Origin of the sequence: Ancylobacter defluvii (assembly GCF_018390605.1) — a bacterium.
Lineage (GTDB): Bacteria > Pseudomonadota > Alphaproteobacteria > Rhizobiales > Xanthobacteraceae > Ancylobacter > Ancylobacter defluvii.
In genome coordinates this window covers 669,742-880,737 of sequence record NZ_JAHBGD010000005.1, presented here as the reverse complement: position 1 = coordinate 880,737, position 210,996 = coordinate 669,742, and the positions used below count along the sequence as shown (strand labels likewise).

Here is a 210,996-nt window from a genome sequence, read left to right as displayed (position 1 = left end):
CTATGAATCAGCGATTACCTCGGATGGGAATCCTGAATGTCGATCCGCTCTAGGCCGCCGTGCCGTAGACCTCGTCGGCGCGCTTCTCGAACGCCTCGGCGAAGCGGCGGAAGGCGGCGTCGAACATCGCGCCCATCAGCATGCCGAGCGTGCGCGAGCGGAACTCATAGTCGATGAAGAACTCGATATCGGAGCTGCGCGCGCCGGTGGCGCGGAAGGTCCAGCGGTTCTCCAGCCGGCTGAACGGCCCGTCGAGATATTCGACGACGATGGTGAGGCGCGGCCGGTCCAGCGTCACCCGGCTTGCAAAGCTCTCGCGGAACACCTTGTAGGCGACGGTCATGTCGGCGACGAGGATGTCGATGCCCTCCCCGCTCGCCACCTTGCGGCGCACATGCAGGCTCTCGCAGAGCGGCACGAATTCCGGGTAGCGCTCGACGTCGGCGACCAGATCGAACATGTCGGCGGCCGAGTGCCGGACCTGCCGCTTGCTGCGGAACGAGGGCATGGTTCAGGTGGGCGCCAGAGTTGACGCCAGGCTGGCGGGCGAAGCGGTGCCGAGCTTCGCCGAGCGCGCCGCGCGCAGCCGGGCGAAATCCTCGCCGGCATGGTGCGAGGAGCGGGTCAGCGGGCTCGACGACACCATCAGGAAGCCCTTGGCATAGGCGATGGTCTCGTAGGACTTGAATTCGTCCGGCGTCACGAAGGCCATGACCGGGTGGTGCTTGCGGGTCGGCTGGAGGTACTGGCCGATGGTCATGAAGTCGATCTCGGCCGAGCGGAAATCGTCCATCAGCTGCAGCACTTCATTCCGCACCTCGCCGAGGCCGACCATGATGCCGGACTTGGTGAAGATCGACGGATCGAGCTCCTTCACCCGCTGCAGCAGCCGCAGCGAGTGGAAGTAGCGGGCGCCGGGGCGGACCTTCAGATAGAGCGAGGGCACGCATTCCAGATTGTGGTTGAACACATCCGGCTTCGCCTCGACCACCACTTCCAGCGCGCCGTCCTTGCGCAGGAAATCCGGGGTGAGGATCTCGATGGTGGTGCCGGGGCTGGTGGCGCGGATGGCGCGAATGGTGCGGGCGAAATGCTCGGCGCCGCCATCGGCGAGGTCGTCGCGGTCGACCGAGGTGACGACGACATGCTCAAGCCCGAGGCGGGCCACGGCGTCGGCGACCTTCTGCGGCTCGTCCATGTCCAGCGGGCCGGGCATGCCGGTGCGGACGTTGCAGAAGGCACAGGCGCGCGTGCAGGTGTCGCCCATGATCATGAAGGTGGCGTGCTTCTTCTGCCAGCACTCGCCGATATTGGGGCAGCTCGCCTCTTCGCACACGGTGACGAGGCCGTTGGCCCGCACGATGTCGGCGGTTTCCTGCCAGCCGGGCGTACCCGGCGCGCGCACGCGGATCCAGTCCGGCTTCTTCAGAACCGGCGTCTCGGGCCGGTTCACCTTTTCCGGGTGGCGCGGCTTTTCGAGAGCGCGATTCAACGTGTTGAGGACGGTGACCATGCAGTGCCCGATGCCCGTTGGAGTTCGGCCGGTTCGCGTTTCGTCTTCACACTTAGTGGCTGCACGCCGCGCCGGGAACCCCCGTCCTTCGGACAGGTGCCCCGTGCGCCACGCACGCCTCGATGCGCCGGACGCGACGGGGCGTCAGCGCGAACGCAGCTTGCGCCAGATGAACAGCACGATGACGGCGCCGACGGTGGCCGCGATCAGGGTGCGGAAGAAGCCGTATACCGGGATCGCCGCCAGTTCGGCGATATACTTGCCGACAAAGGCGCCGATCAGGCCGAACAGCAGGTTGGCGAACAGGCCGTGATCGCTTTCGGTCACCCGCTCGGCGATCCATCCGGCCAGCAGGCCGATGATGATCATGGTGAACCAGCCGACTCCCGGCTGGTCCGCAACGGCGGCAAAGCTTTCCATGGACGTTCCCTACCTCTGCCGATCTGCCTGGCGGCGCGCCTCAGATGTGGATGGCGCGCCCATAAGCGGCGAGCACGCTTTCATGCATGGTCTCAGAAACCGTCGGATGCGGGAAGACGGCGTTGATCAGCTCTTCCTCGGTGGTCTCCAGATTCATCGCCAGCACGAAGCCCTGAATCATCTCGGTGACTTCCGCGCCGACGAGATGGGCGCCGAGCAACTGGCCGGTCTTGGCATCGAAGATGGTCTTCACCAGGCCGTCCGCCTCGCCCAGCGCCACTGCCTTGCCGTTGCCGATGAACGGGAAGCGGCCGACCTTGACCTCGTAGCCGGCCTCCTTGGCCTTCTTCTCGGTGAGGCCGACGGACGCCACCTGCGGCATGCAATAGGTGCAGCCGGGGATCATCAGCTTGTCCATCGGGTGGGCATGCTTGCCGGCGATGCCTTCGACGCAGATCACCCCCTCATGCTCGGCCTTGTGGGCCAGCATGGGCGGACCGGCGACATCGCCGATGGCGTAGATGCCGGGCACGTTGGTGCGGCACAGGCCGTCAATGACCACGCAGCCGCGATCGGTCTTCACGCCCAGCTTTTCGAGGCCGAGATTCTCGATGTTGCCGACCACGCCCACCGCCGAGATCAGGCGGTCGGCGGTGAGGGTCTGCACCTTGCCGTCGGCGGTCTCGACGGTCGCGGTGACGCTGTCGGCGCCCTTGACCACCTTGGACACCTTGGCGCCGGTGAGGATCTTGATGCCCTGCTTCTCGAAGCGCTTCTTCGCGTGCTCGGCGATCTCCTCATCCTCGACGGGGAGGATCTGCGGCAACAGCTCGACGATGGTCACGTCCGAGCCCATCGCCTTGTAGAAGGAGGCGAATTCGACGCCGATGGCGCCCGAGCCCATGATCAGCAGCGACTTCGGCACGCTCGCCGGCGCCAGCGCATCGAAATAGGTCCAGATCAGCTTGCTGTCCGGCTCGATGCCGGGCAGCGCGCGCGGGCGGGCGCCGGTGGCGACGATGATGTTCTTGGCGGTGTACTCGCCGGCGCCGAGCGCGCCCTTCGGCGCGCCATCGGTGGCGGCGACCGACACCTTGCCGGGCGCGGTGAGGGTGGCCTGACCCCAGATCACCTCGACCTTGTTCTTCTTCAAGAGGAAGCCGACGCCGTTGCTCATCTGGCTGGCGATGCCGCGCGAGCGCTTCACCACCCCGGCGATGTCGACGCCGAACTTCTCGGCGACGAGGCCGTAATCCTTCGCGTGCTCGATATAGTGGAAGATCTCCGCCGAGCGCAGCAGCGCCTTGGCCGGGATGCAGCCCCAGTTCGGGCAGATGCCGCCCATGTACTGGCGCTCGACCACACCGACCTTGAGCCCGAGCTGGGCGGCGCGGATGGCGGCGACATAGCCGCCGGGGCCGGAGCCGATGATGAGGACGTCGTAGGAGGTTGCGGCCATTTGAGTGGTTCCGTCATGCCCGGGCCAAGGCGACATTTCAGTCGCCGTCTTGCGTAAAGACGCCGAGGCTATCACCCCGGCTTTTGCCGGGCATACGGCCCGGTGCGCCGCTGAAGGACGTGGAGACAAGGCAGTGAAGGACCGGGACGATGCCCCGGTCCCAATGCAACAGGGGTCAGACCAGCATCGCCATCGGCTTCTCGATCAGCGCCTTGAAGGCGGTGAGAAGCTGCGCGCCCATGGCGCCGTCCATGACGCGGTGGTCGCAGGAGATGGTCACCGTCATCACGGTGGCGACGGCGAGCTCGCCCTTCTTCACCACCGCCCGCTGCTCGCTGGTGCCCACCGCGAGGATGGTGGCGTGCGGCGGGTTGATGATGGCGGTGAAATCCTTGATCCCGAACATGCCGAGATTGGAGATCGCCGAGGAGCCGCCCTGGTACTCGTTCGGCGCCAGCTTCTTGTTGCGGGCGCGGATGGCGAGGTCGCGGGTCTCGTTGGAGATCGCCGACAGCGACTTGGTCTCGGCCTTGCGGATGATCGGGGTCAGGAGCCCCTTGCCGCCGTCGATCGCCACCGCGACGCCGATGTCGGAGTGCTTCAGCTTGAGGTAGCGGTCGCCGCCCCACACCTGGTTGGCGTCCGGCACCTGCTGGAAGGCGAGCGCATAGGCCTTGATGACGAAGTCGTTGACCGAGAGCTTGTAGGCCGGCTTGCCGTCCTTCTCCGGCGCGGCCTTGTTCAGGGTCTCGCGGAGCTTGAGCAACTCGTCCATGTCGCAGTCGACGGTGAGGTAGAAGGTCGGCACCGTCTGCCGCGCCTCGGTCATGCGCTGGGCAATGACGCGGCGCATGCCGTCGAGCGGGACTTCCTCATAGGTACCGGGCTCGTAATAGGCCTTGACCTGCTCGAGTAGCGCGCCGGGGGCCGGCGCCGGCTTGGCGGCGGCGACCGGGGTAGCGGCGGCCGGCGCAGATGCAGGCTTGGCGGCGCCGGGCGTGGCGGTCGCGACATCGGCGGCGACGATGCGGCCGCGCGGGCCGGAGCCCTTCACCGCCGACAGGTCGACGCCCTTGTCCTTGGCGAGGCGGCGGGCCAGTGGCGAGGCGAAGACGCGCTCGCCGGCGGCGGTCGGCGCCGGAGCGGCGGCAACGGGAGCCGGAGCCGCGACCGGAGCGGGACCGGGTTCGGCCGGCTTCGGGGCTTCGGCGACGGGCGCCGGAGCGGCTGCGGCCGGCGTCGGGGCGGAGGCGCCACCGGCGGCAACCGCCTTGGCATCCTCGCCATCGGCGGCGAGCACGGCGATGAGCTGGTTCACCGGCACGTCCTGCGAGCCTTCCGGCACCAGGATCTTGGCCAGCGTGCCCTCGTCAATGGCCTCGACTTCCATCGTGGCCTTGTCGGTCTCGATCTCGGCGATCACGTCGCCGGGGGAAACCTTGTCGCCTTCCTTCTTGAGCCACTTGGCGAGGTTGCCCTTCTCCATGGTGGGAGAAAGGGCCGGCATGAGGATCTCGATCGGCATGGGCGCTCTCCGTCCTCAGCGATAGGTGACCGCGCGTGCCGCCTCGACCACTTCCTGGACGTTCGGCAGCGCGAGCTTTTCGAGATTGGCGGCGTAGGGCATGGGGACGTCCTTGCCATAGACGCGCAGCACCGGCGCATCGAGATAGTCGAAGGCGTTCTCCATGACGCGGGCGGAAATCTCGGCGCCGACGCCGGACTGGCCCCAGCCCTCCTCCACCGTGACCAGCCGACCGGTCTTGCGGACCGAGGCGAGGATGGTCTCGGTATCCATCGGCCGGATGGTGCGCAGATCGATCACCTCGGCGTCGATGCCGAGCTTGGCGAGTTCCTCGGCCGCCTTCAGCGCGTAGGACATGCCGATCGACCAGGCGACCAGCGTCACGTCCTTGCCGGGGCGGGCGATGCGGGCCTTGCCGAGCGGGACGATGAAGTCGTCGAGCTTCGGCACCGGCGAGGAGTGGCCGTAGAGGATCTCGTTCTCGAGGAAGATCACCGGATTGGGATCGCGGATCGCCGCCTTGAGCAGGCCCTTGGCATCGGCGGCGGTATAGGGCGCAACCACCTTGAGGCCGGGGATGTGCGAATACCAGGAGGTGTAGTCCTGGCTGTGCTGGGCGGCGACGCGGGCGGCGGCGCCGTTGGGGCCGCGGAACACGATCGAGCACTGGATCTGGCCGCCGGACATATAGAGCGTCTTGGCGGCGGAGTTGATGATCTGGTCAATCGCCTGCATGGCGAAATTGAAGGTCATGAACTCGACGATCGGCTTCAGCCCGGCCATGGCGGCACCGACGCCGACGCCGGCGAAGCCGTGCTCGGTGATCGGGGTATCGATGACCCGCTTGGCGCCGAATTCCTGCAGCAACCCTTGAGTGATCTTGTAGGCGCCCTGATACTCGGCGACTTCCTCGCCCATGACGAAGACGTCGCCGTCGCGGCGCATCTCCTCGGCCATGGCGTCGCGCAGCGCCTCGCGCATGGTCTGGTTGACCATCTCGGTGCCCTCCGGCACTTCCGGTTCGGGCGCAGGAGCGGAGACGATGGCGGGAGCCGCCGGGGCGGGTGCCGACGCGACGACCGGCACCGGCTCGGCCGGGGCGGCCGCCACCGGCGGCGCGGACTCGGCGGCCTTGGGAGCGGGAGCCGCCACGGCGCTGGCATCCTCGCCATCGGCGAGAATGACGGCGATCGGGGTGTTCACCGCGACATCCTGAGTACCTTCCGGCACCAAGATCTTGCCCAGCGTCCCCTCGTCGACCGCCTCGACTTCCATCGTGGCCTTATCGGTCTCGATCTCGGCGATGACATCGCCGGATTTGACCGTGTCGCCTTCTTTCTTGATCCACTTGGCCAGATTGCCCTTCTCCATGGTGGGAGACAGGGCGGGCATGAGAATTTCGGTCGGCATGGCGGCGTTCCCCAAAGAACGAGCGTCGAGATCGCGCGTCACTGATGCGTCTGTGCGGAGGGCACGAACGTCAGGTTGCTGTAGACGGCCAGCGAAGCGGTGGCCACGAGAAAGGCGACGAAGAGAGCGACCAGCATCCGCGAGAGGCGTTGCGAAAGATTGGCCGCCCGATCCGCCGGCGCCCCGGCGAGGTGGCGTATGGCGAACGGCCATACGACCATCTTGATCCAGTCGACAGCCGCGTTGCTGCCGCCGCCGGCGCGAATGCCGGAAAGAATGTGGAAGGCCGTGCCGACGGAAAACACCCACAGCACGACGATCGCCGATGCTCCGGCGACCCACAAACCCCAGAACAGCCAGGCGAGCATGCCCCCTGCCCCGCCGATCAGCGGAGGACGTCGGTGTAGAGCTCGGAGGGATCCGGCTCCGGATCGTGGCTGGCGAAATCGGCGGCGGCGTTCATCACCTCGCGGATATCGGCATCTACGGCCTTGAGGTCGTCCTCGCTGGCCCAGCCCTTCTCCAGCAGGCGCGCACGCACCTGCTCGATCGGATCGTGCTCGGTACGCATCTTCTGCACCTCCTCCTTCGACCGGTACTTGGCCGGATCGGACATGGAGTGGCCGCGATAGCGATAGGTGAGCATTTCGAGGATGTAGGGCCCCTTGCCGGAGCGGGCGAATTCCACCGCGCGCTCGCCGGCAGCCTTGACCGCCCGCACATCCATGCCGTCGACCTGCTCGCCGGGGATGTTGAAGGAGGCGCCGCGCTTGGAGAAGTCGGTCTGCGCCGAGGCGCGGCTCACCGAGGTGCCCATGGCGTAGCGGTTGTTCTCGATGATGTAGACCACCGGCAGCTTCCAGAGCTCCGCCATGTTGAAGCTCTCATAGACCTGCCCCTGATTGGAGGCACCGTCGCCGAAATAGGTCAGGCACACACCGCCATTGTCGCGGTAGTGATTGGCAAAGGCGAGGCCGGTGCCGAGCGACACCTGGGCGCCGACGATGCCGTGGCCGCCGAAGAAGCCCTTCTCGATGCTGAACATGTGCATCGAGCCGCCCTTGCCCTTGGAATAGCCGCCGCGGCGGCCGGTGAGCTCGGCCATGACCCCCTTGGGGTCCATGCCGGTGGCCAGCATGTGGCCGTGGTCGCGATAGCCGGTGATTACCTGATCGCCGGGCTTCAGCGCCGACTGCATGCCGACGACGACGGCTTCCTGGCCGATATAGAGATGGCAGAAACCGCCGATGAGGCCCATGCCGTACATCTGGCCGGCCTTTTCCTCGAAGCGCCGGATCTCCAGCATCTGTCGATAGGCGGCGAGTTCCTGATCCTTCGAGAAGTCCAGCGCATCGGCGGACTTGTCGGAACGCCTCGCGGAAGATTTCGGCGCAGCGGCCTTGGAGGCGGTGGTCCTGGGGGCGGGGGACTTCTTCGCAGCTACAGCCATAGGCGCATCCCTAGCTCGTTACCGGATTTTGTCAGTGTCTTAGCGCAACTTGCGTATCGACGCTACGCGCAAAACGCAATGCTGCGGCGCACAACATGTTGCCAGCGCAAGGGTTTCCTGCTCTGAACTGATATACGGTTAAATGTGACGTTTAACTCTATATAAGTTAAGTTGCTGCGATCTATCGGTTTCTCGCTGGCATTCCAGCCGCGAGCGAAGATCGGACGCCTTCGGCACCCCGTTCGCCAATTGAACCTAGTGATGAGGCTTATTGCGTCAATGTCGCCTGCGCGCGGGGGCGCAGCAGGACAAGGTCCTTGGGATGGACCAGATTGAGCAGCGAACGCGCCTGCTCGTCCAGCATGTCGGCATCGACGAGATCGGGCGACAGCAGGCGCACCTTGGCTTCGATGGCCTGGCGCTGGGTACGCAGGACATCGCGCTCCTGCGTCAGCGCCTGCATCTGCTCCTCGAAGTGCCTTCGCGCCACCAGGCCGTATTGGCCGTTATAGCCCTGGAAGGCGAAATAGCCGATGAGCGATGCCGCGCCGAGATGCAGCGTGACGGTTTGGAGAATCGAGCGCCAGCGGGTGCGTGCTATCATGGAAACAGAGCCTAGCCGCATCCGGTTGAGGCTCCGTTAACTCTGTCGCCGGGAAACGGCAAAAGCGGCTCAGGCGGGGATCTTCGGCGCCGCCGGCCGACCTGCTGCCGGCTCAGAGGGTGGCGAGCACGCCCCTCACTATCGCGTTCAGCTCCGCCGGCCGCTCCAGCGGCACATAGTGGCCGCAGCCCGGAAGCACGTGCAGCGTACCGCGACGCGGCAGTCTCGCCTGCGCCCGGCTCACCGTCGGGCCGGGAAACCTGTCATCGGCGCCGGTGACGACCGCGACCGGCCCCGGAAAGGCGGCAAGGATGTCATCGCGGCTCGGCCGGCTGTGGAAGGCCCGTACGCCTCGCGCCAGGTCGCCGGCGGACTGGCGGAGAACGATGGCTTCGGCGCGGTCGCGCGCAACTGTGGCCGAGGTCGGGAACAGCGGCGCCCAGAGTGCCTGCCACGCCGGCGCGACGCCCCCGTGCTCCAGCATGTCGAGGGCGGCATCCCTGAGCGCCGACTCGGGCCGATGGACGGCTTTGGTGCCGATCAACACCAGGGCGGCCACCCGCTCCGGTGCCGCAGCCGCCAGTTCGAGGGCGCAGGAGCCGCCAATCGAACAGCCTACCACGACCAGCCGGCGCCCCTTCACCGTGTTCAATATTGCGGAAGCCCAGTCCGCGACGTGATCGCCCAGGCCGTAGAGCGTCGGGGCGAAAGTGGCGCCGGGCAGCAGATCGCGTTGCCCGGCCCACATGGAGCCGTCCAGAGGAAGCGCGTGCAGCAGGACCAGCTCGACCGATCCGTCATCGGGCATGCCGAAGGGCCGCCTGCACCCGCTGTCCCCCGCTGCGGCTCAGCCGAGCGCCTTCAGCGCCGCGCGGCCGGCATAGATCGCCTGCGGGCCGAGCTCCTGCTCGATGCGCAGCAGCTGGTTGTACTTGGCGGTGCGGTCGGAGCGCGCCAGCGAGCCGGTCTTGATCTGCCCGCAATTGGTGGCGACGGCGAGATCGGCGATGGTCGAATCTTCGGTCTCGCCCGAGCGGTGCGACATCACCGCGGTGTAGCCGGCCTTGTGCGCCATCTCGACCGCGTTCAGCGTCTCGGTGAGCGAGCCGATCTGGTTGACCTTCACCAGGATCGAGTTGGCCACGCCCTGCTTGATGCCGGCGGACAGGCGGGTGACGTTGGTGACGAACAGGTCGTCGCCGACCAGCTGGCACTTGGAGCCGATGGTGTCGGTGAGCAGCTTCCAGCCCTCCCAGTCGTCCTCGGCCATGCCGTCTTCGATGGTGGCGATGGGATAGCGGGCGACGAGATCGGCGAGGTACTTCACCTGGGTCTCGATGTCGCGCACGACGCCTTCGCCCTCATAGTCGTACTTGCCGTTCTTGAAGAACTCGGTCGAGGCGCAGTCCAGGCCGATATAGACGTCCTCGCCCGGCTTGTAGCCGGCGGTCTCGATGGCCTTCACCACGAAGGCGAGCGCGGCGTCGGCCGACGGCAGGTTGGGGGCGAAGCCGCCCTCGTCGCCGACATTGGTGTTGTGGCCGGCATCCTTCAGCGCCTTCTTCAGCGTGTGGAAGATCTCGGCGCCGGTGCGCAGGCCTTCCGCAAAGGTCGGGGCGCCGACCGGCAGGATCATGAATTCCTGGAAGTCGATCGGGTTGTCGGCATGGGCGCCGCCATTGACGATGTTCATCATCGGAACGGGGAGCACGCGGGCGTTGACGCCGCCGACATAGCGGTAGAGCGGCAGGTCGCGGGCGGCGGCGGCCGCCTTGGCGAGCGCCAGCGACACGCCGAGAATGGCGTTGGCGCCGAGACGGGCCTTGTTAGGCGTGCCGTCGAGCTCGATGAGGATCTGGTCGATGGCTGCCTGGTCCTCGGCGTCCATGCCACCGATGGCGTCGAAGATTTCGCCGTTCACGGCGTCCACCGCCTGCGAAACGCCCTTGCCGAGATAGCGCGACTTGTCGCCGTCGCGCAGCTCCACCGCCTCATGGGCGCCGGTCGAGGCGCCGGAGGGCACCGCCGCACGGCCCTGGGAGCCGTCCTCCAGGATCACATCGACCTCGACGGTCGGGTTCCCGCGGCTGTCCAGAATCTCGCGGCCGATAATGTCGACAATGGCAGTCATTCGCTTCCCCAGTTCGTCATGGTGGGCGGTGTCGCAGGCGGTGCCTTCGGCGCTTCTACCGCCTCGCCATGACATGCGAAAGAGCCCGCGCTAAAGAACCGCGCGGGTGGGGACGAGGAGAGAGACTATGACCGACGAAACGCTGCAGCTCGGGCGCGCCACCGTGTGGCCGGCCTCCCCCGAGCAAGCGGTGCTGGACCGGGTCGCCAACCCGCAGGCCGACACGCTCTATGTCGCGCGATTCACCTGCCCGGAGTTCACCTCGCTCTGCCCGGTGACCGGGCAACCGGATTTCGCGCATCTGGTCATCGACTACGTGCCGGACGGCTGGCTGGTGGAGTCGAAGTCGCTGAAGCTCTATCTCGCCAGCTTCCGCAACCACGGCGCCTTTCATGAGGACTGCACGGTGGCGGTAGGCCGGCGGCTGCACGATCTGCTGAAGCCGCACTGGCTGCGCATCGGCGGCTACTGGTATCCCCGCGGCGGCATTCCGATCGACGTGTTCTGGCAGAGCGGCGCGCCGCCGAAGGACATCTGGCTGCCGGACCAGGGCGTGCCGCCCTATCGCGGGCGCGGCTGAGCCGCCCTGCCGCCTTGACAAGGGCGGCAGCGGCCCGGATGTTTCTCATCCTCAAGCCATCGGCGCGCACGCGCTTGTCCTTCCGAACCCGCGAGCGTGCCCTCGGATGCCGACGACTTTTGCGGTGGTGATCACCAATTACAATTATGGCCGCTTCGTCCTGGAGGCGGTCGACAGCGCACTGGCCCAGAGCCGCGCGCCGGACCGGGTGATCGTGATCGATGACGGGTCGAGCGACGATTCGGCGCTGCGGCTGACGCGGGCTTATGGCGACGATCCGCGCGTCGATCTGGTGTTCTCGTCCAATCGCGGGCAGCTGGCGGGTTTCGCCGCCGGTGTGGCGCGGGCCGATGCCGACGTCGTCTGCTTCCTCGACGCCGACGATCTGTGGAAGCCCGACTATCTCGCCCGGCTCGGCGCGCTCTACGACGCCCGTTCCGATGTCGATTTCGTCTTCTCGAACCTGCACCGATTTGGGCAGGCGAACGGCATCGAGGCTTTCGCGGCCGGCGAGGAGGATCTCGGCCATACCGCGGTGATGACCTATCTCACCGGGGACTGGTATGGCGCCTCGACCTCGGCGCTTTCGCTGCGGCTCTACTGGGCGCAGCGCTGCACCGACTTTCCCGAGCCGTTCCTCCGCATGTGGCGGCTCTGCGCCGATGGCTGCGTGGTTCTATCCGCCAGTATTTATGGCGCCCGCAAATACTATTTGCCGACTAACAGTGTGCGATATCGCGTGCATGGCCAAAATGGCTGGTACTCCAACCGGACCGATGTGTCGGATTATCGCGAATCCATCGCCAAGCGCTGCACGGTGAACTATTGCGCCGGATTGATCGGCCTCGGGGCCGATTGCGGGGTGATGCTGCCGCTGGAACTCGCCACCAAGCCGGCGCCGCCGGAACGCGAGGTTTCCCGCTACCGCGAGGTGATGGAACGGTTCGCGCGGGATCCGGCTTCCATCCATCCACTGGATCACGTTCCGATCCCACGCCGGGAGCCGGCACGGACTCTGGCGAAAGCCATGCGGACACTCGCACCGGCATCCACGCCGGCATCTGTAGCTGCGCCGATCACGCGGCCATCGGCGACCGGGTTTCTCCGCATGCCGCAGATTCCCAGCCTCGCCGCCCGCGTCCGGCGGAGTTCGCCGTGGCGGCTGCGCCTCTATCTGCGCGACATCATGCGTGTCGTGCTGCAGAAGCCAAATTTCTGAGCGGCCTCACTCCACGGTGACCGACTTGGCGAGGTTGCGCGGCTGGTCGACGTCGGTGCCCATTTGCACCGCGGTGTGATAGGCGATGAGCTGGATCGGGATGGCATAGACCAGCGGCGTCACCAGCGGGTTCATCTCCGGCAGTACCAGCGTCGCCTCGGTGTCGATGCCGGCCTCGGCGGCGCCGCGCGCATCGGTCAGCAGGATGATGCGGCCGCCGCGGGCAGCCACTTCCTGCATGTTCGACATGGTCTTGTCGAACACCTGATCATGCGGGGCGATCACCACCACCGGCATCTTCTCGTCGATCAGCGCGATCGGGCCGTGCTTGAGTTCGCCGGCGGCATAGCCCTCGGCGTGGATGTAGGAGATTTCCTTCAGCTTCAGCGCGCCTTCGAGCGCCAGCGGATACGAGGTCGAGCGGCCGAGATAGAGCACGTCCTGCGATTTGGCGAAGGAGCGGGCCAGCCCCTCGATCTGCGGACCGAGCCGCAGCGCCTCGTTCATCAGCCTGGGCACCTCGACCAGCGCCCGCACCAGCTCGCGCTCGCGCTCGGGCGTCAGCACGCCGCGCGCCCGGCCCGCCGCCACCGCGACGGCGGCCAGCGTCGCCAGCTGGCAGGTGAAGGCCTTGGTGGAGGCGACGCCGATTTCCGGGCCGGCGAGGGTCGGCATCACCGCATCGCTCTCGCGGGCGATGGTGGAGGTCGGCACGTTGACCACCGCCATCACCTTCTGCCCCTCCTGCTTGGCATAGCGCAGCGAGGCCAGCGTGTCAGCGGTCTCGCCGGACTGGGAGATGACGATGGCGAGGCCGTTCTTCGGCAGCGGCGCCTCGCGGTAGCGGAACTCCGAGGCGACGTCGATCTCCACCGGCAGGCGGGCGATCTGCTCGAACCAGTATTTGGCGATCAGCCCGGCATAATAGGCGGTGCCGCAGGCGGCGATGGAAATCCGCTCCAGGCCGGTGAAGTCGAACGGCAGGTCGGCCTCCAGCTGCACCGTCTCGGCGGCGAGGTCGAGGTAATGCGCCAGCGTGTGCGAGACCACCTCCGGCTGCTCGTGCATCTCCTTGGCCATGAAGTGGCGGTGATTGCCCTTCTCCACCAGGAAGGCGGTGGCGGTGGAGCGCTGGATCGGCCGCACCACCACATCGTTGGCGGCGTTGTGGATTTCCGCCCGGCCGCGATGCAGCACCGCCCAGTCGCCGTCGTCGAGATAGCAGATGGTGTCGGTGAAGGGCGCCAGCGCGATGGCGTCGGAGCCGAGATACATCTCGCCCTTGCCATAGCCGACGGCGAGCGGCGAGCCCTTGCGGGCGCCGATCAGGAGATCGTCCTCGCCCTCGAACATGAAGGCCAGCGCGAAGGCGCCCTTGAGCCGCGGCAGCGACGCGGCGACCGCCGCCTCCGGCCCGGCACCGCCGCGCAGCTCGCGGGTGACGAGATGGGCGACGACCTCGGTATCGGTCTCGCTCTCGAAATTGGCGCCGTCGCGCAGAAGTTCTTCGCGCAGCTCGCGGTAGTTCTCGATGATGCCGTTATGCACCACCGCCACCTGCATGGTCGCGTGCGGATGCGCATTGGCGACGCTGGGCTTGCCATGGGTGGCCCAGCGGGTGTGGCCGATGCCGACATGGCCGGCGAGCGGCGCCCGGGCGAGCTCGGTTTCCAGATTGCGCAGCTTGCCCTGGGCGCGGCGGCGGGTGAGGCGGCCCTGCTCCAGCGTCGCCACGCCGGCGGAATCATAGCCGCGATATTCGAGGCGCTTCAGCGAATCGACGAGCCGGTCGGCCACGGACGCAGTACCGACGATGCCAATGATGCCACACATGGCGCAGACCTTTCGCGCGAACCAGCACAGGAGATTACCGGTACGGGTTTAACCGGGTGTCACCGCACTGCAAAAATCAATTCGGATGTCGATTCTTATCTCACCCCTCGGCGGCGGCTTTCCGGATCGCCTGAAGCCGCTCGCGCAGACGTGCGGCAAGGCCCGGCTTGTTCACCTGCCGGGCGCGGCCGATGGCCAGCGCATCGGCCGGCACGTCGTCGGTGATGACCGAGCCGGTGCCGATATAGGCGCCGTCACCGATGGTCACGGGAGCCACCATCAGGCTGTTGGTGCCGATGAAGGCATTCGCGCCAATGGTGGTGCGGTGCTTGCTGAAGCCGTCATAGTTGCAGGTGATGGAGCCGGCGCCGATATTTGTGCCCTCCCCCACCGTCGAATCGCCGACATAGGACAGGTGATTGATCTTCACCCCCGGCGCGAGGTCGGCGTTCTTGATCTCGACGAAGTTGCCGATATGCACGCCCTCCTCCAGCCGGGCGCCGGGGCGGAGCCGGGCGAAGGGGCCGACCGAGACGCCGCCGGCCAGCGTCGCGCCCTCGATGTGGCTGAAGGCGCGGATGACGCCGCCGTCCGCCACCGTGACGCCGGGGCCGAACACTACGTTCGGCTCGATGACGACGTCGCGGCCGAGCCGGGTGTCGGCGCTGAAGAACACCGTTTCCGGCGCGACGAGCGTGGCGCCGCCCTCCATCGCCGCCCGCCGCAGCCGCAGCTGCTGCACCGCCTCGGCCTCGGCGAGCTGGGCGCGGGTGTTGACACCGGCGACCTCGCCGGCCTCCGCCACGCACACCGCCGCCGTGCGGCCGCGGGCGATGACCGCCTCCACCGCATCGGTGAGGTAGTACTCGCCCTTGGCATTGGCATTGCCGATGCCGGAGAGAACCTCCAGCGCCAGCGCCCCGTCGAGCGCCATCAGCCCGGCATTGCACAGGCCGATGGTCTTCTCGGCCTCGCTGGCGTCCTTCTCCTCGCGGATGGCCACGAGGTCCTCGCCCCAGGTGATCAGGCGGCCATAGCCGGTCGGATCGGCGGGGCGGAAGCCGAGCACCGCCAGCCCGGCGCCCTCGGCGAGTGGCGCGCGCAGCGCCTCCAGCGTCTGCGGCCGCACCAGCGGCGTGTCGCCATACATGACCAGGATGTCGTCATAGCCCCGCTCCAGCGCGGCGGCGGCGGCGAGCACCGCATGCGCGGTGCCGAGGCGCTCGCGCTGCACGAACACGCTCGCCGCCGGGACGAGGCGGTGGACCTCCGCCTCGACCTGTCCGTGGTCGGGGCCGATCACCACCGCGATCTCGGCGGCGCCGGCCGCCCTGGCGGTTTCCAGCACATGGCCGACCATGCTGCGCCCGGCGACCTTGTGCATGACCTTCGGCAGCGCCGACTTCATGCGCGTGCCTTCTCCGGCGGCGAGGACGATGACGAGCAGACGGCGCATGCGCTTATTCTCCGAATGGGCGGGCGCCCGTGTTTACCGCAGCGCCGCCATCGCCGGGAAGACCGCGAAATTCCGGCCGTTGAATGGCGGCGCACGCCGTGGCATCCAATGGGACGTTCGCAAGCCGCCGCGTCGAGGAGCCGATCATGAACCAGCGCAACTTCCTGCCGGGTGCCCGCGCCTGGAACGTCATCCTGGTGCTCGGCGGCTTCGCGCTCGGCTGGGCGATCTACATGCGCTACGCGCTGGTGGAACAGTCGGCGGTCGGGCTGGCCTGCCTCGGCGTCGAGACCGGCAGCTGCATCGCCCGGCGCACGGTGATCGAGCTGTTCGGCTATTCCGCCTTCGGCATCGCCGCGCTGGCGACGTCCATCATCCAGCTCATCCGCCCGTCGATCCCGATGTTCACCCTGGCGCTCATGGCCACCGCCGCCGGACTGGTGATGTACAACAACAACCTGTCCGGCGTGGCGGCGGGCCTGCTGCTCATCTCGTTTGCGCGGCCGTGGCGAGGCGCCAGAGACTGAGCGCCATCACCACCAGCAGCGCGCTGGTCCACAGGCCCTGCCAGTTGGCGACAGTCTCGTTGACGGCGATGTACAGGCCGCTGCCGAGGAAGATCGCCGCGGCGATCTTCTCGGCGGCCGCCGCCTCGGCGGTGACGCGGGGCGGGGCGACCAGCGCGTAGAAGGCGAAGGCCATGATGATCGGCGTCAGGCCGGCGAACTGGAAGTCCTTGTAGCGCGGGTCGAAGGCCAGCCCCAGCGCCACATGAGCGATCAGCACCACCGAGGCGGCGAGCAGCAGCGCCATCGCCCGCTCCACGGGCGCGGCGCTGCGGCGCGACGCACCGTCCAAAGCCTGGGTGAGCGCCACCGCCCTCGCCTGCCGGCCCACCGCGAAGGCGGCGACCAGCGGCACCAGGATCGCCAGGGCGAGGATCGAGCCGCCGCGGAGCCAGCCGCCGACGCCGAGGCTCTCGACCGGCACCGAGACCAGGGCGCGGCCGATCGTCAGCCCGGAAAACAGCGCAATGCCGGACACCGCCAGCCAGCGGCGGGTGTTCATGCTCTCGCCCCGGCCGCCAATGGCGCCGGCAACGAACACGCTCAACGCCAGGAAGATGCCGACGATCGCCTGCCGCAGCCAGTAGGGATGGTCCGACACCGCCTCGCCCCAGCCGAACTTGAAGTCGCGCGTATAGGCGTCGAGGAAGCCCCAATGGCCGCCGACCGTGCCCTCGGAGGCACGCTTCCACGGCTGGTCGAAGGCCTCGATGACGTTGAGCCGGTAGTTCTTCTCCTTGGCGAGCGCCAGCAACTCCTGAATCACCATCGCCTGGTTGGAGGGCGAGGGCAGCGCGCCCTCGCGCATGCGGCCCTCGCTCGGCCAGCCGGTCTCGCCGATCAGGATCTCCTTGTCGCCGAACACCTTGCCGACATGCTCGCGGATCTCGCCGATATGCGCGGCCGACTTGTCGGCGGCCACCGGCACATCTTCCCAGAACGGCAGGATGTGCACGGTGACGAAGTCGACATATTGCGCCAGCTCCTTGTTGCGCTCCCAGAACTCCCAGACATCGGCATAGGTGACCGGCACCGGCACCTTGGACTTCACCTCGCGGATCAGCGCCGCCATGCCGGTCGAGGATTGCTCGCCGCGCAGCAGCACCTCGTTGCCGACGATGACGGCATCGATGACGTCCGGGTTCTGCTGCGCCGCCTTTACCGCCGCATCGATCTCGACGCGGTTCTTCGCCTCGTCGCGGCCGATCCACATGCCTTGCAGCACCTTGAGCCCGTGCTTGCGGGCCATCGCCGGCACCACGTCGAGACCCATCTCGGTGGAATAGGTGCGCACGCAATGGGTGATCTTCGCCAGCCGGGCGAAGTCGTCGTCGATCTGCTCGGGGGGGATGACCAGGCCCTCGATGAAGGGCGACTGGCCGGGACGGAACGGCGCATAGGAGACGCACGGCATCTTCTCGCCTGCCGCCAGCGGGGTGGCCGGCATCGGCACCGGTTGGCCCAGCCAGGCCCAGACGGCAACGATCACCGCGCTGACGAGGGCGGCGAGCAGGACGGCGATGCGCATGCGGGAGGTCTCCAGCGGCAGGATGCGGTGCGGCACCGGCTGGGGTAGCGGTGCAAAATGGCGAGCGCAAGGGGGCTGACGCAGGGCGGCAAAACAGCGCGGACCAGGGACGCCCCCCAAGGAAAGGGCGCGTTGCCGGCTGGGCCGGGAGACGGCCCGCGAGCAGGAAGTTACGATGTTAAATGTCCGCTGAGGATGGTTACGCACAATGAGGCGGCAAAGGCGCCGCGATGCTGACAAATTCAGCAGCTTCACCTAGTGTCCTAAAGCCCGTTTGGTTTCCTCTCGCGTGTGACGAATTCCTCCATGTTGTGCTCCGTACGCCCCTTCGCCGCCGCTCTGCTCGGCGGCCTTCTCCTCACGGCCGCCGTCACCGCTCCGGCCTTCGCGCAGAACAGCGCGCCCGAGCAGAAGCCGGCCGAGCAGCAGTCCCCGGAAGAGCAGGCCAAGGAGGCCCAGCGCCGGTCGATCGAGGAATATAACGAGGCGGCCAAGCTGCCAGGCAATGCCGGCCTGCCGGAATGCGTGTGGAGCGGCCGGCGCATCGCCATGCTGCTGTGGCGCGACGATATCGACACGGCCCGCCGCCACATGGAGCTCTATGAGCGCTTCGGCTGCCCCACCGAGCACCTCAAGATCGCCTTCCGCTGCCTCGTGCGGCAGGGCAACATCGATCCCAAGGCGCAGGAGCGCCTCTCCGAGCGGGTGCATGCCTGCTGGGTGAACCCGGATTCGACGCCCGCCGCCCCGGCAGCGCCCGCCGCCGCGCCCGCCGCGCAATGATTTGAGCTCAATGATTTCATGGCGGGGCCCCAGCCGCGACACGCCTCCGCCACAGACGGGAACCATCTTCCCGGCGTCGCGTTCTAAGCAAGCCGCAGGCACGTATCGTATTTTTTGCGATGCAGCCATGTGGATGCTGCAAACGCGTTAAAGTTGAATTATATATTCGCCCGTTACCTCTCAAAAGCTGGTGGGTTGTCCATGCGTCCCGCTGTTCGTGTTGCTGCCGCTGCGATTGCGGTAGTCACGTCCGTGCATGCCTTCATGTGGCTCGCAATGCGTTCGGAGGTGACCGCTCCGGCGATCCCCGATCGTTTGGCCAGCATGTCCTTCGCGCCCTATGCGCGCGACATGAACCCGGACAAGGGGCAGTCGACCACGGAGGCGCAGGTTCGCGCCGACGTGGAGGCGGTTGCTCCCTATACCAAGGCGGTGCGCACCTATGCCTCGACCGGCGGGCTGGAGAACGTCGCCCGTATCGCTTCCGAAAAGGGGCTGAAGACGACCGTCGGCGCGTGGCTCGATGAAAACGAGGACCGCAACGCCCGCGAGATCGCCAACGCCATCGAGGCGGCGAAGAAGAATTCGAACGTCGTCGGCATCGTGGTCGGCAACGAGTCGATCCTGCGCGCCGAGCGCACCCCCGAACAGCTCATCGACACCATCCGCCGCGTGAAGCGCGAGGTGAACGTACCCGTCACCACTGGCGAGACCTGGGACGTCTGGCTCGAGCATCCCGAGCTGGTATCGGCCGTCGACTACATCGCCGCCCATATCCTGCCCTATTGGGAAGGCGTGCCGGCCGACCAGGTGGTCGACCGCACCATCAACATCTATAACCGCCTGCGCGCTGCCTATCCCGGCAAGCGCATCGTCATCGCCGAGTTCGGCTGGCCCAGCGCCGGCTACAACCGCGACGCCGCGGTGCCCGGCGAGCTGATCCAGGCGCGGGTGATCCGCGACTTCGCTGCCCGCGCGGATGCGCTCGGCATCGACTACAACCTCATCGAGGCCTTCGACGCGCCGTGGAAGAGCTTCGAAGGCTCGGTCGGCCAGTACTGGGGCATGCTCGACGCCGACCGGCATCTGAAGTTCCCGCTGGCCGGGCCGGTGACCCCGGTCACCTACAACGCCACCGCCGCCATCGCGCTGCTGTTCGGCATCGCCTTCTCGCTGCCGCTGTTCCGCTTCGCCCGGTTGACCTTCACCCAGGCCGCGGTAATGGCCGGCGCCGCCAACCTGGTGGGCGCCTGGATCGCCACCGTCACCGATCATTGGCTGACCCACTATGTCGTCGGCGGCAACAAGATCACCTTCGTGGTCTCGATCGTGCTGCTGGTGCCGCTGGTCATCGTCATGCTGTACCGGGTCGAGGAACTGGCGACCATCGCCTTCGGCCGTCGTCCGCGCCGGCTGATTGAGGCGAACAACGCCGCCATGCCGGCCCGCACCCCCAAGGTGTCGATCCACATACCGGCCTATAAAGAGCCGCCGGAGATGCTGAAGCAGACGCTCGACGGCGTCGCCCGGCTCGACTGGCCGAACTACGAATGCCTGGTCATCATCAACAATACGCCCGACCCGGCCTTCTGGGAGCCGATCGAGGCCTATTGTGAGCAACTCGGCGAGCGTTTCAAATTCATCAACCTGCCCAAGGTCGAGGGCTTCAAGGCCGGCGCGCTGCGCGTCGCCATGGAGCAGACCGCGCCGGATGCCGAGATCATCGGCGTGATTGACGCCGACTACGTGGTGGCGCCGAACTGGCTGCGCGACCTGGTGCCGACCTTCGAGGACCCGACGGTGGGCATCGTGCAGGCGCCGCAGGACCATCGCGACTCCAAGCGTAGCCTCATGCACGAGGCGATGAATACCGAATATGCCGGTTTTTTCGACATTGGCATGGTCCAGCGCAACGAGCACGACGCCATCGTCGTGCACGGCACCATGTGCTTGATCCGCCGCGCCGCCATGGTGGAAGCCGGCGAATGGTCGAGCGACACGATCTGCGAGGATACCGATCTCGGCCTCTCGATCGTCGAGCGCGGCTGGAAGAGCCACTACACCAACACCCGCTACGGCTGGGGCCTGCTGCCGGACGACTTCGCCTCGTTCAAGAAGCAGCGCCACCGCTGGGCCTATGGCGGCATGCAGATCATCAAGAAGCACTGGCGCCGCATGCTGCCCAATGGCGGCACCCGCCTCAACCCGGCGCAGCGCCGCGAATTCTCGATCGGCTGGGTGAGCTGGCTCGGCGCCGAGAGCATCGGCGCGCTGGTGGCGGTGCTGTCGCTGCTTTGGGCGCCGGTGGTGCTCGGCCTCGGCATCGCCGTGCCGCAGCGGATCCTGACCGTGCCGATCGTGTTCTGCTTCGGCATCTATGTGCTGCATTTCTGCGCCCTCTATCGCCTGCGGGTGGCAACCACGCCGCTGCGGATGATCGGCGCGGCCTTCGCCGCCATGGCGGTGCAGTTCACGGTGGCCAAGGCGGTCTATGACGGCTTCCGCTACAAGGACCTCGCCTTCGCCCGCACCGCCAAGGGCTCGTGGCTGGCTGGCGCCGCCCGCGCCTTCCCGGCGCTGCCGGAGGCGGTGATCGGCGGCGGGCTGCTGCTCAGCGCCATCGCCCTGCGCATGACCAACTGGCATGCGGTGGTCGAGGTGGATCTGTTCGCCCTGGCGCTGGCGATCCAGGCGCTGCCCTTCCTCGCCGCTGCCGTCATCGGCTGGCTAGAGGGTTCGAAGTATAACGAGTTCGCGACCTGGGCGACCCTGCGCTCCCGCGCCGTCGCGCTGCTGCCGGGTCGGACTGCCCAGCCGGTGCCGGTCGGCGTCACCGTCAACAGCGCCGCAGGCGAGCTGCCGCCTGCGGGAACGCAGCTGTAAAACGAAGCCGCCGGATGTCTGGTTCGGCCGCCTCACGACGACGCTGAAGCGCCGGTCCCTCGCGGGGCCGGCGTTTTGCTTTTGGAGGCGTCAAACCATGGCTGAGTATGCCGTCGCCTTCCGTTTCATGCGGCCTCGAAGGATGCGGTGGGCGGCAAACGCCAGTGCTCGGGCGGCAATGGCTTCTTGGTGCGACGGTCGTGCCTGTCCATGTCGGCAGACGACAGGATCAGGGCATCAGTTCCGCCAGAATGGCCCACTGTCCCTGATGCTCGACCAGCGCCTCTTTCGTGCGATTGCGGGTCACCACCTCTTCGACCAGGTTCGAATAGGCCATCCTGGTCGCGTCCAGCGAGCGCACCCAGATATAGGGAATGGTGCGATCGACCAGAGCTTCGAGCGGGCTACGCGTATAGTCGCCCTGCATGAAGGCGAGGCTGCACAGGATCAGATGCGTGGTGCCGCCGCGCAGTCCGATGCATCCGGGATCGTTGGTCTCGATCACGGTGAAGCCGAGGCCGGTATAGGGCTGCCGGGCAGTACCGATGTCGCGGGTAATGGTGAGCGGGGTTATGCGGTGGATGGGACCGTCGGGCAGCACCAGCGCCGCCTCCGGCAGGGACATGGCGATGGCAAGCGCCGCGAGCGAGGTCGGCGTCGCCGCTTTGCCGCCCTCCAGTCGCTGCACGGTGCGCACGCTCACCCCACTGACCGCCGCCAGCTGATCCTGCGACCAGCCACGCTTGAGGCGCTCTGATCTGAGCCGGCTGCGATTGATGCGTTGGGGCATGGCTGATCTCCGGGGAAAGCCAGCCCACCGTAGCGCCGAGGCGGCCTGCCGACCACGACAGCGGCCCGTCACGCGCGAGCGTTTCCCTCGGTCCCTGCCAATTGGACGCGGCCGTGGCGTGGACGGAGCTGACCAGCCCGGCCGGACGGTAGCGCGGCGGCGATCCCAGGCACCGCTCAAAGGAAAAAGGCCCGGAGCGCGCTCCGGGCCTTCCATGGAGGGGTATCGGGCACGGCTTCAAGCCCGGCCCGGTTCGTGTCGCCTGCCCGCTCCGCTCATTCGGCGGCGCGCAGCACGTCCGGTGCGGTCGCCTCGGCCACCAGAGCGTCGAGCGCCGCCTCGAGGGTCATTGCCGTCTGGTTCGGCGAGCCGAGGCGGCGGATGGAGACGGTGCGCTCGGCCGCCTCCTTGCGCCCGACCACCACCAGCGCCGGCACCTTGGCCAGCGAATGCTCACGGACCTTATAGTTGATCTTCTCGTTGCGCAGATCGAGCTCGACCCGCAGGCCGCGCTTCTTCGCCAGCGCCACGATCTCCTGCGCGTAGTCGTCGCCTTCCGAGGTGATGGTCGCCACCACCGCCTGCACCGGCGCCAGCCAGAGCGGGAAATGCCCGGCGAAATGCTCGATCAATATGCCGGTGAAGCGCTCCATCGAGCCGCAAATGGCGCGGTGGATCATCACCGGCGTCTTCTTGCCGCCGTCGGCATCGACGTAGAAGGCGCCGAAGCGCTCCGGCAGGTTGAAGTCGACCTGGGTGGTGCCGCACTGCCATTCGCGGCCGATGGCGTCGCGCAGGGTGTATTCGAATTTCGGGCCGTAGAAGGCGCCCTCGCCCGGCAGGATGCCGGTCTTGATCTTGCCGCCGGATTCCGCCTCGATCTGGGTGAGCACCCGGCCCATGACGTCCTCGGCGTGGTCCCACACCGCGTCCGAGCCGACGCGCTTCTCCGGCCGGGTGGAGAGCTTCACCACGATCTCCTCGAAGCCGAAATCGGCATAGGTCGAGAGGATGAGATCGTTGATCTTCAGGCACTCCGCCGCCATCTGCTCCTCGGTGCAGAAGATGTGGGCGTCGTCCTGGGTGAAGCCGCGCACCCGCATCAGCCCGTGCAGCGCGCCGGACGGCTCGTAGCGATGCACAGAACCGAATTCCGCAAGCCGCATAGGCAGATCGCGGTAGGACTTCAGGCCGTGCTTGAAGATCTGTACATGGCCGGGGCAGTTCATCGGCTTCAGCGCGTAGACGCGGTCATTGTCCTCGGTGTCGCCGGCCGGCTGCACCTTGAACATGTTCTCCTTGTACCAGCCCCAGTGGCCGGAGGTCTCCCACAGCGACTTGTCGAGCACCTGCGGGGCGTTGACCTCGTCATAATCGGCAGCGAGGCGCCGGCGCATATAGGCGACGAGGTTCTGGAACAGGCTCCAGCCCTTCGGGTGCCAGAACACCACGCCCGGCCCTTCCTCCTGGAAGTGAAACAGGTCCATCTCGCGACCGAGGCGGCGATGGTCGCGCTTCTCGGCCTCTTCCAGCTGGAGGATGTAGGCGTTCAGCTCCTCATCCGTACGCCAGGCGGTGGCGTAGATGCGGGTCAGCATCTGGTTGTTGCTGTCGCCGCGCCAATAGGCGCCGGCCACCTTCATCAGCTTGAAGGAGTTGCCGATCTTGCCGACGCTCGGCATGTGCGGGCCGCGGCAGAGATCGAACCACTCGCCCTGCTTGTAGATCTTCAGCGACTGGTCGTCCGGGATCGCGTCGATCAGTTCGACCTTGAACGCCTCGCCCTTCTCCTTGAAGACGCGCTTGGCCTCGTCGCGCTCCCACACCTCCTTGGTGAAGGGAGCGTCGCGGGCGATGATCTCGCGCATCTTCTTCTCGATGGCGGGGAAATCCTCCGGCGAGAACGGCTCGTTGCGGAAGAAGTCGTAATAGAAGCCGTTCTCGATCACCGGGCCGATGGTGACCTGTGTGCCCGGCCACAGCGCCTGCACTGCCTCGGCCAGCACATGGGCGGCGTCGTGGCGGATGAGTTCCAGCGCTTCGGGGCTCTCGCGGGTGACGAGCTCGAATTTCGTGTCGGCGGTGATGGGGTCGGAGAGGTCGCTCAGCACGCCGTCGAGCTTCATCGCCAGAGACTTCTTGGCAAGCGACTTGGCGATGGAGGCGGCAACCTCGGCGCCGGTGGTGCCGGAGGCATACTCACGGACGGCGCCATCGGGGAATGTAAGGTGGATCATGGTCTTTTCTCCCGCCCACTCCTGCGAACCACGCAGGTAGGCTGTTCTACGTGACGTAACCGGCGGACCGTCATCCGCCCGCGCGGGCTGGTGCGGGCCTAGTCTTTCACCCATGCGCCGGGCGCCCGCGCATAGCGCCACGGCATATACCACGCCGCTTTCGGCGGCAATTCGATTGGCACCGCCTCGAAGCCGGAACCGCCCCAGGGATGGCAGCGGCAGATACGCCCGGCCGCCATCCAGCCGCCGGCCCAGGCGCCATGGCGGACGATTGCCTGATCGGCGAACTCCGAGCAGGTCGGCAAATAGCGGCATTGCCGCCCCATGAAGGCGGAGAGCGAATAGCGGTAGACGAGGATCGGTATCCGCAACAGGTGGCGCGGCACGTGCCGCAGCGTCGCCAGGGCATCCATGCGCGGTTTCACCACGCCCTCCCCGCACCCCTAACCGGGAACCGGCGGGCGCGCCGCGCATTAACGCCAGGCCCGATGGGCGTTGAGCTGGGAGCTTGCTTCATAATGACCACCACGCTGCGCCTTCTGTTGCTTGCCGGCATGACGGCCCTCACACCCTTCGCGCTCCTGCCCGCCGCGGCGCAAAATCCCGCCCCTGCCAGCCCGCCGCAGGTAAACGCCCCACCTGGCAACGCCCCACCTGCCGCGGCACCCGCGCCGAAGCCCGCCCCCACCGCGCCCGCGGGGCCGGCCGGCGGCACCCAGCCGGCGCCCTCGGCAGCCACGTCGCCGGAGGTGGACCCGGACATGCAGCGTGTCGCCGCCTGCAAGGAGCGGGCTCTGGAGCGGCTGAAGGCGGTCTCGCCCTCCATCGACGACATCTACATGGACGTCGACGGCCTCACCATCGCCACCGCCAACAGCAAGATCGGCGATACGCCGGTGAGCGGGGTGATCATGGGCGAGGCCTACATCCAGCGCGACCGCAAGGACGAGCCGAACCGCTTCGTCTGCCTCACCGGGCCGAAGGGCGACGTGCTGTTCACCTTCTTCACCGTGCGGTGAGCGCCCTATTCCGCCGCCTCGGTCGCCTGCCGCGCTTCGATCTGGCCGATGGCATCGACCACCGCGTCGAAGGTCAGCAGGGTCGAGGCGTGGCGGGCCTTGTAGTCGCGCACCGGCTCCAGCACCGCGAGCTCGGACCAGCGCCCGCCGGGAGCCGGGCCATTCTCCTTCAGCATGCGGCGCATCGCCTCGCGCACCTCGCGCAGCTCCTCCGCCGTCGAGCCGACCACATGGTCGGCCATGATCGAGGAAGAGGCCTGCCCGAGGGCGCAGGCGCGCACCTCATGGGCGAAATCGGTGACGATCCCGTCCTTCATGGCGAGGTCGATGGTGACGGTGGAACCGCAAAGTTTCGAATGCGCCGTTGCAGTGGCATCCGGCGCCTCCAGCCGGCCGAGCCGTGGTATATCGGCGGCAAGCTCGAGGATGCGGCGATTATAAACGTCGTTGATCATGAGAGCGCCCATCCGCTAGGAGCGGCATTGCGTTGAATGGCTGGTTGCGACGCGGTACGTGTCCCTTATATAGGAATGCGGGATCGTGGCGAAAGAAGCCCCGGTCCCGTTCGAGCCTCTGCGCGTCAGGCAGAGCGGCCGGCTTCCGGCTACTCCGCACCCGCATGGCGACAAAACCGGTGACACCCCGGCGCCCGGTTATCAATGCGCCGTCGAACGGAGTTCGTCATGGATGCCGTGCTGAATGCCTTGATGCGTAGTGCAAAGAACGAAAGCGAAAGCCCTGTGGAGGCCACCCAGACTATGGCCACGCAGAAGCCGAGCCGCGAGGACGCCGAAGCCGCGGTGCGCACACTCATCGCCTGGGCCGGCGACAACCCGGACCGCGAGGGCCTGATCGACACGCCCAAGCGCGTGGTGCGGGCCTATGAGGAGCTCTACAAGGGCTACAGCGCCCCGCTGGAGAGCGTGCTCGACCGCACCTTCGGTGAGATAGGCAATTTCGACGACATGGTCGTGGTGCGCGACATCGTGTTCTATTCGCACTGCGAACACCACATGGTGCCGTTCATGGGCAAGGCGCATGTCGCCTATTTCCCGGTGGAGCGCGTGGTCGGCCTGTCCAAGATCGCTCGCGTGGTCGACTTGTATGCCCGCCGCCTGCAGACACAGGAGCACATGACCTCGCAAATCATCACCGCTCTCGACGAGACGCTGAAGCCGCGCGGGGTCGCCATCCTCATCGAGGCCGAGCACATGTGCATGGCGATGCGCGGCATTCAGAAGCCGGGCGCCTCCACCGTCACCATGCAGTTCACCGGCGTGTTCCGCGACGATCCGCAGGAGCAGGTGCGCTTCATGAACCTGATTCGCGGCGCCCGTCCGTGACCGACGCCGCCCGTTGGTTCGCCCCCGCCGGCGACAAGCACGCGGTGGAGGAAGGCGACCGTCTCAGCCCGAGATTCGATGCCGACGGCCTCGTTACCGCCGTAGCGGTCGATGCAGGTGACGGTGCGGTGCTGATGCTCGCCCACATGAACGCACAGGCGCTGGCGCTGACCATCGAGACCGGCCTGGCACACTATTACAGCCGCTCGCGCCGTAGGCTGTGGAAGAAGGGCGAGGAGAGCGGTCACCTGCAGAAGGTGGTGGAGCTCCGGATCGATTGTGACCAGGACGCGGTGCTGATGCGGGTCGAGATGGCCGGCAGCGGCGCGGCCTGCCACACCGGGCACCGCTCGTGCTTCTTCCGCTCGGTGCCGCTCGGCGCGCCGCCGACCCCGGAGCTGAAGCTCGCGGTGAATGACGTCGGCCGGTTGTTCGATCCGCAGCAGGTTTACGGTACGCCGGACAAGACCGACACGCCGCGCTTCTGAGCGGGCCCAGAGGCGATCACGCACGGCGCGCCCCTATCCGGCGCGATCTTGTCCGGGCCTGACCCGGAAGGGTCCGGGATGGGCAACGGCAGGAGGCGCACGGCGACCGCCCGCCGGATCTCCGGAGAACCTCCGAAGAGGGCGGGCAGCCAAAGAGTGGGTGCGCCTCGCGTCGATACGCCTCAGGTCGACAGGATGTATTCCCGCATCGCCGAGCTCTCGCGCTCGAACTCCGCAAGGCGGTGCTTCACTACGTCGCCGATGGAAACGAGGCCGATCAGCTTGCCGCCCTGCACCACCGGCATGTGGCGGAAGCGGCCGGCCGTCATCTGCTCCATCAGCTGCGGCACCGTCTCGTTGGTGTCGCAGGTGACCACCTTGGTGGTCATCACCGTGTCCAACTCGTCGTCGAGCCGTTCCGGTCCCTCCAGCCCGATCACCCGCACCACGTCGCGCTCCGACAGGATGCCGATAACCCGCCGCTCGCGGTCCGTCACCACCAGGGCGCCAATGCGCTTCTGGGCCATCAACTCGGCCGCCTCGCGCAGCGAAGCGCTCGGACCGATGGTCTCAACGCTGTAACCCTTCTCGTCCAAGATAGACCGTACGGTCATTGGCTTGCCTCCTTCCCGGCGGGCATCATCCGTCGCGGTGATGCCCGGTTTGTCGGGCGGATCGTTTCATCGTCCGCCGGCTCAGAACGGGCCATGCATTGGCACGTTCCCTTGCGACAGATGATCGTTCCGAATGGAGCGGACGGCAATAGGGTTGCTGCAACTCGCCGGAACCCGCCGCCGCAACGGCCGGGCGGCACCGGGCGGGCCGTTGCGTGATCAGCCGGCGTAGCGGCGATCGTCCGGCGCGCGGCGTACCGGATCGAACAGCGGAAAAGCCAGCAGACCGGCGAGGAAACCGCCAATATGCGCCTCCCAGGCAACGGTGCCGGAGGCGATGCCGCTCGGCGCGCCGAGGCCGAAGGCGATGTTGATGGCGAACCATACCACCACGAAGCTGATCACCCGCCGGTCGCGCAGGATGCGCGTCAGCGGCTGCGCCGGCACGTGCACCGCGTGCCGCGCGGTGTCCGGGCGCCAGGCGGCGTAGCCCTCGGTCGCGAACATGAAGCGCAGCGACGCCGCCATGCAGCCCGACACCGCGGCGGAGGCGCCGATCATCGGCACCGGTTCGCCGGCATGGGTCAGCAGATGCAGCCCGGCGCCGGCCGCCGCCGTGAACAGGAAGAAGACGACGAAACGCGCCGCGCCGAAGCGCCGCGCCACCGGCGAGCCGAAGGCCAGCAGCCAGAGCGTGTTGATGCCGACATGCATGAAATCGGCATGCAGGAAGGCATAGGTCACGAAGGTCCACACATCCGCCCCGCTGCCGCCGGGCAGAACGCCATCGGCGAATACGGTGGGATCGAAGCGCGCCGGGATGAAGGCGAACAGGGCGAGGATCTCGACGTCGATCCCCTCCCCCACCAGAGCGCGGACGGCCTGAATGGCGACGAGCACAACCGCCAGCACGACGATCACCGCCGGCACGTTGAAGATGGGCTGGTGCCGGGGATCGGCATGTCGGGTCGCGTCTAGCACGCCGATCACATAGGCGCCCTGCACCGACTCGGCAAGCACGGGCGGAGCGGGCGCGTGCCCGACAGACGTAAATAAAATCCAAGCCGCAATGGTTAACGAGCAATAGAAAACCCGTTAACATTCCATGTCGGCAGTCGTTACGAATTCCGCGCTTCGCTTAGACCAAGATCAAAACCTCTCTGTCATGATGTGATCGTGGACAGGGAAATGGAGTTCGCGAAGATGAAGAGCCTCACGGGGGCCTTGGTCGCGGTGGCGATGGCGGTGCTGGCAGTGCCGGCCGAGATGGCGCCGGCCCGGGCCAGCGAAGCGCGCGCGAGCGAGGCGGTGGCGATGCTCTCGCCCTTCGCCGCCAATATGGCGGTGAGCGGCTCGACCTCGACCCCGGTCGGCTATGCGCGCTTCTGTGAGGAAATGCCGGCCGAATGCGGCAATGGTAACGGCCGCGCCGGCCGGGTCGTCGTCAACGAGGCGGAATTCCACCAGCTCCAGAAGGTGAACGACGAGATCAATGCCCGCATCCAGCCGATGACCGACATCGATCACTATGGCGAAGTCGAGCGCTGGACCTTTGCGGAAGACGGTTATGGCGACTGCGAGGAATATGTACTGGTGAAGCGCCGCGAGTTGGTCCGTCTCGGCTGGCCGCCGGAGACGCTGCTCATCACCGTGGTGCGCGACAAGAAGAATGCCGGCCACGCGGTGCTTGCCGTGGTGAGCGACCGCGGCGACCTGGTGCTCGACAACCAGGAAGCGCCGATCCTGCTGTGGCATGAGACCGGCTATCGCTTCGTGAAGCGGCAGGCGCAAGGCAACCCGAACCGCTGGGTTTCGCTGGGCGACGTGCTGGCGCCGGCGACCGTCGGCCGCGCCAAGTAAGCCGATACGAGGAGGGGCTGGCGCCCACCTTCCGAAGGACGTGTCGGGCGGAAGCCATGCGCGGGGATGGTTGACCGAAGCTGAAGATCCGGCGCGGATTTACCTAAAACAAACGCTCCCGACAGATTGGCGGGAGCGTTTTTGTTTAATCGGCCTTTACGATAACTTGCCGGCGCCGGATAGCGGGCTCAGTCGATGCGCTTCAGACCTTCGGCGAAGCGGCGCCAGTTGCGCACATAATGCGCGGCGGTGCCGTGAATGCGCGCCTGCCATTCCGGTCCGAGCTCGCGGATCGCCTTGGCCGGCGCACCGACGATGAGCGAATTATCCGGAAACTCCTTGCCCTCGGTGACCAGCGCCCCCGCCCCGACGAGGCAGTTGCTACCGATGCGGGCGCCGTTGAGGATGGTGGCGCCCATGCCGACCAGGCTGTTTTCCCCGATGGTGCAGCCGTGCAGCATCGCCTTGTGGCCGATGGTGCAGTCGTCGCCAATGGTCATCGGGAAGCCGGGATCGGTGTGCAGGACGCACAATTCCTGGATATTCACCCGTGCGCCGAGGGAGATCCGCTCATTGTCGCCGCGGATGACCGAACCGAACCACACGCTCGCCTCGTCGGCGAGCGCCACATGGCCGATGACGGTGGCATCCGGGGCGACCCAGAAGCGCCCGAGGGCAGGAAGCTCCGGCTGGACGCCGTCAAGGGCATAGATCGGCATGGGTCAATCCTCCAGAAGCGATCAATCTTCGAGGTCGGTATCGAGGATCGCCATCTGGAAATTATAGGACAGGTCGCCGTCTTCCTTGTCCTCGAACATCACGCCGATGAACTCGTCGCCGATATAGACCTCGGCGGAATCCTTCTTCTTCGGGCGTGCCACGACCTTGATCTGCGTGTTGTTGAACAACCGGCGCATATAGGTCTGGACGCGCTCGAGATCCTTCTTTTCCAAAACCGTGCTCCCACGATGGTGTGTCGGGCCGCAGGCTTGCCACGGCACGGCGTGCCGCGCAACAGCGCCGGGGTTACTTCCCCCGGTTCAGATCGACTCGCCGAGGAACGGCGGCTCGAAAAGCTGGTCCATGCTGCGCGAGGGATCGCAGCACGAGCCGGTTTCGCCAACGATGCGTGCCGGCACGCCGGCCACCGTGGTCTTGGGCGGCACCGGCTTCAGCACCACCGAACCGGCCGCGACGCGGGCGCAATGGCCGATCTCGATATTGCCGAGCACCTTGGCGCCGGCACCAATGAGCACGCCGTAACGGATCTTCGGATGGCGGTCGCCATGCTCCTTGCCGGTGCCGCCGAGGGTGACGTTTTGCAGGATCGAGACATCGTCCTCGATCACTGCCGTCTCGCCGACCACGATGCCGGTGGCATGATCGAAGAAGATGCCGCGCCCGAACGGCGCCGCCGGATTGATGTCGACCTGGTTCACCGCCGAGGAGCGGCTCTGCAGATACAGCGCGAAGTCGCGGCGGCCATTGTGCCAGAGCCAATGCGCGAGGCGATGGGTCTCGATAGCGTGGAAGCCCTTGAAATAGAGCAGCGGCTGGATCGCCCGGTCGGTTGCCGGGTCACGGTCGCACACCGCCATCAGATCGGCGCGGATGGCGACGCCGAGCGAGGGGTCGGCGGCAAAGGCGTCGTCATAGGCCTGCCGGATCAGTTCGGCGGGAACATCGGCATGATCGAGACGCTGGGCGATGCGATGCGCCACCGCCTTTTCCAGCGACTGGTGATGCAGCACCGTCGAATAGACGAAGCTCGCCAGCGCCGGGTCGTTCATGGCCACGTCCTCCGCCTCCTGGCGGATGCGCGACCAGACCGGATCGACCTTCTCGATGAGGGAGCGCGTCGCGTCCGCGCGCGAATTGAAAGCCTGCACCATTGCCTTACATCCTGTCGATTGCCTCTCGCGAGAGGCGCGGCCACCGCCGGAAGGAGCCGGACGGAGCCGGACGGAGCCGAACCGGCGACGTTCTAGCATAGGTGGAGCGCCGGGCCTATGCGGTCCAGTCCCGCCGGCAGTCTGTCGCCGATCACCTCCGAACTATTGCCCGCCGGCGATCAGGGGCGGGCGTCGAGGAAGGCCAGCGCCGCCTGCTTGAACACCTTGTCGCCAACCGCCAGCATGTGCTCGCGGTCGGGTATATCCAGCACCTCGGCGCCGGGGATCAGCGCGGCGAGCGGGCGTGCCGCGCCGGAAACCGCATCGCGGGTGCCGATGGCGATGAGGGTGGGCGTCTGGATCCGGGCCACCTCCTCGCGGGTCAGGGTGCGGCGCGAGCCATAGATGCAGGCGGCGAGGGCCTGCCGGTCGCTCTTGGTCTGTTCGGCAAAGGCACGGAAGGTGCGACCCATGGGATCGGTGACGTCGTCGAGGCTGGGCGCGAGAAGCGCTTCGGCCACCGTCACCGGCAGGCCGGCGCCTTCGACGAGATGAATGCCGATGCCGCCGAGGATGAGCGAGCGCGCCCGCTCCGGCGCGGTGAGCGCGACGCAGGCACCGATGCGCCCGCCCATCGAATAGCCCATGACATCGAAGCGCGGCAGGCCGAGGTGGCTCATCAGCGCCAGCACGTCGCTGGCCATGATCCACGGATCGTAGGCGTCCTGCTCATAGAGCTTCACCGAGGCGCCATGGCCGCGATTGTCCATGGCGATGACGCGGCGTCCGGCGCGGGTGAGCGTCGACACCCAGCCGGGGCCGACCCAGTTGATCTCCTTGGTGGAGGCGAAACCGTGGATGAGGACGATCGGCTCGCCCTCGCCTCCACTCGGCCGCTCGTCGAGATAGGCGAAGTCGAGGCCATCGTGGGAGAAGGTCGGCATGGCGGCTATGGCTCCGGCAAAGCGGGACGGCAATGAGAGCCGGCAAGCTAATGACAGCGGCGAGGCATGCCAAGCCGATCCTTGGCATGCCGGATATGCGCGCCGTTGCATGGTCGCCGGGATGGGGAGCGCCGATCGCAGGAATGCCTGGCGGCGGCGGGTGTGGTGCTCAGGCCGGCAGCGCCTTCAGTCGACAGGCCTTGCCTGACGCCACAACGGCCGCAGCAGCGCCACCACGAAATTATTGAACGCCGCCACCAGGCCGAGAAGGTTGAGCGCCGCCGCGATCACCCAGAAGGCGAGCTTGGTGGAGAGTTCCCCAAGCACCAGCGCGCCGCGGCCGAGCGTCTTCAGCACCGCCAGCGTCTGGCCGCCCTTCGCGTCGGAAAGCCGGCGCAGCCGCGCGACATCGGTCACATCGTCGGCATGGCGCAGGCCGGCGAAGGTGGCGCGCATCCCCGCCTTCTCGCCGACGCGACCGAGATCGGCGACGGCGGCGACCGCACGCGCCTTGCGGCCGGAGCGCAGGAGGCCGATGAGCTGGTCGCCGAGTCGCAGGCTCAGCGCGCCGACCCGGCGGGCGCCCTTGGCGAGGCTGAGGCCGGCACGCAACGTCAATGGCGCGCCGAAGGCGGCGTAGGTGGCGGCGGTCGCCGCAACGCCGGCACCGGCAAGACCGACCATCAGCGGATCCACCGTGTCGCCGCGCAGATAATTGCCGGCCTGCCGGCCGAGATCGCGCACATCGCCCCAGACGGTGAGGTCGCCTGCCGTCGCGCCGGCGAGGCCGGCAAGATCCTCGGCCTCGCCGGTGACGAAACCCCGGCCGAAAGCACCGGCGCCGCGCATGGCTTCGGCGGTGGAGGAAGAAGCGGCCCGTACCCGTGCGCGCAGTTCCGGCGGCACCGGCAGGGCTCGGGCATCGGCAAGCTCGACGAAGCTGGCCGCGAGCTCCGTGTCACCGCCGGCCAGCGCCTCCTCGATTTCACGGTTCGCCCGCTCGGCGGTGAGTGCCTTGTCGAGGCGCAGGTCGGCGAGACGCGCGGCGTCGTCCTGTGCCATCAGCAGCGCGAGCCCCTCCCTTCCCAGCGGCAGCAGCCAGTGGGCCGAGCCGGCGAGGGCGACCAGGAGCGATGCCGCGGCAAACAACCGGGCGAGAGGCAGGCGGCGCATCATTGCGGAACCGGGTGGAGAACGCTGCATCATGCACGCGCATTGTGGCGAAGCCATGGGATGGATGATCTGACCGATACGCGGCCTCTTCCGCCAGCCGGCTCCAGCGGCTATCCTGTCGGCCTCTCAAAGACCAGCGCGGACAGGGCAGATACATGGCAGGCCACGTCGTTCCTCACTTCCACAATTCGGCGGGCGTGCCGGCCATTACCGTCGGCGCGAAGGAATTCATGTGCGTCGGCGCCAAGCCGCCCTATGACCATCCGCATGTCTTCCTCGACATGGGGTCGGACGACGAGATCATCTGCCCCTACTGCTCCACCCTCTACAAGTTCGACGCCAAGCTGCACGGCGACGAATCGATCCCGGCCGGCTGCCTCTATGAGGCCGCCGCGGCCTGAGGAGGCTCCTTGTCCCAGCGCGACATCCTCGTCGCCGGCGCCGGTGTCGGGGGGCTGAGCGCGGCGCTTGCGCTGGCACAGGCCGATTACAACGTCACCCTGATCGAACGCGCGCCGTCGCTGGAAGAAGCCGGCGCCGGCGTGCAGCTGGCCGCCAATGCCACCCGCTGCCTCGCCCGCCTCGGCGTGCTCGAACAGGTGGCTGCGCGCGCGGTGCAGCCGGCCTTCATGCGGGTGATCGATGCCCGGCGGGGCACCGTGCTCGCCGAGGCGCCGATGGGCGAGACAGCCGAGCGGCGCTTCGGCGCCCCGTTTCTCGTCATCCACCGCGCCGACCTGCAGGCGGCCCTCGCCGAGGCGGCCGCGGCCGAACCGCGCATCCGGTTGATTCTCCGCTCCACCATCGAAGGCTTTTCCGAGGAACACGGCCGGGTTCGCGTGGCGATAAGGCGCGGCGAGACGCCGGAGATCTTCGACGGCGCGGCGCTGATCGGTGCCGACGGGGTTCGTTCGGCGGTGCGCGGGCAGATGTTTCCCCATGCCCTGCCCAGCTTCCGTCACCGCGCCGCCTGGCGGGCGACGGCACCGGTGGCGCGGCTGCCAGCGCATCTCGCCGATGCAGCGACGCGGCTGTGGCTGGGGCCGCGCGCGCATCTCGTCACCTATCCGGTGCGCGGCGGCAAGGCGGTGAACCTCGTCGCCATCACGCCCGACGAGCGCACCGCGCATGGCTGGAGCCATGAGGGCGAGGAAGGCGAGCTGGCCGGACATTTCACCGGCTGGTGCGCCGATGTGCAGGAATTGCTGGCGGCGCCGGGGGCCTGGCTGCGCTGGGCGTTGTTCGATCTCGATCCGCTGCATGCCTGGGGCACCGGGCGGGTGACGCTGCTCGGCGATGCGGCCCATGCCATGGTGCCGTTTCTCGCCCAGGGAGCGGCGCAGGCGATCGAGGACGCGACGGTGCTGGCCGATTGCCTGCGGGACGGCGACGACATTGCCGCTGCGCTGCGCCGCTACGAGACGCTGCGCCGGGCGCGCACCGCGCAGGTGCAGGCGGCGGCAAGGGGGATGGACCGGGTGTACCATCTCTCCGGCCCGGCGGCTTTCGCGCGCAACCTCGTCATCCGGGCCAAGGGCGGCGCCGGCGTGCTGGAGCGCTATCGCTGGATTTACGAATGGCGGGGATGAGGCGATGAATGACGGCCGTCGGCAACGTCTGCACGAAATCGCCACCGCCGCGCGGAGTTTTCTGGAGGCGATCTGGCCGGAATGGCACGCCGCATGGGGCGAGACGCCGATGGTGATGTCGCGGGGAACCTGCGGGCGCTCCAGCCTTTTCCTTATCGGCATTCTTCAAGAGCACGGCTTGCCGGCTCACTGGGTCAGCGGCACTCCTCGGTTGGGGGACGATGAACCGGAAGTCGGTCCACACGGGTTCTTCGACGGCCGGCAATGGCAGGCCCATGCCTGGGTGCGGCAGCACGATATGATCATCGATGTCACCGCCGACCAGTTCGGGGCGGCGCCGGTGCTGGTGGTCGCGGCGACCGACCGACGCTATGCCGAGGGTTGCGGTGATACCGCGCTGCCGGAATTTGCCGCCGTGCGGCAGAAGGCGGTCGTCGCTCTCCTGCCGCGCTGGCACGCATCGCCCCAGCGGGCGATCTTGCCCGCCGCCCGCGCCCTCAGCTGCTGATCTGAAGGCCGGCGACGCCGCCGACCAGCGCCGCGGTAGCGAGGATCTTGCCGAGGCCGAGCGGCTCGCCGAACAGGGCGGCGCCGAGGATGACGGCGCCGAGCGTGCCCATCGCCGTCCAGGCCGGATAGGCGAGGCTGATCGGCATCGACTTCATCGCCATGGTGAGGAACACGACGCTGATGCCGCCGGCGACCAGCGTGAGCAGGCTGGGAACCAGCCGGCTGAAGCCCTCGGAGGCCTTCATCGCGAGGGCGAAGACGATTTCAAACCCTGCCGCCAGCACGAGAAACAGCCACGCGGTCATGGATCACTCCTGTCGAAAAAGATGAGACGCGTTCAGGCGTCTTTTGCATGGCATAGAGATAAGCTCCCGAAATCAGTTCGACAAACGCGAAGTTCTCAGCTTATGAATGAATGAAATTCATCCATGAGGATGCCATGCGCCGTCTTCCCCCCTTGGGATCGCTTCGGGCCTTCGAGGCCGCCGCCCGGCTGGAAAGCTTCAAGGATGCGGCAGCCGAACTCGGGGTGACTCCCACCGCCATCAGCCATCAGGTGCGGTTGCTGGAGGAGGAACTCGGCACGCCGCTGTTCATCCGCCGCACGCGCAAGGTGGTGCCGACCGCGAGCGGGCGGGCGCTGGCGGTACGGCTCGGCGGCGCCTTCGACGCGATGGCGGACGCGGTGGCGCAGGCGCGCCCGCGCCCGGGACGGCGACTGGCGACGCTGTCGGCCACCCTCGCCTTCTCCGCCCGGCTGCTGGTGCCACGCGCCGGGCGGTTCCGCACCCTCTATCCGGGCTGGGATCTGCGGCTGCACGCTTCCGACGAGCCGGTGGACCTGGCCGCGGGCGAGGCGGATGCCGCGATCCGCTACGGACGCGGCAGCTATCCCGGCCTGGTCTCGGTGCCGTTGATGACCGAGTGCTTCGCCCCGGTGTGCAGCCCGCGCATCGCGCCCAAGGGGCCGGAGGATCTCAGGCAGGCGACGCTGATCCATTTCGACTGGCTGCTCGCCAAGGTGCACAACAAGACACCAAGCTGGGGCGACTGGGCGGAAACGGTCGGCCTCACCGGCCTCGACACCACGGCGGGACTGACCTTCACCGACGAGAACAGCGCCATCGAGGCGGCGGTGGCGGGACAGGGTGTGGCGCTGCTCAGCCTGCCGCTGCTGGGGTCGGAACTGCGTTCCGGCGTGCTGGTGCAGCCCTTCGGCCCGGTGATCGAGGGGCTGGGCTTCGATTTCGTCTTTCCCGAGGGCGCCGACGCCCGGCCGGAAGTGGCGACGCTGCGCGACTGGGTGCTGGGGGAGCTTTGCCCGGCAGCCGGTCCGTCAGCCGGTCTGTCCGCCGGCGAGGCGTGACGCCGGCGGCTTGCCGCCGACCAGCAGCAGATCGCTCTCGTCCTTCAGGCTCACGCCGGTCAGGCGGCGGGCGAGGGCTTCCTTGAGCAACCAGGTGAGCTTGAAGGCGGCATGGTCGTGGGAGAGCCCCTCCCCGCGCACATTGGAGATGCAGTTGCGCTCGGCATCCGAGCGGCCGAGTTTCGGCGCGAAGGTGAGGTAGAGGCCGAGGCTGTCCGGCGACGACAGGCCCGGCCGCTCGCCGATCAGCACCACCACCGCCTTGGCCGCCAGGATCGCGCCGACCTCGTCGCCCAGCGCGACGCGGGACTGGCTCGCGATGACCACCGGGCCGGTGCTCCAGCCTTCCTGCGCCAGGCGCGGCTTGAGTGCGGCGAGGAACGGCGCCGCCTGGGCGTGGATGGCGGTCGACGACAGGCCGTCGGCCACCACCAGTGCCAGGTCCGGGGTGCTTCCGGCAAAGGGCGCGAGGGCGGCGCGGCCTTCCTCCGACAGCTTGCGACCGAGATCGGGGCGGCGGAGATAGGCCTCGCGCGAGGGCGCGGCGGAGGCGACGTGCACGGTTTCGAAGCCGAGGGCGGCGATGGCGGCAGCGGTCGCCTTCGCCTCGAAGGCGGTGTGGACGGCATCGCGCGCCTGCGCATGGGCGAGGGCGAAGCGCAGTACCTCGCGGGTCGGCAGTCCGGTGCCGGAGCGACCGAGCGCGATGCGCGCCGGAGTGGCGCGGGCGAGCTTCGCCCAGGCATCCTCGATGACATAGGCGTTGGGCGGCCGGCTATCGTCGTTCATTGCCCTGCCCTCCTCACGCCGCGAGGCCGGGGGCGTAGGCGAGCAGCGGGTTGGTGCCGCCCGGCGGCTTCAGACGCCCGTCCGGCCCGGTAATGCCGATCGATTGCAGCCAGGCCTCGAATTCCGGCGCCCGCTTCAGGCCGAGCACGTCGCGCAGATAGAGCTGGTCGTGGAAGGAGGTGGACTGGTAGTTCAGCATCACGTCGTCCGAGCCTGGAATGCCCATGATGTAGGTGACGCCCGCCGCGCCGAGCAGCGTCATCAGCGTGTCCATGTCGTCCTGGTCGGCTTCGGCGTGGTTGGTGTAGCAGACGTCGCAGCCGAGCGGCACGCCCATCAGCTTGCCGCAGAAATGGTCCTCGAGGCCGGCGCGGATGATCTGCTTGCCGTCATAAAGATATTCCGGGCCGATGAAGCCGACCACGGTATTGACCAGCAGCGGCTTGAACGGCCTGCACACCGCATAGGCGCGGGCTTCCAGCGTCTGCTGGTCGACGCCGTGATGGGCGTTGGCGGAGAGCGCCGAGCCCTGCCCGGTCTCGAAATACATCACATTGTCGCCGAGCGTGCCGCGCTTCAGCGACAGCGCCGCCTCGCGCCCCTCCTTCAAGGTGGCGAGGTCGATGCCGAAAGAGGTATTGGCGGCCTGCGTGCCCGCCACCGATTGGAACACCAGATCCACCGGCACGCCGCGATTGATCACCTCGGTCGAGGTGGTCACATGGGTCAGCACGCAGGCCTGCGTCGGGATATCGAAGCGGGCGATGATGTCGTCGGTCAGCTTCAGCAGTTCGCTCAGTACCGGCAGGCTGTCCGAGGCCGGGTTGATGCCGATCACCGCGTCGCCGCAGCCATAGAGCAGGCCGTCGAGGATGGAGGCGGTGATGCCGGCGGGGTCGTCGGTCGGGTGGTTGGGCTGCAGGCGTACCGCCATGGTGCCGGGCAGGCCGATGGTGTTGCGGAACTTCGTCACCACCCGGCACTTCTTCGCCACCGCGATGAGATCCTGGTTGCGCATCAGCTTCGACACCGCCGCCGCCATTTCCGGGGTGATCGCCGGGGCGAGCGCGGCGAGCATCTGGGAAGAGGCGGCATCGGACAGCAGGAAATCGCGGAAATCGCCGACCGTCAGGTGGGCGATCGGCCGGAAGCCGGCGGCGTCATGGGTATCGATGATAAGGCGGGTGACCTCGTCATCCTCGTAAGGCACCAGCGCCTCGGTGAGGAAGGTCGCCAGCGGCACCTCGGCGAGGCACATGCGGGCGGCGACGTTCTCCTCCGCCGAGGTGGCCGCGATGCCGGCCAGCATGTCGCCCGAACGCAGCGGCGTCGCCTTGGCCATCAGCTCCTTGAGATCGGCGAAGACGTAAGCGCGCGGCCCGATGAGGTGACGGTACGGCATGGTTTCTCCCCGACCGGCGGCCGCTGCCCAATCCGGCGCCATGACGCAAAAACATACTCCGTGAAGGTTGGCAGCGGAAGTCGCCACCGGCGACAAGCCCTGTCGCCCCCGGCTCTGGACGGCGGGCGGCACGGGGGCTAGGACGGCGCACAAAATACCAGATCAAACGGCGAGGAATCGATGGCGACCTTCATCCTCATTCACGGCGCCTGGCACTGGGGCGGTTGCTTCGTGCAGGTGGCGAACCGGCTGGCGACCATGGGCCACGCGGTGATCACCCCCGACATGGCCGGCCACGGCTTCGACCCGACGCCGATCGCACAGATTCCCGACCTGCCGACCTATGCCGCCAGCGCCCGCGCGGCGCTGGAAGAAATCGAGGGCAAGGCGATCCTCGTCGGTCACAGCGTCGGCGGCGCGACGGCGAGCTGGCTGGGCGAATTGATGCCCGAGCGCGTGCAGGCACTGGTCTATCTCAGCGGCTTCATGGCGCCGAACGGCAGGAGCGCCCGCGACTTCGTGATGACGCCGACCCATCTCAAACACCCCGCCATTCTCGAAACCCAGGGCATGCTGCGGGTGAACCGGGAAGGGCTGGGGCTCGATTTCTCCAAGCGCCACCTGATCATTCGCTCGCTTTATTCCGACTGCACACCCCACCAGATCGAAGTGGCACTGCCGAACCTGATCCCGGTCACGCCGCATGTGCCCTTCGCGGCGATCTCCGCCATCACCCCGGGCCGCTATGGCCAGCTGGAACGGCACTACATCGAGTGCCTGCAAGATCAGGCCCTGCCCCTGCCGGTTCAGCGCGAGATGCAGGCCGCGGTGCCGGGTGCCACGGTGCATTCGCTCGACGCCGGCCACTCCCCGTTCTTCAGCCGGCCCGACGAGGTGGCGGATATCCTCGACAGGATCGTTTGAGGCGCGCCATTTTCACCTCTCTCCTCTTAGGAGATGAGGTGGGGCGAGGGATCTTTCTCTTCTCCATGTTATCTCCCCTCACCGTCCCGCTTCACGGGTCACCTCTCCCCGACGGCGAGACGATAAGAGAAACAACGCCAGAGACGCTCATTCCGCCATGAAGCGGTAGCCGACGCCCGGCTCGGTGCGCAGGATCGTCGGCTGGGCCGGGTCGCGCTCGATCTTGGCCCTCAGCTGGCCGATGAACACTCTGAGATAATGCAAGTCCTCGCCATGGGCGGGCCCCCAGATCGAGGTGAGCAGGGTGCGGTGAGTGACCACCCGCCCGGCATGGCGCGCCAGCAGCACCAGCAGATCGTATTCCTTCGGGGTCAGCTTCACCGGCGCACCGTCGCGGGTGACGAGGCGGCGCAGCGTGTCGATGGCAAGACCGTCCACCTCGACGTGATCGGCCTCCGCCTCGGCGGCGAGACGGTGACGCAGCGCGGCACGGATGCGGGCGGTGAGCTCACCTATGCTGAAAGGCTTTTCCACATAGTCGTCGGCGCCAAGGTCGAGGGCGGCGATCTTCTCGCTCTCGCGGTCGCGGGCCGAGAGGATGATGATCGGCACCTGCGACCAGCCGCGCAGCTGGGCGACCACTTCCTTGCCATCCATGTCCGGCAGGCCGAGATCGAGGATGACGACATCAGGGGCCGAGGTCACTGCCGCCTTCAGCGCCGCGGCGCCAGTTGCCGCCTCGACGACGTCGTAGCCGGCCGCGGTGAGCGCAGGCCTGAGGAAACGCTGGATCTGCGGCTCGTCGTCGACGACGAGGATGCGGTCGCTCATGGGGTCGGTGTCCTCGCCTCGCCGGGCGGCACCGGGAATCGCAGCACCATGCGGGTGCCGCGCCGCCGCGTGGCCGGGCTCTCAGCCTTAATGGTGCCCCCCATGGCGTCGACGAACCCTCGCGCGATCGAAAGTCCCAATCCGGTGCCGGGCGGGCGCCCGTCCGGGGTGCCGGGACGAAAGAACTTTTCGAACACCTTGTCGAGATCTCCCGGAGCGATGCCCTTGCCGGAATCGGTGACGGAAATGACGATTTCGCCGCCTTCGGCACGCGCGAAGATCTTCACCGGCTCGCCGGCGGCATATTTTGCGGCATTGTCGAGAAGGTTGAACAGCACCTGGCCGAGCAGCACGCTATCACCCTGCATCAGCGGCAAATTCGCGGCGATCGACACGTCGATGGCGAGGTGCGGGTAGTAGCGAGCGCAGCGCTCCACCGCGGCGCGAATGACGTCGCCCACTTCGATCCAGTCGCGGCGGGTCTCCAGCGTGCCGGCCTCGATGCGGGTCATGTCGAGAAGGTTGGAAACGAAGCGCGACAAGCGCCCGCCCTCTTCCTCGATGGTGGCAAGCAGGTCGTCGCGACTCGCCTTGTCCATACGATCGCCGAGTTGGCGCAGACTGGTCACCGACCCGGTGATGGTGGCGAGCGGGGTACGCAGATCGTGAGAGATCGAGGATAGCAGCGCCGTGCGCAGGCTGTCGCCCTGGAGGCGCGCCGCCTGGGCGATGCTCTGCTGCGCCAGCCGGGCGCGATCGAGGGCGATGGCGGTCTGGTCCAAGATCGCCGCCAGCATCGGCTCGGCGGCGCCGTCGAAGGGCTCGCCGTCCCAGCGCAGGCCGAGAATGCCAACCACGCCGTGCGGGCTGGTCATCGGCCGGAACTGCCAGCGGCTGGAGGGCAGCGTGCCGGTGTCGCGGCCGGCAGGTTCCTTGTGTTCGAAGGCCCAGCGGGCGGCGCTCATGTCGCCGACCTCGAGATCGGCATCGGGTGGCCAGGCGGCGGCAAGCGCGACAGTGCCGTTCTGCGGCGTGAGCAGGACCGCCGGACGGTTGAAACTCTCATGCAGCTGTGACACCGCCGCCCACAGCACGTCATCGGCCTCAGCATTGCCGGAGAGTTTTCGCGAAAAATCGTAGAGCGACTGCAACGCGGCGGCTCTGGCTCTGGCTGCCCGCGCTTGCTCGCTCACCCGCGAGGCGAGCCCGCCGGCGAGCAACGCCGCCAGCAGGAATACGATGAAGGCGAACACCTCGTGCGGCGAAGCGATGGTGAAGGTGTAGAGCGGCGGGATGAAAAAGAAATTATAGGCGAGGCCCGACAGCACGGCGGCGAGGAAGGCGGCGCCATAGCCGGCGCGGATCGCCGACACCACCACCGCCATCAGGAATAGCAGCGAGACATTGGAGAGCGGCATTATCCGCTGAATGCCGGTGCCGATCAGCGCCGCGGCGGCGACGGTCACCACCGCATAGGCCGCAGCGCGCGCCAACTCCCCGGGGTGCCGCGCCCGTCGGTGGCGGGGAACCGCCGCGGCGGCATCGGCAAGATCGCCGGTGACCACATGCACGGCGATGCCCGGTACATGCGCGACGATCTCGTCGGCGAGCGAGTGCCGCCGGAAGAAAGGCCAGCGGCGGCGGGCCGGGGCGCCGATGACGATCTGCGTGACATGTTCGCGGCGCGCAAGGCGGATCAACTCGGCCACGAAGTCATTGGCAGTAATGCGCTGCGTCTGTGCCCCCAGCCGCTCGGCGAGGCGCAGCAATTCGTCGATGCGTGCGGGAGCGCCCTCGCCCGGCTCGCGATCGGCACGCTCCAGCGATACCACCGTCCATGCCGCGTTGAGGCCGGAGGCGAGCCGGCTAGCCTCGCGCACCACCTTCTCCGACAGCACATCGCCGCCGACGCAGACCAGCAGCCGCTCGGCCGAGGCCCAGGCGCCCTCGATGGCGTGACCCTTGAGATAGTCGACCATGTCGTCGTCGACACGGTCGGCAGTCCGGCGCAAAGCGAGCTCGCGCAGGGCGGTGAGATTGCCGAGCCGGAAGAAGCGCTCGGAGGCGCGCCGCGCGCTCTCCGGCAGATAGACCTTGCCCTCCTTGAGCCGGTCGATGAGCTCGGCGGGGGGCAGGTCGACGAGGATGATCTCGTCGGCCTTCTGCAGCACGGTGTCCGGCACCTGCTCGCGCACCCGGATGCCGGTGATGTTGGCCACCACGTCGGCGAGGCTTTCGAGGTGCTGGATGTTCAGCGCCGTCCAGACGTCGATGCCGGCGGCGAGCAGTTCCTCGATGTCCTGGAAGCGCTTGGGATGGCGGGAGCCTTCGGGGTTCGAGGAGGCGAGCTCGTCGAGGATCAGGATGCGCGGCTTGCGGGCCAGCGCGGCGTCGAGGTCGAAGGTCTCGATGACGCGGCCCTTATAAGGAACACGCCGGCGCGGCAGGATCTCGAGGCCGTCGAGCAGTTCGGCGGTCTCGGAACGGCCGTGGGTCTCGGCGAGGCCGACCACGATGTCGGCCTTCAGCTTGCGGGCGCGGGCAAGCATCGCATAGGTCTTGCCCACGCCCGGAGCGGCACCGAGAAAGATGGTGAGGCGGCCACGGCCATCCGCGCGCTTGCCGTCGAGGCGCGTCTCCTGGCGCATCGACGCCAGCAGCGCATCCGGATCCGGCCTGCCCTCGTCGCGGGGCTCGGTTGCCGCCATCTCGTTGAAATCCCGTCAGCTCTTCAGATTGTCGAGCGCGAGATTCAGCCTTAGCACATTGACCCGCGGCTCGCCGAGGAAGCCGAGTTCGCGGCCCTGAAGCACGCCATCGACGAGGGCGTCGACCCGCGCGGCATCGAGGCCGCGCGCCTTGGCGACGCGGGCGACCTGGGCGCGGGCGAAGTCCGGCGAGATGTCGGGATCGAGGCCGGAGCCGGAGGCGGTGACGGCGTCGGCTGGCACCTCCTCCTCGATGCCGGCGGCGCGCAGCTTCTCGACGTCGGCGACGACACGGTCGCGCAGCTTGGCCGCCGTCGGGCCGAGATTGGAACCCGAGGAGGCGCCGGCATTGTAGGGATCCGGCGAGGTTGCAGAGGGGCGCGACCAGAAATAGCGCTCCGACGCGAAGCTCTGCCCGATCAGCGTCGAGCCTACCAAGATACCGTCTCGGGTGACGAGACTGCCACCGGCCTGACGGGGAAATGCGGCCCCCGCGATGCCGGTGATGGCAAGCGGATAGGCCAGCCCGAGCAGTGCAGTGAGGAGTACGGTGAGGACGATCGCAGGACGAAAATGCTTCAACATGATCACACCAGATGCAGGGCGGTGACGGCGAGGTCGACCAGCTTGATGCCGATGAAGGGAAGGATCAGCCCACCGACGCCGTAGACGAGCAAGTTGCGCCGCAGCAGCGCGGCGGCACCGGACGGCCGGTAGGAGATGCCCTTCAGGGCGAGGGGGATCAGCGCGATGATGATCAGCGCGTTGAAGATCACTGCCGACAGGATCGCCGATTGCGGCGAGGTCAGCGCCATGATGTTGAGCGCGTTCAACCCCGGATAGGTGGCGACGAACAGCGCCGGGATGATGGCGAAATATTTCGCGACATCGTTGGCGATGGAGAAGGTGGTCAGCGAGCCGCGGGTCATCAGCAACTGCTTGCCGATCTCGACGATCTCGATGAGCTTGGTCGGCGAGGAATCCAGGTCGACCATGTTGGCGGCTTCCCGTGCCGCCTGGGTGCCGGTCTGCATGGCGACGCCGACATCGGCCTGGGCAAGCGCCGGGGCGTCGTTGGTGCCGTCGCCGCACATGGCGATCAGCCGGCCGCCCTCCTGCTCCTTGCGGATATAGGCGAGCTTGTCCTCCGGCGTCGCCTGGGCGAGGAAATCGTCGACGCCGGCCTCCGAGGCGATGGCGGCGGCGGTGACCGGGTTGTCGCCGGTCACCATCACCGTGCGGATGCCCATGGCGCGCATCTGCGCGAAGCGCTCCTTGATGCCGGGTTTCACCACGTCCTTCAGATGCACGACGCCGAGCAGCCGGTCGCCTTCCACCACCGCCAGCGGGGTGCCACCCGAGCGGGCGATGCGGTCCACCGCGGCGCGGAAGGCTTCCGGCGCCCGTGCCTCCTCGACGCCGGCGAAGCGCAGCGCCGAATCCACCGCGCCCTTGCGCAGCTTGCGGGTGCCGAGATCGACGCCCGACAGCCGGGTTTCGGCGGCGAAGGGGATCACCGCGTCGGGCTGCGCCGTCGGCGCCGGCACACGGTATTCACCCGTTGCCAAGGCGACGATGGAGCGGCCTTCCGGCGTCTCGTCGGAAAGGCTGGCGAGCAGCGCCGCTTCCGCCAGCGCCTTCTCGGTCACTCCCGGCACCGGCAGGAAGTCGGTCGCCATGCGGTTGCCGAAGGTGATGGTGCCGGTCTTGTCCAGCAAAAGCGTGTCGACGTCGCCGGCCGCCTCCACCGCGCGGCCGGAAGTGGCGATGACGTTGAAGCGCACCAGCCGGTCCATGCCGGCAATGCCGATGGCCGAGAGCAGGCCGCCAATGGTGGTGGGGATCAGCGTCACCAGCAGCGCCGCGAGCACGGTGACCGACAGCACGGTGCCGGAATAGCCGGCAAGGCCCCAGAGCGTCACCACCGCGATCAGGAAGATCAGCGTCAGGCCCGAGAGCAGGATCGACAGCGCGATCTCGTTCGGGGTCTTCTGCCGCTTGGCGCCCTCGATCAGCGCGATCATGCGGTCGACGAAGCCGCCGCCCGGCGCCACCGTGACGCGGATGAGCAGCCGGTCCGACAGCAGCTGGGTGCCGCCGGTGACCGCCGAGCGGTCGCCGCCGGCCTCGCGGATTACCGGGGCGGATTCGCCGGTGATGGCACTCTCGTTCACCGAAGCGACGCCCTGGATGACCTCGCCATCGGCGGGTATCAGCTCGCCGGCCTCGACGATGACCACATCGCCGATCCTGAGCGTAGTGGCGGGCACCGTCTCGATGCGGCTGCCTTCGTGCTTCAGCCGCGCCGAAAGCTCGGAGCGGGCCCGCTTCAGGCTATCGGCCTGCGCCTTGCCGCGGCCTTCGGCAACGGATTCGGCGAAGGTGGCGAACAGCACGGTGAACCATAGCCAGGCGGCGATCTGGCCGGAGAACCCGGCATCACCGCCGGTGGCAATGTCGCGGACGAACAGCAGGGTGACGAGCGCCGCCACCGCCTCGGTGACGAAGATCACCGGGTTGCGCATCAGCTGGCGCGGATCGAGCTTGCGGAAGGCCGCGACAACCGCCGGCCCGAGGATCGCCGGAGCGAACAGGCCGGGCGCCGCCGGCGCGTGAGGAGACGTCTTTTGCGACGACATGATGGGAACCTTCAGAAGGTCTGGCCGGCGAGCATGGCGAAATGCTCGACGATCGGCCCGAGGGCGAGTGCGGGGAAGAATTGCAGGCCGCCCAGGATCAGGATGATGCCGATCAACAGGCCGACGAACAGCGGCGTATGGGTGGGAAAGGTGCCCACAGACGTCGGCGCCTTCACCTTGGCGGCGATGGAGCCGGCAAGCGCCATGACCGGCACCACATAGGCGAAGCGGCCGAGCAGCATCGCGATGCCGAGAGTGGTGTTGTACCAGGGCGTGTTGCCGGTGAGGCCGCCAAAGGCCGAGCCGTTGTTCCCCGCCGCCGAGGTGAAGGCGTAGAGGATTTCCGACAGGCCGTGCGGGCCGGGCGTGCCGACGCTCGCCACCGCGAAGGGCAGCATGGCCGAGACCGCCGTAAAGCCGAGGATGGCGGCAGGCAGGATGAGCACCGCCAGCATGGCGTATTTCATCTCGCGGCCCTCGATCTTCTTGCCGAGGAATTCCGGCGTGCGCCCGACCATCAGGCCAGCGACGAACACCGAGAGCAGCGCGAAGACGATGAGGCCGTAGAGGCCGGAGCCGGTGCCGCCCGGCAACACTTCGCCGAGCTGGATGAGGAACATCGGCACCAGGCCGCCAAGCCCGGTGAACGAGCCGTGCATGCCGTTGACGCCGCCATCCGACAGGCCGGTGGTGACCGCCGCATAGAGCGCGGTCGCCGACTGGCCGAAGCGCACCTCCTTGCCCTCCATGTTGCCCATGGACGGATCGAGGCCGAGGCTGGTCAGGATCGGGTTGCCGTAGGTCTCCGCCCAATAGACGGCGCCGACGCCGGCGATCAGCAGCATGGCGATGGTGGCGAGAAATGCCCAGCCCTGCCGCCGGTCGCCGACCATCTGGCCGAAGGTGTAGACGAGCGCCGCCGAGATGGCGAGCATCGACCAGATGTTGATGAGGTTGGACAGAGCGGTCGGGTTCTCGAACGGATGCGAGGCATTGACGTTGAAGAAGCCGCCGCCATTGGTGCCGATCTGCTTGATCGCCTCCTGGCTGGCCACCGGGCCGAGCGCGATGGTCTGTTGCGCGCCTTCCAGCGTGGTGGCGGTCACCGAGGCATCGAGCGTCTGCGGCAGGCCCAGGGCGACATAGATCACCGCCACGATCACCGCGAAGGGCAGCAGCACGTAAAGATTGGCGCGGATGAGATCGACCCAGAAATTGCCGAGCGTCGTCGCCTTGGAACGGGCGAAGGCGCGGGTGACGGCGACGGCAAGCGCGATACCGGTCGCCGCCGAGACGAAATTATGCGTGGTGAGGCCGGCCATCTGGGTGAGATGGCTCATCGTGGTCTCGCCGGCATAGTTCTGCCAGTTGGTGTTGGTGAGGAAGCTGACCGCGGTGTTGAAGGCCAGATCCGGCGGCACCGCCGGGAAACCCTGCGGGTTCAGCGGCAGCACGTCCTGCAGCCGCAGGATCGCATAGAGCGACACGAAGCCGACGACCGAGAAGGCCAGCATTGCCAGCGTATAGGCAAGCCAGCCCTGCTCGCGACTCTCGTCGATGCCGGCGAGGCGGTAGAAGCCCTTCTCGACCGGGGCGAGGACGGGGGAAAGCATGGTGCGCTCGCCCGAGAAGACGCGGGCCATGTAAAGGCCGAGCGGCTTGACGGTGACGAGCACAGCGAGGAACAGGGCGGCGATCTGCGCCCATCCGACGAGGGTCATGTTGTTCTCTCCCGTCGTTTCAGAAGCGTTCGGGACGCAGCAGCGTCACCACGAGATAGAAACCGAGCGCGACGGCCACGGCGAGCCCGAGGATTGGTTCGATCATGATCGCCGCCTCACGTGAGCCGGGCGAGAAGGCGCGCATAGACGCCGAGGGCGGCGAGCGCGGCGATGCCGACAAGGAGAAAAATGACGTCTGCCATGGCAGAGCTCCCAAGGTTTGCAGGGTCGCGGGAGACTGCTCCTGAGACGGGTCAGGTTTCGATTGCGGATGCACGGGCGCGGCATAAGGAAAGCGTAAAGAAACGGCGATGCGTGCCCGGATCGCCATAAGCATCCTGAATGGCGCCTATCGGAACATCTCGTTTTCCGCTGCCGCCGCCCTCGCCTATGGTCCGCGCGAAACCAACGTCGCCGCGTGCCAAGGGACGCAGAAATGAGCCAGGGAACCTTTCCAAGCAGTCAGCTCGCCGTGCCCGGCGCCGCTGCGCCGGAGGCCGCCGCGCTGTCGGGCCGGCCCCTGCTGCTGCTGGTGCTGGTGTTCTGCCTGTTGTGGTCCTCGGCCTTCGCCTTCGCCAAGATGGCGCTGATGGACTGCCCGCCGCTGATCTTGCTGGTGCTGCGGCTGACGCTGGCCGGCGGCCTCATGCTGGCGCTGGCGGTGAAGGTGGATGGGCGGGCGAAGCTCGCCAGCATGCGGCGGCGCGATATCTGGGCGCTGATCCTGTGCGGCGTGCTCAACAACGCCGTCTATCTCGGCGTCAACTGGATCGGGCTGACCATGACCTCGTCGGCCTACAACGCCGTGCTGATCAGCTGCAACCCGCTGGTGGTGGCGCTGCTCGCCGGTCCGCTGCTGGGCGAGAAGCTGAACCTCACCAAATGGATCGGCCTCGGGCTCGGGCTTGTCGGCGTGGTCATCGTGCTGCGTTCGCGCCTCGCCGGCGGGCATGAGGATGCGTTCGGCACGCTGCTGATCGGCATCGGCATGCTCGGCCTCGCCGCCGGCACGCTGGCCTTCAAATATTTCAAGCCGCGCGGCGGGGTGTGGACCGGCAACGCGGTCCAGTGCCTCACCGGGGCTGTGGTGCTGCTGCCCTTCGCCGCGACGACCGAGAGCCTCGCCGACATGCATCTGACCACCAGCTTCCTGGTGGGGCTGGCCTTCCTGGTCTTCGCGGTGTCGATCGGCGGCTATGGGCTGTGGTTCTATCTGCTCACCCGATCGAGTGCCACCGCCGCCTCCAGCCTGCATTTCGCCATGCCGCCGCTGGGATTGTTCTTCGGCTGGCTGCTGCTCGGCGAACAGGTGCCGCCGCTCGACATTCTCGGAATTCTGCCAATCGCCATAGGCATTTGGCTGGTGACCCGGCCGGTGCGTCAGGCGGGGACGGCGACGCCCGCGATCTCGGCCAGCAGCTCGTAGGAGCGCTTTTTCGCCTGAAGGTCGTGAATGGCGGTGGCGATCATCAGCTCGTCCGCCTGCGTGGTCTCGACGAAGCGGGCGAGGCCTGCCGCCACCCTGGCCGGGCCGCCGACCAGCACGCGGGCGCGGTTGCGGGCGATGAAGCGGCGGTCGGCCTCGGTATAGGGGAAGGCGGCCGCCTCCTCCGGCGAGGGGATCGGCCGGTACTCGCCGTGCTGGCGGCGCAGATGCGAGAGATCGATGCTGCCGGCGAGATATTCCGCCTCCGCGTCGGTGTCGGCGCACACCACCGCCAGTGCCAGTATGGCATGCGGCTTCGCAAGCTCCAGCGAGGGGCGGAAGTCCTTGCGATAGCTCAACATTGCGTCGAGCACGTCATGGGTGGCGAAGTGGTGGGCGAAGGCGAAGCCGAGCCCGAGTTGCGCTGCCAGCCGGGCGCTGTAGCCTGAGGAGCCCAGCAGCCAGATCGGCGGCAACGGCACATCGACCGGCATGACCGAGATGCTGCGGAACGGGTGGTCGTCCGGCCAGCCGCCGGTCTCCCAGGCCATAAGCTCCTTCAACCGTTCGAGAAAATCGTCGGCGGGCTCGACGTCACGACGGCGGCGCAGCGCCAGCGCGGTGAGTTGGTCGGTGCCCGGCGCGCGGCCGAGGCCGAGATCGACCCGGCCGGGATACAGCCCCTCCAGCACCTTGAAGCGCTCGGCGACCATCAGCGGCGAATGGTTGGGCAGCATGACGCCGCCGGAGCCGGCACGGATTTTCTTCGTCGCCGCAAGGATTTGCCCGGCCATGATATCCGGCGCGCCGGAGGCGACCGAGGGCAGATTGTGGTGCTCGGCGACCCAGAAGCGGGTGTAGCCGAGGCCGTCGACATGGCGGGCCAGTTCGAGGGTGCCGGCCAGCGCCTGCGGCCCGGTGCCGCCGGAGACCACGAAGGACAGATCGAGCACCGAGAGCGGCACGTCGAGGACGGGGAACGGGCTCATGCTTGCGGCCGTTGGCTGATGGCGGTCATCAACGGCAGGTAGGCCGGATTTGGCGCGGCGCAAGGCCGATGGGGTGTACGATCGGTACGATCGGATGATCGGTAAGTGCGGCCAGTGGAGAAGGTGGCACCTCGTTGCGAAAAAGGTGCAACCCGTGTATCTGACGAGCAACCAGGCGCCATCCAGCGGGAACAACCATGGCCACCACCACCATCGGCTTGAAGATCGACGACGAGCTGCGCGCCCGCCTCAAGGCGGTGGCCGAGACCACCGGACGCACGCCGCATTCGCTGCTGAAACAGGCGGTGGTCGGCATCGTCGAGCGCATCGAGCAGGGGCTGCCGATCGATCCCGAGCCGGCGGACCCGGATGCGGTGGCGCATCACCTGGAGACCGAGAGCCCGTTCCTGCCCTTCGCCCGCGGCGTGCAGCCGCAAAGCGTGCTGCGCGCCCGCATCACCGGCGCCTATCGCATGCCGGAGACCGAGGCGGTTTCCATGCTGTTGCCGGCAGCCACCCTGCCCGCCGCCAAGGCCGACGCGGCATCGGCGCGGGCCCGCAGTCTCGTCGCGGCGCTGCGCGAAAAGGGGCAGAAGGGGCCGGTCGAGGGCCTCATCCACGAATATGCCCTCTCCAGCCAGGAGGGCGTCGCCTTGATGTGCCTCGCCGAGGCGTTGCTGCGCATTCCCGACCGCGCCACCCGCGACGCGCTGATCCGCGACAAGATCGGCCATGGCGACTGGCAGGCGCATGTCGGGCACTCGCCCTCGATGTTCGTCAATGCCGCCACCTGGGGGCTGGTGCTGACCGGCAAGCTGACCACCACCTCCAGCGAGACCGGGCTGACCGGCGCCCTCACAAGGCTGATCGGCCGCGGCGGCGAGCCGCTGATCCGCAAGGGCGTCGATGTCGCCATGCGGATGATGGGCGAGCAGTTCGTCACCGGCCAGACCATCTCCGAGGCGCTGGCCAATTCCCGCGCCATGGAGGCGAAGGGCTTTCGCTACTCCTTCGACATGCTCGGCGAGGCGGCGACCACCGCCGAAGACGCCACTCGCTACTTAGCCGACTATGAACAGGCGATCCACGCCATCGGCAAAGCCTCGGCCGGGCGCGGCATCCATGAGGGGCCGGGCATTTCGATCAAGCTCTCGGCGCTGCATCCGCGCTATGCCCGCGCCAAGCATGAGCGGGTGATGACGGAGCTGCTGCCGCGGGTGATCGTGCTCGCCCGCCTCGCCCGCCATTACGACATCGGGCTCAATATCGATGCCGAGGAGGCCGACCGGCTGGAGCTGTCGCTCGACCTGATGGAGGCGCTGTGCTTCGAGGAGAGCCTTGCCGGCTGGAACGGCATCGGCTTCGTGGTGCAGGCCTATCAGAAGCGCTGCCCTTATGTGCTGGATTACCTGATCGACCTCGCCCGCCGCTCCGGCCACCGGCTGATGATCCGGCTGGTGAAGGGGGCTTACTGGGACAGCGAGATCAAGCGCGCGCAGGTCGACGGGCTGGAGGGCTTCCCGGTCTATACCCGCAAGGTGCATACCGACGTGTCCTACATCGCCTGCGCCCGCAAGCTGCTCGGCGCGGCGGATGCGGTGTTCCCGCAATTCGCCACCCACAACGCCCAGACGCTGGCGAGCATCTACGAGATCGCCGGCCCGAACTATTATGGCGGGCAATACGAGTTCCAGTGCCTGCACGGCATGGGCGAGCCGCTCTATGAGGAAGTGGTCGGCAAGGACAGGCTGAATCGGCCGTGCCGCATCTATGCGCCGGTGGGCACCCATGAGACGCTGCTCGCCTATCTGGTGCGGCGGCTCTTGGAGAACGGCGCCAATTCCTCCTTCGTCAATCGCATCGCCGACGAGAACGTGCCGATCGACGAGCTGATCGCGGCGCCGGCCGAGGTCGCCGGCCGTATCGAGCCGGTGGGGGCGCCGCATCCGAAGATCGCCGCGCCTTCCGAGCTGTTCGGCGCGGCGCGGCGCAATTCGCAGGGGCTGGATCTCTCCAACGAGCAGCGGCTCGGCTCGCTGGCGGCGGCGCTGCTGGCCGGCTCGGCGCAGCCGCTCAGGGCGGTGCCGCTCATCGGAGATGGGCCTGCCGAGGGCATCGCCCGCGAGGTGCGCAACCCGGCGGACCGGCGCGATCTGGTCGGCAGCGTCGAGGACGCGACACCGGAGATCTGCGCCAAGGCGATGGAACTGGCGGTGGCGGCGGCGCCGATCTGGCAATCCACCACCCCGGCCGAGCGCGCCGCCTGCCTCAACCGCGCCGCCGACGCCTTCGAGGCCCGCATGCCGGAGCTGATCGGCATCGTGGTGCGCGAGGCCGGCAAGTCCTATCCCAATGCGGTGGGCGAGGTGCGCGAGGCGGTCGACTTCCTGCGCTATTACGCGGCACAGGTGCGCGACAGCTTCTCCAACGACACCCATCGGCCGCTGGGGCCGGTGGTGTGCATCAGCCCGTGGAACTTCCCGCTGGCGATCTTCGCCGGACAGATCGCCGCCGCGCTGGCCGCCGGCAACCCGGTGCTGGCCAAGCCGGCGGAGGAGACGCCGCTGATCGCCTTCGCGGCGGTGAACATGCTGCGCGAGGCCGGGGTGCCGGCCGGGGCGCTGCAATTGCTGCCGGGCGCCGGCGATGTCGGTGCGGCGCTGGTGGGCGATGCCCGCAACCGCGGGGTGATGTTCACCGGCTCGACCGAGGTGGCGCGGCTGATCCAGCGCCAGCTCGCCGCACGGCTGACCCCGGACGGCCAGCCGATCCCGCTGATCGCCGAGACCGGCGGCCAGAACGCGATGATCGTCGACTCGTCCGCACTCGCCGAGCAGGTGGTGGGCGACGTCATCGCCTCGGCCTTCGATTCGGCCGGCCAGCGCTGCTCGGCGCTGCGCATCCTCTGCCTGCAGGACGATATCGCCGAGCGGACGCTGACCATGCTGAAGGGGGCGCTGCACGAGCTCGCCATCGGCAACCCGGTGCAGCTTTCCATCGATGTCGGGCCGGTGATCACCACCGAGGCGCAGGCGAACATCGAGGCGCATATCGAGCGCATGCGGCAGGCCGGCCACGCGGTGGAGCAGCTGGAGCTGGCGGAGGAGTGCGGGCATGGCAGCTTCGTGCCGCCGACGCTGATCGAGATCGCCGACATCGCCGCGCTGAAGCGCGAGGTGTTCGGCCCGGTGCTGCATGTGCTGCGCTACAAGCGCGAGGAGATCGGCGCGCTGATCGAGGCGGTCAACGCCACCGGCTACGGCCTCACCTTCGGCCTGCACACCCGCATCGACGAGACCATCGCCGAGGTGACCCGCCGCATCGAGGCCGGCAATCTCTATGTGAACCGCAACATCATCGGCGCGGTGGTGGGCGTGCAGCCCTTCGGCGGGCACGGGCTTTCCGGCACCGGGCCGAAGGCGGGCGGGCCGCTCTATCTCGGCCGGCTGCTCGCCACCCGCCCGGCGCCCGGCCGGCCGATGGTGTCGGCGGCGGCGAGCGAGGCGGCGCGGCTGTGGACGGATTTCGTCGGCGACCCGCAGGCGCGCGCGCTGTGCGGCGCGGTGCTCGACGCGCCGGAACTGCCGGCCGTTACCGTGCTGCCGGGCCCGGTGGGCGAGCGCAACGCCTATGAGCTTGCCCCGCGCGGCACGGTGCTGTGCCTCGCCCAGACGGAGGCCGGGCTCGCGGTGCAGGTGTGCGCCGCGCTCGCCACCGGAAATCGCGTGCTGATCGCCTCGGCAAGCCCGCCGGCGCTGCCGGAGGCGCTGAAAGGTCGGATCGCGGCGACCGACGACATTGCCGGCGCTTCGTTCGACGCGGTGCTGTTCGAGGGCGACGGCGATGCGCTGCGCGAGCTGAACGAGGCCATCGCCGCCCGCGAGGGGCCGATCGTGCTGGTGCATGGGCTGAACCCCGACGACCTGGCGCGCGGGGCGAGCTATCCGCTCGACCTCTTGGTGCTGGAGCGCTCGGTCAGCACCAATACCGCGGCGGCCGGCGGCAATGCCAGCCTGATGAGCATCGGCTGACGATGGGGAAGGTCCTTATCCTCCCTCTCCCCATTGGGGAGAGGTGGCCCGCGAAGCGGGTCGGCGAGGGGCTGCAAGATGGGAAGCGCAGAGCCCCCTCACCCCACCCCTCTCCCCGACGGGGAGAGGGCGCCTGTCGCTCTTTCGGCAATCGGGGCCAGACGCTGAAATGCCGGCCTGATGAGCATCGGCTGAGGACGCACAGATAAATGGCGGGGGCGGGCTCTGGCCCCCTCCCCGGCTTGCGCCGGGCCGGATAGATTGCCCGCATCCTTTGTTGATGAGGGCCTCATGTCGGACCAGGACAAGCTCGCGAAATTGCGGGCGAAATATGCCGACGTCGCCGGCGGCGTCGTCTACGACCCTACCTTCAAGCGCGTCGCCGAATTGCAGTTCAAGGACGGCGAGAAGCGGGTGTGGCCGTGGGCCGGTGCCGCCACCCTGCTCGACACCCCCTACCGGCCGGACGTGCAGGAACTCGCCGATTTCGGCGGTCTCGACATGGCGCTGATCGGCGTGCCGATGGATCTCGGCGTCACCAACCGCGCCGGCGCCCGGCTGGGGCCGCGCGCGGTGCGGGCCATCGAGCGAATCGGCCCCTATGAGCATGTGCTCGGCATGGTGCCGGCCGCCGAGGTGAAGGCGGCCGATATCGGCGACGTGCCGTTCCGCTCCCGCTTCAGCCTCGATACGTGCCACGAGGACATCGAGGCCTTCTACAAGAAGATCGTCGCGGCGGGGGTGATCCCGCTCTCGGTGGGCGGCGACCATTCGATCACCGGCTCGATCCTGAAAGCTGTGGGCGAGACGCGCCCGGTCGGCATGCTGCACATCGACGCGCATTGCGACACGTCCGGCACCTATGAGGGCGCCAAGTTCCACCATGGCGGACCGTTCCGCAACGCGGTGCTCGACGGCGTGCTCGATCCCGCGCGCACCATCCAGATCGGCATTCGCGGCGGGGCGGAGTTCCTGTGGGAGTTCTCCTATGAGAGCGGCATGACCGTCATCCACGCCGAGGAGGTCACCGGTCTCGGCGTGCCGGCGATCATCGAGAAGGCCAAGCAGGTGCTGGGCGACGGGCCGGTCTATGTCTCCTTCGACGTCGACAGCCTCGACCCCGCCTTCGCGCCGGGCACCGGCACGCCGGAAATCGGCGGCCTCACCTCGCGCGAGGTGCTGGAAATCCTGCGCGGCCTCAACGGGCTCGACGTCGTCGGCGGCGACGTGGTCGAGGTGGCGCCGCAATATGACCCGACCTCCAACACCCCCCATGCCGCCGCGCAGGTGCTGTTCGAGATCTTCTGCATGTCGGTTACCGCGCTGAAGGCGCGAAAGGAACTCTGATGCGCCTCGCCATGCTGCAGACCGCCGGGGATCGGCACGGCAATCCCGCCGCCAATCTCGACCGTCTCGGCGCCGCGGCCTCGCAGGCCGCCGCGTCCGGCGCCGATCTGCTGCTGGCGCCGGAGATGTTCCTCTCCGGCTACAATATCGGCCGCGCCGCATTGCAGGCGCGGGCCGAGGCACCGGACGGCCCCGCCGCCCGGCATGCCGCCATCCTCGCCCGCCGGCACGGCATCGCGCTGTGCTACGGCTATCCCGAGCGCGGGCCGGACGGCGAAATCTACAATGCGGCGCGGCTGGTCGACCGCACCGGCGCCGTGCGGCTCACCTACCGCAAGACGCATCTCTACGGCTCGCTCGACCGCGACATGTTCGCGGCCGGCGACGGGCTCGGGGCGATCGCCGAGATCGCCGGGCTGAAGATGGGCCTGCTGATCTGCTACGATATCGAGTTCCCGGAGGCGGCGCGGGCGCTCGCTTTGGCGGGTGCCGACCTCATCCTGGTGCCGACCGCCAACATGAAGCCGTTCGTCGGCGTCTCGAACGTGGTGGTGCCGGCGCGGGCCTTCGAGAACCTGCTCTATGTCGCCTATGCCAACCGTGTCGGCCGCGAAGGCGAGCTCGACTATCTCGGCATGAGCTGCGTCGGCGAGCCGACCGGCCGCCATCTGGTGCTCGCCGGCGAGGAGGATGGGCTGATCTTCGCCGACCTCGACCCGGCGGCGCTGGCGGCGGCGCGGACCGCCAACGGCCATCTTGCCGACCGGCGGCCGGAACTCTACGGCCCGCTGGTCGCCGACTGACCCCCCGCCGCCTCCCGCACAACCACCGATCCGTTCATGGCCAAAACAAAAGGCGCGCCATCCGGGGACGGCGCGCCTTGATCTTAGAGCCTTGATCGTAGAGCCGTGGAGGGCTCAGTGCGCCAGCTGGCCGTCGGGGGACTGGGCCGGCTCCGCCGCCGCCTCGGTGGCGCTGTTGGCGATGAAGCGGCCGCGCAGCGGCTTCAGCACGAACAGAGCGAGGAACGCCGCGGTGGCATTGAGGCCGACCGCGATGGCGAACACCGCATACCAGCCATAGGTTGCCGCCACGATCGAGGCGATCGGCACCAGCAGGGCGGCCGTGCCCTTGGCGGTGTAGAGCATGCCGGCATTGGTGGCGGCGAACTTCGAGCCGAACGTGTCGCCGGCAGTCGCCGGGAACAGCGAGTAGATCTCGCCGAACACGCCGAAGAACACGGCGGTCGCCAGCACGAACACCAGCGGGTTCGAGCCGTGGAACACCAGCATCAGCAGCGCCGCGGCCGCGGTGCCGAAGGCGATGAACATGGTGTTCTCGCGGCCGATCTGATCGGAGATGAAGCCGAACAGCGGCCGTCCGAAGCCGTCGAAGATGCGGTCGAGCGAGATTGCCAGCGTCAGCGCCGCCGCCTGCAGGCCGAGGATGTTCACCGGCACATTGGCGACGCCGAAATCATGGGCGATCGGGCCGATCTGCGCCGCAGCCATCAGGCCGCCGGACGCCACCATGACGAACATGAGATAGAGCAGCCAGAACACCGGCTTGGAAATGGTCTGAGCCGGCTTGTAGTCGACCTTGCTCCGCGGCAGGTGGCTGGGCTTCTTCGGCGGCGCGATCTTCGACTTCGGCGAATAGAGGAAGACCGACATCACGACGACGATGGCGCCCTGGCCGAGACCGAACCAGAAGAACGCCGCCTCATAGCCGCGGGTGGCGATCATTGCGGCGATCGGTACCACGGTGAGCGCCGCGCCGGCACCGAACCCGGCCGCGGTGGCGCCGGCGGCCAGGCCGCGACGATAGGGGAACCACTTCAGCGCGTTGCCGACGCAGGTGCCGTACACCGCGCCGGAACCGATGCCGCCGAGAATCGAGCCGAGATAAAGCAGCGGCAGCGATGTGGCATAGGAATTCACCGTCCAGGCCAGCGCGATGGTCACGCCGCCGAACAGGATGACGACGCGCGGGCCGTAGCGATCGACGAACCACGCCTCGACAGGAACCAGCCAGGTCTCGGTGAGCACGAAAAGGGTGAAGGCGAGCTGGATCGCCGCCCGGCCCCACTGGTGCTTGGCGTCGATGGGATCGACGAACAGCGTCCAGCCATATTGAAGATTGGCGATCATCGCCATGCAGATGACGCCGCAGCCCAACTGAACCCAGGGCTCCCAGGGACGCGGTGCCTTAACCGTGGCTTGCATGATTATTTTTCCTCGACCTGAATGCTGAAATCCACGGCTCTTGTTCCGGCCGCTTGGGACGGGACGCTTCCGGCGCCGCCCATTCATGATGTTCCGCATGGTACCCGACGGCCCCCCTGAGACCGCCTGACACACCTTGACCAGAGGCAAAACATTACGATTGGTCAGGTGATATCTGATATTCATGCGTCGTTTCACAACCGTACACAAAATACCACGGAGGGAATACTGGCAAAATTAAACTTTTTGACAGTTCAAAAGCCAAGTGTTCATTCGGTGCATTGGTCTTATACGTTCGAATATTGTCGTGCATACCTTTGGTCACCGACAAACAAACGTCCGTATTATCGGACGTGAACGCTGCGGGGTGTCGGATGCTGGGCGTTCTTTCCCGCGATGTGACGCAGGGTTCCCTCACCGGATCGGACGGAAATTGTGGTGACGGGCGGGCACCGGCCGGATCGGTCGCTGCGGAAAGCAGCGCCATGCCGCAGAGATAGCGGCGACCGACGCTGCGGCAGCGTCGTCGGGCGGCGATGGAACCCGATGGTACCTGCCGGCGTTCGATCACCGCTCGCCATGGGGTGCGCACGGCCCGACTCGGGCCGTTCCGCCATCCGACAAGGGAATGAAATGAATCGACCCGTACTTTACGCCGTCATCGCCGTGCTGGCGGTGGTTGCCGGTGTCTTCGCCTATCAGGCCTATCAGCGCGACCAGAACACGCTGCAGATCGAGGTCGGGCCGAAAGGTGTGAAGGTCGATCCGCCGGGCTGAGGCCGGCGCGGAACCGGCAATGGCCGGGCGCGCTCAGATGACCGCGAGCGCGCCCTGATAGAGCATCCAGGTCAGGAGGCCCATGACGCCGGCGCTGATCGCGGTGGCGACGATGCCGGCGCAGATGAAGACGCCGTCGCGCTCGACAAGGCCGAGGCCGAGAATGCACACCGCAATGCCGGGCGGCAGATTGCCGAAGATCGGGATCGGCAGCAGCAGCAGCAGCCCCAGCAACACCACCAGCATACCCAGCACCAGGCGGGCGGAGGCGTTGGAGAAATAATGCAGGCGGGGGCGCGAATAGGCTTCGAAGCGGCGCACCCATGGCAGGGCGCCGTTGACGATCTTCTCCAGCAGCGCACGCGAGAAGGTGCGCCGGGCGATCCAGCCCGGCAGCCAGAGCTCGTCGCGGCCCATGGTCATCTGCACGCCGACGAGGCAGAGCAGCAGACCGCAGATCACTGGAATGCCTGGCGGCATCGGCAGGCAGTTCGGCAGGCCGAGCAACAGAATCGACAGACCGAAGGCGCGGTTGCGCAGCGCGTGCACCACCTCTCCCACCCCGATCCGATCGGCGGAATGGGCAGTCGCGAGAGCACTGAGCAGCTCCGACGTACGCGGAGAACGATGATCCACCAGCCCGACCAAATGCCTTAGACATCCCCAAGTGCCCGAGGGCACCATTTTTCAGGTGACCTCTTAACACGCGGAAAGCGGCAATGAGAGGGCATTCTGCGCATCATCCCGCCGGCAGGCCGGATGCCGCTGGGTCAGTTGAGGCGGAAAATCCCGTCCACCGCGCGCAGCTCCGCCGGCGTGATCAGCCGGGAATGGCTCACCGTCACCGAATGCAGCGGCCCCTCGAGCTCGCGCGCCCAGAAATCGAGAAAGCGCTGGAGCTCGGGGAAATGCGGGAACAGATCGTAGCGCTGCCAGAGATAGGTCTGCAGCAGCGAGCGATGGTCGGGCATGCGGTAGAGAATATGGGCAGTGGTCAGGCCATAGCCGCCCATCTGCTTGCCGAAATCCGCCGAGACCGGCGCAGCATCGGATGCCATGCGGAACCTCCTTTCGCGAACATGCACCGACGATGATGAGCGCCCCCTGGGGGTGCCGCAAGAGTAAAATTTGGATTTCGCGTTCAATATCAATGCATTGGCAGCATGTGCGACAGAGTGCTGACAGCGGCGCCCTCTTATCGTTGGCACTCTCTTCCCTGGACTGCCAGATTTTTGCCCTCTCCCCCTTGCGCGCGTAGCGGCAGGCTCCTAGATGGTCGCCGACGATGCACGGGTCGGGTTTCGCCTGACGGGCCCCGCACCGGCGTCGTTTCGGCAAATTCACCGCTCGTTCAAGACTTTCTGGAGAGAACCGATGAAGTTCCGTCCCCTGCATGACCGCGTGGTGGTCAAGCGTGTCGATGCGGAAGAGAAGACCGCAGGCGGGATCATCATCCCCGACAGCGCCAAGGAAAAGCCCTCGCAGGGCGAAATCGTCGCCGTCGGCCCCGGCGCCCGCGACGAAGCCGGCAAGCTGGTTCCGCTCGACGTGAAGGCCGGCGACCGCGTGCTGTTCGGAAAATGGTCCGGCACCGAGGTGAAGCTCGACGGCGTCGACTACCTCATCATGAAGGAATCCGACATTCTCGGCATCGTCGAGGGCGCCGGCTCGGCCAAGAAGGCCGCGTGATCCGCCGGGAGCCCGAGAGCCCGGCCCTCCCCTGAGCGCCGCGCGGCACACGCCGCCACCTCGGCTCCCGAACCGCGAACGACACACGACACTCGGAGTTTCACAACATGTCTGCCAAGGAAGTAAAGTTCTCCGGCGATGCGCGCGACAAGATGCTGCGCGGCGTCGACATCCTCGCCAATGCGGTGAAGGTGACGCTGGGTCCCAAGGGCCGCAACGTCGTCATCGAGAAGTCCTTCGGCGCCCCGCGCATCACCAAGGACGGCGTCACCGTCGCCAAGGAGATCGAGCTCGAGGACAAGTTCGAGAACATGGGCGCCCAGATGGTGCGCGAAGTGGCCTCGAAGTCCAACGACCTCGCCGGCGACGGCACCACCACCGCCACCGTGCTCGCCCAGGCGATCGTCCGTGAAGGCGCCAAGTCGGTGGCCGCCGGCATGAACCCGATGGACCTGAAGCGCGGCATCGACCTTGCGGTCGAGGCCATCGTGGCGGACCTGAAGAAGAACGCCAAGAAGGTCACCTCCAACGACGAGATCGCCCAGGTCGGCACCATCTCGGCCAATGGCGACGCCGAAGTCGGCAAGTTCCTCGCCGAGGCGATGCAGAAGGTCGGCAACGAGGGTGTCATCACCGTCGAGGAAGCCAAGACCGCCGACACCGAGCTCGACGTCGTCGAGGGCATGCAGTTCGACCGCGGCTACCTCTCCCCCTACTTCATCACCAACGCCGAGAAGATGCGCGTGGAATTCGAGGATCCCTACATCCTCATCCACGAGAAGAAGCTCTCGGGCCTCCAGGAGCTGCTGCCGGTTCTCGAAGCCGTGGTGCAGACCTCCAAGCCGCTGCTGATCATCGCCGAGGACATCGAGGGTGAAGCCCTTGCAACCCTCGTCGTCAACAAGCTGCGCGGCGGCCTGAAGGTCGCGGCCGTGAAGGCGCCGGGCTTCGGCGACCGCCGCAAGGCCATGCTGCAGGACATCGCCATCCTGACCGGCGGCACCGCGATCTCCGACGATCTCGGCATCAAGCTCGACACCGTGACCCTCGACATGCTCGGCCGCGCCAAGAAGGTGGTGATCGAGAAAGAGAACACCACGATCGTCGACGGCGCCGGCAAGAAGAAGGACATCGAGAGCCGCGTTGCGCAAATCAAGGCGCAGATCGAGGAGACCTCCTCGGACTACGACCGCGAGAAGCTGCAGGAGCGCCTCGCCAAGCTCGCGGGCGGCGTCGCGGTGATCCGCGTCGGCGGCGCCACCGAGATCGAGGTGAAGGAAAAGAAGGACCGCGTCGACGACGCGCTGCACGCGACCCGCGCGGCCGTTGAAGAAGGCATCCTGCCGGGCGGCGGCGTCGCCCTGCTGCGCGCCATCAAGGCGCTGGAAGGCGTCAAGACCGCCAATGCCGACCAGAAGACCGGCGTCGAGATCGTCCGCAAGGCGGTGCAGTATCCGGCGCGCCAGATCGCGTCCAACGCCGGCGAGGATGGCTCGCTGATCGTCGGCCGCATTCTGGAGAAGGACAGCTACTCCTTCGGCTTCAACGCCCAGACCGGCGAATATGTCGACATGTACAAGGCCGGCGTGATCGATCCCGCCAAGGTGCTGCGCTCGGCGATCCAGAACGCCGCGTCGGTGGCTTCGCTGCTGATCACCACCGAGGCGATGATCGCCGACCTGCCCAAGAAGGGCGGCGCGGCCCCGGCCATGCCGGGCGGCGGCATGGGCGGCATGGGCGGCATGGACTTCTGATCGTCGTCCAACCGCCTCTGCGGTTGAGCGCCGAAGCCGGGCAAGCCCGGCTTCGGATGGGGCATGGACTTCTGATCGACGTCCTGATCGTCGGAAATACGAAAGGGCGCGGCGAAAGCCGCGCCCTTTTGCTTGTTGTCGTTGAACCAACGGAAGAATTCACGCCGCCTCGCGCCCGATGCCGGCGGCGGCATCGAGATCGGCGTCGAACGCGTGCTCGTGCGCCCGGTCGAGATTGATCCCCCTGGTCTCGATGCGAAACCGCCAGGTGACGGCCGCGCCGAGCAGCGACGTGCCGGCAAGGCCGTAAAGCAGATAGGTGGTTCCGATCTCGGCCAGCAGGATGGGAAACAGGAAGGCGGTGAGCACCGCGCCGATCTTGCCGAACGCCGCCGCAAAGCCCGCGCCCTTGCCCCGCACATGCGTGGGGAACACCTCGCCGGCGAGCAGGTAGGTCTGGGCGTTGGGGCCGAGATTGGTCATGAAGTTGAACAGCATGAAGCCGGCGAAGATCAGCGCGGTCCGTACCGGATCGGCATAGTGCGTCGAGAACGCCGCCAGCAACAGCCCGGTGGCGCAGCCGACGAAGCCCAGCGCCTGCAACGGGATGCGGCCGACCCGGTCCGACAGCACCACCGCCCCGACGATACCGACGATCAGCAACGCATCGATCAATGCCGCGCCCTCGGCCGCCAGGATCTGGTTGGCGATGATGTCGGTGACGTCGTGCGCCTGGGAGGCGGCGTGGCCGAGCGCGGCGGCCAGAATGGTCGGCGTGAACAGGCCGATGCCATAGGTGCCGAGATCCTGGAGGAACCACGGCACCGAGGCGAGGATGGTCGCGCGCCGGTTCCTGGCGCCGAACAGCGCCGACCAGCCGGTCTCGGACACATGGCGGCGCGCGTGGCGGTTGCTGCGGGCGAGCTTGATCCGGTGCGGATAGGCCGGATCGCGCTTGAGCAGCTTCGCCGCTTCCCGCTCGGCCTCGTCGAAACGGCCATGCGCGAAGAGCCAGGGAGCGCTCTCGGTGATGTAGAAGCGCCCGATGGTGACCAGGGCGGCCGGCAGGATGGCCGAGGCGTACATCCAGCGCCAGGCGGAGATATCCGGCAGGTTGACCAGAACCATGTAGCCGACGCCGCTGCCCGCCAGCGCGCCCAGCGCCTGGAAGCCGAAGGCGCCGAGCACCAGCCGGCCGCGGGCGCTGCTGGGAATGCTCTCGGAAATGATGAGATGCGCCGTGGGATAGTCGCAACCCAGCGCCACGCCGACGCCGAACAGGAACACCACCAGCCATGGATAGCTGGGGCTGAGCGCCAGCAGCACCAGGAAGATCATGAAGATGATCATCTCGACCACGAACATGAACTTGCGGCCGAACGTGTCCGACAGTCCGCCCAGCGCCAGCGCCCCGACCAGGATGCCGGCCAGCGAGGCCGCCCCGACGACGCCGTGCTGGGTCGCGCTCATGTCGAACTCGACGGCGATCAGCGGCAGGGCGACGGCGGTCATGAACACGACCAGTCCCTCGAAGAACTTGCCGAAGGCGGCGAGCCACCAGATGCGCCACTGCATCGTCGTCATCGGCGCATGGCCGACCGGGGTGCCGTCGGCCCAGAGCGGCGTCTCGTCGATATAGTCCTGCACCCGCTTGGCGGAACCGGCCAGCTGTGTGCCGGAAGCCTCGCTCTCCATGCCGCCCCCCGAAACTACCCCGCCGACAATCCGTTAGGCCGGCCGCGTGAACCGGCTGTGACAGAGGACCGGCTGTGACAGAGGACCGGCGCCACCGGCAACCACACTGCCTCAATCCAGCGTCTGCCGGAACCGGCGCACGGCGATGAACATCGCCACCAGCATGATGGCGCCCAGCGCCATGATGTCCTGCGCCAGATCGACGCTGGCCGCCCCCTTCAGCATGATGCCGCGCACCATGCGCAGGTAATGCGTCAGCGGCATCGTCTCGGCGAGCCATTGCGCCCACAGCGGCATGCCGGCGAAGGGGAACATGAAGCCCGACAGCAGGATGTTGGGCAGGAAGTACATGAAGGTCATCTGCACCGCCTGCAGCTGGTTCTGCGCCAGCGTCGAGAAGGTGTAGCCGATCGACAGGTTGGCGAGGATGAACAGCACCGTCAGCAGCGTCAGCAGCCCGGGCGAGCCGATCATCGGCACATCGAACAGATACAGCCCGGCGCCGACGATCAGCAGCGCCTGCCCCGCCCCCACCAGCACATAAGGCGCGATCTTGCCGAGCATCACCTCCACCGGGCGGATCGGCATAGCGAGCAGCGTCTCCATGGTGCCGCGCTCGATCTCGCGCGTCACCGACAGCGCGGTGAAGATCAGCATGGTCATGGTGAGGATGGTGCCGAGCAGGCCGGGCACGATGTTGAGCTGCGTCACCGCCGCCGGGTTGTAGCGGGCATGGGTGATGATCTGGAACGCCGGCGGCGCGCTCTCCAGCCCGGAGCCTTCCGGCCCGCCCTCCACCGCGAAGCGCTCGCGCTTCACCGCGGTCTCGACCAGTGCCTGCAGCGCCGCCACCGCGCTGCCGGAGGCGACCGGATCGGTGGCGTCGGCGGCAACCAGCATGGAGGGGCTCTCGCCGCGCCGCACCGCCCGCTCGAAGCCGGCGGGGATCTCGACGATGAACGACACCTCGCCGGCGAGCATCTGGTGATCGGCCTCGGCGGCGCTGCGCGGATGGCTCACCACCGCGAAATATTTGGTGTTCTCGATCGCGGCGAGGATGGAGCGGGTGAGCGAGGTGTCCTCATAGGCGAGCACTGCGGTCGGCAGATGCCGCGGCGTGGTGTTGATGGCGTAACCGAACAGCACCAGCTGCAAGAGCGGGATCGAGATCATGGTGGCGAAGGACACCCGGTCGCGCAGCAGCTGCAGGAATTCCTTGCGCATCATCGCGCCGACCCGGCGCAGGAAGCCGCCCACCGCCCCGCTCATCGGAAATTGTCCTTCGACCGGTTCATCAGGTCGATGAACACATCCTCCAGCGTCGGCTCGTCGCGCCGCCAGACCAGGCCCGGCCGCGCGCGGAACGGGGCGATGGCCGCCTCCAGCGCCGCCGCGTCGTGGCCGCCGACATGCACGCTGGCGCCGAACGGCGCCACCATGTCGATGCCCGGCAGCGCCGCCAGCTCGCGTGCCAGCGGCGCCGGATCGCCGCCGGCGACGCTCCAGGTGAACAGGCCGGCGCCGGCGACCACCTCCTTCACCGTGCCCTGCGCCAGCAGCTCGCCATAGGCGATGTACGCGATCTCATGGCAGCGCTCGGCTTCGTCCATGTAGTGGGTGGAGACCAGCACGGTGAGGCCGTCGGCGGCGAGCTCGTGGATCTGCGCCCAGAATTCGCGCCGCGCCTTGGGATCGACGCCGGCTGTGGGCTCATCGAGCAGCAGCAGGTCCGGCGAGGGCAGGATGCAGGCGCCGAGCGCCAGGCGCTGCTTCCAGCCGCCCGACAGCGAGCCGGCGAGCTGCTTGTCGCGTCCGGCGAGGCCGAGCCGCTCCACCGCCGCCCGCGCCGCTCCCACCGGGTCCGGCACGCCATAGACGCGGGCGACGAATTCCAGGTTCTCCCGCACCGAGAGATCGGCATAGAGGCTGAAGCGCTGCGTCATGTAGCCGACATGGCGGCGAATGGCGCGGGCCTCGGTGAGGATGTTCATGCCGAGGCAGGTGCCACGGCCGGAATCCGGGGTCAGCAGGCCGCACAGCATGCGGATGGTGGTGGTCTTGCCGGAGCCGTTGGGGCCGAGGAAGCCGTAGATCTGGCCCTTCTTCACCCGCATGGTGAGGTCGCGCACCACCACCCGGTCGCCGAACGACTTCGACAGCCCCTCGACCTCGATGGCGTAGGGCGTATCGGGGAGCGTGTCGGCGGCCGCGCTCACGGGGCGAGCTCGACGGTGATCGGCTGGCCGGGGCGCAGCTTCAGGGGATCGTCGGGCTTGGCCTCCAGCAGGAACACCAGCTTGGAGCGCTCGTCGAGGCTGTAGATCACCGGCGGGGTGTATTCCGACTCGGTGGCGATGTAGCTCACCGTCGCCGGCACGCTGCCGGCGCAGCCGTCGCAATGGACGGTGACGCGCGAACCGAGGCGGAAGCGGGCGAGATCCGGTTCCGGCACGAAGAACCGCATCTTGATCAGGTCCGGCGGCAGCACGGAGAGCACCGGCCGCCCGACCGGCACCAGCTCGCCGGGGCGGAAATACACCGTCTCCACCGAGCCGGCGGCGGGGGCGGCGAGCGTGCGGCGGTCGAGCCGGGTCTGCGCGGTGACGAGATTGGCCTGCGCGGTGTCGACCGCCCTTTCGGCGGCGGCGACCTGCATCTCGCGCGAGCCCAGGCGGCCGACCTCGATCTGCTTGTTGACCTCGTCGATCGCTGCCCGGTTCTGGTCGTAGGTCGCCTGCGCGGTGTCGAGCGCCGCCTTGGAGCCGACCGCCTTGGAGTAAAGGTCCTTCTGGCGGTTCAATTCGAGGCGCGACAGCTCCAGCGCCGCCTCGGCGCGCCGCTGGCTGGCTTCCAGCACCGCGATCTCCTCCGGGCGCTGCGCCGCTGCCTTGAGATTGGCAAGCTGGGCGCGCGCCTGTTCGAGATCCGCCTTGGCGGCGTCGACATCGGCCTGCTGCAAGGAGGGGTCGATCTCGAACAGCTTCTGGCCCGCGCTCACCCGGTCGCCCTCGTCGACATGCAGCGCGGTGACGCGGCCGGCCTCGTCGGGACCGACGAACAGCATGTCGGCCTCGGCATAGCCCTGATAGCGGGCCGGGCCGGTTTCCGCGCAGCCGGCCAGCAGCAGCACCAGCGGCAACAAGGCGAGGCGTTTCATACTTCCCTCCAGCCGAGCCCGCGCAGCACCAGCTCCACATGGGCGGCGAACATGCCCTCAAGGTCGAGCGTCTCGTGACGTCCGAACAGCCCGTCCCAGACGGCGGCGATCAGTACCGGGGCGATGATGAGCTGCGGGTAGCGCAGCGCCGCGTCGGAAGAGATTTCGCCGCGTTCGAGCGCCCGCGCATTGATCGCCCGCAACAGGCTCAGCCCGCGCGCGACCACCTCGCGGTAATAGAAATCGGCGATGGCGGGGAAGCGCTCGCCTTCCGCCAGCATCAGCCGGATGATGTGCCGGCGCGGCGAGGCCACCGCCTCGGTGCGGATGTGCTGGAACAGCAGCTTGAGGAAATCGAGGGTCGAGCCTTCGAAGCCGGCGAAGTCGCGCTCCAGCTTGCCGAGGATCGGGTCGGCGGCATCGTGCACCAACCCCTCGAACAGCGCGGTCTTGTCCTTGAAATACAAATAGAGCGTGCCCTTGGCGATGCCGGCGCGGCGGGCGACGTCCTCCATCCGCGCGCCGGTGAAGCCGTGCTCGGCGAAGACTTCCAGCGCCGCATCGAGGATGGCGCGGCGGCGCGCCTTGGCGTCCGGCCGCTTCTTTGGCCGGTGGGCGGGCAGTTTGGCGGTGGGGTCGAGATCGTCCGGCATGGCGGTGCCACATTATGACTGACTGGTCAGTCATAACATGATGGTTCACCGGCTGGAAGCGGCGGGATCGAGCCGGGAATGCCCTGTCGTCATTCTGGACGGCCGAAGGCCGATCCGGGATCGCGTGCCGAAGGCAAGACCCAAGCGGCCGGGATGACGCCCTCCTTCTTTCCTCTCCCCCTTGGGGAGGGGTGGCCCATGCAGAGGGTCGGTGAGGGGACGCCATTGCCGGGCGTCGAAGACCCCTCACCCCAGCCCTCTCCCCGACGGGGAGAGGGAGCCTCCACGCGCGGGAAATGTTCTATCCGGGATCGCACCCGCATTGGCGGACGATCCCGGATCGAAGCTGCGCGGAGCCTGTCCTTGGGCTTGGGACCCAAGCGGCCGGGATGACGCCCTCCTTCTTTCCTCTCGCCATTGGGGAGAGGTGGCCCGTGCAGTGGGGTAAGGGGAACGCCATTGCCGGGCGTCCAAGACCCCTCACCCCACCCCTCTCCCCGATGGGGAGAGGGAGCCTGGCCGCTGTTTCGGGACATGTGGATCAGCCCCTGAGAGCCTGGCCACGCGCCCCAAAAAGCAAAGGGTGCCCTCAACGGGGGCGCTCTCGCCTATTCTGTTCAGAAGCTGCGCCGGAAGCGGTGCGTCAGTTGATCGCGCCGAGCGGGATGAACTGGGTCTCGCCGGAGGAGCCGTCAATGCCGTCATTGTCGGTGACGATGAAGCCGTTGCCGGCGGCGTCGATGGCGAAGCTCTCCACCTTGTCGAGCACATAGCCCTTGGGCGCGGCGAGCAGCGGCTTGAGGTCCTTCACCTCGGTCTTGGCGAGGACCGGCGGCTTGGCCTCGCTGCCGATGGCGGCCGGCACGACGTCCTTCAGCGACACGAAGTACAGCTTCTTCAGCTTGGCGTCCGGGCCGACAAGGTTGTCGCGCTCGATCACGATCAGGCCGTCCTTATGGGCGGTGAGCTCGGAAATGCCGACCCAGCCCTTCTCGGACTTCTCCAGCGGATAGTGGACGGCGCCGAAGCCCTTCGTCGCCGGCTTGTAGGCGATCAGCTTCACGAAGCCCCTGGGATCGTCCTTCCACTCGCGCTGCACGCCGAGCCATACCGTCTCGTCGGCACCGGTGCCGGTGACCGCCACGCCCTCGAAGCCGTAGCGGGTCGCCTGCGCGGCGAGCGCCTGCGGCAGGGCGATCTCCTCGGCGATGGAGCCGTCGGCATTGACCCGGATGAGCAGGTTCTGCGTCGGGTTTTCCTTCTTCTCGGGATTGCCCTCGGATGCGAGCCAGAAACCGCCTTCCGGGCGGATGGCGATGCCTTCGAGGTCGAGGCCCTTGGCCGGCTGGCCGTCCCTGGTCACCACGGTGGCGGCGGTAATCCTGGCCGGCTTGGCGGTGGCGTCGATGGTGAGGATGCGGCCCTGCGCATAGAAGCTGTCGGTCACCGCATAGAGCTTGCCGGCGTCCTTCGGGTCGGCAGCGAAGCCGGAGAGCGCGCCCCACCAGATCGGCAGCCCGTTCTTGTCGTCGGCCGAGACGATGGTCGGGTAGCTAGGGGCGCCGGGCGCGCGCTGGTAGACGGTGACCACCGAGCCGATGCCGCCATCCTCGCGGAGATCGGTCTCGCTGGCGGTGACGAACAGGTTGCGCGCGGGAATGGCGAGCAGGCCTTCCGGCCCGACGCCGCCGGGAAGAACCTGAAGCAGCTCAGGTGCTTCGGCACCGCCCTTGTCACGATACACGAAGACCAGAGAGGCGCGCTCGGAGCCGGCGAAGATCAGTTTCTCGCCGCCGAAGGTCGCGACTTCCGCGCCCTCCATCTCGATGCCCTTCTTGTTGCGCTTCTCGGGATAGTGGCCGAGACGCACCGCCATGTGCTCGGGCGCGGTGCCGGATTCGAACAGCAGCTTGCCGGTCTTGTCGAAGATGCTGAAGCCGCGCGTGCCGCCCTTCCAGTCGCCTTCATTGGCGATGACGAAACGGTTATCGTCGATCCACTGCACGGTGTCGGGCTCGCGGGGAACCGCCGTCATCTTGCCGGAGAGATCGATCACCCCGTCCTTCTTGGTGTCGATCTTGTCGAGATCGACGGTGCCGGCGGAGAAATGCGCGGTGACCTTGCCGGTGGGCAGGTCGACCACCACGATGTGGTTGTTTTCCTGCAGGGTGACGACCACCTCGTTGCGCGCGTTGATATCGACATATTCCGGCTCGGGATCTTCCGGCGCGACGGCGGCGAGGCCGGTCAGGTCGACGACCTTCTTGGAGGCGTCGACGACGCGGCCGTCCTTCACCTCGAAAGTGGTGAGGTTGCCGGCCGGCATCTGCGGAATGGCGCCGTCATTGATGTCCTCGTCGCGCTCGTTCTCGATCGCGATGGCGAGGAAGCGGCCATCCGGGCTCTTGGTGACCGAATCCGGCTGGCCGCCGAGGTCGACCTTGTCCTCGACCTTGCGGGAGGCGATGTCGACCACCGCGAGGTGACCCGACGGGTTGCTCTTCGATTCGGAGGTGTTGACGCCGACATAGGCCTTGCCGCCGATAACCACGGTGGTTGTCGGCTCGCCGTCGAGCGCCACGGTGCCGGCCGGCTTGGGCGCCGCCGGGTCGGTGATGTCGATGAAGCCGATGCGCTTGCCGGGGCTGTCGCTGTAGATCAGCGTGCTGCCATCCTCGGTCACGGTGATGATCTCGGCGGCGGTGGACTTCTTGGCGTCGGCGCCGGCCGGCAGATTGTCCACCACGTTGAAGGTGGCGATGCGGTTGAAGCTTTCGGGCGCGTTCTGCGCCGGGGCGACACCGGCGGACGCAAGCATGGCAAGGCAGACGCCGGCCATCAGAGTCGAGCGCATGGGAAGATCCTCATCCTGACGCGGGGTAGCCCGCCTGCGGTCTTCAAAGCGACCGTCGATGACACGCCGATGACGGCTGTGGCGGAAAAGCGGCGACAAGTGCGGAAACCTAAGACTTTCGTAGCAACCAAATTGTCGCGAATAGCGCAATTAGCGCTTGCGCTTGCCCTTTCGTCATCGTCTGCTGGTCACATCGGGCCAGAGCGCGCAAAGCGCCGCCCGGCGGGTGCGAGCCCGCGGAGGAAACGCCACAGGAGGAACGACCCATGACCGATACGTCAGGGAAGAGCGTCGATGCACGCGCTCACGTCGATACGCAGGCCGATGCCGTCCCGTCCCGCCGCCGCTTCATCGCCACCGCCGCCGTCGCCGGTGCCGCGGTGGTCGCCAGCCCGGCGGTGCATGCGCAGGCGCCGATCAGGCTGAAATTCCAGTCGACCTGGCCGAACAAGGACATCTTCCACGAGTTCGCCGGCGACTTCACGAAGCGGGTCAACGCCATGGCCGGTGGCCGGGTCGAGCTCGACCTGCTGCCCGCCGGCGCGGTGGTGCCCGCCTTCCAGATGCTCGACGCGGTATCGGCCGGCATTCTCGACGGCGGCCACGGCGTCGCCGCCTACTGGTACGGCAAGAACAAGGCGTTCTCGCTGTTCGGCACCGCCCCGGCCTTCGGCTGGGACGCCGACGAGCTGCTCGGCTGGATCCGTTATGGCGGCGGGCAGGAGCTCTATGACGACCTGGTGCACAACACGCTGAAGCTCAACGTCGTCGGCATGCTCACCGGGCCGATGCCGAGCCAGCCGCTGGGCTGGTTCAAGACCGAGATCTCCAGCATCGACCAGATGAAGGGCATGAAGTATCGCACGGTCGGCCTGGGCGCCGACCTGTTCAAGGAACTGGGCGCCGCGGTGACCATCGTGCCCGGCGGCGAGATCGTGCCGGCGATCGATCGCGGCCTGCTGGAAGGCGCCGAGTTCAACAACCCCTCCTCCGACCTGGTGCTCGGCTTCCCCGATGTCGCCAAGGTCTACATGATCCAGAGCTACCACCAGGCGCTGGAATGCTTCGAGGTGCTGTTCAACAAGACCAAGTTCGACGCCATGCCGAAGGACGTGCAGGAGATCATCAAGGCGGCGGCGGATGCCACCTCCGCCACCATGATGTGGAAGGCGCAGGACCGCTACTCGAAGGACCTCGAGGCCATCAAGGCCCGCGGCGTGAAGGTGATACCGACACCAAAGCCGGTGCTGGAGGCGCAGCTGAAGGCCTGGGACGTGGTGATCGCCAACCTTTCCGCCGATCCGGTGTTCAAGAAGGTGATCGACAGCCAGAAGGCCTGGGCGCAGCGCATCGTCGGCTTCCGGCTGCAATACGAGCCGGATTCGAAGATGGCCTACGACCACTTCTTCCCCTCCGCGTGAAGGAGCGGGGCGGCGCGGCGCTCTTTGGCCCGACACCCCATCGCCTGACACGCCGTCATGGCCGGGTTTTATTCGGTCATCGACGCGGCCCCACCCGGCGCACCGGGAACCACGGCGCGGATGCCCGCAACTCGGCTGAAGCCGAGTTGCGCTCGCGGAAAACCGAAGTCGGCAACAGCCGACTTCGGGCCAAGCCCGGACGTGATGGTGTGTTGGCGGGGGCCCGCATGTTCCTCCCTTCTCCCTCTCCCCGTCGGGGAGAGGTGACCTGCGAAACGGGTCGGTGAGGGGAACTGGGCGGAAACGGTTGCGTGGGGCCGTCCAACTGGATGGTCCGGATGAGCACGGCGCTTCTCCCAGGCCGAGGCGGCCCGCCGCTCTCACCCGGCCCTCTCCCCGCCGGGAAGAGGGCTTCCCTGCGCTGTGCCTCCGGCCGCCTCCTCGCGCTCTGGCCGAGCCCTCCCTTGCCGCCCTCCTCCCCGAGGCTCCTCCATGCAATCGATTCTTCTCGCCGTCGACCGGCTGAACGCCTTCATCGGCAAGGCTTTCGCCTGGTGCATCGTCCTGCTGACGCTGGCGATCAGCTATGAAGTCTTCCGCCGCTACGTGCTGCGCGATCCCACCACCTGGGCCTATGATGTCAGCCTGATGCTCTATGGCGCGCTGTTCATGATGGCGGGCGCCTACACGCTCTCGCGCAACGGCCATGTGCGCGGCGACTTCCTCTACCGCAACTGGCGGCCGCAGACGCAGGCGAAGAGCGACCTCGTTCTCTACTTCCTGTTCTACTTCCCCGGCATCCTCGCGATGATCTACGCCGGCTGGGGTTACTTCCACCTCTCCTACCTGCTCAATGAGCACTCCTCCTTCAGCCCGGACGGGCCGGTGATCTGGCCGTTCAAGGCGCTGATCCCGATCACCGGCGTGCTGATGCTGCTGCAGGGCGTGGTCGAGGTGGCGCGCTGCATCATCTGCATTCGCGACGGCGACTGGCCGCAACGGCTGCACGATGTCGAGGAGATGGAGAAGATCATCCTCGAGGAAGCCGCCAACCGCGCCGAGCGCGAAGGCACCACGCGGGGGGCGCTGTGATGTTTCTCTCGGAGCCCGCCCTCGGCATCCTGATGCTGGTGCTATTCCTGATCTTCCTGATGCTCGGCTTTCCCATCGCCTTCACGCTGATGGCGCTGGGGGTGGGCTTCGGCTACTTCACGCAGGGCGACAGCATCTTCAACCTGTTCGTGCAGCGCACCTATTCGGTGATGGCGAACGACGTGCTGATCTCGATCCCACTGTTCCTGTTCATGGGCTATGTGATCGAGCGCGCCAACATCCTCGACCGGCTGTTCCGCTCCATCCAGCTCGCCGCCGCCTGGCTGCCCGGCTCCCTGGCGGTGGCGACGCTGATCACCTGTGCGCTGTTTGCCACCGCCACCGGCATCGTCGGCGCCGTGGTGACGCTGATGGGGCTGCTCGCCTTCCCCGCCATGCTGCGCGCCGGCTACGATACCCGCATCGCTGCCGGCGTCATCTGCGCCGGCGGCTGTCTCGGCATCCTGATCCCGCCGAGCGTGATGCTGATCCTCTACGGCGCCACCGCCGGCGTCTCGGTGGTGAAGCTCTACGCCGCCGCCTTCATCCCCGGCCTCGGCCTGGCGCTGATGTACATGACCTATGTCGTCATCCGCGCCATGATCAATCCGGCGCTGGCGCCGAAGCTGCCTATGGCGGAGCGCAACGTTCCGACGCTGACCATCATCTGGGCGCTGCTGACCTCGTTCCTGCCGCTGGTAATGCTGATCACCGCCGTGCTCGGCTGCATCATCCTCGGCCTCGCGACGCCCTCCGAAGCCGCGGCGGTCGGCGCCGCCGGCGCGGTGCTGCTGGCGCTGGCCTACCGCACCTTCAGCGTGCAGAAGCTGAAGGATTCGGTGTTCCTCACCGCCCGCGCCTCGGCGATGGTGTGCTGGCTTTTCGTCGGCTCGGCAGTGTTCTCGGCGGTGTTCGCGCTGCTGGGCGGCCAGCGGGTGGTGGAAGAGTTCATCATGTCGCTGGACCTCGGGCCGATCGGCTTCCTGCTGCTGACCCAGGCGATCATCTTCGTGCTGGGCTGGCCGCTGGAATGGACGGAGATCATCGTGATCTTCCTGCCGATCTTCCTGCCGCTGCTCGACCATTTCGGCATCGACCCGATCTTCTTCGGGGTGCTGGTGGCGCTGAACCTGCAGACCTCGTTCCTGTCGCCGCCGGTCGCCATGGCGCCGTTCTACCTGAAGGGCGTGGCGCCGAAACACGTGTCGATCGACGAGATCTTCTCCGGCGTGATGCCGTTCATCGCCATCGTGGTGTTCGCCATGGCGCTGCTCTACATCTTCCCCGGCATCGCGCTCTGGCTGCCGAGCTATCTCTATGGGGGGTGAGGCACGGAACACTCCGGCACCTCAAACATCTGGCCGGCGATTGCCGAAAGAGCGGCGAAACACCCTCTCCCCCCTGGGGAGAGGGATGGGGTGAGGGCGCGCCACGGCTCGGCGATGTCGTCTCCCCTCGCCGCCCCGCTTCGCGGGCCACCTCTCCCCAATGGGGAGAGGAAATGAAAGGTCGGACGCTGAAGTGCCCGATGCAGTTGGGCCTCCAGGGACGCAGGACGGTCCCGCCTCCCCACCCGCTCACGCCGTCGCCGAGGCGCCTTTGGGGTCGCCCGGCGCGGTCTTCCAGCCGAGCGCCGGGAAACGTACCACCCGGCGGCCGCGGAAATCGTTCTCGCAGACGAGATGGCCGCGCTCTTCCATATAGGTGAGCAGCCAGCGCCCGCGCGAGGGCGAGCGGCTGCCATAGGCGCGGGCGAGCTCCTCGTCGGCCGGCGAGGGCATGCCCTCCATGCCGGCGCGGGCGATGAGCAGAAACACGCCCTGCATCTCCTCCGGCAGGCCGGCCGCCTGCTCGACCGCGCGGCGCCACTCGACGTCGCGCCCCTCGCCGCCGGCTCCCTCGACGCCGGCGCGGGCGATGGCGAGACGGCGGGTGAACTCGGCGAGATCGGGCATGCGCGAGCCGACGCGGCGCACCCGGCAATGCACGGTGAAATCCGGGTAGAGCGTCGCCGCCGAGCGGAACGGCGCGTCGGGATCGGCGACGAACTGGTGGACGATTTCCTCGATCAGCGCCTCGCGCTCCGCCTCGATGGCGGCGGCGGCCTCGGCATCCGGCTCGGCCGCGACCGGGGCGACGGCGTGCTCCAGCTGCTCCAGCACCTCGTCGGCGGAGGGGGCGGCCGGGCGCGACGCGGGCGCCGGCATCGGCAGGCCGTCATCCTCGAAGATGAGCCCCTGCATGGCGCCCGACTCCATGTCCGGCAGCGGCATCAGCGCCGGGCGGCCATTGCGGGTGCCGGTCTCGACGAAGCCGATCTTCACCGGCAGCGGCCGGCGGGACAGCGCCGGGCCGAGCGCCACGAAGGAGCCGGTGTTGAGGTCGCGGAAGCTCTCCGCCTGCCGCTTCTCCATGCCGAGCAGATCGGCGGCGCGCGCCATGTCGATATCGAGGAAGGTGCGGCCCATCAGGAAGTTGGAGGCTTCCGCCGCCACGTTCTTGGCCAGCTTGGCGAGGCGCTGGGTGGCGATGACGCCGGCCAGCCCGCGCTTGCGGCCGCGGCACATCAGATTGGTCATCGCCATCAGCGATGCCCGGCGCGCCTCCTCGGAGATTTCCGCCGCACCGGCGGGGGCGAAGAGCTGCGCCTCGTCCACCACCACCAGCATCGGGAACCAGTAGTCGCGCTCGATGTCGAACAGCCCGTTGAGGAAGGCGGCGGCCGAGCGCATCTGCGCGTCCGCATCCAGCCCTTCGAGATTGAATACCACCGAGGCGCGGTGCCGGCGGATGCGGGCGGCGATGCGCCCCAGCTCGCTCTGGGTGCGCTCGGCGTCGATGACGACATGGCCGAAGCGCTCGGCGAGGCCGACGAAGTCGCCTTCCGGATCGATGATCGCCTGCTGCACATGGCCGGCGCTCTGCTCCAAGAGGCGGCGCAGCAGATGCGATTTGCCGGACCCGGAATTGCCCTGCACCAGCAGGCGGGTCGACAGCAGCTCCTCCAGATCGAGCCGCACCGGCTGGCCGGCCGGATTGGCCCCGAGCTCGATGGCGATGGTCATGGTCTGCTTCGCGTCCCGATAATCGCCTGATGCTCCAGCTGTCCCCGCCACGCTCTAGCACTATCGCGCGCGCGGGGAGCGGCACCGGCGTAGAAGTCCACAGATTCGCAGCCTCCCGGCAAGGGGGACGATGAGGCGTCGACGGGCGTTAACAACGGACGTCGACAAGGCGGCGCGGCTCGGACACAGTAGCCGCATGTCCGATCCCACGCTGTTCACCATCGGTTACGAGCAGGCCAGCTCCTCGGCGGTGCTCGACGAGCTGGCGCAGGCCGGCGTCGAACTGCTCGTGGATGTGCGGGCGGTGGCGGCCTCGCGCCGGGCCGGCTTCTCCAAGACCCTGCTGGCGGCCGGGGTGGCGGAACGCGGCATCGGCTATCTGCATCTGCGCGGCCTCGGCACCCCGGCGGAAGGCCGACAGGCGGCGCGAAGCGGCCAGCATGCTACCATGCAGCGCATCTTCGCCGCGCATATGGCGACGCCGACCGCACAGGAGCAGCTCGACGAATTGATCGGCCTCGTCGAGGCCGGCAGGCGGGTCTGCCTGCTCTGCTTCGAGCGGCATCCCGAGCATTGCCACCGGCTCATCGTCGCCAATCTGGTCTGCGAACGCGTCGAGGTGCCGGTGACCCACCTCATGGCTGCGCCGCTGTAGCTTCATACCGCGACCAATTGCCCACAACGCAGGCGTGTATATCGATCTTATGCGCGCAGTGATTCGTTGGCAGGCGCTTCGGCCGATGCTCGTATTGGCTGAGGTACTGATTTTCACAACTTTTGGAATGGATCGGCATGGCGGGCATCGACCGTCTGGCGCTGCGGTTTTTGCTTGCCGTCGCGGGACCCGGCGCTGCCGGCGCCGAGGAACCGGCGCGGCAAAACCCGTTTGCCGACCGCTCCTATTTCTATTCCGGCGTCGATGTCGCCCGCGACACCTCCTATGGCTGGGCCGGCGCGGCCTGGTCGCCCTTCGGTGCCATGCATGAGGAGGGCTTCCGCCTGCGGGCCCAGGGTGGCGGCGGCCGCTATTCCTACCGCACCGATGCGGTGCCCGGCGGCTGGAACAATGCCTCCAAGGCGGAGGGCGAGGTGCTGGCCGGCTGGCAGTTCCTCGCCGGCGGCCATGCGCTGGCGGTCTATGGCGGGGTGAACCTGCGCCAGGACACCCTCGACCGCCCCGATCCGTCGAACCGCGACCAGGGCAGCCATGTCGGCGTAAAGGGCGTGGTGGAATGGTTTCACCGCCCGGCGCCGGACTGGGTGGCGAGCGCGGCGGCCGGCGCGTCCACGGCGGACGAGACGGCGTCGCTGCGGGCGGCTTTCGGCCGCAAGATCACCGATCAGGTGGAACTCGGCACCGAGGCGATGGGGTATGCCGACTGGTTCTCCAACACCGCCGGCGTCGGGCTCTACCTCGCCAATCCCCTGCCCGGCCGGCAATGGCGCGTCGCCGGCGGCTGGCGCTGGAGCAGCGACAGCCCGGACGGCGCCTATGGCTCGCTGTCCTTCTACACGCCGTTCTAGGCAAACCGTTCCGGCACCCGACCTCGCGCCTCTTCCTGACGCGAACCGGCACCATGCCTCGCGCGACAAGCTCCGGCCTCAGGCGTCCTCGGCCTGCATGCCGTCCAGCGCCGGGCGGGCATCGACATGGGCGGTCTCGGCGATGTGGTGCAGCTCCAGCGCCTGAAGCTCCTCCAGCGTGTCGACATCGACGAAGGCCGCGTCGTCGCTGACCTCGACATCGGCCACCGCCTCGGCATTCTCGGCGAGGAGATGCCGCGCGCCGACATCGCCGGTGAGCGCCGCCAGCGCCGGGAACACCCGCCGTGCCCAGACCACCGGATTGCCGCGCCGCCCCTCGCGCGACGGCGCCGCCGCGATGGCGCCGGGCGTCGAGTCGAGCGCGGCGATCAACCGGTCGATCAGGCCGGCATGCACCTTCGGCATGTCGCCGAGCATCACGGCGGCGGCCGGCGCTTCCGGCGGCACCGCGCCGAGGCCGACGCGGATCGAGCTCGACAGGCCCTCGGCATAATCGGGATTGTGGATGAGGTGCACCGGCAGCCCGACGAGCGCCGCGCGCAGCTTGGCGGCGTCATGGCCGGTGACGACGATCACTGGCCGCGCATGCGAGGCGAGCGCCGAGAGCACCACGCGGCGCACCATCGGCTCGCCGTCGAGCGGGGCGGTGAGCTTGTAGGTCTCCGGCATGCGGGTGCCGCGGCCGGCGGCGAGCACGATGGCGGCGGTCGGGCCGCCGGCGTGCGGGGCCGCGCCTTCGCGCGGCTGCGGGCGGGACGGGATTTCCATCAGAAGACCTCCTACACCCATCGAGACGATATCGGCCCGCGAAACCGGGAGGCCGGCGAGCAGCCGGTTCAGCACCCAGTCGAAGCCGTTTTCCTTCGGGCTGCGGGCGCATCCCGGCGCGCCGAGCACCGGCAGCGCACCCAGCCGGCCGGTGAGCAGCAGATTACCCGGATCGACCGGCATTCCCAAGTGCTCGATGACGCCTCCGGCGGCTTCCAGCCCGGCGGGAATGACATCTCGGCGATCGGCGATCGCCGAGGCTCCGAACACGATGGCCAGCTCGGCACCGGCCGCCTGCGCACGCTCCAGTCCGTGCCGCACGCCCTCCGTGGTGTGCGGTACCCGCTCCTCATGGCCGATGACGGCGCCGGCGGCGGCCAGCCTTGCCGCGGTCACCCGCAGCGTCTTGGCGATCACCTTCTCCGCCAGCCCCGGCAGCAGCGTCGAGATCACCGCGACGCGCGCGAGCCGGAACGGCACCACCTCGACCAGCGGCGGCCGCCCGGCCAGCACCGTCTCCACCGCCGCCATCACCGAGCCCGCCACCGCGAAGGGGATGATCTTGACGGTGGCGATCATTTCGCCGGCCTGCACCGGCCGGAATTCCGGCAGCGTCGCCAGCGTCACCGCCTCGTCGACGGCGTTGAGCGCATCGACGCCGGCGCGGTCCACCCGCACCAGCCCGGCGCAGCGGGCACGGATATTGGCGCGGCCGGTGAAGGCGGAATCGGGCTCCGCCTCGGCGCCGGTGACCGCCGCCGCCACCCGCGCCGCCGCCATATCCTCGGCGACGTCGTCGGCCTCGGCCTGCACCACCACGATATCGGCAAGGCCGTGACCGGCCAGGGTGCCGAGCGTACCGGCATCGAGCCGGGTGCCCTTGCGCAGTTCAAGGCCCGGCAGCCTCAGCGAATGGACGTTTACCGCCCCTTCGGCCTCGCCCAGCGGCACGCGGTCGAATTTCATGCCGCCTGCCCGCTCGCCGCCGGCTCGCTTGCCCGTTTGTCCGCCGCCGGCCGACGGCGCAGCTCGCCGACGATCTCGGCGACGATGGAGACCGCGATTTCCGCCGGACTTGCCGCGCCGATGTCGAGCCCGATCGGGGCGTGGATGCGGGCGAGCGTCTCGCGCGGCACGCCCTTTTCCGCCAGCCGGTCGAGCCGCGTCGCATGGGTGCGGCGCGAGCCGAGCGCACCGATATAGAAGCAGTCGCGCGCCAGCGCCTCGATCAGAGCCGGGTCGTCGATCTTGGGATCGTGGGTCAGCGCCGCCACCGCGGTGAAGGCATCGATGCCGAGCCGGGGCAGCACCACGTCCGGCCATTCGGCGTGCACCTCGACATGCGGGAAGCGCTCCGGCGTCGCGAAGGCGGTGCGCGGGTCGACGATGGTCACGTCGAGCCCGGCGAGGCGCGCCATCGGCGCCAGCGCCTGGGCGATATGCACCGCGCCGGTGATGACCAGGCGCGGCGCTGGCACCTCGACGGCGAGGAACAGCCGCTCATTGCCGAGCGTCAGCATGCCGCTCCTGCCGGTGCGGAGCGCCTCGGCGAGCTGCGGCGCCAGCGGGTCGGCCTCGACCGCCGCCGCCTTGACCAGGCGCTGCCGGCCGCTCCCCAGCTCGGTGACCACGACGGCGGCGCGGCGCGCGGCACGCTCGGCGTTCAGCTCCTCAAGCAGCGAGAGGTCCATCAGTTCAGCTTCTCGACATAGACGGCGATGCGCCCACCGCAGGAAAGACCGACCTGCCAGGCCGTGGCGTCGGCGACGCCGAATTCCAGCAGGCGCGGGGCGCCATCGGCGATCACCTCGGCCGCCTCCGCCACCACCGCGCCCTCGACGCAGCCGCCGGACACCGAGCCGAGGAAGCTGCCGGCCTCGTCGATGACCAGATGGCTGCCGACCGGGCGCGGCGCCGAGCCCCAGGTCTCCACCACCGTCGCCAACGCGACGCCGCGGCCCTCGCGGCGCCAGCGGGCCGCGGCTTCCAGTACGTCGTCCTCGCGCCCCGCGGGCGCGCCAGCTACCGTGCCGGCCATGACGGTCTCCCTTGGTTGTCGGGCTCTATATGTGAACGACCATAACGCAATGCAGCACAACCCGCCTTGCCGATAAAGGTGGAAACGGTCACAAGGTCCCGCATGAAGCCGAGCCCATCCGCCGCCACGCCCCTCACCCGCCTGCCGCGCACGCTGCGCAGCGCCGCCGCTCTCGCTGAGGCCGGCCTGCTGCCGCACGACGCGGCGCTGGAGGCGGTTGGCGCGCGCTATGCGGTGGCGGTCACCGCCTCGCTGGCGGCAAAGATGGCGCCGGGCGTGGCGGAAGATCCCATCGCCCGCCAGTTCCTGCCCGATGCGCGCGAACTCGACGAGCGGCCGCAGGAACTCGCCGACCCCATTGGCGATGACGCCCACAGCCCGGTGCCGGGCATCGTGCATCGCTATCCCGACCGGGTGCTGTTGAAGCTGGTCGGCGTCTGCGCCGTCTATTGCCGCTTCTGCTTCCGCCGCGAGATGGTCGGTCCCGGTGCCGAGACCAGCCTGTCGGAGGAGGCGCTCGACGGCGCGCTCGCCTATGTCGCCGGCCATCCCGAGATCTGGGAGGTGGTGGTCACCGGCGGCGATCCCTTCATGGCCTCGGCGCGACGGCTCAAGGAGCTGATGGCGCGGCTCGAAGCCATCCCGCATGTGAAGATCGTGCGCTTCCACACCCGCGTGCCGGTGGCGGCGCCGGAGCGCGTCACCGCCGCCCTGACCGAAGCGCTGCGGTCGCCGGGCCTCACCACCTATGTCGCCGTGCATGCCAACCACGCCCGCGAACTCGACGGCGAGGTGCGTGCGGCGCTGGCCCGCCTTGCCGATGCCGGCATCGCGCTGGTCGGCCAGACCGTGCTGCTGGCCGGGGTGAACGACGATGCCGAGACGCTCGCCGGCCTGTTCCGCGCTTTGGTGGAGGCGCGGGTGAAGCCGTATTACCTGCATCATCCCGACCTCGCGCCCGGCACCGCGCATTTCCGCCTGCCCGTAGAGCGCGGGCAGGAGCTGATGCGGGCGCTGCGCGGGCGGGTCTCCGGCCTCGCACTGCCGACTTATGTGCTCGACATACCCGGCGGCCACGGCAAGGTGCCGATCGGTCCCGGCTATATCGAGCCGGCGCCCGAGGGCTGGCAGGTGACCGACTATTGCGGCGAGGTTCATGCCTACGATCCCCTGGCCTACGATCCCCTCGCCGACGATCCGGCGGCGGAACCGTGAAGACACCGATCGAGAGTTGGGATGTGGTCGTCATCGGTGCCGGCGCCGCCGGGCTGATGTGCGCCATCGAGGCCGCCCGGCGCGGGCGGCGCACCCTCGTCATCGACCATGCTCGCGCGCCAGGTGAAAAGATCCGCATATCCGGCGGCGGGCGCTGCAATTTTACCAATGCCGGCACGACACCGAAGAACTTCCTCTCCGCCAATTCCGGCTTCTGCATTTCGGCGCTGAAGCGCTACACCCAGCAGGACTTCATCGCGCTGGTGCGCCGCCACGGCATCGGCTTCCACGAGAAGACGCTCGGGCAATTATTCTGCGACGGCTCGGCACGGCAGATCGTCGACATGCTGCTGCGGGAACTCAACGACGCCGGCGGCGAGCTGCGCCTCGCCACCTCGGCGGCGCTGCCCGATCGGGTGGAGGGCGGCTTTCGGCTCGCCACCTCCGCCGGCCCGCTCGTCTGCGCCAGCCTCGTGGTCGCCACCGGCGGCAAGTCGATCCCCAAAATGGGTGCCACCGGCTTCGGCTACGACATCGCCGGGCGCTTCGACCTCAAGGTGACGCCGACCCGTCCGGGGCTGGTGCCGCTGACGCTCGACCCGGCACTGCTGGAGCGCCTCGCGCCGCTGGCCGGCATCGGGCTGCCGGCGCGCGCCACCCACGGCAAGGCTCGCTTCGACGAGGCGATCCTGTTCACCCATCGCGGCCTGTCCGGCCCGGCAATCCTGCAGATCTCCTCCTATTGGCGCGAAGGCGACGAGATAGCCCTCGACCTTGCCCCCGGCACCGATGTTTTCGCCGCATTGAGAGCGGCGCGCGGGGAGAATGGCCGGCAGGCGCCGGGCAGCGCGCTGGCGGCACTGCTGCCGCGCCGGCTGGCGCAACTCGCCGGCGACACCCATGCCGCCGGCCGCAACCTCGCCGATCTGTCCGACAAGGCGCTGCGCCAACTGGCGCTTGCGGTTAATGAATGGCGCTTCAAGCCGGCCGGCTCTGAGGGCTACCGCACCGCCGAAGTGACGCTCGGCGGCGTCGATACCGCCGACCTCGACCAGAAGACCATGCAGGCGCGCGCAGTGCCGGGACTGTTCTTCATCGGCGAGGTGGTCGACGTCACCGGCTGGCTCGGTGGCTATAATTTCCAGTGGGCGTGGTCCTCCGGCTGGGCGGCCGGCCAGGCCGCCTGACGCCCCGCTTACTGGCGCCTCTTCGCTTGCCTCCCCTTCGTGCTTTTCGTCACCGGATGCCACATGCCGCCGGTTCGGGCGTGCGACTCGCCGCGCCGGCACCCCGGAGCCACGCCCGGCCATTCCGCCCCCTACTTATTGCTCAGTCATTCAAAAGTGGGGATTGTGTCGTCCATGCGACATTTTTCGGACGCTGAATACCACCGGATTCGCGTGAAATCCCCCACCGCAACAGCCTGAAATTGATTAGATTTTCGGCATTTATGGTATCAAGATACAGATGTATCATTTCTTTCGATGATTTGCATTTCGTCTTTCGATCGAATTGTATCGGATCGCGGCGCAGGCTAAGACTTTGCGAAGCCCATCTCCCGGGCACGATCACAATATGGGCAAACCATACGGGAGCTGGGGTGGCGACATCGGCTGAGGGGAGCCGGCATACATTATGGACGTTTTTGTTCAGCAGCTCATCAATGGGCTGACGCTGGGATCGATCTACGGATTGATCGCCATCGGCTACACCATGGTCTTCGGCATCATCGGCATGGTGAACTTCGCGCATGGCGACGTGTTCATGGTGTCGAGCTTCATCGCGCTCATCTGCTTCCTGCTGGTGACCACGGTCATGGGGATCACCTCGATCTTCCTGGCGCTGGCCATCGTGCTGGTGGTGGCGATGTTCTTCACCTCGCTGATGAACTGGGCGATCGAGCGGGTGGCCTATCGTCCCCTGCGAGGGTCTTTCCGCCTGGCGCCGATGATCTCGGCGATCGGCATGTCGATCTTCCTCGCCAATTTCGTCCAGGTGTCGCAGGGCCCGCGCAACAAGCCGGTGCCGCCGATGGTCACCGATGTGATCGTGATCATGGAGCGCGAGGGCTATCAGGTCACGCTGGCCTGGAAGCAGATCATCATCATGGTGCTGACCTCGGTGCTGCTCTTCGGCTTCTGGTACCTGGTGCAGAAGACCTCGCTCGGCCGCGCCCAGCGCGCCGTCGAACAGGACCGCAAGATGGCGGCGCTGCTCGGCATCAATGTCGATCACACCATCTCGCTCACCTTTGTCATCGGCGCCGCCCTCGCGGCCGTCGCCGGCACCATGTACCTGATGTATTATGGCGTCGCGAATTTCGCCGACGGCTTCGTGCCCGGCGTGAAAGCCTTTACCGCCGCCGTGCTCGGCGGCATCGGCTCGCTGCCCGGCGCGGTTCTCGGCGGCCTGTTGATCGGCCTGATCGAGGTGTTCTGGTCGGCGTATTTCTCGATCGAGTACAAGGACGTGGCAGCGTTCTCCATTCTGGCCATCACGCTGATCTTCCTGCCGCAGGGCCTGCTCGGCCGGCCGGAAGTCGAGAAGGTGTGAGGCGACGTCAATGGCCGTCGACACCGCACATCCAGCCGGCGCCGTCGCAGGCTCCGGCAGCCCCATCCTTCCCGGCGCCCTCAAGGACGCCTTCCTCACCGGGCTGATCGCGCTCGGCCTGCTCGGCCCGCTGGTCGGCTTCGAGACGGTGGTGATCGACGGGGCGCTCGGCCTCGCCTATCGGCCGCTCGTCGTCGCCATCATGGTCGGCATCATCGTCGCCGGACGACTAATCCTCAACCTCACCGTCTGGTCTCCCAACCGGCCGCCCAAGGCACAGGCCGGATCGAGCCCCGTAGCCCGCGGCATCCTCGCCATCTCTCCGGCCTTCAAGCCGGCGCTGCTGGCCTTCGCGGTGGGGTTCCCCTTCTTCGCCACCCTGATGACCGGCGGCCTCAGCGAGAGCCGCTACCTGATCGACCTCGGCATTCTCATCCTCACCTATGTGATGCTGGGCTGGGGTCTCAACATCGTGGTCGGCCTCGCCGGCCTGCTCGACCTCGGCTACGTCGCCTTCTACGCCGTCGGCGCCTACACCTATGCCCTGCTCGCCACCTCGGCGCCGGTGAACGACTTCTTCGCCGCCATTCTCGGCGAGACCTTCTGGGCCAACTGGGCGTTCTGGTTCTGCCTGCCGGCAGCCGGCGCCTTCGCCGGGCTGTGGGGCATGATCCTCGGCTTCCCGGTGCTGCGCCTGCGCGGCGACTACCTCGCCATCGTGACGCTGGCCTTCGGCGAGATCATTCGCCTCGTGCTGATCAACTGGGTGGATTTCACCGGCGGCGGCGCCGGCATCGCCTCGATCCCGCGCGCCACCTTCTTCGGAATTCCGTTCACCGCCGGCGAGGATGGCTTCGCGGCACTGTTCGGGCTTGAATTCAGCCCGATGCACCGCCTCATCTTCCTGTATTTCGTCATCCTGGCGCTGGCGCTGATCACCGCCTTCACCACGGTGCGGCTGCGGCGGCTTCCGGTTGGCCGGGCATGGGAAGCGCTGCGCGAGGACGAGATCGCCTGCCGCTCGCTCGGCCTGAACACCACCAATGTGAAGCTCTCGGCGTTCGCCACCGGCGCGATGTTCGGCGGCTTCGCCGGCTGCTTCTTCGCGGTGCGTGCCGGCTTCGTCTCGCCGGAGAGCTTCACCTTCGACATCTCGGCGATGATCCTCGCCATCGTGGTACTCGGCGGCATGGGCTCGCAGATCGGCGTCGCGGTTGCAGCGGCGGTGATGATGGGCGGCATGGAAATGCTGCGCAATCTCGGCTTCCTGAAACAGATCTTCGGCGACGGCTTCGATCCCAGCCTCTACCGCATGCTGCTGTTCGGCTTCGCCATGGTGGCGATCATGATCTGGAAGCCGCGCGGCCTTGTCTCTTCCCGCGATCCGACGATCTATCTCAAGGAGAAGAAGGCGGTTTCCGGCAGTCTGGTGAAGGAAGGGCACGGCTGATGTCCGACAACGCTCTCCCCATCCATGGCTGGGACAAGGACCCGATCCTCACGGTCGAGCACCTGTTCATGCGGTTCGGCGGCCTCGTGGCCGTCAACGACCTGTCCTTCCGGGTCGGTCGTGGCGACATCACCGCGCTGATCGGCCCCAACGGTGCCGGCAAGACCACGGTGTTCAACTGCATCACCGGCTTCTACAAGCCGAGCGAGGGCCGCCTGATCCTCGGTCACGGTCGCGCGCCCACCGCCGAAGAACTCGACGCCGTGACGCTGAACGGCGAACGCGGCCTCTCCAGCTCCGATGCCGGCGTGTATCTGCTGGAGCGGATGCCCGACTACAAGGTGTCCGGCGAGGCCAAGGTGGCGCGAACCTTCCAGAACATCCGGCTGTTCTCCGGCATGACCGTGCTGGAGAACCTGATGGTCGCCCAGCACAATGCGCTGATGACAGCCTCCGGCTATTCGCTGAAGGGGCTGCTCGGCCTGCCGAGCTGGACCACGGCGCAGAAGGACGCCACCGAGCGGGCGAAATACTGGCTCGACAAGGTCGGCCTCACCGAGCGCGCCGACGACCCGGCCGGCGACCTGCCCTATGGCGCCCAGCGGCGGCTGGAAATCGCCCGCGCCATGTGCTCCGGGCCGATCCTGCTCTGCCTCGACGAGCCGGCGGCCGGCCTCAACCCGCGCGAGAGCCTGGAACTGAACGAGCTCCTGCGCGCCATCCGCGCCGAGCACGGCACCTCCATCCTTCTCATCGAACACGACATGAGCGTGGTGATGGAAATTTCCGACCATGTGGTCGTTCTCGATTACGGCACCAAGATTTCCGATGGCACGCCCGAGGCGGTGAAGCACGACCCGCGCGTCGTCGCCGCCTATCTCGGCGTCGACGAGGACGCGGTCGAGGCGGTCGAGGCAGTGCTCGACGAAGCCACGGGAGCGCAATCGTGAGTGCCGCCGTGACCTCTTCCGAGCCCATGCTCGCCGTGCGCGGCGTCAAGACCTTCTACGGCAACATCATGGCGCTGAAGGGCGTCGACGTGGACGTCCATCGCGGCGAGATCGTCACGCTGATCGGCTCCAACGGCGCCGGCAAGTCGACGCTGATGATGACCATCTTCGGCCAGCCGCGGGCCCGCGAAGGGCAGATCCTCTACGAGGGCCGCGACATCACGAGGATGCCGACCCACGAGATCGCGCATCTGAAGATCGCCCAGTCGCCGGAAGGCCGCCGCATCTTCCCGCGCATGACGGTGTTCGAGAATTTGCAGATGGGCGCTTCCATCGACAATTTCGAGCATTTCGACAGCGATCTCGAGCGGGTGTTCACCTTGTTCCCCCGCCTCAAGGAGCGCATCAGCCAGCGCGGCGGCACATTGTCCGGCGGCGAGCAGCAGATGCTCGCCATCGGCCGGGCGCTGATGAGCCGCCCGCGGCTGCTGATGCTGGACGAGCCCTCGCTCGGCCTGGCGCCGCTGATCGTCAAGCAGATCTTCGACGCCATCCGCGAGCTCAACCGCACCGAGGGGCTCACCGTGTTCCTGGTCGAGCAGAACGCCTTCCACGCGCTGAAGCTCGCCCATCGCGGCTATGTGCTGGTGAACGGTTCCGTCACCATGTCCGGCGAGGGCCGCGAACTGCTGGAGCGGCCGGAAGTGCGCGCCGCCTATCTCGAAGGCGGGAGGCACTGAGATGAGCGAACCCACGCGTCCCAGCCTCATCGCCCAGGGCTCGCCCACCAGCCTCGCCGTGGTGCTGCCGGCGGTGGTGGCAGCCGCCATTCTTCTCGCCAGCATCTTCGCGCCGGTGCTGGTGGTCGAAGCCTCGCGGGCGGATTTCTACCTCGTCACCGTCTTCCTCGGCGGCGGCGCGGCCTGGTTGTCCGGCCGGGCGGTGGCCTCCACCTGGCGCGGCTACCGGCAGGCGGTGATCTATGCGCTGCTGCTCGGCTGCGCGGTGCGCTTCTTTCACTTCGCGCTGTTCGAGGGCACGCTGTTCAGCCTGCCGCATTTCATCACCGATACCGCCTTCGTGCTGGCGATCTCGACACTCGGTTTCCGTGCCGAGCGAGCAAAGCAGATGGCGACACGCTATGGTTGGCTCTACCATCAATCCGGCCCCTTCGGCTGGCAGCGGGGAGCCCCGGATACGCCACGGAAGGACGTAGCGTAGTCCGGCCGAAACCTTTCGCTTCTGCCGTCGACAAGCGCCTGAAAAAGAGCAACATTTGCCCCCGGACGACGAGTACCCAAGGGGCGACTGGCCTGGCCGACGGACCAGCGAACAACCAACCTTTCAGAAGCAGGAGAGACCTTCCATGAAGAAGTTTCTGTTTGCCGGCCTTGCGCTCAGCGCCACCCTGGCGATGGCGCTGCCGGCTTCGGCGCAGGTGAAAGTCGGCGTCGGCGGCCCGATCACGGGCGCCAACGCCACCTTCGGCGCACAGCTGAAGAACGGCGCCGAGCAATGGGCGGCCGATGTCAACGCTGCCGGCGGCCTCCAGGGCCAGAAGGTGGAGATCATCGTCGGTGACGACGCCTCCAAGCCCGAGCAGGGCATCTCGGTGGCGAACAAGTTCATCGCCGACGGCGTGAAGTTCGTGATCGGCCACTTCAACTCGGGCGTGTCGATTCCCGCTTCCGAGCAGTATGCCGAAGGCGGCGTGGTCGCCATCTCCCCGGCCTCGACCAATCCGAAGCTGACCGAGCGCGGCCTCACCAACGTGTTCCGCACCTGCGGCCGCGACGACCAGCAGGGCGCGGTGGCCGCCGAGTACATCGAGAAGAACCTGAAGGGCAAGAAGATCGCCATCGTCCACGACAAGACCCCGTACGGCAAGGGTCTGGCCGACGAGACGCAGAAGGCGATGAACAAGGCCGGCATCAAGGAAGTCGTCTACGAAGGCATCAACCCGGGCGAGAAGGACTATTCGGCTCTCGTCTCGAAGCTGAAGGGCGCCAACGTCGACATCCTCTATTACGGTGGCCTGCACACCGAAGCCGGCCTGCTGGTGCGTCAGATGCGCGACCAGGGCCTGAAGACCGTGCTGTTCTCGGGTGACGGCATCACCGACAAGGAGTTCTGGACCATCGCCGGTCCGGGCGCCGAAGGCACGCTGATGACCTTCGGTCCCGATCCGCGCAAGAACCCCGCCGCCGCCAAGGTCGTCGAGGAGTTCAAGAAGAAGGGCATCGATCCGGAAGGCTACGTGCTCTATTCCTACGCTGCCGGCCAGGTGATCCAGCAGGCGGCCGACGCCACCAAGTCGCTCGATCCGAAGAAGGTCGCCGAGTACATCCACTCCGGCAAGTCCTTCGACACCGTGCTGGGCAAGCTGACCTTCGACAAGAAGGGCGACCGTACCAACCTCGACTACGTCGTCTATGTCTGGAAGGACGGCGGCTACACCGAGCTGTGATCCGCCTCTGACCGGCGCGCCCTGCGGCGCTGCGTTCAAGGCCTGACGATGAGACCCGCCGGTTCGCGCCGGCGGGTTTTCTTTCGCCCCGACTGTGCACTCGGCTGAGCCGGCGGGATGCCCTCCCCGATCTCCGACGCCGTTGCCAGCCGGCGCCCTCCGGATAAACTTGGTCATCCGTGAGGATCGACGTGCCGATGGAAGCGAACCTGCGCCTTGAAAGGGCTCACCCGGAAGATGCGGAAGCGATGCTGCAGGTGCATCGCGCGGCCATTCGCGCCACTGCCGCCGCCTTCTACGAGCCGGATATCATCGAGGCCTGGGCGCCACTGCCGCTGCGGCCCGACCACGTCGACGCCCTCGCGCATCGCATCGAGACCGGGGAGGAGGAGGCGATCGTCGCCCGCGCGCCGGGCGGCAGCGTGATCGGCTTCGGCTCCTTCGTGCCGAGCGGGCGCGAACTGCGCGCCGTATATGTCGCTCCCGAACATGGGCGGCGCGGTATCGGCGGCGCGCTTTTACGGGCGCTCGAGCTCAGGGCACGCAAATACGGTGTGACCGAGTTCGTTCTCGACGCCTCGATCAATGCCGAGGCGTTCTACCATCGCCATGGCTATGTCACGATACGCAGTGGCGAGCATTTGCTGCGGGGCGGACGGCGGATGGCCTGCATCCGCATGCGCAAGTCACTTGCCGCGCGTTAGCGCCAGACCGCGCTCAGCCGAAGCTGGCGAGGCCCGGAAACGTCTCCAGCATCCAGTAGCTGACGCTCGCCATCCAGCCGGAGAGGAAGCCGATGCCGGTCAGCACCAGCAGCGCGCCCATGGTCTTTTCCACCACCGGCAGGTAGCGCCGTGCCCTGGTGAGCACGCCGAGCGCCGGCCGGGCCATCGCCGCCACCAGCAGGAACGGCACCCCGAGCCCGGCGGAATAGACCGCCAGCAGGCCGGCGCCGCGCAGCAGCGTCTGCTCGGAAGCCGCCACCGCCAGGATCGCCGCCAGTACTGGCCCGATGCACGGCGTCCAGCCGAAGGCGAAGGCAAGGCCCATCACATAGGCACCTGCCAGCGTGGCCGGGGCATCCACATGCACGCGCTTGGTGCGCGTCAGCCAGCCGAGGCGCAGCACGCCGAGGAAATTGAGCCCCATCAGAAGGATGGCGATGCCGGCGACGATGGCGAGTTCTTGCGAATAGAGCCGGAGATAGCCGCCGACCACCGAAGCGCCGGCGCCCAGCGCCACGAACACGGTGGAGAAGCCGGCGACGAACAGCGCCGCCGCCGTCAAGGTGCGCCGCGCCGCCGCATCGGTCGGTGCCTTGTGGGTGATCTCGTCGAGGCTGGTGCCGGCGAGATAGCACAGATAGGGCGGCACCAGCGGCAGCACGCAGGGAGAGGCGAAGCTGGCGATGCCGGCGAGGAAAGCGGCCGGAAGCGTAACGTCGGCCATTGACCTTGGCACCCGTGAGCGAATTGACTGGCGATCCAAATCGCGATCCGGATCGCCTCCCGTGCCGGCCGTGCGTCAGTCCGACCTGCGTCCAATGCACGGCCACGGCGGCGAATGCAATGCGGCGATTTCCACCATCGCCGGGATGTGATGGCCGTGCGAGTAGCGGGTAGTGAGTTAGGGAGAGGTAGGCCGATGCGAAATCTGATCACCGACGTCGCCGGGCTGAAGGTCGGCAACGCCACCGACCTCGCTCTCGCCTCCGGGGTCACCACGGTGGTGTTCGACCGGCCGACCACCGCCTCGGTGGATGTGCGCGGCGGCGGACCCGGCACGCGCGAGACCGACCTGCTCGCGCCCGATACTACCGTCGACGCCGTGCATGCGCTGACGCTGAGCGGCGGCTCCGCCTTCGGCATCGATGCCTGCGCCGGAGTGATGGCCGCCCTCGCCGAACAGGGAATCGGCTTTGCCATCGGCGATGCCCGCATCCCCATCGTGCCCGGCTGCGTGCTGTTCGACCTCATCAATGGCGGCGACAAGAACTGGGGCCGCTTCGCCCCCTATCGCGACCTCGGCTACCGGGCCGCCGGGAATGCGGGGCTGGATTTCCCGCTCGGCACCGTCGGCGCCGGCACCGGCGCCACCACGGCCATTCTCAAGGGCGGGCTGGGCTCGGCCTCGGTGAGGGCGGCCAGCGGCCATATGGTGGGCGCCATCGTCGCGGTGAACGCTGTCGGTTCGGTGAATGTCGGCGACGGCCCGCATTTCTGGGCCGCGCCTTTCGAGCGGGACGGCGAGTTCGGCGGCCTCGGCCTGCCGTCCCCCCTGCCCGCCCCGCGCCTCGCCCCGCCGATGAAGGGCATACCGGCGGTCGAGGAGCCGGCGGCGGCCACGCTCGCGAACACCACCATCGCCATCGTCGCCACCGATGCGGTGCTGACCAAGGCGCAATGCAAGCGCCTTGCGGTGATGGCGCAGGATGGGCTCGCCCGCGCCATCTGGCCGGTGCATACGCCACTCGACGGCGACACGGTTTTCGCCGCCGCCACCGGCTTCAAGCCGCTCGCCGAGCCGGTGCGCGACCTCGCCTGGATCGGCGTCGCCGCGGTGGAGGCGCTCGCCCGCGCCTGCGCCCGCGGCGTCTACGAGGCGAGCGCGCTGCCGCAGCCCGGCGCGATCCCCTCCTGGCGCGACAGCTGGGAGCGTTGAGGAGGTATCCTGAGCGGCGGCCGACGGGCGCTATTGCGGCCGGCGCAATAACGGCGACGGCCTGACACGCTTTTGTCGTGTTTGATTGCCGCGCTTGTCGCATCTGTCCAATCGGCATGGCAGGCATGCGCCGGACACTCCCCTCAGCGAAAAGGGGTGCGCATGACGCTGAACCGGCCACGCATCAAGGTCAGTGGACTGACCAAGATCTTCGCCGACAAGGCAGACGCGGCGCTTTCGCTGCTGAAGGCCGGTCAAAGCCGTGCCGAGATCCAGAAGGCGACCGGCGCGGTCGTCGGGCTGCAGGATGTCAGCTTCGACATCGCCGAGGGCGAGATCCTGGTGGTCATGGGCCTGTCGGGATCGGGCAAATCGACCTGCCTGCGCTGCATCAACCGGCTGATCGAGCCCACCGCCGGCTCGGTGTTCGTTGATGATGTCGACGTCACCAAACTGAGCGAGCGGGAGCTGATGGAGTTCCGCCGCACCCGCTTCGGCATGGTGTTCCAGCAATTCGCGCTGTTCCCTCACCGCACCATCGTCAAGAATGTCGAATACGGGCTGGAGATCCAGGGCGTCCCGGCGGCCGCGCGCCACGAGCGGGCAATGACGGCGCTGGAGACGGTCGGGCTGAAAGGCTGGGACCAGCACTACCCCTCGCAGCTCTCCGGCGGCATGCAGCAGCGCGCCGGCCTCGCCCGCGCGCTGGCGCTCGATCCCGACGTGCTGTTGATGGACGAGGCGTTCAGCGCCCTCGACCCGCTGATCCGCCGCGACATGCAGCAGGAACTCGTCGCGCTGCAGAAGCGGCTGAAAAAGACCATCGTCTTTGTAAGCCACGACCTCGACGAGGCGATCGCGCTGGGCGGACGCATCGTGCTGATGAAGGATGGCCGCGTCGTACAGCAGGGCACGGCCGCCGACTTCCTCGCCAATCCGGCCGACGATTATGTGCGCCGCTTCGTCGAGCATATCGACGTGCTTGGCGTCGTCACCGCCGGCGATGCGATGCGGGCGCCGGCGGCGGTGAAGCCGTGGCACGCGACGGCGGCGGAGGCGCTCGCCAGCCTCACGCAGAGCGGCGAGCCGGTGATGACCGTCGTGTGCCAGGATGGCCGCTTCCAGGGCACGGTCGACGCCGACACGCTGAAGGCGGCCGGCGACACCGAGCTGCGCCTGCTGCTCAGCGACACGCAGGCCTGTGTGCCGACTTCGGCGACGCTCAACGAGACGGTGGCCAAGCTCGCCACCGGGCGCGGCGAGATCGCCGTGATCGACGCAGATCGAAGTCTGCGCGGGGTGATCGCCAATGCCGACCTGGTGGCGACCCTGGCGCGCCGTCATTCGCAACCGGTGCATTGAGGGGGATGGCGATGGCTTTCGAAATCCCGCGCATCCCCCTCGCCGAATGGTGCGACATCGCGCTGGACTGGGCGACCGCGCATTTCTCCGGCGTCACCCGCGCGCTCAGCGCCGTCGTCGGCACCGGCATCGAGGCGACCACCGATTTCCTGGTCGATCTGCCGCCCTGGCTGGTGATCATCGCCTTCGGCCTCGCAGCCTGGCGGCTGACCACGATCCGCATCGCCCTGTTCACCGTGGTCGGCTTCGCCTTCCTGTGGAACCTCGAACTGTGGCGTGCCACCATGCAGTCGCTGGTGCTGGTGCTGGTGTCGACGCTGTTCGCGCTCGCCATCGGCATCCCGATCGGCATCGGCGCGGCGGTGAGCAAAAGGTTCTGGCGGGTCGTCGCACCGGCGCTCGACATGATGCAGACCATGCCGAGCTTCGTTTATCTCATCCCGGCCATCCCGTTCTTCGGGCTCGGCGCGGTGTCGGCCTGCTTCGCCACCATCGTCTTCGCCATGCCGCCGACCATCCGCCTCACCGCACTCGGCATCATGCAGACGCCGCCCGAACTGGTGGAGGCCGCAGATGCCTTCGGCTCCTCGCGCTGGCAGAAGCTGTTCAAGGTGCAACTGCCGCTCGCCATCCCCACCATCATGGCCGGTATCAACCAGACCATCATGCTGGCGCTCTCCATGGTGGTGATCGCGGCGATGATCGGCGCCGGCGGCCTCGGCGGCGAGGTGTGGAAGGCGATCCAGCGACTGGAGGCGGGCCAGGGCTTCCAGGCCGGCATCGCCATCGTGGTGCTGGCCGTCATCCTCGATCGCATCACCCAGCACATCGCCCGCCACATGCGACGCGACAAGGCGTGAATACGTGCCCCCAACGGAAGCGACACAACGGACTTCCGGCAAGCAACCTTCCCCCTTCCAGACTGGAGACAGCCTATGTCCATCCTCGGTAGACTAGCGAAGACGGCAGCCAAGACAGCCCTTCTCGCCGCCACCGCCCTGAGCTTCGCCTTCAGCGCCGCCCAGGCGGAGAAGAAGGACCTCACCATCGCCTATGTCGAATGGTCGGACGCGGTGGTCGCGACCAACATCGTCAAGGCGGCGCTGGAGGAGAAGGGCTACAAGGTCAAGATCGTGCCGCTGTCCGGCGCCGCCATGTGGCAGGCGGTGGCCACCGACGAGGCCGATGCCATGGTCGCCGCCTGGCTGCCGGCCACTCATGCGGCCTACTATGCCAAGCTGAAGGACAAGGTGGCCGATCTCGGCCCGAACGTCACCGGCGCCAAGATCGGCTGGGCGGTGCCGACCTATGTCGATATCGCCACCATCGAGGACATCAAGAAGGACCCGGCCAAGTTCGGCGGCAAGGTGATCGGCATCGATCCCGGCGCCGGGCTGATGAAGGCATCCGAGAAGGCGATCAAGGACTATGCCCTGCCGGTGAAGCTGGTCGAGGGCTCGGACGCCACCATGGTGGCGGCGCTGAAGGACGCCTACGCCAAGAAGGAGCCGATCGTCATCACCACCTGGACGCCGCACTGGATGTTCGCGACCTGGGACCTGAAGTATCTCACCGATCCCAAGGGCGTGTTCGGCGGCGAAGAGACGGTGAACACCGTGGTCTCGACCAAGCTGAAGACCGAGGCGCCCGAGGCCTACAAGATCCTCGACAATTTCACCCTCTCGCTCGCCGACGAGCAGGCGGTGATGGTGGAGAACAACAAGCCCGGCGCCGACCCGGCGGCCACCGCCAAGGCCTGGGTCGCCGCCAACAAGGCCAAGGTCGAAGCCTGGTCGAAGTAGTTCCCGTTTCAACGTGTCGGAAGGTCGGCCGCAGTGGCCGGCCTTCCCTCGCCTCCCCGACGACGCCTCACAGCGGCCGTTCCCACCTGCAAGGCCGGGCACTGTCCCGGCCTTTTCCTTGGCACCCACCCGGCCGCCGTCATTGCATTGGCCGGACGCCAGTGCTACGGCGCCGCCGTCGGCAAGACCGCCAAAGTGATCCGCCAGGAGATCGCGAGGAGACCGCCATGGCCGCCCACCCGCTCATCATTGCCCCCTCCATCCTGGCGAGCGACTTCGCCCGCTTCGGCGAGGAGGTGCGCGCCATCGACGCCGCCGGTGCCGACTGGGTGCATATCGACGTCATGGACGGGCATTTCGTGCCGAACATCTCCTTCGGCCCGGATGTGGTGAAGGCGATCCGCCCGCTGACGCCCAAGTTCTTCGACGTGCATCTGATGATCGCGCCGGCCGATCCCTATCTCGACGCCTTCGCCAAAGCCGGCGCCGACCTCATCACCGTGCATGCCGAGGCCGGCCCGCACCTCCACCGCTCGCTCCAGCATATCCGCGCGCTCGGCAAGAAGGCCGGCGTCGCCCTCAACCCGGCCACGCCGGCCAGCGCGGTCGAGCATGTGCTCGACCTTGTCGATCTGGTGCTGGTGATGACTGTCAATCCCGGCTTCGGCGGCCAGGCCTTCCTGGTGCCGATGATGGACAAGGTCCGCCAGATCAAGGCGATGATTGGCGACCGCGCCATCGAGATCGAGATCGATGGCGGAGTGACGGCGGAAACCGCTCCGCTCTGCGCCGCCGCCGGCGGCACGGTGCTGGTGGCCGGCTCGGCGGTATTCAAGGGCGGCGCCCAAGCCTATGCCGGCAACATCGCCGGCATCCGCGACGCAGCGGAACGGGTACTCGGCACCCTGGTCTGACGCTCCCGTCCGACCACCTCTGCGGCACCCGCATTTGTCGCGCGGGCGCCTATCTGCTAATGCGCGGCGTCCGTCACGCAATTGAGTGAGCACGCCCGTGATCCCGCGCTATACCCGTCCCGAGATGGCCGCCATCTGGGAGCCGCAGACCCGCTTCCGCATCTGGTTCGAGATCGAGGCCCACGCGACCGACGCGCTGGCCGAGCTCGGCGTGGTGCCGAAGGAGGCGGCGGCGAAGATCTGGGAAAAGGCGAAGGACGCTACCTTCGACGTCGCCCGCATCGACGAGATCGAGGCGGTCACCAAGCACGACGTCATCGCCTTCCTCACCCATCTCGCCGAGATCGTCGGCCCGGAGGCGCGCTTCGTGCACCAGGGCATGACCTCGTCGGATATTCTCGACACCTGCCTCAACGTGCAGCTGGTGCGGGCCGCCGATATCCTGATCGCCGATACCGACCGGCTGCTGAAGGCGCTGGAGGCCCGCGCCTTCGAGCACAAGCTGACCCCGACCATCGGCCGCTCGCACGGCATCCACGCCGAGCCGACCACTTTCGGGCTCAAGCTTGCCCAGGCGCATGCCGAATTCCAGCGCAACCGCGCCCGCCTCGTCGCGGCGCGGGAGGAAGTCGCCACCTGCGCCATTTCCGGCGCGGTCGGTACCTTCGCGCAGATCGACCCGCGGGTTGAGGAATATGTCGCCGCCAAAATGGGGCTGAAGGTCGAGCCGGTCTCGACGCAGGTGATCCCGCGCGACCGCCATGCCGCCTATTTCGCCGCGCTCGGCGTCGTCGCCTCCTCGATGGAGCGCGTCGCCATCGAGATCCGCCATCTGCAGCGCACCGAGGTGCTGGAAGCGGAGGAGTTCTTCTCGCCCGGCCAGAAGGGCTCCTCGGCGATGCCGCACAAGCGCAACCCTGTGCTCACCGAGAACATCACCGGGCTCGCCCGGCTGGTGCGCGGCATGGTCACGCCGGCGCTGGAGAATGTGGCGCTCTGGCACGAGCGGGACATTTCGCATTCCTCGGTGGAGCGGATGATTGGGCCGGACGCCACCGTCACCCTCGACTTCGCGCTGAACCGGCTGGCGGGCGTGGTGGAGAAACTGCTGGTCTACCCGGAAACGATGCAGAAGAATCTCGACCGGCTCGGCGGGCTGGTACATTCGCAGCGGGTTCTGCTGGCGCTCACCCAGAAGGGCGCCTCGCGCGAGGATGCCTATCGGCTGGTGCAGCGTAACGCCATGCCTGTCTGGCGTGGCGAGGGCGAGTTCCAGACCCTGCTCACCAACGACGCCGACGTGCGCAACTATCTCTCCGCCGAGGAGATCGCCGAGAAGTTCGACCTCGGCTACCACCTCAAGCATGTCGATACCATCTTCAAGCGGGTGTTCGGCCACGCCTGAAGCTGATGCGCCGCATCAGGGTTTCGCGTCAAATGATTGGGCCAGCTCGTATTTCGAGCCGGCCCTTTTTCGTTGGTCACGGCCGGCGCATGCCGCCGATTTGCGGACGGTACATAACGGGTCGCGGTCCGCCATAGCCGCCTCGCCAGCCCGGACCGGCCTGCGGCCGGTACATCCCCGGGCGAGGACCGGCATAGCCGCCGCGCCAGGCGGGCGGCGGAGCACCGCGCCAGCCCTGCCGAGGGCCACCGTTCCAATAGGCCGGGCGGCCGCGCCAGGCGGGACCGCCGCGCCAATAGCCTTGACGCGGCCCGTAATAGCGGCCGGGACCCCAATTGCGATAGCGGGGCCCGCCCCAGTAATAGCCGGGGCCGCCCCAATAGCCCGGTCCGCCCCAGGCGGAGCCGACGCCGACGCCGAGCGCAAAGGCACCGACGCCCAGCGCCGGGTCGCCATAGTAGCCGTCATAATAGCCGGGGCTGACGGCGACGCGGGAGCCGCCGAATGCCAGATAGCTGGCGCTGACATAGCCGCCGCCGATCTGGCACCAGTTGTTGCTGGTGCAGCCGCCGACATCGACGCGCGCGCCGGCCGGGAGGGTGGCGACCACCTGATAGCCGGTACCCGGCCCGCTGCGCACATTGAGAGCGTTGGTGGCAGTGGCCGGCCGCGCCTCGGCCGTGGCCATTCCGGCCAGAAGCAGGCCGACGGCGGTCAACAATGTCGTCCGCATACGCATGGAAACCTCCTTCGCGGGCGGAACCAGCGATGCCGCCCTGTTGCCGGCCATGCCGGCCACGTCACTGCCCCCGCTTCAACGGTGCAGGAGGCCGTTGGTTTCACTTTGCAAGTGTCACGAAACCGCGACTGGAGGCGCTATCGGGGTGCGTGCAGGGGTGCTTGGCAGTACTCAGGTCCGTTCAGGCAGCGGATAGGCCGGATGCGGCCGCCAATAGCTTGGCCGCCCGCCCCAGTAGCTGGGCCGCGCGCCCCAATAGCCCAGCGTCGGTGCCCGCATGGCGGCACGCGGCCGGGTCGCCCCCGCTCTGAAGCGCGCTGCCGGCGCGCGCCCGACCAGCCGGGCGCTCACATAGCCATATTGCGTCCGGCACCAGCCTTCGGCGCAGGATTCGATGGTGACCGGAGAGCCGGCGGGCAATGTGCCGAGCCGTTCATAGCCGGCCCCCGGACCGGCGCGGACATTGGTGTTCGCGGTGGTGGTTGCGTTGCTTCCCGGCGTCGCTACACCCTGTGCATTGGCCAAGCCGGGAACGGAGGGTTGGCCGGCAGCCATGGCCGGAGGCGAAGAGGGACCGGGAAGAGGCGGCTGAGCCTCGGGAGGCAGGACCTGCTGCACCGGTCCGCGCGACAGCACATAGAGGCTCACATAACCGCCATCGATCTGACACCAGCCATTGGTGCAGCCCTGCACCGTGACCGAGGTCGCGTCCGGCAGTGTCCTCACGATCTCAAAATCGGTGCCCGCGCCCGCCCGCACATTCACCGTGCCGATGGTGGTGCGGGTCCCCGTCATGGAAACGGCACTGCCCGGCCGGGTGTTAGGCATTGCGGAACCAGCCGGACCGACGGGATCCACCGGCAGGACGGCCGCAGGCATGTCGCTTCGGCCGATCAGACCGGCATTCACATAGCCATATTGCGTCCGGCACCAGTCGCCGGAGCAGATGGTCGCCTCCACCGCGGTGCCGGCCGGCAGTCGGCCGATTACGTCGTAGCGCAGGCCGGGGCCGGCGCGCAGGTCGGCCGGGGCGGTAAGGGTGGCCGGGGCGGCAGCGGCAAGGCCGGCACCGGCGAGCATCAGCCCGGCAGTCAGCAACGACCTCGCGATCCACATCGGCGGCCTCTCCCGCACCGCCCGTCCCTCACGCCGCGGCGGCGAGCCTCTCCAATGCCTGCAAATCCGCTGCGCTGCAACGGAAAGCCGGAAAAATGGTTGCCGAAAGGCTGGCGTCAGCCCGCACAACGACAAGGCCGGCCCCGTTCACTCCCGAGAGTGGCGCGGACCGGCCGATAGTGTAGCGAGATGGTCGCCTGGATGCCGGCGATCAGCGCTCGGCCTTGATCGATGCGAGGGCCTCGGAGAGCAAATCCTCCATCGTCCGGCGGATGCGATGCTCGGAAATATCGAGGCCTTTGGCATCGAAATCGGCCTTCAGCTTGGCGTAGATTTCCTCGTCGCCCGCCTGCTCCAGATCCGCCTCGATCAGCGACTGTGCGTAGGTGGTGGCTTCTTCGCTGGAAAGTCCGAGCTTTCCGGCGGCCCACAGCCCGAGCGCACGGTTGCGACGGGCATGCGCCTTGAACTTCAGCGACTCGTCATGGGCGAACTTGGCTTCGAACGCATCTTCGCGCTTATCGAACGTGCTCATCTTTTCCCTCGCCCTGTCTGTTATGTGGCCTGCGGGGTGCGGCTCGCGGCTTGATTATAGCGCACGCGTCCCCAAATCAACGCTGCCCGGGCATGGGAACACCCCTTACGTCAATCTGCCGCTGCCGTTCCCGGGACGCCGCGAAGTGGTGCGTTTTGGCTGCCTGCCTGTGCATTGCGTTGTATCGCGGTCGCTGATCGGCTAGTGTCCAGATGCGGGAGCTTGTGCAGCGCGATACGAATCGGCATTGCCCGGCGCAGAGCGAGCACAGCCAGCCCCAAGCCGTGGACCAGTTAGAACCGGAGCCCCGGCACCGATGGATTTCCTCAATCGACGGTACCCCCCCATGAGCCGCCGCCGCCGCATTTACGAAGGTAAGGCGAAGGTCCTTTACGAAGGTCCCGAGCCCGGCACCCTGATTCAGCACTTCAAGGATGACGCCACTGCTTTCAACAACAAGAAGCACGACGTCATCGATGGCAAGGGCGTCCTCAACAACCGCATCTCGGAATACGTCTTCCTGAAGCTGAACGAGATCGGCGTACCGACCCATTTCATCAAGCGGCTGAACATGCGCGAGCAGCTCATCCGCGAGGTGGAGATCATCCCGCTCGAAGTCGTGGTGCGCAATGTCGCTGCCGGCTCGCTGTCGACTCGCCTCGGCATCGAGGAAGGCACGCAGCTGCCGCGCTCGATCATCGAGTTCTATTACAAGAACGACCAGCTCAACGACCCGATGGTGTCCGAAGAGCACATCACCGCGTTCGGCTGGGCGACCACCCAGGAGATCGATGACATCATCGCTCTCGCCATCCGCGTGAACGATTTCCTCTCCGGCCTGTTCCTCGGCGTCGGCATCCGTCTTGTGGATTTCAAGATGGAATGCGGCCGCCTGTGGGAAAACGACATGATGCGGATCGTCGTCGCCGACGAGATCAGCCCGGATTCCTGCCGTCTGTGGGACATCAAGTCGAACGACAAGCTCGACAAGGATCGTTTCCGCCGCGACATGGGTGGCCTTGTCGAGGCGTATTCGGAAGTCGCCCGCCGGCTCGGCATCATCTCGGAGGGCGAGCGCGCCCAGCCGGCCGGCCCAGTGCTGGTGAAGTCCGAACCCGAGAAATAGGGTCACGCCGGCGCGGCTGCACGCCGCGCCGGGCAGCCATGTTGCGTTGGGGCATTGAGCGCCGCGCAATCCGATGATAGGCGGGGGCCGAAACGCCCCCGTTTCTGTTTTCCGCCGGTTTCTCGGGATCGTCCCCGGCGACGATCGATCTGAAGAGTGATTCCATGAAGGCGCGCGTCCTCGTCACCCTCAAATCCGCCGTCCTCGATCCGCAGGGCAAGGCCATCGAGGGCGCTCTGCGCTCGCTCGGTGTGCCGGGCGTTGGCAGCGTCCGCCAGGGCAAGGTGTTCGACGTCGAACTCGACGGCGGCGACAGGGCCAAGGCCGAAGCGACGCTGAAGGATGCCTGCGAGAAGCTGCTGGCCAATACGGTGATCGAAACCTACCGCATCGAATTCGTCGGGTGAGGCCGCGCTGATGAAAGCCGCCGTTCTCCTCTTCCCCGGCTCGAACCGCGAGGGCGATGTCGCGCACGCCCTCAAGACCGTTACGGGCACGCAGCTGGCCATCGTCTGGCACGCCGAGACCGAGCTGCCCGCCGGCACCGATCTCGTGGTGCTGCCCGGCGGCTTCTCCTATGGCGACTATCTGCGCTGCGGCGCCATTGCCGCCCGCGCCGCCATCATGGAGGCGGTGCGTGCTCATGCCGCCCGAGGCGGACTGGTGCTCGGCATCTGCAACGGCTTCCAGATCCTGTGCGAGAGCGGCCTGCTCCCCGGCGTGCTGGTCCGCAACGCCCGGCTGCGCTTCATCTGCCGCGAGGCGCTGCTCAAGGTCGAGCGCAACGATACGCCTTTCACGCGCCGCTACGGCAAAGGTGCCGTCGTGCGCTTTCCGGTCGCCCATGGCGAGGGCAACTACACGGCCGACGCCGAGACGCTGGCCCGTCTCGAAGGCGACGGCCGGGTGGTGTTCCGCTATGTGATGGCGGACGGCAAGCGCGACGACACCCAGGTGCTCAATGGCGCCGCCAACTCCATCGCCGGCATCGTGTCCGAGAAGCTCAACGTGCTCGGGCTGATGCCGCACCCCGAAAACCATGTCGACCCGCTGATCGGCCCGACCGACGGGCGCGCCTTGTTCGAGAGCATCGCCGGGATGCTGGAGAAGGCGTGACGCTCTCCGGCCCCCTTCGCCCGCCCCCGACGGCGCCCGCCTGCCAGCGAAACGGAATGTGACGGCCCGCGCATGACTGTCCTCGATACGCCTGTCCAAGAACCCGCCAAAGAACCGATGATCACTCCCGAGCTCGTCGCCGAACACGGCCTCAAGCCTGACGAGTATGAGCGCATCCTGAAGTTGATCGGCCGCGAGCCGAGCTTCACCGAGCTCGGCATCTTCTCGGCGATGTGGAACGAGCACTGTTCCTACAAGTCGTCGCGGCTGCATCTGCGCGGCCTGCCGACCAAGGCGCCGTGGGTGATCCAGGGGCCGGGCGAGAATGCCGGCGTCATCGATATCGGCGACGGCCTCGCCGCCGTGTTCAAGATGGAGAGCCACAACCACCCGTCCTATATCGAGCCCTATCAGGGTGCCGGGACCGGGGTCGGGGGCATCCTGCGCGACGTGTTCACCATGGGCGCCCGGCCGATCGCGGCGCTGAATGCGCTGCGCTTCGGCGATCCCGCGCATCCGCGCACCAAGCACCTGGTCGCCGGCGTCGTCGCCGGCATCGGCGGCTACGGCAATTCCTTCGGCGTGCCGACGGTCGGCGGCCTCGTCGGCTTCCACACCCGTTATGACGGCAACTGCCTGGTCAACGCCATGGCGGTCGGCCTGGCCGACGCCGACAAGATCTTCTACGCCAAGGCGACCGGCGTCGGCCTGCCGGTGGTGTATCTCGGCTCCAAGACCGGCCGCGACGGCATCCACGGCGCCAGCATGGCCTCGGCCGAGTTCGGCGAAGGCGCCGAGGAAAAGCGTCCGACGGTGCAGGTCGGCGATCCCTTCGCCGAGAAGCTGCTGCTCGAAGCCTGCCTCGAAATCATGGAAGCCGGCTGCGTCGTCGCCATCCAGGACATGGGCGCCGCCGGCCTCACCTGCTCGGCGGTGGAAATGGGCGCCAAGGGCGATCTCGGCATCGAGCTCGACCTCGACAAGCTGCCCTGCCGCGAGGCGGGCATGAGCGCCTATGAGATGATGCTCTCGGAGAGCCAGGAGCGCATGCTCATGGTCATCGCGCCGGGCAAGGAGGAGCAGGCCGAGGCGATCTTCCGCAAATGGGGGCTCGACTTCGCCATTGTCGGCCACACCACCGACAATCTGCGCTTCGTCGTCAAGCACAAGGGCGAGGTGAAAGCCGACCTGCCGATCAAGGAGCTCGGCGACGAGGCGCCGCTCTATCACCGTCCCTGGGTGGAGACGCCCAAGCAGCAGCGCATCGACCCGGCGTCGCTGGAGATCACCGCCACCATTCCCGGCGCACTCGAGCGGCTGATCGGCTCGCCCGATTTCGCCTCCAAGCGCTGGATCTGGGAGCAGTACGACCACCTGATCCTCAACAACACCGTGCAGCGCCCCGGCGGCGACGCGGCAGTGGTGCGGGTGCAGGACGGGCCGAAGGGCCTCGCCATGGCCTGCGACGTCACCCCGCGCTATTGCGAGGCCGATCCGTTCGAGGGCGGCAAGCAGGCGGTGGCCGAGGTATGGCGCAACATCACCGCCGTCGGCGCCACCCCGCTGGCATTGACCGACAATCTCAATTTCGGCAACCCCGAGAAGCCGGAAATCATGGGCCAGCTGGTCGGCTGCCTGCGCGGCATAGGCGCGGCCGCCAAGGATCTCGACTTCCCGGTCGTCTCCGGCAATGTCAGCCTCTACAACGAGACGAACGGCCGCGGCATCCTGCCGACCCCGACCATCGGCGGCGTCGGCGTCCTTGCCGACATCGAGAAGATGGCGACACTTGCCTTTAAAGACTCCGGCGAAATCATTCTGGTTGTTGGAGAAACGACGGGATGGCTCGGCCAGTCCGCCTTCCTGTCGGAGATCCTCGACCGCGAGGAGGGCGCGCCGCCGCCGGTCGACCTCGCGGTCGAACGCAAGCATGGCGACTTCGTGCGCGAGCTGATCGCTGACGGCCTCGTCACTGCCGTGCACGACGTCTCGGACGGCGGCCTGCTTGTGGCGCTGGCCGAGATGGCGATGGCGTCGGGCATCGGCGCCTCGCTTCTCGCCCCGCCGGCCGATGTGAACCCGCACGCCTTCTGGTTCGGTGAGGACCAGGCGCGCTACCTTGTCACGGTGACCGGCGGCGAGAAGGCGACGGTGTTCAAGCGCGCCGAATCCGCCGGCGTTCCGATCGCCAAGCTCGGCAGCACCGGCGGCGACAAATTGACCATTCCCGGCGAGCGCCCCATCGTCATCGATGCGCTGCGCGAGCGTTCCGAATCCTGGCTGCCCATCTATATGGGCGCGGGCATGATGTGAGGGAGCCGACCTGTCATGGCGATGGAAGCATCCGAGATCGAGAAGCTGATCCGGCAGGGACTGCCGGATGCGCAGGTGGTCATGCGCGATCTTGCCGGCGACAATAATCACTGGCACGCCACCGTGGTGAGCGAGAGCTTCCGCGGCAAGTCGCGCGTGCAGCAGCATCAGATGGTCTACAAGGCCATTGGCGAGCCGATGGGCGGCGTGCTGCATGCCCTCGCCCTGCAGACGGAAGTGCCGAAGACCTGAACTCCGGCAGCCTTCGGGAGCCGATGAGACGGCATCAAATAGCCCGGCCGCGACAGCGTGCCGGGCTTCATCTATATGTAGAGACGAAGGGTTGAATGGCGCCCCGCGCGTCATCACCTATGATCGCATAGAGACACACAGGGCCCTGTGGAGCCCGAGACGGGTGAACGCTACATGAGCATCCAGGATTTCATCGACAACCAGGTGAAGAGCAACGACGTCGTCGTCTTCATGAAGGGCACGCCGCAGTTCCCGATGTGCGGTTTCTCCGGCCAGGTGGCGCAGATTCTCAACCACCTCGGCGTCGACTACAAGGGCATCAACGTCCTTGATTCCGACGAGATCCGCCAGGGCATCAAGGACTACACCAACTGGCCGACCGTGCCGCAGGTGTTCGTGAAGGGCGAGTTCATCGGCGGCTGCGACATCGTCCGCGAGATGTTCCAGGCCGGCGAGTTGCAGACCCTGCTCGAGGAAAAGGGCGTGCCGGTGATGGGTCGCGCCTCGGCGTGATGCTGGGGGCGCTGCGATCGTCCTTGCTTCCTCACTGTCGCCCGGCTTGCTTCTTCGGCTGGGTAATGCGGTAATTCCCTCCGGGCCAAGCTCGGGGGGACCGCTATGGCGCGCATCTACTATGCAACGAACCGGCGCCTCGTCGCCGGATCGTTGATCCCGTTTGGCAATCGCTACAACGCGGAAGGGCCAGCCTTCTACCGCGTCGGCTATGCCGAGGTTGACCGCGTTCCCGACGCGGCCGACCCGGATGACGGTTTTGTCCTGCGCTCGGTGACGGTTGCGGAAGAGCATCCCGCCCCGCCAGGAGCGCCCCCTTCGGCTGAGCTGATCGGCTCGACCGGCGTTTTCGCCTCCATGACGCAGGCGGTGCGGGACGAATCCCGCGAGGTGATCGCCTATATTCACGGCTTCAATTCCAGCTTCGAGACCTGCATTCTGCGCGCCGCGCAGCTGGAGGCGAGCTGGCGCGTCGGCGGCAAGGCGCCGCTGGTCTTTGCCTTCTCCTGGCCGGCCGATGATGGCGACGGGCTCGGCCTTGGCGAAAGCGCCACCACGGAATCCAAGTGGAAATATTTCGGCGATCGCGACGACGCCGAAGCGTCGGGAAAGGCCATCGGCCGCAGCCTGAAGCGGCTCATCGACTTCCTGCTGGAATTACGGCGCGAGGACCGTGCTCAGGGTCGCGAGCCTTGTGGGCAGAAGCTGCATCTCGTCACCCACAGCATGGGCAACTGGGCGCTGCGCCACGCCCTCCTCGCCCTGCGCGGCTTTAACAGCGGCGCCAGACTGCCGAAGATCTTCACCAATGCCTTCCTGATGGCGGCGGACGAGGACGCGGATGCCCTCGAGCACAACAACAAGCTCGGCCTGCTGCCGCAGCTCGCCGAAGCGATCCACGTCTATCACGCGCGCCGCGACCTCGCTTTGATCATCAGCGACACCACCAAGCTCAATCCCGACCGGCTCGGCGCCTGGGGACCGCGCACCTTCGACGGGCTCGATTCCGCTATCTATGGCATCGACTGCGCGGATGTGTGCACGACGGGGCTCACTCACGCCAACCATCAATATTACCGCATCCGCCCGGAGGTGATCGCCGATGTGCGGCAGGTGATGGCCGGCAAAAGCCCCGATCAGATCACCGGCCGCGTTGCCGTACGCTCCGGGCGGCAATATCGCATCAAGCCGCGTCCCGCCGGCTGAGGAGGCAACAAAAAAGCCGCCCGAAAGGGCGGCTTTCTTGTCTGGGTATAGGCCTGAAACTCAGCGCGAATAATATTCGACGACGAGGTTCGGCTCCATAACCACCGGATAGGGCACTTCGTTCAGTTCCGGCACGCGGGCGAACTTCGCGGTCAGCTTGTGACCGTCGACCTCGAGATAGTCCGGCACGTCACGCTCGCCGGAAGCCGCGGCTTCCATGACCAGCGCCATCTGCTTGGAGGCGTCCTTCACCTCGATCACGTCGCCGACCTTCACCTGGTAGCTCGGGACGTTGACGCGGCGGCCGTTCACCTTCACGTGGCCGTGGCTCACGAACTGGCGGGCGGCGAACACGGTGGGGACGAACTTGGCGCGATAGACGACGGCATCGAGGCGACGCTCGAGCAGGCCGATCAGGTTGGCGCCGGTGTCGCCCTTCAGGCGCGCGGCTTCCACATAGATCGCATAGAACTGCTTCTCGCCGATCGAGGCGTAGTAGCCCTTAAGCTTCTGCTTGGCGCGCAGCTGCACGCCGAAGTCGGAAAGCTTGCCCTTGCGGCGCTGGCCGTGCTGGCCGGGGCCGTATTCACGCTTGTTGACGGGGCTCTTGGGGCGGCCCCAGATGTTCTCGCCCATACGGCGGTCAAGCTTGTGCTTGGCCGAAACGCGCTTGCTCATGCGCTGGTCCTCTTCGCAAGGTTGCGGGTTGGATCGCGCCCCCTCCTTTGTCCCGCAAGATGTATCTTGCAGGACCGACAGGCTCCGGTCGAACGCGCCGAACGGAACCACGGGTGCGTGAAACAGCTCACGGGGCCGTTGCCAGCCCCGTGAGTGGGCGCGTGCATAAGCGGAAAGCGGCCCGAGGTCAAGCTCATCCGGCGTTTTGGACGCTACCGCCCCTTCCTCAGCGCCGCCAGCACATCGAGCCCGGCATAGCCGTCCGGCTTCATGCCGGAACGGCGTTGGAAATTGGCAACGGCGCGCATGGTCAGGTTGCCGACGCGCCCATCTACGCCGCCGGTATCGAAGCCGGCCGCGGTGAGGCGCTTTTGTACTTCCTGGATCTCTGCCAGCGTCAGCGCCCGCTCACCACCTGGAAACGGCGTGATGAACCCTCCGCCACCGAGCACCCGATCGCCGAGATGGCAGACGGCAAGCGCGTAGTTCATCGACGGATTATAGGAGCGCACCGCATAGAAATTCTGTGTCAACAGGAAGCTTGGCCCCTCGATGCCCACTGGCGCCCACAGCCGCGTGCGGGCGGCCGGATGGGTGAGGCGCCCTCCTCCGGCCGGCGCAATGCCGAGCTTGCCCCACTCCGCCACGGTGCGTATCGACTTGGCGTCGGCATAGCGGGCGGCGCTCGCCGGCACGGTCACCTCGAAGCCCCAGGGCAGGCCGCTCTGATATTTGCCGCGCTTGATCAGATAGCGGGAAGAGCCGGCCAGCGCGTCTCCGATCTCATAGGGCGAAACCCTGCCATCGCCATCATAGTCGATGCCGAGATTGAGCCACACCTCCGGCATCCACTGCGTGTGGCCCATCGCGCCAGCCCAGGAACCGAGCATCATGTCCGGCGTGCCCCAGCCGCGCTGGACGATGGCGAAGGCGTTGAGAAGCTCGGTTTCCCAATAGCGGCGACGGCGCGGCTCGCCCCAGGCGAGCGCCGCCAGCGAGGGGAACACCGGCTTCATGTGATCCTCGTCGGTGACAAGCTCGCCGAAGGCGCTCTCCATGCCCCACAAGCCGAGCAGCACGTCGGGTTCGACGCCGAAATCCTTGTTGAGGCGTTTCAACAGCGCGGCATTCTGCTTCGCAGCCGTCCGCCCGGTGACCAGCCGCCATTCCGAAATGCGGCGGTTGAGATATTGCCAGAGCTCCTCGCGAAATTCCGGCTGCGCCCGATCCTTGGCATAGACGCTGGTATCCGGCTTCAAACCGCGCGTCACCCGGTCATAGACTTCGTCGGAAATGCCGCGCGCCCGGGCCTTGGCGCGAAAATCACGCAGCCAGGCCTCGAAAGATTGGTTGGCCGATTGCGCCAGGGCCGGCATGGCCGGCAGGACGAGCGCGCCCGCAGCCGCGAGCACGGCGCGGCGCGACAGGACGGAACCTTGAAAACCCTGCATGTCCTCGCTCGCTTTCCCCGACAACATGCCGGAATCGGGCGGCTGCTGACTTTAGGGCATGGTGGCTGGCGAAGGCTATCCCGGCAAGAGACGCCGCCAAATGACCGGAATCGGCATGGTCACTCAGGTAAGTTCGGCACTCATCGGCACCAGTTCGCCGTTGCGTGCGGGCATGCCGGCGATACGGCCAACCAACGCGGCATCGAGCGGCGCGCCAGTGGAGAACAGCCGCAGCGGCAGCGGCATGCGCTCTTCCAAGGCCGGCCCCACCAGCGAGACCGCGCGACGCGCGATGGCCGGCGCCGGGTCCAGCCAGCGCACCCGCCAGGGAGCAACCCTCTCCAGCCGCTCGCGCACCAGCGGATAGTGCGTACAGGCCAGCACTACGGTGTCGGTGCGGACGCCCCCCTCGCGCACGAAGGCGGGCGCGATCTCCTCGGCGAAATCGGCGTCGCCGACCATCTCGCCGGCGAAGCTCGCCTCGACAAGCGGCGCCAGCCGGGCGCTGCCGACCAACGTTACCCGACAGGAACCGGCGAAATCGCGGATCAGCGCCTTGGTGTAATCGCGTTTCACCGTACCCGGCGTCGCCAGCACGCTGATCAGGCGGGTCTGCGAGCCTTCGCAGGCCGGCTTGATCGCCGGCACCGTGCCAATGAAGGGAATCGAAAAGCGCGCCCGCAGAGCCGGCAGCACGAGGGTGGAGGCGGTGTTGCAGGAGATCACCACCACATCCGGCGCCAGCCGGGCCACCAGTGCATCCATCACCGCAACTACCCGGGCGATCAGCGTCGCCTCGTCTAGGGCACCGTAAGGAAAGCCGGCATCGTCCGCGGCATAGACATAGCGGGCATCCGGGCGCTGGCGTGCCAGTTCCCGCAGCACCGAAAGGCCGCCAAGGCCGGAATCGAAGAGCAGGACGGTGGGAACGCGCAGACTCGGCACGGGCGAGGGAGCAGAAGGAAGTGACGACACCAGCGATGGCCCGATGGAAGATCCGCAATTGGCAACAGCGGAAGACGTGCCGGAAACAGAGGAAGCCTCGATACCCATCTTGTTGCCCTCCAACCGGGCGGCATTGTGGCGCATCAAGGTGAACACTTGGTTTCCGATCCGGAGGCGGAGCTGTCGCGAGCGGCCCGTTCGGCCTGACGCGCCTCGGTGCGCGGAAGCCTGGACGCGGTCCACGGGATGAAGAAGCGCCCTGTCCGACCAGCCCGGCCGCGGGACTCTGCCGGCGGCCATTCCGACGACTGCGGTGCCGCTCCCCGCATCCGCGACATCAAGGCGAAGTCGCGAAAAGAGCGGGTTCGTCAAATGCAGGCTCGGCGCTCCTCCTCGTATCCCCTAACCATCAGGAGGTAAAGCGCATCGATGGTGAAACAATCCGGAACCTAGACAACGATGGACTGTTGATCCAGCAGACGTCACGGCGAGACGTGATGCCGTTTTATGCCGTCACCACCTTGATACCGGAGGAAAGATCATGGGATTATTCTCTAAGGACATCAAAACCATGGACGACCTATTCGTCCATACGCTCCGCGACGTCTATTACGCGGAAAACAAGATTCTGAAGGCTCTGCCCTCGATGATCGACAAGGCCACCGATCCGCAATTGAAGACGGGTTTCCAGAATCATCTGAAGGAAACCGAAGGCCACGTGAAGCGCCTGCTCGAAGTGTTCGAGCTGCATGGCACCGAGGCGAAATCGGTCACCTGTCCGGCGATCAACGGCATCCTCGAGGAAGCCGAGGAGATCAGCGGCGAAGTGGCGGACAAGGAGGTGCTCGATGCCGCGCTGGCAGCCGCCGCCCAAGCGGTGGAGCACTACGAAATCACCCGCTACGGCACGCTGATCGCCTGGGCCAACCAGCTCGGCCGCGCCGACTGCGCCCGCGTGCTCCAGCGCACGCTGGAGGAAGAGAAGAAGGCCGATGCCCTCCTCTCCAAGGTGGCGATGTCGAAGCTCAACGTGCGAGCCGCCAGCTAGGTATCAGGCCTAACGTCCACTGACAGGCGGCGGGTCCATAGGGGGCGCGTCGCCTGTCGCGAAGACAGGAGAACGATGATGGTGCGCGATCCGCGGCAGCTAGACCAGAACCCGGTGGTGATCGATCCTGCCGATGTCGATGCGGTCCTTGACGACCGCCCTACCCCACCCGGAAACCCGCTGAAGCCGGCACTGGACGAGGTATCACATCCGCGCCCGCTGCGGGAAAGCGAAGGCGAAAAAGCAGGCCGCAAGCCTGCGCCAAGCCATGTGCCAGGAAATGCCCGACCCGTACCGGCACAGCGTGAGCGGTGACGTTGCTCAGCGCAGCATGCCCCAGCGGCGCACGGTAGCGCTCTCCAGCCCGCGGAATGCCACCGCTTCGACCAGAAGACCGATGAGGATGACGGTCGCGAGGCCGGCGAATACGCGGTCGGTATAGAGTTCGTTGCGCGCCCTGAAGATGAACCACCCCAGGCCGCCGGAGCTGGAGCTCACCCCGAACACCAGCTCGGCGGCGATTAGCGTACGCCAGGCGAAGGCCCAGCCGACACGCATGCCCGAAATCACCGCCGGCAATGCCGAGGGAATCAGGATCTGCCGCACATAGGCGGCGCCGGTAAGTCCGTAATTGCGCCCGACCAGACGATGAGTTTCCGGCACGCCCTCGAAGCCCTGAAGCGCTGCCAGCGCGAACGGCCAGACCACCGCATTGATCAGCACGAAGAGCAGGCTCGCCTCACCGAGGCCGAACCAGAGCAAAGCCAGCGGCAACAGCGCGATGGCCGGCAGCGGGTTCAGCATGGCGGCCACCGTTTGCAAGGCATCGCGCACGAAGCTGTTGGCGGCGGCAATGGAGACGATGATGGTGGCGATGACGATCGCCGCCACATAACCCTTCAGCAGCACGGAGAGCGAGGCGACGGCCGCCGCCAGCAGCCCCTCGTTCAGGCTGGCTTCGCGGAAGGCGGTGAAAGCCTCGAGGAAGCTCGGCAGCAAGATCGGGTTGCTCTGCCAGCGGGCCGCTAATTCCCAGGCGACAGCCAGCACAACCAGCACCACGATCCGGCGAAACCATAGCGTGCGGGTGACCCGCAGGGCAGTCCGCCGCCACCGGCGCGCCGTCTCTCCCGCGGAGGCCATGTCGAATGCAGGAGTGTCGGTCATGATGCGGCTCTCGTTCTGCCGAACAACGTATCGTGGACCTTGCGGCTTACTGTCTCGAAGGCAGCCGTGCCGAGGTCGCGAATGTCGAAGGCGGATGCATCCAGCGTGGTGATGGTGCGTCCGGGATGGGCGCTCAAGAGATGCAGCCGCGTGCCGATCAGCACCGCCTCGTCGATGTCGTGGGTGACGAAGAGCAGCGTCAGTCCAGTCTCGCGGGCGATGTCGATCAGGTCGCGCTGCATCTGCAGCCGGGTGAGCGCGTCGAGCGCCGCGAAGGGCTCGTCCATCAGCAGCACATCGGGGCTCGCCGCCAACGCCCGCGCAATGGCGGCACGCTGCTTCATGCCGCCCGAAAGCGTGTGCGGATAGCTGTTCAACACCCGCTCCAGCCCGACCCGCCGCAAGGTGTCGGCGGCAATCTCGCGGGCCTCGCCCTTCTTCTTGCGGCGGGCGACCACCAGCGGGAAGGCGACATTATCCAGCACCGTCTTCCAGGGCAGCAGCTGGTCGAACTCCTGAAACACCACGATGCGATCCGGTCCCGGCCCGTTGATCGGCCGGCCGCGCAGGCTGAGCGTGCCGGCGGTCGGCGGGAGGAAACCCGCCGCCGCCTTGAGGATGGACGATTTACCACAGCCGGATGGCCCGAGCAGCACCAGCCGCTCGCCTTCGGCAATGGTGAAATCGACGGCATCGACGGCCCGCACCGGACCGCGCTCGGTCGCATAGTCGAGGGTCAGGCCGCGCGCCTCCAACACCGGCGCGGCGGATCTCGTCTCTCGCGCCGTCTCGATGGCCGGTGCGAGCATGGCTCAGCTCCCCGCCTGGTCGTGCAGCTCGGGGAAGGTGTAGCTCTTCCAACCACCCGGCTGGGTCTTGAGGGCGCCGGTACGGAAGAGGAACTCGCCGAACACCTCGCTCTTCAGCGGCACCAGGGTGAACTGCACCTCGGGATTATCGATGATCTGCTTCACGAAAGCCGGATCGAGCTTGGACTTCTCGATCTTCACATAGGTGTCTGCCGCCAGCTGATGATCCTTCGCGGCGATTTCCGTCGCCTCCTTGAAGGCGCGGAAAAAGGCCTCATAGGTCTTGGGATTGGCGTCGCGCCATTTCACCGTCGTATAGGCGACGGTCGGGGTGAAGGCGCCGCCCAGCACGTCGTAGGACGACCACACCTTGTGAACCTTTGGGTTCTTCAACGCCTGCTCCTGGAACGGCGAGTTCGAGAGGTGTCCGGTAATCTCGGTGGAACCAGAGATCAGCGCCGCGGTGGCATCGGGATGCGGCAGCGTCACTTGGAGGGAATCGAGCTTGCCCTGATTGCCGGGGCCGAATTCCTTCTCAGCGGCGATCTGCAAGGTGCGCGCCTGCACCGAGACACCGGCGGCCGGCGTGGCGATGCGGTCGTTCGGCCCGAAATCCTTCAGGCTCTTGATGTCCGGCTTATTGGTGAGCAGGTAGTTCGGCGTCGCTCCGAAGGCGCCGACGATCTTCACCGCTCCCTTGGTGCGGTCCCACACGGTGAAGAACGGCCCGATCCCCGCCGAGGCGATATCGACCGAGCCGGAGAGCAGCGCGTCGTTCACCGCGTTGCCGCCGGAGAGCTTCAGCCATTCGACCTTGACGTCGATGCCGAGTTCCTTGGCGTGCTTCTCGATCAGGTTCTGGTCGCGCAGGATGTGGAAGGGAATGTAGAGCGTGCCAAACTGCTCGGAGATGCGGATCAGTCCTTCGGCGGAAGCCGAGCCGATGGCGCTGCCCAGTAGGGCGAGGGAGAGGGTCGCGGCCCGGAAAAAGCGTTTCATTCACGAGATCCTTGAGGTCGAGCGCCGGCTTTCCTCGCGCGAAGTATCTCCTCGCTGCGGCGGCGCATGAATGGAAGGTTGAAAGTGAAGGCCGCGCGCTGTCAGCGCGTGGCGCTACATCGTTCCCTGGACCGGGTGGCACCGCTCATGGTCTCACTCCGCCGCGATGGCCAAGGGATGGGACGAGTGACGCAATGCGAACGTCGCCTCGTGCACCAGCCGTTCGAAGCGCCGCTCCGCCGGCTCGCCGACGAGCGTGGTGCCGGACCATTCGCGATCGGTGAGGAACAGGCCGGTGCCGAGCGGCTGAGCCTGGAAGAAGGCGAACAGCGGCCGCAGCTGATGCTCGATGACGAGAGCGTGACGCTCGCTGCCGCCGGTTGCCAGCAGCGCCACCGGCTTGCCCACCAGCCCGCCATAATCGACGAAGTCGATGAAGTGCTTGAACAGGCCGGAGTAGGAGCCCTTATAGACCGGCGAGCCGACCACGAGCAGATCCGCCGCCTCGACGGCGGCGAAGGCGGCCGTCTCTTCGCACCCGGCCGCCTCGCGCGAGCGCATGACGCCGAGCTGCGGCAGGCGGGCGATGTCGACGACCTGCGCGCGGGCATCGAGCTCACGCGCCAGCCGCTGGGTGGTGAACTGCACCAGGGAAAGGGTTCTGGACGGCGCCGAGAGGCTGCCGCTGATACCAACGACGTTGAGTTTCCTGCTCATGACTGCGCTGCCTGCTGTGCCGGACGATAATCATTGGCCACCGCTTCGCCGAAGCGGGCCTGCGGATCGGAAGCGACGGCCGGAGCATGGCTGAGCTTGAGCCTTGGGAGGACGAGTTCGGCGACGCGGTAGGCCTCCTCCAGATGCGGGTAGCCCGACAGGATGAAGCTCTCAATGCCCAATTCGGCATATTCCTCTATCCGCGCCGCCACCGTCGCTCCGTCGCCCACCAGCGCCGTCCCGGCCCCGCCGCGCACCAGACCCACCCCCGCCCACAGGTTCGGGCTCACCTCGAGCTTGTCGCGCCGCCCGCCATGCAGCGCCCGCATCCGCGCCTGACCCACCGAATCCAGCCGTGCGAACACGCTCTGCGCCGCCGCAATGGTGGCGTCGTCGACATGGCTGATCAACTCGTCGGCGGCTTCCCACGCCTTGGCATTGGTCTCGCGCACAATCACATGCAGCCGGATGCCGAACCGCACCTTGCGCCCGCGCGCCTCCGCCTGCCGCCGTACCTCGGCGATCTTCGCCTTCACCGCCGAAGGCGGCTCGCCCCAGGTCAGGTAAACGTCTACATGCTCGGCCGCCACCGCGTTCGCCGCCTCCGACGAGCCGCCGAAATACAGCTTCGGCCCGCCCGCCTGCACCGGCGGGAACAGCACCGAGGCCCCCTCCACCTTCAGGTGCCGGCCCTCGTAGCTCACCGTCTCCCCGGCCAGCAGCGGGCGATAGATGTCAAGGAACTCCCGCGTCACCTCGTAGCGCTGGTTGTGGTCGAGGAAGATGCCGTCGCCGGCATTCTCCACCGGGTCGCCGCCGGTGACGATGTTGATCAGCAGCCGCCCCTCCGACAGCCGGTCCAACGTCGCGGTCATCCGGGCATAGAGGGTGGGCGAGGCCAAACCCGGCCGCACCGCCACCAGATAGCGCAGCTTCCTGGTTGCCGGTGCCAGCGCCGAGGCCACCAGCCAGGAATCCTCGCAGCTCTTCCCCGTCGGGATCAGCACCCCGTAGAAGCCCAGCGTGTCCGCCGCCTGCGCCACCTGCCGCAGATAGTCCAGCGTCACCGCCCGGCCGCCCGTCGCCGTCCCGAGATACCGGCCGTCGCCATGCGTCGGCAGAAACCACAAAACATCAAGGCCGGTGCTAGCTGCTGAGGGAATTGTCGAGAGTGTCATCGTCAAAGTCTCATGGAAATGGCCGCGATGGATGCGCGCAAGCGAGCGTCAACACGCCTGGTTCAGGGGCAACATCGGAACGTTCGCGTCATATCCGCCCATCCTCGGCCATCGCGACCATCGCCGCGCCTCTCACTCCAGAAGAACGCAGGAGCGGCAACAGGTCAACATATTTTCTATAGAATCTATGGTATTTAGCATCAATCATCCGAATATCCCGTGCAACATCTTGCCAGACAATAAAAAACCCGCCGACCACAACGGTCGGCGGGTTCATTTTGATGTTGCTCAATGAGCGTGGAGGATCAGACCACGGTCACGTCGAGCGTGCCGACACCGTCGACCCCACCTTCCATGCGATCGCCGCGCACAATGGCACCAACGCCCGCCGGCGTGCCGGACATGATGATGTCGCCCGGCACCAGCGTGAACAGGCCGGAAAGATAGGAGATCATCTCCGGCACCTTCCAGATCATCTGGTTCAGGTCGCCGCTCTGGCGCAGTTCGCCATTCACCTTCAGCCACACCTTGCCGTCAGTGGGATGGCCGATCTGCGAGGCCGGCACCAGCGCCGAGCAGGGCGCGGAAGCCTCGAAGGCCTTGCCGACCTCCCACGGGCGGCCGAGCTTCTTGGCCTCGCCCTGCAGGTCGCGGCGGGTCATGTCGAGGCCGACGCCATAGCCCCACACATGCTCCATCGCGCTCTCGACCGGGATGTTCACCCCGCCCTTGCCGATGGCAACCAGCATTTCGAGCTCGTAATGCACGTCCTTCGACTTGTCGGGATAGGGGAAGCTGCCGCCGGTGATGACGTTGTCGGGGTTCTTCTGGAAGAAGAAGGGCGGCTCTTTGTTGGGATCGTGCCCCATCTCGATCGCGTGCTCGGCGTAGTTGCGGCCGACACAATAGATGCGGTGGATGGGGAACAGCTTGTCGCTGCCGGCGACCGGGAGGGTGGGAATGCCCGGCGGAGAGATGACATAGGCGGTGGTATCAAGCGGCGCGTTCATCAGCGGACTCCTGCATAATATTCGACGCGTTTTTCGATGTTTTCAATCAGGGCCGACAATCCCATCGCCACGGCGAACAGAATGATGGTCAGCGCCCAGAAGTTCTCCATGTCGAAATTGCGCGAGTAGAGCTCGAACAATTCGCCATAGCCGATGATGGAAACGAGCAATTGCCCGATAACCACGCCCTTCACGCCGCGCACCATGCCAAGACGGATGCCGGCGAGGATTTCCGGCAAGGCGGCGAGAAGGATGATCTTGGTATAGAGGCGAAGCCCCCCTGCCCCGTAGCTGCGCCCCATCTCCTCCAGCGAGCGGGGAACCGCCTGAATGCCGGCACGGGTGTCCAGCACGATGATCCACACGGCGAACAGGAACACGGTGACCACCACCGTGGTCTCACCCATGCCGAACAGGATCATCAGCACCGGCACCAGAGCCGAGAGCGGTGCCGACACGAAGATGTTGACCCAGATGCCGAACAGATTGTCCGCCACCGGAAAACGTCCCATCAGCAAGCCGAGCATCACCCCGACGACGATGGCGAGCGCCATGCCGATGACGAAGCTGTTCAGCGTGGTAAGCGCCGCCGCCTGCCAGGTGCCGGTCTGCACCAGCGAGAACGCCGCGACCAGCACGTCTGAAAGCGGCGGAATGAGGAAGGATACCCCCATCTGCCCGACGATCTCCCAGATGACGCACCACGCCAGCAGGGAGGCCATCATCGGCACGCGATAGCCGAAAATCGTCATGCCACCCTCCGTTCGCTGGCTATGAGAACGATGTCCTGCGCAAGCAGGCTTCCATATTTGGCCATCATGCTCAGTCCACGTAGCGCTTGAGGCCCTGCCAGATCTCCTCGACCGTATCGAGATAGCCCTGGTCGCGGCGGATGGCATCGGGGGAGGCGGTGCGGTCGATCTCCGGCTCGATGATCTGCGCCACCCGGCCGGGGCGACGCGACAGGATGACGATGCGGTCCGAGCAATAGACCGCCTCCTCGATGGAATGGGTGACGAAGATGAAGGTCTTCTTCTCCAGATCGACGAGGCGCAGCAGATCTTCCTGGAACTTGCGGCGGTTCTGCTCGTCCACCGCCGAGAACGGTTCGTCGAGCAGCAGCACGTCGGCGTTCACCGCGAAGGCGCGGGCGAGACCGACACGTTGCCGCATGCCGCCGGAGAGTTCGTGCGGATACTTCTCCTCGAAGCCGGAGAGCCCCACTTCGGCGATGTATTTCCGGGCGATCGCCTGCCGCTCGGCCTTGCCCATGCCCTTCAGTTCCAGTCCGAAGGCGACGTTGCGCATTACCGTCGCCCAGGGCATCAGCGCGAAATCCTGGAACACAAAGGCACGTTCCGGGCCAGGCCCGGTGACCGCTACGCCGTTCACCCGCACCTCACCGCTGGTCGCGGGAATGAGACCGGCAATGATCTTGAGCAGCGTGGTCTTGCCGCAACCGGAGGGGCCGAGCAGTGTGGTCAGTTTGCCGGCCGGAAAGTCGAGATCGATGGAGCGCAACGCCTCCATGTCCGCGTACATCTTGCAGATGCCGCGCACTTCGACGGCGGCGTCCGGCGACGGTGTTTCAACGGCAGTAGTCGCCGCGGCTGTTATGTTGCGCATGGCTCAGCCCTTTCGCTTCTCGGGACGCAGCACCCGGACCTCGAAGGCCTCCAGGGCGGACAGCGTCAGCGTCGAGACGAGGATGATGGAAACGACGGCGGCATACATTTCGGGATAGTCCGCCACCGAACGGTGATAGGTGATGAGATCGCCGATTCCGGTAGGCGTGATAAGGAGTTCGGCGAGAATGACACCGATGAAGCCGGCGGCGAGACCAAGTCGTAAGCCGGCAAATATTATCGGGGAGGCGTCGGGGAGGATGATTTTCACAATCCTCTGCCACCAGCTTCCCTGGAAGGAACGGCACATGTCAACCAATGACGGATTGGTATTTCGAACTGCCTTGTAGCCGTTGAGGGCGATCACCGGCAGGGCAAGCATCACCACCGCCAATGTCTTGGACATCAGGCCGATGCCGTAGACGAAGGTGATCAGCGGGATGAGCGCCGCCATCGGCGCCGCCTGCAGTACGATGAACACCGGCGCGACCAGCCATTCGGCAAAGCGCGAGAGGCCCATCAATATGCCCAGACCGACGCCGAGCACCGCGGAGATGGTGATGCCGATGACCAGCGGCTGCAGGGTCTCGGCATAAGCGGCGACGAAAGCACCGTTGAACAGCATGGTCAGGAAGGCGCGCAGCGTCTCCAGGAAGGTCGGGAAGGCGAAGCTGATCGGAATGCGGCCGGCGATCTCCCAGACCAGAAAGAACAGAGCAATGGAGGCGGCCCGCCAGAGGGCCGTGCGATGCTCCAGAAGCTTCCCCCAGAAGGAGGAAGCCCCGGTGCCCGAAATGGCTCGCCGAGAGCCATTTGCGTGAGCGGGTGCCGACATGCCACCCGCCTCAGTTGGTGCCGACTTTGCCGAGCACGCGATTCAGCGGCTCGAGCGCCCAGAATTCATCGACCTTCAGGCTGGCCGGCTCGCCGGTCAGCTGGCCCGAGAGGGTGTAGAAGGCGAAGTCGTCCTTGGCCGCCGCGGCGCCGCCGCCATTGAGCGGGAAGGCCTTGCCTTCCGCCAGTTCGGTGAAGTACGGGGTGATCTCCGCCACCTGATCGGCCGGCAGGTCGGGCAGCAGCTTGTACTTGGCGCGCCATTCGGCGACCACGGCCGGGTTCTTGGTGACCTCGCGCCAGGTGGTGAGGATCGACTCGACAATGATGTCGACGTCCTTCGGGTTCTTCTCGAGATAATCCTGCCGCGCGAACAGCGCTTCGTCAGTGGCGTTTACGCCATCCATCGGCAGGATGACGAACTTGCCGGGGGCCTTCTGCTCCAGCAGCCGGCGGCCGTTGGAATCGACGATGGTCGCCTTCACATTGCCCTGCAGCAGCGCGCCGGTACGCACTTCCGAGCCGGGAATGTAGCTGATCTTGGAGAACTTGATCCCCTGCTTCTGCTCCATCAGCCGCATAATCGCCTCGGTGCCGGAGCCGCGCGAATGCACCGCGACTTCCTGGCCGTTGAGGTCCTTCCAGGTCTTGTAGAATTCAGCGTTCACCGCCGGATAGAAGCGCAGCGTCGACAGCTGCAGGAAGATGCGCACCGGCACCTTCACCTTCTGGATCAACGCATAAGGTCCGCCGACGCCAATATCCGCCTGCCCGCTGACCACCGCCTGGGCGGCGATGTCCTCGGACTTCAGATACGTCATCTCGATGTCGACGCCCTTCTGCTTGGCGAGCTCGAAGGCCGCCAGTAGATGCAGGTTCTCGACGCTGGCGATGTCGCCATAGGCGACGCGCACCTTGGCCTCGGCCTGCGGCGCGGCCAGAACGGCGGCACCGAAACCAATGACAAGTGCCACGCCCGAAGCGCTGCATAGTCCTTTCACGATATTCTTGAGCATTTCCAGTCTCCCGTGAGTGCCGAGCGGTTGGTTCCGCTCCTGGCCAACCGCCGAAGTATTCCGCGAGGTTGGATACCAATTGTCATTTGGTTTATATTGGGTCTGTCTCGTGGTCAAGTTCAAATCGGCTTGACCCAAGGCCGACACCGCGACATAGATTGAACCAATTCCACATTTGGTTGATACGTATGGACATGTTGACCGACGCCGATCCGCACGCTGAGAAGAGCACCGTCACCCAGCTGCGGGCCTTCCTCGCCCAGAGCGACCTTTCGGATGAAGGGCGGCTGCCGCCGGAACGGGAACTCTCGACGGCGCTCGGCGTCTCGCGCACCGAGCTGCGCAAGGCGCTCGACGTGCTGGAATCGGAAGGGCAGATCTGGCGGCATGTCGGCAAGGGCACCTTCATGGGCAGCCGGCCGCTCGACACCTTCGCCGACATCACGGCGCTGGCCCGGCGCTCCAACCCGGCCGAGGTGATGCGCGCGCGCATCGTGATCGAACCGGAGATCGCCCGCGCCGCCGCCTTTACCGCCACGCCGGCGGATATCGCCGAGATGCGGCTGTGCCTCGCCCGCTCGCGGCAGGCCGACAGCTGGCGGCAATATGAAGGCTGGGACACCCGCCTGCACCGCACCATCGCCGAGGCGACGCAGAACGGCCTGCTGCTCGGCCTTTTCGACACGCTGAACGCGGTGCGCCGCGCGGTTACCTGGGGCCGGCTGCGCGCCCTGCCGGTCAAGCCGGCACCGGACCACCATAGCTTCAAGGAGCATGACGCGATCGTCGACGCCATCGAGCATCGCGACATGGCCGGCGCCGCCAATTTCATGCGCAATCATCTGCGCACCGTCGAGCGCAAGCTGCTCGACAAGCAGCTGCGCGCCGCCGAGGAGGGCTGATTTTTACAACCTTTCATCGACCAATTTAACGATTGGATCGATACCGGTCGCGATTTTCCGGCGCGGCAGACCATCTACCGACGGCGAACCGGCCGACATGCAGGCCGGTGCGGTGTACGGTCAGGCCGATCCGCCGCGATTGGTGTACGATCCGGCCGAAATCGGGCGGGGCACCGGGTGCGGGATGCCGCGACGGCTGCTAGGCTGACGCGCCGCACCGCCACATTGGGGCTCCGCCGTGACCGATCCCGCCGCGACCGCCACCGTCCCTGCCCTGCTGGTCATCAATGCCGGCTCCTCCAGCATCAAGTTCAAACTCTACCGGGTGGAGGGCGAGGACATCGCGCTGGTGCTCGGCGGCGCGCTCGACGGCATTGGCCGCCTGCCCCGGCTCAGGGTCAAGGACGCCGCCGGGGGCACGCTGGTCGACCAATCCTTCGGCGCCGACGAGATCGCCACCGCCACGGCGGCCCAGCACATCATCGGCGACTGGCTGCTGCCGCGGGTCCGCGACTACCGCATGATCGGCGTCGGCCACCGCGTGGTGCATGGCGGGCCGGTCTATTCCGGCCCGGTGCTGGTCGACGACACGGTGCTGGCGACCCTGAACGGCTTCATCCCGCTGGCGCCGCTGCACCAGCTGAGCAATCTCGACCCCATCCGCGTGCTGCGCGAACGCCGCCCGGACCTGCCGCAGGTCGCCTGCTTCGACACCGCCTTTCACCGCGGCCATCCGGAGCTCTCCGAGCGCTTCGCCCTGCCACGCGCGCTCTATGATGAGGGCGTGCGTCGCTACGGCTTCCACGGACTTTCCTATGAATATGTCGCCTCGGCGCTGCGGCGGCTTGAGCCGGAGATCGGGCGCGGCCGGGTCGTGGTGGCACATCTCGGCTCCGGTGCCTCCGCCTGCGCGCTGAGGGATGGGCGCAGCATCGAATCGACCATGGGATTCACCGCGCTGGACGGCCTGCCTATGGGCACCCGCTCAGGCGCGCTGGATCCCGGCGTGGTGCTGCACCTTATCGAGCAGAAGGGACTCTCCGCCGCCGAGGTCGGCCGCATGCTCTATAATGAGAGCGGGTTGCTCGGCCTGTCCGGTATCAGCAACGACATGCGCGAACTGATTGCCAGCCCGGCGCCGGAGGCGGCTTTGGCGGTGGAGTTCTTCTGCCTCAAGGTGGCGCAGGCGATCGCCGCGCTCGCCACCACGCTTGGCGGGCTCGACGCACTGGTGTTCACCGCCGGCATTGGCGAGCATTCACCCGAGGTGCGCGCCCGCATCGCCGGACGGCTGGCCTGGCTCGGCGCACGGCTGGATCCGGCAGCCAACGCCGCTGGCGCCGCGCGCATCGAGGCTGTCGGCAGTACCATGCCGCTGCTGGTCATCCCGACCGACGAAGAACGCATGATCGGCCGGCACACGCTGAGAGTGCTGGCTTCCCTGCGCGGCTAGGGCGCCGCGACCGGCTCGACGGTCTCGGCATGACCGGCGCGCCGAACCGGATGCGCATCGGCGCGGAACGACGCTCCAGAAGACGCATCGAACCCGCAATCGGCCGGCTAGCCGAGCGGCATGGATGGCACGGCCCATCGGCACGGCGCTCGTCGATCGCGGCCGGACGGTACCGAGACACGGCCGGACGGTGCCGGGCGAAGCTGACGGGCGGGATGCCGACGTATCGGCGGACGAACTGGCGTGACCGGATGATTGAGAGGCCGGCCGCAAATGAATATGGCGGGATCCGACCTAAAGGTCCGATCCCGCCATATTGAACAATGCCGAAACAGCGTTTCAGCGTCCCGTTCGGTCGGAGAAGCCGGCCATGTGGCCGGCCGCCGATCAGAACTTGTAGTTCACGCCGAGGCGAACCACGTTGGTGTTGATGTGGCCCCAGCTATCGAAGGTGCCCGGCAGCTGAGCCTTGGTGTCCGGATCGCCGATGTAGAGGTATTCACCCTTGACGGTCCAGTTGTCGGCGAAGGCGTACTCGACACCGGCACCCACGGTCCAGGTCCAGTAGTCAGCCGAGGAGTCGTAGGCCACGCCGTTGATGGAGCCGCTGACCGAGGTCTGGCCATAAGCCGCACCGGCGGTGCCGTATACCAGGACGCGATCCCAAGCGTAACCGATACGGCCGCGAAGGGTGCCGAAATAATCGGTGTCGAAATCGTTGCCGTACCAGGTGGAGCCGGCGATGCCGCCGTAGCTGCCGCTGCCGGCGACGCCCTGAATGTCAGCCTCGACACCGAACACCCAGGAGTCGACCTGGTAGTTGTAGCCGAGCTGGCCGCCATAGGTGAAGCCGTTGCTGCTGCCGGACCAGCTGCCGACGCCGTAACCGTCGATGGAGGAGCCGCCCGAACCGTCCGACCACGTATAGCCGAGGTTGGCGCCGATGTAGAAGCCGGTCCAGGTGAACACCGGAACCGCGACGACGGCGGCCTTCACCGGATACTGGGTGGCCAAGTCGGCAGCAAGGGCCGGGCTGGCCAGGGCAGTGACGCTAACAGCAGCAAGGAGAAGTTTCTTCATGGCCAGGACCCTCGAAATCTGAAGTTGGCGAACAGCTACGTAGCGTCAGCACCAACAACCACCGGAACTCGTATGCCTGGATAATGCCGCAATGCAGGAGCGGATGAAATGATAAATATGTCACACGACCAAGTCTTTGTTCGCCTCGCCGCCGGCGATCCCCCGTGAGACGGCGGATGGCGCGCCTCGGCGGTAGTGTTAGAACACCTGCCGCGCGCTCTCCCCCGCCTCATCGCCAAGACAGATACGTAGTTAAACCTTCTCGCCTTGCGTTAATATTCTCTATCTTTTTCCGAAAATGAAGGATCTCATTACGAGCTCCATACAATTCATGCTCGAAACATCACTCGTGCGAGAATAATTCATCGTCGCTCAATTATGGCAAACGCCTGTATTTAACTGTCACATTTCGATTGTTACGGTAATCGCCGGTTGTGATACGAATCGCCGGGCGTACGGTCAGGGTTGCACTGGCATTTTCTCAACCTATTCCGCCTCGCTTGCGCGAACCGGTTGTGGCGGCGCGAGGTAGCGGGTGGCGGCCGGCACGGGCTGTGGCATTTCGGCAACGCGATTGCGGCGAAGTTGCAACCGGCAATCTGCTACCGTGCGCGCCTGCGATTCCTCAGGGCAGCATCTCGTCCGGCACCGGGAAAGGCCGGAAATCCGGCGTACCGTCGGTCCATGGCAGCCGGCCGGCCGCGAGCTGGACGTCGTGCCAGTCGTTCCACGCCTTCCAATAGGCGATGCGCATCGGCGACTCGCTGAACTGCGAGATGGCGCCGGCACCATGCTGGGTGAGCGACAATCCGTGCCGCCGGCCGAGCGTCAGCACGATGCCGATGCCGGAGAGCGCCGTGGAGCCGAAATGCAGCCGCACCCGCTGCTGGAACTCGCGATCGGCACCGAAGCGCACCGAATCGAACAGGCCGACCTTCTCGAACACATCGGCGGCGAAGAAGGTGGAATGCGGACACTCCTCGATGTAGCGGCCGCGCAGGCCGCATTCGATAGTGGCATCCGAGCGCACCCGCAGCCATTGCGAGCTGGTGCATTTGAGCTCCGGCCGGCCGTGCATGGCCCGCAAATGATGCGCGACATGGGTGCGCAGCCAGAAATCGTCGGAATCGCACAGCGCGACATAGTCGCACCCGGCCCGCAGCGCCTCGGCAATGCCGAGATTCTTGGCGGCATAGGTGCCGACATTGCGCGGGGTGCGCAGATAAGTGAGCCGGCCGGCGTCGGCCAGCGGGGCGCAGACCGCCTGCGTGGCATCGCCCGAGCAGTCGTCGACGATGATCAGCCGCACCGGCACGCTCTGCCCGAGCACGCCTTCAATGGCGCGGGCGATGTGATCCTGGGCATTGAAGGCGGTCATCACCACCGCCACCCGTGCCTCCGGCGCCTCGACGTCACGGCTGAGGTCGGTCACCGTGTCGAGGCCGAAGGTCTCCCAGGCGAGTTCCATCTCGTAGCGCCGGAACACCTCGCGCAGGATCGTGGTGTTGCCGCCGTCCAGGCTGAGGATGTTGTGAAGCGCGATCAGATAGTCCACCGGCGCCGGAAGTTCCGGCGTCTGGGTGACATCGATGACGTGGCGGATCGACATTTCCGCCTGATGCACCCGGCCGAGCTCGATGTTGTACTCGCTGTACAGCACCTGGCCGGCCACCGTGGACCGGCCGTGCAGCACCCCGGTCTTTTCCAGCAGCATGCAGGCCTGCTGCTTGTCGTCATAGGAGGCCAGCACCGCCTTGTTGACCAGCGGCTGGCGCAGCAGCGGCCGGATCCGCGCCCATTCGTCGAGCCAGGCGCGCGCCTCGTCGCGGCGGCCGAGGCGGAACGCGGTGTACCAGAGCCCCTCCAGGAAGCGGGTATCGACCTCCCGCCCCGGCGGTCGCCGGGCCGCCGCACGGCTGAGCAGATCATAGGCACGCTCGAAATAGCGCACCTGGAGATAGTGCCGCACCGCGATGTCGAGCAGCATCTGCCGCTCCGGCCCGACCGATTCGGGCGTGTCGAGCCATTCGAGCATGCGCAGCGCGACCGAACGCTGCGCATGGAAGAAATCCTCCAGCCAGTTGCCCAGCGACTGCCGGCCGAACGCCTCGGCGAAAAGCCCGGTGCGCAGCACGTGCCGCAGCAGGGCATCGACCTGCTCGTGCGGGATGCGCTGCAACGCCGCCGCCAGCTCCCGCTGCAGGTCGGCCTGCATCACCGCCGGCTCCGGCAACGGCGGCAGCACGTCGCGCATGCGCGGGATACGGCGTTCGGGCTCGCGGGCGCTCAGCTCGGCGGCGTGCTTGGCGAAGGCGGCGCCGGTATGCACCGCCGCGATCTGGTCGGCGATCCAGCTGGCCAGCCCGCGCTCGCCGCCGCCGGCCAGATAGCTGACGATCAGATTGGACACCTCGTCGCGCACCGCGAAAATCGGGTAGTCGGCGATGCCGGGAAACCCGGTCTCGTGCAGGAAGGCGCGAAACTTCCGGAACCCGGCCAGCACGGGCCTTACATAGGCGGGCAGGAACTCGTGGGATTGAGACTCGGCCAAGGTCGTCCGTCCGCAAATTGGTACCAGGGCGGTCGTCGCGAGCGCGGCGACGGCTTCCGTCCGGTTTAGAGACTCCGCCGCGGCTTCACAATCGGCGGCGCTCATAGCTCGGCGCTGCCGGGCAACTCGGCTGCGAGGGCATCGAGGGCGAGCCGCACCCGCAAGGGCAGCTGCGGCGCCTGCGGCCACAGCGCATAGGTGGTGAAGACCAACTGAGGCAGGTTTTTCATCACCGGGACGAGGGTGCCGGCACGGACCCGGTCGCGGATCAGCCAGCAGGGCAGCCAGGCGAGGCCGTGGCCGGCCTCGGCCGCCTCGGCGATCGCCTCCAGATCGTCGAAGCGAAGCCGGCTCGGCGGCGTCGCCTCCAGCGGCCGGCCCGCCTCGGACGGAAACTGCCAGCTGCGGATGCGCCCTGCCCGTCCATAGGTCACGGCGTGGTGGGCGCCGAGGTCCTCCAGCCCGCCCGGCGCGCCGTGTGCGGCGAGATAGGACGGCGCCGCACAGACCACCATGCGCTGCAGCCCGACCGTGCGCGTCATCAATCCCGCGCCGTCGCCGATGGCAGAGTTGCGGATGGCGAGATCGAAGCCGTCCTCGATGAGATCGACCGGCCGGTCGCTGAAGGAGAGGTCGAGCTCCAGCTTCGGGTGCCGCGCCGCCAGCGCGGCCAGCACCGGCGCGACGCAGCGGCGGCCGAACAGCACGGGCACCGAGACCCGGAGACGTCCCGTCGCCTCGCGCCGTCCCGATTCCAGCACCGCCTGCGCCGCCCGCAACTCCTCCAGCGCGCGCTGGCAGCGCTCGTAATAGAGCTGGCCGTCCTCGGTGAGCGCCTGGCTGCGGGTGGTACGGTGGAACAGCCGGGTGCCGAGCCGCGTCTCGAGCCGCGCCACCGTCTTGGCCACCGCCGAGCGGGTGAGATGGGTGCGCTCGGCGGCGGCGGCGAAGCTGCCGGCCTCCACCGCGGCGACGAAGATATCGAGGCCGTTCAGCATCTCGCGCATGGGATCGGCTCCTTAGGGGATACAATCTCGGGAGATTTTATCGCCACCGCGTCCCCTCGATCAACGATACATCGGATGCCACCCCATCGCGCAAGCAGGAGTTGGCAATGAGCGGAACCATGAAACGCTGGGAAATGAACGGGCTCGGCCGCGAGCGGCTGCGGCTGGAGACGGTGGCACGCCCTGCCCCGCAACCGGGCGAGGTGCTGGTGAAGGTCGGCGCCGTGTCGCTGAACTATCGCGACAAGCTGATGATCGAGACCGGCATGGGCCTCGCCCTCGCCTTTCCCTTCACCCCCGCCTCCGATCTCGCCGGCACGGTGGTCGAAACCGGCGAGGGCGCCGGTCGCTTCCACGCCGGCGACCGGGTGATCTCCACCTTCGCGCCCGACTGGATCGACGGCAAGCCGCGCGGCGACGCCCGCCGGCCGCCTTATCGTACGCTTGGCGGCACCTGTCCGGGGGTGCTGGCGGAATATGTCGCCTTCCCGGAGGACTGGTTCGTCCGCGCGCCGGCGACGCTGGACGCCGCGGCGGCGAGCACCCTGCCCTGCGCCGGGCTCACCGCCTGGTTCGCGCTGATTGAGGCCGGGCGGCTGCATGCCGGCGAGACCGTGCTTATCGAGGGCACCGGCGGGGTCGCGCTGTTCGGTGTGCAGATCGCACTGGCGCATGGCGCCGAGGTGATCGTCGTCTCCGGCAGCGCCGACAAGCTCGCGCGGGTGAAGGCGCTCGGCGCCCGCCATGGCATCGACCGCTCGCGGGAGGACTGGGTGGAGGCGGTGCTGGCGCTGACCGGCGATCGCGGCGTCGACCATGTCATCGAGACCGTGGGCGGCCCCCACACCGGCAAGGCGGTGCAGGCGACGGCGGTGGGCGGGCGCATCTCGCAGATCGGCGTGCTGGAGGGCTTCGAGATCGTCGCGCCGGGCGGCCCGCTCATGCTCAAGAACGTGACGCTGCAAGGCATAAGCGTCGGCCATCGGCGGGCGCTGGAAGACTTCGTCGCCGCCGTCGAGCGCACCGGCCTCGAACCGGTGATCGACGCCCGCTATCCCCTCGCCGCGCTGCCGGACGCGCTCGACCATCTCGATCGCGGCGCCTTCGGCAAGATCGTGGTGGAGATGGCGTAGCCGGCACGCCGTGGACGGCCGGGCATGGTTCTCAGACGCGGCTCTCAGACGCGATCGGCGATGCGGATGAGAGCCAGCCCGCTTTCGGCATCGATCCGCTTGTGCAGATGCGCCGGCGTTTCGGTGAGGATGATCTCCAGCGTCGGACGCACCTCGCCACGGGTGAGATGGCCCGCCAGCGCGGTGCCGTCCCGGCGCCCGAGCACCACATGGACGTGGATGGCCGGCTTGCCCTGCGGATCCAGTGCGACGTCTCCGGCCAGCGAGGCCACCTCGACCTGCTCGCTAACCGGGATCTTGTCGTAGGACTTCTGCTCCCAGTCGAAATAGCTGATCACCGCCACGCGGAAGGCGCCGATGGCGGAGAAATGCGCGGCGGTCAGCTGTTCGCGTTCGGCGAAGGCTTGCAGCGACGCCATCGCCTCGTCGCCGGTTTCCAGGATGATGGCGAATGTGCGCAGGCCACCGGCCTCGGCGAGCATCTTCGTCTGCACGGAACACCTCGTCGTCGGTTACACAAGGGCAACGGCGCCGGACCGCAGACGTTCCCTCGCCCACGCCGCCGGCTGGCCGAAGCGCCGGCCGGTCCGCCGAGCGGTCCATGCGTGCTGGAACGGCGTTCCGAGCGATGTTTTTTTGTAAATATTATAATCTAGTGGAGCGCGGACGGAAGACGGTGCGGCAATGAACTTGCCGGGCGCGATCTATACTGTCGCGCATTTGACGATCACCGATGCAATGGCGTAAGCCGGACTTGCGATCCGCCATCGGATGCCCGCTTCAGGAAGGACACCGCTTGAACTCGCCGCTGATGTCGCCCTCGCCGCTCATGTCGCCCGTGCCCGGCGCGGTCGATGAGGTCGCTCCGCCGCTGTTCGACCTCGACGAGGTTCGCTTCGCCGTGCCGGGACGGGTGCTGCTGGAGCCGCTGACGCTGGCGCTGCCGACCGGGCGGGTGATCGGGCTGATCGGCCATAACGGCTCCGGCAAGTCGACGCTGCTGAAGATCCTCGCCCGCCAGCAGCCGGCCTCCGGCGGCACGGTGCGCTTCGCCGGCCGCGCGCTCGGCGACTGGACCGACCGCGGCTTCGCCCGCAAGCTCGCCTATCTGCCGCAGGCCTCGCCGCCGGCCGCCGGCCTGCTGGTGCGCGAACTGGTGGCGCTCGGCCGCTATCCCTGGCACGGCGCGCTCGGCCGGTTCTCCGACATCGACCGGCGCAAGGTCGACGAGGCGATCGAGCTGACCGGCATCGCGCCCTTCGCCGACCGGCTGGTCGACACCCTCTCCGGCGGCGAGCGCCAGCGCGCCTGGCTGGCGATGCTGGTGGCGCAGGACGCCGAATGCCTGCTGCTCGACGAGCCGACCTCGGCGCTCGACATCGCCCACCAGCTGGAGGTGCTGACGCTGGTGCGGCGGCTCTCCGCCGTCAAGCGGCTCAGCGTGATCGCGGTGCTGCACGACATCAACATGGCGGCGCGCTTCTGCGACGAGATCCTCGCCCTGCGCGAAGGGCGCCTGATCGCCCGCGGCACGCCGGCCGACATCGTCACGCCGCCGCGCCTGGAGGCGATCTACGGCGTGCGGATGGAAGTGCTGGCGCGGGCCGACGGGGCACTGCTGGCCGCGCCGCTCTGAGCTCTGCCGGCCGTCGCCCGAGCGGCGGCCGATCCCGTCGTTCCGGATCGACCGCCGCGAGGCTCACGCCATCGCCAGGCTCACGCCGTCGCCACCCGGCGCGTGCGCACGCCGAGCAGGACGATAAGCGCGGCGGAGAGCAGCACGACGCTGGCGACGGTGAACACGCCGGCGGCACCGTCGATCTCGAACACCAGGCCGCCGCCGGCGGCACCGACCGAGATCGCCAGCTGCACGGCGGCGACGAGCAGGCCGCCGGCGGTCTCCGCCTGATCCGGCACCGTGCGGGTGAGCCAGGTGGACCAGGCGACCGGCACCGCGCCGAAGGCGAGGCCCCACAGCGCGATCAGCGCCGCATGCCCCATCGGGCTGCCATGCAGGGTGACGAGGCCGATGCCGAGCGCGCCCATCAGCAGCGGCATCGAGAGCAGCGCCAGCTTCAGGCTGCGCTCGATCAGCGGTCCGGCCAGCAGCGTGCCGACGAAATTGGCAAGGCCGAAGCCGAGCAGCATGCCCGACATCGCGCTGATGCCGACGCCGGTGACCGTCTCCAGGAACGGGCGGATATAGGTGAAGACGGCGAAATGGCCGGCAAAGGCCAGCATCGCCGCCAGCATGCCGAGCGCGATGCCCGGCCGGCGCAGCACTTCGGCCAGGGTGCGCAGTCCCGCCGAGCCGGTGGGCGCCATGCGCGGCAGGGTGATCATCTGCGCCACGATGGTCAGCACGCCGAGCCCGGCCACCAGCAGGAACACGGCGCGCCAGCCGATGAGGTGGCCGAGATAGCTGCCGACCGGCGCGGCGAAGATGGTCGCCGCCGAGACGCCGGAGAAGATCATCGACAGCGCCCGCGGCACCATCGCCTCCGGCACCAGCCGCATGGCGAGCGCCGCCGACATCGCCCAGAAGCCGCCAATGGCGATGCCGAGCAGCACCCGCCCCACCAGCAGCAGCGGCAGGCCCGGCGCAAAGGCGACGAGCAGGTTGGAGACCACCAGCAGCACGGAGAAGCCGATCAGCAGGTGCCGGCGGTCGATGCGCTGGGTGGTGGCGGCCACCAGCAGGCTGGCCACCAGCGCCACCAGCGCCGTCGCCGTCACCGCCTGGCCGGCGGCGCCCTCGGTGATGCCGAGTTCCGCCGCCATCGGCGTGAGCAGGCTGGCCGGCAGGAACTCCGCCGTGACCAGCCCGAACACGCCGAGCGTCATCGCGCCGACCGCGGCCCAGGCCGGCTGCTCCTGTGCCTCGGCGACGTCTTCAAGGGTGAGCGATTCGCTCATTCACGAATCCTTTCGAAGGATTGATGTTGCATGGCAGCACGCTAGGCTGGATTCGCCGGACGATATATGCCAGCGTGTCCGGCATGCTTGATCAATCGTCCGATAATGCTGCGCTGCGCTCGGCATCACCATCTTCGCCGGATGTGGTGAGCGAGCTGCTGGTGGGCATGCGCCTTGTCGGGCTGAACTACCGGCGGATCCAGATCTCCCCGCCTTTCGGCCTCGGCTTCGGCCGGGCGGAGGCGCGGGCGCAGTTCCATTTCGTCGCCAAGGGAAGCGTGTTCCTGCGGCGGCCGGGCGAGCCCGACCAGAAGCTGGAGACCGGCTCGGCGGTGCTGCTGCCGCATGGCGGCGCGCATGACCTCGTCTCCGAGCCCAACGTGCCGAGCCGCGAGATCGCCGCCTTCTGCGCCGCGCCGCTGTGCCGGACGGTGGGCGACATCAAGGAGTGTGCCGACGACGTCTGCCGCAGCAAGGACGTGGTGATCTTCAGCGGCTGCATGGGCTTCGAGCTCGGCAGCCTCAACCCGCTGGTGGCGATGATGCCGGAGGTGATGTCGGTCGCCACGCTGCTCGACCGCTATCCGGAAATCCTGCCGATGCTGGAGGCCATGGAGCGCGAGGCGCGCGGCGACCGCGCCGGGTTTGCCGGCATATTGGCCCGGCTCGCCGAGGTGGTGTCGGCCTTCGTCGTGCGGGCCTGGATCGAGTGCGGCTGCGGCACGGCCACCGGCTGGGCGGCGGCGCTGCGCGACCCGCGCCTCGGCCGGGTGATCGCCGCGGTGCATCGCGATCCCGGCCGCGACTGGACCGTCGCCGATCTCGCCGCCGAGATGGGCGCGTCGCGCTCGGTGTTCGCCGAACGCTTCCTCGAGGTGACCGGCGTGACGCCGCTGCGCTACCTCACCGATCTGCGCATGCGGCTGGCGGCGCAGTGGATCACCCGCGACCGCGTCTCGATCGAGGATGCCGCCCATCGCCTCGGCTATGGCTCGCAGGCGGCGTTCAGCCGGGCGTTCAAGCGGGTGGTCGGACGCGCGCCGGGCGCCCTGCGCGCCGGCGCTTACGCCACCGCCGACGCCGCCGAATAGCGGCGCGAGCCGCCCGCCCAGAGCGTTTCCGGTGTAATCCGGGTCACCGGAAACGCTCTGGCTCTTTGTTTCTGCGCAATTACTTTCGCAAAATCGCTGCGCGCTTTTGCGGGAATTGCCCTAGCCGCGATTGGCCTTCCTGACGATGTCGACGAGCTTCGGCACATACTCGTCGCCATGGCCGAGGCCGACGGCGAGGCCGAAGGAATTGCGCACCGCCGCCCCCACCGGATTGCCGCTGCCGAGCGCGTTGGAAAGGCTCGCCAGATAGGTGGTGTCCTTGAAGGCGTTGCTGAGGGTGAACTTGTGCGCCTCGGGATCCTTGTCCAGGAACCATTTGGAGAAGGTCTGGTAGAAGCCGCAATCCATCCGCCCGCCGCGGATGACGCTGTCGAAGGTCTTGTCGGTGATGCCGGTCTTGTCGGCGATCATCAGCGCTTCCGCATAAAGCGCGGCATAGCCCATCGACAGGAAGTTGTTCAAAAGCTTCATGGTATGGCCGGAGCCGGTCGGCCCGGTATGCACCACCTTGCCGGCGAAGGCGTTGAGGATCGGCGCGGCGCGGGCGAACGCCTCGTCGCTGCCGCCGGCCATGACGTCGAGCGTGCCGGCTTCCGCCTCGGCCGGGGTGCGCCCCAGCGGCGCGTCGATCAAGGTGATGCCGTCGGCCGCCAGCGCCGCCGCCAGCTTGAGGGTGACCGAGGGATCGGAGGTCGAGCAGTCGATCACCAGCAGCGGCCGGCCGGCGGCGCGCAGGCCGTCAGGGCCCTCGAACAGCGCCTGCACCTGCGGCGAGCCGGTGACGCAGAGCACCACCACGTCGACCTGCGCCGCCATTTCCCGCGGCGTCTTCGCCTCGACGGCGCCGAGCGCGACGAGGTTTTCGACCGGTGCCCGGTTGCGGTGCCCCATCACCGTGAGCGGCCAACCCTTGGTGACCAGGTTCTTCGCCATTCCATGGCCCATGAGGCCGACGCCGATAAAGCCGATGCGTTCTTTCGTCATGACCTGTCATCTGTGTTTGAAGGGCGGGGTGCGGCTTTGCCGCCATCCCCGCCGGTTCACCGCCATCCCCGGCGGCTGTAGAGATAGCGCTGGAAAGAGCGCAGGTCGGAGCAGCGCAGATGCCGCGCCGCTGCGGCGTCGCCGGCTTCGATCGCCATCACAAGTTCGTCCTGTATGTGCAGGGTGAAGCTGACGAAATCCGGATCGTGCGGCAAGTCCACCGCGAGGCAGGAGGCGATGAACGGCGCGTAGCGCAGCCGCAGCCGCATCACCATGTCGATCAGCACCGGCGACTTCGAACCATGCACCAGGGCGATGTTCCACCCCCTGATCGCCTTCATGGTCGCGAGGTGATCCCGCTCGGGATAGTGCACCCGCATGGTGTCGGTGTGCCCGTAGAGCGGCTTGGCCTCCTCCGGGCATTTTCGGGCGGCGAACTGCGCCGCCGCCTCGCCTTCCAGCAGCATGCGGATGGTCCAGATCTCGTCCGCCTGCTCGCGCGAGAGCTGCGGCACGCGGACGGATCGTCCCGGGATCACCTCCAGCGCCGAGTCGGCCACCAGCTTGCTGACCGCCTCGCGGACCGGTTGCATGCTGGTGTTGAGGAGAGTGGCCAGCTTGCGCAGGCTGATCCTGGTATCGGGCAGCCAGGCACCGTCGACGATGCGGCTTTCCAGCTCCCGATACGTATGATGCGCAAGTGTCGAACTCGACAGTCCGGGCCGATCCACGACGCTGTCTTCGACCATGCCACTCCCCCCAAGATATTGCCTTTGCCGGCGGCAATATCACGGAATCCGTGCTTACGTACCGGCCTTCGCGGCGAGCTGCGAGGTGACGTCCGCCATCGTCCCGGCGAAGAGATCGATGGCCTCGTCGCAGTCCGCCTTGGTGATGGAGAGCGCCGGGGAGAACGACACCACTTCGATGAACGGCAGCGCCCGGACCATCAGCCCGTTCTCCTGCGCCTTCGACGCAACCAGGCGATGCACCGCGTCGCCGGCCTGGAAGGGACGGCGCGTCGCGCGGTCGGCGGTGAACTCGACGCCGATCATCAGCCCCTCGCCGCGCACCTCGCCGACATAGGGATGCTCGGCGAGCCGCTCGCGCAGGCCGGCGAGCAGATAGGCGCCGGTGTCGGCGGAATTGGCGACCAGCCCTTCGCGCTCCATGATGTCGAGATTGGCCATGGCGATGGCGGCGCCGACCGGATGGCCGGAATAGGTGAAGCCGTGCATGACCGGGCCGAACTCGGCCGAGCCGGCCTCGAACACCTTCCACATGCGCTCGGAGATCACCGAGGCCGACATCGGGAAATAGGCGCTGGTGAGGCCCTTGGCCAAGGTGACGATGTCCGGCTTGAGCGTGTAGAGGCCGGTGGCGAACCACGCGCCGGTGCGGCCGAAGCCGGTAATGACCTCGTCGGCGATCAAGAGGATGTCGTGGCGGTCGAGCACCGCCTGCACCCGCTCGAAATAGCCGGCCGGCGGAATCAGCACGCCGCCGGTGCCCATGATCGGCTCGGCGATGAAGGCGCCGATGGTGTTCGCGCCCTCACGGGCGATCAGCGCCTCCAGATCGGCGATCAGCCGGTCGCAGAAGGCGGCCTCGCTCTCGCCGGCCGCCGCGAAGCGGTAGTAATGCGGGCAATCGGTGTAGAAGACCTCGCCGTCCGGCAGGCTCCACGCCTTGTGGTAGGACGGAATGCCGGTGAGCTGGGCCGCCGCCATGGTCAGCCCGTGATAGGCGCCCATGCGGGAGATGATCTTCTTCTTCTCCGGCGTGCCGCGCAGATTGGCGTAATAGCGCACCAGCTTGAAATTGGTGTCGTTGGCGTCCGAACCCGAGGTGCCGTAGAACACCCGCGCCAGATGATCGGCACCGGCATGGTCGTGGAACAGGCCGAGAATGCGGTCGGACAGCCGGATGGTCGCCTCGTTGGAGGCCGAGCCGAACAGGTGCCAGTAATTGAGATCGAGGATCGCCTGCTTGGCCGCTTCGGCGATCTCCGGCCGGCCATAGCCGACATTCACGCACCACAGGCCGCCGGAGCAATCGAGGATCGGCTTGCCCTTGTGGTCGGTGAGGCGCACGCCCTTGGCCTTCCCCATGATCTGCGGGCCGTTGGCCATATGCTGGGAGATGGAGGTCAGCGGATGGAACAGGCTGTTGCGGTCCATCTCCTCGAGCGAATAATTGCTGTCGGGTGTATCGAGATCGAGCATTTCACTGGCTTTCTATGGCACGCGGCATGAGGGGCTGGGCCTGGGCGGCGCCGGCTCAAGGAAATCGGAGAGGCTGGGGATCAGTTCTTGTCGAGCTTCACGAAAAGGACCCAGAAGAAGGCGCCCATCACCGGCAGCGTCACTGCCAGCAGGATGGTGGTGAGCGAGAAGATGATCGGCACCTGCGATTGCTGCGACGCCGCCATCGCCCAGTTGTAGATCGGCATGGTGGTCTCGATGCCGCGCACGAACAGCGAGCGCGGCAATTCGTTGAACGACAGCAGGAAGCCGAAGATGCCGGAACCGAGGATGCCGGGGCGCAGGATCGGCATCTCGATGTCCCAGAAGCGCCGCCAGGGCGAGGCGCCGAGATCCTCCGCCGCATCGAGCAGCCGGAGGTCGAAGCGGCTGGCGACCACCAGCACCAGCAAGATGCAGAACGGCAGCGCCCACACCAGCTGGGCAAGGAAGATCGACCACAGGCCCAGCGTCAAATTGAGCATGGTGCGCAGGAAGATGAACAGCGCCGCGCCCATGGTGAGGCCGGGCACGAAGAGCGGCATCAGCACCAGCAGCAGCGAGGCACCCGGCCGCGGCATCCGCGTCAGCGCGCGGCCGACCAGCGTCGACAGCACCATGCACACCAGCGCCACCCCGGCGCTCATCAGCAGGCTGGTGTTGAGCGGCGGGCGCCAGCGCGTATCGGCGAACAGCGTGGCGTAGTTCTGCAGCGTCAGCGGATAGGGCACGCCCGAAAGCGGGTTGGCGGTGAACGACATCACCGCCAGCCAGACCAGCGGGATGTAGATCATCACGATGGCGAAGCCGCCGGCGAACTTGGCCAGCGTCGTCCAGTGGCGGGAAGTTCCCAGCCGACGGCGGGCACGCGGCGGCGCGGCGGTGCGCTCGGAATAGGTTTCCATGGCGGCGGTGGACATGTGAACCTCCCTCAGCGGCGCATCGCGACGAACATGGCGGCGATGTCGGTTCGCCGGCGGGCGACGAGGATCAGCGCCGCCAGGCAGATGCCGAGCAGCAGGATCACCAGCGTCGAAAGCGCCGCCGCCGTCGGATATTTCAGCTGCTGCAGCGCCGAGTTGACCGAGTTGCCGAGCAGATCGACGAAGCCGCCGCCGAGCAGCTGCGGCTCGACGAAGGCGGCCATCAGCGGCACCAGCGTGAACACCACGCCGGCGACGATGCCAGGAAGCGCCAGCGGCACGATGACGTTGAACAGCGTCTGCGCCGGGCTGCCGCCGAGATCGCTGCTGGCCTGGATGAAATCATCGTCGATCAGCGCGATCGACATGAAGATCGGGAACACCATGGTGGGGAAGTGCGTGCCGAGCAGGCCGAAATGCACGGCGAACTCGGAATAGAGCAGCCATTCCACCGGCTGGTCGACGACGCCCAGCCAGACCAGCGCCGTGTTGATGGCGCCGTTGGTGCCGAGGATCGAGCGCCAGACGATGATCCGCGACGCCGCGTCGAGGAAGAACGGGATGGTCAGCAGGGTGATGACCGCCGCCTTGAATGTCTTCGACCGGCACCCCTTGGCGAGCCAGAGCGCAAAGGGAAAGGCGAGCAGGAATTCGAGGATCGTCAGGGTGATGGCGATCCGCAGCGTGCGGACCACCGCCATCCAGCGGCCGGAATCGATCAGCGAGAGCCAGGTCGCCAGCGTCGGCTCGTAGACGACGCGGAACTGCCGCACCTGCAGGAAGCTGAACAGCACGATGACCACCAGCGGCACGATGACCAGGAGCGACCACGCCAGCAGGAAGCCCGGCACCATCAGCTTCGACGGCGCCAGCCTGTCGAGCGCGCGTTGCAGGAACGGTCGGCGCGGACCGACCTCTTGGTGATCCAGTATCGCGGCCATCGGCAAGGCTCCTGGAATTGGGTGGGGTCGGGACGAGAAGGGCGCGGACAAGGGGCACAAGGCCCGCCCGCCTCGCCCGGTGCCGCGCGCGGCTTCGCGGCGGCACCGGCACGCGGATGCAGCCCACCCCGGCCAGGCCGGAGCGGGCCTCGCCTCAGGCGTTGAGGAAGCGCTGCCACTCCTCTTCCATCACCGCCGCATTTTCCGGTACGACCTTGCAATAGAAGGGCTTCTGGAACTTGCGCTTCACCTTCTCATCGGTCCATTTCAGGTTGTCGATGTCGGCCTGCGACCAGCCATGGTCGATGGCGTATTGCACGCCGAGATCCATGTTCGGGCCGGCATAGCCGCGCTCCTTCGCCTGGTAGGCGCGGTACTCGCCACCGAGGAAGTAGTTGAGCAGCTTGTAGATGTTGTCGACATTGTCGCGCTGCATCGCCGCCGTGGCGACGTTGGCGCCGTGGCCCCAGAGGTAATAGCCCTCGACGGTGAAGGCGTAGATGGTGGCATTCGGCCCCAGCGCGTTGTTCGCCTCCTTGGTGGCCGGCTCCCAACAGTTGATCATGTCGACCTCCTTGTTGGAGAGCAGCTGAACCTGCTCCTCGAAGGCCGAGAAGATGGTGCGGAAATGGCCGGCCTTCTTGCGCTCGACGAGATAGTCGGCGACCACGCGCGCCTTCTCCGCCGGCAGGTCGGCGGGATCCTCGACGTCGAGCCGGCCGTGATGCTTGAGGAAGTTGGCCGTCTCCGACATCGATTGCAGCCAGCTGCGGTCGATTGCGACGCGGCCCTTGACCTTCTCGCCCTCGAAGAAGGTGGTCCAGGGGATCTCGTCCATGCCGTTGGGGTTGGCGTCGATCGCGGCGGGGAAGTAGCCGAAGCAGTCGCCATTGCCGATCACCGGCACGCCGTACTGCTTGTCGTTCGCCCGCAGATAGGCGGCGCGCTTCCAGCTGTCGGGGGTGCGCTCCCACAACGTCAGCTGCGGGTGTTTCTCGTCGATCTCGGCGAAGAAGCCCTCGGGGCCGAGGATGTCTTCCGATCCGCCGTCGAAGATGAAGATGTCATGGGTGGCGCCGAGATTGTTGCCCATGACGTCGCGCATGAACACGCCGATATCGGCGTTGGTCGGCGTGTAGTCGATGCCGACGCCGGTGGACTTGGTCATGATCGACCAGTCCTTGAGCTGGGCGGTGGTGACGCCGTAGCCCTTGACCGCCTGCCCGGCCGCCCACGCCTGCTGCGAGATGCCCGGCATGATGGAAGCGGCGGCGCCGAGGGCGGACACCGAAAGCACGGTACTCATGAAGTCGCGGCGTGACATGTCGAAGTCGGGTTTTGCGATCTTGCCGTCTGTCATTACGGTCTCCTTCGCCGGTGAGGCGTGCTGGAAGGGTGTTGTTTTTCGCGAAATCGGTACTCTTCAGGCGTTCATCACGATGCAGTCGCCCTTCTTCCACCGGACGAAGGACGGGTTCCGGGCCGACGAAGCCGCATCCCAGATGCGGGCCTTCAGCGGGCCAAGCGGGGTCTTGACCGTTCGGTCGAGATATTTGCCCTTGTAGATCGAGGCCTCGGCCACGCAGTCGAGCACGTTGTGCCCGGTGGAGGGCTCGGGCGACGTATCGGCCAGTTGCAGCCATTCCGCGCGCATGCCGACCGCCACCTTGCTGCCGAGCTTCGGCGCCGCCTTGCCGGTCCAGCGCCCGTCGATGCGGCGGCCGCCGACCGACACGCTCGCCCAGCCGTCGGCCAGCGCGTCGAGCTCGCCCTCGAAGCAGTTGTCGACGCCCATGAACTTGGCGGCGAAGCTGCTGATCGGGCTGTCGAAGATCTCCGCCGGCGGGCCGGCCTGCTCGATCTTGCCCTTGCGCATCAGGATGATGCGGTCGCTCATGGTGAGCGCCTCTTCCTGGCTGTGGGTGATGTAGATGAAGGTCATGCCGAGCTGCTTGTGCAGCTGCATCAGCTCCACCTGCATGTCGACGCGCAGCTTCTCGTCGAGGGCGCCCAGCGGCTCGTCGAGCAGCAGGATCGCCGGGCGCGGCACCAGGGCGCGGGCGAGCGCCACCCGCTGGCGCTGGCCGCCGGAGAGCTGGTGCACCTTGCGGTCGTACATCTCCTGCAATTGCACCAGCCGCAGCGCCTCGCGGGCCCGCGCCTCGCGCTCCTTCGGCGGCAGGCCGCGCACCTTCAGGCCGTATTCGACATTGGCGCCGACGCTCATGTGCGGGAACAGCGCGTAGTTCTGGAACACGGTGGTGCAGTTGCGCTGGAAGGCGGGCACCTCGCGCACATCGACGCCCTCGAGCTTGAGCGTGCCGACCCGGTAGGGCTTCTCCAGCCCGGAAATCAGCCGCAGCAGCGTCGTCTTGCCCGAGCCGCTCTCGCCGAGAATGGTGAGGAACTCGCCGGGCGCCGCGGACACGCTGACATTGTCCAGCGCGACGACGCCGTCATAGGCATGGACGGCGTTGACGATCTCGAGAATGGGGGGCGCATGCCGGGGTGCGGGAGCGGCATCTGCGAACGTCGTTGAGCTGGACAAGGACACGGACCTCCAGACGGCGTGGGCATCGCAATCTGTGATCACAAGGCAATGATCGTGCCAGAGGTAAAAAATGGCCTTTCTGGCAAAACGACACCCCGATTGCCGTTTCTGGCTATTTCATGGGCTTGATTAAAAGTGCTTCGTAATTGGTCAATTGCCTAAGGCTGGAAGGCAGTTTTGTGCCTCCGACCCGCTGGCAACCCGTCGACCGCCGCCTGCAAGCCGCCCGCGCCTAGGTCGAGACCGACACCTCGACGGCCATGAAGTTCGCCGCGAAGGACACCGCCGCCCGTAGGGCGACGGCGAGAAGCCGGGCCGGCTCCGGGGCCGAAGCGCCATCGACAAGCACCCGCGTCTCGACGTCGAAGGAGTGATCTTCCTCGGATGCCGCCAGCATGCGGACGATCGACGGCCCATCGAGGCCGGCATTCGACACGATGGCGGCCATGGGCTGCGCCGCCGCCGTGGCGAAGAGACTGCCGACCGCCCGTCCGAGCTCGCCGGCCGGCAGCGCCGCCCGCCCGCGCCGGACCGCGTGAATGAGCGCCGCCGCGCCGCCGGGCACGGCGCCGCCGGCCGCCACAGCGCGCAGCGCCGCCGCGGCCGACCGGGCGCGCGCGTCGCGGACGGCGATTTCCGTGGCGGTGGCGCCGCCGATCCGCAATCGGGCGATACCGGCGCCGAACCGCGCCAGCCGGGCCTGATGCTGCTCGCGATCGAAGCCGAGATACAGCTCCGTGCGGATAGACTGCCGGATGGCCTCGCATCGCGCGGAAATGGCGGATTGGTCGCCGTTTCCACCGATCAGGCTGGTGGCCTGGCGGGTCATTGTTACCGCGTCCGCCCGCCCCAGCATGGCCGGGCGCAGGCCCTGCAACGTGGTGCCGAGCGCAGGGCCAATCACCGTCGCGCCGGTGGCGACGGCGATGTCCTCCAGTTGCAGCGCCCGCCACGGCCCGGCGCCCGGCGCCTTCATCGGCGCGACCTTGAATCCGCGCTCGCGCCGGTTGGCGATCAGCGTCGCCATCGCCTCCGCCTCGAAACTATCGGCGACGATCAGCAACTCGTTGCCGGATTGGGCGATCATTTCGAGGATCCGGGCCATATCGGCGAAGCTGTCGATGGCGCCGTGGTGCAGCAGGATCAACGGGTTGGACAGCTCGACGCGCTCGGTCTCGGCATCGGTGAGGAAGTGCGGCGACAGCCAGCCCTGCGGGAAGCTCATGCCGGTCTCGACGGCCAGTTCGTCGCCGATTCCGTGCCCCGTCTCGACGACGACCATGCCTTCCGGCCCTGCCCGCTCATGCGCCTGGAGGACGAGCCGGCCGATGTCGCGATCGCCACCCGCCGCGCGCACGGCAATCGCCTCCACGTCGCCGGCCGTCGTCAAAGGACGGGCCGCCGCCTCGATGGCGCCGGCGATGCACGCGCCATGGGCGAGCATCGCCTCGCGCAGAGTCGGGACGGAAATTCCTGTTTGTAATCGGCAGCTTGCACCGTGCAATAGCGAGCGGGCGAGAAGCAGGGCGAGCGAGGTTCCGTCCCCCGCCTGCGCGTGGACGTCGGCGGCGAGCTGGCGCATCGCCACCGCTCCCGCCCGCAGCCCCGGCCGATCGAACTCGACCTCCTTGGCGATCGTATAGCCGCCGCGCAACAGGACCGGCGCCGCATGCTGGCGCGACGACAGCACCGCCCGGCCGGCCGGGCCGATATTCGAGGCCACCAGATCGGCCAGGATATCGACGCCCCGCATGAGCGGCCGTCTTGCCTCCGCGTCGAACCGCACCGTCGCTCCGCTCACATCCCGCTCCTTTTCCTGCAATTCCTGCCACGCCATCCGCCGTCGTCCACGCGCCGACGGGCAATATGGCACGATGGTTGCTTCCGATTTCAAGGGAAAACTGTGATCACAGTTATTCCGATTTTTGCCCGGAATTCACTACGAGATGAGGTCGAAAGCCATGCGTCTGGCGTGTGATACAGGAGGTACCTTCACGGACCTCGTCGTCGAGAACGGTGAAGAAATCCGTCTCTTCAAGGCGTCGACGACGCCGGACGATCCGGTCCGGGGCGTCCTCAACGCCCTGACGCTGGCCGCCGAGCATTTCGGCGAGGACCGCACGGACTTCCTCGCCCGCGCGGACATGTTCATCCACGGCACCACCCGCGCCATCAACGCCATCCTGACCGGCAACACCGCGCGCACCGCCTTCCTCACCACCGAGGGCCATCCCGACGTGCTGGTGATCCGCGAAGGCGGGCGCATCGAGCCGTTCAACTTCACCGTCCCCTACCCCGAGCCCTATGTGCCGCGCCGGCTCACCTTCGAGATTCCCGAGCGCATCGAGGCCACCGGCAATATCCGCACCCCGCTCGACGAGGCGGCCGCCCTGGCAGTGATCGAGAAGCTGAAGACGCTGAAGGTGGAGGCGGTGGCCGTCTGCTTCCTGTGGTCGATCGTCAATGCCGCGCATGAGAAGCGGATGGGCGAGCTGCTGGCCGAGCACCTGCCGGGCGTGCCGTTCACGCTGTCACACGCGCTCAACCCGACGCTGCGCGAATATCGCCGCGCCTCGGCCACCGCGATCGACGCCTCGCTGAAGCCGCTGATGTTCGACTATCTCGACAGCCTGACCCGCCGCCTGCGCGAGGCGGGCTTTGCCGGCCGGACGCTGATGGTCACCTCCGGCGGCGGCATCATGGACGCCGAGGCGGTGGCGCGGGCGCCGATCCATTCGATCAATTCCGGCCCGGCCATGGCGCCGATCGCCGGCCGCTTCTACACCGACCGCGACTTCGACCATGCCGAGGCCATCGTCGCCGATACCGGCGGCACCACCTACGATGTCAGCCTGGTGCGCGACGGCCGCATTCCGTGGACGCGCGAGACCTGGATCGGCCAGCGCTTCCGCGGCCACATGACCGGCTTCCCCTCGGTCGACGTCAAGAGCATCGGCGCCGGCGGCGGCTCGATCGCCTGGGTCGACGATGGCGGGCTGCTGCGCGTCGGCCCGCAGAGCGCCGGCTCCACCCCCGGCCCGGTCGCCTATGGCAAGGGCGGCACCGAGCCGACCGTGACCGACTGCTCGATCATCCTCGGCTATATCGACCCCGACTTCTTCCTCGGCGGCACCATGGTGCTCGACCGCGAGGCGGCGCGGAAGGTGCTGAAGGAGAAGATCGCCGACCGGCTCGGCCTCAGCGTGGAAGAGGCCGCGGCCTCGGTGCTGACGCTGGCCACCGAGAAGATGGTGGGCGCCATCGACGAGATCACCATCAACCAGGGAATCGACCCCTCCAACGCCGTGCTGATCGGCGGCGGCGGCGCGGCGGGGCTGAACGCGGTGGCGGTCGGCCGCCGTCTCGGCTGCGCCGGCGTGCTGATCCCCGAAGCCGGCTCAGTGCTGTCGGCGGCCGGCGCGCTGATGTCGGACATCTCCTCCGACTACGCGCAGATGCACTACACCACCAGCCGGCGCTTCGCCTTCGATCAGGTCAACGCCGTGCTCGCCGAGCTGGAGGCGCGCTGCAAGGCGTTCGCCGAGGGCCCCGGCGCCGGCGCGCTGAAGGTGACCACCGAATTCTCGGTCGAGGCGCGCTACATGCACCAGATCTGGGAGATCGAGGTGCCGATGGGCCTGAGCCGCGTCAAGGACGAGGCCGACCTCGAGGCGCTGAAGGAGGCGTTCCACGCCACCCACAAGATGATCTTCGAGATCACCGACCCGGATTCCGACATCGAGTTCGTCACCTGGCGCGCCAAAGTGAGCTGCAAGATCCGCGAGGGCGGCACCGGACGCCTGCCGACGCAGGAGGTGGCAGCGCAGATCGACAAGCGGCCGATCTATTTCAGCCAGACCGGCTGGACCAACGCGCAGGTGCTGCGCTTCGAGAGCATGCCGCCGAACGCGCCGGTCACCGGCCCCGCCATCATCGAATCCTCCTTCACCACCGTCGTCGTCGATCCGGGCACGCATGCGCTGCGCACCGATGGCGGCGGCCTGAAGATCACCTTCTGAGGAGGCGGAACGCGATGAATGTGAATGTCAGCATCCGCCGCACCGACGGCGTGAAGACCGCGATCCTCGCCAGCCGTTTCGAGAGCATCGCCCGCAAGATGCAGAACACGCTGTTCCGCACCGCCCGCTCGGGCATCCTGAATACGGCGCACGATTTTTCCTGCGTGATCCTGACCGCCGATTGCCGTCTGCTGGCGGCGGCGGAGAGCCTGCCCAGCCACACGCTGACCGGGCCGGACATCATGTGCCGCTACGTGATGAAGTATCATCCGAAGCTGCGCCGGGGCGACTGCTTCCTGCACAACAGCCCCTATGAGGGCAACTCGCACGCCGCCGACCATTGCCTGATCGTGCCGGTGATCGACGAGGACGGCATCCTGCGCTTCTTCGTCCTCGCCAAGGCGCACCAGGCCGATTGCGGCAATTCCCGCCCCTCGACCTATCTCGGCGACGTCGCCGACGTGTTCGAGGAAGGCGCGCTGATCTTCTCGGCGGCGAAGATCCAGTCCGACTACCAGGACAATGAAGACCTGATCCGCATGTGCCGCGCCCGCATCCGCGTGCCGGAACAATGGTGGGGCGACTACCTCGCCACGCTCGGCTCGGTGCGCATCGGCGAGCGCGAGATACTGGAGCTCGGCAAGAGTTTCGGCTGGGACGAGCTGGAGGATTATGCCGAGAGCTGGTTCGACTATTCCGAGCGCAAGATGGCCGACGCCGTCTGCAAGCTGCCCTCCGGCAAGCGCCTCGTCACCACCGCGCACGATCCCTTCCCCGGCATTCCCGACGGCATCCCGGTGAAGGCGGCGGTCGAGATCGACAGCGAAGCCGGCATGATCCGCGTCGACCTCACCGACAATCCGGACTGCCAGCCCTGCGGCCTCAACCTCACCGAGGGCACCTCGATGAGCGCCGCCATGGTGGCGATCTTCAACAGCCTGATCGACCATACCGTGCCGGTGAACGCCGGCAGCTTCCGCCGCCTCGACATCAGGATCCGGGAGAATTGCTGCGTCGGCATCCCGCAGCATCCCGCCTCCTGCTCGGTGGCGACCACCAACCTCGCCGACCGCGTCGCCAACCCGGTGCAGCGCGCGCTGGCCGAGATCGCGCCGGGCTACGGCATGGCGGAGACCGGGCCGATCATGCCGCCGGGCATGGGCGTCATTTCCGGCCGCGATCCGCGCCATGACAACGAGCCCTTCGTCAACCAGGTGCATATCGGCGTCACCGGCGGCGCCGGCACCCCGGTGACAGACGGCTTCCTATCCATCATCCATGTCGGCAATGCCGGCATGTGTCATCTCGACTGCATCGAGGTGGACGAGTTGCACCACCCGGTGTTCATCGCCGGCCGCCGGCTGGTGCCGGACACCGAAGGTGCCGGCACCTTCCGCGGCGCGCCGTCCATGCTGGCCGAGTTCGGGCCGATCGACGATTGCGCGATGAAGGTGCTCTACACGGCGGATGGCACCATCACCCCGGCGCTCGGCACGCGCGGCGGCGGCGAGGGCGGCAAGACCAAGGCGCGCAAGCGCGAACTGGACGGCAGCCTCACCGAGCTGCCGGCCTGCTACGGCGCCGAACTCAATGCGGGCGAGATGATCGTCTCCTATTCCTCCGGCGGCGGCGGCTACGGCTCGCCGCTGCAGCGGGAGCCCGAGCGGGTGCTGCACGACCTGCGCGAGGGCTGGATCACCGCCGGCCGCGCTTTCGAGGTCTACGGCCTCGTCACCACCGGCCGCACCGAGGACGACACGCTGGCCGTCGACATTGCCGCCACCACGGCCCGCCGGGCCGCGCTGGCCGCCGCCGCGTGAAGGGAGACGGTTTCATGTCGATGATAACCAAGACACTCGAAGCACCGGCCACCGGCGTGCGGATGGCGATCATCTCCAACCGCATGGAGGGCATCGCGCGGAAGATGCAGAACACGCTGTTCCGCACCGCGCGTTCGGGCGTGCTGAACACGGCGCACGACTTCTCCTGCGTCATCCTCACCGCCGATTGCCAGCTGCTGGCCACGGCGGAAAGCCTGCCGATCCACACCCTGATCGGCCCCGACCTGATGTGCCAGTACGTGAAGAAGTACCACCCGGTACTGAAGGCCGGCGATTGCTACCTGCACAACAGCCCCTATGAGGGCGATTCGCATGCCGCCGATCATTGCCTCATCGTGCCGGTGGTCGACGATGCCGGCATCACCCGCTTCTTCGTGCTGGCCAAGGCGCACCAGGCCGATTGCGGCAACTCGCAGCCGACCACCTATATGGGCGGCGCCCGCGACGTGTTCGAGGAAGGCGCGCTGATCTTCTCGGCGGCCAAGATCCAGTCCGGCTACGAGGACAACCAGGATCTGATCCGCATGTGCCGGTCACGCATCCGCGTGCCCGAGCAGTGGTGGGGCGACTACCTCGCCACCCTCGGCGCGGTGCGCATCGGCGAGCGCGAGCTGCTGGCGCTCGGCAAGGAGATCGGCTGGCAGGCGCTCGACGACTACGCCGACTCCTGGTTCCAGTATTCCGAGGACAAGATGGCGCAGGCCATCTCCCGGCTGCCCTCCGGCAAGGTGACGGTGCATTCCGGCCACGACCCCTTCCCCGGCGTGCCGGACGGCATCCCGGTCAACGTCACCGTCGAGGTGGACGCGGCAGCCGGCCGGATCACCGTCGACCTGACCGACAATATCGACTGCCAGCCCAGCGGCCTCAATCTGTCGGAGGGCTGCGCCCGCACGGCGGCGATGATCGGCATCTATAACGGGCTGATCGACCACAGCGTGCCGCCCAATGCCGGCAGCTTCCGCCGCGTCGACATCAAGCTGCGCGAGAACTGCGTGGTCGGCATACCCAGCCACCCGCATTCCTGCTCGGTGGCGACCACCAACCTCGCCGACCGCGTCTCGACGCCGGTGCAGCGGGCGATCGCCGAGATCGCCCCCGGCTTCGGCATGGCGGAAACCGGGCCGATCATGCCGCCGGCCATGGGGGTGATCTCCGGCAAGGACCCACGCACCGGCGAGTCCTTCGTCAACCAGATATTCCTCGGCGTCACCGGTGGCGCCGGCACGCCGGTGACCGACGGCTTCCTCACCATCATCCATTGTGGCAATGCCGGCCTCTGCCGGCAGGACAGCATCGAGGTGGACGAATTGCACCATCCGCTGTTCGTTGCCGACCGTCGCCTGCTGGCCGACACCGAGGGCGCCGGCACCTATCGCGGCGCGCCCTCGATGCGGGCCGAGTTCGGTCCCATCGAGGGCTGCACCATGAAGGTGATCTACACCGCCGACGGCACGATCAACCCGGCGGTCGGTGCGCTGGGCGGCGGGTCCGGCGGGCTGTCGGACGCCTTCAAGCGCGAGCTGGACGGCAGCCTCACCCGGCTGCCGGGCTGCTATGGCGTCGAGCTGAAGCCGGGGGAGACCGTCGTCTCGGTCTCGGCCGGCGGCGGTGGCTATGGCGAACCCAGGCAACGCAAGGCGGAAAGCGTGCTCGCCGACGTCCGGGAAGGCTGGATCTCGCCGGAACGCGCCCGCGAGGTCTACAGCCTCGCGGTGAGCGGCACGGCCGAAGACGACACGTTCGCCATCGACGCCGCCGCCACCGCGGCGCTGCGCGCCGGCGGCTAGCCCGGAGCACCGAAAGGCCGGTATCGAGACAGGCGGCGGAGGCGCTCTCCGCCGCTCCCACCGTCGCGTCCCCAGAACCAGCATGAGATGAGCGAGATGCAGACCAACCGCTTTGCCGCCGGAGCCGCCTATGTCGACGGCGTGTTCAAGCCGATGGCCGAGGCCGTCATTCCGGTGAACGATTTCGGCTACCGCCGCTCCGACGTCACCTATGATGTCGTCGGGGTGTGGGAAGGCAATTTCTTCCGGCTCGACGACCACATCGCCCGCTTCCGCAACTCGATGAACGCCCTGCGGCTCCAGCCGCCGGAGAGCAACGACACGATCAAGGACATCCTGCACAAGCTGGTGCGCCTTACCGGCCTGCGCTCGGCCTATGTGGCGATGGATTGCCTGCGCGGCGTTCCCGTGCCCGGCAAGCCGCGCCACCCGGCCAACGCGCGCAACTACCTCGTCGCCTATGCGGTGCCGTGGATCTCCATCGTCACAGAGGAACAGTATGAGCGCGGCGTGCACATGATCATCGCCAGGACGCTGCGCATTCCGCCGGAGAGCTTCGACCCGCGGGTGAAGAATTTCCACTGGGGCGACCTGACCGCCGGCCTGTTCGAGGCGCTGGACCAGGGGGCGGACACCGCCGTGCTGCTCGACACCGACGGCAACGTCACCGAGGGACCGGGCTTCAACGTGTTCTCCATCACCGACGGGGTGGTGGCGACGCCGATCCGCGGCGGGCTCGACGGCATGACGCGGCAATCGGTGTTCGAGCTGTGCGGCGAGCTGGGCATTCCCTGCGTCGCCCGAGCGGTGCCGGCGGAGGAGCTGCGCCAGGCCGACGAGATCTTCACCTGCACCACCGCCGGCGGCATCATGCCAGTGTCGCGGATCGACGGCCGCATCATGGGCAATGACCGGCCGGGCGTCATCTCGTCGAAGCTGAAGGATCTGTTCTGGGCGCGGCGCGCCGAGGGCTGGCACGCCACGCCGGTGAACTACGACGCCCCCGTCGAGGAGACGGCCGGCGCCTGAGAGCCCGGCTCCGCCGCAAGCTCGTGCCGCCAGGGCGGATCGGCGCCGATCCGGGTGACGGAGACCGCCGCCGCCCGGATGGCGAAGGCCAAAGCGGCGAGCAGGGCCTCGGCCCCGATGCTCGCCAACGCGGCGGGATCGAGCGCCCCCTGCTCCGCCAGCGCGGCGAGGAAGCCGGCATTGAAGGTATCGCCGGCACCCACGGTGTCGGCGACCACCACCGCCGGCGCGGCGACCTGCCCGTCGAAGGTGGCGGTGAAGGCATGCGCGCCCCGGCCGCCCAGGGTCACCAGCACCAGGCGCGGCCCCATCGCCAGCACCGTGCGGGCCTGATCGGCGAGGTCGCCGGGGCCGATCAGCCAACCGAGATCCTCGTCGGAGAGCTTGACGATGTGGCTGAGGCCGATCAGCCGCCGGATCCGGGCGCGATAGGCGGCCTCGTCGCGGATGAAACCCGGCCGCACATTGGGGTCGAGCATGATCAGCCGCCCGCGCCCGTCGCCGGCGAAGGCGGTCGCCATCGCCTCGATGGTGGTGCCGACCGGCTCCACCACCAGGCTGATGCCGCCGAGGAACAACGCGCCCACCTGCGCCGGCACCGCGGGAATATCCGCCGGGGTCAGCATCCGGCCAGCGGTGTTCTCGTCGAGGAACAGATAGCGCGCCTGCCCCGCGACCAGCGTCACGAAGGCCAGCGTCGAGGGACGGTCGGCCGGCCGGCACAGGCTGGCATCGACGCCGGCGGCGGCCAGCGCCTCACGCAGCCGGTCGCCGAACATGTCGGTCGACAGGCCGTACCAGAACCACGTCGGCAGGCCGAGGCGGGCGGCGGCGATGGCGGTGTTGAACACCGCCCCGCCGGGTAGCGGCAGGAAGGCCTGCCCTTCCGGCGTCTGTCGCGGCACCATGTCGATGAGCGCCTCGCCCACGCAGAGCAGCGCGGGGGCCGGTGTCGAATGCGAGCTGGTCATGCGCGGCGCCCCTGCCCTGACGATCCTGTCACGCCTGTTAAGACCGCGCCGCGCGACATCGTCAACACGGATGTTCCGCCCCGGCCTCGATCCCCGTGATCCGTCGCCGGACCCGCCGCAGCTCCACCCTATCCGTGCGGCCAGGGTCCCCGGCTCGATATTGGAACACGGCGATGGCGCGGGCGGCACCGCGAACGGCCGCGCCACCTCCCCCGCAATGATCAGCCCGGCACGGACGGCAGCTGCGCGTAGCGCCGCACCACCCAGGAGCGGAACAGCGCCACCGCGGGATCGGCCATGTCGTCGGGATGGACGGCGAGATAATAGCCGAAGCCGCTCTGGCTGGTGGCATTGGCGAACGGCGTGACGAGGCGTCCGTCGGCGAGCTCGGAGGCGAACAGGTCGACATCGACCAGCGTCACCCCGCCGCCCGCCACCGCGCATTGCACCGCCAGAGCCTCGGTTTCGAAGGCCAGCCCGCGCGAGACCGCGATGTCGATGCCGCGCTGGCGCGTATAGACCGACCACAGCGTGCCGAAGGGCTCGCCCTCTAGCTTCACATGCAACAGCTCGTTGGCGCGCAGGAAGGCGGCGAGGTCGAGGCCGGTCGCGCGGGCCGCCACCTCCGGCGCGCAAGCCGGGGTCTGGCTGACCATCCACAAAGGATCGCGAATGGCGTCGCCGAGATGCGGCCGGTCGAACACCACCGCGAGATCGACGCTGCGTCCCGCCGGCAGGCCGATGCCGTTGCTGCTCGACACGTCGATCGGCACGTCGGGGAAGGCGCGGCGGAATTCGGCGAGCAAGGACAGGCCGACCACGTGCAGGAAGGTCGGCGGCATGTGCACCTTGAGCACCCGGCCGCCCTGGCCGGGCTGGCGCCGCAGCCCCTTCAGGGTTTCCTCGATGCGGTCGAAGGATTGGGCCACCACCGGCAGCAGCGCCGCGCCGGCGGCGGTCAGCGCCATGCCCTGCGAGCGACGCTCCAGCAGCCGGCAGCCGAGATACTCCTCCAGGCGCCCGACATGGCGGCTCAGTGCGCTCTGCGAGATGTGCAGCGCCGCCGCCGCCCCGGTAAAGCTCAGTCGCTGGCCGACCGCCTCGAAGGCCCGGAGCGCGTTCAGCGGCAGCCAGACCCGCCCGCCGTCCGGCGGCTCCGCTTCCGTGGACCGCGCAGGCTCGACGACATCGGGACGGGGGAACGGCAAGCCTTTTGCCTCCATGCGATAGGCCTATCGAAAAACGTAATTTGAACGGTTCCAGACGCTCTGCCAAGATCGCCGAAAAGGGGAACAGGCATGCTCGATCTTGAGAGAATCCGTGCGCTCGTCGCCGGGCGCCGGCCGGGATATTCGCTGCCGCAGGCACTCTACAACAGCCCGGACGTTCTCGCCTTCGATCTCGACGCCATCTTCGGCCAATCCTGGATACTGGTCGGCTTCACCTGCGAGATCCCGCAGCCGCGCGGCTATCTCGCCGTCACCGTCGGCCAGTCGCCGGTGGTGGTGACGCGCGACCGCGAGGGCATCTATCGCGCCTTCCACAATTCCTGCCGCCACCGCGGCGCGCAGATCTGCGCCGAAGGCGCGGGCGCGCGCGGACGCCTGACCTGCCCCTATCACCAGTGGGTCTACGACCTCGACGGCAAGCTGGTGCATGCCCGCCACATGCAGGCGAGCTTCGATCCGGCCGAGCACGGCCTGCGGCCGGTGCATGTGCAGAACGTCGCCGGCGCGCTGTTCGTCTGTCTCGCGCAGACGCCGCCGTCCTTCGCCCGCTTCCGCGAGGAACTGGAGCCGCTGCTGGCCCCGCACCGGCTGGAAGAGGCCAAGCTGGCCTTCCAGAACACGCTGGTGGAGAAGGGCAACTGGAAGCTGGTCATGGAGAACGCCCGCGAGTGCTATCACTGCGGCGTCGGCCATCCCGAGCTGTGCCTCACCTTCCCCATCGAGGACGCTTCCGGCGGCCATTTCGCCCAGGACGGTGACCCGCGCCACGACGCCTTCGCCGCCCGCATCGCCGCGGCCGGGCTCGCGCGCGGTCCCTTCATCGGCCCCTGGTGGCAGGTCGAGCGCTTCCCGCTCAACGAGGGACAGCTGTCGCTGACCATCGACGGCGCACTCGCCTGCAAGAAGCTGATGACCGCCGGCGACGAGGAGGATATCGGCTCGCTGCGCTGGGCCATCGAGCCGCACAGCTTCTGCCATTCGACGGCCGACACCACCGTCTATTTCAGCGCCATGCCCACCGCCACCGGCGAGACGCTGGTGACCTGCAAATGGCTGGTCCACAAGGATGCGGTGGAGGGGATCGATTACGATGTCGAGCATCTCACCGCGCTGTGGAACGTCACCAATCTACAGGATCGCGACCTCGTCGAGAACAATCAGCGGGGCGTGAACTCGGTCGGCTATCTGCCTGGTCCCTATAGCGAAAGCGACGAATCCTACGTGCTGCGCTTCATCGACTGGTATTGCGACAAGGCGCTCGACTACATCGCCGCCGGCACCGGCATCGACGGGAGGCCGATCGCGCTGCGTGAGCCGCCGCCGGCGACGACGCCGGCCGAACACATGCCGGCCTTTGCGGCGAAGCCCGCCTCCGATGCCCAGTCCAAGGCGGAGCCCGCGTGAGCACCGACCGGCGCGACGACCCACCGGACGCCTTCCATCCCGACACGCTCGCCGTCGGCTTCGGCTATGATCCGCAGAGCGCGTCCGGGGCGGTGAAGCCGCCGGTCATGCTCACCTCGACCTTCGCCTACCCGTCCGCGGCGGCGGCGAAGCAGGCGCACCGGGACTATTTCGACGGCGCCGGACCGGGCCGCGACGCCGCCTTCATCTATGCGCGGCTCGATCATCCCAACCTCGCATTACTGGAAAAGCGCTTCGCCGCGCTGGAGGGTGCCGAGGATGCCGCCGCCTTCGCCTCCGGCATGGCGGCGATCTCCGCCATCCTGCTGGCGCATCTCAAACCCGGCGACAGCGTGCTGCATACCCGCCCGCTCTATGGCGGCACGCATGGGCTGTTGCACGGCCCGATCGCCGGCATCGGCGTGACGCCGGTCGCCATAGGCGATGCGCTCGATCCCGCCAGCGTCGCCGAGGCGGCCGAGGCGGCCTCCCGCCATGGCCCGGTCGCGCTCATCTTCGTGGAAACGCCGGCCAATCCCACCAACGGCATCGCCGACATCGCGCTCATCGCCCGCACCGCCGACACGCTGGCCGAACGGCAAGGCGGACGGCGGCCGTTGCTGGTGGTCGACAACACCTTCCTCGGCTCGCTGCTGCAGGCGCCGCTGGCGCATGGCGCCGATCTCGCCATGACCTCGCTGACCAAATATGCCGGCGGGCACAGCGACCTGATCGGCGGCGCGGTCTCCGGCGGCAGGGCGATGATCGGCCCGCTGCGGCGGCTGCGCACCTTGCTCGGCAGCCATCTCGACCCGTTCACCTCATGGCTCGCCTTGCGCTCGCTGGAAACCTTCCCGCTGCGCAACCGCCGCGCCAATGCCAATGCCGCCATCGTCGCCAGCTTCCTGCGCGACCATCCCAAGGTGGCCAGCGTCAGCTATCTCGGCTTCCTCGAGGCCGGGACGCCGGCCCGCGCGGTGTTCGTGCGCCAGTGCTCGGGCGCCGGCTCGACCTTCTCCTTCCGCATTCGCGGCGGCGAAGCGGAGGCCTTCGCCATGCTGGACCGATTGCAGGTGTTCCGCATGGCGGTCAGCCTCGGCGGCACCGAGAGCCTGATCTGCCATTCGGCGACCACCACGCATTATTCGGTGCCGCCGGAGATCCGCCGCGAGGTGGGGGTGGACGACGCCACGCTGCGCATCTCCATCGGCATCGAACATCCCGACGACCTTGTCGCCGACCTCGCTTCAGCGCTGGACGCCCTTCCATGAAACTGACCCTGCCCGCCCCCGACCGCTTCTCGATCGCCGGCAAGACGGCTACGCCGGACGAGCGCGCGGAAATCGTGGTGATCGGCGCCGGCCCCGCCGGCTGCGCCGCCGCCATCGAGGCGGCGAAGGCCGGCGCGCAAGTGGTGCTGATCGACGAGAACCCGGTCGCGCCCGGCCTGATCGGCATGGACGTGCCGTTGCAGTATGGCGGCCGCGCCACCCCCGCGGTGCAGACGCCGGAACGTCTGGTCGAGCGGGTGCTGGAGGCCAATCCGGCGCTGGGCGAAGCCTTCGAGCTCGGCGTCGATGTCCGCCTCTCGACCTATGCCTGGGGCGCCTGGGTGAACGGGCCGGGGCTGCGCGGCCTTGCCACCGGCATTATCGGCCTCGCCGACGAGACGCGGAGCTGGACGCTGGGCTTCGACCGGCTGATCCTCGCCACCGGCGCCCGCGACCTCAACCTGTCCTTCGCCGGCTCCGACCAGCCGGGCGTGATGGGCGCGCAGGCGCTGCACGCGCTGATCGCCCGCTACGGCGCCTTCGCCGGGCGGCGGCTGGCGATCCTCGGCACCGGCTCGCTCGCCCTCGATGCGGCCGAACTCGCCCTTGCGCATGGGCTGGAGGTGGCGGCGCTCGTCGAGGCCCGCGAAGCCGGTGTCGGCGATCCCGCGCGGCTGGCGGCGCTGGCGGCGCAGGGCGTCGAGATCATCGCCGGCCATGTGCCCCTCGCCGCCGAGGGCGGGCCGGACGGCGTCACCGGCCTGGTGCTCGCCAACATCGCCGCGCCGGAGCGCCATCGCCACATCGATTGCGACACGGTGTGCCTCGCCATCGGCGCGGTGCCGGTGATCGAGCTGTTCGACGTGCTGGGGGCGAAGCGCACTCTGGTGACGGAACGCGGCGGCCATGTGCCGGTGGTCGGCGCCGATGGCGGCACCTCGCTCGCCGAGGTGTTTGCCGCCGGCGACTGCACCGGCCTCGGCAGCGATGCGGTCGAGGCCGGCGGCGCGGCGGCGCGGGCGGCGCTCCGCTCGCTCGGCCGCCCGGCGGAAGCCGAGCTTCCGCGCCTCGTCCCGCCCGGTCCGGATGCCCTCGCCTACCAGCTCGACTGGGCGCGGGCGCTGCTGTCGACCGGCGGTCCGGAGGTGCTGGCCTGCATCTGCGAGGATGTCACCCGCGGCGAACTGCTCGCCGTGCAGCCGCCGCGCTATCTCGGCTGGAGCTCCAACGCCATCGCCCGGCGCGATCTCGGCACCCTCGCCGAGGACGGCCCGCTCGACCAGGACCAGATCAAGCGCCTCACCCGCGCCTGCATGGGCGCCTGCCAGGCGCGTCGCTGCCGCGAGCAGGTGGCGCTGATGATGGCGCTCGGCGCCGGCGTGCCGGCGCAATCGATCCCGCTCGCCGGCTACCGGGCGCCGGTGCGGCCGCTGCCGCTCTCCGTGCTCGCCGATGCCGACGAGCCGGCGGCGATGGCGGAGAACTGGAACGTGTGGTTCGGCATCGTCACCCAGTGGATCTCCTATGACGACATCGGCACCGAGCGCGAGGCCGAGCAGCTTCGCGCCGGCATGCCTTACTGAAGGGGCGCGAGATGGCGAAGTCCGGGTCTTCCGTGGTGGTGGTCGGTGGCGGCGTCACCGGCCTGTCCGCCGCCTGGTGGCTGGCGCGCTCCGGCGTCGAGGTGACGGTGCTGGAAAAGGGCATCGTCGGCTTCGAGGCCTCCGGCCGCAATGGCGGCGGCTGCACGCATTACCAGAGCCCGCTGTTCCATGAGGAACAGCGGCTGTGGCCGCAGATGGACGAGCTGCTCGGCTATCCCACCGAGCACCGTTCCGGCCGCATCGTGTTCCAGGTCGACGAGCGCAAGGCGAACTTCCACGAGGGCCTCGCCATGCGCATCCCGGCCGGCTACGCGTGGGAGGTGCTGGACGGCAAGCAGGTGCGCGAGCGGGTGCCGCTCGCCGGCGACAACGCGATTTCCGGCGTGCAGCTGCATTTCGGCGGCCATGCCAATCCGCAGCGCACCTCGCAGGCCTATGCCTGGGCGGCGCAGGACCATGGCGCCCGCATCCGCCAGCATGTGGCGGTGCGCGGCTTCGAGATGGCGGGCGGGCGCGTCAGCGCGGTCGAAACCTCGCAGGGGCGCTTCGGCTGCGACGCGCTGGTGATCGCCGCCGGGCCGCAGACCGGCCAGCTCGCCGCCATGCTCGGCCACCACTTGCCGATGGCGCCGGCGCGGGCGGAGATGATCGTCACCGAGCCGCTGCCGCTGATGCCGATGGGCGGCGTCGATGGCCACGGCCTCTATGGCCGGCAGACGCTGCGCGGCAACCTCGCCTATGGCGGCGGCCCGCATGAATGGTATGACGACATCGCGCTGGAGAGCCCGCCGCCGCGCCCCTCGGGCAGCGTGCTGCGCGGCCTCGCCAAGCGTGTCGCCGAGCTGCTGCCGCGGGCGGCGCATGCGCGGGTGATCCGCTCATGGGCGGGGGTGATCGAGAACACCCCGGACGGCCGCCCGGTGATCGAGCGGCTGTCGTCGCCGGACAATGTGACGCTCGCCACCATGTCGAGCGTCGGCTTCGGGCTGTCGCCGGCCAGCGGGCATGCCATTCGCGACCTCGTCGTCGATGGCGTCTGCTCCTTCGCCGACCTGTCCAAGCTGTCGCTCGCCCGCTTCGCCGAGCTGTCGCCGGATTGGCGCCGCGAGCTCAACTGGCTGCCGCCCGAAACTGCCGCCGCCTCGCAGGGAGCCTCCCGCTGATGTCCAAGGGTTCCGTCATCGTCGTCGGCGCCGGCATTGCCGGCCTGTCGACCGCCTGGGCGCTGAACCGGCGCGGCTTCGACGTCTCGGTGTTCGAGCAGGGGCCGATCCCCAATCCCCGCGCCACCTCGCATGACGAGCACCGCATCACCCGCTACGCCTATGGCGCCCATGAGGGCTACGCCTATCTGATGCCGCAGGCCTTCGCCCTGTACGAGCGGATGTTCGCCGACATCGGCGCCGACCATTTCGCCCGCTCCAAGGTGGTGTATTTCCTGCGCGAAGAGGTGGGCTGGCACGAGCCGACGGTGCGCTCGCTCACCCGGCTCGGCGCCGGCTTCCGCGACATCCCGCTCGCCGAGGTGCCCGAGCGCTTCCCGATGGTGGAGACCGCCGGGCTCACCCGCGCCATCGAGACCGACGATGGCGGCATGCTGTTCCCGATCCGCATCCTCACCGATCTCACTGTCACGCTCGGCGCGCGCGGCGTGCGCTTTTATGCCGACAGCCGCGTCACCGAGGTCGATCCGGAAGCGGGCACGGTGGTCGCCAATGGGGCGGAGCATCGCGCCGATCATGTGGTGATCGCCGCCGGCGCCTGGGTGAACAAGCTGACGCCGCTGCTGCAGGACACCGTTGTCCCCTCACGCCAGGCGGTGATGTATCTCGCCCCGCCGCCGGAGCTGGCCAGGCTCTGGGCCGAGGCGCCGGTGCTGATCGACATGGGGCTTCAGAGCGGCACCTACACGCTGCCGCCGCGCCGCGGCACGCGGCTCAAGATCGGCGACCATGTGTTCACCCGCTCGGGCGACGCGGATGGCGACCGTATCGCCACGCCGGCGGATGTCGCCCGGCTGGAGAGCGCGGCGCGCCTCGCCTATCGCGACTTCGACCGCTATCAGGTGCTGGAGCGCAAGATCTGCTTCTACACCGTCACCCGCGACGATTCCGAGCGTTTCGCGGTGCGGCCATGGGGGGCGCGGGCCTGGGTGGTCAGCGCCTGCTCGGGCCACGGCTTCAAGCTCGGGCCGCTGATCGGCGACGGCGTTGCCGCGGCGATCGCCGGCGAGCGCTCGGCGGAGGAGACGACGCGCCGGGCGGCCGGCCTGCTCGATCTGGCGGAGACGAGCGCCGCGGCACCGGAGCTTGCGGGCTAAGCCGCCCCCGGCCAGCCCACGCCTTCAGGTTACTTCGCGCGCCAGCGCGGCGAGCAGGTCCGGCACGTCGGCGGGCTGCACCACTGCGGCGCGGATCAAATCGTCGAAGCGCTGGTTGAGCAGCCGCACATGCTTGGTGGCGGTGAACACGAAGAACAGCCCGCCGGTGTAGAGGATGGCCCGCTGCGGCCCGAACACCGTGAACGGCGCCGAATAGGTGTGCCGCAGGTCAAAGGGATGCACCCGCAGGCCGGGATAGAGCGCGCGGCAGGTCTCGCTCATCGCCCGCAACTGCTCCCGGCGCAGCGACGCCGGCAGCTTGCTCCACTGCCCCTCGCCGCGCGCGAAGACCTGCAACCCCTGAAGCGACAGGCAGGCCTCCTGCGACAGGTCGGACGAGCGCATGCTGGCGAGCCGCTCCTGCGCCCAGCGCACGCTGGCATCGGTGTCGATCTCCGGCCAGCCGGCATATTCATAGGCGATGACGTCGGCCAGCTTGAGGAAGTCCGGGAAGCTGCGTGGCACGGTGCGGATCGGGTAGCCGGCATTCTCGGCCTCGGCATACCAGCGCAGGAAGCGGTCGTCGGTCGGCGAGCCCGCCTGCCCTTCCACCCGCACCTGCTCGACGACATCGGCGCCGGGCCGCTCCTGGCTGGTCAGGCCGAGCAGCCAGTCGACCGAGACGCCATAGCGCGTGGAGAGCACCGCCAGCGTCTCGGCGCGCAGCAGCCGGTCATGGCTCGGCGAGAGCACCTGCGACAGCGTGGAGCGGTCGATGCCCAGCGAGCGGGCGAATGCCGCCGGCGTCAGATGCGAGCGCTGCATCACCAGCGCGAGACGCTCCCGGAAAATCTGGACAACCTGTCGTCGCACCGCATCTCTCGCATAATCGTCAGCAGAAGCGGCATATTATCAACAACTGTACATTTTATGCGACTATTCCCTCGCCTCGCTTCGTTGTCCCACATTGTATGAGCCGAGGGCGGGAGGGATGATCGTACCATGTCGATCATCGAATCCCTGCCCCAGACCCGCACCAGAACGGCCCTCCGCGCCGCCGTCGAATGGCCGACGCTCAGCCTTTCCATCGCCATTTACGGCGGCTGGGGGTTGTTGACATTTTTCCACGCTAGCCTGCCCGTTTTCGTGCTGATTCCGCTCGGGGCCTGGATCATCGCCTGGCAGGGATCGCTGCAGCACGAGATCATCCACGGCCATCCCACCCGCTGGCGCGTGTTCAACCGGGTGTTGGGCTCGATCCCGCTGTCGCTCTGGCTGCCGTTCCAGCGCTACCGCATGCTGCATCTCTGCCATCATCGGGACGAGCGGCTCACCGATCCGCTCGACGACCCGGAATCCTATTACTGGACCGAGGCGGACTGGACGCGGCTCGGGAGCGTCGGGCGCTGGCTGGTGAAGGCGCAGACGCGGCTGGTCGGCCGGCTGGTGATCGGCCCGTTCTGGTCGGTCGGGCGCTTCCTGGCGTCGGAGGCCAAGGCGATGCTGGCCGGCGACCGGCTGCTGATCCGCATCTGGGCGCATCACCTTGCCGGCTGCGTCGGCATCCTGCTCTGGCTGGTGCTGGTCTGCGACTTCGATCCGCTCGCCTATGTGCTGCTGTTCCTCTATCCTGGCACAGCGCTGCAGATGGTCCGCTCCTTCGCCGAGCATAAGGCGGAGAGCGAGGTCTCCCGGCGAACCGCCATCGTGGAGAACTCGCCGGTGCTCGGCTTGCTGTTCCTCAATAACAATCTGCATGCCGTGCACCATACGCATCCGACGCTGCCCTGGTACCGGCTGCCGGACCACTACCGCGCCAATCGCGCAGCGGTCCTCGAAGGCAATGGCGGCCTGCTCTACCGTGGCTATGGCGACGTGTTCCGCCGTTTCCTGGTGAGGCCGCACGACCAGCCGGAGCATCCCCACGGCCGCGCGCCTCTCGATCAATGAGATTTACCGCCGGGCTTGGCGCGACCTCTCGCGGCAGCGTCTCACGCAGCACCTTGACCGGCGTCGCCTTCATGCTGGCCTCAGGGGCGGTGGTCGCCTTCATGGAGGCGGCGGTGCGCGGCGTCAGTCAGACGCTACACCCCTTCGTCCTGGTGTTCTGGCGCGAAGTGTTCAGCGTCCTGCTGCTGTTGCCGCTCTGGATGAGCGTCGGCCGGCCGCGTGTCGCCCGGCGCCGGCTGCCGCTGCACCTGCTGCGCTCGCTGCTCAATGGCGGCGCCATATTGACGTGGTATCTCGCCTTGCGCAGCCTGCCGCTCGCCGAGGCCACCGCCCTCGGCTTCACCGCCATCCTGTTCGCGGCGATGGGCAGCCGTGCGGTGCTCGGCGAGCGGGTGTTTCCGCTGCAATGGATCGCCATCGCCGCCGGCCTCGTCGGCGCGGCGCTCATCGTCGGGCCCGGCCTCGGCCTTGATACCGGCCTTGAGAACGCCGGCGCCTTCGGGGCGACGGCCGCGCTCGGCTCGGCGGTGCTGTTCGCCGCCTCGATGCTGGTCGCCAAGCTGCAATCCCGCAGCGACGGCAGCGCGGTGAGCGCGCTGCTGCTGGCGCTCGGCATGGGCACGCTCGCCGGCGTGCTCGCGGTGCCGGTCTGGGCATGGCCGAGCCCGGAGCAGTTCGCCTGGCTCGGCTTCTTCGCGCTGTGCAACGTGCTCGGCCAGGTGTTCTTTCTGGAGGCGATGCGCCGCGCCAGCGCGACCATCGTCATTCCGCTCGATGTCTCCCGCCTGGTGTGGGCCTTGCTGTTCGGCGCCGTCTTCTATGCCGAATGGCCGGCGCCACCGGCGTTGATCGGCGCCGTGCTGATCGGCGCTTCCGCCGTGCTGGTCGTGCTCGGCGCCCGACACGGCGAGCGCGACACGCCGGAGCCGGCCCGCAGCGCGGAAGTCTGACCGGCACGCGCGTCAGGCCGGCATGGCGGCCATGCTGCGGCCCAGCTTTTCGCGCGGGAGATGGCAGCGTATCGCATGGCCGGCCGCATCGGCGACGAAGGGCGGCTCCTCGGTTTCGCAGATCGGACCGAAACGCCGCGGGCAGCGCGTATGGAACAGGCAGCCCGAGGGCGGATTGATGCCGCTGGGAATCGCGCCGGTGAGGCGGATGCGGCCGCTGCGTTCGCCGGTGACGGACGGCGCGGCGGAGAGCAGCGCTTCGGTATAGGGATGATGCGGGCCATCAAGGACGTTCGCCGCCGGTCCCACCTCCAGTAGCCGCCCGAGATAGAGCACCGCAATGGCGTCGGATAGATAGCGGACGACACCGAGATCGTGGGAGATCAGCAGATAGGCGACCTGCCGTTCCGCCTGCAGATCGGCGAGCAGGTTGAGGATGGCCGCCTGCACGGAGACGTCGAGCGCCGAGGTCGGCTCGTCGCAGACCACGAGGCGTGGATTGCCGGCGAAGGCGCGGGCGACGGCGACGCGCTGCTTCATGCCGCCGGACAGCTGGCGCGGGCGGGCGGCGAGTTGGCGGGCGGTGAGCCGCACCGCTTCCAGCAGCCGCGTCACCTGCGCCTCGCGCAGCGCGCCCGCCAGGCCGCCGAGGCGTGTCACCGCCCGGCCGATCAGCCGGCGAACCGTATGCGAGCGGTTGAGCGCCGAATCAGGGTTCTGAAACACGATCTGCAGTGTCTTTATCTGCTCCGGCGAGCGCCTGCGCACTTCAGGGGCCAGCGTCGCGCCGTCGAGCGCCATGCGTCCGCCGGCATCGGGGGCGATGAGGCCAAGCAAAGCATGGGCCAGCGTGCTTTTGCCGCTGCCGGATTCGCCGACCAGCCCAAGCGTCTGACCCGGCATCAGCCGGAGCGAGACGTCGCGCAGCGCGTGCACCGCATAGGGCGCGGCGCCATAGGTTTTCGACAGCGACGCCAGTTCGAGCACCGGCGTTCCGGCTGCGTGTTCGGCCGGCTGCGGCGCCGTCGGGAGCGGGCGGACCACCTCATGCGGCAGGGACCCGATCCGGTCATGATGGTGGCAGCGGCTCACCCGCCCCTCGCCAAGCTCCACCTGCGGCGGATCGACGGTCCGGCAGGTCTCGTCCGCCAGTCCGCAGCGCGGCGCGAAGACGCAGCCCGCGGTGATCGAGCCCGGCGCCGGCGGAAAGCCGGGAATGGTGTCGAGCGGCGCGAGGCTCTTGCGCAGGCCGGGCCGCGGCAGGCAGCGCAGCAGGCCCACGGTGTAGGGATGGCGCGGCGCGCGGAACAGCGGCCGCACCGGCCCCTCCTCCACCAGGCGGCCGGCATAGAGCACGCCGACCCGGTCGCACAGACCGGCGATGGCGCCGAGATTGTGGCTGATGAACAGGATCGAGGCGCCGAATTCCCGCCGCAGCGTGTCGACGAGGTCGAGGATCTCCGCCTCGATGGTGGCGTCGAGGCCAGTCGTCGGCTCGTCGAGGATCAGCAGCGAAGGATCCTTGGCGAGCGCCATGGCGATCACCACCCGCTGCTGCATGCCGCCGGACAGCTGGTGCGGGTAGCGCTCCATGACCCGCGCCGGCGCCGAGATGCGCACGCGCTCGAGCATGGCTTCCGCCCGCCGCAGCGCCTCGCCGCCGGCCGATCCCAGAATCTCGAACACCTCGGCCAGCTGGCGGCCGATGGTGAGCGAGGGGTTCAGGGCGCGGCCGGGATCCTGAAACACCATGGCGACGTCGCGCGCGCGCATCTGGCGCAGGGCGGCACGGTCGAGGGTCGCGACGTCGCGCCCGTTGACCAGCGCCTGCCCGCCCGACACATAGCCGTTCGACGGCAGCACCCGCTGCACCGCCAGCGCCACGGTGGACTTGCCCGAGCCGGATTCGCCGACGAGGCCATAGACTTCGCCCTTGCCGAGCGAGAGACTGACGCGGCTCAGCACCGGCACCGCACGGCCGCGAATACGGTAGCAGACGCTCACATCCCGGAGCTCGAGTACCGGCGGCGAAACGGTGACATCGGTCATTCGGCCAGCGCCCTCTGCAGCGATTCCGCGACGAGATTCACCCCGACGATCAGCGAGGCGGTGGCGATGGTGTCGAACACCACCGTCCACCAATAGCCGCCGACCAGCACGCCGTAGTTCTCGGCGATCGACAGGCCCCAATCCGGCGATGGCGGCTGCACGCCGAAACCGAGAAAGCTCAGCGACGCGATGGTGAAGATGGCGTAGCCCAGCCGCACCGTGGCCTCGACGATGATCGGCGGCAGGATGTTCGGCAGGATCTCGGCGACCATGATGTAGAAGGCGCCCTCGCCGCGCACCGCGGCCGCGGCGACATAGTCGAGATGCCGCTCGGTGAGCACCGCGGCGCGCACGGTGCGGGCGACCAGCGGCGCGAACACCAGCCCGACCACCACCACCACGGTCGGCGTAGAGGGCCCGAGCGCCACCAGCACCAGCAGGGCGACGATGATGAGCGGCAGCGAGAGCATGACCTCGAGCAGCCGGCCGATGACGGCGTCCACCCAGCCGCCGAAATAGCCGGTGATCAGGCCGATGGCGGTGCCAGCGACGGTGCCGACGATGGTCGCCAGCGGGGCGATGGTCAGGATGTCGCGCGCCCCGACCAGCACGCGCGAGAACACGTCGCGCCCGAGCTGGTCGGTGCCGAACCAATGTTCGACGGAAGGCGGCACGAGCGTGTTCAACAGATCGTCGGCATAGGGATCGTAGGGCACGAAGGACGGCGCGAACAACGCGCAGGTGGTCCAGAACAGCAGGATCAGCGCGCCCACCAGGAAACCCGGCGAGCGCAGCAGCACGCCGACAATGCCGCGTCCTCGGCCTTCGGCACGCGCAGGCGCCGGCACGACAGGCAGTGACGGTTCGGCAAGGGGCACGGTGTCGGTCATCGGCGGCCACCCGTGCGCAGCCTGGGATCGAGCAGGGTCGTCAGCAGGTCGGCGGCGAGCGTCGTCACGATGAAGAAGGCACCGACGGTCAGGATGCCGGCCTGCAGCATGGCGAAATCCTTGGCGCGAGCGGCGCCGAGCACGAGGCTGCCGATCCCCTGATAGCGGAACAACGATTCCACCACGACGAGACCGCCGAGCGCGTAGCCCATCTGCGCCGCGATGACGGTGATGGTCGGCAGCAGCGCATTGCGCAGCACATGGCGCGACAGCACCGTACGCCACGGCAGGCCCTTGAGCACGGCGGTGCGGGTGTAGTCGGCGGCCAGCGCCTCCACCATGCCGGCGCGGGTCATGCGGGCGATATAGCCGAACAGCACGATCACCAGCGGCAATGCCGGCAGGATGAGATGCTGGATCTGCACCAGCGGCCCGCTACCGGGTGGCCAGCTCGCCGAGAGCGGCAACCAGCGCAATATCACCGCGAATACCAGGATCAGCGCGATCGAGGACACGAATTCGGGAATGACCGTCAGCGACAGCCCGGCAACGCTGATCACCCGGTCGAGTGGCCGGCCGGCCCGCAGCGCCGCGAGCACCCCGGCCCCGATGCCGATCGGCACCACGATGGCGAACACCATCGCCGCCAGCTTCAGCGAATTGACCAGCGCGCTGCCGATGAACGGCGCCACCGGCGAGCGATAGGCGTAGGACTGTCCCATGTCGCCGGAAAGCAGGCCGCCGACCCAGGAGAGATAGATCTCGACCGGAGGCCGATCGGCGCCGAGCTTCTGGTTCAAAGCCGCGACCGCCCGCGGATCGGCCAGGGGACCGAGGATCGCCCGGGCTGGATCGCCCGGGAGAACCTGGCAGCCGAAGAAGACCACGACGCTGAGCAGCCAGAGAGTGAGCAGGCTCAGCGCCAGTCTTTTCAGGAAGAAACGCCCCAACGCGCCCTTCATCATCGATCAGGCGAAGCCGGCCTTGTGAAGGAACATCTGCCCCATGGCCGTGCCCTCCACGCCCTGCAGCGTGGCCGAGGTGGCGGTCATGTAATCGTAGAAATAGGGGAAGATGACCGGCGTCTCGTCGAGCAGCAGCTTCTGGATCGCGCCGGCCTGCGCCTTTTGGGCAGCAGGATCCAGGGCGGCGATGTAGGAAGCCACCAGCTTGTCGTATTCCGGGTTCTTGAACTCCGCGGAGTTCCAGGTGCCGGTGCTGAGCAGCGGCGCGGCGAGGAACACGTTGGGCGTGCCGCGGTGGCCGTAATCGGTGATGCCGAACTGGCTGTCGAGCCAGTCCGATTTGCCGGGCACCGCATCGCCGTAATAGGCGCCGACATCTTCCAGCTTCAGCGTCACCTTGACGCCGATCTCGGCGGCGGCGTTGCGGATCAGGCTGGCGATCGCCGGCAGCTCCTGCAGCTGCATGGTGGTGAGCGTCACCTCGAAGCCGCTCGACATGCCGGCAGCGGCCATCAGTTCCTTGGCCTTGGGGATATCCTTGACGCGCTGCGGCACCGAGGTGTCGGTGGAGGGGAAGACCGGCGCGAAGGGGCTGTCATTGCCGAGATCGGCCATGCCGCGGAACAGGCCCTTGACGATGGCCGGACGATCCAGCGTCAACGCCATGGCCTGGCGGACGCGCTTGTCGGCGAACGGGCCGGTGTTCTTCATGTGGATCTGGCGGTGGGCATTCGACTTGAGGCGCAGGATCTTCACCGCCGGATTGTCGAACAGGCTCTGCGAGCCCTGCACCACCACCTGCTGGATCAGGTCGATCTGCCCGCCAAGCAAGGCGAGCACCTGCGGCTGCTGATCGGCGTAGAAGCTGAGTTCCAGCTTTTCCACCAGCGCCGGCCCGGCCCAGTAATCCGGATTGCGCACGAAGCTCGCGCCGACCTTCGGCGTGTAGCTCACCATCTTGAAGGGGCCGGTGCCGTTGAAGGTCTTCTCGAAATCACCCTTGTAATCAGCCGGCAGGATGATGGCGTTGTAATTGTCGGAGGAGACGTAATAGGGGAAATTTCCGTTCGGCGCGTCGAGGGTGAAGCGCACCGTGAGGTCGTCGACCTTGGTGGTGCCGCCCTTGGACAGCACGCCCTTGAAGGCCGACAACGCGTTGGAGCCGTTGGCCGGATCGGCGAGCCGGTCGATGGAGGCCACCACGTCGTCGGCGGTCATGGTGCGGCCGTCATGGAACTTGACGCCGGAACGCAGGGTGAAGGTCCAGACGCTGCCATCCGCGTTCGGCTTCCAGGAGGTCGCCAGCATCGGGCGCAGCACCAGGTCCGGCCCGTCCATGACCAGAAAGTCGCCCGCCTGCTGCAGCGGCAGCAGCCCGCCCTGATCGGCGACCGAGACCGGCTCGATGGCGCCCGACGGCGTGATCTGCGCCAGCCGGATGGTGCCGCCAGGCTTGCCCTGCGCCTGCGCCCGGCCGATCGGCGCGAAGCCGGTGGCCTGGAGCACCCCGGCCATCACCGCCATCGACAGGCCGACGCGGCTGCCGTGACGCAAGAAGGCGCGGCGATCCAGATGCCCGAGGAGAAACTGGTCGATGACCTCGTTTTCCAGCCCGCCCCTGCCTTCTCTCCACTGATTCAAGGACTTAAATAGCTTCGGCATGGCACGGCTCCTCTTCGACACTTCGGGAAGAACGTGTTTATATCTATACAAATCCTATGCCATGGAGAGCATGTTGCAATATCTTTGTCGGTAGCGATGAGGGCCGCAAGCTGAAAAGCATCGGAACCGCGCCGGACCGTCCTGAAACCGCCGGGAGGCTTTCATGATCCCCTTCGACTTCGATGCTGCGGTCATCGGCCTCGGAGCCATGGGCAGCGCGGCGCTGGCGCATCTTGCCGCACGCGGGCGGAAGGTGATCGGTTTCGAGGCATTCTCGCCGGCACACAGCCTCAGTTCTTCGCATGGCGACAGTCGCATCATCCGGCTCGGCTATTTCGAGGATCCGAGCTATGTGCCGCTGCTGCGCCGTGCCTATGAAAACTGGCGGGCGCTGGAGCGAGACACCGGCACCGACGTGCTCACCATCACCGGCGTGCTGCAGATCGGCCGACCCGACAGCCCCATCGTCTCCGGTACGCTCGCCTCCTGCCGCGCCTATGGGCTCGACCATCAGGTGCTCGATGCCGGCGCCATGGCGCAGCGCTATCCCGCCTTCGCGCTCGACCCCGACGAGATTGCCGTGTTCGAGGCGCAAGGCGGTTTCGTGCGCCCGGAAGCGGCAGTTGCGGCGCATCTCGCGCTCGGCCGACGCCATGGTGCCGCCCTGCGGCTGGCGACCCGCGTGACGGCGCTCGAACCCGACGACGCCGGCGTGACGCTCCGGCTCGGCGCCGAGCGCATCCGGGTGAGGCGCGTGGTGGTGGCGACCGGGCCGTGGATCGCCGAGCTGGTGCCGGCGCTGGCAGCGCTGGCGACGCCGATCCGTCAAGTGGTCGCCTGGTACGAGCCGAAGGATGCGGCGGCGACCGCCCTCGGCACCATGCCGGTGTTTTTGCGCGATGCCGGGCTCGTCGGCTCCTTCTTCGGCTTCCCCGCTCTCGACGGCGCCGGCGTGAAGGTCGGCAAGCATGCGCATTTCCGCGAAGCCATCGGCGACCCGGATCATCCGAACGCTCCCGTCAACGAGGCCGACACGGCGTTGCTGGACGACTTCATCGCCCGCCGCCTGCCGCTGGCGGCGGGGGCGCGACGCGACACCGCGACCTGCCGCTACACCATGCTGCCGGGCGAAGATTTCCTGCTGGACCAACTTCCGGGCGAGCCGAACATCGTCGTCGCCTCGCCCTGTTCCGGCCACGGCTACAAGTTCGCCAGCGTCGTGGGGGAAATACTCGCCGATCTTGCCGAAAACGGAGCCACCGGCTGGCCGATCGATGCCTTCAGCTTCCAGCAGTTGCAGGGCAAGCAACCGGTTCCGGCTGCCGATTAAAGACGGACGACGCTCATCGAGTTACAAAGCGTTGGCCGCTACCAGCTCTTGCGCCAGCGGCACCTAAAGTATCGATGCAGCGGCGAACGGGCCCGGACGTTGGAAGCAATGGGGACGCGTCCTTTCGAAAGACGCATCGCCGCAACGGTGCTTCAAACCAGAACGTCGTCACTTCGGCACGAGAAACCGTTCTCGCCGTCAATCTCAGAATTTTATGACGGTGCCCAATATCGGTCCCTGCTCGACCACATCGAAGAGGAAACCATCCTTTTCGTAGTCCACCCCCAGCGCGCGATAACCCAGCACGAACGACAGCCGCTGATTGAATGCGTATCCGACACCGGCACCGACATCCCAATCGATATCGGCGCCGCCGGCACCGACAAGACCCCAGCCGGTGAGATAGACCTTGTCGGTGAGACTGTAGCGTCCCCTCAGGCCGGCGATACCATCGACCCAGCTCGCATTGTCGCTGGCGCTGCGCCCATCGAGGGCCTGGCCCCTGAACGAAATGTCAGTGCCGACGTACCAGACCCTCGCGCCGCCGACCACATCGAGATGCCCCTGCGGGCCGTCCCAGATCGCGTAGCCGACCGCGGCGAGGCCGGCGAAGGTCTCCGAGGAGATCGCCACCTCATCGGCAAGGACGTGGCGTGGCGTCGTCACGTCCGACGACAGCTTGGTATAGAGGACATCGCCGAACACGCTGAACCGACCATTGCGCGCCTCGCCGGTGGCCATGGCGGCAAAGTCGAGGTTCTTGAAGATATCGCCGAAGTCGGCATCGACGTGAACGGCAGGAAGCCCGAACTGGCCGACGTCCCCGGACAGGCCGGCCGCCCAGAAATAGGGAGCGATGGTGTAGGTCCATCCGTCCGTGCCAACGGGCGACGGGGCGGCGGCGGTCGGCATATCCGCGGCAAGGCCCGAGCCCGCCATCGCGGCCAACAACATGACGGACGAGAAACCGCGAAGTGGTCGAAACATGGCTCGCCCCCCAGAATCGCGGCGCATTGCCTGTCTCTCAGCCGCGTCGGGAATAGATACGCCGGTCAGCGCAGCCATGAAAGCCTGCTGCGCCGCCCATCCCCCGCTGCGGCAGGAACTCACTTCGCCGAAAACCACCTCCCTGGTGCGTCCGTAATCGCCGGCAGCGGTCACGTCACCGCACCTCGTATGGCCGGCGGTGTGGACGCACAGGCTAAAGACGATAGCATCGGTCGGGTGCGGCCCGATCAGCGCTCTCGCTGGATATAGGCGGCGGGCGGGGTGCCCAGGATGCGCTTGAACATCGAGGTGAAGGCCGCCGGATTGTCATAGCCGAGATCGATGGCGACGGCGGTCACCGGATGCCCGGCAGCGAGGCGCGGCAAGGCGGCCATCACGCACGCCTGCTGGCGCCAGGCGACGAAGCTCAGGCCGGTTTCCTTGCGGAACAGCCGGGTGAAGGTGCGGCGGCTGAGGCCGATCGCGGCGCTCCAGCCATCAATCGTGGTATGCGGCGTCGGATCGAGAAGGAAGGCCCGGCAGAGCTGCGCCAGCGCCCGGCTCGCAGGGAGCGGGAGCGACAGCGGCAGAACCGGCAACAGCGGAACCTCATGCTGGATGAGCGCCATCAGCGCTCCGTCACGACCTTGCTCATCATACTCTGCCGGAACCATCACCGCCTCGGCCAGAAGGCTGCGCATCAACGGCGTGATGCCCAGCACCTGGCAATGCCCGGACATGGCCTTGATGACGCCCGGCTCGATGTAGAGGCTCCGCATCCTGACCGTGCCCATGATGCGCACGTCATGAACGATGCCGGCGGGAATCCACATGCCGCGCTCGGGCGGCATGACCCAGGCGCCCTGGCCCGTGGCGACCATCACCACCCCGGTGGCGCCATAGAGCAACTGGTCGCGCCGATGATGATGCGGCGCGATGACGTGCCCGTCCGAATAATCGCGGCCAAGCGCGATCACCGGGCGGGCAACCTCCATGAAGGCGTTCTCGACCCTACCGCCCGCGCTCATTGGCCCACTCGCGTAAGAAAATGACCTTAACGCAGTAGCGGGCCGCGATCCAACCGCTATGACAGCCCCATGATCGATGCGCCGCCCGGCGGCGCCAACAAGGGTGGGCGCTTTCGCCATGTCCGACATCGTTGCCGACCGGTCCCCGCAGAACCGGGCCGCCTATCTCGTCCTCGGCGCTGCCAGCTTCTGCCACTTGTTGAACGACATGCTGCAGTCGCTCTTCATCGCCGCCTATCCGATGTTCAAGGACACTTTCGATCTCAACTATGCTCAGATCGGGCTGCTGACGCTGGTCTACAACGTGACCGCCTCGCTGCTGCAGCCTCTTGTCGGGCTCTATACCGACCATCGTCCGCAGCCCTATTCGCTGCCGTTCGGCATGATGATGTCGCTGCTGGGGCTGCTGGTGCTGGCCTTTGCCGGTTCTTTTTCAGTGCTGCTTCTGGGCGCGGTGCTGCTCGGCATCGGCTCGTCGATCTTCCACCCGGAATCCTCGCGCATTGCCCGCCTGGCCTCGGGCGGCGCCCATGGTCTCGCGCAGTCGACGTTCCAGGTCGGCGGCAATGTCGGCAGCGCGCTCGGGCCGCTCCTGCTGGTGATGTTCATACTGCCGCACGGGCAGGCCAGCCTCGCATGGTTCGCCCTCGCCGCCCTCGGCGGCATCATCCTGCTGGCCGGCCTCGGCTATTGGTACAAGTCCAATGGCCACGCGCGCCGGCGCACCGGCCCCGTGATCGCCTCCGCTCGCCTCGGCAGGGGCAAAGTCCTCGGTGCCCTCGCGATCCTGATCTGCCTGCTGGTGTCGAAGTGGTTCTATCTCGCCAGCTTCACCAGCTTCTATGTCTTCTACCTCATGCAGCATTTCGGCACCTCGGAAGAGCAGGCGCAGCTCTATCTGTTCGTCTTCCTGGCCGCCGTCGCCGCCGGCACCCTGATCGGCGGCCCGCTGGGTGACCGCGTCGGCCGCAAGGCCATCATCTGGGGCTCGATATTCGGCGTGCTGCCGTTCTCGCTCGTGCTGCCTTATGTGGGGCTGGTAGCGACATTGGTGCTGAGTGTGGCCATCGGCCTGATCCTGGCGTCGGCGTTCTCTGCCATCGTCGTCTATGCGCAGGATCTGATGCCGGGCCGCGTCGGCATGGTGTCCGGGCTGTTCTTCGGCCTGGCCTTCGGGCTCGGCGGCATCGGCGCGGCGATGCTCGGCGTGCTGGCCGACCGGACAAGCATCGCCTTCGTCTTCGAGGCATGCGCCTATCTGCCGGCGATCGGTATCCTCGCCGCGTTCCTCCCCAATCTCGGTCATCGTGAACGGTCCGCCGCCGGGGCGCGATGACCGACGGTGCCGGCGCGCCGCCATGATGCCGGAGGGAAAGGCTCCTACCTCTCCTCCGAGGCACGCCGGCACGCACTTATTGCGATGCGGCACGAATTGTTTTAGGTCGGGTGCATTCGTCTGGACCCGGTGAAATTCCGGGTGGCTCTTCCGGCCGCCGATCCGCCGGACCACGCATATGCAGCGCCACTTCAACCGCCGTCACCGGCGGCTGTCCGCTCTTTGCGAAGATTCCCCATGACATCCTCTTCCCGCTATCTCCGTGACTGGAGTTCCAATATTCGCGGCGACATCCTCGCCGGCATCGTCGTCGCCCTCGCCCTTATTCCGGAGGCCATCGGCTTCTCGGTGATCGCCGGGGTCGATCCGAAGGTGGGCCTGTTCGCCTCCTTCGCCATCGCCTGCGTCTCGGCGGTCGTCGGCGGACGCCCGGGCATGATCTCGGCCGCCACCGCCGCCACCGCCGTGGTGATGGTCAGCCTCGTGCGCGACCACGGCCTGCAGTACCTGTTCGCGGCAACCATCCTGATGGGGCTGATCCAGATCCTCGCCGGTTTTCTCCGGCTCGGGCGGGTGATGCGCTTCGTTTCGCGCTCGGTGATCACCGGCTTCGTCAATGCCCTCGCCATTCTCATCTTCATGGCGCAGCTGCCGGAACTGGTCGGGGTGCCCCTGCAAACCTATCCGATGATCGCCGCCGGCCTCGCCATCATCTATCTGTTCCCGCGGCTGACGAAGGCGGTCCCCTCGCCGCTCGTCGCCATTGCCGCCCTCACCGTTTTCGCCTGGTGGAGCGGCATCGATCTGCGCACCGTCGGCGATCTCGGCGAGTTGCCCTCCGGCCTGCCGGTCTTCGCGCTGCCCGCCGTGCCGCTGACGCTGGAAACATTGCAGATCATCCTGCCCTATTCGCTGACTCTGGCCGCCGTCGGCCTGCTGGAATCGCTGCTCACCGCTCAGATCGTCGACGACATGACCGATACGATGAGCAACAAGAGCCAGGAATGCATCGGTCAGGGCACCAGCAACATCGCCTCGGCATTGATCGGCGGCATGGGCGGCTGTGCCATGATCGGCCAGTCGGTGATCAACGTCTCCTCGGGCGGACGTGGTCGGCTTTCCACCTTCGTCGCCGGCGCCTTCCTGCTGTTCCTCATCCTGGTGCTGGACGATCTGGTGCGTATCATCCCGATGGCAGCGCTGGTCGCGGTCATGATCATGGTGTCGATCGGCACCTTCTCCTGGCGCTCGCTGCTGGATCTGCGGAAAAACCCACGCTCCTCGTCGGTGGTGATGCTGGCCACCGTCATCACCGTGGTGGCGACGCACGACCTCGCCCTCGGGGTGCTAGTGGGCGTGCTGCTTTCCGGCGTGTTCTTCGCCGGCAAGGTGGCGCAGCTCGTCCATGTGCACGCCCGCATCGAAGAGGCGCAGGATCGCATCACCTACATCGTCACCGGCCAGATTTTCTTCGCCTCGGCGGAAGTGTTCCTGCGCGGCTTCGACTTCGACGAGCCACACCGCGAGGTGATGATCGACGTCAGCAAAGCGCACTTCTGGGACATCACGGCGATCGGCGCCCTCGACAAGGCGGTGCTGAAGCTGCGCAAGGCCGGTGCCACCGTTGCCGTGCACGGCCTCAACGCGGCGAGCGCAACCATGGTCGACCGCTTCGCCCGTCACGACAAGGAAATGCCTGCTGCAACAAACCCGCACTGAGCTAGCGGAAAGAACAGCCAGCGGAAGCCATCGGGTGCCCAAGGTCCCGGTGATCGGGTGGATGTCGGTGTCGGTTTGCTCTTCGCCGCAGGCAAACCTACCCGGCTTCGCCAGCCTCCCCATTAGGATTCATGATCCGAAAGATTATATCTTATCATTGGATAATATCGCCTCCAGTCCGCACGCTCTCCTTGTCGGTGATGACACATCGGCATTCTGCTGACCTCGGAGACACGAGGCAGCGGGAGGAAACGCCAAAACCATCCGCTGCCGGACAGTAAGACGGAGGTAGCCCTCGGACCTGTCTCTTCGTCCTTGACGCAGATGGCCGGAATGAAGGCTGCGCAGGTGCAAGTGCGGGCGTCGCCCGCCGCACCCGATGATTCCGCCCTGTCGGCTCGCGGTGCTGAGCCTGGGAGGCGGCACCATGAAATTTATCCGTACATTGCTATGTGGCCTCATCGGCGCCGGTCTGGCCGTCGGCGCGGCATCGGCCGATACCTATCCGTCGAAGCCGGTGAAGATCCTGGTGCCCTACGCACCGGGCGGCGCCACCGATATCGTGGCGCGCCTGCTCGCCGACCGGCTGCGCGCGTCGCTGGGCCAGTCCTTCGTGGTCGAGAACAAGCAGGGTGCTTTCGGCATCCTCGCCATCGAGGAAATGGTTCGCGCCAAGCCGGACGGTTACACGCTGATGGTGGGCAACGTCTCCACCAACGCCATCACGCCGATCATCTACGCCAACAAGTTCAAGATAGACTACCAGAAGGACGTGATCGCCGTTGCGCGGCTGGCGGTCATCCCCGCGGTGGTGGTGGCGACCACGGCCAACGGCTTCAAGGTTGAAACCCTCGCCGACCTCGTCGCATACGCCAAGCAGAACCCCGGCAAGCTGCGCTACACCAGCGCCGGCGTCGGCAGCTATCCGCATTTCGACATGGCGGTGTTCGCCAAGAAGGCCGGCTTCGATGCCGTGCACGTGCCCACCAAGGCGGGTGCGGCGGGCATGATCAATGACCTTATCACCGGAGACGTGCAGGCCGCCTTCATCAACGTAGCGAGCTCGATGGGCATGGTGAAGTCCGGCGACCTCAAGCCGCTCGCCGTCATCACCGACACCCGGATGAAGGAGTATCCCGACGTGCCCACGCTGAAGGAGCTGGGCTATGCCGGCATCGGCACCTTCAACTGGCAGGGCCTGTTCGCGCCGGCGGGAACCCCGAAGCCGGTGCTCGACACGCTGCACAAGGCGATCACCGACGCGCTGGCCTCGCCAGAGATCGTCGCGGCGTTCCAGAAGCAGGTCATCGCCGCCGACCCGAGCGCCTCGCCGGACGACGCCCAGGCATGGCTGAACAGCGAGATCGAGAAATGGCGCAAGACGGTGGCCGACGCCAACGTCTCGCTGGAATGAACGACCTCGCGCATCGCAGCCGACGTCCCGATCCCAGCCCGGAAACCTGCCCATGAACGCGCCCACGACCATTGCCGCTCAGCCCGCCGATACCGCCGCCCGCATTGTGATCGAACGGGATGTCGACATCCCGATGCGCGACGGCGTCACGCTCAAGGCCGATATCTTCCGGCCGGAAGGCGACGGTCCGTTCCCTGTGATCATGAATCTCGGCCCCTATCAGAAGGACAAGATCTGGGTGCCGCCGGACGATCTGGCGGAGAAGGCCAACCCGCTGATGAACTGGGAGACGGTCAATCCCGAATGGTGGGTGCCGCGCGGCTATGCGCTGATACGGGTCGATGCCCGCGGCACCGGCAAGTCACCCGGCCAGGGCGAGCCCTGGTCCCATCAGGAGGCGGTCGACTATTACGACGCCATCGAATGGGCCGCGAAACAGCCCTGGTCGAGCGGCCGAATCGGCCTGAGCGGCATCTCCTATTTCGCCATCAACCAGTGGTTCGTCGCCAATCTACAGCCGCCTTCGCTCAAGGCGATGATTCCGTGGGAGGGGTTCGCCGACCTCTACCGCGACGCGCTGTTCCACGGCGGCATCCTGAACCTGTTCATGACGAACTGGTTCGTGACCCACATGATGCACCACCTGCTGGGACGGGCCTACCGGCACAACCCCGACACCTTCCAGACCAACACCCTATGGAAGTGGATACGCAACAGCCTCGACAGCGGCGCCTTCCGCGGCGAGCAGGCGCAGTGGGACAAGATCACCGTGCCCTTCCTCACGGTCGGCAACTGGTCCGGCATGGGCCTGCACATGCGCGGCAACAGCGAAGCGTTCATGCGCGCGGCATCACGGCACAAGAAGCTGCGCATGCATGCCGGCAACCACGTGCATCCCTTCTACACCGAGGACGGACGCAACGATCAGCTGCGCTTCTTCGACCACTGGCTGAAGGGCGAAGCGAACGGGGTGATGGACGAGCCCCCGGTGAAGCTCTGGATCCGCCAGGGCGACAGCAAGGGGTTCTGGCGGCACGAGAATGAATGGCCGCTCGCGCGCACCAAGTGGACGAAGTTCCATTTCGATCTCGCCCCGCCGCGGGCCGATCAGCCCAAGAACAGCGGCGGCCTGATACTGGAGCCGCCGACGGAGGCCGCTTCACGGACGTATTTCGCCAGCGGCGCCGGCAAGGCGGGGCAGGCTTCGGCCTCCTCCACCTTCCTGGCCGCCGGAGCGATGATGGCGGGGATGGGGATCGCGCTGGAGACGCCGCCGCTCGAGGAGGATGTCGAGGTCACCGGGCCGGTCATGGCGAAGTTCTGGGTGGAAAGCTCCACCGAGGACATGGATCTGTTCCTGACGCTGCGCAACATCGATCCCGACGGGAACGACGTGTTCGAGGTCGGCCAGCAGGGCCAGCAGGTTCCGGTCGCCAAAGGCTGGCTGCGCGTCTCGCACCGCGAGCTCGATCCCGAGCTGAGCCGGCCCTACCGCCCCTATCACGCGCATAAACGCCGACTGTGGCTGACGCCGGGCGAGAAGGTGGAAGTGCAGGTCGAGGTATGGCCGACCAGCATGGTGTTCCGGAAGGGACACCGAATCCGGCTGGACATCCAGCCGCGCGACGGTCTCGGCAGCATCCACTACACGCACTATCACGCCGACTACAACACCGGACATAACACCATCCATGCGGGTGGCGCGCACGAATCCTACCTGCTGCTGCCGATCATTCCGGCCGGTTCCCATGGCTGAGCGCTCCGCTCCCGATCCGGTGCCGGCGCCGGGCCGCTCGCGGGTTTCCGGGCGCCCCGACCTGGTGGCCGGCGCCATGTTCGCCGCCATCGGGCTGTTTGGCCTCTACCTGCTGCGCGGCTACGACATGGGCACCGCGGCGCGGATGGGAACGGGCTACGCGCCGCGCCTGGTGTGCTGGGTGCTGCTCGGGCTCGGGGCCCTGGTCGCCGCGCGTGGTCTTCATTCGGAGCGCGAGGACGACCAGGAGCCCATTGCCTGGCGGCCGCTCGTCCTGGTGCCGCTCTCCATCATCGCCTTCGGCCTGCTGGTGGAGCGCATCGGCCTTGTCGCCGCCGCCGCCGGTCTCATCTTCATCGGCGCCCTTGCCGGGCGAGGCATCCGGCCGCTTGAGACATTGATCCTCGGCGCCGCACTGATCGCCGGCTCCGTGTTGGTCTTTGTCTGGGGGCTCGGGCTCAGCATGCCGATCTGGCCGGAGTTCTAGATGCACGACCTTCTCGCCCATCTCGCGCTCGGCTTCGACGCCGCCCTGACGCCGGCCAATCTCGGCTTCGCCCTTGTCGGCTGCCTGGTCGGCACGCTGATCGGCGTGCTGCCGGGGATCGGGCCGGTGGCGACAGTGGCCATGCTGCTGCCGCTGACATTCTATCTCACCCCGGTGTCGGGCCTGATCATGCTCTCCGGCATCTTCTACGGCGCGCAATATGGCGGCTCGACCACCGCGATCCTGGTCAACCTGCCGGGAGAGACGTCCGCCGTCGTCACCTGTCTCGACGGCTACCAGATGGCGCGTCGAGGACGCGCCGGCCCGGCGCTGGCGGCCGCGGCGCTGGGCTCCTTCTTCGCCGGCACGGTGGCGACGCTGCTGATCGCGGTCGCCGCGCCGCCGCTGGCGATGATCGGGCGCTCGTTCGGCGCGCCGGAATATTTCTCGCTGATGATGTTCGGGCTGCTCGCCACCGTGGTCCTTGCCAGCGGCTCGGTGCCAAAGGCGGTGGCGATGATCTTCCTCGGCATCCTGCTCGGCATGGTCGGAACCGACGTCAATACCGGCAATGCCCGCTTCGATCTCGGCATCGCCAACCTAGCCGACGGCATCAATTTCGTGCCGCTCTCCATCGGCCTGTTCGGGCTGAGCGAGATCATCGTCACGCTGGCCCACGGGTCGCAGGACCGTTCCGTGCTGGGTGGGAAGATCTCGCATCTGTGGCCGAGCCGCGAGGACTTCCGGCGCGGCTTTCCCGCCGTGGCGCGCGGCACCGCCATCGGTTCGCTGCTCGGCGTGCTGCCGGGCGGGGGCGCGACGCTGAGCTCTTTCGCCGCCTATATGTTCGAGAAGAAGATCTCGCGCCAGCCGCAACGCTTCGGCCAGGGCGCGATCGAGGGCGTCGCCGCGCCGGAGGCGGCGAACAATGCCGGCGCCCAGACCTCCTTCATCCCCATGCTCACGCTCGGCATCCCCGGCAATGCGACCATGGCGCTGATCATCGGGGCGCTCACCATCCACGGCATCCAGCCCGGGCCGATGGTGATGACCGAGAACCCCCAGCTGTTCTGGGGCATCGTGGCCAGCATGTGGATCGGCAATCTGATGCTGGTGGTCATCAACCTGCCGCTCATCGGCTTGTGGGTCAGCCTGCTGCGTATCCCCTATCGGCTGCTCTATCTCGCCATCCTGCTGTTCTGCGCCATCGGCGTGTACACGGTGAACAACTCCACCTTCGACGTACTGCTCGCCGCCGGCTTCGGCGTGCTCGGCTACGTCTTCCTAAGGCTGCGCTGCGAGCCGGCTCCGCTGCTGCTGGGCTTCGTGCTGGGCCCGCTAATGGAAGAGAACCTGCGGCGCTCCATGCTGATCTCGGGCGGTGACCCGTCGATCTTCCTGACGCGGCCGATCTGCCTCGGCCTCGTCATCGCCTCGGCCGTGCTGCTCGCGCTGATCGTGCTGCCGGCGGTCCGGCAGACCCGCGCCGTCGCCTTCCAGGAGCCGGAGGGCGCATGAGCGACCTCGCGACCCAGATGGTGCGCTTCACCGTGAACGGGCAACCCGTCGAGGCGGACGCGGCCGGCGACGTGCCCCTGCTCGCGGTCCTGCGCGGGGAGTTCGGCCTCACTGGCTCCCGCTTCGGCTGCGGGCTCGAGCAGTGCGGCGCCTGCACCGTCCTCCTCGACGACGAGCCGGCCTATGCCTGCTCGCGCCCGGCCTGGACCGTCGCCGGTCGTCGGGTGATGACGATCGAGGATGCTGGGCGCGACCCGATGCTCGCGGCGCTGAAGCAGGCCTTTGTCGAGGAACAAGCCGGGCAGTGCGGCTATTGTCTTTCCGGCATCGTCATGCGGGCGCGGGCACTGCTTGCCCGCCAACCGGCGCCGGACCGCGCCAGCATCGCCGCCGCGCTCGACGGAAATCTGTGCCGCTGCGGCGCGCATAACCGCATCATCCGCGCGGTGCAGCGCGCCGCCGCAAGACTCTCGGATGCGGGGGCGACGGCATGATCGCCAACCAGCTGCCGCGCAGCCTCGCCGACAATCCGCGGCTCGATGCGTGGATCGGCTTCGAGACGCCGGGCCGCGTGCGCATCTCCACCGGCAAGGTCGAGCTCGGCCAGGGCGTTCTCACCGCCCTCGTCCAGATCGCGGCCGAGGAACTCGACGTGGAGCCGACCCGCCTGCGCCTCGTCTCGGGCGAGGCGGGAGAAGGGCCGAACGAGGGATACACCGCCGGAAGCTACTCCGTGGAGAATTCCGGCGGCGCGATCCGCATCGTCTGCGCCGAGGTGCGCGCGCTGTTCCTCGACCGCACGGCATCGCTGCTCGCCTGCGGCACGGAGGAACTGAGCATCGAGGACGGCGCATTCCGGCGTAGCGGCAAGGGCACGGGCTTCGACTACTGGCGGCTGGCCGGGGATATCGACCTATCGTGCGCGTCGACAGGTGGAGCCTCGGCGAAGCCTGCCACCGCCTGTCGGCTTGTCGGCACCTCCCTGCCGCGAACCGATCTGCCGGAAAAAATCGGCGGCGGCGCCTTCATCCACGACATGGTCATGCCCGGCATGCTGCACGCGCGGGTGCTGCGCCAGCCCTGGCGAGGCGCCATTCTCGGCGAACTCGACGAGCGCGCCCTGCACCGTGCTGCACGGCGACCGATCGAGGTGCTGCGCGAGGGCAGCCTCGTCGCGCTGCTGGGCGAGGACGAAGCCAGCGTCGAGGCTGCGGCCGTCCTCGCCCGCGAGAAGGCGCGATGGACCGGCGGCGAGATTCCCCCCGACGCGGTGGTGCAACCCGATTGGCTGACGACGCAGCCAGCGGTCGACCGGGTGATCGCCAACGGCAAACCAGCGGCAGGCGAACGGGTCGAGGCCACCTATTCCCGTGGCTTCATTGCCCACGGTTCAATCGGCCCCAGCTGTGCACTGGCCCGCTGGGATGGGGCGGCGCTTGAGGTGTGGACGCATTCGCAGGGTGTCTACCCGCTGCGGCAGTCGCTGGCCGCCGCGCTCGGGCTCGATCTCGCCTCGGTCAGCGTGCGGCATCGCCAGGCAGCAGGATGCTACGGGCACAACGGGGCGGACGACGCCGCCTTCGATGCCGCCTTCCTGGCGCTGAAGCGGCCGGGCCACACCGTGCGGGCGCAATGGACCCGCGCCGACGAACTCACCGCCTCCCCCTTCGGCGCCCCCATGACGGTCAAGCTCGACGCCGTGCTTGATCCCGAGGGCCGACCGGCGGATTGGGGCATCGAGATCTGGTCGGCGCCGCATGGCCAGCGTCCCGGCATGCACCGCGCCATCAATCTGATCGGCGCCGAGGCGCTGCCGGGCGCACCGCCGCGCGTGCCGCCGGGCGACGTACCGGACGCCAACGGCTTCGGCGCCGCACGCAACGCCATCGCCTTCTACGATCTGCCGGCACAGCGCATCGTCACCCACTTCGTTGCCGGCCATCCGGTCCGTACCTCCTCGCTGCGCGGGCTCGGCGCCTTCGCCAATGTCTTCGCCATTGAGAGTTTCATCGACGAACTGGCGGAAGCCACTGGGCAGGATCCGGTGGCCTATCGCCTGTCGCTGTCGTCCGATCCCCGCGCGCGCGGTGTGATCGAGGCCGCGGCGGCCATGGCGGGCTGGTCGCCCGACGCCGCCATCGGCGAAGGCACGGCGAAAGGCTTCGGCTTCTCGCGCTACAAGAACAAGGCCGCCTACATGGCCGCTGTCGCCGAGGTCGCGCTCGACGAAGAGGTGCGCGTCACCAGGGTGTGGTGCGCGGTGGACGCCGGCCTGGTGATCAACCCCGACGGCGCGGCGAACCAGGTTGAGGGCGGCGTCATCCAGGCCGCGAGCTGGACGCTCAAGGAGGCCGTGCGCTTCGAAAACGGCCGAGCCACCTGCTCCCAGTGGGACGACTACCCGATCCTGCGCTTCTCCGAAGTGCCGGAGGTCGAGGTGAGATTCATCGACATGGCCAGCGAACCGGCGCTCGGACTCGGCGAGGTGGCGCAGGGTCCGACGGCGGCGGCGATCGGCAATGCGGTGGCGCGGGCTCTTGGCGCGCGCATTCGCGACCTGCCCCTCAGCCGCGCCCGCATCATGGAGGCGCTGCTGTAAGGCGGCCCAGAAACAAATGAAACGGGAGACACGCACATGACCGCGACGGAAAAGGCCCGCACCCCGGGCGCACTCAGGGCCGGGCCACAGGATTACGCCTTCGAGCTGGCGACGGTGAACCACCTGCTTGGCGGGCCGGATTATTCCAGCGCCGCCGGCTCCTGCGTCGAGGGCGACCGCATGATGGTGGCGCTGATGCGCATGAAGGCCGGCACCGGGGCCGAGCCGCATTCGCATCCCAACGAGCAATGGATCTTCATTCTCGAGGGCACGTTCCACGCCACCGTGGGTGGCACCTCGATCGCCGCGACACCGGGAACGCTGATCTACATCCCCTCGAACACGCTGCACGAGGGCAAGGCGGGTGCCGACGCCGACGTGGTGTTCTTCACCGTGAAGGACACCACGCACAGCCTGCACGGCATCAAGGCCGCCTGACCGCACGGAGCTGGATCACCGATGGACGAGCGAACCACGACCGGCCGCGCCGCGCCGGACACCACCGTACCGGCTTCCGACATCCGCGACGGCATGCGCATCGACTGGGACGTGCCGATCACGATGGATGACGGGCTGGTGCTGCGCGCCGACGTGTATCGTCCGGTGGCCGATGGGACCTATCCGGTGCTGATCACCTACGGTCCCTATGCCAAGGGCCTCTCCTTCCAGGAGGGGTATCCCAGCGCCTGGGAGCGCATGTCGACCAAGCATCCCGACGTCACCGCCAATTCCAGTAATCTCTACCAGAGCTGGGAAGTGGTCGACCCGGAGAAATGGGTGTCGCAGGGCTATGCCTGCGTGCGGGTGGATTCGCGCGGCTGCGGCTGCTCGCCGGGCTATATCGATCCCTTCTCGCCACGCGAGACCCGCGACTACCACGACTGCATAGAATGGGCCGGCACCCAGCCCTGGTCGAACGGCAAGGTGGGGCTGAACGGCATCTCCTATTTCGGCAGCAACCAGTGGCATGTGGCGAGCCTGCAGCCGCCGCATCTCGCCGCCATGTGCATCTGGGAAGGCGCGGCCGACTGGTACCGCGACATGACCCACCATGGCGGCATTCTCTCCACCTTCTGGGCCAACTGGTACGACATGCAGGTCAAGACCGTGCAGCACGGCATCGGCGAGCGCGGACGGCGTTCGCGGGTGCATGGCGGGCTGGTCTGCGGCCCGGTGGAACTCGGGGCGGCGGAGCTGGAGCGCAACCGCTGCGACTTCGGCGCCGAGATCCGCGCCCATCCCCTCGACGATGCCTATCATAAGGCGCGCTCGCCGGACTGGAGCCGGGTGGTGACGCCGCTGCTGTCCTGCGCCAATTGGGGCGGCGCGGGCCTGCATGCGCGGGGTAATTTCGAGGGGTTCGTCCGCGCGGCCGCCGGGCAGAAATGGCTGGAGGTCCACGGCATCGAGCACTGGACCGAATTCTACACCGACTACGGCCGGAACCTGCAGCTGCGCTTCTTCGACCACTTCCTCAAGGGCGAGGACAATGGCTGGGACCGCGAGCCGCCGGTGCTGCTGCAGGTGCGCCATCCCGGCGAGCGCTTCGTACCGCGCCAGGAGAACGAATGGCCGATCGCCCGCACCCGCTGGAGCGAGCTTTACCTCGACCCCGACGGCCTGCGCCTCACCCGCGAGGCGCCGCCGCGTACCGGCGCCGTGAGCTTCGAGGCCGTGGGCGAGGGCGTGACGTTCCTCTCCGACCCGCTCGGCGCGCCGACCGAGCTCACCGGCCCTTCGGCGCTCAAGCTTGCCGTGTCTTCAAGCACCACCGATTGCGATCTCTTCGCCGTGCTGCGGGTGTTCGCGGCCGACATGAAGGAGATCGTGTTCCAGGGCGCTATCGATCCGCACACGCCGATTGCCCAGGGGTGGCTGCGCGCCTCGCACCGCAAGACCGATCCGGCGCTGTCGCGGCCCTATCGGCCGTATCACGTTCATGACGCCATCGAGCCGCTGCGACCGGGCGAGCGCGTGGCGGTCGACATCGAGATCTGGCCGACCTCGCTGGTGATCCCGGCAGGCTACCGCATCGGGCTCACGATACGCGGCAAGGACTATGTCTATGGCGGCGGCAGCGGCGGCCGGCTCTCCGCTTTCAAGAACGAACTGACCGGCTGCGGACCGTTCCTGCACGACGATCCGCTCGATCGGCCGCCAGCCATCTTCGCCGGCACGACGACGCTGCATCTCGGCGGCGCGGCGCCAGCCTTGCTGCTACTTCCGTTCGTACCCTGAAGGGAACCGCCCGCCGCCGCGCCGCCGGCGATCGCCGCTCAAGAAATCAGCCGATAAGTCCACACGCACTGAGGGAGTTCACCAGATCGACCGCAAGCGGCTACACTGACGCTGGAAAGGAGCGGTGCGGCGGTGGCGTCGCATTGCGCGAGGTGCATGATGGATATCAAGCGACTTGGCTCGCAGCCGTCCGGCAAGGGTCCGGAAGACTGGTTCACCGGGACCGTGCGGATCGATCCGCTTTTCTCCGCCGAGGATCCCGCGCGCGTGGCCGGCGCATCCGTCACCTTCGAGCCCGGCGCCCGGACGGCATGGCACACGCATCCGCTCGGCCAGACCCTCATCGTAACCGCCGGCGTCGGCCGGGTGCAGCGCAAGGACGGCCCGGTGGAAGAGATCCGCGCCGGCGATGTCGTCTGGTTCCCTCCCGGCGAGAAACACTGGCACGGCGCCTCCCCTACGATGGCGATGACCCACATCGCCATCCAGGAGCGGCTCGACGGCAAGGCGGTCGACTGGATGGAGAAGGTCACCGACGCCGAATATGGCGGCTAGTCCCACCGAGGTCGGCGACCATCGCGCTGGCCATCGATAAAACGATAAGCCGCCTAAAAGAATAGATCCATCACCGCGGCGGTGGCACATGTCCGCCGTCTGGCCGGATCCGTCATCCGTACCAATCCACGCGGCAGTGGATACCTCCCCGGCTTCGGGTCGCCATGCTCAAATGTCGATGAGCCGGCAATTCGTCCGGCATCGTCTGGAACAGGGATGGGAAACGCATGAACGCGCTCGGATCGCTCCTCATCGCCACCCCTACCTTGGGCGGCGCCAAGCTTGCCAAGGTCGTGGCCTGCTGGTCCCTGACCCGGCAGTAGCGGCTTCCGCCGGAGATGACGCGCATGTTCGCCGGCCCGATATTGCTCGCTGCGGCTTTCCTGCTCGCGGCGCAGCCTTCGTCATCGGCAGAAGAGGAATGTTGCGATCCCGCCGGCCCGTTCGGCCTCGGCGAGGCGTATCCGGAGACGCTGGCCACCTGCGAGACCTTGAGGCATTGGGCGGACCGGGCGCCCAAGACCGACGATCGGATCACCCTCGGCATCAAGGGGAAGCTGACCGGGGTGCATTTCGATGGTGTCATGGCCTATCTGCTGATGTGCGAGCCGGCCGACATACAGGTGATGTGCGTCACCTACGGCATCAATGGGCGGGTGCGCGGCGACGTCGTGGTGTTTGGCGGCGGCTATAGCCGGGTGGACGCCCACCACGTCATGCTCGACCCCTGCCTCGCCTCGGTCGAATAGCTCGACGGATCAGTCATTGCCTTTCAGCGCCCACCAGACACCGCCGACGCCGATGAGCAGCAGATAAAGCAGCACCGCCGCCAGGGCGATGAGCGGCACCGCCAACACGGCAATCAAGATCAGCGACATCGTTTCGATCATCGGACTTCCCTGCGCATTCCAGGCACGGCAGGCGAGCGCGGCGGCGCTCGCCCCGGAGCCTATACCGGCAGTCTAGGACGGCAACCCTTCCGCGGGATCCACCATGGCGCCGGGGTTCATGACGCCGTGCGGATCGAACAGCCCCTTGATGCCGCGCAGCACACGGTAGCGGCCGGGATCGGCATAGTGCTGCAACAGCGCCCGCTTGAACCGTCCAACGCCATGCTCGGCACTGAAGGTGCCGCCCATCTCCGCCGCGATGTCGTACAGCGTCGGCGCCAGTTCTCGGCCGATCCGATCGGTGAAGGCGAGGCGCTCTTCGCCGGCGGGCACCATGATGTTGTAGTGGAGATTGCCGTCGCCGACATGGCCGTAGACCGACAATTCGAGGCGCGGGTCATAGGCGGCCACGGCGGCGCCGCCCTGTTTCAGGAAATCCACCGTCCGGCTGAACGGCACGGAAATGTCGTGCTTCACCGAACCGCCGGCCCGCTTCTCGCCCTCGGGGATGGTCTCGCGGATCTGCCACATATCCGCCCGCTGGGCCTCGGTCTGCGCGATAATGATGTCCTCGGCCCACCCCTTCTCCACCACCTCGCCCATGGTACCTTCCAGCACCTCGTCGATCGGCAGGTGCCGGGAGGAGGATGACAGCTCGATGAGGATGACGCCGCCGCTGCCGCTCTTGAGGCGTCCGCCCGGATCCCTCACCAGCGCCAGCGAACGCGCGGTGATGAACTCGAAGGACGAGACCAGCTCGCTGGTCTCGCGGCGCACCAGCGCCAGCATGTCCGGCAGCGGCACGTCCGGCGCCAGTTCGATCCACGCGGTCGCCCGGCGGCTCGGCGTGGGAATGAGCTTGAGCACCGCCCCGGTGACGACACCGAGCGTGCCTTCGGCGCCGATGAAGTTTTGCCTGATGTCGTAGCCGGTATTGTTCTTGCGCAGCCTCTTCATGTCCGAGACCAGCGTGCCGTCCGGCAGCACGATCTCCAGGCCGAGGACCAGGTCGCGCGTCATGCCGTAGCGCAGCACCGAAAGGCCGCCGGCATTGGTGCCGATGACGCCGCCGATGCGGCAGCTTCCCTCCGAGCCGAGGCTCAGCGGCAGGAACAGCCCTGCCCTTTCGGCCGCCTCCTGCGCGTGCTTGAGGATGACGCCGGAATCGACCGACAGCGCGGCGTCGAGCGGATCGACCGAGCGGATCTTGTCGAGGCGCTCGAGGCTGAGCACGAACTGGGTGCCCGAACGGTCCGGCGTCGCGCCGGCACAATAGCTGGTATTGCCGGCCTGCGGCACGATGCCGACACGGTGCCGGGTGGCGAGGCGCATGATCGCCATCACCTGCTCGGTGGTCGCGGGACGCAGCACGGCCGGGGTGCGGCCCTTCACCAGATCGCGCTGATCGACCAGATAGGTCGCGAGCCGCTCGGGATCGGTGAGCACGCCGGCGTCGCCAAGCGCGTCGCGCAGGCTGTTCAGCATCTCGTCGGACATGTCCCCTCTCTCCCTCGCAACCTCACGGCCGATCTCGACCACGTTCCGACATAGCCGATTCACCGGAACAATGCCGGGGTTGAAACCCGTTCCGGTACCGGCGCCGGTGCCGGGGAAAATGGCGAACACCCCGCGGATGGCGGCGTCGCGCGCTCGCCGCTCGCCGGTCCCGGTCATCATCCTGGCGCTGTCCGCCTCATCCCCGGAGGCGGTGATCGTCAGCGCCACCGGGCGTCGCTCCACGCCCTTCCGGGCGACTGCCGCGGAAATGGCCGTCGAATGGCGTGAGCCCGCACAGCCAGCCGCGTCCGCCGTCGGCAGCGCATCCGGCAGCGTTCATTTTATATAAGTGAATTCAAATAATTAATGGCGGTCCGCGAGCGACCAGGAAAAGAACCATGTGCTCGCCATAGCCCCATGACGGATGAGGCCCCCTAAGCGACATCTCGAATGTCCGCTTCCGGTGAACCGCAAGCGAACCCGCGAATCTCTAGGGAAAGATGCCCTTATTGACCTTTGCGTGGACGCCCCAATTGCCGTCGGCGACTTGCGTCACGCCGAAATCGACCGCCACCGACATCAGCGAGATGGCCTCGTCCTCATCGAGGCCATAGTGCCCCATCAGGAATTTACGGGTCTCGCGCATGGCGCTCCGCAGCGCCCGGCTCAGCGACGAGCGCTTGAACACCTCGGATTGCGCGTTGCGGCCAAGTTCGCGCAGATAGTTCGTATAGCTGAAGCCGTGCAGCAACCAGGCGTCTTCGGTCTCGATCAGCGGGGCGTTGAGCCCGTTGAGAAAGAGCTTTTCCGTTTCGCCCCGCTTGTGCAGCACCAGACGAATCTCTCCGGTCAGCGAGCATTCCAGCGCCGTACCGCTGATCTCGCCGTCGCCCTGCGCCAGATGCGGGTCGCCGAGCGAGAGGAGCGCCCCCGGCACGGTCACCGGAAGATAGGTCGATGAGCCCTTGCCGGCCCTCCAATTGTCAATGTTGCCGCCGAAATAGCCGGGAGGCACGGAATCGACGATGTCGGTTTCACGCGGCGCCACGGCGATGAACCCGAAATGCGGGCGTACGGGGACGCGCACGCCGTTCAGCACGCCGTGACGCTCGACCAGCTTCGCGTGGTCGACCGGGATGCCGGGATAGTCGATCGTCTCATGCACCACACCGAACGGATCGGTCTGCGGCGCCCAGCGGAAGGAATAGACGGCCTCGGCGTAGCCGCTCTCTCCGGCCGCGTCGGTGCGATAGATGGTGACGACCTCGCGCTTGCGCGGCTCGTCCAGCAGGTCGTCATGGTGAAAGCCCCAGGCGGAGGCGGCATTGCTGCCAAAGGCCTGCCCCTCATAGGCCGGATTGGCGCAGGGGCGCGGCTTGAGGTCGAGGATCTGGACCTCCAGCACGTCGCCCGGTTCGGCACCATGAACGAAGATCGGCCCGGTGCAGATATGCACGCCGAACCCCTCGCCGGCGCCGCGCCCGAAGATGCTGGCATTCATCGGCCCGGCCCCGCGCCGATCGACCGCCTTGTAGTCCCTACTCCAGCGGAACACGCTCTCGGCGCCGGCATCGCCCTTTATCATCCGCTCATGGTCGTCATAGGCGTGCTGGGTAAGCGTCTCCACGGTGATGACCGCGCCGGAGCGCACCCGCAGCACTGGGGGAATGGAGCGGCTGAGAAAGCCCCAATGCACCGTCTCGCGCGAGACCGGAAGATGGTGGCGGCCGGGTTCGGGAGGCGCCGGCGTGACGGGGATCGCCGGCGGGGCACTCTCCGCCTCGCTCGGTGCGGGTGAGGCAGAAAGCGCCGGCCGCTGGGGCCGGACGCCGCTATGAACCGGCCGGCCACGGGTCCAGCGCGTTTCCACCGAGCCGCTGCTCGACTTGCGGAACTCGCGTGGCGAGATGCCATAGGCCGCGCTGAACACACGGCTGAAATGCGCCTGATCGGTAAACCCCCAGCGATAGCCGATCTCGGCGATGCTGCGGTCGGCGTATTGCGGGTTGATCAGATCCAGCCGGCAATGCTCCAGCCGGCGGTGGCGCACATAGTCGGAGAAAGCGCGGTCCTGCCCTTCGAACAGGCGCTGCACATAGCGCGGCGACAGTCCCTCCGCCTTCGCGATGTCGGCGACCGAAAGCTCCGGTTCGCACAGGCGTGCTTCGATCTGCGCGCAGACGCGGGCGAGATGGGCGACCTGCACCTGGGTAGCGTTGTCTTCCTCCGGGCGCGCCTCGGCCAGTAGCGCCGACAGCACCAGTTCGGTTATCGCCGTCTCGGCGGCGATAAGGTCGCCATGCTCCATCATCGCGAAATTAGCAGCCAATGCCCGCATCATCGGCCGCGCGGCGGCGGCCGAAACGGATTCACCAAGCACGATGGTCGGCACGCCCGCACCCCGGCCAATACGCCCGGCCAGCCTTTCTCGCGGCACCTGCAGCAGCAGCAACTCGAAATCATTCCGAAACTGAATGGTGCCCGAGGCCAGCGGGTCGCAGACCCACAGATCGCCATCCGCGAATTCAAATGCGCGCCGGCCCGTATCGGTGAGATGACCGCGTCCATAATGCACGAAACCGACGAGAACGCAGTCGGCATCGGCGACATGGGTCTTCAGGCCCTGCGCCGTCGAGCGCAACAGAGCGAGCGTGGCGAGCGTCGGCGAGCGCTTGATGGAAATCTCGCCGAAATGAAACGCGACATCCTTCGGCCACTGGTCGACGAGCGAAAGCGTGGCAAGCGTCTCGCGCCACGCGGCTTCCTGCTTGCTTGCGGGAAAGGCGTTGATCGAGACGGGAACAGTTCGGCTCATGGCTTGGATCTTCATCAACAGGAGGCTAGCGATGTGGGCCGCGAAGCCCTTTGACGATTGGCGCACAAAAACTTGTCTCGCGCCAGAACCGCTGCGTTGCCCTATTCCACGGCAAAATCGATCAACCAATTGAATTTTATAATTAAATCTCCGAATTATCTTCTCTTTTTCATTCGTTCTTCTGCTCGACTGCCCTTTTGGAGGCATTGCCGCACTGCGGCATAAACCGGATAGTCCGACTACGCATCGCCAGGGGAACAATCGCTCGGGCGCACATAATCAGAGGGATCGAAATGGATCGTCGTGGATTTCTTGGAGCCGGCCTTGCCGGCACGGCGGCTGTCGCCACCATCGCCGCGCCACACGTGGCCCGGGCGCAGCAGACGTTCAACTGGAAGATGACCAATGCCTATGGCCCCGGTGCGCCCTTCTATGTGGCTGGCCCCGGCAGCCCGACCTATTTCTGCGAACTGGTCGGCAAGATGTCGGGCGGGCGGCTCAACATCCAGCATTTCGCCGCCGGCGAACTGATCCCGGCGCTGGAAGGCTTCGACGCCGTCTCCTCCGGTACTGTCGAGATGAACGCGGCGAACTCCTATTTCTGGGCCGGCAAGGTGCCGGCCGCGCAGTTCTTCACCTGCGTGCCCTTCGGCCTCAATTTCCAAGGCCAGAACGCCTGGATCTATCACGGCGGCGGCCTCAAGCTCTGGGAAGACCTGTACGAGCCCTTCAATCTCGTGCCCATGCCGCTCGGCAATACCGGTGTGCAGATGTCCGGCTGGTTCCGCAAGCCGATCGAGAAGGTCGAGGACTTCAAGGGCCTGAAGATGCGCATCCCCGGCCTCGCCGGAAAGGTCTACGCCCAACTCGGCGTCGACGTGAAGCTGCTGCCCGGTGGCGAAATCTTCCCGGCGCTGGAGCGCGGCGTGATCGACGCGGCCGAGTTCGTCGGCCCCTATCAGGATCGTCGCCTCGGCCTGCAGAAGGCGGCGAAGTATTATTACACCACTGGCTGGCACGAACCGAACAACGTTACCGAACTTGTGGTGAACAAGGTCGCCTGGGACAGCCTGCCGGACGACCTCAAGGAAATCGTGCGTGCCGCCGCCGCTGCCTGCAATGTGCTGAGCCACACTTGGTGCGAGGCGACCAATGGCGAGGCGATGACCGATCTCGTCAAGAATCAGGGTGTCATTGCCGGGCCGCTGCCGGCGCCGGTGGTGGAAAAGCTGCGGGAGATCACCAAGAAGACGCTGGCCGACATGGCGGCGGCCGATCCGAAGGTGAAGACAGTCTATGACAGCTTCACGGACTTCGCAGCCAAGCACAGTCAGTGGGCCGGCCTGTCTGAAGCGGTATACCAGACCCAGATTCGCACCTGATCATGGCCGCCACACTGGAAAAATGGGCCGCACGCCTCGATGCGATCGTCGAGGTGTGCGGCTGGGTCGCGGCGTGGACGGGCTTCGCGCTCGTCCTCGTCATGGCCGGCAATGTACTGCTGCGCTATCTGTTCCACACCGGCTCGGTCGCGATGCAGGAGCTGGAGTGGCACCTGATGTCGCCGCTCACGCTGCTGTGCATCGCCTATACGATCAAGCATGAAGGCCATGTGCGGGTAGACATCGTCTATGCCCGCTTCCCCGCTGGCGTGCGAAACATCATCGACCTCTTCTCGGCTCTGGCCGTGGTGGCGCTGGCGGTCATCATCGTCCGGCTTTCCTGGCCCTACATGATGCAATCCTACCGGATCGGCGAAGGCTCGCCCGACCCCGGCGGCCTGCCTTACCGCTTCATCCTCAAGGCGATGATCCCGGCCGGCTTCATGCTGCTGCTGCTTCAGAGCCTCGCCGCGACGCTGCGCGCGATCCAGCCCTTTCTTGGCGGCAAGGGCGAACCTTCCGCACGAGTGACGCCCGATGCCCTATAACGAAATCCTGGCGATCGCGTGCATCGCGTCGTTCTTCGTCATGCTGTTCATCGGCGTGCCGGTGGCGCTTACCCTCGCGATCAGCGGCTTCTTCTTCGGCTGGCTCGGCTTCGGCACCAGCCTGTTCGGCCTGCTGCCCGCCCGCATCTATGGCGTCACCGCAAATTACACGCTGATCGCCATCCCGCTCTTCGTGTTCATGGGCGTGATGCTTGAGAAATCACGCCTCGCCGACGAACTGATGGAAGTGATCGGCCATCTGTCGGGCGGATTGCGCGGCGGCATGGGGCTTGGAATCGTGCTGGTCGGCATGCTGATGGGCGCCACCACCGGTATCGTCGGTGCCACCATCGTCACGCTCGGCCTGCTGACCCTGCCGACGCTGCTGCGCCGCGGCTATGACAAGAGCCTGTCCTGCGGCGCGATCTGCGCGTCGGGAACGCTCGGCCAGCTCATCCCGCCGAGCACGATCCTGATCCTGCTGGCGGATATTCTCGGCGAATCGGTCGGCACGCTGTTCGCCGCCGCCCTGATGCCCGGCCTGCTGCTTACCGTCATCTTCTGCATCTACATGATCGTGGTCGGCATCATCTCGCCCGAGAAGGTGCCTGCCATTCCGCTGGAAGAACGCCGTGCCATGCCGCGCCGCGAACTCTGGATGAAGGCGCTTAAGGTCGGCCTTCCGCCCGTCGGGCTTGTGCTTGTGGTGCTCGGCTCGATCATCGGCGGCATTGCCGCGCCGACCGAAGCCGCCAGCATGGGCGCGCTCGGCTCGATCCTCGTCGCCTCCATCGCCGGGCGCTTCACCTGGAAGACTCTGGTCGACACCGTGCAGTCCACCGCGCGCATCACCGCGATGATGTTTTTCGTGCTGATCTGCTCGCAGGTGTTCGCGCTGGCCTTCCGCGGTCTCGGCGGCGAGCGGCTGGTGCACGACGCCTTCGCTTTCGTGCCGGGTGGCACGGACGGCATCCTCATCTTCATGCTGCTGATCATCTTCGTGCTCGGCTTCTTCATCGAGTGGATCGAAATCAGCTACATCGTCGTGCCGATGTTCCTGCCGCTGATGCAGGCGGCCGGTGTCGATCTCGTCTGGGCGGCCGCGCTGATCGCCACTGTGCTCCAGACCTCGTTCCTGACGCCGCCCTTCGGCTGGGCGCTGTTCTATCTGCGCGGAGTGGCTCCTCCCGAGGTGGCGACCGCCGATATTTATCGCGGCGTCATTCCCTTCATCGTGCTGCAACTCGCGGCGGTGGCGCTGGTGTTCACGTTCCCGGCGGTGGCGACCTGGCTGCCGAAGGCGATCGGCTGGTAGTCGGAGTACAGTCGCATGTTGAACACCGTTCGTGCCCGTCGTGGCATGGTGACGTCCCCGCACCATCTCGCCAGTGAGGCCGGGCTGCGCGTCCTGCGCGAGGGCGGAAATGCGGTCGAGGCCACGGTCGCAATGGCGGCAACGCTGGCCGTGGTCTATCCGCACATGACCGCCATAGGCGGCGACGGCTTCTGGCTGATCGGCGCGCCCGGCGAGACGCCCGTCGGTATCGACGCCTGCAGCCGTGCGGCGGCCGCCGCAACGCCGGAGCTCTATCTCCGGGCCGGGCTGACCACCATTCCCCAGCGCGGACCGCTCGCCGCCAACACGACGGCAGCCACCGTGGCAGGCTGGGGCGAGGCGCTGGCGGTGAGCGGCAAGCGCGGCGGCCGGCTAACGCTCGCGCGGCTTCTCGAAGATGCGGTCTGGCATGCGGGCAACGGCTTCGCCGTTGCCCGCAGCCAGAACGAACTCACCACGCAAAAGATGCCCGAACTCGCCGACGTGTCGGGATTCGCCGCCAGCTTCCTCGTCGACGGCGAGGCGCCGGCCACAGGCTCGGTGATGAAGCTGCCGGCACTGGGCGAGACGCTGCATCGTCTCGGCGTCGAGGGCACCGAGAGCTTCTATCGCGGCGCGCTGGCCCGCGAGATCGCCGACGATCTCGCACGGGCCGGTACGCCGGTGACGTTGGACGATCTCTCCGCCTGCCGAGCCCGTCGCGTCGCCCCTCTGTCGGTCGACCTTCCCGGCATGCGGCTGTTCAATTTTCCGCCACCGACGCAGGGCCTTTCCTCGCTGATGATCCTCGCCTTGTTCCGCCGACTCGGCGTGACCGAAGCGGAAGGCTTCGATCATGTCCATGGGTTGGTTGAGGCGACGAAGCAGGCGTTCCTCGTGCGCGACCGCATCATCGGCGACCCCGACGCCATGACAGAGAAACCGGCGGACTGGCTCACCGATGCGGCGCTCGATCGCCTCGCGGCGCAGATCGACCGAGAGTCCGCCCTGCCCTGGCCCGCGCCGCCTTCCGCCGGTGACACCGTATGGCTCGGCGCCATCGATGGCGACGGACTGGCGACCAGCTTCATCCAGAGCATCTATTTCGAGTTCGGTTCCGGCGTCGTGCTGCCGCAGACCGGCATCGTCTGGCAGAATCGCGGCTCCAGCTTCCTGCTCAGCGGTAGCGGACCGCGTGTACTGGCGCCCGGCCGCAGGCCTTTCCATACGCTGAACCCCGCCATGGCCTCCTTCAATGATGGTCGCCACATGGTCTATGGCACCATGGGCGGTGAGGGCCAGCCACAGACACAGGCCGCACTGTTCTCGCGCTATGCGTTCTTCGGCGAGGAGCTTCAGGCCGCGATAACCTCCCCGCGCTGGCTGCTCGGACGTACATGGGGCGCGGAGACGGTATCCCTGAAGCTTGAGGATCGGTTCACGCCGGAACTCGTCGCGGCCCTGCGTTCGGCGGGACACGATGTGGAAATCGTCGCGCCGTTCGACGCGATGATGGGACATGCAGGCGCCATTGCCCGCCATGGGGATGGCCGGCTTGAAGGTGCGGGAGATCCGCGAAGCGACGGTGCCGCGATGGGATTTTGACCCGTCTGAAGCGTGTTTAGTCCCACGGTGTGATGGCGTATCGTTATCTCTGCTGGAGAGGGACACGCTATCGGCCAGGTTCTTCACGGGAGCGCGAAGACCACGCCCACCGTTCGAGCGGAGCTTCAACGATCGCAAGCTTCGGCCGCGGAGCTCGCGCGACGCTTCGGGATCAACGAGAAGACCGCGAGAAAGTGGCGAATCCCGCCGGACGGTCGAAGATGAGCCGACGGGTCCCACCTCATGATCGGGCCGGCATCCGAAACCCTTCACGGCTGCGGATGTCCGGGCAACGGCCAGGAGCGGGTATCGACGGCAATGAGCTTGCCAGTCGAGCCGCGGGCCGGCAAATTCCGTTCAGCAGGACGGCAAACAGGCGTCAAGATTAGGAAATCCAAGATAATGAACATGAACGGTCGGAATGCCGACGCCGGCAGAATCCACGAGATCGCCATGCGCGGGCACGGGGCGAGGCTGATCAGCCGCCGGTCGTTTCTGGTCGGCTCGGCCGCCGGTCTCGGCGCCTTCGGGCTGGCCGGCTGTGCGACACCCGACGGTCTGAGCGTCGCCGAGGCGCAGAAGCTCTACGGCCCGGTGCCCGAAGAGAAGTTCCCGATCCCGGCGGTCGATGTCAGCAAGGTCGATCGGAAATACTATCGCCGAACCGTTCGCTACGAGACCGAGGAAGCGCCCGGCACGATCATCGTCGATCCTGCCAATTACTACGTCTACCGCATCGAGGAGGACGGGCTCGCCACCCGCTATGGTGCCAATGTCGGCCGCGACGGGTTCCGGTGGAGTGGGGACGCCTATATCGGACGCAAAGGCGAATGGGCGACCTGGACACCACCCAAGGAAATGATCCAGCGCCAGCCCGAAGCGGCCAAATACGCTCGCGGCATGCCGGGCGGCCTCGATAACCCGCTCGGCGCCCGCACGCTCTATCTCTATCAGAACGGCGCCTACACGCTCTACACCATCTACGCGACCAGCGATCCCGAATCGATCGGCACTGGCGTCACCAGCGGCTGCGTCGGCCTCCTGAGCCAAGATATGATCGACCTGTACGATCGCACCCCGGTCAAGACGAAAGTGGTCGTTCTGCCGGCGTAGCAGCGATCCGCCGCCGGTCCAGGCGGCGCGCGCGTGGCGAGCGCAAAGATCGAGAGCATTTTCAGAGGCCTCGCGATTGTGCACGCGACGCTCCCGAGAGGTCGCCGATTTGGCGACCGACCGCCTGGCGCCAGATGCGGAAATCCAACATTTTCCGGAAGAAGACATGCTCCGGGGACTCAGGCGCGCGCGTTCGTCTTAGCCTCCGGTAATCTCAGGGTATAACTACGTTGACAGGCAGGTGCCAACGCTTCTGCCATCTTCACAGCAGCGAGCACCGCATCGACAATCGGCACGCTGGTATGGTTGCGCAGCATGTCGGCGCAGCCGGTGAGGCCGCCAGAGCCGAGCATGATGGCATCCGCGCCATCTGTTCTCACAGCGAGATCTATAGCGCGCAGAAGCCGTTCCCGAGCGAAGCGGGTGCCGTCGGCGGCCTCCGCCACGCCGATGCCGGCCGCACGTGCCGTCGCGATGTCCGCCGCGCCGTGGCGGGCGAGTTGCGCGCGAATGCCGGGCAGCGCCGCCTCGACCGTGGTGACGATGGAAAAGCGCCGCCCCATGGTGCGCGCCGCCGCAATGCCAGCCTCGACGGCACCGACCACCGGCACGGCCACCATGCCGCGCGCGGTAGAAAGGCCGATATCGTCGAAGGCGGCGAGCACATAGGCATCAGGCCGCGACGTGAGGCTCTCGCGCACCAGAGCCAGCACATGCGGCTCGGCAATGTCGCGGTCCGCCTCGTTCTCGATCGCGAACGGGCCTTCTGCGGGATTGACCACGCGGACCGTGGTCGCCTGGGCGATCACCCGCTCCACCGCCGCACGGATGTTGCCGGTGACCCGGGAATTGGTATTGGGATTGATGATCAGGAGGCTCGCACCGCGAGCCTCCTGATCAGAGCTGGGAGGACATGACATTATCGACCCGCCAGCATGTCGGGCAACCACATCACCAGTTGCGGAAACACCATCAGTAGCAGGGTGAAAATCATCATGACGAAGACATAGGGCCACGAACCCCGCGTCACATCCGAATAGCTGCCGCCATCGGTGCGCACGCCGTGGACCACGAACAGGTTCATGCCCACGGGTGGGGTGATCAGGGCGATCTCGCACATGAGCACGATGAAGATGCCAAACCAGACCGGATCTATCCCCGCGGCGGCGACAACCGGAATGACGATCGGAACCGTCAATACCAGCATCGACATCGCGTCCATGAACGTGCCGAGCAACACGTAGAACAGCAGCAACACCAGCAGCAGCGAGAACTGGCTGAGGTCGAAGGCGGCGATCCACTGGGTCATGGTCTGCGCCGCGCCTGTCATCGAGATGGTGACGTTCAGCAACAGCGAGCACACCAGCACGATGATGACCATGCCGCTGGTCTTGGCGGCCTGGATCGAGCATTCGATCAGCAGATCCGGCGTCAGCCGGCGGTTCAAGGCGACGAAGCCGAGCGCCATGATCACGCCGATGGCCGCCGATTCCGTAGGGGTCGCCAGCCCGCCATAGATCGACCCCATCACCACTCCGAAGATCACCATCGGCGGGACGAGGTATTTGCCAAGCACGAGCTTGTCGCGCAGCGGCATGTCGATCAACTCGGTCGCCTGCGCGCCGGCCTTGCCGTGGAAAATAAAGATGTAGAGCGAGAAGGACAGCGCCAGCAGGATGCCCGGAATCACACCACCGGCGAAGAGCTGGCCGACCGAGGTATTGGCCAGCGAACCGTAGACCAGCAGGTTCACGCTCGGCGGAATGAGAATGCCGAGCGTACCCCCCGCCGCCAGAGACCCCAGCGCGGGCGACATCGGATATTTGTATTGCTGGAGTGCCGGCAGGGCGATGGTACCGACCGTCGCCGCGGTCGCGACCGACGAGCCGGACGTTGCCGAGAAAAGTGCGCAGGTCGCGATATTGGTGTGCAGCAGCCCGCCCGGCAGGCGCGCCAGCCACACCGCCATCGCGTCATACATGCGGTCCGCTATGCCGCCCCGCAGCAGCAATTCGCCGAGCAGCATGAAGAGCGGGATGGCGAGAATGGCCGGGCTGTTGACGCTCGACCAGATCACCCCGCCCATCATGTCGACGAGCGGCATGCCGTACATCAAGTAGCCGCCATAGGCGCCGACGGCGATGATGGTGACGGCCACGGGGATGCTGAGGAACATCAGCAGCAGCATGACCGAGAAGCCAAGTCCAACGATAGCGATGCTCATCACCGGGCTCCTTCGTGAATCAGCGCTTCGCGCCGCTTGAGGTCGTCGAGCTCGGCCTTAAGCTCCTCCTCCGGGGAGACGGGGCCGAAGCGACGCATCAACGACCGCAGGTCACCGAGCGCCAGCAGGCGCAGGGCCTGTGCGGCAAGTATGAGCGCGGCGATCGGAAAGGTGGCGCTGGCTATCAGCCAGACGGTCTGCGGATAGATCAGCGGTGTCGCCCAGGGCGTCGGTGCGATGGACTGGTATTCGAACGTGTCGATCACCGTGTCGACAGTAAAGTAGAAGAAATAGCCGGCGAGCACCGCCATCGAGGCCACCGACACCGCATCCAGAACCGCCTGCACGGGCTTCGGAAAAAGCGTGGTGAGCTGGTTGATGCGGATATGGGCGTTCTCCACCAGCGCGACGGTGAAGGCGAGCGGAGCGGCGATCGCGATGGCATAGCCGCCGAGTTCGTCGACGCCGCCGAGCGAGACGGAGAACAACTTGCGCAGCAGCGTCTCCACTGTGATGGCCACCGACAGAAGGATCATCAGCGCCCCGAAAAGGACGCCGAGAAAGCGCGAATAGGTTTTCATGGCTGGCTCCTGCTCCTCAGGGCGGATCAGAGGCCGAGCTGGGCGCCGACGGTGGTCCGCCAGCTCTGCTCGCATGCCGGGGCGACCGCGTTGCACTGCTTGGCCCAGATCGGCAGCGAGACGTCACTGACAGCGCCCGCCACGGCCTTGAGGTCGGCCTCGGACGCAGGGGCCTCCTTCAGCTTGTACGACACGCCGCGATTGCACGGGGTCGCGCCGGTGTTGCAGCGCATCGCATCCTCGTACAGCTCTTCGGAGAAGGCCCAGATGTCGGTGGTCAACTCGGCGATGGCGGCGGTCAGCTTGGCCTGCTGATCGGGCGTGAACTTCTTCAGGCTGTTCTGGTTGACGGCGTAGCCATTCACCGCGAGTTGCAGCGCGATCGGCAGCACGGTCGTGGTGGCTTCCGGCCAGCCGCCGGAATTGGCCGAGGCCGGGCCGGTGATGGCGCAATCGACCACCCCGCGCGCCAGCGACTGCTGGACCTCGCCGAAGGGCATCGAAATGCCCGTGGCGCCCAGCTTGGCGACGAAGTTCGCCGCGCTCTGGTCGCCGACGCGGACCTTGAGGCCCTTAAGATCGGCAAGGCCGGTTACTTCCGGCTTGCAGAAGATGACCTGTGGGCCCGCGGGCCAGACGCCGAGCAGCTTGGCATTGAACTGGGTCTGAAGCCGGCTGTCGACGAAGGGCTGGAAGGCGGCGATATGCTGCTTGCCGGCGACATAGCTGGTGTTGAGGCCCACGAGGTCGAGCCCGAGCACGGAGGGTTCGTCGCGGCTTACCTGCGGCCCGCGGATCGAGACGATGTCGAACAGGCCGGATTTCAGGATGCGCAGCCCGTCCGTGTCCGGGATGCCGGCGACGTCGACGGGGAGATACTCGACCTTGACGTCAAGGCCGGTCTTCTCGGCGAGTTTCTCGAAGAAGGGCCGCTCCTTCTGCTGGGCGATGAGGCCGGAACCCGAGGGCTGGCCGAGCACGCGCAGCGTGATGGTCTCGGCGCTGGCCGGGGTGATCATGAGGGTGGCGAAGACGGCGACGATGAGCTTCGTGGGCATGCGGGGAATCCTTGCTCTGGCGATGAGGCGGTGAACGGTTCCTGCGTAAGCTGTGGAAGCGCCGCCGAGCTGCCGGGGTCGATTGCCGCTGCACTTCCTTGCCGGACAAGGAATACAGATTTCATGCCAACAAATATGAAACCATGGTTTCATATTTTAATTCAATTAGTTGAGGCACTTCTCCCCTCTCTGCGAGCGTGAAACCGCAGTTTCATGTGACTGCATAATGGCGCCAGGTTTCGAGCATTTGCACAACGATCAGTCAAAGCTCTTCGAGTGCGTCGTTCAATGTCTCGATGCCGCGCAGCCGTGTGCGCCCGGCGAAGGCGGCTCTTTCGATGCAGCGTGTGGCCAGAAGCTGGCACACCGCCATCACCGCGACATGGCTGAACAGCGGGCCCGGAGCCAGCGTCTGGCAGCGCAGATGCCAGGTGGCGCTGGACAGAAACCCTTCGCCTTCATCGGTGATGTAGACCAGCTTCGCACCGCTTTTGTGGATCTGCTCGAGAATCAGCGGCAGGCGCGCGATGCGCCGGCGCAGGCCGAATACAATCACGGCGTCGTCTGGCGCAATGCTCACCAGATACTCCCCGAGAGTCTGGCCTGCGCCGGGAATCGCGACGATATTCTCCACGACCTGCGTGAGCTGCCATTGCAGGTAGCTGGCGAAGGAGGCATTGGCACGGAAGCCGATCACCCAGGTTTTGCGCGCGCCGAGGATAGCATCGGCAATGGCGCTCGCCTGAGCATCGGTAATGGCGAGGAAGGTGGCCTCCAGATTGGCGACGGCCTGTGCGATATGCGCGGCTACCGACTGCTCGCCGGCAGCATCGACCGAGGTGGATAGGAACAGGCGCGAGCCAGTCTGCTTCTCCGCCCGGGCATGGCGCCGGGCCTCCTCGTAATTCTCATAGCCGAGGCGCTGGACAAAGCGCGAGACTGTCGCCTTGGAGACATGGGCGAGCGAGGCCAGTTCCTGTGCGGAATAGCTGGCGAGCTCGCCGGGAAAGTCGCACACGAAATCACCAAGGCGGCGCTCGGCCGGGTGAAGGCTGGGAAGAGCCTGTCGCACGCGGGTTAAAAACGAGCGCTCTTTCGACATCATGAGGCCTTATGTGAAATCTCAATTCCACAGGGTCCTACCATCTCGGACGAAGCGCAATGGTTCCCGCGATTGCCCAGACCCGAGCCATGCGGTGGCTATAGCCATTTCTGCCATCTACAAAATGCCGCTCGGTGTCCGTCTTGCTGCCTTCGCGTTTGCCGGCTGTAGCGCTCACTCACGCAAGCAGGAAGTTGCTCGTCGTGAGGTCGGCGACCTTGGCGTTCTGCAGCACGATGCCGTCGCTGCCGTCCCAGATCACCACATCCGTGCCGTTTTGGAACGCCGCGCTCATCGCGGCCCCGATCGACGAGAAGATCGCGCTGTCGAACACCACCCGGTCGCGGGTGACGTTCCAGTCGACGAAATAGTCGACGCCGCCGCCCTCCTCGAGGATCGCGTAATCGTAGCCCGCGCCGCCATAATAAGCGTCGGTGCCGCGGCCGCCGGTCATGTAGTCGTTGCCGTCCTCGCCGAACAGCCGGTCGCTACCGTCATGGCCGTAGAGGCTGTCCGCACCGCCGCCGCCATAGAGGTTATTGTTCAGTTCGTTGCCGGCGACGATGTTGCTCTTGCCGTTGCCACCGGCATCAGTGGCGGAGCCGAACAGCACGATGTTCTCGAAATCATTGTCCAACCCGCGATTGACCGAGGTCCACAGCGTGTCCGTGCCTTCATTTGGCGCCTCATAGACGATGTCGGAGAGATGATCGACGATGTAGGTGTCGTTGCCCTTGCCGCCGATCATCTGGTCCGGTCCGATGCCGCCGTCGAGATGGTCGCTGCCGCTCAGCCCCTCCAGCCGGTCGGCGCCGGCGCCGCCATAGAGTTCGTTGCTGCCCTGGTTGCCCCGCAGAAGATTGCCGAGATCGTTGCCCCGCAGATCGGTGGCGAGGGTGCCCTCCTCGGCGAACGCCTCCTCCACATGCGCCGGCAGCACATAATCGGCGATCCGCACGGTGACCCGATCGACGCCCTCATTCGCGGCTTCGATGACCAGGTCGCCGGTGTTGTCGACCACATAGCGGTCATTGCCGGCGAGGCCGGTCATGGTGTCGGCGCCGGCGCCGCCGTTCAGCACGTTGTCGGCGATATTGCCGCGCAGGGTGTCATTGCCGGAGCCGCCTCTGGCGTTCTCGATCAGCGAGGCCGGATTGTTGTTGTGCAGATAGGCATTGTAGATGTTGCCCTTCGCATGAACGCCATCGCCGAGCGAGGCGCGCTGCGCCTGCGAGAACAGGCTCGCGCCGCCCGGCGACAGGTCGATCGACATCGCCTCGCTGTAGTTCGAGAAGTCGTAGGTGTCGCTGCCGCCGCCGTCCCAGATGGTCAGGAAGATCTTGTTCGCGCCCGGGGTCACTGTCCTCACCCCGTTGACGAACATGGCGCCCGTCGCATCCCATTTGTAGGTGGTGCCGGTAGCATTGGTGCTGTAATCGGCGCCGTACATCGCCTGCAGCGCCTGTATGTCCAGAGCCATGAAGGTCTGGGGAAAGTCCCACTGGCCGTTCGTGTAATCCCCCGCAGGCCCACCGACATAAGACCGGTCGCTCATCACGGTATATTCAAGCGAATCCCTGTCCGCCGGAACCGCGACATCGGCGATGCCGCCAACTTCGCTGGCCGACTTCAGGCCCAGCGCGCGACCAGCCGCCTGCAGATAGACGAAGTGCTGCTCATTGCCGACGCGGGTCCGGTTCTCCAAGTCGTTCTGTGCCGAATTGAACCACACGCTGCCGATGCTCGGCGGATCCGCGAAATACCGCTGGTCGAAGCCGGTACCGTTCTGGAACCTTATGTCGCCGTCGTTCGCATATCTCGGATAGCCGTGGTCATCATAGGACGTCGGAGGCGACCGCTTCACACTGGTGGCAACGAGACTTGCCACGCTGCCGTAGAGTGTGAGCGGCAGATTCATCTCGTCGCCGGTGTTGAGATATGATCCGAGAAATAGGGCGCCGAGACTGTCGACTTGCGCCGGGCCGACTCCCGTTCCGAAGCTGAACGTTATCTCGTCGGTCCACTTCTCTCCGTCGATTAGCCCATCGATATAGTCGTTGCCAGTCGCCGCGACGGTCGTGGCGCGATCGGGATTGGTTCCGAGCGTTTCCGACGTGAATTCCCGCGACCCCGTTTCCCCGTCGTAAAAATAGAAGCGCTCGATGCCTGTGATGGCCGCCTTGTAGTTCGCGTAGAACAGGAAGACGGTTTCACCCTTTTTTACGATGGCGAAATCGTTAACATTTCGATCAATGTGGAGCGTGTCGTAGCCGGTTCCACCGTTGAAAACGAGGGCACCACCTTGGGCTTGGGGAGCGTCGCCGAATAGCGTGTCGTCGCCGGCATCGCCGTTCAGAATGGCGTTCGTCGATAATCCGGAACCGAGTTGATCATTGCCGTCTCCACCGTTGAACGTCCCGCCCGAACTGTAATCGGCATCGAGGTTGTCGTTGCCATCGCCGCCATTGAAGACACCGCCAGAGTGAGGGCCGTTGTCGGTATCTTTGCTACCGGCCGTGAGATAGTCATCTCCCCCGCCGCCATTGAACTCGCCGCCAGTCCCGCCATCGGCGTAGAGCCGGTCGGCATTTCCGAAGCCGTTCAGCGTGACGTTGTTGAACCCGCCTCCGAACAGTTCATCGGCGTCTTCCGTGCCATTGACCACGTCGTTATTCTGCGTGGCCACTTTCGTTACCATCGTTCACTCCCTGCGGTCGTCGTTCTTATGTCTGTGTCGTTCCATCGGCGACGAACCAGGCCATCACGGAATGGCGCCGTTCGGCGGGCGGATCCTCGGCTCGCACCACTCTAGATTGAAGCCCCAGCGCGTCAATCCAGCTGCCGCTCCGACAAGCGCCCATCATCCATCGGATCGGTCGGAGGTCACAATTCAACAACGCGGCAGATCATCGTGTGACATGGAGCTCCGGCCGACGATCGCCCGCCTCTCAGATGACCTGTCAGATCCGTTCACATCGCCCTTCGCTACGCTCAACTCAATGCCGAGGTCCAGGACTTCAAGAATGGCGGTCTCTGATTAGGAGGCTGGGATGGGTGTTTTTTCCTGCCGAGCGCACGTCAGATGGCGCGGATCTCGCCGTTTCTTCCCCTGACCCATGGTGTGCCTCGGGGGGCTGACCGGCGGGTGGTGAGCGGCATCGTCTGTTTGGTCGGCAACGGGCTGCAATACCGCGCAGCCTATCGCCGCAGCAACGTCATCGAACGCATGTCCGGCAGGCTCAAGAACTGGCGACGCATCGCAACACGATAGGCCGGGCTCGCCGTCAACTTCCCCGCAGCCATAGCCCTCGTCGCCCTGATCACTCAATGGCTCGAGTGAGCCCCTATTCTGGCCGAAAGCACGGCGCCAGGCCGACTTGAACCCTCACCGCCGCCGAGGCCTGCCCTGGCTGCGTTCGGCTACAAATGCAAACATTATGGCCGCCCGCGCAACACATGCCCGATACGCGGTCACGTCAGCCTCCCTTTCATGAAGGAGGCCAACATGCCTGATATCAATGATGAGTTCGCTCCCCACCTGCTCGAGCGCTTCCATATTGGCGGCGACTGGGTTCCAAGCCGTTCCGGCCGCTACACCGCCGTCGTGCACCCCGCCACCGAAGGCACGGTCTTCGATGCCGCCCTGGCCGACACCGACGACATGGATCGCGCGGTCGCCGCCGCCCGCGCCGCCTTCGACAAGGGCCCGTGGCCGCGCATGAGCGGCGCCGAGCGTGCCAGGCTGATGACACGGCTTGCCGACCGGCTCGCGCAGCGTTCGGAGCTTTTGGCGCGTCTCGCCACGGCGCAGGTCGGCATGCCGATCTCCCTCGCGGAGAACCTCGTGCTCACCGGCCTTGCCCGCTACCGCTACTATGCCGAGCTCGCCGCCAGCTATGCGTTCGAGGATCGCCGCCCGACGGCGCGCGGCCATGCCCGCGTCCGGCGCGAGCCCGTGGGCGTGGCAGTGCTCATCTCGCCGTGGAACGCGACCTTCCCGATCACCGCGCATAAGGTCGGCGCGGCGCTCGCGGCCGGCTGCACCATGATCGTGAAATCACCGGTGGAAAGCCCGGTCGAGGGTCTCATCCTCGCCGAATGCGCCGCAGAGGCCGGGTTTCCTCCCGGCGTCATCAATGTCGTCACGGCCGACCGTCCCGAGAGCGCCTATCTCGTTGCCTCGCCGGAGGTCGACAAGATCAGCTTCACCGGCAGCGTCGCCGCCGGCCGGCAGATCGGCCTCAGCGCCGCCGACCGCATGGCGCGCGTGACGCTGGAACTCGGCGGCAAGTCGGCGGCGGTCATTCTTCACGACGCCGATCTTTCGACCGCCCTCCCCGCCCTCGCCCCCTTCACCATGCCGTTCTCCGGACAGATCTGCTTCTCCCAGACCCGCATCCTCGCGCCCAACTCGCGCTTTGACGAGGTTGTGGAGGCCTATAGCGGCGCGATCGGTAGACTGAGGCTCGGTGACCCGTGGGACCGGCAGACACAGGTCGGCCCGGTGCTGAATGCCCGTCAGCGCGACCGCATTCTCGGCTTCATAGCTGAAGGCGTCGACGAAGGCGGACGAATCGTCCTGGGTGGCAGCCGACCCTCGGCATTCAGCCAGGGCTTTTTCATCGAGCCGACCGTCTTCGTGGGTGTCACCCCGCAGATGACGATCGCCCGCGAAGAGATCTTCGGCCCGGTCGTCACCATCCAGGGATATGCCGATGAGGACGAGGCCGTCCGTCTCGCCAATGACAGCGAACTCGGCCTGAGCGGCAGCGTCTACAGCCGCGATACCGAGCACGCCTATGAGGTGGCGTGCCGGATTCGTACCGGTCAGGTCGGCATCAACGGGTTGGAGTTGGCCCCGTCTGTCCCGTTTGGCGGCTACAAGCTCTCGGGTATCGGGCGCGAGGGTGGGCCGGAGGGGCTGGAGGCTTTCCTCGAAACCAAGGCCGTCTTCATGCCGGTGGCGGCCTAGGCCCACCCGGCGAACCAGCCTCACCGGCGGCGTCCGGCTTCAGTCCAGGACCGGCGAACCCCGGATGGCGGGACCCACGGTATGCCTCGAACCCACGACAAAGGAGATACCGATGCGCTCCATCATCATCGCGGTTGCGACCGTCGCATTGGCCGCCTTCCCATGCGCCTGGGATTCCAACCCGCGGGAGACGGCACCGATCGCATCGATCATCGCCGGGCAGCCGGATACGGCAAATTTCGCCAACCGTTGAGGACCAACCACCGCCTGCTTAATCTCTTGCGGGGAGCCGGGTACTGCACCCGGCTCCCCGGTCCATGCCTCGCCGGCCTCAGACCACGTTGAGCGCAACCTCGATATTGCCATGCGTCGCCTTGGAGTACGGGCAGGTCCGGTGCGCCTCCTCCACAAGGCTGCGGGCGAGTTCCGCTTCGAGGCCGGGGAGCCGGACGGTGAGGCGCGCCTGCAGGAAGTAGGCCCCTTCGGCGGTGCCGAGATCGACTTCCGCATCGACGGCGAGGTCCGCCGGCAGCGCGAGCTTGCGCTTGCCGGCAGCGATGCCGATGGCGCCGATGAAACAGGCCGACCACCCGGCCGCGAACAGCTGCTCCGGGTTGGTGCCGGCGCCGGTGCCGCCCGGCGTCGAGAGCTTCAGGTCGAGCCGGCCGTCGGAACTGCGGGAGGCGCCCTCGCGCCCGCCGGTTGTGTGTGTCTTCGCGGTGTAGAGAACCTTGTCGATCTTGGTCATGAGACGCTCCGTTGGCTGGCGCTGCTACAAGCGGCGTCGATCAGCGGACGCGACATCGCAACCGGGCATGTCCGGCATGTTTGACGAAGCGAGGGTTTCTGTAACTGAAACCCTCGCCCCACTGGATTGTTACATTGAGATACTTGGAGACATCCTATCGAGAACGCATGCACGTGCGTTCCCGACACAGCATCCGCGACTTGTATCGCACTGTATCTCTGCAGAGGTGTCTTACACGGACTTTCAATTCCGGCCGGATTCCACACAGCGCGGATACAGGGCGGTCGTCCTATGCGGCCACCAACGAACAGCATGCGGGAAGAAATCGATGTCGAACGAGATCAATCAGCAACGTCGCGGCCTGCTCGGCATGGCCGCCCTTGGTGTGGCCGCCGGCTCCCTCGGAATAATCTCCGCGGCTTCGGCGCAGTCGGGCACAGGCACGGCTGGCGCTCCGCCCCTCCCCGCAGGCGGCGCGCGCACGTCCTTCGCTCCGCTGAAGCAGGTTGATGCCGGTGCGCTGAAGGTGAGCTATGCGGAAACCGGCCCGGCCAATGGCACGCCCGTCCTGCTGCTGCACGGCTGGCCTTACGACATCCACGCCTATGTCGAGGTGGCGCCAATCCTCGCGGCGGCCGGTTACCGCGTGCTCGTGCCCTATCTGCGCGGCTATGGCGGCACCCGCTTCCTTTCCGAAGAGACGCCGCGTAACGGCCAGCAGGCGGCGTTGGCGGTCGATGCCCTTGCCTTCATGGACGCGCTCGGGATCGAAAGCGCAGTTCTTGGCGGGTTCGATTGGGGAGCGCGGACCGTCAACATCCTCGCCGCCCTCTGGCCGGAGCGCTGCAAGGGTATCGTGTCGGTCAGCGGCTACCTGATCGGCAGCCAGGAGGCGAACCGCATGCCGCTACCGCCCAAGGCAGAGCTGCAATGGTGGTACCAGTATTACTTCGCCACCGAGCGCGGTGAGGCCGGCTACCGGAAATACACCCATGATTTCGCCCGGCTGATCTGGGAGCTCGCCTCGCCCAAATGGGCCTTCGACGACGCCACTTTCAACCGCTCGGCCACCGCGTTCGACAATCCCGACCATGTCGCCATCAGCATCGACAATTACCGCTGGCGGCTGGGCTTGGCGAAGGGCGAGGCAAAATATGACGAGATCGAGAAGAAGCTCGCGGCGTCCCCGACCATCGGCGTTCCGACCATCACCATGGAAGGCGACGCCAACGGCGCACCGCATCCCGATCCGGCGGCCTATGCGAAGAAATTCACCGGTAAATACGCGTTCCGGCTGATCAGCGGAGGCATCGGCCACAACCTGCCGCAGGAAGCACCCGCCGCCTTCGCGCAGGCGATCATGGATGTCGACAAGTTCTGAGGCAGGAGCGGGAAATACGCGATGAAGCCGCTTTACATCCTGGCGTGCGCCGGCGCGCTGCTGACGCCGCTGGGGCTCGCCGCAGCGACGCACGCCGCCAGCGACACCGCTCCGGAGAACGCCTCGCCGATCTTCGGCGTCACCATTCCGGACGGCTACCGCAAATGGGAACTGATCGCTCCCGCACTTGAGGCGGATCCCCTGAACGAGCTGCGTGCCGTCGTCGGCAATCAGACCGCGATGGATGCCTATCGTCAGGGCATCCTGCCCTTTCCGGACGGAACCATCCTGGTAAAGCTGGCCTGGAAGCAGAAGCAATCACCGGAATTTGGGCCGGCGACCGTGCCGGGCGCCGCCACCACCGTTCAGGTCATGGTGAAGGATTCAAAGAAATATCCCGAAACCGGCGGTTGGGGTTTTGGGCGCTTCGTCAATGGCAAGCCGGTCGATCAGGCACAGCACGAGACATGCTGGGCCTGCCACCAGGCGCTGGTGAAAGACCATGACTATGTCTTCACCCGCTATGCGCCGTGAGTTGGCCAGAAACCCGTCTCCGACCTGACTGGCCCGCCGCGCGGTAGCCTCGCTACCTGCGCGGCTCCACGGCGATGCCGTTGGACTCCGCCCACCACCGAAACGCATTGCCGGCCTCGGTAACGTCGTCGGGATCAACGGCGCTCTGCAATCGACGGATGAGGCCGTCATAGTCGCCCTTGGCATGCGGGTTGGCCTGAGCGAAGGCCAAAGCTTCGTCGAGTGTCGTGATGTCGAACTCCGCCGATCCTGCCCGCACGCGGACAGCCGAGATAACGGCAGGTGAATCGAACGCGTGATCGGCGTTGGACATGGCGAACACTCCTGCTCGACGTGGACCAGAGGAACCAACGCGTGACGAACAACGACGTTCCCATGCGCGCCAGGAGGCAGTGCTCATCGAGCCACAGCGGTCCTCACCAATGATAGGCCAGGGTCGCGAGAACACTACGGCCGGTGCCGACGAAACACTGATACGCCGAAGCGCAGGCCGAGACATAGTACTTGTCGGCGAGGTTCTGCCCGGTCAGCGAGAAACGCCATCCGTCGTCTCCGCCCGGCGTTCCACCGAAATCATAGTGCAGCGCGGCGTCGAACAGCACCCGGTCCGGCACGATCATGGCGACGGTGTTGGTCTGGTCGCCATAGCTCTCGCCGATATAGCGGGCACCGCCGCCGAGCGTCAGGCCCGCCAGCGTGCCGGTGCTCCAGGTGTAGTCAACCCAGGCGGAAGCGGCGTTGCGCGGCACGCCCGTCGGCGTTTTGCCCTGGACGCCGGCGACGTTGCTCTGCGTCACCTCGGCGTCGGTATAGGCATAGGCCAGCGTCAGGTTGAGGCCGGGCAGCACTTCAGCCTTGCCGGAGAATTCGAAGCCGTGGGATTCGACCTCGCCGGTCTGGGTCTGGCAGGTAGCGCTGCTGCATAGGGTAACGGCGGTATTGGTGCTGGTGTGCTGGGTGTCGGCGGTCAGCACATTCCGCTGGGTGAGTTCATAATAGGAGGCGGTGAACAGCCCATTGAAGCTGGTGGGCTGGTACTTCACCCCCGCCTCGAACTGCCGCGCCGTGGTCGGTGCGAACGGCACGCCGCCATAGCCGGTGCCGATCACCGGATCGAAGGAGGTGGCGTAGCTCACATAGGGGGCGATGCCGTTGTCGAACTGGTAGAGCAGGCCGCCGCGATAGGTGAAGGCGGTATCGTCGCTCGAATAGCTGACCTTGCTGCCGCTCGCCAGCGTCTCGGTCGTTGTGTCGCCGGTGAGGTAGTCCTCGCGCATGCCGAGCAGCGCATGCCAGTTGCCATAGGTGATCTGATCCTGCGCATAGCCGCCGAGCTGGGTGCGGTCGGCCGATTGGCTGGTGGTCAGCTTGGGCGAGGCGATATTATTCCACACCGGCGACAGGTAGTTCACATAGACCGTGCTGCCGGTGCCGTAGGTGGCGTCGGCGTCATAGCGCTGCAGATCGACGCCGAACAGCATGGTGTGATCCAGCGCACCGGTGGAGAAGGTCGCCTGCGCCTGATTGTCGAGGGTCAACCCTTCCAGCGATTCGATGTAGCGCGAAGGCGAGAGGCCCATGCAGAGATAGGATTGCCCCCGACAGGAGGCGGCTGGCGCCCAGACATTCGCGTTCGGCAACGCTGACAGCGCCTTGAAGTCGGTATCCAGCCACAGGTAGCGGAAGTTCTGCCGCAGGGTCCAAACCGTGTCGACGTCATGCTCGATGCGGTAGCCGAGGCTCCACTGGGTGCGGTCGAAGCCGGAGTACGGGCTCTCATTGGGCGAAAAATTGCGGGGAATCTGGCCGTTCGGGTTGGCCTGCAAGGTGCCGAGCGCCGGTAGCCAGGTCGAGTAGTAGCTCTCCGGGTCGCGCTCATAGGTGGCCTGCAACTCGACGCGGGTGTTCTCGGCGGGCTTGAAGCTGACCATCGGCGCCACGAGGATTCGCTCGCCTTCCGAGCCATTGACCTCGCTGTCGGTCAGTCGCCCCAGCGCGATGAGGCGGTAGAGCGCGGAGCCGTCCGGCAGCAGCTTGCCGTTCAGGTCGACGCCGAGCTCCGCTTCGCCGTAGCTGCCGATGCCGGCGATGATCTCGTTCTTCGCACCCGCGTCCGGCCATTTGCTGACCAGATCGATGCTCCCGCCGGGATTGGTCTGGCCGTAGATCGTAGACATCGGCCCGCGCACGATATCGATGCTCTGCAAGAGATAGGGATCGATGCTCGGCACCGCATAGTTCACCCCCTTGAACAGCCGCAGGCCGTCCCAGAACTGCACGTAGTTGGCATTGCCGCCGAAGCCACCGAAGCCGCGCATGATGATGCTGTCGTAGCGGTTGCCGGGCCGTGCATCGGAAATCACCCCGGCCTCATAGCGCAGGGCTTCCTGGACGGTCTGCGAGCCTTGGATCTCGATCTGGTCGCTGGTGACGACGGAAATGGAAATCGGCGTCGTTTCGATGGGGGAATCGGTCTTGGTGCCAGCGGCGGTGCGTCGCGCGACAAAGCCTTCCGTATCGCCCCTGTCGTCGTCGCCAGTCACTTCGACGGTATCGAGCGTGATCGCTCCCTCGCCGCGCGATTGGGCCGAGGCAGGAGAGATCGCGGGCAGCAGGATCAACAGGGCGACCCAAGAGGCCCGGCACATCAAATGCACCCGCATTCATACATCCCCAGAAGATTACGTATGGTAATATAAATGAAGAATTCGTAAGAATCACACCTGCCTCTCTATGATTATAAATATCTATGTGGATGTTAAGAAGCAAAATTTAAAACAAACATGTAGTTTTTAATTGTTCAATTATAAATTAGTGAATTCGTATCTTGATACATTTATATGATTATAATATAAATTACTTAATCATCACATCGATCATGAAAGATAGTATATCAAGGAGTTTCGACGGAAAATCATGTTCACCAAAGAACATAGCCGCGAGATCTGATGATCAATGTCCGGGAACAGCCGACGTCGACGCGCGCCCCCCCCTAAACACCTCCAGCAGCGCCCAGGATTCAGGCCCGATCGAGCGCGATCAGCGATCCATTGCGCGACGCCACAGCATGGCTGCGGAATGTGCGGAAGTTTAACAGATGGAAACGAAACGGTGAGGAAGGAGGCGCCGGTAGAGACCGATATCGCCCCCTTCACGGCGGCTACCACGCTCTGCGTGGTCAATTGTCCGAGCGGACGACCGACAAGGTCCGATCACCATCGCCCAGGGACCTCTGCATCAGCACCGTGTCCACCCAACGGCCGAATTTGAAACCGACCGACTTCAACGTGCCGACGGCCTCGAACCCGAGCCGCCTGTGCAGTGCAATCGAGCCTTCATTGCCGCTATTGCCGATCACGGCGAGCATCTGCCGCCAATGGCCGGCTTCGCAGCGCACGATCAGTTCGGCCAACAACGCGGCACCTATGCCACGCCCGCCATTGCCGTCGGCCACGTAGACCGAATCTTCGACCGTGTGGCGGTAGGCCGGTCGTGGGCGATAGGCCGTCGCATAGGAATAGCCGAGAATTCGCCCGCCGCTTTCCGCGACCAGATAGGGCAGCCCTGCCGCCAGCACCGCCTGACGCCGGACGACCAGCTCCGCCGTTGATGGCGGCGTGGTTTCGAAGCTGGCAAGGCCGGTTAGAACATGATGAGCATAGATGGCCTGCACGGCCTCCATGTCGTCATCGCGGGCATCGCGGACATTCACCGGAGTGACGATCATCTCACGCTCGCCCTGACGGCAGCTTCATTCATCGCGCGTCCAATCCCCTTTTACGCGGCCCAGGATCGGCGCGCCATGTCGTGGTCGACGGCCGCCCCCCCTCACCTTGCCTCGGATGACGAAGGTCGAGCAATGTGGCCGGCGCATCATCCGAGGACTCTTCAACAGCACCCGATCGGCGCCAGAGGGGCTTGGCGACCTCGACCTGCTGTTCCGCCAGATCCGTCAGACCGATATCGTCGATCAAATGCGGATCGTCCCTCAACCTGCGCTCAAGGTCGCGGCGAAAGCCGATCTGCAGCGCCAGGTCGCGAGAATACGCCGCAAGGTCGCTGGACCCTCGTGCCGGGGCGATGTTGCCGCTGGCGCTAAGAATGCTCCCGGCCGCACTGTCGGATGCGGGCCGCCGCATTGTTGCCCTTGACCTGAGCCCCTATTCTCCTCCGGCTTGAGGGAGGGAGCCGGGTTTCGTTGTGGTGCTCCGCGAATTTGGGCCAGCGAGAGCTGGAAAATTCCGGGGTTAAGGCTCATGCCGGCACAGGTGCCGGAGAGCCATTCAGGACCGCAATCGAGGTCGGTTCGGTGCCGTTGTCGGAGACGATCGTGTCGAGCCGGCCGCCCCAGCGGATGATGGCCCCCAGCTCGCGCACGACACGAAGCCCCGACCGCGCGCCCCCGCGCTCCAGTGGCGGCAGCTATCGACTGCGCCGCACTTATCTCCTATTCTCAGAGCCCGCGATCCGGGTTGAGGTGAAGGTTGAAACTGCGATAAGCGCAACCTTCGATTCGACCGCAAGCTCAAAGACCTTTTTTGCTGTACGCTTGATTGATTTTGAAATTTGGAGCCTGGAATGCTCGAAGAATATTCGAATAAAATTGAACTTTTTCTACAGGCGTCAG

General features: G+C 67.0%; 193 protein-coding genes, 1 pseudogene and 1 other annotated feature (1 of these 195 only partly in view). Of the genes and pseudogenes, 93 read left to right on the top strand and 101 right to left on the bottom strand.

Features of this window, described 5'->3' with window-relative positions; all coding sequences use genetic code 11:
• Positions 1 to 49: 49 nt before the first annotated feature.
• From KHC24_RS06710 to eno, 11 genes are all read right to left on the bottom strand, one after another.
• Entirely contained in the window at positions 50 to 508 is a 459-nt protein-coding gene (locus tag KHC24_RS06710; protein WP_213361002.1) for a type II toxin-antitoxin system RatA family toxin, read from the bottom strand.
• A gap of 3 nt (positions 509 to 511) precedes the next feature.
• Positions 512 to 1,513 (bottom strand): lipoyl synthase, encoded by a 1,002-nt coding sequence (lipA, locus tag KHC24_RS06705; RefSeq protein WP_213361000.1) that lies wholly within the window; start codon positions 1,511 to 1,513, stop codon positions 512 to 514.
• 144 nt (positions 1,514 to 1,657) lie between these two features.
• Entirely contained in the window at positions 1,658 to 1,933 is a 276-nt protein-coding gene (locus tag KHC24_RS06700; RefSeq protein WP_213360998.1) for a GlsB/YeaQ/YmgE family stress response membrane protein, read from the bottom strand.
• Between the two features lie 40 nt (positions 1,934 to 1,973).
• A complete protein-coding gene (lpdA, locus tag KHC24_RS06695; protein ID WP_213360996.1) occupies positions 1,974 to 3,392 on the bottom strand; it encodes a dihydrolipoyl dehydrogenase in 1,419 nt (472 codons plus the stop codon).
• 175 nt (positions 3,393 to 3,567) lie between these two features.
• Complete coding sequence (locus KHC24_RS06690; protein WP_213360994.1) at positions 3,568 to 4,917, bottom strand: pyruvate dehydrogenase complex dihydrolipoamide acetyltransferase; 1,350 nt, start codon at positions 4,915 to 4,917, stop codon at positions 3,568 to 3,570.
• 15 nt (positions 4,918 to 4,932) lie between these two features.
• Complete coding sequence (locus KHC24_RS06685) at positions 4,933 to 6,327, bottom strand: pyruvate dehydrogenase complex E1 component subunit beta (RefSeq protein WP_213360992.1); 1,395 nt, start codon at positions 6,325 to 6,327, stop codon at positions 4,933 to 4,935.
• A 38-nt stretch (positions 6,328 to 6,365) separates the two neighbouring features.
• A complete protein-coding gene (locus KHC24_RS06680) occupies positions 6,366 to 6,695 on the bottom strand; it encodes a hypothetical protein (protein ID WP_213360990.1) in 330 nt (109 codons plus the stop codon).
• A 17-nt stretch (positions 6,696 to 6,712) separates the two neighbouring features.
• Positions 6,713 to 7,777: a pyruvate dehydrogenase (acetyl-transferring) E1 component subunit alpha gene (pdhA, locus tag KHC24_RS06675; protein ID WP_213360988.1), complete on the bottom strand. Its 1,065-nt coding sequence runs from the start codon at positions 7,775 to 7,777 to the stop codon at positions 6,713 to 6,715.
• 268 nt (positions 7,778 to 8,045) lie between these two features.
• Entirely contained in the window at positions 8,046 to 8,381 is a 336-nt protein-coding gene (locus KHC24_RS06670; protein ID WP_213360986.1) for an FtsB family cell division protein, read from the bottom strand.
• A 112-nt stretch (positions 8,382 to 8,493) separates the two neighbouring features.
• Positions 8,494 to 9,189 (bottom strand): alpha/beta fold hydrolase, encoded by a 696-nt coding sequence (locus KHC24_RS06665; RefSeq protein ID WP_213360984.1) that lies wholly within the window; start codon positions 9,187 to 9,189, stop codon positions 8,494 to 8,496.
• Positions 9,190 to 9,228: 39 nt separating this feature from the next.
• Positions 9,229 to 10,512, bottom strand: coding sequence for a phosphopyruvate hydratase (gene eno / locus KHC24_RS06660; RefSeq protein ID WP_213360982.1), 1,284 nt, complete (start codon positions 10,510 to 10,512; stop codon positions 9,229 to 9,231).
• A gap of 127 nt (positions 10,513 to 10,639) precedes the next feature.
• On the opposite strand from eno, the gene queF reads away from it, so the two are divergent.
• Positions 10,640 to 11,092: a preQ(1) synthase gene (queF, locus tag KHC24_RS06655; protein ID WP_213360980.1), complete on the top strand. Its 453-nt coding sequence runs from the start codon at positions 10,640 to 10,642 to the stop codon at positions 11,090 to 11,092.
• A gap of 106 nt (positions 11,093 to 11,198) precedes the next feature.
• On the top strand, positions 11,199 to 12,311 hold the full coding sequence (locus KHC24_RS06650; protein WP_213360978.1) for a glycosyltransferase family 2 protein: 1,113 nt from the start codon (positions 11,199 to 11,201) through the stop codon (positions 12,309 to 12,311).
• Positions 12,312 to 12,317: 6 nt separating this feature from the next.
• Here the strand turns inward: KHC24_RS06650 and glmS are convergent, their stop codons facing one another.
• A complete protein-coding gene (glmS, locus tag KHC24_RS06645) occupies positions 12,318 to 14,144 on the bottom strand; it encodes a glutamine--fructose-6-phosphate transaminase (isomerizing) (protein ID WP_213360976.1) in 1,827 nt (608 codons plus the stop codon).
• 100 nt (positions 14,145 to 14,244) lie between these two features.
• Positions 14,245 to 15,600, bottom strand: coding sequence for a bifunctional UDP-N-acetylglucosamine diphosphorylase/glucosamine-1-phosphate N-acetyltransferase GlmU (gene glmU, locus KHC24_RS06640; protein WP_213360974.1), 1,356 nt, complete (start codon positions 15,598 to 15,600; stop codon positions 14,245 to 14,247).
• Positions 15,601 to 15,746: 146 nt separating this feature from the next.
• On the opposite strand from glmU, the gene KHC24_RS06635 reads away from it, so the two are divergent.
• Entirely contained in the window at positions 15,747 to 16,127 is a 381-nt protein-coding gene (locus tag KHC24_RS06635; protein WP_213360968.1) for a hypothetical protein, read from the top strand.
• On the opposite strand, the gene KHC24_RS06630 is transcribed toward KHC24_RS06635, so the two are convergent.
• Positions 16,087 to 17,694, bottom strand: a complete 1,608-nt coding sequence (locus tag KHC24_RS06630) for a glycoside hydrolase family 17 protein (protein WP_213360966.1) — start codon at positions 17,692 to 17,694, stop codon at positions 16,087 to 16,089. The genes KHC24_RS06635 and KHC24_RS06630 overlap by 41 nt on opposite strands.
• 306 nt (positions 17,695 to 18,000) lie before the next feature.
• Between KHC24_RS06630 and KHC24_RS06625 the strand changes: the two genes are divergently transcribed.
• Positions 18,001 to 18,477: a hypothetical protein gene (locus KHC24_RS06625; protein WP_213360964.1), complete on the top strand. Its 477-nt coding sequence runs from the start codon at positions 18,001 to 18,003 to the stop codon at positions 18,475 to 18,477.
• 264 nt (positions 18,478 to 18,741) lie between these two features.
• Entirely contained in the window at positions 18,742 to 21,360 is a 2,619-nt protein-coding gene (locus KHC24_RS06620; RefSeq protein WP_246546186.1) for a glycosyltransferase, read from the top strand.
• 229 nt (positions 21,361 to 21,589) lie between these two features.
• On the opposite strand, the gene KHC24_RS06615 is transcribed toward KHC24_RS06620, so the two are convergent.
• The 3 genes from KHC24_RS06615 to yidD form a co-directional block, all read right to left on the bottom strand.
• Positions 21,590 to 22,150 carry a helix-turn-helix domain-containing protein gene (locus KHC24_RS06615; protein ID WP_213360954.1) on the bottom strand — a complete coding sequence of 187 codons (561 nt, stop codon included), beginning with the start codon at positions 22,148 to 22,150 and terminating at the stop codon, positions 21,590 to 21,592.
• A 275-nt stretch (positions 22,151 to 22,425) separates the two neighbouring features.
• On the bottom strand, positions 22,426 to 24,387 hold the full coding sequence (gene thrS / locus KHC24_RS06610) for a threonine--tRNA ligase (RefSeq protein WP_213360951.1): 1,962 nt from the start codon (positions 24,385 to 24,387) through the stop codon (positions 22,426 to 22,428).
• A gap of 98 nt (positions 24,388 to 24,485) precedes the next feature.
• Positions 24,486 to 24,812, bottom strand: coding sequence for a membrane protein insertion efficiency factor YidD (yidD, locus tag KHC24_RS06605; RefSeq protein WP_373878604.1), 327 nt, complete (start codon positions 24,810 to 24,812; stop codon positions 24,486 to 24,488).
• A gap of 93 nt (positions 24,813 to 24,905) precedes the next feature.
• Between yidD and KHC24_RS06600 the strand changes: the two genes are divergently transcribed.
• Positions 24,906 to 25,406 (top strand): hypothetical protein, encoded by a 501-nt coding sequence (locus KHC24_RS06600; protein ID WP_213360949.1) that lies wholly within the window; start codon positions 24,906 to 24,908, stop codon positions 25,404 to 25,406.
• 5 nt (positions 25,407 to 25,411) lie between these two features.
• Here KHC24_RS06600 and KHC24_RS06595 read toward each other — a convergent pair whose 3' ends face one another.
• Entirely contained in the window at positions 25,412 to 25,861 is a 450-nt protein-coding gene (locus KHC24_RS06595) for an iron-sulfur cluster assembly scaffold protein (protein ID WP_213360947.1), read from the bottom strand.
• A gap of 228 nt (positions 25,862 to 26,089) precedes the next feature.
• Here KHC24_RS06595 and folE point away from each other — a divergent pair, with 228 nt between their 5' ends.
• On the top strand, positions 26,090 to 26,749 hold the full coding sequence (gene folE / locus KHC24_RS06590) for a GTP cyclohydrolase I FolE (protein WP_213360945.1): 660 nt from the start codon (positions 26,090 to 26,092) through the stop codon (positions 26,747 to 26,749).
• A complete protein-coding gene (gene hisI / locus KHC24_RS06585) occupies positions 26,746 to 27,237 on the top strand; it encodes a phosphoribosyl-AMP cyclohydrolase (RefSeq protein ID WP_213360943.1) in 492 nt (163 codons plus the stop codon). The genes folE and hisI overlap by 4 nt, the downstream gene beginning before the upstream one ends.
• A gap of 182 nt (positions 27,238 to 27,419) precedes the next feature.
• On the opposite strand, the gene KHC24_RS06580 is transcribed toward hisI, so the two are convergent.
• Both KHC24_RS06580 and KHC24_RS24995 read right to left on the bottom strand, forming a co-directional pair.
• Positions 27,420 to 27,851, bottom strand: a complete 432-nt coding sequence (locus KHC24_RS06580; RefSeq protein ID WP_213360941.1) for a CBS domain-containing protein — start codon at positions 27,849 to 27,851, stop codon at positions 27,420 to 27,422.
• A gap of 219 nt (positions 27,852 to 28,070) precedes the next feature.
• Entirely contained in the window at positions 28,071 to 28,871 is an 801-nt protein-coding gene (locus tag KHC24_RS24995; protein ID WP_271180666.1) for a rhomboid family intramembrane serine protease, read from the bottom strand.
• Positions 28,872 to 29,054: 183 nt separating this feature from the next.
• On the opposite strand from KHC24_RS24995, the gene KHC24_RS06570 reads away from it, so the two are divergent.
• Entirely contained in the window at positions 29,055 to 29,711 is a 657-nt protein-coding gene (locus tag KHC24_RS06570; protein WP_213360934.1) for a transglutaminase-like cysteine peptidase, read from the top strand.
• A gap of 188 nt (positions 29,712 to 29,899) precedes the next feature.
• On the opposite strand, the gene KHC24_RS06565 is transcribed toward KHC24_RS06570, so the two are convergent.
• The 5 genes from KHC24_RS06565 to KHC24_RS06545 all read right to left on the bottom strand — a co-directional run bounded on the left by KHC24_RS06565 (position 29,900) and on the right by KHC24_RS06545 (position 33,723).
• Positions 29,900 to 30,430, bottom strand: a complete 531-nt coding sequence (locus KHC24_RS06565; protein WP_213360932.1) for a gamma carbonic anhydrase family protein — start codon at positions 30,428 to 30,430, stop codon at positions 29,900 to 29,902.
• 21 nt (positions 30,431 to 30,451) lie between these two features.
• Positions 30,452 to 30,664 (bottom strand): DUF3126 family protein, encoded by a 213-nt coding sequence (locus KHC24_RS06560; protein ID WP_213351414.1) that lies wholly within the window; start codon positions 30,662 to 30,664, stop codon positions 30,452 to 30,454.
• A gap of 87 nt (positions 30,665 to 30,751) precedes the next feature.
• Positions 30,752 to 31,603, bottom strand: a complete 852-nt coding sequence (gene cysE / locus KHC24_RS06555; protein WP_213360930.1) for a serine O-acetyltransferase — start codon at positions 31,601 to 31,603, stop codon at positions 30,752 to 30,754.
• 179 nt (positions 31,604 to 31,782) lie between these two features.
• Complete coding sequence (locus KHC24_RS06550; RefSeq protein WP_213360928.1) at positions 31,783 to 32,547, bottom strand: alpha/beta fold hydrolase; 765 nt, start codon at positions 32,545 to 32,547, stop codon at positions 31,783 to 31,785.
• A gap of 186 nt (positions 32,548 to 32,733) precedes the next feature.
• Positions 32,734 to 33,723 carry a hypothetical protein gene (locus tag KHC24_RS06545; protein ID WP_246546185.1) on the bottom strand — a complete coding sequence of 330 codons (990 nt, stop codon included), beginning with the start codon at positions 33,721 to 33,723 and terminating at the stop codon, positions 32,734 to 32,736.
• Between the two features lie 152 nt (positions 33,724 to 33,875).
• On the opposite strand from KHC24_RS06545, the gene KHC24_RS06540 reads away from it, so the two are divergent.
• Genes KHC24_RS06540 through KHC24_RS06530 form a run of 3 tightly spaced genes read left to right on the top strand, consistent with a single transcriptional unit; the run spans position 33,876 to position 35,817 of the window.
• The gene (locus KHC24_RS06540) at positions 33,876 to 34,121 is read left to right on the top strand and encodes a zinc-finger domain-containing protein (protein WP_213360926.1); all 246 of its coding nucleotides are present in this window, start codon (positions 33,876 to 33,878) and stop codon (positions 34,119 to 34,121) included.
• 9 nt (positions 34,122 to 34,130) lie between these two features.
• Positions 34,131 to 35,309 (top strand): FAD-dependent monooxygenase, encoded by a 1,179-nt coding sequence (locus KHC24_RS06535; RefSeq protein WP_213360924.1) that lies wholly within the window; start codon positions 34,131 to 34,133, stop codon positions 35,307 to 35,309.
• A gap of 4 nt (positions 35,310 to 35,313) precedes the next feature.
• Complete coding sequence (locus KHC24_RS06530; protein ID WP_213360917.1) at positions 35,314 to 35,817, top strand: hypothetical protein; 504 nt, start codon at positions 35,314 to 35,316, stop codon at positions 35,815 to 35,817.
• On the opposite strand, the gene KHC24_RS06525 is transcribed toward KHC24_RS06530, so the two are convergent.
• Complete coding sequence (locus KHC24_RS06525; protein WP_213360915.1) at positions 35,807 to 36,124, bottom strand: DMT family transporter; 318 nt, start codon at positions 36,122 to 36,124, stop codon at positions 35,807 to 35,809. The two genes, KHC24_RS06530 and KHC24_RS06525, sit on opposite strands and share 11 nt — an antisense overlap.
• Positions 36,125 to 36,258: 134 nt before the next feature.
• Here KHC24_RS06525 and KHC24_RS06520 point away from each other — a divergent pair, with 134 nt between their 5' ends.
• Positions 36,259 to 37,185: a LysR substrate-binding domain-containing protein gene (locus KHC24_RS06520; protein WP_246546184.1), complete on the top strand. Its 927-nt coding sequence runs from the start codon at positions 36,259 to 36,261 to the stop codon at positions 37,183 to 37,185.
• Here KHC24_RS06520 and eutC read toward each other — a convergent pair.
• Positions 37,156 to 37,974: an ethanolamine ammonia-lyase subunit EutC gene (eutC, locus tag KHC24_RS06515; protein WP_213360913.1), complete on the bottom strand. Its 819-nt coding sequence runs from the start codon at positions 37,972 to 37,974 to the stop codon at positions 37,156 to 37,158. The genes KHC24_RS06520 and eutC overlap by 30 nt on opposite strands.
• Before the next feature lie 13 nt (positions 37,975 to 37,987).
• Positions 37,988 to 39,376 (bottom strand): ethanolamine ammonia-lyase subunit EutB, encoded by a 1,389-nt coding sequence (locus KHC24_RS06510; RefSeq protein ID WP_213360906.1) that lies wholly within the window; start codon positions 39,374 to 39,376, stop codon positions 37,988 to 37,990.
• A 180-nt stretch (positions 39,377 to 39,556) separates the two neighbouring features.
• Here KHC24_RS06510 and KHC24_RS06505 point away from each other — a divergent pair, with 180 nt between their 5' ends.
• On the top strand, positions 39,557 to 40,300 hold the full coding sequence (locus tag KHC24_RS06505) for an alpha/beta fold hydrolase (RefSeq protein ID WP_213360904.1): 744 nt from the start codon (positions 39,557 to 39,559) through the stop codon (positions 40,298 to 40,300).
• Between the two features lie 147 nt (positions 40,301 to 40,447).
• Here the strand turns inward: KHC24_RS06505 and KHC24_RS06500 are convergent, their stop codons facing one another.
• From KHC24_RS06500 to kdpF, 6 genes are read right to left on the bottom strand one after another with little or no spacing between them, the layout of a single operon-like run.
• Positions 40,448 to 41,131, bottom strand: a complete 684-nt coding sequence (locus KHC24_RS06500; protein WP_213360896.1) for a response regulator — start codon at positions 41,129 to 41,131, stop codon at positions 40,448 to 40,450.
• Positions 41,128 to 43,839, bottom strand: coding sequence for a sensor histidine kinase (locus KHC24_RS06495; protein ID WP_213360894.1), 2,712 nt, complete (start codon positions 43,837 to 43,839; stop codon positions 41,128 to 41,130). Before KHC24_RS06495 ends, KHC24_RS06500 begins: the two co-directional genes overlap by 4 nt.
• Before the next feature lie 15 nt (positions 43,840 to 43,854).
• On the bottom strand, positions 43,855 to 44,424 hold the full coding sequence (kdpC, locus tag KHC24_RS06490) for a potassium-transporting ATPase subunit KdpC (RefSeq protein ID WP_213360891.1): 570 nt from the start codon (positions 44,422 to 44,424) through the stop codon (positions 43,855 to 43,857).
• A 2-nt stretch (positions 44,425 to 44,426) separates the two neighbouring features.
• Positions 44,427 to 46,478 (bottom strand): potassium-transporting ATPase subunit KdpB, encoded by a 2,052-nt coding sequence (gene kdpB, locus KHC24_RS06485; RefSeq protein WP_213360883.1) that lies wholly within the window; start codon positions 46,476 to 46,478, stop codon positions 44,427 to 44,429.
• A gap of 11 nt (positions 46,479 to 46,489) precedes the next feature.
• Entirely contained in the window at positions 46,490 to 48,199 is a 1,710-nt protein-coding gene (gene kdpA / locus KHC24_RS06480; protein WP_213360881.1) for a potassium-transporting ATPase subunit KdpA, read from the bottom strand.
• A 19-nt stretch (positions 48,200 to 48,218) separates the two neighbouring features.
• Entirely contained in the window at positions 48,219 to 48,536 is a 318-nt protein-coding gene (gene kdpF / locus KHC24_RS06475; protein ID WP_213360879.1) for a K(+)-transporting ATPase subunit F, read from the bottom strand.
• A gap of 99 nt (positions 48,537 to 48,635) precedes the next feature.
• On the opposite strand from kdpF, the gene KHC24_RS06470 reads away from it, so the two are divergent.
• On the top strand, positions 48,636 to 49,625 hold the full coding sequence (locus KHC24_RS06470; protein WP_213360877.1) for a DMT family transporter: 990 nt from the start codon (positions 48,636 to 48,638) through the stop codon (positions 49,623 to 49,625).
• On the opposite strand, the gene KHC24_RS06465 is transcribed toward KHC24_RS06470, so the two are convergent.
• Positions 49,580 to 50,614: an LLM class flavin-dependent oxidoreductase gene (locus KHC24_RS06465; protein WP_213360875.1), complete on the bottom strand. Its 1,035-nt coding sequence runs from the start codon at positions 50,612 to 50,614 to the stop codon at positions 49,580 to 49,582. The genes KHC24_RS06470 and KHC24_RS06465 overlap by 46 nt on opposite strands.
• Before the next feature lie 197 nt (positions 50,615 to 50,811).
• Here KHC24_RS06465 and putA point away from each other — a divergent pair, with 197 nt between their 5' ends.
• The 3 genes from putA (at position 50,812) to KHC24_RS06450 (ending at position 56,795) form a co-directional block, all read left to right on the top strand.
• Positions 50,812 to 54,645: a trifunctional transcriptional regulator/proline dehydrogenase/L-glutamate gamma-semialdehyde dehydrogenase gene (gene putA / locus KHC24_RS06460; RefSeq protein WP_213360873.1), complete on the top strand. Its 3,834-nt coding sequence runs from the start codon at positions 50,812 to 50,814 to the stop codon at positions 54,643 to 54,645.
• A 291-nt stretch (positions 54,646 to 54,936) separates the two neighbouring features.
• The gene (gene speB, locus KHC24_RS06455) at positions 54,937 to 55,992 is read left to right on the top strand and encodes an agmatinase (RefSeq protein ID WP_213360871.1); all 1,056 of its coding nucleotides are present in this window, start codon (positions 54,937 to 54,939) and stop codon (positions 55,990 to 55,992) included.
• Positions 55,992 to 56,795 carry a nitrilase-related carbon-nitrogen hydrolase gene (locus tag KHC24_RS06450; RefSeq protein ID WP_213360869.1) on the top strand — a complete coding sequence of 268 codons (804 nt, stop codon included), beginning with the start codon at positions 55,992 to 55,994 and terminating at the stop codon, positions 56,793 to 56,795. Before speB ends, KHC24_RS06450 begins: the two co-directional genes overlap by 1 nt.
• Before the next feature lie 114 nt (positions 56,796 to 56,909).
• On the opposite strand, the gene oxlT is transcribed toward KHC24_RS06450, so the two are convergent.
• A complete protein-coding gene (gene oxlT / locus KHC24_RS06445) occupies positions 56,910 to 58,217 on the bottom strand; it encodes an oxalate/formate MFS antiporter (RefSeq protein ID WP_213360862.1) in 1,308 nt (435 codons plus the stop codon).
• Between the two features lie 633 nt (positions 58,218 to 58,850).
• Here oxlT and KHC24_RS06440 point away from each other — a divergent pair.
• Positions 58,851 to 58,994: a hypothetical protein gene (locus KHC24_RS06440; RefSeq protein WP_213360860.1), complete on the top strand. Its 144-nt coding sequence runs from the start codon at positions 58,851 to 58,853 to the stop codon at positions 58,992 to 58,994.
• 33 nt (positions 58,995 to 59,027) lie between these two features.
• On the opposite strand, the gene KHC24_RS06435 is transcribed toward KHC24_RS06440, so the two are convergent.
• Together KHC24_RS06435 and KHC24_RS06430 are read right to left on the bottom strand one after the other, a co-directional pair.
• Positions 59,028 to 59,678 (bottom strand): exopolysaccharide biosynthesis protein, encoded by a 651-nt coding sequence (locus tag KHC24_RS06435; RefSeq protein WP_246546183.1) that lies wholly within the window; start codon positions 59,676 to 59,678, stop codon positions 59,028 to 59,030.
• Between the two features lie 86 nt (positions 59,679 to 59,764).
• Positions 59,765 to 60,052 (bottom strand): usg protein, encoded by a 288-nt coding sequence (locus KHC24_RS06430; RefSeq protein WP_213360858.1) that lies wholly within the window; start codon positions 60,050 to 60,052, stop codon positions 59,765 to 59,767.
• A gap of 316 nt (positions 60,053 to 60,368) precedes the next feature.
• On the opposite strand from KHC24_RS06430, the gene groES reads away from it, so the two are divergent.
• Both groES and groL read left to right on the top strand, forming a co-directional pair.
• On the top strand, positions 60,369 to 60,683 hold the full coding sequence (gene groES, locus KHC24_RS06425; RefSeq protein WP_213360856.1) for a co-chaperone GroES: 315 nt from the start codon (positions 60,369 to 60,371) through the stop codon (positions 60,681 to 60,683).
• A 107-nt stretch (positions 60,684 to 60,790) separates the two neighbouring features.
• A complete protein-coding gene (gene groL, locus KHC24_RS06420) occupies positions 60,791 to 62,437 on the top strand; it encodes a chaperonin GroEL (protein WP_213360855.1) in 1,647 nt (548 codons plus the stop codon).
• 159 nt (positions 62,438 to 62,596) lie between these two features.
• Here groL and KHC24_RS06415 read toward each other — a convergent pair whose 3' ends face one another.
• The 6 genes from KHC24_RS06415 to KHC24_RS06390 form a co-directional block, all read right to left on the bottom strand.
• A complete protein-coding gene (locus tag KHC24_RS06415; RefSeq protein ID WP_246546182.1) occupies positions 62,597 to 64,132 on the bottom strand; it encodes an MFS transporter in 1,536 nt (511 codons plus the stop codon).
• A 111-nt stretch (positions 64,133 to 64,243) separates the two neighbouring features.
• Entirely contained in the window at positions 64,244 to 65,401 is a 1,158-nt protein-coding gene (locus KHC24_RS06410; protein WP_213360853.1) for an ABC transporter permease, read from the bottom strand.
• Positions 65,398 to 66,348, bottom strand: coding sequence for an ABC transporter ATP-binding protein (locus KHC24_RS06405; protein ID WP_271180663.1), 951 nt, complete (start codon positions 66,346 to 66,348; stop codon positions 65,398 to 65,400). Before KHC24_RS06405 ends, KHC24_RS06410 begins: the two co-directional genes overlap by 4 nt.
• Positions 66,345 to 67,289, bottom strand: a complete 945-nt coding sequence (locus tag KHC24_RS06400) for an HlyD family secretion protein (RefSeq protein ID WP_213360851.1) — start codon at positions 67,287 to 67,289, stop codon at positions 66,345 to 66,347. The genes KHC24_RS06405 and KHC24_RS06400 overlap by 4 nt, the downstream gene beginning before the upstream one ends.
• Entirely contained in the window at positions 67,286 to 67,942 is a 657-nt protein-coding gene (locus tag KHC24_RS06395; RefSeq protein WP_213360849.1) for a TetR/AcrR family transcriptional regulator, read from the bottom strand. Before KHC24_RS06395 ends, KHC24_RS06400 begins: the two co-directional genes overlap by 4 nt.
• A 643-nt stretch (positions 67,943 to 68,585) precedes the next feature.
• On the bottom strand, positions 68,586 to 70,796 hold the full coding sequence (locus KHC24_RS06390; protein WP_213360846.1) for an esterase-like activity of phytase family protein: 2,211 nt from the start codon (positions 70,794 to 70,796) through the stop codon (positions 68,586 to 68,588).
• A gap of 266 nt (positions 70,797 to 71,062) precedes the next feature.
• On the opposite strand from KHC24_RS06390, the gene KHC24_RS06385 reads away from it, so the two are divergent.
• The 3 genes from KHC24_RS06385 to KHC24_RS06375 all read left to right on the top strand — a co-directional run bounded on the left by KHC24_RS06385 (position 71,063) and on the right by KHC24_RS06375 (position 74,637).
• Entirely contained in the window at positions 71,063 to 72,217 is a 1,155-nt protein-coding gene (locus KHC24_RS06385; protein WP_213360844.1) for a TRAP transporter substrate-binding protein, read from the top strand.
• Positions 72,218 to 72,709: 492 nt separating this feature from the next.
• Positions 72,710 to 73,309, top strand: coding sequence for a TRAP transporter small permease subunit (locus KHC24_RS06380; protein ID WP_213360842.1), 600 nt, complete (start codon positions 72,710 to 72,712; stop codon positions 73,307 to 73,309).
• Complete coding sequence (locus KHC24_RS06375; RefSeq protein ID WP_213360830.1) at positions 73,309 to 74,637, top strand: TRAP transporter large permease; 1,329 nt, start codon at positions 73,309 to 73,311, stop codon at positions 74,635 to 74,637. The genes KHC24_RS06380 and KHC24_RS06375 overlap by 1 nt, the downstream gene beginning before the upstream one ends.
• A gap of 249 nt (positions 74,638 to 74,886) precedes the next feature.
• Here KHC24_RS06375 and KHC24_RS06370 read toward each other — a convergent pair whose 3' ends face one another.
• Positions 74,887 to 76,374 (bottom strand): helicase HerA domain-containing protein, encoded by a 1,488-nt coding sequence (locus tag KHC24_RS06370; protein WP_213360828.1) that lies wholly within the window; start codon positions 76,372 to 76,374, stop codon positions 74,887 to 74,889.
• A gap of 196 nt (positions 76,375 to 76,570) precedes the next feature.
• Here KHC24_RS06370 and KHC24_RS06365 point away from each other — a divergent pair, with 196 nt between their 5' ends.
• A complete protein-coding gene (locus tag KHC24_RS06365) occupies positions 76,571 to 77,029 on the top strand; it encodes a DUF488 domain-containing protein (protein WP_213360826.1) in 459 nt (152 codons plus the stop codon).
• Between the two features lie 137 nt (positions 77,030 to 77,166).
• On the top strand, positions 77,167 to 77,898 hold the full coding sequence (gene bcsS / locus KHC24_RS06360; RefSeq protein WP_213360824.1) for a cellulose biosynthesis protein BcsS: 732 nt from the start codon (positions 77,167 to 77,169) through the stop codon (positions 77,896 to 77,898).
• A gap of 78 nt (positions 77,899 to 77,976) precedes the next feature.
• Here bcsS and KHC24_RS06355 read toward each other — a convergent pair whose 3' ends face one another.
• Genes KHC24_RS06355 through KHC24_RS06345 form a run of 3 tightly spaced genes read right to left on the bottom strand, consistent with a single transcriptional unit; the run spans position 77,977 to position 80,725 of the window.
• Positions 77,977 to 79,653: an NTP transferase domain-containing protein gene (locus KHC24_RS06355; protein ID WP_213360817.1), complete on the bottom strand. Its 1,677-nt coding sequence runs from the start codon at positions 79,651 to 79,653 to the stop codon at positions 77,977 to 77,979.
• On the bottom strand, positions 79,650 to 80,378 hold the full coding sequence (locus KHC24_RS06350) for an XdhC family protein (RefSeq protein ID WP_213360809.1): 729 nt from the start codon (positions 80,376 to 80,378) through the stop codon (positions 79,650 to 79,652). The genes KHC24_RS06355 and KHC24_RS06350 overlap by 4 nt, the downstream gene beginning before the upstream one ends.
• Positions 80,378 to 80,725, bottom strand: a complete 348-nt coding sequence (locus tag KHC24_RS06345; RefSeq protein WP_213360807.1) for an XdhC family protein — start codon at positions 80,723 to 80,725, stop codon at positions 80,378 to 80,380. Before KHC24_RS06345 ends, KHC24_RS06350 begins: the two co-directional genes overlap by 1 nt.
• Before the next feature lie 102 nt (positions 80,726 to 80,827).
• Here KHC24_RS06345 and KHC24_RS06340 point away from each other — a divergent pair, with 102 nt between their 5' ends.
• From KHC24_RS06340 to KHC24_RS06300, 9 genes are all read left to right on the top strand, one after another.
• Complete coding sequence (locus KHC24_RS06340; RefSeq protein ID WP_213360805.1) at positions 80,828 to 81,940, top strand: lysine-2,3-aminomutase-like protein; 1,113 nt, start codon at positions 80,828 to 80,830, stop codon at positions 81,938 to 81,940.
• Between the two features lie 8 nt (positions 81,941 to 81,948).
• Positions 81,949 to 83,127, top strand: a complete 1,179-nt coding sequence (locus KHC24_RS06335) for a BaiN/RdsA family NAD(P)/FAD-dependent oxidoreductase (protein WP_213361341.1) — start codon at positions 81,949 to 81,951, stop codon at positions 83,125 to 83,127.
• Between the two features lie 448 nt (positions 83,128 to 83,575).
• On the top strand, positions 83,576 to 84,493 hold the full coding sequence (locus tag KHC24_RS06330; RefSeq protein ID WP_213360803.1) for a branched-chain amino acid ABC transporter permease: 918 nt from the start codon (positions 83,576 to 83,578) through the stop codon (positions 84,491 to 84,493).
• Between the two features lie 10 nt (positions 84,494 to 84,503).
• Positions 84,504 to 85,943, top strand: a complete 1,440-nt coding sequence (gene livM / locus KHC24_RS06325; RefSeq protein WP_213360795.1) for a high-affinity branched-chain amino acid ABC transporter permease LivM — start codon at positions 84,504 to 84,506, stop codon at positions 85,941 to 85,943.
• Complete coding sequence (locus tag KHC24_RS06320) at positions 85,943 to 86,893, top strand: ABC transporter ATP-binding protein (protein ID WP_213360788.1); 951 nt, start codon at positions 85,943 to 85,945, stop codon at positions 86,891 to 86,893. Before livM ends, KHC24_RS06320 begins: the two co-directional genes overlap by 1 nt.
• A 26-nt stretch (positions 86,894 to 86,919) precedes the next feature.
• Positions 86,920 to 87,633 carry an ABC transporter ATP-binding protein gene (locus KHC24_RS06315; RefSeq protein ID WP_213361339.1) on the top strand — a complete coding sequence of 238 codons (714 nt, stop codon included), beginning with the start codon at positions 86,920 to 86,922 and terminating at the stop codon, positions 87,631 to 87,633.
• A 115-nt stretch (positions 87,634 to 87,748) separates the two neighbouring features.
• On the top strand, positions 87,749 to 88,114 hold the full coding sequence (locus tag KHC24_RS06310) for a DUF6867 family protein (RefSeq protein WP_213361337.1): 366 nt from the start codon (positions 87,749 to 87,751) through the stop codon (positions 88,112 to 88,114).
• 145 nt (positions 88,115 to 88,259) lie between these two features.
• Positions 88,260 to 89,360 carry a branched-chain amino acid ABC transporter substrate-binding protein gene (locus KHC24_RS06305; protein WP_213360787.1) on the top strand — a complete coding sequence of 367 codons (1,101 nt, stop codon included), beginning with the start codon at positions 88,260 to 88,262 and terminating at the stop codon, positions 89,358 to 89,360.
• A 197-nt stretch (positions 89,361 to 89,557) separates the two neighbouring features.
• The gene (locus KHC24_RS06300; RefSeq protein WP_213360785.1) at positions 89,558 to 90,064 is read left to right on the top strand and encodes a GNAT family N-acetyltransferase; all 507 of its coding nucleotides are present in this window, start codon (positions 89,558 to 89,560) and stop codon (positions 90,062 to 90,064) included.
• Positions 90,065 to 90,077: 13 nt separating this feature from the next.
• On the opposite strand, the gene KHC24_RS06295 is transcribed toward KHC24_RS06300, so the two are convergent.
• Positions 90,078 to 90,809, bottom strand: a complete 732-nt coding sequence (locus tag KHC24_RS06295) for a cytochrome c biogenesis CcdA family protein (RefSeq protein ID WP_213360783.1) — start codon at positions 90,807 to 90,809, stop codon at positions 90,078 to 90,080.
• A 195-nt stretch (positions 90,810 to 91,004) separates the two neighbouring features.
• Between KHC24_RS06295 and KHC24_RS06290 the strand changes: the two genes are divergently transcribed.
• The 6 genes from KHC24_RS06290 to purB all read left to right on the top strand — a co-directional run bounded on the left by KHC24_RS06290 (position 91,005) and on the right by purB (position 97,504).
• The gene (locus KHC24_RS06290) at positions 91,005 to 92,021 is read left to right on the top strand and encodes a P1 family peptidase (RefSeq protein WP_213360781.1); all 1,017 of its coding nucleotides are present in this window, start codon (positions 91,005 to 91,007) and stop codon (positions 92,019 to 92,021) included.
• Between the two features lie 162 nt (positions 92,022 to 92,183).
• A complete protein-coding gene (locus KHC24_RS06285) occupies positions 92,184 to 93,383 on the top strand; it encodes a quaternary amine ABC transporter ATP-binding protein (protein WP_213360769.1) in 1,200 nt (399 codons plus the stop codon).
• A gap of 11 nt (positions 93,384 to 93,394) precedes the next feature.
• On the top strand, positions 93,395 to 94,243 hold the full coding sequence (locus KHC24_RS06280) for an ABC transporter permease (RefSeq protein ID WP_213360767.1): 849 nt from the start codon (positions 93,395 to 93,397) through the stop codon (positions 94,241 to 94,243).
• Positions 94,244 to 94,318: 75 nt separating this feature from the next.
• Positions 94,319 to 95,185 (top strand): glycine betaine ABC transporter substrate-binding protein, encoded by an 867-nt coding sequence (locus KHC24_RS06275; RefSeq protein WP_213360765.1) that lies wholly within the window; start codon positions 94,319 to 94,321, stop codon positions 95,183 to 95,185.
• Between the two features lie 227 nt (positions 95,186 to 95,412).
• The gene (rpe, locus tag KHC24_RS06270) at positions 95,413 to 96,099 is read left to right on the top strand and encodes a ribulose-phosphate 3-epimerase (RefSeq protein WP_213360763.1); all 687 of its coding nucleotides are present in this window, start codon (positions 95,413 to 95,415) and stop codon (positions 96,097 to 96,099) included.
• Positions 96,100 to 96,196: 97 nt separating this feature from the next.
• The gene (gene purB / locus KHC24_RS06265; RefSeq protein WP_213361335.1) at positions 96,197 to 97,504 is read left to right on the top strand and encodes an adenylosuccinate lyase; all 1,308 of its coding nucleotides are present in this window, start codon (positions 96,197 to 96,199) and stop codon (positions 97,502 to 97,504) included.
• 76 nt (positions 97,505 to 97,580) lie between these two features.
• Here the strand turns inward: purB and KHC24_RS25395 are convergent, their stop codons facing one another.
• The 3 genes from KHC24_RS25395 to KHC24_RS06250 form a co-directional block, all read right to left on the bottom strand.
• The gene (locus KHC24_RS25395; protein WP_213360761.1) at positions 97,581 to 98,243 is read right to left on the bottom strand and encodes an SH3 domain-containing protein; all 663 of its coding nucleotides are present in this window, start codon (positions 98,241 to 98,243) and stop codon (positions 97,581 to 97,583) included.
• A gap of 171 nt (positions 98,244 to 98,414) precedes the next feature.
• Positions 98,415 to 99,359 (bottom strand): SH3 domain-containing protein, encoded by a 945-nt coding sequence (locus KHC24_RS06255; protein ID WP_213360753.1) that lies wholly within the window; start codon positions 99,357 to 99,359, stop codon positions 98,415 to 98,417.
• Positions 99,360 to 99,570: 211 nt separating this feature from the next.
• Positions 99,571 to 99,894, bottom strand: coding sequence for a DUF1476 domain-containing protein (locus tag KHC24_RS06250; protein WP_213360751.1), 324 nt, complete (start codon positions 99,892 to 99,894; stop codon positions 99,571 to 99,573).
• A gap of 316 nt (positions 99,895 to 100,210) precedes the next feature.
• On the opposite strand from KHC24_RS06250, the gene purC reads away from it, so the two are divergent.
• The 7 genes from purC to KHC24_RS06215 all read left to right on the top strand — a co-directional run bounded on the left by purC (position 100,211) and on the right by KHC24_RS06215 (position 106,420).
• Positions 100,211 to 101,020 carry a phosphoribosylaminoimidazolesuccinocarboxamide synthase gene (gene purC, locus KHC24_RS06245; RefSeq protein ID WP_213360731.1) on the top strand — a complete coding sequence of 270 codons (810 nt, stop codon included), beginning with the start codon at positions 100,211 to 100,213 and terminating at the stop codon, positions 101,018 to 101,020.
• A 164-nt stretch (positions 101,021 to 101,184) separates the two neighbouring features.
• The gene (gene purS, locus KHC24_RS06240; RefSeq protein WP_213360729.1) at positions 101,185 to 101,427 is read left to right on the top strand and encodes a phosphoribosylformylglycinamidine synthase subunit PurS; all 243 of its coding nucleotides are present in this window, start codon (positions 101,185 to 101,187) and stop codon (positions 101,425 to 101,427) included.
• Positions 101,428 to 101,437: 10 nt separating this feature from the next.
• Positions 101,438 to 102,136 carry a phosphoribosylformylglycinamidine synthase subunit PurQ gene (gene purQ, locus KHC24_RS06235; protein ID WP_213360721.1) on the top strand — a complete coding sequence of 233 codons (699 nt, stop codon included), beginning with the start codon at positions 101,438 to 101,440 and terminating at the stop codon, positions 102,134 to 102,136.
• A gap of 117 nt (positions 102,137 to 102,253) precedes the next feature.
• Positions 102,254 to 104,449 carry a phosphoribosylformylglycinamidine synthase subunit PurL gene (purL, locus tag KHC24_RS06230; protein WP_246546181.1) on the top strand — a complete coding sequence of 732 codons (2,196 nt, stop codon included), beginning with the start codon at positions 102,254 to 102,256 and terminating at the stop codon, positions 104,447 to 104,449.
• 15 nt (positions 104,450 to 104,464) lie between these two features.
• Complete coding sequence (locus tag KHC24_RS06225; protein ID WP_213360711.1) at positions 104,465 to 104,701, top strand: BolA family protein; 237 nt, start codon at positions 104,465 to 104,467, stop codon at positions 104,699 to 104,701.
• Positions 104,702 to 104,875: 174 nt separating this feature from the next.
• Positions 104,876 to 105,214 carry a Grx4 family monothiol glutaredoxin gene (grxD, locus tag KHC24_RS06220; RefSeq protein WP_213360709.1) on the top strand — a complete coding sequence of 113 codons (339 nt, stop codon included), beginning with the start codon at positions 104,876 to 104,878 and terminating at the stop codon, positions 105,212 to 105,214.
• 105 nt (positions 105,215 to 105,319) lie between these two features.
• The gene (locus tag KHC24_RS06215) at positions 105,320 to 106,420 is read left to right on the top strand and encodes an alpha/beta hydrolase (protein ID WP_213360707.1); all 1,101 of its coding nucleotides are present in this window, start codon (positions 105,320 to 105,322) and stop codon (positions 106,418 to 106,420) included.
• A 60-nt stretch (positions 106,421 to 106,480) separates the two neighbouring features.
• Here the strand turns inward: KHC24_RS06215 and rpsD are convergent, their stop codons facing one another.
• The 3 genes from rpsD to murI all read right to left on the bottom strand — a co-directional run bounded on the left by rpsD (position 106,481) and on the right by murI (position 109,524).
• Positions 106,481 to 107,098, bottom strand: coding sequence for a 30S ribosomal protein S4 (gene rpsD, locus KHC24_RS06210; RefSeq protein WP_213360699.1), 618 nt, complete (start codon positions 107,096 to 107,098; stop codon positions 106,481 to 106,483).
• 212 nt (positions 107,099 to 107,310) lie between these two features.
• A complete protein-coding gene (locus KHC24_RS06205; RefSeq protein WP_213360691.1) occupies positions 107,311 to 108,549 on the bottom strand; it encodes a lytic murein transglycosylase in 1,239 nt (412 codons plus the stop codon).
• A 123-nt stretch (positions 108,550 to 108,672) separates the two neighbouring features.
• Positions 108,673 to 109,524, bottom strand: a complete 852-nt coding sequence (gene murI / locus KHC24_RS06200; protein WP_213361333.1) for a glutamate racemase — start codon at positions 109,522 to 109,524, stop codon at positions 108,673 to 108,675.
• 511 nt (positions 109,525 to 110,035) lie between these two features.
• Between murI and KHC24_RS06195 the strand changes: the two genes are divergently transcribed.
• Together KHC24_RS06195 and KHC24_RS06190 are read left to right on the top strand one after the other, a co-directional pair.
• Positions 110,036 to 110,542 (top strand): YciE/YciF ferroxidase family protein, encoded by a 507-nt coding sequence (locus KHC24_RS06195; protein ID WP_213360689.1) that lies wholly within the window; start codon positions 110,036 to 110,038, stop codon positions 110,540 to 110,542.
• Positions 110,543 to 110,617: 75 nt separating this feature from the next.
• Positions 110,618 to 110,857 carry a hypothetical protein gene (locus tag KHC24_RS06190; RefSeq protein WP_213360687.1) on the top strand — a complete coding sequence of 80 codons (240 nt, stop codon included), beginning with the start codon at positions 110,618 to 110,620 and terminating at the stop codon, positions 110,855 to 110,857.
• Between the two features lie 6 nt (positions 110,858 to 110,863).
• Here KHC24_RS06190 and KHC24_RS06185 read toward each other — a convergent pair whose 3' ends face one another.
• From KHC24_RS06185 to KHC24_RS06135, 11 genes are all read right to left on the bottom strand, one after another.
• Positions 110,864 to 111,685, bottom strand: a complete 822-nt coding sequence (locus KHC24_RS06185) for an ABC transporter permease (RefSeq protein ID WP_246546263.1) — start codon at positions 111,683 to 111,685, stop codon at positions 110,864 to 110,866.
• 20 nt (positions 111,686 to 111,705) lie between these two features.
• Complete coding sequence (locus KHC24_RS06180) at positions 111,706 to 112,518, bottom strand: ABC transporter ATP-binding protein (RefSeq protein ID WP_213360683.1); 813 nt, start codon at positions 112,516 to 112,518, stop codon at positions 111,706 to 111,708.
• A 3-nt stretch (positions 112,519 to 112,521) separates the two neighbouring features.
• Positions 112,522 to 113,517: an ABC transporter substrate-binding protein gene (locus KHC24_RS06175; RefSeq protein WP_213360681.1), complete on the bottom strand. Its 996-nt coding sequence runs from the start codon at positions 113,515 to 113,517 to the stop codon at positions 112,522 to 112,524.
• A gap of 153 nt (positions 113,518 to 113,670) precedes the next feature.
• A complete protein-coding gene (locus KHC24_RS06170) occupies positions 113,671 to 114,234 on the bottom strand; it encodes an NAD(P)H-dependent oxidoreductase (protein WP_213360679.1) in 564 nt (187 codons plus the stop codon).
• Positions 114,231 to 115,412, bottom strand: a complete 1,182-nt coding sequence (gene ssuD / locus KHC24_RS06165; RefSeq protein ID WP_213360677.1) for an FMNH2-dependent alkanesulfonate monooxygenase — start codon at positions 115,410 to 115,412, stop codon at positions 114,231 to 114,233. The genes KHC24_RS06170 and ssuD overlap by 4 nt, the downstream gene beginning before the upstream one ends.
• Before the next feature lie 88 nt (positions 115,413 to 115,500).
• Complete coding sequence (locus KHC24_RS06160) at positions 115,501 to 115,689, bottom strand: hypothetical protein (RefSeq protein WP_213360675.1); 189 nt, start codon at positions 115,687 to 115,689, stop codon at positions 115,501 to 115,503.
• Between the two features lie 28 nt (positions 115,690 to 115,717).
• Positions 115,718 to 116,422, bottom strand: a complete 705-nt coding sequence (locus tag KHC24_RS06155; protein WP_213360668.1) for a fumarylacetoacetate hydrolase family protein — start codon at positions 116,420 to 116,422, stop codon at positions 115,718 to 115,720.
• The gene (locus tag KHC24_RS06150; RefSeq protein ID WP_213360666.1) at positions 116,422 to 117,174 is read right to left on the bottom strand and encodes an ABC transporter permease; all 753 of its coding nucleotides are present in this window, start codon (positions 117,172 to 117,174) and stop codon (positions 116,422 to 116,424) included. Before KHC24_RS06150 ends, KHC24_RS06155 begins: the two co-directional genes overlap by 1 nt.
• A gap of 70 nt (positions 117,175 to 117,244) precedes the next feature.
• The gene (locus KHC24_RS06145; protein WP_213360664.1) at positions 117,245 to 118,048 is read right to left on the bottom strand and encodes an ABC transporter ATP-binding protein; all 804 of its coding nucleotides are present in this window, start codon (positions 118,046 to 118,048) and stop codon (positions 117,245 to 117,247) included.
• 3 nt (positions 118,049 to 118,051) lie between these two features.
• A complete protein-coding gene (locus KHC24_RS06140; RefSeq protein WP_213360661.1) occupies positions 118,052 to 118,882 on the bottom strand; it encodes an ABC transporter permease in 831 nt (276 codons plus the stop codon).
• Between the two features lie 10 nt (positions 118,883 to 118,892).
• Positions 118,893 to 119,897, bottom strand: coding sequence for an ABC transporter substrate-binding protein (locus tag KHC24_RS06135; RefSeq protein WP_213360659.1), 1,005 nt, complete (start codon positions 119,895 to 119,897; stop codon positions 118,893 to 118,895).
• Positions 119,898 to 120,085: 188 nt separating this feature from the next.
• Here KHC24_RS06135 and KHC24_RS06130 point away from each other — a divergent pair, with 188 nt between their 5' ends.
• Both KHC24_RS06130 and KHC24_RS06125 read left to right on the top strand, forming a co-directional pair.
• A complete protein-coding gene (locus tag KHC24_RS06130) occupies positions 120,086 to 120,799 on the top strand; it encodes a FadR/GntR family transcriptional regulator (RefSeq protein WP_373878603.1) in 714 nt (237 codons plus the stop codon).
• 238 nt (positions 120,800 to 121,037) lie between these two features.
• Positions 121,038 to 122,252: an acetate/propionate family kinase gene (locus KHC24_RS06125; protein WP_271180662.1), complete on the top strand. Its 1,215-nt coding sequence runs from the start codon at positions 121,038 to 121,040 to the stop codon at positions 122,250 to 122,252.
• Between the two features lie 387 nt (positions 122,253 to 122,639).
• Here KHC24_RS06125 and KHC24_RS06120 read toward each other — a convergent pair whose 3' ends face one another.
• From KHC24_RS06120 to KHC24_RS06110, 3 genes are all read right to left on the bottom strand, one after another.
• Positions 122,640 to 123,332 carry an outer membrane protein gene (locus KHC24_RS06120; RefSeq protein WP_213360655.1) on the bottom strand — a complete coding sequence of 231 codons (693 nt, stop codon included), beginning with the start codon at positions 123,330 to 123,332 and terminating at the stop codon, positions 122,640 to 122,642.
• A gap of 625 nt (positions 123,333 to 123,957) precedes the next feature.
• Positions 123,958 to 125,883, bottom strand: a complete 1,926-nt coding sequence (locus tag KHC24_RS06115; protein ID WP_213360653.1) for a glycosyltransferase family 2 protein — start codon at positions 125,881 to 125,883, stop codon at positions 123,958 to 123,960.
• Positions 125,884 to 125,984: 101 nt separating this feature from the next.
• Complete coding sequence (locus KHC24_RS06110) at positions 125,985 to 126,890, bottom strand: LysR family transcriptional regulator (RefSeq protein ID WP_213360651.1); 906 nt, start codon at positions 126,888 to 126,890, stop codon at positions 125,985 to 125,987.
• Between the two features lie 119 nt (positions 126,891 to 127,009).
• Here KHC24_RS06110 and KHC24_RS06105 point away from each other — a divergent pair, with 119 nt between their 5' ends.
• Positions 127,010 to 128,023 carry a zinc-dependent alcohol dehydrogenase family protein gene (locus tag KHC24_RS06105; protein WP_246546180.1) on the top strand — a complete coding sequence of 338 codons (1,014 nt, stop codon included), beginning with the start codon at positions 127,010 to 127,012 and terminating at the stop codon, positions 128,021 to 128,023.
• 44 nt (positions 128,024 to 128,067) lie between these two features.
• Here KHC24_RS06105 and KHC24_RS06100 read toward each other — a convergent pair whose 3' ends face one another.
• Positions 128,068 to 128,517 carry a PPC domain-containing DNA-binding protein gene (locus KHC24_RS06100; RefSeq protein ID WP_271180661.1) on the bottom strand — a complete coding sequence of 150 codons (450 nt, stop codon included), beginning with the start codon at positions 128,515 to 128,517 and terminating at the stop codon, positions 128,068 to 128,070.
• 335 nt (positions 128,518 to 128,852) lie between these two features.
• Between KHC24_RS06100 and KHC24_RS06095 the strand changes: the two genes are divergently transcribed.
• Positions 128,853 to 129,659, top strand: a complete 807-nt coding sequence (locus KHC24_RS06095; protein ID WP_213361320.1) for an ATP-binding cassette domain-containing protein — start codon at positions 128,853 to 128,855, stop codon at positions 129,657 to 129,659.
• A gap of 80 nt (positions 129,660 to 129,739) precedes the next feature.
• Here the strand turns inward: KHC24_RS06095 and KHC24_RS06090 are convergent, their stop codons facing one another.
• The gene (locus KHC24_RS06090; RefSeq protein ID WP_213360649.1) at positions 129,740 to 130,939 is read right to left on the bottom strand and encodes an MFS transporter; all 1,200 of its coding nucleotides are present in this window, start codon (positions 130,937 to 130,939) and stop codon (positions 129,740 to 129,742) included.
• Positions 130,940 to 131,022: 83 nt separating this feature from the next.
• Here KHC24_RS06090 and KHC24_RS06085 point away from each other — a divergent pair, with 83 nt between their 5' ends.
• Complete coding sequence (locus tag KHC24_RS06085) at positions 131,023 to 132,030, top strand: AraC family transcriptional regulator (protein WP_213360648.1); 1,008 nt, start codon at positions 131,023 to 131,025, stop codon at positions 132,028 to 132,030.
• A 120-nt stretch (positions 132,031 to 132,150) separates the two neighbouring features.
• Here the strand turns inward: KHC24_RS06085 and KHC24_RS06080 are convergent, their stop codons facing one another.
• The 8 genes from KHC24_RS06080 to groEL form a co-directional block, all read right to left on the bottom strand.
• Positions 132,151 to 133,035, bottom strand: a complete 885-nt coding sequence (locus tag KHC24_RS06080; RefSeq protein ID WP_213360647.1) for an NAD(P)-dependent oxidoreductase — start codon at positions 133,033 to 133,035, stop codon at positions 132,151 to 132,153.
• 56 nt (positions 133,036 to 133,091) lie between these two features.
• On the bottom strand, positions 133,092 to 133,784 hold the full coding sequence (locus KHC24_RS06075; protein WP_213360646.1) for a GntR family transcriptional regulator: 693 nt from the start codon (positions 133,782 to 133,784) through the stop codon (positions 133,092 to 133,094).
• A 54-nt stretch (positions 133,785 to 133,838) separates the two neighbouring features.
• Positions 133,839 to 135,260: an aminotransferase gene (locus KHC24_RS06070; RefSeq protein WP_213360639.1), complete on the bottom strand. Its 1,422-nt coding sequence runs from the start codon at positions 135,258 to 135,260 to the stop codon at positions 133,839 to 133,841.
• Positions 135,261 to 135,340: 80 nt separating this feature from the next.
• Positions 135,341 to 136,198, bottom strand: coding sequence for an ABC transporter permease (locus KHC24_RS06065; RefSeq protein WP_213360637.1), 858 nt, complete (start codon positions 136,196 to 136,198; stop codon positions 135,341 to 135,343).
• A gap of 11 nt (positions 136,199 to 136,209) precedes the next feature.
• Positions 136,210 to 137,142 (bottom strand): ABC transporter permease, encoded by a 933-nt coding sequence (locus KHC24_RS06060; RefSeq protein WP_213360635.1) that lies wholly within the window; start codon positions 137,140 to 137,142, stop codon positions 136,210 to 136,212.
• Between the two features lie 154 nt (positions 137,143 to 137,296).
• Positions 137,297 to 138,502: a hypothetical protein gene (locus KHC24_RS06055; RefSeq protein WP_213360627.1), complete on the bottom strand. Its 1,206-nt coding sequence runs from the start codon at positions 138,500 to 138,502 to the stop codon at positions 137,297 to 137,299.
• Between the two features lie 63 nt (positions 138,503 to 138,565).
• On the bottom strand, positions 138,566 to 139,690 hold the full coding sequence (locus tag KHC24_RS06050; RefSeq protein ID WP_213360625.1) for an ABC transporter ATP-binding protein: 1,125 nt from the start codon (positions 139,688 to 139,690) through the stop codon (positions 138,566 to 138,568).
• 235 nt (positions 139,691 to 139,925) lie between these two features.
• On the bottom strand, positions 139,926 to 141,494 hold the full coding sequence (groEL, locus tag KHC24_RS06045; RefSeq protein ID WP_213360623.1) for a chaperonin GroEL: 1,569 nt from the start codon (positions 141,492 to 141,494) through the stop codon (positions 139,926 to 139,928).
• 160 nt (positions 141,495 to 141,654) lie between these two features.
• Here groEL and KHC24_RS06040 point away from each other — a divergent pair, with 160 nt between their 5' ends.
• The 4 genes from KHC24_RS06040 (at position 141,655) to KHC24_RS06025 (ending at position 148,372) form a co-directional block, all read left to right on the top strand.
• On the top strand, positions 141,655 to 143,712 hold the full coding sequence (locus KHC24_RS06040) for a hydantoinase/oxoprolinase family protein (RefSeq protein ID WP_213360615.1): 2,058 nt from the start codon (positions 141,655 to 141,657) through the stop codon (positions 143,710 to 143,712).
• 14 nt (positions 143,713 to 143,726) lie between these two features.
• Positions 143,727 to 145,532: a hydantoinase B/oxoprolinase family protein gene (locus tag KHC24_RS06035; RefSeq protein WP_213360613.1), complete on the top strand. Its 1,806-nt coding sequence runs from the start codon at positions 143,727 to 143,729 to the stop codon at positions 145,530 to 145,532.
• A gap of 14 nt (positions 145,533 to 145,546) precedes the next feature.
• Complete coding sequence (locus KHC24_RS06030; RefSeq protein ID WP_246546178.1) at positions 145,547 to 147,343, top strand: hydantoinase B/oxoprolinase family protein; 1,797 nt, start codon at positions 145,547 to 145,549, stop codon at positions 147,341 to 147,343.
• Positions 147,344 to 147,430: 87 nt separating this feature from the next.
• The gene (locus KHC24_RS06025; protein WP_213360611.1) at positions 147,431 to 148,372 is read left to right on the top strand and encodes an aminotransferase class IV; all 942 of its coding nucleotides are present in this window, start codon (positions 147,431 to 147,433) and stop codon (positions 148,370 to 148,372) included.
• On the opposite strand, the gene KHC24_RS06020 is transcribed toward KHC24_RS06025, so the two are convergent.
• Together KHC24_RS06020 and KHC24_RS06015 are read right to left on the bottom strand one after the other, a co-directional pair.
• A complete protein-coding gene (locus KHC24_RS06020; protein ID WP_213360604.1) occupies positions 148,336 to 149,343 on the bottom strand; it encodes a carbohydrate kinase family protein in 1,008 nt (335 codons plus the stop codon). The two genes, KHC24_RS06025 and KHC24_RS06020, sit on opposite strands and share 37 nt — an antisense overlap.
• Positions 149,344 to 149,564: 221 nt before the next feature.
• Positions 149,565 to 150,551, bottom strand: coding sequence for a LysR family transcriptional regulator (locus tag KHC24_RS06015; RefSeq protein WP_213360602.1), 987 nt, complete (start codon positions 150,549 to 150,551; stop codon positions 149,565 to 149,567).
• Between the two features lie 90 nt (positions 150,552 to 150,641).
• Between KHC24_RS06015 and KHC24_RS06010 the strand changes: the two genes are divergently transcribed.
• The 5 genes from KHC24_RS06010 to KHC24_RS05990 are packed head-to-tail and all read left to right on the top strand — an operon-like array spanning position 150,642 to position 157,171.
• Entirely contained in the window at positions 150,642 to 151,976 is a 1,335-nt protein-coding gene (locus tag KHC24_RS06010) for an aromatic ring-hydroxylating oxygenase subunit alpha (protein ID WP_213360600.1), read from the top strand.
• Positions 151,973 to 153,247, top strand: a complete 1,275-nt coding sequence (locus KHC24_RS06005) for a cystathionine gamma-synthase family protein (RefSeq protein WP_213360586.1) — start codon at positions 151,973 to 151,975, stop codon at positions 153,245 to 153,247. The genes KHC24_RS06010 and KHC24_RS06005 overlap by 4 nt, the downstream gene beginning before the upstream one ends.
• Positions 153,244 to 154,830 (top strand): FAD-dependent oxidoreductase, encoded by a 1,587-nt coding sequence (locus KHC24_RS06000; protein WP_213360584.1) that lies wholly within the window; start codon positions 153,244 to 153,246, stop codon positions 154,828 to 154,830. Before KHC24_RS06005 ends, KHC24_RS06000 begins: the two co-directional genes overlap by 4 nt.
• A gap of 11 nt (positions 154,831 to 154,841) precedes the next feature.
• Entirely contained in the window at positions 154,842 to 156,014 is a 1,173-nt protein-coding gene (locus tag KHC24_RS05995; RefSeq protein ID WP_213360582.1) for an NAD(P)/FAD-dependent oxidoreductase, read from the top strand.
• Positions 156,014 to 157,171, top strand: a complete 1,158-nt coding sequence (locus KHC24_RS05990) for an NAD(P)/FAD-dependent oxidoreductase (protein ID WP_213360580.1) — start codon at positions 156,014 to 156,016, stop codon at positions 157,169 to 157,171. The genes KHC24_RS05995 and KHC24_RS05990 overlap by 1 nt, the downstream gene beginning before the upstream one ends.
• A gap of 24 nt (positions 157,172 to 157,195) precedes the next feature.
• Here the strand turns inward: KHC24_RS05990 and KHC24_RS05985 are convergent, their stop codons facing one another.
• Positions 157,196 to 158,044, bottom strand: coding sequence for a helix-turn-helix domain-containing protein (locus tag KHC24_RS05985; protein WP_213360578.1), 849 nt, complete (start codon positions 158,042 to 158,044; stop codon positions 157,196 to 157,198).
• A gap of 129 nt (positions 158,045 to 158,173) precedes the next feature.
• Between KHC24_RS05985 and KHC24_RS05980 the strand changes: the two genes are divergently transcribed.
• Positions 158,174 to 159,121, top strand: a complete 948-nt coding sequence (locus tag KHC24_RS05980) for a fatty acid desaturase (protein ID WP_213360576.1) — start codon at positions 158,174 to 158,176, stop codon at positions 159,119 to 159,121.
• On the top strand, positions 159,118 to 160,071 hold the full coding sequence (locus tag KHC24_RS05975; protein WP_271180660.1) for a DMT family transporter: 954 nt from the start codon (positions 159,118 to 159,120) through the stop codon (positions 160,069 to 160,071). Before KHC24_RS05980 ends, KHC24_RS05975 begins: the two co-directional genes overlap by 4 nt.
• 12 nt (positions 160,072 to 160,083) lie before the next feature.
• Here the strand turns inward: KHC24_RS05975 and KHC24_RS05970 are convergent, their stop codons facing one another.
• From KHC24_RS05970 to KHC24_RS05955, 4 genes are read right to left on the bottom strand one after another with little or no spacing between them, the layout of a single operon-like run.
• Positions 160,084 to 162,120, bottom strand: coding sequence for a dipeptide ABC transporter ATP-binding protein (locus KHC24_RS05970; RefSeq protein WP_213360571.1), 2,037 nt, complete (start codon positions 162,118 to 162,120; stop codon positions 160,084 to 160,086).
• Positions 162,117 to 163,010 carry an ABC transporter permease gene (locus KHC24_RS05965; RefSeq protein ID WP_213360568.1) on the bottom strand — a complete coding sequence of 298 codons (894 nt, stop codon included), beginning with the start codon at positions 163,008 to 163,010 and terminating at the stop codon, positions 162,117 to 162,119. The genes KHC24_RS05970 and KHC24_RS05965 overlap by 4 nt, the downstream gene beginning before the upstream one ends.
• On the bottom strand, positions 163,007 to 163,972 hold the full coding sequence (locus tag KHC24_RS05960; protein ID WP_213360560.1) for an ABC transporter permease: 966 nt from the start codon (positions 163,970 to 163,972) through the stop codon (positions 163,007 to 163,009). The genes KHC24_RS05965 and KHC24_RS05960 overlap by 4 nt, the downstream gene beginning before the upstream one ends.
• Before the next feature lie 6 nt (positions 163,973 to 163,978).
• Entirely contained in the window at positions 163,979 to 165,637 is a 1,659-nt protein-coding gene (locus tag KHC24_RS05955; RefSeq protein ID WP_213360557.1) for an ABC transporter substrate-binding protein, read from the bottom strand.
• Positions 165,638 to 165,800: 163 nt separating this feature from the next.
• On the opposite strand from KHC24_RS05955, the gene solA reads away from it, so the two are divergent.
• Complete coding sequence (solA, locus tag KHC24_RS05950) at positions 165,801 to 166,967, top strand: N-methyl-L-tryptophan oxidase (protein WP_246546176.1); 1,167 nt, start codon at positions 165,801 to 165,803, stop codon at positions 166,965 to 166,967.
• Positions 166,968 to 167,171: 204 nt separating this feature from the next.
• On the opposite strand, the gene KHC24_RS05945 is transcribed toward solA, so the two are convergent.
• Both KHC24_RS05945 and KHC24_RS05940 read right to left on the bottom strand, forming a co-directional pair.
• Positions 167,172 to 167,921 carry an outer membrane protein gene (locus tag KHC24_RS05945; RefSeq protein WP_373878611.1) on the bottom strand — a complete coding sequence of 250 codons (750 nt, stop codon included), beginning with the start codon at positions 167,919 to 167,921 and terminating at the stop codon, positions 167,172 to 167,174.
• Positions 167,922 to 168,202: 281 nt separating this feature from the next.
• Positions 168,203 to 168,982 (bottom strand): AraC family transcriptional regulator, encoded by a 780-nt coding sequence (locus KHC24_RS05940; protein ID WP_213360554.1) that lies wholly within the window; start codon positions 168,980 to 168,982, stop codon positions 168,203 to 168,205.
• 118 nt (positions 168,983 to 169,100) lie between these two features.
• Between KHC24_RS05940 and KHC24_RS05935 the strand changes: the two genes are divergently transcribed.
• From KHC24_RS05935 to KHC24_RS05880, 12 genes are all read left to right on the top strand, one after another.
• Positions 169,101 to 170,318: an MFS transporter gene (locus tag KHC24_RS05935; protein ID WP_213360551.1), complete on the top strand. Its 1,218-nt coding sequence runs from the start codon at positions 169,101 to 169,103 to the stop codon at positions 170,316 to 170,318.
• Between the two features lie 119 nt (positions 170,319 to 170,437).
• Positions 170,438 to 170,493: a sequence feature (sul1 is cis-regulatory element that is thought to sense ions involved in sulfur or methionine metabolism; They are found in Alphaproteobacteria), on the top strand.
• Positions 170,494 to 170,555: 62 nt separating this feature from the next.
• The gene (locus KHC24_RS05930) at positions 170,556 to 172,037 is read left to right on the top strand and encodes a SulP family inorganic anion transporter (protein ID WP_213360548.1); all 1,482 of its coding nucleotides are present in this window, start codon (positions 170,556 to 170,558) and stop codon (positions 172,035 to 172,037) included.
• Between the two features lie 427 nt (positions 172,038 to 172,464).
• The gene (locus KHC24_RS05925) at positions 172,465 to 173,451 is read left to right on the top strand and encodes a Bug family tripartite tricarboxylate transporter substrate binding protein (RefSeq protein ID WP_213360545.1); all 987 of its coding nucleotides are present in this window, start codon (positions 172,465 to 172,467) and stop codon (positions 173,449 to 173,451) included.
• Between the two features lie 52 nt (positions 173,452 to 173,503).
• The gene (locus KHC24_RS05920; protein WP_213360542.1) at positions 173,504 to 175,207 is read left to right on the top strand and encodes a CocE/NonD family hydrolase; all 1,704 of its coding nucleotides are present in this window, start codon (positions 173,504 to 173,506) and stop codon (positions 175,205 to 175,207) included.
• Entirely contained in the window at positions 175,200 to 175,694 is a 495-nt protein-coding gene (locus tag KHC24_RS05915; RefSeq protein WP_213360519.1) for a tripartite tricarboxylate transporter TctB family protein, read from the top strand. The genes KHC24_RS05920 and KHC24_RS05915 overlap by 8 nt, the downstream gene beginning before the upstream one ends.
• The gene (locus tag KHC24_RS05910; protein WP_213360510.1) at positions 175,695 to 177,212 is read left to right on the top strand and encodes a tripartite tricarboxylate transporter permease; all 1,518 of its coding nucleotides are present in this window, start codon (positions 175,695 to 175,697) and stop codon (positions 177,210 to 177,212) included.
• Positions 177,209 to 177,706 (top strand): (2Fe-2S)-binding protein, encoded by a 498-nt coding sequence (locus KHC24_RS05905; RefSeq protein ID WP_246546174.1) that lies wholly within the window; start codon positions 177,209 to 177,211, stop codon positions 177,704 to 177,706. Before KHC24_RS05910 ends, KHC24_RS05905 begins: the two co-directional genes overlap by 4 nt.
• On the top strand, positions 177,703 to 179,811 hold the full coding sequence (locus KHC24_RS05900) for a xanthine dehydrogenase family protein molybdopterin-binding subunit (protein ID WP_213360508.1): 2,109 nt from the start codon (positions 177,703 to 177,705) through the stop codon (positions 179,809 to 179,811). Before KHC24_RS05905 ends, KHC24_RS05900 begins: the two co-directional genes overlap by 4 nt.
• Before the next feature lie 36 nt (positions 179,812 to 179,847).
• Positions 179,848 to 180,249: a cupin domain-containing protein gene (locus KHC24_RS05895; protein WP_213360498.1), complete on the top strand. Its 402-nt coding sequence runs from the start codon at positions 179,848 to 179,850 to the stop codon at positions 180,247 to 180,249.
• A gap of 21 nt (positions 180,250 to 180,270) precedes the next feature.
• Entirely contained in the window at positions 180,271 to 182,049 is a 1,779-nt protein-coding gene (locus KHC24_RS05890; RefSeq protein ID WP_213360490.1) for a CocE/NonD family hydrolase, read from the top strand.
• Positions 182,050 to 182,208: 159 nt separating this feature from the next.
• On the top strand, positions 182,209 to 182,604 hold the full coding sequence (locus KHC24_RS05885; protein WP_213361279.1) for a (R)-mandelonitrile lyase: 396 nt from the start codon (positions 182,209 to 182,211) through the stop codon (positions 182,602 to 182,604).
• A gap of 347 nt (positions 182,605 to 182,951) precedes the next feature.
• Complete coding sequence (locus tag KHC24_RS05880) at positions 182,952 to 183,353, top strand: hypothetical protein (protein ID WP_213360480.1); 402 nt, start codon at positions 182,952 to 182,954, stop codon at positions 183,351 to 183,353.
• 9 nt (positions 183,354 to 183,362) lie between these two features.
• Here the strand turns inward: KHC24_RS05880 and KHC24_RS25390 are convergent, their stop codons facing one another.
• Positions 183,363 to 183,494, bottom strand: a complete 132-nt coding sequence (locus KHC24_RS25390; protein WP_271180659.1) for a hypothetical protein — start codon at positions 183,492 to 183,494, stop codon at positions 183,363 to 183,365.
• 72 nt (positions 183,495 to 183,566) lie between these two features.
• Positions 183,567 to 184,991, bottom strand: a complete 1,425-nt coding sequence (locus tag KHC24_RS05875; protein ID WP_213360478.1) for an FAD-binding oxidoreductase — start codon at positions 184,989 to 184,991, stop codon at positions 183,567 to 183,569.
• A 118-nt stretch (positions 184,992 to 185,109) separates the two neighbouring features.
• Here KHC24_RS05875 and KHC24_RS05870 point away from each other — a divergent pair, with 118 nt between their 5' ends.
• Positions 185,110 to 185,340 carry a hypothetical protein gene (locus KHC24_RS05870; RefSeq protein ID WP_213360476.1) on the top strand — a complete coding sequence of 77 codons (231 nt, stop codon included), beginning with the start codon at positions 185,110 to 185,112 and terminating at the stop codon, positions 185,338 to 185,340.
• 141 nt (positions 185,341 to 185,481) lie between these two features.
• Here the strand turns inward: KHC24_RS05870 and KHC24_RS05865 are convergent, their stop codons facing one another.
• Positions 185,482 to 187,806 (bottom strand): acetamidase/formamidase family protein, encoded by a 2,325-nt coding sequence (locus KHC24_RS05865; protein ID WP_213360474.1) that lies wholly within the window; start codon positions 187,804 to 187,806, stop codon positions 185,482 to 185,484.
• 293 nt (positions 187,807 to 188,099) lie between these two features.
• On the opposite strand from KHC24_RS05865, the gene KHC24_RS05860 reads away from it, so the two are divergent.
• From KHC24_RS05860 to KHC24_RS05840, 6 genes and pseudogenes are all read left to right on the top strand, one after another.
• Positions 188,100 to 189,188 carry a TRAP transporter substrate-binding protein gene (locus KHC24_RS05860; protein WP_213360471.1) on the top strand — a complete coding sequence of 363 codons (1,089 nt, stop codon included), beginning with the start codon at positions 188,100 to 188,102 and terminating at the stop codon, positions 189,186 to 189,188.
• Between the two features lie 2 nt (positions 189,189 to 189,190).
• Positions 189,191 to 189,736, top strand: a complete 546-nt coding sequence (locus tag KHC24_RS05855; protein WP_213360469.1) for a TRAP transporter small permease subunit — start codon at positions 189,191 to 189,193, stop codon at positions 189,734 to 189,736.
• Positions 189,726 to 191,051: a TRAP transporter large permease gene (locus tag KHC24_RS05850; RefSeq protein WP_213360466.1), complete on the top strand. Its 1,326-nt coding sequence runs from the start codon at positions 189,726 to 189,728 to the stop codon at positions 191,049 to 191,051. Before KHC24_RS05855 ends, KHC24_RS05850 begins: the two co-directional genes overlap by 11 nt.
• Before the next feature lie 15 nt (positions 191,052 to 191,066).
• Positions 191,067 to 192,656 carry a gamma-glutamyltransferase family protein gene (locus KHC24_RS05845; RefSeq protein ID WP_213360457.1) on the top strand — a complete coding sequence of 530 codons (1,590 nt, stop codon included), beginning with the start codon at positions 191,067 to 191,069 and terminating at the stop codon, positions 192,654 to 192,656.
• A gap of 69 nt (positions 192,657 to 192,725) precedes the next feature.
• A pseudogene (locus KHC24_RS24980) lies at positions 192,726 to 192,894 on the top strand (IS481 family transposase); the annotation flags it as partial.
• Positions 192,895 to 193,058: 164 nt separating this feature from the next.
• Complete coding sequence (locus KHC24_RS05840; protein WP_213360455.1) at positions 193,059 to 193,769, top strand: L,D-transpeptidase family protein; 711 nt, start codon at positions 193,059 to 193,061, stop codon at positions 193,767 to 193,769.
• 179 nt (positions 193,770 to 193,948) lie between these two features.
• Here the strand turns inward: KHC24_RS05840 and KHC24_RS05835 are convergent, their stop codons facing one another.
• The 6 genes from KHC24_RS05835 to KHC24_RS05810 form a co-directional block, all read right to left on the bottom strand.
• Positions 193,949 to 194,689 (bottom strand): aspartate/glutamate racemase family protein, encoded by a 741-nt coding sequence (locus tag KHC24_RS05835; protein ID WP_213360452.1) that lies wholly within the window; start codon positions 194,687 to 194,689, stop codon positions 193,949 to 193,951.
• Positions 194,689 to 195,993, bottom strand: a complete 1,305-nt coding sequence (locus KHC24_RS05830; RefSeq protein ID WP_213360449.1) for a TRAP transporter large permease — start codon at positions 195,991 to 195,993, stop codon at positions 194,689 to 194,691. Before KHC24_RS05830 ends, KHC24_RS05835 begins: the two co-directional genes overlap by 1 nt.
• Entirely contained in the window at positions 195,993 to 196,574 is a 582-nt protein-coding gene (locus KHC24_RS05825) for a TRAP transporter small permease subunit (RefSeq protein WP_213360446.1), read from the bottom strand. Before KHC24_RS05825 ends, KHC24_RS05830 begins: the two co-directional genes overlap by 1 nt.
• A gap of 26 nt (positions 196,575 to 196,600) precedes the next feature.
• Entirely contained in the window at positions 196,601 to 197,632 is a 1,032-nt protein-coding gene (locus KHC24_RS05820; protein ID WP_213360437.1) for a TRAP transporter substrate-binding protein, read from the bottom strand.
• 262 nt (positions 197,633 to 197,894) lie between these two features.
• The gene (locus tag KHC24_RS05815) at positions 197,895 to 198,737 is read right to left on the bottom strand and encodes a MurR/RpiR family transcriptional regulator (protein WP_213360426.1); all 843 of its coding nucleotides are present in this window, start codon (positions 198,735 to 198,737) and stop codon (positions 197,895 to 197,897) included.
• 175 nt (positions 198,738 to 198,912) lie between these two features.
• On the bottom strand, positions 198,913 to 201,432 hold the full coding sequence (locus KHC24_RS05810) for a M10 family metallopeptidase C-terminal domain-containing protein (RefSeq protein ID WP_213360423.1): 2,520 nt from the start codon (positions 201,430 to 201,432) through the stop codon (positions 198,913 to 198,915).
• Positions 201,433 to 201,816: 384 nt separating this feature from the next.
• Between KHC24_RS05810 and KHC24_RS25620 the strand changes: the two genes are divergently transcribed.
• The 3 genes from KHC24_RS25620 to KHC24_RS05795 all read left to right on the top strand — a co-directional run bounded on the left by KHC24_RS25620 (position 201,817) and on the right by KHC24_RS05795 (position 203,959).
• Positions 201,817 to 202,005: a hypothetical protein gene (locus KHC24_RS25620; RefSeq protein WP_373878602.1), complete on the top strand. Its 189-nt coding sequence runs from the start codon at positions 201,817 to 201,819 to the stop codon at positions 202,003 to 202,005.
• A gap of 234 nt (positions 202,006 to 202,239) precedes the next feature.
• A complete protein-coding gene (locus tag KHC24_RS05800; protein ID WP_213360415.1) occupies positions 202,240 to 203,706 on the top strand; it encodes an aldehyde dehydrogenase in 1,467 nt (488 codons plus the stop codon).
• Positions 203,707 to 203,818: 112 nt separating this feature from the next.
• Positions 203,819 to 203,959 (top strand): hypothetical protein, encoded by a 141-nt coding sequence (locus KHC24_RS05795; protein WP_213360406.1) that lies wholly within the window; start codon positions 203,819 to 203,821, stop codon positions 203,957 to 203,959.
• 78 nt (positions 203,960 to 204,037) lie between these two features.
• On the opposite strand, the gene KHC24_RS05790 is transcribed toward KHC24_RS05795, so the two are convergent.
• Positions 204,038 to 204,454, bottom strand: a complete 417-nt coding sequence (locus KHC24_RS05790) for an organic hydroperoxide resistance protein (protein WP_213360402.1) — start codon at positions 204,452 to 204,454, stop codon at positions 204,038 to 204,040.
• A gap of 328 nt (positions 204,455 to 204,782) precedes the next feature.
• Here KHC24_RS05790 and KHC24_RS05785 point away from each other — a divergent pair, with 328 nt between their 5' ends.
• Both KHC24_RS05785 and KHC24_RS05780 read left to right on the top strand, forming a co-directional pair.
• Positions 204,783 to 205,835, top strand: coding sequence for an alpha/beta fold hydrolase (locus KHC24_RS05785; protein WP_213361277.1), 1,053 nt, complete (start codon positions 204,783 to 204,785; stop codon positions 205,833 to 205,835).
• Between the two features lie 21 nt (positions 205,836 to 205,856).
• Positions 205,857 to 206,369 (top strand): cytochrome P460 family protein, encoded by a 513-nt coding sequence (locus KHC24_RS05780; RefSeq protein ID WP_213360399.1) that lies wholly within the window; start codon positions 205,857 to 205,859, stop codon positions 206,367 to 206,369.
• A gap of 52 nt (positions 206,370 to 206,421) precedes the next feature.
• Here KHC24_RS05780 and KHC24_RS05775 read toward each other — a convergent pair whose 3' ends face one another.
• From KHC24_RS05775 to KHC24_RS05765, 3 genes are all read right to left on the bottom strand, one after another.
• The gene (locus KHC24_RS05775) at positions 206,422 to 206,682 is read right to left on the bottom strand and encodes a hypothetical protein (protein ID WP_213360397.1); all 261 of its coding nucleotides are present in this window, start codon (positions 206,680 to 206,682) and stop codon (positions 206,422 to 206,424) included.
• 103 nt (positions 206,683 to 206,785) lie between these two features.
• Complete coding sequence (locus tag KHC24_RS05770; protein WP_213360395.1) at positions 206,786 to 209,032, bottom strand: TonB-dependent siderophore receptor; 2,247 nt, start codon at positions 209,030 to 209,032, stop codon at positions 206,786 to 206,788.
• A gap of 515 nt (positions 209,033 to 209,547) precedes the next feature.
• Complete coding sequence (locus tag KHC24_RS05765) at positions 209,548 to 210,096, bottom strand: GNAT family N-acetyltransferase (RefSeq protein WP_213360393.1); 549 nt, start codon at positions 210,094 to 210,096, stop codon at positions 209,548 to 209,550.
• Between the two features lie 115 nt (positions 210,097 to 210,211).
• Here KHC24_RS05765 and KHC24_RS05760 point away from each other — a divergent pair, with 115 nt between their 5' ends.
• Together KHC24_RS05760 and KHC24_RS05755 are read left to right on the top strand one after the other, a co-directional pair.
• Positions 210,212 to 210,520: a hypothetical protein gene (locus tag KHC24_RS05760; RefSeq protein ID WP_213360390.1), complete on the top strand. Its 309-nt coding sequence runs from the start codon at positions 210,212 to 210,214 to the stop codon at positions 210,518 to 210,520.
• A gap of 427 nt (positions 210,521 to 210,947) precedes the next feature.
• Positions 210,948 to 210,996: the 5' portion of a polysaccharide pyruvyl transferase family protein gene (locus tag KHC24_RS05755; protein WP_213360387.1), read on the top strand. 1,520 nt of this gene lie beyond the right edge of the window; only the first 49 of its 1,569 coding nucleotides appear in the window; the start codon lies at positions 210,948 to 210,950; the stop codon falls past the right edge of the window.

Bases quoted from the DNA above. Each gene is read 5' to 3' on its own strand.
- KHC24_RS06380 (WP_213360842.1), top strand. From the start codon at position 72,710: ATGCAATCGATTCTTCTCGCCGTCGACCGGCTGAACGCCTTCATCGGC.
- KHC24_RS06395 (WP_213360849.1), bottom strand. From the start codon at position 67,942: ATGCCGGACGATCTCGACCCCACCGCCAAACTGCCCGCCCACCGGCCA.
- KHC24_RS06375 (WP_213360830.1), top strand. From the start codon at position 73,309: ATGTTTCTCTCGGAGCCCGCCCTCGGCATCCTGATGCTGGTGCTATTC.
- KHC24_RS06580 (WP_213360941.1), bottom strand. From the start codon at position 27,851: ATGACCGTACGGTCTATCTTGGACGAGAAGGGTTACAGCGTTGAGACC.
- purL (WP_246546181.1), top strand. From the start codon at position 102,254: ATGATCACTCCCGAGCTCGTCGCCGAACACGGCCTCAAGCCTGACGAG.
- KHC24_RS06170 (WP_213360679.1), bottom strand. From the start codon at position 114,234: ATGAGCAGGAAACTCAACGTCGTTGGTATCAGCGGCAGCCTCTCGGCG.
- ssuD (WP_213360677.1), bottom strand. From the start codon at position 115,412: ATGACACTCTCGACAATTCCCTCAGCAGCTAGCACCGGCCTTGATGTT.
- kdpF (WP_213360879.1), bottom strand. From the start codon at position 48,536: ATGCTTATGGCGATCCGGGCACGCATCGCCGTTTCTTTACGCTTTCCT.
- KHC24_RS06415 (WP_246546182.1), bottom strand. From the start codon at position 64,132: ATGGAGAGCGAGGCTTCCGGCACACAGCTGGCCGGTTCCGCCAAGCGG.
- KHC24_RS06400 (WP_213360851.1), bottom strand. From the start codon at position 67,289: ATGAAACGCCTCGCCTTGTTGCCGCTGGTGCTGCTGCTGGCCGGCTGC.
- KHC24_RS06505 (WP_213360904.1), top strand. From the start codon at position 39,557: ATGGCGACCTTCATCCTCATTCACGGCGCCTGGCACTGGGGCGGTTGC.
- KHC24_RS05975 (WP_271180660.1), top strand. From the start codon at position 159,118: ATGAGATTTACCGCCGGGCTTGGCGCGACCTCTCGCGGCAGCGTCTCA.
- KHC24_RS06010 (WP_213360600.1), top strand. From the start codon at position 150,642: ATGCTCGATCTTGAGAGAATCCGTGCGCTCGTCGCCGGGCGCCGGCCG.
- KHC24_RS06495 (WP_213360894.1), bottom strand. From the start codon at position 43,839: ATGGCGGCAACCGAGCCCCGCGACGAGGGCAGGCCGGATCCGGATGCG.
- KHC24_RS05875 (WP_213360478.1), bottom strand. From the start codon at position 184,991: ATGTCCGACGAGATGCTGAACAGCCTGCGCGACGCGCTTGGCGACGCC.
- KHC24_RS06040 (WP_213360615.1), top strand. From the start codon at position 141,655: ATGCGTCTGGCGTGTGATACAGGAGGTACCTTCACGGACCTCGTCGTC.
- KHC24_RS06615 (WP_213360954.1), bottom strand. From the start codon at position 22,150: ATGCCCCAACGCATCAATCGCAGCCGGCTCAGATCAGAGCGCCTCAAG.
- KHC24_RS06595 (WP_213360947.1), bottom strand. From the start codon at position 25,861: ATGATCAACGACGTTTATAATCGCCGCATCCTCGAGCTTGCCGCCGAT.
- KHC24_RS06000 (WP_213360584.1), top strand. From the start codon at position 153,244: ATGAAACTGACCCTGCCCGCCCCCGACCGCTTCTCGATCGCCGGCAAG.
- KHC24_RS06670 (WP_213360986.1), bottom strand. From the start codon at position 8,381: ATGATAGCACGCACCCGCTGGCGCTCGATTCTCCAAACCGTCACGCTG.
- KHC24_RS05830 (WP_213360449.1), bottom strand. From the start codon at position 195,993: ATGAGCATCGCTATCGTTGGACTTGGCTTCTCGGTCATGCTGCTGCTG.
- KHC24_RS05775 (WP_213360397.1), bottom strand. From the start codon at position 206,682: ATGTCCAACGCCGATCACGCGTTCGATTCACCTGCCGTTATCTCGGCT.
- KHC24_RS06540 (WP_213360926.1), top strand. From the start codon at position 33,876: ATGGCAGGCCACGTCGTTCCTCACTTCCACAATTCGGCGGGCGTGCCG.
- KHC24_RS06450 (WP_213360869.1), top strand. From the start codon at position 55,992: ATGCGCCTCGCCATGCTGCAGACCGCCGGGGATCGGCACGGCAATCCC.
- bcsS (WP_213360824.1), top strand. From the start codon at position 77,167: ATGGCGGGCATCGACCGTCTGGCGCTGCGGTTTTTGCTTGCCGTCGCG.
- KHC24_RS06625 (WP_213360964.1), top strand. From the start codon at position 18,001: ATGTTGTGCTCCGTACGCCCCTTCGCCGCCGCTCTGCTCGGCGGCCTT.
- lipA (WP_213361000.1), bottom strand. From the start codon at position 1,513: ATGGTCACCGTCCTCAACACGTTGAATCGCGCTCTCGAAAAGCCGCGC.
- KHC24_RS05920 (WP_213360542.1), top strand. From the start codon at position 173,504: ATGAACGCGCCCACGACCATTGCCGCTCAGCCCGCCGATACCGCCGCC.
- KHC24_RS06175 (WP_213360681.1), bottom strand. From the start codon at position 113,517: ATGAAACGCTTTTTCCGGGCCGCGACCCTCTCCCTCGCCCTACTGGGC.
- KHC24_RS06295 (WP_213360783.1), bottom strand. From the start codon at position 90,809: ATGGCCGACGTTACGCTTCCGGCCGCTTTCCTCGCCGGCATCGCCAGC.
- KHC24_RS06355 (WP_213360817.1), bottom strand. From the start codon at position 79,653: ATGAAATTCGACCGCGTGCCGCTGGGCGAGGCCGAAGGGGCGGTAAAC.
- KHC24_RS05880 (WP_213360480.1), top strand. From the start codon at position 182,952: ATGTTCGCCGGCCCGATATTGCTCGCTGCGGCTTTCCTGCTCGCGGCG.
- KHC24_RS25620 (WP_373878602.1), top strand. From the start codon at position 201,817: ATGGCGCGGATCTCGCCGTTTCTTCCCCTGACCCATGGTGTGCCTCGG.
- glmU (WP_213360974.1), bottom strand. From the start codon at position 15,600: ATGCGCCGTCTGCTCGTCATCGTCCTCGCCGCCGGAGAAGGCACGCGC.
- purS (WP_213360729.1), top strand. From the start codon at position 101,185: ATGAAGGCGCGCGTCCTCGTCACCCTCAAATCCGCCGTCCTCGATCCG.
- KHC24_RS05980 (WP_213360576.1), top strand. From the start codon at position 158,174: ATGTCGATCATCGAATCCCTGCCCCAGACCCGCACCAGAACGGCCCTC.
- KHC24_RS05840 (WP_213360455.1), top strand. From the start codon at position 193,059: ATGAACATGAACGGTCGGAATGCCGACGCCGGCAGAATCCACGAGATC.
- kdpB (WP_213360883.1), bottom strand. From the start codon at position 46,478: ATGTCGTCGCAAAAGACGTCTCCTCACGCGCCGGCGGCGCCCGGCCTG.
- lpdA (WP_213360996.1), bottom strand. From the start codon at position 3,392: ATGGCCGCAACCTCCTACGACGTCCTCATCATCGGCTCCGGCCCCGGC.
- KHC24_RS06440 (WP_213360860.1), top strand. From the start codon at position 58,851: ATGAATCGACCCGTACTTTACGCCGTCATCGCCGTGCTGGCGGTGGTT.
- thrS (WP_213360951.1), bottom strand. From the start codon at position 24,387: ATGATCCACCTTACATTCCCCGATGGCGCCGTCCGTGAGTATGCCTCC.
- KHC24_RS06095 (WP_213361320.1), top strand. From the start codon at position 128,853: ATGTCGCCCGTGCCCGGCGCGGTCGATGAGGTCGCTCCGCCGCTGTTC.
- KHC24_RS25395 (WP_213360761.1), bottom strand. From the start codon at position 98,243: ATGCGTATGCGGACGACATTGTTGACCGCCGTCGGCCTGCTTCTGGCC.
- KHC24_RS06430 (WP_213360858.1), bottom strand. From the start codon at position 60,052: ATGGCATCCGATGCTGCGCCGGTCTCGGCGGATTTCGGCAAGCAGATG.
- KHC24_RS05955 (WP_213360557.1), bottom strand. From the start codon at position 165,637: ATGCCGAAGCTATTTAAGTCCTTGAATCAGTGGAGAGAAGGCAGGGGC.
- KHC24_RS06185 (WP_246546263.1), bottom strand. From the start codon at position 111,685: ATGGCCTCCGCGGGAGAGACGGCGCGCCGGTGGCGGCGGACTGCCCTG.
- KHC24_RS06150 (WP_213360666.1), bottom strand. From the start codon at position 117,174: ATGACGATTTTCGGCTATCGCGTGCCGATGATGGCCTCCCTGCTGGCG.
- KHC24_RS06280 (WP_213360767.1), top strand. From the start codon at position 93,395: ATGGCTTTCGAAATCCCGCGCATCCCCCTCGCCGAATGGTGCGACATC.
- KHC24_RS06620 (WP_246546186.1), top strand. From the start codon at position 18,742: ATGTGGCTCGCAATGCGTTCGGAGGTGACCGCTCCGGCGATCCCCGAT.
- KHC24_RS06110 (WP_213360651.1), bottom strand. From the start codon at position 126,890: ATGCGCGAGATGCTGAACGGCCTCGATATCTTCGTCGCCGCGGTGGAG.
- KHC24_RS06315 (WP_213361339.1), top strand. From the start codon at position 86,920: ATGCTCGCCGTGCGCGGCGTCAAGACCTTCTACGGCAACATCATGGCG.
- KHC24_RS06345 (WP_213360807.1), bottom strand. From the start codon at position 80,725: ATGGCCGGCACGGTAGCTGGCGCGCCCGCGGGGCGCGAGGACGACGTA.
- KHC24_RS05770 (WP_213360395.1), bottom strand. From the start codon at position 209,032: ATGCGGGTGCATTTGATGTGCCGGGCCTCTTGGGTCGCCCTGTTGATC.
- KHC24_RS06025 (WP_213360611.1), top strand. From the start codon at position 147,431: ATGAGCGAGATGCAGACCAACCGCTTTGCCGCCGGAGCCGCCTATGTC.
- KHC24_RS06340 (WP_213360805.1), top strand. From the start codon at position 80,828: ATGAAGCCGAGCCCATCCGCCGCCACGCCCCTCACCCGCCTGCCGCGC.
- KHC24_RS05925 (WP_213360545.1), top strand. From the start codon at position 172,465: ATGAAATTTATCCGTACATTGCTATGTGGCCTCATCGGCGCCGGTCTG.
- KHC24_RS05995 (WP_213360582.1), top strand. From the start codon at position 154,842: ATGGCGAAGTCCGGGTCTTCCGTGGTGGTGGTCGGTGGCGGCGTCACC.
- KHC24_RS06470 (WP_213360877.1), top strand. From the start codon at position 48,636: ATGAGCCAGGGAACCTTTCCAAGCAGTCAGCTCGCCGTGCCCGGCGCC.
- KHC24_RS05835 (WP_213360452.1), bottom strand. From the start codon at position 194,689: ATGTCATGTCCTCCCAGCTCTGATCAGGAGGCTCGCGGTGCGAGCCTC.
- KHC24_RS05970 (WP_213360571.1), bottom strand. From the start codon at position 162,120: ATGACCGATGTCACCGTTTCGCCGCCGGTACTCGAGCTCCGGGATGTG.
- speB (WP_213360871.1), top strand. From the start codon at position 54,937: ATGTCGGACCAGGACAAGCTCGCGAAATTGCGGGCGAAATATGCCGAC.
- KHC24_RS06600 (WP_213360949.1), top strand. From the start codon at position 24,906: ATGACCACCACGCTGCGCCTTCTGTTGCTTGCCGGCATGACGGCCCTC.
- KHC24_RS06510 (WP_213360906.1), bottom strand. From the start codon at position 39,376: ATGCCGTACCGTCACCTCATCGGGCCGCGCGCTTACGTCTTCGCCGAT.
- KHC24_RS06520 (WP_246546184.1), top strand. From the start codon at position 36,259: ATGCGCCGTCTTCCCCCCTTGGGATCGCTTCGGGCCTTCGAGGCCGCC.
- KHC24_RS05855 (WP_213360469.1), top strand. From the start codon at position 189,191: ATGGCCGCCACACTGGAAAAATGGGCCGCACGCCTCGATGCGATCGTC.
- KHC24_RS05945 (WP_373878611.1), bottom strand. From the start codon at position 167,921: ATGTTGTTGGCCGCGATGGCGGGCTCGGGCCTTGCCGCGGATATGCCG.
- KHC24_RS05865 (WP_213360474.1), bottom strand. From the start codon at position 187,806: ATGAGCCGAACTGTTCCCGTCTCGATCAACGCCTTTCCCGCAAGCAAG.
- KHC24_RS06565 (WP_213360932.1), bottom strand. From the start codon at position 30,430: ATGCCGATCTATGCCCTTGACGGCGTCCAGCCGGAGCTTCCTGCCCTC.
- KHC24_RS06330 (WP_213360803.1), top strand. From the start codon at position 83,576: ATGGACGTTTTTGTTCAGCAGCTCATCAATGGGCTGACGCTGGGATCG.
- KHC24_RS05890 (WP_213360490.1), top strand. From the start codon at position 180,271: ATGGACGAGCGAACCACGACCGGCCGCGCCGCGCCGGACACCACCGTA.
- livM (WP_213360795.1), top strand. From the start codon at position 84,504: ATGGCCGTCGACACCGCACATCCAGCCGGCGCCGTCGCAGGCTCCGGC.
- KHC24_RS05795 (WP_213360406.1), top strand. From the start codon at position 203,819: ATGCGCTCCATCATCATCGCGGTTGCGACCGTCGCATTGGCCGCCTTC.
- KHC24_RS05905 (WP_246546174.1), top strand. From the start codon at position 177,209: ATGAGCGACCTCGCGACCCAGATGGTGCGCTTCACCGTGAACGGGCAA.
- grxD (WP_213360709.1), top strand. From the start codon at position 104,876: ATGAGCATCCAGGATTTCATCGACAACCAGGTGAAGAGCAACGACGTC.
- KHC24_RS05825 (WP_213360446.1), bottom strand. From the start codon at position 196,574: ATGAAAACCTATTCGCGCTTTCTCGGCGTCCTTTTCGGGGCGCTGATG.
- KHC24_RS06275 (WP_213360765.1), top strand. From the start codon at position 94,319: ATGTCCATCCTCGGTAGACTAGCGAAGACGGCAGCCAAGACAGCCCTT.
- KHC24_RS05790 (WP_213360402.1), bottom strand. From the start codon at position 204,454: ATGACCAAGATCGACAAGGTTCTCTACACCGCGAAGACACACACAACC.
- KHC24_RS06155 (WP_213360668.1), bottom strand. From the start codon at position 116,422: ATGAACGCGCCGCTTGATACCACCGCCTATGTCATCTCTCCGCCGGGC.
- KHC24_RS06435 (WP_246546183.1), bottom strand. From the start codon at position 59,678: ATGGTGCCCTCGGGCACTTGGGGATGTCTAAGGCATTTGGTCGGGCTG.
- KHC24_RS06055 (WP_213360627.1), bottom strand. From the start codon at position 138,502: ATGACAGACGGCAAGATCGCAAAACCCGACTTCGACATGTCACGCCGC.
- KHC24_RS06350 (WP_213360809.1), bottom strand. From the start codon at position 80,378: ATGGACCTCTCGCTGCTTGAGGAGCTGAACGCCGAGCGTGCCGCGCGC.
- KHC24_RS06635 (WP_213360968.1), top strand. From the start codon at position 15,747: ATGAACCAGCGCAACTTCCTGCCGGGTGCCCGCGCCTGGAACGTCATC.
- KHC24_RS05780 (WP_213360399.1), top strand. From the start codon at position 205,857: ATGAAGCCGCTTTACATCCTGGCGTGCGCCGGCGCGCTGCTGACGCCG.
- KHC24_RS06525 (WP_213360915.1), bottom strand. From the start codon at position 36,124: ATGACCGCGTGGCTGTTTCTCGTGCTGGCGGCAGGGTTTGAAATCGTC.
- solA (WP_246546176.1), top strand. From the start codon at position 165,801: ATGATCCCCTTCGACTTCGATGCTGCGGTCATCGGCCTCGGAGCCATG.
- KHC24_RS06390 (WP_213360846.1), bottom strand. From the start codon at position 70,796: ATGCGCTCGACTCTGATGGCCGGCGTCTGCCTTGCCATGCTTGCGTCC.
- KHC24_RS06080 (WP_213360647.1), bottom strand. From the start codon at position 133,035: ATGACGAAAGAACGCATCGGCTTTATCGGCGTCGGCCTCATGGGCCAT.
- KHC24_RS06140 (WP_213360661.1), bottom strand. From the start codon at position 118,882: ATGTCGGCACCCGCTCACGCAAATGGCTCTCGGCGAGCCATTTCGGGC.
- KHC24_RS06530 (WP_213360917.1), top strand. From the start codon at position 35,314: ATGAATGACGGCCGTCGGCAACGTCTGCACGAAATCGCCACCGCCGCG.
- KHC24_RS06650 (WP_213360978.1), top strand. From the start codon at position 11,199: ATGCCGACGACTTTTGCGGTGGTGATCACCAATTACAATTATGGCCGC.
- KHC24_RS06065 (WP_213360637.1), bottom strand. From the start codon at position 136,198: ATGTCCACCGCCGCCATGGAAACCTATTCCGAGCGCACCGCCGCGCCG.
- KHC24_RS06135 (WP_213360659.1), bottom strand. From the start codon at position 119,897: ATGCTCAAGAATATCGTGAAAGGACTATGCAGCGCTTCGGGCGTGGCA.
- oxlT (WP_213360862.1), bottom strand. From the start codon at position 58,217: ATGCAAGCCACGGTTAAGGCACCGCGTCCCTGGGAGCCCTGGGTTCAG.
- KHC24_RS05800 (WP_213360415.1), top strand. From the start codon at position 202,240: ATGCCTGATATCAATGATGAGTTCGCTCCCCACCTGCTCGAGCGCTTC.
- KHC24_RS25390 (WP_271180659.1), bottom strand. From the start codon at position 183,494: ATGATCGAAACGATGTCGCTGATCTTGATTGCCGTGTTGGCGGTGCCG.
- rpsD (WP_213360699.1), bottom strand. From the start codon at position 107,098: ATGAGCAAGCGCGTTTCGGCCAAGCACAAGCTTGACCGCCGTATGGGC.
- KHC24_RS05815 (WP_213360426.1), bottom strand. From the start codon at position 198,737: ATGATGTCGAAAGAGCGCTCGTTTTTAACCCGCGTGCGACAGGCTCTT.
- glmS (WP_213360976.1), bottom strand. From the start codon at position 14,144: ATGTGTGGCATCATTGGCATCGTCGGTACTGCGTCCGTGGCCGACCGG.
- KHC24_RS06105 (WP_246546180.1), top strand. From the start codon at position 127,010: ATGAAACGCTGGGAAATGAACGGGCTCGGCCGCGAGCGGCTGCGGCTG.
- KHC24_RS06365 (WP_213360826.1), top strand. From the start codon at position 76,571: ATGTCCGATCCCACGCTGTTCACCATCGGTTACGAGCAGGCCAGCTCC.
- KHC24_RS06035 (WP_213360613.1), top strand. From the start codon at position 143,727: ATGAATGTGAATGTCAGCATCCGCCGCACCGACGGCGTGAAGACCGCG.
- KHC24_RS06120 (WP_213360655.1), bottom strand. From the start codon at position 123,332: ATGAAGAAACTTCTCCTTGCTGCTGTTAGCGTCACTGCCCTGGCCAGC.
- KHC24_RS06180 (WP_213360683.1), bottom strand. From the start codon at position 112,518: ATGCTCGCACCGGCCATCGAGACGGCGCGAGAGACGAGATCCGCCGCG.
- KHC24_RS06020 (WP_213360604.1), bottom strand. From the start codon at position 149,343: ATGACCAGCTCGCATTCGACACCGGCCCCCGCGCTGCTCTGCGTGGGC.
- KHC24_RS05820 (WP_213360437.1), bottom strand. From the start codon at position 197,632: ATGCCCACGAAGCTCATCGTCGCCGTCTTCGCCACCCTCATGATCACC.
- KHC24_RS06075 (WP_213360646.1), bottom strand. From the start codon at position 133,784: ATGGTCGAAGACAGCGTCGTGGATCGGCCCGGACTGTCGAGTTCGACA.
- KHC24_RS06290 (WP_213360781.1), top strand. From the start codon at position 91,005: ATGCGAAATCTGATCACCGACGTCGCCGGGCTGAAGGTCGGCAACGCC.
- putA (WP_213360873.1), top strand. From the start codon at position 50,812: ATGGCCACCACCACCATCGGCTTGAAGATCGACGACGAGCTGCGCGCC.
- KHC24_RS06370 (WP_213360828.1), bottom strand. From the start codon at position 76,374: ATGACCATCGCCATCGAGCTCGGGGCCAATCCGGCCGGCCAGCCGGTG.
- KHC24_RS06500 (WP_213360896.1), bottom strand. From the start codon at position 41,131: ATGAGCGACCGCATCCTCGTCGTCGACGACGAGCCGCAGATCCAGCGT.
- KHC24_RS05785 (WP_213361277.1), top strand. From the start codon at position 204,783: ATGTCGAACGAGATCAATCAGCAACGTCGCGGCCTGCTCGGCATGGCC.
- KHC24_RS05915 (WP_213360519.1), top strand. From the start codon at position 175,200: ATGGCTGAGCGCTCCGCTCCCGATCCGGTGCCGGCGCCGGGCCGCTCG.
- KHC24_RS06225 (WP_213360711.1), top strand. From the start codon at position 104,465: ATGGCGATGGAAGCATCCGAGATCGAGAAGCTGATCCGGCAGGGACTG.
- KHC24_RS05990 (WP_213360580.1), top strand. From the start codon at position 156,014: ATGTCCAAGGGTTCCGTCATCGTCGTCGGCGCCGGCATTGCCGGCCTG.
- rpe (WP_213360763.1), top strand. From the start codon at position 95,413: ATGGCCGCCCACCCGCTCATCATTGCCCCCTCCATCCTGGCGAGCGAC.
- KHC24_RS06130 (WP_373878603.1), top strand. From the start codon at position 120,086: ATGGACATGTTGACCGACGCCGATCCGCACGCTGAGAAGAGCACCGTC.
- KHC24_RS05910 (WP_213360510.1), top strand. From the start codon at position 175,695: ATGCACGACCTTCTCGCCCATCTCGCGCTCGGCTTCGACGCCGCCCTG.
- KHC24_RS06630 (WP_213360966.1), bottom strand. From the start codon at position 17,694: ATGCGCATCGCCGTCCTGCTCGCCGCCCTCGTCAGCGCGGTGATCGTT.
- groES (WP_213360856.1), top strand. From the start codon at position 60,369: ATGAAGTTCCGTCCCCTGCATGACCGCGTGGTGGTCAAGCGTGTCGAT.
- groL (WP_213360855.1), top strand. From the start codon at position 60,791: ATGTCTGCCAAGGAAGTAAAGTTCTCCGGCGATGCGCGCGACAAGATG.
- KHC24_RS06285 (WP_213360769.1), top strand. From the start codon at position 92,184: ATGACGCTGAACCGGCCACGCATCAAGGTCAGTGGACTGACCAAGATC.
- KHC24_RS05860 (WP_213360471.1), top strand. From the start codon at position 188,100: ATGGATCGTCGTGGATTTCTTGGAGCCGGCCTTGCCGGCACGGCGGCT.
- KHC24_RS06570 (WP_213360934.1), top strand. From the start codon at position 29,055: ATGAAGAGCCTCACGGGGGCCTTGGTCGCGGTGGCGATGGCGGTGCTG.
- KHC24_RS05765 (WP_213360393.1), bottom strand. From the start codon at position 210,096: ATGATCGTCACTCCGGTGAATGTCCGCGATGCCCGCGATGACGACATG.
- KHC24_RS05930 (WP_213360548.1), top strand. From the start codon at position 170,556: ATGACATCCTCTTCCCGCTATCTCCGTGACTGGAGTTCCAATATTCGC.
- KHC24_RS06385 (WP_213360844.1), top strand. From the start codon at position 71,063: ATGACCGATACGTCAGGGAAGAGCGTCGATGCACGCGCTCACGTCGAT.
- KHC24_RS06060 (WP_213360635.1), bottom strand. From the start codon at position 137,142: ATGGCCGCGATACTGGATCACCAAGAGGTCGGTCCGCGCCGACCGTTC.
- KHC24_RS06070 (WP_213360639.1), bottom strand. From the start codon at position 135,260: ATGCTCGATCTCGATACACCCGACAGCAATTATTCGCTCGAGGAGATG.
- KHC24_RS05895 (WP_213360498.1), top strand. From the start codon at position 179,848: ATGACCGCGACGGAAAAGGCCCGCACCCCGGGCGCACTCAGGGCCGGG.
- KHC24_RS06250 (WP_213360751.1), bottom strand. From the start codon at position 99,894: ATGAGCACGTTCGATAAGCGCGAAGATGCGTTCGAAGCCAAGTTCGCC.
- KHC24_RS06255 (WP_213360753.1), bottom strand. From the start codon at position 99,359: ATGTGGATCGCGAGGTCGTTGCTGACTGCCGGGCTGATGCTCGCCGGT.
- KHC24_RS05935 (WP_213360551.1), top strand. From the start codon at position 169,101: ATGTCCGACATCGTTGCCGACCGGTCCCCGCAGAACCGGGCCGCCTAT.
- pdhA (WP_213360988.1), bottom strand. From the start codon at position 7,777: ATGGCTGTAGCTGCGAAGAAGTCCCCCGCCCCCAGGACCACCGCCTCC.
- KHC24_RS06085 (WP_213360648.1), top strand. From the start codon at position 131,023: ATGCTTGATCAATCGTCCGATAATGCTGCGCTGCGCTCGGCATCACCA.
- KHC24_RS05870 (WP_213360476.1), top strand. From the start codon at position 185,110: ATGGCGAACACCCCGCGGATGGCGGCGTCGCGCGCTCGCCGCTCGCCG.
- KHC24_RS05965 (WP_213360568.1), bottom strand. From the start codon at position 163,010: ATGACCGACACCGTGCCCCTTGCCGAACCGTCACTGCCTGTCGTGCCG.
- KHC24_RS06160 (WP_213360675.1), bottom strand. From the start codon at position 115,689: ATGAACCCGCCGACCGTTGTGGTCGGCGGGTTTTTTATTGTCTGGCAA.
- queF (WP_213360980.1), top strand. From the start codon at position 10,640: ATGACCGACGAAACGCTGCAGCTCGGGCGCGCCACCGTGTGGCCGGCC.
- folE (WP_213360945.1), top strand. From the start codon at position 26,090: ATGGATGCCGTGCTGAATGCCTTGATGCGTAGTGCAAAGAACGAAAGC.
- KHC24_RS06700 (WP_213360998.1), bottom strand. From the start codon at position 1,933: ATGGAAAGCTTTGCCGCCGTTGCGGACCAGCCGGGAGTCGGCTGGTTC.
- KHC24_RS06090 (WP_213360649.1), bottom strand. From the start codon at position 130,939: ATGAGCGAATCGCTCACCCTTGAAGACGTCGCCGAGGCACAGGAGCAG.
- KHC24_RS06305 (WP_213360787.1), top strand. From the start codon at position 88,260: ATGAAGAAGTTTCTGTTTGCCGGCCTTGCGCTCAGCGCCACCCTGGCG.
- KHC24_RS06410 (WP_213360853.1), bottom strand. From the start codon at position 65,401: ATGAGCGGGGCGGTGGGCGGCTTCCTGCGCCGGGTCGGCGCGATGATG.
- KHC24_RS05845 (WP_213360457.1), top strand. From the start codon at position 191,067: ATGTTGAACACCGTTCGTGCCCGTCGTGGCATGGTGACGTCCCCGCAC.
- KHC24_RS06550 (WP_213360928.1), bottom strand. From the start codon at position 32,547: ATGCCGACCTTCTCCCACGATGGCCTCGACTTCGCCTATCTCGACGAG.
- KHC24_RS05885 (WP_213361279.1), top strand. From the start codon at position 182,209: ATGGATATCAAGCGACTTGGCTCGCAGCCGTCCGGCAAGGGTCCGGAA.
- KHC24_RS05760 (WP_213360390.1), top strand. From the start codon at position 210,212: ATGACGAAGGTCGAGCAATGTGGCCGGCGCATCATCCGAGGACTCTTC.
- eno (WP_213360982.1), bottom strand. From the start codon at position 10,512: ATGACTGCCATTGTCGACATTATCGGCCGCGAGATTCTGGACAGCCGC.
- KHC24_RS06030 (WP_246546178.1), top strand. From the start codon at position 145,547: ATGTCGATGATAACCAAGACACTCGAAGCACCGGCCACCGGCGTGCGG.
- KHC24_RS06300 (WP_213360785.1), top strand. From the start codon at position 89,558: ATGGAAGCGAACCTGCGCCTTGAAAGGGCTCACCCGGAAGATGCGGAA.
- KHC24_RS06465 (WP_213360875.1), bottom strand. From the start codon at position 50,614: ATGAGCCCGTTCCCCGTCCTCGACGTGCCGCTCTCGGTGCTCGATCTG.
- KHC24_RS06215 (WP_213360707.1), top strand. From the start codon at position 105,320: ATGGCGCGCATCTACTATGCAACGAACCGGCGCCTCGTCGCCGGATCG.
- KHC24_RS05900 (WP_213360508.1), top strand. From the start codon at position 177,703: ATGATCGCCAACCAGCTGCCGCGCAGCCTCGCCGACAATCCGCGGCTC.
- KHC24_RS05960 (WP_213360560.1), bottom strand. From the start codon at position 163,972: ATGAAGGGCGCGTTGGGGCGTTTCTTCCTGAAAAGACTGGCGCTGAGC.
- KHC24_RS06145 (WP_213360664.1), bottom strand. From the start codon at position 118,048: ATGCGCAACATAACAGCCGCGGCGACTACTGCCGTTGAAACACCGTCG.
- eutC (WP_213360913.1), bottom strand. From the start codon at position 37,974: ATGAACGACGATAGCCGGCCGCCCAACGCCTATGTCATCGAGGATGCC.
- purQ (WP_213360721.1), top strand. From the start codon at position 101,438: ATGAAAGCCGCCGTTCTCCTCTTCCCCGGCTCGAACCGCGAGGGCGAT.
- KHC24_RS05850 (WP_213360466.1), top strand. From the start codon at position 189,726: ATGCCCTATAACGAAATCCTGGCGATCGCGTGCATCGCGTCGTTCTTC.
- KHC24_RS05940 (WP_213360554.1), bottom strand. From the start codon at position 168,982: ATGAGCGCGGGCGGTAGGGTCGAGAACGCCTTCATGGAGGTTGCCCGC.
- KHC24_RS06195 (WP_213360689.1), top strand. From the start codon at position 110,036: ATGGGATTATTCTCTAAGGACATCAAAACCATGGACGACCTATTCGTC.
- cysE (WP_213360930.1), bottom strand. From the start codon at position 31,603: ATGGTGCAGGCTTTCAATTCGCGCGCGGACGCGACGCGCTCCCTCATC.
- KHC24_RS06545 (WP_246546185.1), bottom strand. From the start codon at position 33,723: ATGATGCGCCGCCTGCCTCTCGCCCGGTTGTTTGCCGCGGCATCGCTC.
- KHC24_RS06190 (WP_213360687.1), top strand. From the start codon at position 110,618: ATGATGGTGCGCGATCCGCGGCAGCTAGACCAGAACCCGGTGGTGATC.
- KHC24_RS06710 (WP_213361002.1), bottom strand. From the start codon at position 508: ATGCCCTCGTTCCGCAGCAAGCGGCAGGTCCGGCACTCGGCCGCCGAC.
- kdpA (WP_213360881.1), bottom strand. From the start codon at position 48,199: ATGACCCTCGTCGGATGGGCGCAGATCGCCGCCCTGTTCCTCGCTGTG.
- KHC24_RS06665 (WP_213360984.1), bottom strand. From the start codon at position 9,189: ATGCCCGATGACGGATCGGTCGAGCTGGTCCTGCTGCACGCGCTTCCT.
- KHC24_RS06320 (WP_213360788.1), top strand. From the start codon at position 85,943: ATGTCCGACAACGCTCTCCCCATCCATGGCTGGGACAAGGACCCGATC.
- KHC24_RS06690 (WP_213360994.1), bottom strand. From the start codon at position 4,917: ATGCCGATCGAGATCCTCATGCCGGCCCTTTCTCCCACCATGGAGAAG.
- KHC24_RS06685 (WP_213360992.1), bottom strand. From the start codon at position 6,327: ATGCCGACCGAAATTCTCATGCCCGCCCTGTCTCCCACCATGGAGAAG.
- purC (WP_213360731.1), top strand. From the start codon at position 100,211: ATGGATTTCCTCAATCGACGGTACCCCCCCATGAGCCGCCGCCGCCGC.
- KHC24_RS06680 (WP_213360990.1), bottom strand. From the start codon at position 6,695: ATGCTCGCCTGGCTGTTCTGGGGTTTGTGGGTCGCCGGAGCATCGGCG.
- kdpC (WP_213360891.1), bottom strand. From the start codon at position 44,424: ATGTTGAAGCATTTTCGTCCTGCGATCGTCCTCACCGTACTCCTCACT.
- KHC24_RS05810 (WP_213360423.1), bottom strand. From the start codon at position 201,432: ATGGTAACGAAAGTGGCCACGCAGAATAACGACGTGGTCAATGGCACG.
- KHC24_RS06205 (WP_213360691.1), bottom strand. From the start codon at position 108,549: ATGCAGGGTTTTCAAGGTTCCGTCCTGTCGCGCCGCGCCGTGCTCGCG.